General features: G+C 61.4%; 185 protein-coding genes, 5 tRNA genes and 1 pseudogene (1 of these 191 running past the window's edge). 129 read left to right on the top strand and 62 right to left on the bottom strand.

All coding sequences use genetic code 11. The features are described from left to right. A partial coding sequence (locus R8871_RS27170) for a thioesterase domain-containing protein (RefSeq protein ID WP_246287749.1) occupies positions 1 to 1,034 on the top strand: 1,034 nt, incomplete at its 5' end. Positions 1,035 to 1,088: 54 nt separating this feature from the next. On the opposite strand, the gene R8871_RS27165 is transcribed toward R8871_RS27170, so the two are convergent. Next, entirely contained in the window at positions 1,089 to 1,874 is a 786-nt protein-coding gene (locus R8871_RS27165) for an AraC family transcriptional regulator (protein ID WP_175053215.1), read from the bottom strand. A gap of 215 nt (positions 1,875 to 2,089) precedes the next feature. Here R8871_RS27165 and R8871_RS27160 point away from each other — a divergent pair, with 215 nt between their 5' ends. The 6 genes from R8871_RS27160 (at position 2,090) to fhuB (ending at position 12,430) form a co-directional block, all read left to right on the top strand. Next, positions 2,090 to 4,237, top strand: a complete 2,148-nt coding sequence (locus tag R8871_RS27160; RefSeq protein WP_246287747.1) for a TonB-dependent siderophore receptor — start codon at positions 2,090 to 2,092, stop codon at positions 4,235 to 4,237. Positions 4,238 to 4,302: 65 nt separating this feature from the next. After that, complete coding sequence (locus tag R8871_RS27155) at positions 4,303 to 6,813, top strand: penicillin acylase family protein (protein WP_456095318.1); 2,511 nt, start codon at positions 4,303 to 4,305, stop codon at positions 6,811 to 6,813. Between the two features lie 33 nt (positions 6,814 to 6,846). Next, positions 6,847 to 8,529, top strand: coding sequence for a cyclic peptide export ABC transporter (locus R8871_RS27150; RefSeq protein ID WP_175053213.1), 1,683 nt, complete (start codon positions 6,847 to 6,849; stop codon positions 8,527 to 8,529). A 52-nt stretch (positions 8,530 to 8,581) separates the two neighbouring features. Beyond that, positions 8,582 to 9,394 carry an ABC transporter ATP-binding protein gene (locus tag R8871_RS27145; RefSeq protein ID WP_175053212.1) on the top strand — a complete coding sequence of 271 codons (813 nt, stop codon included), beginning with the start codon at positions 8,582 to 8,584 and terminating at the stop codon, positions 9,392 to 9,394. After that, on the top strand, positions 9,391 to 10,353 hold the full coding sequence (locus tag R8871_RS27140; protein ID WP_175053211.1) for an ABC transporter substrate-binding protein: 963 nt from the start codon (positions 9,391 to 9,393) through the stop codon (positions 10,351 to 10,353). Before R8871_RS27145 ends, R8871_RS27140 begins: the two co-directional genes overlap by 4 nt. Then, positions 10,343 to 12,430 carry a Fe(3+)-hydroxamate ABC transporter permease FhuB gene (gene fhuB, locus R8871_RS27135; protein WP_175053210.1) on the top strand — a complete coding sequence of 696 codons (2,088 nt, stop codon included), beginning with the start codon at positions 10,343 to 10,345 and terminating at the stop codon, positions 12,428 to 12,430. The genes R8871_RS27140 and fhuB overlap by 11 nt, the downstream gene beginning before the upstream one ends. Positions 12,431 to 12,479: 49 nt before the next feature. Here fhuB and R8871_RS27130 read toward each other — a convergent pair whose 3' ends face one another. The 4 genes from R8871_RS27130 to R8871_RS27115 all read right to left on the bottom strand — a co-directional run bounded on the left by R8871_RS27130 (position 12,480) and on the right by R8871_RS27115 (position 18,213). Continuing rightward, a complete protein-coding gene (locus tag R8871_RS27130) occupies positions 12,480 to 13,667 on the bottom strand; it encodes a porin (protein WP_175053209.1) in 1,188 nt (395 codons plus the stop codon). 63 nt (positions 13,668 to 13,730) lie between these two features. Further along, positions 13,731 to 16,154: a glycoside hydrolase family 31 protein gene (locus R8871_RS27125; protein WP_175053208.1), complete on the bottom strand. Its 2,424-nt coding sequence runs from the start codon at positions 16,152 to 16,154 to the stop codon at positions 13,731 to 13,733. A gap of 19 nt (positions 16,155 to 16,173) precedes the next feature. Further along, on the bottom strand, positions 16,174 to 17,460 hold the full coding sequence (locus R8871_RS27120; protein WP_175053207.1) for an MFS transporter: 1,287 nt from the start codon (positions 17,458 to 17,460) through the stop codon (positions 16,174 to 16,176). 498 nt (positions 17,461 to 17,958) lie between these two features. Further along, positions 17,959 to 18,213, bottom strand: coding sequence for a hypothetical protein (locus R8871_RS27115; RefSeq protein WP_175053206.1), 255 nt, complete (start codon positions 18,211 to 18,213; stop codon positions 17,959 to 17,961). A gap of 84 nt (positions 18,214 to 18,297) precedes the next feature. Between R8871_RS27115 and R8871_RS27110 the strand changes: the two genes are divergently transcribed. From R8871_RS27110 to R8871_RS27085, 6 genes are all read left to right on the top strand, one after another. Next, positions 18,298 to 18,645: a hypothetical protein gene (locus tag R8871_RS27110; protein WP_093633381.1), complete on the top strand. Its 348-nt coding sequence runs from the start codon at positions 18,298 to 18,300 to the stop codon at positions 18,643 to 18,645. 427 nt (positions 18,646 to 19,072) lie between these two features. Further along, positions 19,073 to 20,905 carry an extracellular solute-binding protein gene (locus R8871_RS27105; protein ID WP_407673209.1) on the top strand — a complete coding sequence of 611 codons (1,833 nt, stop codon included), beginning with the start codon at positions 19,073 to 19,075 and terminating at the stop codon, positions 20,903 to 20,905. Between the two features lie 42 nt (positions 20,906 to 20,947). Continuing rightward, positions 20,948 to 21,985, top strand: coding sequence for a microcin C ABC transporter permease YejB (locus tag R8871_RS27100; RefSeq protein WP_175053204.1), 1,038 nt, complete (start codon positions 20,948 to 20,950; stop codon positions 21,983 to 21,985). Beyond that, entirely contained in the window at positions 21,985 to 23,091 is a 1,107-nt protein-coding gene (locus R8871_RS27095; RefSeq protein WP_175053203.1) for an ABC transporter permease, read from the top strand. The genes R8871_RS27100 and R8871_RS27095 overlap by 1 nt, the downstream gene beginning before the upstream one ends. A gap of 5 nt (positions 23,092 to 23,096) precedes the next feature. Beyond that, positions 23,097 to 24,719, top strand: coding sequence for an ABC transporter ATP-binding protein (locus tag R8871_RS27090; protein ID WP_175053235.1), 1,623 nt, complete (start codon positions 23,097 to 23,099; stop codon positions 24,717 to 24,719). A 137-nt stretch (positions 24,720 to 24,856) separates the two neighbouring features. Then, the gene (locus tag R8871_RS27085; RefSeq protein ID WP_054041036.1) at positions 24,857 to 25,522 is read left to right on the top strand and encodes a C40 family peptidase; all 666 of its coding nucleotides are present in this window, start codon (positions 24,857 to 24,859) and stop codon (positions 25,520 to 25,522) included. A gap of 197 nt (positions 25,523 to 25,719) precedes the next feature. Here the strand turns inward: R8871_RS27085 and R8871_RS27080 are convergent, their stop codons facing one another. Continuing rightward, positions 25,720 to 26,670: a patatin-like phospholipase family protein gene (locus R8871_RS27080; protein WP_175053202.1), complete on the bottom strand. Its 951-nt coding sequence runs from the start codon at positions 26,668 to 26,670 to the stop codon at positions 25,720 to 25,722. 424 nt (positions 26,671 to 27,094) lie between these two features. Between R8871_RS27080 and gltX the strand changes: the two genes are divergently transcribed. The 7 genes from gltX (at position 27,095) to R8871_RS27045 (ending at position 30,007) form a co-directional block, all read left to right on the top strand. Then, positions 27,095 to 28,504, top strand: coding sequence for a glutamate--tRNA ligase (gene gltX / locus R8871_RS27075; protein ID WP_175053201.1), 1,410 nt, complete (start codon positions 27,095 to 27,097; stop codon positions 28,502 to 28,504). Between the two features lie 122 nt (positions 28,505 to 28,626). Further along, positions 28,627 to 28,702, top strand: a tRNA-Ala gene (locus R8871_RS27070). Between the two features lie 155 nt (positions 28,703 to 28,857). Further along, positions 28,858 to 28,933 (top strand) — tRNA-Glu (locus R8871_RS27065). Between the two features lie 82 nt (positions 28,934 to 29,015). Then, positions 29,016 to 29,092 (top strand) — tRNA-Asp (locus tag R8871_RS27060). Between the two features lie 61 nt (positions 29,093 to 29,153). Beyond that, positions 29,154 to 29,229 (top strand) — tRNA-Glu (locus tag R8871_RS27055). Between the two features lie 83 nt (positions 29,230 to 29,312). Continuing rightward, a tRNA-Asp gene (locus R8871_RS27050) sits at positions 29,313 to 29,389 on the top strand. Between the two features lie 153 nt (positions 29,390 to 29,542). Beyond that, on the top strand, positions 29,543 to 30,007 hold the full coding sequence (locus R8871_RS27045) for a GNAT family N-acetyltransferase (RefSeq protein ID WP_054041032.1): 465 nt from the start codon (positions 29,543 to 29,545) through the stop codon (positions 30,005 to 30,007). A 39-nt stretch (positions 30,008 to 30,046) separates the two neighbouring features. Here R8871_RS27045 and R8871_RS27040 read toward each other — a convergent pair whose 3' ends face one another. Continuing rightward, positions 30,047 to 30,916, bottom strand: a complete 870-nt coding sequence (locus R8871_RS27040; RefSeq protein WP_175053200.1) for an AraC family transcriptional regulator — start codon at positions 30,914 to 30,916, stop codon at positions 30,047 to 30,049. 220 nt (positions 30,917 to 31,136) lie between these two features. Here R8871_RS27040 and rraA point away from each other — a divergent pair, with 220 nt between their 5' ends. Next, complete coding sequence (rraA, locus tag R8871_RS27035; RefSeq protein WP_175053199.1) at positions 31,137 to 31,631, top strand: ribonuclease E activity regulator RraA; 495 nt, start codon at positions 31,137 to 31,139, stop codon at positions 31,629 to 31,631. Positions 31,632 to 31,686: 55 nt separating this feature from the next. Beyond that, positions 31,687 to 32,088, top strand: coding sequence for a gamma-glutamylcyclotransferase family protein (locus R8871_RS27030; protein WP_093633361.1), 402 nt, complete (start codon positions 31,687 to 31,689; stop codon positions 32,086 to 32,088). A gap of 254 nt (positions 32,089 to 32,342) precedes the next feature. Here R8871_RS27030 and aceB read toward each other — a convergent pair whose 3' ends face one another. Then, entirely contained in the window at positions 32,343 to 33,905 is a 1,563-nt protein-coding gene (gene aceB / locus R8871_RS27025) for a malate synthase A (protein ID WP_217468917.1), read from the bottom strand. Between the two features lie 142 nt (positions 33,906 to 34,047). Then, a complete protein-coding gene (locus tag R8871_RS27020) occupies positions 34,048 to 34,884 on the bottom strand; it encodes a (S)-2-haloacid dehalogenase (protein ID WP_175053197.1) in 837 nt (278 codons plus the stop codon). A 178-nt stretch (positions 34,885 to 35,062) separates the two neighbouring features. Here R8871_RS27020 and R8871_RS27015 point away from each other — a divergent pair, with 178 nt between their 5' ends. Next, positions 35,063 to 35,974 (top strand): LysR family transcriptional regulator, encoded by a 912-nt coding sequence (locus R8871_RS27015; RefSeq protein ID WP_175053196.1) that lies wholly within the window; start codon positions 35,063 to 35,065, stop codon positions 35,972 to 35,974. A 243-nt stretch (positions 35,975 to 36,217) separates the two neighbouring features. Further along, positions 36,218 to 36,652, top strand: coding sequence for a universal stress protein (locus tag R8871_RS27010; protein ID WP_175053195.1), 435 nt, complete (start codon positions 36,218 to 36,220; stop codon positions 36,650 to 36,652). Positions 36,653 to 36,914: 262 nt separating this feature from the next. Here R8871_RS27010 and aceA read toward each other — a convergent pair whose 3' ends face one another. The 3 genes from aceA to R8871_RS26995 form a co-directional block, all read right to left on the bottom strand. Beyond that, a complete protein-coding gene (gene aceA, locus R8871_RS27005; protein WP_054041024.1) occupies positions 36,915 to 38,219 on the bottom strand; it encodes an isocitrate lyase in 1,305 nt (434 codons plus the stop codon). A gap of 453 nt (positions 38,220 to 38,672) precedes the next feature. After that, positions 38,673 to 40,289, bottom strand: a complete 1,617-nt coding sequence (locus tag R8871_RS27000; RefSeq protein WP_175053194.1) for a DEAD/DEAH box helicase — start codon at positions 40,287 to 40,289, stop codon at positions 38,673 to 38,675. A 495-nt stretch (positions 40,290 to 40,784) separates the two neighbouring features. Continuing rightward, entirely contained in the window at positions 40,785 to 41,054 is a 270-nt protein-coding gene (locus R8871_RS26995) for an acyl-CoA-binding protein (RefSeq protein WP_054041059.1), read from the bottom strand. Between the two features lie 163 nt (positions 41,055 to 41,217). On the opposite strand from R8871_RS26995, the gene tsaB reads away from it, so the two are divergent. The 4 genes from tsaB to R8871_RS26975 are packed head-to-tail and all read left to right on the top strand — an operon-like array spanning position 41,218 to position 44,711. After that, positions 41,218 to 42,030 carry a tRNA (adenosine(37)-N6)-threonylcarbamoyltransferase complex dimerization subunit type 1 TsaB gene (gene tsaB / locus R8871_RS26990; protein ID WP_175053193.1) on the top strand — a complete coding sequence of 271 codons (813 nt, stop codon included), beginning with the start codon at positions 41,218 to 41,220 and terminating at the stop codon, positions 42,028 to 42,030. Further along, positions 42,027 to 42,521 carry a ribosomal protein S18-alanine N-acetyltransferase gene (rimI, locus tag R8871_RS26985; RefSeq protein ID WP_175053192.1) on the top strand — a complete coding sequence of 165 codons (495 nt, stop codon included), beginning with the start codon at positions 42,027 to 42,029 and terminating at the stop codon, positions 42,519 to 42,521. Before tsaB ends, rimI begins: the two co-directional genes overlap by 4 nt. Next, positions 42,508 to 43,689 (top strand): uracil-DNA glycosylase family protein, encoded by a 1,182-nt coding sequence (locus tag R8871_RS26980; protein ID WP_175053191.1) that lies wholly within the window; start codon positions 42,508 to 42,510, stop codon positions 43,687 to 43,689. The genes rimI and R8871_RS26980 overlap by 14 nt, the downstream gene beginning before the upstream one ends. Next, positions 43,686 to 44,711 carry a DUF1853 family protein gene (locus R8871_RS26975; RefSeq protein ID WP_175053190.1) on the top strand — a complete coding sequence of 342 codons (1,026 nt, stop codon included), beginning with the start codon at positions 43,686 to 43,688 and terminating at the stop codon, positions 44,709 to 44,711. The genes R8871_RS26980 and R8871_RS26975 overlap by 4 nt, the downstream gene beginning before the upstream one ends. A gap of 155 nt (positions 44,712 to 44,866) precedes the next feature. Here the strand turns inward: R8871_RS26975 and thiD are convergent, their stop codons facing one another. Both thiD and lplT read right to left on the bottom strand, forming a co-directional pair. Next, a complete protein-coding gene (gene thiD, locus R8871_RS26970) occupies positions 44,867 to 45,673 on the bottom strand; it encodes a bifunctional hydroxymethylpyrimidine kinase/phosphomethylpyrimidine kinase (RefSeq protein ID WP_175053189.1) in 807 nt (268 codons plus the stop codon). Between the two features lie 58 nt (positions 45,674 to 45,731). Continuing rightward, positions 45,732 to 47,039, bottom strand: a complete 1,308-nt coding sequence (gene lplT, locus R8871_RS26965) for a lysophospholipid transporter LplT (protein WP_093633350.1) — start codon at positions 47,037 to 47,039, stop codon at positions 45,732 to 45,734. A 218-nt stretch (positions 47,040 to 47,257) separates the two neighbouring features. On the opposite strand from lplT, the gene alr reads away from it, so the two are divergent. The 3 genes from alr to R8871_RS26950 all read left to right on the top strand — a co-directional run bounded on the left by alr (position 47,258) and on the right by R8871_RS26950 (position 50,304). Next, positions 47,258 to 48,328 carry an alanine racemase gene (gene alr / locus R8871_RS26960; protein WP_093633349.1) on the top strand — a complete coding sequence of 357 codons (1,071 nt, stop codon included), beginning with the start codon at positions 47,258 to 47,260 and terminating at the stop codon, positions 48,326 to 48,328. Positions 48,329 to 48,505: 177 nt separating this feature from the next. Next, positions 48,506 to 49,882, top strand: coding sequence for a DNA repair protein RadA (gene radA, locus R8871_RS26955; RefSeq protein ID WP_175053188.1), 1,377 nt, complete (start codon positions 48,506 to 48,508; stop codon positions 49,880 to 49,882). Between the two features lie 143 nt (positions 49,883 to 50,025). After that, entirely contained in the window at positions 50,026 to 50,304 is a 279-nt protein-coding gene (locus tag R8871_RS26950) for a DUF2866 domain-containing protein (RefSeq protein ID WP_175053187.1), read from the top strand. 108 nt (positions 50,305 to 50,412) lie between these two features. On the opposite strand, the gene R8871_RS26945 is transcribed toward R8871_RS26950, so the two are convergent. Both R8871_RS26945 and R8871_RS26940 read right to left on the bottom strand, forming a co-directional pair. Then, on the bottom strand, positions 50,413 to 51,483 hold the full coding sequence (locus tag R8871_RS26945; RefSeq protein WP_175053234.1) for a CaiB/BaiF CoA transferase family protein: 1,071 nt from the start codon (positions 51,481 to 51,483) through the stop codon (positions 50,413 to 50,415). Positions 51,484 to 51,637: 154 nt separating this feature from the next. After that, positions 51,638 to 53,572 (bottom strand): ATP-binding cassette domain-containing protein, encoded by a 1,935-nt coding sequence (locus tag R8871_RS26940; RefSeq protein WP_175053186.1) that lies wholly within the window; start codon positions 53,570 to 53,572, stop codon positions 51,638 to 51,640. A gap of 135 nt (positions 53,573 to 53,707) precedes the next feature. On the opposite strand from R8871_RS26940, the gene R8871_RS26935 reads away from it, so the two are divergent. Further along, the gene (locus tag R8871_RS26935) at positions 53,708 to 54,187 is read left to right on the top strand and encodes a glutathione peroxidase (protein WP_054041016.1); all 480 of its coding nucleotides are present in this window, start codon (positions 53,708 to 53,710) and stop codon (positions 54,185 to 54,187) included. 20 nt (positions 54,188 to 54,207) lie between these two features. Here R8871_RS26935 and cls read toward each other — a convergent pair whose 3' ends face one another. The 6 genes from cls to dapC form a co-directional block, all read right to left on the bottom strand. Further along, a complete protein-coding gene (gene cls / locus R8871_RS26930) occupies positions 54,208 to 55,647 on the bottom strand; it encodes a cardiolipin synthase (RefSeq protein WP_175053185.1) in 1,440 nt (479 codons plus the stop codon). 298 nt (positions 55,648 to 55,945) lie between these two features. Further along, positions 55,946 to 56,830: a 50S ribosomal protein L3 N(5)-glutamine methyltransferase gene (prmB, locus tag R8871_RS26925; RefSeq protein ID WP_175053184.1), complete on the bottom strand. Its 885-nt coding sequence runs from the start codon at positions 56,828 to 56,830 to the stop codon at positions 55,946 to 55,948. Between the two features lie 16 nt (positions 56,831 to 56,846). Further along, positions 56,847 to 57,986 carry a succinyl-diaminopimelate desuccinylase gene (gene dapE / locus R8871_RS26920; protein WP_054041013.1) on the bottom strand — a complete coding sequence of 380 codons (1,140 nt, stop codon included), beginning with the start codon at positions 57,984 to 57,986 and terminating at the stop codon, positions 56,847 to 56,849. A gap of 197 nt (positions 57,987 to 58,183) precedes the next feature. Beyond that, on the bottom strand, positions 58,184 to 58,549 hold the full coding sequence (locus tag R8871_RS26915) for an ArsC family reductase (RefSeq protein WP_154567453.1): 366 nt from the start codon (positions 58,547 to 58,549) through the stop codon (positions 58,184 to 58,186). Beyond that, positions 58,549 to 59,376, bottom strand: coding sequence for a 2,3,4,5-tetrahydropyridine-2,6-dicarboxylate N-succinyltransferase (gene dapD / locus R8871_RS26910; RefSeq protein ID WP_175053183.1), 828 nt, complete (start codon positions 59,374 to 59,376; stop codon positions 58,549 to 58,551). Before dapD ends, R8871_RS26915 begins: the two co-directional genes overlap by 1 nt. Before the next feature lie 81 nt (positions 59,377 to 59,457). Beyond that, positions 59,458 to 60,675 carry a succinyldiaminopimelate transaminase gene (gene dapC, locus R8871_RS26905; RefSeq protein WP_175053182.1) on the bottom strand — a complete coding sequence of 406 codons (1,218 nt, stop codon included), beginning with the start codon at positions 60,673 to 60,675 and terminating at the stop codon, positions 59,458 to 59,460. A 379-nt stretch (positions 60,676 to 61,054) separates the two neighbouring features. Between dapC and R8871_RS26900 the strand changes: the two genes are divergently transcribed. The 5 genes from R8871_RS26900 to def all read left to right on the top strand — a co-directional run bounded on the left by R8871_RS26900 (position 61,055) and on the right by def (position 69,842). Continuing rightward, complete coding sequence (locus tag R8871_RS26900; protein WP_175053181.1) at positions 61,055 to 62,053, top strand: DMT family transporter; 999 nt, start codon at positions 61,055 to 61,057, stop codon at positions 62,051 to 62,053. Positions 62,054 to 62,202: 149 nt separating this feature from the next. Beyond that, a complete protein-coding gene (gene smc / locus R8871_RS26895) occupies positions 62,203 to 65,721 on the top strand; it encodes a chromosome segregation protein SMC (protein ID WP_175053180.1) in 3,519 nt (1,172 codons plus the stop codon). 117 nt (positions 65,722 to 65,838) lie between these two features. Further along, entirely contained in the window at positions 65,839 to 67,083 is a 1,245-nt protein-coding gene (locus tag R8871_RS26890; protein WP_175053179.1) for a cell division protein ZipA C-terminal FtsZ-binding domain-containing protein, read from the top strand. Positions 67,084 to 67,245: 162 nt separating this feature from the next. Next, positions 67,246 to 69,312, top strand: a complete 2,067-nt coding sequence (ligA, locus tag R8871_RS26885; protein WP_175053178.1) for an NAD-dependent DNA ligase LigA — start codon at positions 67,246 to 67,248, stop codon at positions 69,310 to 69,312. After that, positions 69,309 to 69,842 (top strand): peptide deformylase, encoded by a 534-nt coding sequence (def, locus tag R8871_RS26880; protein WP_175053177.1) that lies wholly within the window; start codon positions 69,309 to 69,311, stop codon positions 69,840 to 69,842. Before ligA ends, def begins: the two co-directional genes overlap by 4 nt. A 148-nt stretch (positions 69,843 to 69,990) precedes the next feature. On the opposite strand, the gene R8871_RS26875 is transcribed toward def, so the two are convergent. The 3 genes from R8871_RS26875 to map are packed head-to-tail and all read right to left on the bottom strand — an operon-like array spanning position 69,991 to position 75,694. Next, positions 69,991 to 72,267, bottom strand: coding sequence for a pseudouridine synthase (locus tag R8871_RS26875; protein WP_175053176.1), 2,277 nt, complete (start codon positions 72,265 to 72,267; stop codon positions 69,991 to 69,993). Between the two features lie 6 nt (positions 72,268 to 72,273). After that, positions 72,274 to 74,853, bottom strand: coding sequence for a [protein-PII] uridylyltransferase (locus tag R8871_RS26870; RefSeq protein WP_175053175.1), 2,580 nt, complete (start codon positions 74,851 to 74,853; stop codon positions 72,274 to 72,276). A gap of 31 nt (positions 74,854 to 74,884) precedes the next feature. Beyond that, positions 74,885 to 75,694, bottom strand: coding sequence for a type I methionyl aminopeptidase (map, locus tag R8871_RS26865; protein ID WP_074283095.1), 810 nt, complete (start codon positions 75,692 to 75,694; stop codon positions 74,885 to 74,887). A gap of 400 nt (positions 75,695 to 76,094) precedes the next feature. Here map and rpsB point away from each other — a divergent pair, with 400 nt between their 5' ends. The 16 genes from rpsB (at position 76,095) to R8871_RS26785 (ending at position 92,364) form a co-directional block, all read left to right on the top strand. After that, positions 76,095 to 76,847 carry a 30S ribosomal protein S2 gene (gene rpsB, locus R8871_RS26860; protein ID WP_012433448.1) on the top strand — a complete coding sequence of 251 codons (753 nt, stop codon included), beginning with the start codon at positions 76,095 to 76,097 and terminating at the stop codon, positions 76,845 to 76,847. Between the two features lie 193 nt (positions 76,848 to 77,040). Continuing rightward, positions 77,041 to 77,922, top strand: coding sequence for a translation elongation factor Ts (gene tsf, locus R8871_RS26855; protein WP_175053174.1), 882 nt, complete (start codon positions 77,041 to 77,043; stop codon positions 77,920 to 77,922). Between the two features lie 217 nt (positions 77,923 to 78,139). Then, on the top strand, positions 78,140 to 78,853 hold the full coding sequence (pyrH, locus tag R8871_RS26850; protein WP_011488865.1) for a UMP kinase: 714 nt from the start codon (positions 78,140 to 78,142) through the stop codon (positions 78,851 to 78,853). 100 nt (positions 78,854 to 78,953) lie between these two features. After that, positions 78,954 to 79,514 carry a ribosome recycling factor gene (gene frr, locus R8871_RS26845; RefSeq protein ID WP_054035184.1) on the top strand — a complete coding sequence of 187 codons (561 nt, stop codon included), beginning with the start codon at positions 78,954 to 78,956 and terminating at the stop codon, positions 79,512 to 79,514. A gap of 64 nt (positions 79,515 to 79,578) precedes the next feature. Beyond that, positions 79,579 to 80,361: a polyprenyl diphosphate synthase gene (gene uppS / locus R8871_RS26840; protein WP_154566004.1), complete on the top strand. Its 783-nt coding sequence runs from the start codon at positions 79,579 to 79,581 to the stop codon at positions 80,359 to 80,361. Further along, a complete protein-coding gene (locus tag R8871_RS26835) occupies positions 80,355 to 81,176 on the top strand; it encodes a phosphatidate cytidylyltransferase (RefSeq protein WP_175053173.1) in 822 nt (273 codons plus the stop codon). The genes uppS and R8871_RS26835 overlap by 7 nt, the downstream gene beginning before the upstream one ends. A 10-nt stretch (positions 81,177 to 81,186) precedes the next feature. Beyond that, entirely contained in the window at positions 81,187 to 82,392 is a 1,206-nt protein-coding gene (locus R8871_RS26830; protein WP_175053172.1) for a 1-deoxy-D-xylulose-5-phosphate reductoisomerase, read from the top strand. Between the two features lie 7 nt (positions 82,393 to 82,399). Next, the gene (gene rseP / locus R8871_RS26825; protein WP_175053171.1) at positions 82,400 to 83,785 is read left to right on the top strand and encodes an RIP metalloprotease RseP; all 1,386 of its coding nucleotides are present in this window, start codon (positions 82,400 to 82,402) and stop codon (positions 83,783 to 83,785) included. 67 nt (positions 83,786 to 83,852) lie between these two features. Further along, entirely contained in the window at positions 83,853 to 86,156 is a 2,304-nt protein-coding gene (bamA, locus tag R8871_RS26820; protein ID WP_175053170.1) for an outer membrane protein assembly factor BamA, read from the top strand. Positions 86,157 to 86,230: 74 nt separating this feature from the next. Continuing rightward, on the top strand, positions 86,231 to 86,767 hold the full coding sequence (locus R8871_RS26815; protein ID WP_171925998.1) for an OmpH family outer membrane protein: 537 nt from the start codon (positions 86,231 to 86,233) through the stop codon (positions 86,765 to 86,767). A gap of 115 nt (positions 86,768 to 86,882) precedes the next feature. Beyond that, positions 86,883 to 87,986 carry a UDP-3-O-(3-hydroxymyristoyl)glucosamine N-acyltransferase gene (gene lpxD / locus R8871_RS26810; RefSeq protein WP_175053169.1) on the top strand — a complete coding sequence of 368 codons (1,104 nt, stop codon included), beginning with the start codon at positions 86,883 to 86,885 and terminating at the stop codon, positions 87,984 to 87,986. A gap of 245 nt (positions 87,987 to 88,231) precedes the next feature. Beyond that, positions 88,232 to 88,696, top strand: a complete 465-nt coding sequence (gene fabZ / locus R8871_RS26805; RefSeq protein WP_020065638.1) for a 3-hydroxyacyl-ACP dehydratase FabZ — start codon at positions 88,232 to 88,234, stop codon at positions 88,694 to 88,696. Positions 88,697 to 88,790: 94 nt separating this feature from the next. Next, a complete protein-coding gene (gene lpxA, locus R8871_RS26800) occupies positions 88,791 to 89,579 on the top strand; it encodes an acyl-ACP--UDP-N-acetylglucosamine O-acyltransferase (protein WP_175053168.1) in 789 nt (262 codons plus the stop codon). 3 nt (positions 89,580 to 89,582) lie between these two features. Next, positions 89,583 to 90,752, top strand: a complete 1,170-nt coding sequence (lpxB, locus tag R8871_RS26795) for a lipid-A-disaccharide synthase (protein WP_175053167.1) — start codon at positions 89,583 to 89,585, stop codon at positions 90,750 to 90,752. Then, complete coding sequence (gene rnhB, locus R8871_RS26790; RefSeq protein WP_175053166.1) at positions 90,749 to 91,519, top strand: ribonuclease HII; 771 nt, start codon at positions 90,749 to 90,751, stop codon at positions 91,517 to 91,519. Before lpxB ends, rnhB begins: the two co-directional genes overlap by 4 nt. Positions 91,520 to 91,581: 62 nt before the next feature. Further along, positions 91,582 to 92,364: a TrmH family RNA methyltransferase gene (locus R8871_RS26785; RefSeq protein WP_175053165.1), complete on the top strand. Its 783-nt coding sequence runs from the start codon at positions 91,582 to 91,584 to the stop codon at positions 92,362 to 92,364. Between the two features lie 95 nt (positions 92,365 to 92,459). On the opposite strand, the gene ppsR is transcribed toward R8871_RS26785, so the two are convergent. Beyond that, entirely contained in the window at positions 92,460 to 93,275 is an 816-nt protein-coding gene (ppsR, locus tag R8871_RS26780) for a posphoenolpyruvate synthetase regulatory kinase/phosphorylase PpsR (protein ID WP_054035190.1), read from the bottom strand. A gap of 549 nt (positions 93,276 to 93,824) precedes the next feature. Between ppsR and ppsA the strand changes: the two genes are divergently transcribed. The 3 genes from ppsA (at position 93,825) to R8871_RS26765 (ending at position 97,823) form a co-directional block, all read left to right on the top strand. Next, positions 93,825 to 96,230, top strand: a complete 2,406-nt coding sequence (gene ppsA / locus R8871_RS26775) for a phosphoenolpyruvate synthase (protein ID WP_175053164.1) — start codon at positions 93,825 to 93,827, stop codon at positions 96,228 to 96,230. A 145-nt stretch (positions 96,231 to 96,375) separates the two neighbouring features. Beyond that, a complete protein-coding gene (locus tag R8871_RS26770; protein WP_175053163.1) occupies positions 96,376 to 96,831 on the top strand; it encodes an NfeD family protein in 456 nt (151 codons plus the stop codon). Positions 96,832 to 96,890: 59 nt separating this feature from the next. Beyond that, positions 96,891 to 97,823 carry an SPFH domain-containing protein gene (locus R8871_RS26765; protein ID WP_175053162.1) on the top strand — a complete coding sequence of 311 codons (933 nt, stop codon included), beginning with the start codon at positions 96,891 to 96,893 and terminating at the stop codon, positions 97,821 to 97,823. A gap of 70 nt (positions 97,824 to 97,893) precedes the next feature. On the opposite strand, the gene smpB is transcribed toward R8871_RS26765, so the two are convergent. Continuing rightward, entirely contained in the window at positions 97,894 to 98,340 is a 447-nt protein-coding gene (smpB, locus tag R8871_RS26760) for an SsrA-binding protein SmpB (RefSeq protein ID WP_054035193.1), read from the bottom strand. Positions 98,341 to 98,440: 100 nt separating this feature from the next. Between smpB and R8871_RS26755 the strand changes: the two genes are divergently transcribed. After that, positions 98,441 to 98,878 carry a type II toxin-antitoxin system RatA family toxin gene (locus R8871_RS26755; RefSeq protein WP_028199353.1) on the top strand — a complete coding sequence of 146 codons (438 nt, stop codon included), beginning with the start codon at positions 98,441 to 98,443 and terminating at the stop codon, positions 98,876 to 98,878. Further along, positions 98,875 to 99,207 carry an RnfH family protein gene (locus tag R8871_RS26750; RefSeq protein WP_175053161.1) on the top strand — a complete coding sequence of 111 codons (333 nt, stop codon included), beginning with the start codon at positions 98,875 to 98,877 and terminating at the stop codon, positions 99,205 to 99,207. The genes R8871_RS26755 and R8871_RS26750 overlap by 4 nt, the downstream gene beginning before the upstream one ends. Positions 99,208 to 99,354: 147 nt before the next feature. Here the strand turns inward: R8871_RS26750 and R8871_RS26745 are convergent, their stop codons facing one another. Continuing rightward, positions 99,355 to 100,332, bottom strand: coding sequence for a DMT family transporter (locus tag R8871_RS26745; protein ID WP_175053160.1), 978 nt, complete (start codon positions 100,330 to 100,332; stop codon positions 99,355 to 99,357). A 359-nt stretch (positions 100,333 to 100,691) separates the two neighbouring features. Between R8871_RS26745 and guaB the strand changes: the two genes are divergently transcribed. The 7 genes and pseudogenes from guaB (at position 100,692) to R8871_RS26710 (ending at position 110,053) form a co-directional block, all read left to right on the top strand. Next, the gene (gene guaB, locus R8871_RS26740) at positions 100,692 to 102,152 is read left to right on the top strand and encodes an IMP dehydrogenase (protein ID WP_054035195.1); all 1,461 of its coding nucleotides are present in this window, start codon (positions 100,692 to 100,694) and stop codon (positions 102,150 to 102,152) included. A 6-nt stretch (positions 102,153 to 102,158) separates the two neighbouring features. Beyond that, on the top strand, positions 102,159 to 102,896 hold the full coding sequence (locus R8871_RS26735) for a hypothetical protein (RefSeq protein WP_175053159.1): 738 nt from the start codon (positions 102,159 to 102,161) through the stop codon (positions 102,894 to 102,896). 213 nt (positions 102,897 to 103,109) lie between these two features. Further along, positions 103,110 to 104,693, top strand: coding sequence for a glutamine-hydrolyzing GMP synthase (guaA, locus tag R8871_RS26730; protein ID WP_175053158.1), 1,584 nt, complete (start codon positions 103,110 to 103,112; stop codon positions 104,691 to 104,693). A 103-nt stretch (positions 104,694 to 104,796) separates the two neighbouring features. Next, a complete protein-coding gene (locus tag R8871_RS26725; protein ID WP_175053157.1) occupies positions 104,797 to 107,001 on the top strand; it encodes an OsmC domain/YcaO domain-containing protein in 2,205 nt (734 codons plus the stop codon). Between the two features lie 234 nt (positions 107,002 to 107,235). Further along, positions 107,236 to 107,316, top strand: a pseudogene (locus R8871_RS26720) (IS6 family transposase); the annotation flags it as partial. 295 nt (positions 107,317 to 107,611) lie between these two features. Next, positions 107,612 to 109,339: a methyl-accepting chemotaxis protein gene (locus R8871_RS26715; RefSeq protein WP_175053156.1), complete on the top strand. Its 1,728-nt coding sequence runs from the start codon at positions 107,612 to 107,614 to the stop codon at positions 109,337 to 109,339. 138 nt (positions 109,340 to 109,477) lie between these two features. Next, entirely contained in the window at positions 109,478 to 110,053 is a 576-nt protein-coding gene (locus R8871_RS26710; RefSeq protein ID WP_322789528.1) for a DUF2844 domain-containing protein, read from the top strand. 200 nt (positions 110,054 to 110,253) lie between these two features. Here the strand turns inward: R8871_RS26710 and R8871_RS26705 are convergent, their stop codons facing one another. Continuing rightward, positions 110,254 to 111,105, bottom strand: coding sequence for an IclR family transcriptional regulator (locus tag R8871_RS26705; RefSeq protein WP_175053154.1), 852 nt, complete (start codon positions 111,103 to 111,105; stop codon positions 110,254 to 110,256). 192 nt (positions 111,106 to 111,297) lie between these two features. On the opposite strand from R8871_RS26705, the gene R8871_RS26700 reads away from it, so the two are divergent. The 6 genes from R8871_RS26700 (at position 111,298) to R8871_RS26675 (ending at position 117,239) form a co-directional block, all read left to right on the top strand. Further along, positions 111,298 to 112,362: an ABC transporter ATP-binding protein gene (locus R8871_RS26700; protein WP_175053153.1), complete on the top strand. Its 1,065-nt coding sequence runs from the start codon at positions 111,298 to 111,300 to the stop codon at positions 112,360 to 112,362. A gap of 94 nt (positions 112,363 to 112,456) precedes the next feature. Next, on the top strand, positions 112,457 to 113,779 hold the full coding sequence (locus R8871_RS26695) for an ABC transporter substrate-binding protein (protein ID WP_175053152.1): 1,323 nt from the start codon (positions 112,457 to 112,459) through the stop codon (positions 113,777 to 113,779). Positions 113,780 to 113,852: 73 nt separating this feature from the next. After that, positions 113,853 to 114,794, top strand: a complete 942-nt coding sequence (locus tag R8871_RS26690; protein WP_175053151.1) for a carbohydrate ABC transporter permease — start codon at positions 113,853 to 113,855, stop codon at positions 114,792 to 114,794. A 4-nt stretch (positions 114,795 to 114,798) separates the two neighbouring features. Continuing rightward, complete coding sequence (locus R8871_RS26685) at positions 114,799 to 115,692, top strand: carbohydrate ABC transporter permease (RefSeq protein WP_175053150.1); 894 nt, start codon at positions 114,799 to 114,801, stop codon at positions 115,690 to 115,692. 7 nt (positions 115,693 to 115,699) lie between these two features. Continuing rightward, positions 115,700 to 116,836 carry a mandelate racemase/muconate lactonizing enzyme family protein gene (locus tag R8871_RS26680; RefSeq protein WP_175053149.1) on the top strand — a complete coding sequence of 379 codons (1,137 nt, stop codon included), beginning with the start codon at positions 115,700 to 115,702 and terminating at the stop codon, positions 116,834 to 116,836. 61 nt (positions 116,837 to 116,897) lie between these two features. Beyond that, positions 116,898 to 117,239, top strand: a complete 342-nt coding sequence (locus R8871_RS26675) for an L-rhamnose mutarotase (protein ID WP_175053148.1) — start codon at positions 116,898 to 116,900, stop codon at positions 117,237 to 117,239. 54 nt (positions 117,240 to 117,293) lie between these two features. Here R8871_RS26675 and R8871_RS26670 read toward each other — a convergent pair whose 3' ends face one another. The 7 genes from R8871_RS26670 to R8871_RS26640 form a co-directional block, all read right to left on the bottom strand. Further along, a complete protein-coding gene (locus R8871_RS26670) occupies positions 117,294 to 118,295 on the bottom strand; it encodes a glycosyltransferase family 9 protein (protein WP_175053147.1) in 1,002 nt (333 codons plus the stop codon). Between the two features lie 367 nt (positions 118,296 to 118,662). Continuing rightward, positions 118,663 to 120,111: a methyl-accepting chemotaxis protein gene (locus tag R8871_RS26665; protein WP_175053146.1), complete on the bottom strand. Its 1,449-nt coding sequence runs from the start codon at positions 120,109 to 120,111 to the stop codon at positions 118,663 to 118,665. Between the two features lie 505 nt (positions 120,112 to 120,616). Continuing rightward, positions 120,617 to 121,363 carry a hypothetical protein gene (locus R8871_RS26660; RefSeq protein WP_407673213.1) on the bottom strand — a complete coding sequence of 249 codons (747 nt, stop codon included), beginning with the start codon at positions 121,361 to 121,363 and terminating at the stop codon, positions 120,617 to 120,619. 304 nt (positions 121,364 to 121,667) lie between these two features. After that, on the bottom strand, positions 121,668 to 123,056 hold the full coding sequence (locus R8871_RS26655; protein ID WP_175053144.1) for an MFS transporter: 1,389 nt from the start codon (positions 123,054 to 123,056) through the stop codon (positions 121,668 to 121,670). 322 nt (positions 123,057 to 123,378) lie between these two features. Next, positions 123,379 to 123,852 (bottom strand): ester cyclase, encoded by a 474-nt coding sequence (locus R8871_RS26650; protein ID WP_175053143.1) that lies wholly within the window; start codon positions 123,850 to 123,852, stop codon positions 123,379 to 123,381. A 109-nt stretch (positions 123,853 to 123,961) separates the two neighbouring features. Continuing rightward, on the bottom strand, positions 123,962 to 124,621 hold the full coding sequence (locus R8871_RS26645; protein WP_175053142.1) for a hypothetical protein: 660 nt from the start codon (positions 124,619 to 124,621) through the stop codon (positions 123,962 to 123,964). An 88-nt stretch (positions 124,622 to 124,709) separates the two neighbouring features. Beyond that, positions 124,710 to 125,405 carry a fumarylacetoacetate hydrolase family protein gene (locus tag R8871_RS26640; protein WP_175053141.1) on the bottom strand — a complete coding sequence of 232 codons (696 nt, stop codon included), beginning with the start codon at positions 125,403 to 125,405 and terminating at the stop codon, positions 124,710 to 124,712. A 310-nt stretch (positions 125,406 to 125,715) separates the two neighbouring features. Between R8871_RS26640 and R8871_RS26635 the strand changes: the two genes are divergently transcribed. From R8871_RS26635 to gtdA, 15 genes are all read left to right on the top strand, one after another. Then, positions 125,716 to 126,618 (top strand): LysR family transcriptional regulator, encoded by a 903-nt coding sequence (locus R8871_RS26635; RefSeq protein WP_175053140.1) that lies wholly within the window; start codon positions 125,716 to 125,718, stop codon positions 126,616 to 126,618. Positions 126,619 to 126,772: 154 nt separating this feature from the next. Next, positions 126,773 to 127,747 carry a helix-turn-helix domain-containing protein gene (locus R8871_RS26630; RefSeq protein WP_175053139.1) on the top strand — a complete coding sequence of 325 codons (975 nt, stop codon included), beginning with the start codon at positions 126,773 to 126,775 and terminating at the stop codon, positions 127,745 to 127,747. A gap of 166 nt (positions 127,748 to 127,913) precedes the next feature. Beyond that, a complete protein-coding gene (locus R8871_RS26625; protein ID WP_175053138.1) occupies positions 127,914 to 128,675 on the top strand; it encodes an SDR family NAD(P)-dependent oxidoreductase in 762 nt (253 codons plus the stop codon). Between the two features lie 187 nt (positions 128,676 to 128,862). After that, complete coding sequence (locus tag R8871_RS26620) at positions 128,863 to 129,735, top strand: pirin family protein (protein ID WP_175053137.1); 873 nt, start codon at positions 128,863 to 128,865, stop codon at positions 129,733 to 129,735. Between the two features lie 56 nt (positions 129,736 to 129,791). Beyond that, complete coding sequence (locus R8871_RS26615; protein WP_175053136.1) at positions 129,792 to 130,217, top strand: DoxX family protein; 426 nt, start codon at positions 129,792 to 129,794, stop codon at positions 130,215 to 130,217. A 95-nt stretch (positions 130,218 to 130,312) separates the two neighbouring features. Beyond that, positions 130,313 to 130,912, top strand: coding sequence for an NAD(P)H:quinone oxidoreductase (gene wrbA / locus R8871_RS26610; protein ID WP_175053135.1), 600 nt, complete (start codon positions 130,313 to 130,315; stop codon positions 130,910 to 130,912). 141 nt (positions 130,913 to 131,053) lie between these two features. Then, positions 131,054 to 131,509 (top strand): ester cyclase, encoded by a 456-nt coding sequence (locus R8871_RS26605; RefSeq protein ID WP_175053134.1) that lies wholly within the window; start codon positions 131,054 to 131,056, stop codon positions 131,507 to 131,509. 93 nt (positions 131,510 to 131,602) lie between these two features. Further along, positions 131,603 to 132,373 (top strand): SDR family oxidoreductase, encoded by a 771-nt coding sequence (locus R8871_RS26600; protein WP_175053133.1) that lies wholly within the window; start codon positions 131,603 to 131,605, stop codon positions 132,371 to 132,373. Positions 132,374 to 132,421: 48 nt separating this feature from the next. Next, positions 132,422 to 133,348, top strand: a complete 927-nt coding sequence (locus R8871_RS26595) for an NADP-dependent oxidoreductase (protein WP_175053132.1) — start codon at positions 132,422 to 132,424, stop codon at positions 133,346 to 133,348. 146 nt (positions 133,349 to 133,494) lie between these two features. Next, positions 133,495 to 134,403 carry a LysR substrate-binding domain-containing protein gene (locus R8871_RS26590; RefSeq protein ID WP_281370254.1) on the top strand — a complete coding sequence of 303 codons (909 nt, stop codon included), beginning with the start codon at positions 133,495 to 133,497 and terminating at the stop codon, positions 134,401 to 134,403. 512 nt (positions 134,404 to 134,915) lie between these two features. Beyond that, on the top strand, positions 134,916 to 135,998 hold the full coding sequence (locus R8871_RS26585) for a porin (protein ID WP_175053130.1): 1,083 nt from the start codon (positions 134,916 to 134,918) through the stop codon (positions 135,996 to 135,998). A 12-nt stretch (positions 135,999 to 136,010) separates the two neighbouring features. Next, positions 136,011 to 136,376, top strand: a complete 366-nt coding sequence (locus tag R8871_RS26580) for a BON domain-containing protein (RefSeq protein WP_175053129.1) — start codon at positions 136,011 to 136,013, stop codon at positions 136,374 to 136,376. Positions 136,377 to 136,648: 272 nt separating this feature from the next. Then, positions 136,649 to 137,311, top strand: coding sequence for a maleylacetoacetate isomerase (gene maiA, locus R8871_RS26575; protein ID WP_175053233.1), 663 nt, complete (start codon positions 136,649 to 136,651; stop codon positions 137,309 to 137,311). After that, the gene (locus tag R8871_RS26570; RefSeq protein WP_175053128.1) at positions 137,308 to 138,609 is read left to right on the top strand and encodes an MFS transporter; all 1,302 of its coding nucleotides are present in this window, start codon (positions 137,308 to 137,310) and stop codon (positions 138,607 to 138,609) included. Before maiA ends, R8871_RS26570 begins: the two co-directional genes overlap by 4 nt. Then, on the top strand, positions 138,599 to 139,663 hold the full coding sequence (gene gtdA / locus R8871_RS26565) for a gentisate 1,2-dioxygenase (RefSeq protein WP_175053127.1): 1,065 nt from the start codon (positions 138,599 to 138,601) through the stop codon (positions 139,661 to 139,663). Before R8871_RS26570 ends, gtdA begins: the two co-directional genes overlap by 11 nt. A 6-nt stretch (positions 139,664 to 139,669) precedes the next feature. Here gtdA and benD read toward each other — a convergent pair whose 3' ends face one another. The 5 genes from benD to catA all read right to left on the bottom strand — a co-directional run bounded on the left by benD (position 139,670) and on the right by catA (position 144,398). After that, the gene (benD, locus tag R8871_RS26560; RefSeq protein WP_175053126.1) at positions 139,670 to 140,446 is read right to left on the bottom strand and encodes a benzoate diol dehydrogenase BenD; all 777 of its coding nucleotides are present in this window, start codon (positions 140,444 to 140,446) and stop codon (positions 139,670 to 139,672) included. Next, the gene (gene benC / locus R8871_RS26555; protein WP_175053125.1) at positions 140,443 to 141,465 is read right to left on the bottom strand and encodes a benzoate 1,2-dioxygenase electron transfer component BenC; all 1,023 of its coding nucleotides are present in this window, start codon (positions 141,463 to 141,465) and stop codon (positions 140,443 to 140,445) included. The genes benD and benC overlap by 4 nt, the downstream gene beginning before the upstream one ends. 40 nt (positions 141,466 to 141,505) lie before the next feature. Further along, the gene (gene benB, locus R8871_RS26550) at positions 141,506 to 141,994 is read right to left on the bottom strand and encodes a benzoate 1,2-dioxygenase small subunit (RefSeq protein WP_175053124.1); all 489 of its coding nucleotides are present in this window, start codon (positions 141,992 to 141,994) and stop codon (positions 141,506 to 141,508) included. Then, positions 141,991 to 143,349 (bottom strand): Rieske 2Fe-2S domain-containing protein, encoded by a 1,359-nt coding sequence (locus R8871_RS26545; RefSeq protein ID WP_175053123.1) that lies wholly within the window; start codon positions 143,347 to 143,349, stop codon positions 141,991 to 141,993. Before R8871_RS26545 ends, benB begins: the two co-directional genes overlap by 4 nt. A 113-nt stretch (positions 143,350 to 143,462) precedes the next feature. Further along, positions 143,463 to 144,398, bottom strand: a complete 936-nt coding sequence (gene catA, locus R8871_RS26540; RefSeq protein WP_175053122.1) for a catechol 1,2-dioxygenase — start codon at positions 144,396 to 144,398, stop codon at positions 143,463 to 143,465. Between the two features lie 171 nt (positions 144,399 to 144,569). On the opposite strand from catA, the gene R8871_RS26535 reads away from it, so the two are divergent. From R8871_RS26535 to R8871_RS26510, 6 genes are all read left to right on the top strand, one after another. Continuing rightward, positions 144,570 to 145,493 (top strand): LysR family transcriptional regulator, encoded by a 924-nt coding sequence (locus R8871_RS26535; protein WP_175053121.1) that lies wholly within the window; start codon positions 144,570 to 144,572, stop codon positions 145,491 to 145,493. A gap of 113 nt (positions 145,494 to 145,606) precedes the next feature. Continuing rightward, positions 145,607 to 145,834, top strand: a complete 228-nt coding sequence (locus R8871_RS26530) for a hypothetical protein (RefSeq protein ID WP_054035211.1) — start codon at positions 145,607 to 145,609, stop codon at positions 145,832 to 145,834. A 46-nt stretch (positions 145,835 to 145,880) separates the two neighbouring features. Then, entirely contained in the window at positions 145,881 to 146,954 is a 1,074-nt protein-coding gene (locus R8871_RS26525; RefSeq protein WP_175053120.1) for a LuxR C-terminal-related transcriptional regulator, read from the top strand. Positions 146,955 to 147,301: 347 nt separating this feature from the next. Then, the gene (locus R8871_RS26520) at positions 147,302 to 149,083 is read left to right on the top strand and encodes an adenylate/guanylate cyclase domain-containing protein (protein ID WP_175053119.1); all 1,782 of its coding nucleotides are present in this window, start codon (positions 147,302 to 147,304) and stop codon (positions 149,081 to 149,083) included. Between the two features lie 51 nt (positions 149,084 to 149,134). Continuing rightward, positions 149,135 to 150,370: a phosphatase PAP2 family protein gene (locus tag R8871_RS26515; protein ID WP_175053118.1), complete on the top strand. Its 1,236-nt coding sequence runs from the start codon at positions 149,135 to 149,137 to the stop codon at positions 150,368 to 150,370. A gap of 54 nt (positions 150,371 to 150,424) precedes the next feature. After that, positions 150,425 to 152,656 (top strand): S8 family serine peptidase, encoded by a 2,232-nt coding sequence (locus R8871_RS26510; RefSeq protein ID WP_175053117.1) that lies wholly within the window; start codon positions 150,425 to 150,427, stop codon positions 152,654 to 152,656. 149 nt (positions 152,657 to 152,805) lie between these two features. Here R8871_RS26510 and R8871_RS26505 read toward each other — a convergent pair whose 3' ends face one another. Continuing rightward, the gene (locus R8871_RS26505) at positions 152,806 to 153,072 is read right to left on the bottom strand and encodes a hypothetical protein (protein ID WP_175053116.1); all 267 of its coding nucleotides are present in this window, start codon (positions 153,070 to 153,072) and stop codon (positions 152,806 to 152,808) included. A 600-nt stretch (positions 153,073 to 153,672) separates the two neighbouring features. On the opposite strand from R8871_RS26505, the gene R8871_RS26500 reads away from it, so the two are divergent. From R8871_RS26500 to R8871_RS26490, 3 genes are read left to right on the top strand one after another with little or no spacing between them, the layout of a single operon-like run. Beyond that, on the top strand, positions 153,673 to 154,266 hold the full coding sequence (locus tag R8871_RS26500) for a sugar dehydrogenase complex small subunit (protein ID WP_175053115.1): 594 nt from the start codon (positions 153,673 to 153,675) through the stop codon (positions 154,264 to 154,266). Positions 154,267 to 154,268: 2 nt separating this feature from the next. Continuing rightward, positions 154,269 to 155,921, top strand: a complete 1,653-nt coding sequence (locus R8871_RS26495) for a GMC family oxidoreductase (protein WP_175053114.1) — start codon at positions 154,269 to 154,271, stop codon at positions 155,919 to 155,921. Position 155,922: 1 nt separating this feature from the next. Next, positions 155,923 to 157,443, top strand: a complete 1,521-nt coding sequence (locus tag R8871_RS26490; RefSeq protein ID WP_246287740.1) for a cytochrome c — start codon at positions 155,923 to 155,925, stop codon at positions 157,441 to 157,443. A gap of 30 nt (positions 157,444 to 157,473) precedes the next feature. On the opposite strand, the gene R8871_RS26485 is transcribed toward R8871_RS26490, so the two are convergent. The 3 genes from R8871_RS26485 to R8871_RS26475 all read right to left on the bottom strand — a co-directional run bounded on the left by R8871_RS26485 (position 157,474) and on the right by R8871_RS26475 (position 161,018). Then, on the bottom strand, positions 157,474 to 158,907 hold the full coding sequence (locus R8871_RS26485; RefSeq protein ID WP_246287739.1) for an MFS transporter: 1,434 nt from the start codon (positions 158,905 to 158,907) through the stop codon (positions 157,474 to 157,476). Between the two features lie 62 nt (positions 158,908 to 158,969). Continuing rightward, complete coding sequence (aroE, locus tag R8871_RS26480) at positions 158,970 to 159,794, bottom strand: shikimate dehydrogenase (protein ID WP_246287736.1); 825 nt, start codon at positions 159,792 to 159,794, stop codon at positions 158,970 to 158,972. A 33-nt stretch (positions 159,795 to 159,827) separates the two neighbouring features. Then, the gene (locus R8871_RS26475) at positions 159,828 to 161,018 is read right to left on the bottom strand and encodes a YncE family protein (protein ID WP_175053113.1); all 1,191 of its coding nucleotides are present in this window, start codon (positions 161,016 to 161,018) and stop codon (positions 159,828 to 159,830) included. Positions 161,019 to 161,236: 218 nt separating this feature from the next. On the opposite strand from R8871_RS26475, the gene R8871_RS26470 reads away from it, so the two are divergent. Beyond that, a complete protein-coding gene (locus R8871_RS26470) occupies positions 161,237 to 162,130 on the top strand; it encodes a LysR family transcriptional regulator (protein WP_175053112.1) in 894 nt (297 codons plus the stop codon). Between the two features lie 36 nt (positions 162,131 to 162,166). Here R8871_RS26470 and R8871_RS26465 read toward each other — a convergent pair whose 3' ends face one another. Beyond that, complete coding sequence (locus R8871_RS26465; protein ID WP_246287734.1) at positions 162,167 to 163,606, bottom strand: aminotransferase-like domain-containing protein; 1,440 nt, start codon at positions 163,604 to 163,606, stop codon at positions 162,167 to 162,169. 275 nt (positions 163,607 to 163,881) lie between these two features. Between R8871_RS26465 and R8871_RS26460 the strand changes: the two genes are divergently transcribed. The 10 genes from R8871_RS26460 to R8871_RS26415 all read left to right on the top strand — a co-directional run bounded on the left by R8871_RS26460 (position 163,882) and on the right by R8871_RS26415 (position 175,431). Beyond that, positions 163,882 to 165,081: a pyridoxal phosphate-dependent aminotransferase gene (locus R8871_RS26460; RefSeq protein WP_175053111.1), complete on the top strand. Its 1,200-nt coding sequence runs from the start codon at positions 163,882 to 163,884 to the stop codon at positions 165,079 to 165,081. Positions 165,082 to 165,109: 28 nt separating this feature from the next. Further along, positions 165,110 to 165,970, top strand: a complete 861-nt coding sequence (locus R8871_RS26455; RefSeq protein WP_175053110.1) for a fumarylacetoacetate hydrolase family protein — start codon at positions 165,110 to 165,112, stop codon at positions 165,968 to 165,970. Positions 165,971 to 166,029: 59 nt separating this feature from the next. Then, on the top strand, positions 166,030 to 166,746 hold the full coding sequence (locus R8871_RS26450) for a transporter substrate-binding domain-containing protein (RefSeq protein ID WP_175053109.1): 717 nt from the start codon (positions 166,030 to 166,032) through the stop codon (positions 166,744 to 166,746). A 133-nt stretch (positions 166,747 to 166,879) separates the two neighbouring features. Then, the gene (locus tag R8871_RS26445; protein ID WP_175053108.1) at positions 166,880 to 167,788 is read left to right on the top strand and encodes a LysR family transcriptional regulator; all 909 of its coding nucleotides are present in this window, start codon (positions 166,880 to 166,882) and stop codon (positions 167,786 to 167,788) included. A 135-nt stretch (positions 167,789 to 167,923) separates the two neighbouring features. Then, on the top strand, positions 167,924 to 168,727 hold the full coding sequence (locus R8871_RS26440) for an aspartate dehydrogenase (RefSeq protein WP_175053107.1): 804 nt from the start codon (positions 167,924 to 167,926) through the stop codon (positions 168,725 to 168,727). An 88-nt stretch (positions 168,728 to 168,815) separates the two neighbouring features. Then, complete coding sequence (locus R8871_RS26435) at positions 168,816 to 170,297, top strand: aldehyde dehydrogenase family protein (RefSeq protein ID WP_175053106.1); 1,482 nt, start codon at positions 168,816 to 168,818, stop codon at positions 170,295 to 170,297. 66 nt (positions 170,298 to 170,363) lie between these two features. After that, complete coding sequence (locus tag R8871_RS26430) at positions 170,364 to 171,680, top strand: MFS transporter (protein WP_175053105.1); 1,317 nt, start codon at positions 170,364 to 170,366, stop codon at positions 171,678 to 171,680. A 113-nt stretch (positions 171,681 to 171,793) separates the two neighbouring features. Further along, complete coding sequence (locus R8871_RS26425) at positions 171,794 to 172,708, top strand: PhzF family phenazine biosynthesis protein (protein WP_322789527.1); 915 nt, start codon at positions 171,794 to 171,796, stop codon at positions 172,706 to 172,708. 91 nt (positions 172,709 to 172,799) lie between these two features. Continuing rightward, positions 172,800 to 174,242 carry an aldehyde dehydrogenase family protein gene (locus tag R8871_RS26420; RefSeq protein WP_175053103.1) on the top strand — a complete coding sequence of 481 codons (1,443 nt, stop codon included), beginning with the start codon at positions 172,800 to 172,802 and terminating at the stop codon, positions 174,240 to 174,242. Then, the gene (locus R8871_RS26415; protein WP_175053102.1) at positions 174,208 to 175,431 is read left to right on the top strand and encodes a trans-sulfuration enzyme family protein; all 1,224 of its coding nucleotides are present in this window, start codon (positions 174,208 to 174,210) and stop codon (positions 175,429 to 175,431) included. The genes R8871_RS26420 and R8871_RS26415 overlap by 35 nt, the downstream gene beginning before the upstream one ends. 4 nt (positions 175,432 to 175,435) lie before the next feature. On the opposite strand, the gene R8871_RS26410 is transcribed toward R8871_RS26415, so the two are convergent. Then, positions 175,436 to 176,278, bottom strand: a complete 843-nt coding sequence (locus R8871_RS26410) for a helix-turn-helix transcriptional regulator (RefSeq protein ID WP_175053101.1) — start codon at positions 176,276 to 176,278, stop codon at positions 175,436 to 175,438. A 289-nt stretch (positions 176,279 to 176,567) separates the two neighbouring features. Between R8871_RS26410 and R8871_RS26405 the strand changes: the two genes are divergently transcribed. The 6 genes from R8871_RS26405 (at position 176,568) to R8871_RS26380 (ending at position 184,109) form a co-directional block, all read left to right on the top strand. After that, on the top strand, positions 176,568 to 177,689 hold the full coding sequence (locus tag R8871_RS26405; RefSeq protein ID WP_175053100.1) for a polyamine ABC transporter substrate-binding protein: 1,122 nt from the start codon (positions 176,568 to 176,570) through the stop codon (positions 177,687 to 177,689). Positions 177,690 to 177,724: 35 nt separating this feature from the next. Beyond that, positions 177,725 to 179,263, top strand: a complete 1,539-nt coding sequence (locus R8871_RS26400) for a DUF3138 family protein (protein ID WP_175053099.1) — start codon at positions 177,725 to 177,727, stop codon at positions 179,261 to 179,263. Positions 179,264 to 179,320: 57 nt separating this feature from the next. Further along, complete coding sequence (locus R8871_RS26395; protein ID WP_175053098.1) at positions 179,321 to 180,613, top strand: NAD(P)/FAD-dependent oxidoreductase; 1,293 nt, start codon at positions 179,321 to 179,323, stop codon at positions 180,611 to 180,613. A gap of 75 nt (positions 180,614 to 180,688) precedes the next feature. Continuing rightward, positions 180,689 to 181,069 (top strand): cupin domain-containing protein, encoded by a 381-nt coding sequence (locus R8871_RS26390; RefSeq protein WP_175053097.1) that lies wholly within the window; start codon positions 180,689 to 180,691, stop codon positions 181,067 to 181,069. 52 nt (positions 181,070 to 181,121) lie between these two features. Continuing rightward, positions 181,122 to 182,552 carry an amidase family protein gene (locus R8871_RS26385; RefSeq protein ID WP_175053096.1) on the top strand — a complete coding sequence of 477 codons (1,431 nt, stop codon included), beginning with the start codon at positions 181,122 to 181,124 and terminating at the stop codon, positions 182,550 to 182,552. 63 nt (positions 182,553 to 182,615) lie between these two features. Beyond that, entirely contained in the window at positions 182,616 to 184,109 is a 1,494-nt protein-coding gene (locus tag R8871_RS26380; protein ID WP_175053095.1) for an aldehyde dehydrogenase, read from the top strand. 400 nt (positions 184,110 to 184,509) lie between these two features. Here R8871_RS26380 and R8871_RS26375 read toward each other — a convergent pair whose 3' ends face one another. Continuing rightward, on the bottom strand, positions 184,510 to 185,553 hold the full coding sequence (locus R8871_RS26375) for a 2-dehydropantoate 2-reductase (protein WP_175053094.1): 1,044 nt from the start codon (positions 185,551 to 185,553) through the stop codon (positions 184,510 to 184,512). A gap of 138 nt (positions 185,554 to 185,691) precedes the next feature. Then, positions 185,692 to 186,459, bottom strand: a complete 768-nt coding sequence (locus tag R8871_RS26370; RefSeq protein WP_175053093.1) for a class II aldolase/adducin family protein — start codon at positions 186,457 to 186,459, stop codon at positions 185,692 to 185,694. A gap of 211 nt (positions 186,460 to 186,670) precedes the next feature. Here R8871_RS26370 and R8871_RS26365 point away from each other — a divergent pair, with 211 nt between their 5' ends. The 4 genes from R8871_RS26365 to R8871_RS26350 all read left to right on the top strand — a co-directional run bounded on the left by R8871_RS26365 (position 186,671) and on the right by R8871_RS26350 (position 192,218). Further along, the gene (locus tag R8871_RS26365; RefSeq protein WP_175053092.1) at positions 186,671 to 187,375 is read left to right on the top strand and encodes a Crp/Fnr family transcriptional regulator; all 705 of its coding nucleotides are present in this window, start codon (positions 186,671 to 186,673) and stop codon (positions 187,373 to 187,375) included. Between the two features lie 298 nt (positions 187,376 to 187,673). Next, a complete protein-coding gene (locus R8871_RS26360) occupies positions 187,674 to 188,795 on the top strand; it encodes a polyamine ABC transporter substrate-binding protein (RefSeq protein WP_175053091.1) in 1,122 nt (373 codons plus the stop codon). 249 nt (positions 188,796 to 189,044) lie between these two features. After that, the gene (locus tag R8871_RS26355; RefSeq protein ID WP_175053090.1) at positions 189,045 to 190,595 is read left to right on the top strand and encodes a DUF3138 family protein; all 1,551 of its coding nucleotides are present in this window, start codon (positions 189,045 to 189,047) and stop codon (positions 190,593 to 190,595) included. Positions 190,596 to 190,712: 117 nt separating this feature from the next. Then, the gene (locus R8871_RS26350; RefSeq protein WP_175053089.1) at positions 190,713 to 192,218 is read left to right on the top strand and encodes an agmatine deiminase family protein; all 1,506 of its coding nucleotides are present in this window, start codon (positions 190,713 to 190,715) and stop codon (positions 192,216 to 192,218) included. 27 nt (positions 192,219 to 192,245) lie between these two features. Here R8871_RS26350 and R8871_RS26345 read toward each other — a convergent pair whose 3' ends face one another. Further along, positions 192,246 to 193,154: a LysR family transcriptional regulator gene (locus tag R8871_RS26345; RefSeq protein ID WP_175053088.1), complete on the bottom strand. Its 909-nt coding sequence runs from the start codon at positions 193,152 to 193,154 to the stop codon at positions 192,246 to 192,248. 102 nt (positions 193,155 to 193,256) lie between these two features. Between R8871_RS26345 and R8871_RS26340 the strand changes: the two genes are divergently transcribed. The 4 genes from R8871_RS26340 to R8871_RS26325 are packed head-to-tail and all read left to right on the top strand — an operon-like array spanning position 193,257 to position 197,543. Beyond that, complete coding sequence (locus R8871_RS26340; RefSeq protein WP_175053087.1) at positions 193,257 to 194,309, top strand: agmatine deiminase family protein; 1,053 nt, start codon at positions 193,257 to 193,259, stop codon at positions 194,307 to 194,309. A gap of 32 nt (positions 194,310 to 194,341) precedes the next feature. Next, positions 194,342 to 195,256: an N-carbamoylputrescine amidase gene (aguB, locus tag R8871_RS26335; RefSeq protein WP_175053086.1), complete on the top strand. Its 915-nt coding sequence runs from the start codon at positions 194,342 to 194,344 to the stop codon at positions 195,254 to 195,256. Positions 195,257 to 195,266: 10 nt separating this feature from the next. Then, on the top strand, positions 195,267 to 196,385 hold the full coding sequence (locus R8871_RS26330) for a polyamine ABC transporter substrate-binding protein (RefSeq protein ID WP_175053085.1): 1,119 nt from the start codon (positions 195,267 to 195,269) through the stop codon (positions 196,383 to 196,385). Positions 196,386 to 196,433: 48 nt separating this feature from the next. Continuing rightward, positions 196,434 to 197,543, top strand: a complete 1,110-nt coding sequence (locus R8871_RS26325; RefSeq protein ID WP_175053084.1) for an agmatine deiminase family protein — start codon at positions 196,434 to 196,436, stop codon at positions 197,541 to 197,543. Positions 197,544 to 197,595: 52 nt separating this feature from the next. On the opposite strand, the gene R8871_RS26320 is transcribed toward R8871_RS26325, so the two are convergent. The 3 genes from R8871_RS26320 to R8871_RS26310 form a co-directional block, all read right to left on the bottom strand. After that, positions 197,596 to 199,110, bottom strand: a complete 1,515-nt coding sequence (locus R8871_RS26320) for an MFS transporter (protein WP_246287730.1) — start codon at positions 199,108 to 199,110, stop codon at positions 197,596 to 197,598. A 17-nt stretch (positions 199,111 to 199,127) separates the two neighbouring features. Then, positions 199,128 to 199,733: an FMN-dependent NADH-azoreductase gene (locus R8871_RS26315; RefSeq protein ID WP_175053083.1), complete on the bottom strand. Its 606-nt coding sequence runs from the start codon at positions 199,731 to 199,733 to the stop codon at positions 199,128 to 199,130. 219 nt (positions 199,734 to 199,952) lie between these two features. Continuing rightward, positions 199,953 to 200,711: a TetR/AcrR family transcriptional regulator gene (locus R8871_RS26310; RefSeq protein WP_175053082.1), complete on the bottom strand. Its 759-nt coding sequence runs from the start codon at positions 200,709 to 200,711 to the stop codon at positions 199,953 to 199,955. A 504-nt stretch (positions 200,712 to 201,215) separates the two neighbouring features. Between R8871_RS26310 and R8871_RS26305 the strand changes: the two genes are divergently transcribed. From R8871_RS26305 to R8871_RS26270, 8 genes are all read left to right on the top strand, one after another. Further along, positions 201,216 to 202,004: an enoyl-CoA hydratase/isomerase family protein gene (locus R8871_RS26305; RefSeq protein ID WP_175053081.1), complete on the top strand. Its 789-nt coding sequence runs from the start codon at positions 201,216 to 201,218 to the stop codon at positions 202,002 to 202,004. 346 nt (positions 202,005 to 202,350) lie between these two features. Then, positions 202,351 to 203,451, top strand: a complete 1,101-nt coding sequence (locus tag R8871_RS26300) for a porin (RefSeq protein WP_175053080.1) — start codon at positions 202,351 to 202,353, stop codon at positions 203,449 to 203,451. Between the two features lie 94 nt (positions 203,452 to 203,545). Next, positions 203,546 to 204,949, top strand: coding sequence for an MFS transporter (locus R8871_RS26295; RefSeq protein ID WP_175053079.1), 1,404 nt, complete (start codon positions 203,546 to 203,548; stop codon positions 204,947 to 204,949). A 257-nt stretch (positions 204,950 to 205,206) separates the two neighbouring features. Next, positions 205,207 to 206,946, top strand: coding sequence for a CocE/NonD family hydrolase (locus tag R8871_RS26290; protein ID WP_175053078.1), 1,740 nt, complete (start codon positions 205,207 to 205,209; stop codon positions 206,944 to 206,946). Between the two features lie 64 nt (positions 206,947 to 207,010). Continuing rightward, positions 207,011 to 207,799, top strand: coding sequence for an enoyl-CoA hydratase/isomerase family protein (locus R8871_RS26285; RefSeq protein WP_175053077.1), 789 nt, complete (start codon positions 207,011 to 207,013; stop codon positions 207,797 to 207,799). 111 nt (positions 207,800 to 207,910) lie between these two features. Further along, on the top strand, positions 207,911 to 209,647 hold the full coding sequence (locus R8871_RS26280; RefSeq protein WP_175053076.1) for an AMP-binding protein: 1,737 nt from the start codon (positions 207,911 to 207,913) through the stop codon (positions 209,645 to 209,647). Positions 209,648 to 209,766: 119 nt separating this feature from the next. Then, positions 209,767 to 211,521 carry an FAD-dependent oxidoreductase gene (locus R8871_RS26275; RefSeq protein ID WP_175053075.1) on the top strand — a complete coding sequence of 585 codons (1,755 nt, stop codon included), beginning with the start codon at positions 209,767 to 209,769 and terminating at the stop codon, positions 211,519 to 211,521. A 59-nt stretch (positions 211,522 to 211,580) separates the two neighbouring features. Next, entirely contained in the window at positions 211,581 to 212,528 is a 948-nt protein-coding gene (locus R8871_RS26270) for a hydroxymethylglutaryl-CoA lyase (protein WP_175053074.1), read from the top strand. A 73-nt stretch (positions 212,529 to 212,601) separates the two neighbouring features. On the opposite strand, the gene R8871_RS26265 is transcribed toward R8871_RS26270, so the two are convergent. The 6 genes from R8871_RS26265 to R8871_RS26240 all read right to left on the bottom strand — a co-directional run bounded on the left by R8871_RS26265 (position 212,602) and on the right by R8871_RS26240 (position 218,905). Continuing rightward, positions 212,602 to 213,285, bottom strand: a complete 684-nt coding sequence (locus R8871_RS26265) for a TetR/AcrR family transcriptional regulator (RefSeq protein WP_175053073.1) — start codon at positions 213,283 to 213,285, stop codon at positions 212,602 to 212,604. Between the two features lie 39 nt (positions 213,286 to 213,324). Then, positions 213,325 to 214,398, bottom strand: a complete 1,074-nt coding sequence (locus R8871_RS26260) for a maleylacetate reductase (protein WP_175053072.1) — start codon at positions 214,396 to 214,398, stop codon at positions 213,325 to 213,327. A gap of 27 nt (positions 214,399 to 214,425) precedes the next feature. Further along, positions 214,426 to 215,310, bottom strand: a complete 885-nt coding sequence (locus R8871_RS26255) for an intradiol ring-cleavage dioxygenase (protein WP_175053071.1) — start codon at positions 215,308 to 215,310, stop codon at positions 214,426 to 214,428. Between the two features lie 33 nt (positions 215,311 to 215,343). After that, positions 215,344 to 216,267, bottom strand: coding sequence for an amidohydrolase family protein (locus tag R8871_RS26250; RefSeq protein WP_175053070.1), 924 nt, complete (start codon positions 216,265 to 216,267; stop codon positions 215,344 to 215,346). A 543-nt stretch (positions 216,268 to 216,810) separates the two neighbouring features. Further along, positions 216,811 to 217,650: an aldo/keto reductase gene (locus R8871_RS26245; RefSeq protein WP_175053069.1), complete on the bottom strand. Its 840-nt coding sequence runs from the start codon at positions 217,648 to 217,650 to the stop codon at positions 216,811 to 216,813. A gap of 163 nt (positions 217,651 to 217,813) precedes the next feature. After that, positions 217,814 to 218,905, bottom strand: a complete 1,092-nt coding sequence (locus R8871_RS26240; RefSeq protein ID WP_175053068.1) for a porin — start codon at positions 218,903 to 218,905, stop codon at positions 217,814 to 217,816. A 287-nt stretch (positions 218,906 to 219,192) separates the two neighbouring features. On the opposite strand from R8871_RS26240, the gene R8871_RS26235 reads away from it, so the two are divergent. Then, positions 219,193 to 219,969 (top strand): IclR family transcriptional regulator, encoded by a 777-nt coding sequence (locus R8871_RS26235; RefSeq protein ID WP_281370253.1) that lies wholly within the window; start codon positions 219,193 to 219,195, stop codon positions 219,967 to 219,969. Positions 219,970 to 220,085: 116 nt separating this feature from the next. Here R8871_RS26235 and R8871_RS26230 read toward each other — a convergent pair whose 3' ends face one another. The 3 genes in view from R8871_RS26230 to R8871_RS26220 are tightly spaced (at most 23 nt apart) and all read right to left on the bottom strand, a layout consistent with a single transcriptional unit that may run on beyond the window. Continuing rightward, positions 220,086 to 220,952, bottom strand: a complete 867-nt coding sequence (locus tag R8871_RS26230) for an alpha/beta fold hydrolase (protein ID WP_175053066.1) — start codon at positions 220,950 to 220,952, stop codon at positions 220,086 to 220,088. Positions 220,953 to 220,975: 23 nt separating this feature from the next. After that, complete coding sequence (locus R8871_RS26225) at positions 220,976 to 222,085, bottom strand: flavin reductase (RefSeq protein ID WP_175053065.1); 1,110 nt, start codon at positions 222,083 to 222,085, stop codon at positions 220,976 to 220,978. Continuing rightward, a protein-coding gene (locus tag R8871_RS26220; RefSeq protein ID WP_175053064.1) for an LLM class flavin-dependent oxidoreductase crosses the window boundary here: on the bottom strand, positions 222,082 to 222,909 show its 3' portion. The gene runs 195 nt beyond the window's last position; only the last 828 of its 1,023 coding nucleotides appear in the window; its start codon lies off the right edge, out of view; it ends in the stop codon at positions 222,082 to 222,084. Before R8871_RS26220 ends, R8871_RS26225 begins: the two co-directional genes overlap by 4 nt.

The following is a 222,909-nucleotide window of genomic DNA, read 5'->3' as shown; positions in this document are numbered from 1 at the left end:
AAGCGCTACAGCTCGACGCACTGGTAGCCGACGGTGAACTGCAGGTGAGCTGGCGCTACCGCACGAACCGGCTCACACAGGAGGAAGTCGAAACATGCGCAACCAGCTTCACGCAGCAGCTGCAAAACATGATCGACGCAGCCCGCACGCATGAACATCTGCCGAACGCAAATGACTCAACCGCGCACGCCGCGTCGGCGCTCTTCTCAACCCGCTACCCCGCCAGCAATGACGACGAGTCAGGCATCTGGGCGCAGCGCCTGAACGCCGAGTCGGCGATACACGCAGCCCGCACGAAACGCACGGCCCAGGATGGCGTGCCCTTGCCCGCAGGCATGCTCGCGCTTAACAGTCTGCGTGCGCCGGCGCGGCTGTTCTGTATCCATCCTGGGTACGGACTCGTTGCCGAGTATTGCCACCTCGCGCAAACACTGAACGGCGTGGCGACCGTCTATGCAATCCAGTCGCCGATGTTTTCCGACAGCGAGTGGACCGCGCCGAGCTTCGAGGCGCTCGCCGCCAATTACGTCGAGCGTATGCGCGCGGTTCAGCCGCAAGGGCCGTATCGAATGCTGGGGTGGTCGTTCGGCGGACGTGTCGCCGTCGCGATGGCGGCGTATCTCGAATCGCTAGGTGAGTCGGCCGATCTCGTCGGTCTCGGCGACACGGCCTCTCACTTCACGTTGCCGTCGTCGACGCGAGGGGCACGCAGCGGAGTCCATACCGGACAGTCCGCCGAGAGCGATGCACCGGCTGCGGCAGCCGGTGGTTTCGATCGCGCGCTGCAACTCGCGATGCGTGTCGATGCGCATCACGTCGACCTGATCCGCGCTCACACGTTGCCGCACATTGCGTCGCCGATCACGATGTGGCGCGCGTCGCAAAGCGAGGAAGGTCCGGAGCGTCGACTCGACTGGGCGCATCACACGGCGGGCGGCTATCGCGAGACGCTGGTGGAGGCATCGCATTCGAATATTCTGCGGCAGACCGTGCTGCACGACGACCTCCGCAACTGGTTCGAATCACGCCGCTAGCGCGACAAAAAACGCCGAACGCTCGCCCTGGGCCGATGAATCGGCGCAGGCGATTCAGGTGCGCCGCAACAGGCGATTCGGCGTTTCACCAATCTCCCGGCGGAACATCGCAATGAAGCTGCTGCTGCTCTGATAGCCGAGTTCGTCGGCGACCTTCGAAACCGGGTCGCCGACGGCCAGCCTCGCCATCGCTTCGACAAGGCGCAACTGCTGCCGCCACTGTCCGAAGGTCAAACCCGTCTCCTGGCGAAACAGTCGTGCAAGCGTGCGAGCGCTTGCGCCGACCGTCGCACTCCATTCGTCGAGCGTGTCGTCGTTCGCGGGCGCCATCAGCAACGCGCTGCAGATCGCTCTCAATCTGCGGTCGCTCGGCAGCGGCAGGCCGCCTTGCAGCGTCGCCTCAGCACCGCGCAAGACCGCAAGCAGCAGCGGGGCGATGTGCGCACCCAGGCTATCCGGGCCGTAGTCATGCGGCTGTTGCGCAAGGGCGATGGTGAGCTCGTGCATCAGCGACGTAACCAGCACGACGCGACACGCCGGCCACAGCCAGGGCGCCGCATCCGGTTCCAGGTACACGCTATAGGAATTGACCTCGCCAATCGCGTGCAACTCGTGATCGACGCCGGGCGGCAGCCAGATGGCGCGCATGGGCGGCAGCATCCAGCTGCCCATCGGCGTCAGAACCCGTACGGCGCCTTCCATTGCATAGAACAACTGCGCCTGCTCGTGCGAATGCCAGATCTCGCGATGGCCGTTCGGATACTTCGAGCCGCGCGCCATGACAGGGCGCGGCTGCCGGCGATATTCAAAACCGAATTGCTCTCTCCAGATCGGATCCATAGATTTCCCTGATTCCAGACTGCCAAAAAATGTCCGTTTCGCGACATTCGATGGCAAGACAGCGTGCTACCACCGTCGTTATCATTCCACGTCTCCTGCGCTTTAGCAAATAGTTGCGAACTAAAATAAGAACGATTCTCATTTGTATTAGTATTATTCACCAACTTAAACACACTGAAAGGGTTCTGGAGATGTGCGATCGGGGAACGAATCGGATGACGCGGATGTATTGGGCGATCGCCGTGGTATGGATGGTAGTTGGCGCGGCGGCTCATGCGCAGACCACAGCGGAGTCCGCCGCGGGGGCGAGTGGCACAGCCGGCGATGCGGCAAGCTCGAATACTTTGCCGGCTGTCGTCGTGTCCGCGCCCGCGGGGAACGATAACGAAACAGTCGGCTATGTCGCGAAGCGTAGCGTTGCTGGAGCGAAGACGAGCACGCCGCTGATCGAGACGCCGCAGTCTATTTCGGTGGTGACGCGCGATCAGATGGACGAGCAGGCCGCCCAGACGATCGATGCCGCGATTCGCTACGTGCCCGGCGTCACGTCGCAGGACAACGACACCCGTTTCGAGCAGATCACATCGCGCGGTTTCGATCTGGACAACGATTCATATCTTGACGGCATGCGCCTGATGCGCACCACCTGGTATGCGGCGCCGCGGATCGACCCGTACTTTCTCGAGCGCATCGATGTCGTACGCGGTCCTATCTCGGTGCTGTATGGCCAGGCGAGCCCTGGCGGCGCCTTGCTGATGACCAGCAAGTTGCCGACGGACTATCCCTTCCACGAGGTGCAGGTCCAGGTCGGTAACTACAACCGCTATCAGGGCATGTTCGATCTGAGCGGCCCGGTCGACCAGAACGGCACGATTCTGTATCGCGTGACGGGCCTCGTACGCGATGCCGACACGCAAACCGACCACGTCAAGGAGCAGCGTATAGCGATTGCGCCGTCGGTCACGTTCAAGCCTGACAAGGACACGAGCTTCACGGTGCTCGGCAGCTACCAGTACGACCCGCAGGGCGGCCTGTTCAATCCGGTTCCGGCGGCGGGCACGATCCTGCCGAACGTCAACGGCCACATCTCGTCGCACGACTATCTTGGCAATCCGGACACTGATCGCTTCAAGCGCCAGCAGTTCTCGATCGGCTATCTGTTCGAGCATGCGTTCAACGATACGTGGAAGGTGCGTCAGAACGTCCGCTATCTGCATCAGGACATCCAGTATTACCAGAACTCGGTATTCGGCTCGCTCGCCGACGATCAGCGCACGGCAGGTCTCTACACCAACAACAACGACGAGCATCTGACGAATTTCACGGTCGATACGCAGGCCGAAGCCAAATTCGACACCGGTGCGATCAATCACACGGTGCTGTTCGGCTTTGACGTGCAGCGCGTGATGAACCGCATCAGCCGCGGTTATTCGACTGGCACGATCGATATCTTCGACCCGGACTACAGCGATGTCGCCTACGTGGCGGATACCACGAAGCAATACATCGCGCAGACGCAATACGGTCTCTACGCGCAGGATCAACTGCGCTACAGGAAATGGACGTTGACGATCGGCGCCCGCCAGGATTGGGCGCGCAATTCGAACACGACCGACGGCGTTGCGTCGGATAACCAGCAGCACGCGTTCACGTGGCGCGCGGGTCTGAGCTATGAGTTCGACTCGGGGATCGCGCCGTACGCGAGCTTCGCGAAATCGTTCCAGCCGTACGCAGGCGCGACGTTCGACGGCACGCCGTTCCAGCCGACGCGCGGCAAACAGTATGAAGTGGGCGTGAAGTACCAGCCGAAGGGTTACAACGCGCTGTTCACGATCGCGGCGTTCGACCTGCGTCAGACGAACGTCGAAACGAATGATGATGCGCATCCGGGCTACACGGTCCAGACTGGCGAGATCCGTTCGCGCGGTTTCGAAGCTGAAGCGCGCGTCAGCCTCACCGACAGCCTGAACATCATCGCTTCGTATGCCTTCCTGAACCAGCGGGTCACCTCCGCGGCGGCAGACGATGAATCGCTCGGCAAGGCCCCGGCGAACGGCAGTCCGACCAATATGGCATCGTTGTGGCTCGACTACACGTTGCATGGCGGCAACCTGCGTGGCCTCGGGTTTGGTGCCGGCGCACGCTACGTCGGTTCTTCGTATGGAGACGCGGCCAATACCTTCAAGGTACCGAGCCGCTTCCTCGTCGACGCGGTGGTGCATTACGACATGCGCAACTGGCGTTTCGCGATCAATGCGAACAACCTGTTCAACCGCGAATACATCGCTTATTGCAACAGCGCAACGCAGTGCTACTACGGCGCGGATCGCTCAGTCCTTGGAACAGTCAGGTATCAATGGTAAGACTTAAATTGCAGATCACCGGGGCATTTCGCCCCGGCGCGGCGCGGCTGGATGCCGTCAGGAAAATGCCCGCGCGGTCCCGTCAGATTCTTCGGCGGATGATGTGCACGGCGTTGCTCCCGGCGGTGCTTGCCGGCTGCCTCGCGCAGAAGCCGACGCCGCCTCGCGTGTCGGTTTCTGACGAAGCAGGCGCGCAGGTCGTGATCCGTCGAACGGCCGATGGCGTACCGCACATCGAAGCACAGTCCTGGACCGCGCTTGGGTATGGCTACGGTTATGCGCAGGCGCAGGACAATCTCTGCACGCTCGCCGATGCGTTCGTCACGTATCGCGGCGAGCGTTCGGCGTTTTTCGGTGCGGACGCGAAGCCGCCGACGCGCGCGACTTTCGGTTCGCCACGCAATATCGATGCGGATTTCTTCTTCCGCCTGCTCGACGGACGCGAGCAGACCGATGCCTACCGCGCCCATCAGCCGGATAACGTGCGGCAACTGATCGCGGGTTTCGCGCAAGGCTACAACCGCTATCTGGCGACGCTGCGCGCAGCACCGGACACGCGAGCCCATGCTGCGTGCCGGAATGAGCGCTGGGTGCGCGATATCACCGAGACCGACATCTATCGGCGTCTTGCCGCCGCGAATTTCGTGGGCGGCTACACGGGCTTCATCGAGGCGCTCGCCGACGCTCATCCGCCCGCCGTGCAGCTCGGACAGGCGGTGCCGCAACGTGTTGCGAGCGTCGGCGACGAACTCGGCAACACCTATCTGCAGGCGGGCGGCGTACGCGATGCCGGCAGCAATGCGCTCGCTTTCGGTGCGAATGTGACGGGCAGCGGGCAAAGCGTGCTGTTCGGCAATCCTCACTGGTTCTGGCAAGGGCCGGACCGCTTCTATCAGGCGCAGCTCACGCTGCCGGGCCAGCTCGACGTGAGCGGCGTTTCTTTTCTGGGCGTGCCCGTCGTGATGATCGGCTACAACCGCAATGTGGCCTGGACGCATACGGTGTCCAGCGCCCGCCGGTTTGGGTTATTCCAGTTGTCGCTCGTGCCCGGCAAGCCGACGGTCTATCAGATCGATGGACGTGAAGAGCCGATGACGCAGCAGCAGATCACCGTCGAGGTAAAGCAGGCCGACGGCACATCGAAGCCCGTCACGCGTACGTTCTATCGCTCACGCTTCGGTCCGGTGGTCGATCTGCACGCCATGTCGCCGGCGCTCGCCTGGAACGGAACGCAAGCGTTCGCGGTTCGCGATTCGAACGCGGACAACTACGCGATCTTCGAAAACTTTCTTCGCTGGGGGCAGGCGTCGTCGCTCGATGACTTCATCGCCACGCAAAAGCGCCTCGCCGCGACGCCGTGGGTCAACACGGTGGCGATCGGCCGCGACGATCCGCGCGTGTGGTTCGCCGATATCGGCTCGATGCCCAACGTCGACGACGCGTTCGCCGCGACCTGCACGGCGAAACCGCTCGGCGCGGCGTTCGACGCCAAAATGCCGGGCGTGCCTTTTCTCGACGGTTCGCGCTCGGCTTGCCAGTGGCCGATGAGCAAGGGCTCGGTTCGCGCGGGCGCGTTGCCGGTTGACGACATGCCCTCGTTGCTGCGCACCGACTACGTGGCGAACATGAACAACAGCTACGGTCTCGCCAATCCGCAGCAGCCGCTTTCCGGTTTTCCGCGTGTGGTGGGCGACCCCAACGCGGCGCTGTCGCTGCGCGCGCAACTCGGACACGAGATTGCCCGTTCATGGATGGCGTTGCCAGCCGGCCAGCGCACGCTCTCGGCGTTGGGCACACGCGTGCTCGATACCCGTACGATGACCGCTGAACGTTTTTTGCCGCAGGTTTTGCAAAGCGTATGCGTGGGCCCGGACCCCGTGGTGCAGCTCGACAAGGATCGATCCGGCGGCGCAGCGCCGGCCGCGCCGCAGACGGTCCATCTGGCCGCTGCGTGCAAGACACTGCGAGCCTGGCCCATGAATGCAGAAACGGACTCGCACGGTGCGGTGCTGTGGGAGGCGTTCTGGTCGCGTATCGAGGCGATCCCGGTCGATCAGCGCTACGCCGTGCCGTTTTCGATGTCCGCGCCGCTATCGACGCCTGACCATCTGCGTGCGGACGATCCGCGCGTCGCACAGGCGTTGGGCGCTGCGGTGCTGGCGTTGCAACGCGCGGGCCTCGCCGTCGATGCGCCGACCGGCGCGGCGCTCTACACCTCGCGTAACGGCAAACGCATTGCTCTGTTTGGCGGCTGCAGCGAAAGCGGTTACTTCGTGTCGGCCTGTCCGATTGAGCACGTGGGGGCGGGTAAAAGCGATTCTGCCTTGATGGATGGCGCGGCAATCGGCAACAGCTATATGCAGATCGTCAGCTTCGGGCCGAATTCGCGTGTGATCGCCAGGACCTTGCTCGCCCCTTCGGAATCCGACGATCCCGCATCGCCCGCGAGCGCTGAAGGCACGCTCGACTACGCACGCAAAACATGGCGGAACGCGCCGTTCGATCAAGCCGATGTCGAACGCGAAGAAAACAGATCGCAGCGTGTCACGCTGACTGTTCCCGCGCCACAAGACTGACCACGTCTCACGAAAAGACTCCACTCGATCTCTATGCACACTCTCTGGTTTCTGGTTAAGGGTTCACGTCAGCGCCTGTTGCTGGCAATCGGTATGAGCCTTGTCAGCGGGTTCGGAAACGCAGCGATGGTCGCGCTCATCAACCAGGCGCTCTCTGCCTCGCGCGAACAGCTGATCGAACTCGGTTTGCGCTTTCTCATGATCGGTGTCGTCGTGCTCATCACGCGGACCGCTTCGCAGACGCTCTTCATGAGTCTCGGGCAGAACGCCAAGGCGAGTCTGCGCATGAAGACCATCAATCGCATTTCGGCCGCGCCCTTTGCCTCCGTCGAACGTCAGGGATCGGCGCGTTCGCTGGGCGTGCTGACGCAGGATCTGGACGCCATCGTCGTGCTGTTCGTCGGTCTGCCCGGGCTCGTGATGAACGGTGCGGTGATTGCAGGCTGCCTCGTTTATCTTGGTTTGCTGTCGTGGCAGGTTCTGGTATTCGCCGCCGTCACGGTGCTGATCGGTTCAGCGGGTTTTCATGTGGCGAACACGCGCGGCATGTTCCATCTGCGCAGTTCGCGTCGCCGGGAAGATGCGCTGGTGCGTCATTTCCGTGCGCTGTTCGATGGCGCCAAGGAACTGAAGCTGCATCGCGCGCGCATGCGCGAGTTCATCGACGAGACGCTGGCGACCAATGTCGAGGCCGTGCGCGTACAGCGCACTCGCGGCTATGTGCTCTATGCGGCCGCGGCGAGTTGGGGCAGTTTCATCTTCTTTGCGTTCATTGGCTGTGTGCTGTTCGTTCTGACGCGTTATCTGCCCGTCACGCCGCATGTGATGTCCGGTTACGCGATGATTTTCCTGTACATGATCATGCCGATCGAGGGCCTGCTTTCCGCGATTCCGAATCTCAGCACGGCGCGCGTGGCGCTCGAACGTGTCGAGCAGGTGAACGCGGAGTTGCCCATCGAGCAAACGGTGGCCGCGCCGCAAGCCACGGCGTTCGGGAGCATCGTGCTCGAAGGCGTCACACACCGGTACTTCCGCGAAAAGGAGAACGACGTGTTTACGCTGGGGCCAGTCAATCTGAGCTTCCGTCCCGGCGAGCTCGTCTATCTGATCGGCGGCAACGGCAGCGGCAAGACGACGCTGGCGAAGATGCTCGTCGGGCTCTACACGCCGGAAAGCGGGCGGATTCTGCTCAATGGCAAGGAAGTCGACGAAGCGCAGCGCGACGCCTACCGGCAGCACTTTTCTGTCGTCTTCAGCGACTTCTTTCTGTTCGACACGCTACTCGGCATCCGGCTCGATAACGTCGATGCGGCCGCGCATGCGCTGCTTGAAGATCTGCAGCTCGCCCACAAGGTCAAGATCGAGAACGGCGCGTTCTCGACGCTCGAACTGTCGCAAGGCCAGCGCAAACGTCTCGCGCTACTCGTGTCGTATCTCGAGGACCGGCCGTTCTATCTGTTCGACGAATGGGCCGCGGATCAGGACCCGCTCTTCAAGGACGTGTTCTATCGACGGCTCTTGCCGGAGCTGAAGGCGAAAGGCAAGACGGTGGTGGTCATCACGCACGACGACCGCTATTTCCATCTCGCGGACCGCTATATCAAGCTCGATTTTGGCCAGGTGGTCGAAGAGGGCGCGGGCGGTGCACAGCCTGCCGATCCTTTTCACGCCCATGCCGCCGGCCCGCTGCCCGCACGTGCTCCGGCGCGCGCCTGAACTGCCTACTTTCATTCCCGCGGCCGCCGGCCGCGGGTATAGCCAGAATTCCATGGTCAATACCAGTTTGTCCGCTACCGAATCCGCCTCCGTGCCGCCACTTTTCGAACTTGACCAGGTCCGGTTCGACATCGGCGGCACGCGTTTGCTGGATGACATCGATCTGTCGATTTCGCGCGAGTGCGTGACAGGTCTCATCGGTCACAACGGATCGGGAAAGACGAGTTTGATGCGTCTGCTCGCGCGCCATCATGTGCAGGGGGCGGGCTCGATCCGTTTCGACGGCAAACCGATTGCGTCGTGGAAACCGCGCGAATTCGCGCAGCGTGTTGCCCACTTGCCGCAATACACCCCGTCTACGGATGGCCTGCTGGTGCGCGAACTCGTCGCGCTCGGCCGATACCCGTGGCACGGCAGTCTCGGCATATTTGGCGACGACGATCGCAGCCAGGTCGAACAAGCCATGCAGATGACGGACGTCACGCATTACGCGGACCGTCTCGTGGACAGCCTGTCCGGAGGCGAACGGCAAAGGGTGTGGCTGGCCATGCTGATCGCGCAGGACAGCCGCTGTCTGCTGCTCGACGAACCGACGTCCGCGCTGGACATTGCCCATCAGGTCGAGGTGCTGGATCTGGTGCGCACGCTTTGTGCGCAACGCAGCATCGCGGCCGTTGTCGTTTTGCACGATATCAACATGGCCGCGCGCTTTTGCGACCACATCGTCGCGCTGCGTCATGGACGCATCCTGATGCAGGGCACGCCGGGCGACATCATGACCGGGCCGAATCTGCAGGCCATTTACGGTGTGCCGATGAATGTGCTGCAGGATCCCAGCGGCCGGGTTGTGGGCATTCCGCAATGAGCGTCGATGGCTTGATCGCGCCCGTGTCGGAGAAACGCCGCCTGTACCTGCGGGCGATGGTGGCCGCCGCGCTGGGGATGACGGCTGCCGCGCACGGCGCCACGCCAGACGCTGCAAACCGCGCGTCGCGGCGGATCATCGTGCTGAACTGGGATCTGACCGAAATGCTGCTTTCGCTGGGCGTGACGCCCGTCGGCGTGCCGGCGCCCGCGTGGTACGTCAGCAGCGTTGTCGAACCGCCGCTGCCTCCTGGTGTTGTCGATGTGGGACTGCTGTTCCAGCCGAACTACGATCTGCTTTACGAACTCCGGCCCGATCTGCTGGTGATCACGCCCGCGCACGCAAGCGTGCGGGCTTCGTTCGAACGGATCGCACCGACGTTGACACTCGGCGCTTACACGATGGACCCGCAACCGTACCGTGCGATGCGCGGCGAAGCGATGACGCTTGCGCGGCACCTCGGCGTCGAAGCGAAGGCCGAAGCGCTGTTGAATGCGACGACCGGCGTGCTCGCGCAGTCGCGTGCGACGCTCGATGCGGCGACGCCCACGGGCGGCTATCCGGCCGTCTATGTCGCGCAGCTCGTCGACGATCGGCACCTGCGCGTATTCGGCACCGGCAGCATGTTCGACGAAATCCTGCAGACACTGGGTCTTCGTAACGCCGCGGTGACCGCGCTGGAACGCGGTAGCAACGGGGCCGGCCTGGGCGGATCCGCGTACATCGTCGAACTGGACCGTCTCGCGGCGGCGCCCGACGCGCGCATCCTTTGGATCGGTTCGGGGGCGCCCGGCAATCTGGCCGGCCTGCAACGTAATCCGGTGTGGCGGCAGTTGCCGTTCTCGCAAGCCGGTAGAACGGCGACCTTACCGGTCATCTCGGCGACGGGCGCGTTGATCTCTGTCCAGCGTTTTGCTCGCGCTGTCGCCAACGCCATGCAAAGCAGTCATGTCATCTAAACACGTGCCTCCCTCAGGCCAGCAAAATGGCCGCCCCGATGCGCTGGATACGCGAATCGGCCAGCCGTCGCTTGCGGCGCCGCGCAGCATTCTCCTGCCGGTGACCGCGCTCGTCGTCCTCGCGGCCATCGCGCTGACGCTCTGGGTCCTGCGAACGCAGCTTGCCGGCGCCAGCCTCTGGTCCGCGATCATGGCACCCGAACCCGGCAACCTTCGTCAACTGATCGTGCACGACAGCGCGTTGCCGCGCATCGCGATGACCTTGATCTGCGGCGCCGCGCTTGCGCTCGCGGGTGCGATTGCGCAACAGGTGCTGCGCAATCCGCTTGCCGAGCCCATGACGCTCGGTATCTTTCCCGGCGCCTATCTGGCGCTCACGATCGCGACGCTCTGGGCGCCGGCATGGATCGCCGCACAGCGCGAGCTCATCGCGCTCATAGGCGCGGCGCTGGCGATGTTGCTGGTGTTCGCCCTGGCATGGCGGCAACGACTCGCGTCGCTGGCGGTGATCCTGTCCGGCATGATCGTCAGTTTCTATTGCGGCTCGTTGACGCTTGCGCTCGCGATCTCGCACTTCCAGTTGTTGGCGGGACTCATGATCTGGGGCGGCGGCGCACTGGACCAGCAAGGCTGGCACGCTAGCGCCGCGCTGTTCGCGCGATTAGTGGCCGCGGGTGCGGCGGTTTTCCTGCTGCGCCGTCCGCTGAGCCTTTTCGAAGCCGGCGAAAGCACGGCGCGTGGCCTGGGCGTCTCGTTGATGCGCACGCGTTTCGCGGCGCTGGGTCTCGCGGTTGCGTTGACGGCGTGTGTCGTCAGCGCGGTCGGCGTGATCGGTTTCATCGGCCTCGCCGCGCCGACACTGGCACGGCTCGCCGGCGCGCGGCGCTTCCAGCAGCGTCTGTTCTGGGCGCCTGTGCTCGGCGCCGCACTGCTGTGGCTGACAGACGCGATGGTTCAGGCCGTGGCCATCAGCGGCGTATTTGGATCACAACTCATTCCGACGGGCGCCGTCACGTCGCTAATCGGCGCACCGATGCTGTTGTGGCTGCTGCGGCAACTCAAGTCGCGCCCCGATTTGAGGTCGGACGTGCGTGACAGCGTCGCACTGATCAGACACAAGCGGCCGCTGCGATTGATCGCGGGATTGGGCTTGCTCGCCGCGCTCGCTGTCGTGCTGTCGATGGTGATCGGGCGCGGGCTCGACGGCTGGCGGATCGTCAGCGTCGCCCAATTGGAGGCACTCGCATTCTGGCGCGTGCCGCATACGGCCGCCGCGATTGCTGCGGGTGTAATGCTTGGTCTTGCGGGAACGCTGGTGCAGCGCATGACCGGCAATCCGATTGCGAGTCCCGACCTGATCGGTGTGAGCTCGGGTGGGGCGCTCGGCATCGTTGCCGCCGTGTTCCTGTTTGCCGCGCCAGGGCCGCTCGAGCTGTTCGCGTCGTGTCTCACTGGCTCGATCGTCACGCTGCTATTTTTGCTGTGGGTCGGACGTCGCGCCATGTACGCGCCGGAGCGATTGCTGTTGATCGGCGTTGCCATCGGCGCGCTATTTCAGGCAGTCAGCGGAACGGTGACGGCAAGCGGCGACGCTCGCGCTGCGCTCCTGCTGAACTTTGTCGTCGGCTCGACCTATTACGTGCAGCCGTTAGCGGCAGCCGTTGCGGTCGTGGTCGCGCTGGTGGGTCTGGGTGCTGCGCCCTTGCTGGCCCGCTGGCTGGAACTGCTGTCGCTCGGCGAAGGCACGAGCCGCTCGCTTGGCGTGCGTGTCGACATTGCGCGTCTTGCCGTGCTCTTGCTGACCGCGCTGCTCACGGCTACCTCGACGTTGATCGTCGGACCGTTGTCGTTCGTCGGTTTGATGGCGCCGCATATCGCGCGATCTTTGGGGGTGTGCCGCGCGCGGGAACAACTGCTGGCCTCGGCAGCGATAGGCGTAGTGCTGATGGTGCTCGCACAGTGGTGCGGCAACCTGCTGCTGTTTCCCAACGAGATGCCGGCGGGTTTGATGGCCGCGCTGATCGGCGGACCTTATCTGCTGTGGTCACTGTTGAAAGCGGCGCCGCGCGCGGCATGACATCGGTGTTGGAAAGCCTGCGGCGTGTTGCGCAGGCTTTCTTCACCGCTCAGAACGCGTGCCGCAACCCCACCATGCCGACGAATTGCGACGGACCCGACGACGGCGTCGTATTCTGCGAGTCGCCCACCACAGCCACTGCGTCAGTGATACTCGTGCCCGTGCTGCCCGATGCGACCAGGGTCTTGCCGCGCGCATGCTGATACGCTTCCAGTGCGTATAGCGTCGTGCGGGCAGAGAGGTTGTACGTCTGCTCGAGCGAGACCTGCTGATAGCGCGCTGGATCGCTGATGCCATTCGCTTTGCTCGCCTGCGTGTAGCTGTAGCCCGCGCCGACCGTCACGGCCGGTGTGATCCGGTACGTGGAAATCACGCCGTAGGTATTGAATACGCCTTCGCCGGTGAAGAACGAGCTGTTGCCCGGTGCGTATTGCACGTTCGAATAATTCACACCGACCATCAGGTCCTGATGGGTGTAGCGCGCCGCCGCGGCGAACAACTGCGCGCTGCGTGCTGTCGCATAGCCGCTGTTCACCGGCGAGTTGACTGCGTAGCTGCCGAGCGCCTGGCTCGTCGCGATGTCTTTCAGTTTCAGGTAGCCCACCGCGATCGCAAATGGCTGGTAGTCGTAGCGAGCCGCCGCGCTGAACTGGCTGCCGTTGGCGACGCTCCCCGGTACGCCGCCCAGGCCGTACTGCGCGCTGAATTGCAAACCGGCGAGGTTCGGCGAAAGATAGGTAACCGAATTGTTGAGGCGCAGCGTGGTGTCGAGTGCGTCGAGGTCGCCCGGATGCGCACCGGTCGCGCCTGTCAATACGCCTGTCGGCCCGAGTGCGCCGACCATCTGGAAGTAGGGCGTGTACTGGCGGCCGAGTGTCACCGTTCCGTATCGGTCGTTGTTGAGCCCGACGTACGCTTGCCGATTGAAAATGAAGCCTGCGCTACTTTGTGCGCCGGTCAGCGAGTTAAAGCCGCTTTCAAGCCTGAAAATCACCTTCGTGCCGCCGCCGATGTCTTCAGCACCGAGCAGGCCGAACTTGCTCGCCTGCAGGTTGCCCTGGCTCATGTAGAAGTTGGAGTGTCCCTTCTGGTTGCTGACATAGGTGAACGCGTTGTCGACGACGCCGTACAGCGTCACGCTGCTTTGCGCCGACGCGCCGCTTGACAGCACGACGCCTGCAAATGGCAGGCACGAGAGGACGAGTACGCGTGTACGCGCGCGCTTCAATGAGTTCATGGCTAGCGGGTCTCCGGATTGGATAGGGAATCGTTGGTCTTCAGGTCGGTGATGCATGCTGTGTTAGTGGGCGATGGCAATCGTCAGGCATCGCCAGCCGTCGGCGATGTGATCGGTCACCAGCGCGCCGTCGATGCAGATGGCCGTGCGTACTTCGCTTGCCGGCACGAACAGTTGAACTTCCTGCTGCGGTTGCTGGACCCAGCCTTCCCGTGTAATCGAAATGCGCAGCGTGCTCGCATCGCCTGTAATCGTGACGTGCCAGCGGCCTTGCGCGCCTGTGCGCCAGGCTTCGCTTTCGCCATCGTCTTCGACGCAGCCGCCGCGAGCGATGCCTGCACCGGGGTGCGGCACGGCGATGAACGCACGTTCGTCGGCGGGACGGCCGAAATGTTGTTCGGCAATGTTTAGCGGAATTACGCTGCCTTCACGCAGCAAGGTCACCGGCTGCTCGAAGGGGGCCGGCAGCGTTACCGTCTGACCGCCTTCGAACACCTCGCCGCTCCAGTACGACGCCCAGCGTGTGCCGGCAGGCAGATAGACGTCGCGTGTCGACTGGCCCGCCTCGACCACCGGTGCAACCAGCATCGACGAACCCAGCATCATGTCGTCGCCATCCGCGAGGCAACGTGGATCGTGCGGAAACTCCGCGAACATGGGGCGCAGTACCGGCTCGTACGCGCTGTGCGATTGCCATAGCAACTCGTACAGGTAGGGAATCAGCCGGTAACGCAGTTTGATCAGATCCGCCACCTGCTGCGTGACTTCGGGATGCATCCACGGCTCGTTGACCGTGCCGTCGTCATTCCAGGAATGAATGCTGAAACGCGGCAGGAAGATGCCGAAGGCGACCCAACGGACGAACAACTCCGGACCGGGCGCCGGACCCGAGAATCCGCCGATATCGTGGCCGCTGTTCGACACGCCGGACATGGCGAGCCCGAGGCCCATCTTCAGATTGAAACGCAGCGTTTCCCACGAGGTGTAGTTGTCGCCGGACCAGGTTTGCACATAGCGTTGCATGCCGACGCCGCCTGAGCGGGACACGAGGAATGGCCGGCGGTCCGGCGCGTATTCGCGCTGTGCGTCGTGCGACGATCGCATCATCAATTGCGTTTGCAGCACCTTCGCCTCGCGCGCGGGATACGGTTGGCCGAAGCCCTGGGCAATTGCGTCGGGCGACCAGATTTCGAATTCGTTGTTGTCGTTCCAGGTCGCGGCGATACCGTGTTGCAACAGGCTGTCTTTCACGCGCGCTTTCCACCAGTCGATGGTGGCGGGATTCGTGAAGTCCAGATAGGCGCCGACTTCGTCCCAGAACTGCACCCACGCCGGGTCGCCGTCACTCGACGCGATCAGCAGGCCGGCGCGCGCCACTTCGTCGAAGGCCGGATGGTCCTGCAACAGGCACGGCTTGATGTTCGCGCACAGACGCACGCCGTGCTCGAGATAACCTCGCACGAAGCCGTCGATGTCCGGAAACTTCTCGTGGTTCCAGTTGAACACGTAGCGCTTCGGACCGATCGAGGTATAGCCCGACGACAGATGGAACGAATCGCACAGCACGTCGTGCTCGCTGCATCGTTCGATGAATTCGCCCATGCGCTGCTGCGCGTCGGGTGCGTCGGTATAGCTCATCGTCGAACCGGAGTAGCCGAGTCCCCATTTCGGCATCCAGGCCGGACGCCCGGTCAGCCACGTAAAGCGGCGCACCGCATGCAAGGGCGTGCCCGCCGATGCGATGAAGTAATAGTCGAGATCGCCATGCTCGGCGACAAAGTGCCGGTAGTGGCCGTGATAGTTGTCGAGCTCGCGGCCCATATCGAAGCGGCAGTCGGCGAGCGTGTCGTAGAACAGGCCGAATCCTGTGGCGCTTTCTGGCTGCCACGTCACGTAGAAGGGGATGTGCTTGTAGAGCGGATCGGTCGTGCGTGCGCTATAACCCATCGCGTCGATATTGCGCATTTCATACGACTGGTCCGCGCGATCCAGCGAACCGGCGCGCTCGCCCAGGCCCACGTACATTTCGTCCTGGCGGCGCTCGATGTAGTGGTACACGCGCTCGCCCCACCAGCCGAAGTTATACGCCTGCGTCTTCCGATCGCTCATCACGCGATGCCACGTCGAATCGTGCAGGATGTCCCACGCACAGAATCCGCCTTCCAGCGTGACCGTTAAACGGATGCGCGCCGTTTCGATCACAACGTGCCCGGCGTCGCTTGAAAGCGCGAACGGCGGCGGGGTGAATCCGCTCATGTCACGGCGATCGCGGCCTTCGAGCGCAACGTCGTCAGCGCCCGGCGCGAGCGACCAGGTCCGGGGTCCGTGCGTTTCGCCGTCCGGCAGCACGAGTACGCGGATGATGTCGTCGGCGAGAACGAACAGTTCGATCCGGCAGTTGTCCTGCGCGGCGAGAACGATGTGGCTGCCGGTATGGGACGACAGCGAAAAACGCGGCGGGTGCTTCAGATTCGTCAGTGAACGCATGATGGGTCTTCGAGTGAGATCACGCAGCAGGGCTGGCGTTGTTGTCGACTTGGTGCGGACGCACGTCGCGTTTGACGCCGCGCATCAGAATGATCAGCAGCGTGGCGCCGATGAGATCGAACGCGCCGAGGGCGCCGAAGAGCGGCGTGTAGCCGATCGTATCGGCGAGCGCGCCGACCAGCAGCGAAAAGCCCAGGCCGCCGATCCACGCGGACATTCCTGCAAATCCGGCGACGGTGCCGACTTCGCTGGGGTCGAAGACGTCGGCTGCCAAGGTGTTGACGAGCGCCGAGATCATCTGATGAGCAAAGCCGCCCACGCAGAAGAGCGCGATTGCCTGATAGGGCGAGGCGACGAGGCCGATGCAGGCTGGTCCGATCATCATGAAGGCGCCGAGCACGACACCTGCGATGCGCGAGCCGATCAGCGGGATGCGCAAATGCTTCATCAGGAACGGCGACAGGTAGCCGCCGAACAGACCGCCGAGGTCGGCGGCAAGAAACGGCAGCCACGCAAACAGCGCGATCTGCTTCAGATCCATGTGGCGTTGCGTCGCGAGGTAAAGGGGAATCCAGAAGCTGAACGTTTGCCACGCCGGTTCCGCGAAGAAGCGCGCTTGTGCGATCGCCCAGAAGCGGCGCGTGCGGAGGACTTCGCGGATGCTGCGCCGTTGCGGCGCGCCCGGCGTTTGTCCGCTGACGATCGTCTCGCGCTCGGCCGCGCTGATGCGCGCGTGATCGGCCGGCGAGCGATACAGCACATACCAGGCGGCAGCCCACACGAAGCCGAGCGCACCGGTCACTGCAAACGCGCTTTGCCAGCCATATCTCAGCGACAGGAAGACGACGAGCGGCGGGGCGAGCAGCGAACCGAGCGAGGTGCCCGCATTGAAGTAGCCCACCGCCACGGATTTCTCGCGATTGGGAAACCATTCGGCGACCACCTTCATGCCTGCCGGAATGGCGACGGCCTCCGTCAACCCCATGAGTCCGCGCAAGGCCGCGAGCGATAGCCAGCCGGTCGCGAAACCGTGCAGCACGCCGGTTAGCGACCAGAGGCAGGCGAACAGCGCAAAGCCGAGCCTCAGGCCGATCAGGTCGATGATCAGGCCGCACACCGGCTGCATGATCGTATAGCCGACCTGGAACGCACCGACTACGTACGAGTACTGCTTGGTGCTCATGTGCAACAGCTGCGTCAACTGAGGCGCCATCACACCGAGGGCGTTGCGCGACAGATAGTTGACGATCGTCCCGGCACACACGAGCGCGATGATCCACCAGCGCAAACCAATGATTGTTTTCAAAATCTGTCTCCGTACCCAATGTGTTCGCTGACTGGCCGCTGGACGGCAGGCATGCGCGAATTCGAACATTTATCTGCGTTTAGTGTCAGTCATCGTATCACTGGCAGCGACGTCGGGTACTAGGGAAAACCATGTGTTAAGTGGTTGACTTTCTTGAAATATCTATTGAATAAGGCCTTTTTTGGCTGACTTCAAGGGTGGTGAGGTCGGACGACCGGTGACGTCGGAATTCTATCTAAATGTTCTTTCGAACATTTCAATGTTCGTTTTGGTGGCCTTTGCGAATGAGCGTGGTTGGGCTGCGGCTCTCGTGGCGGAGAGGTTGTCGAGGCGAGAGGCGACGCTTCGCAACACCACGTTATCTCTCGATCCGATATGAATTGCCTGGGGAGGGGCGGCGCGAACGTGCGGAAAGGCGGGGGCGATTGAGGCGGATGGAAGAGGTGAGCTTTGAAGCCAGATCCGGCACGCTGCGTGCCGTAAGAATGCTTCGACATCCTACTGATTTTGGTGCGCCGTCATTGTCTCGGCCACAAGGCGGATCGTGAAGCTGGCGACCGGATTGCCCGGCGCGTGCGAAAGCGGCGCCCAGAATTGCCCCGCAGCGGCGAGGGCGGTGAAAGAAGGGCAACTTGCCGACGGAAGGGCGACGAACAACAAGGTGGCTCGATTACGCCGCCACCACTTTTTCACCAAACCTTTGTCCAATGTAACGAGACGTAACGAGGCGGCCACCCGTGCGATGTTGTGCATCAGTTATTACAAAGTTGAAATACGCGGACGGCTGCCTTGCGCTATATTTCGGCCAACAACACACATTCTTCAAAAGGGTGATCAATGAAGTCCGCACGTCTTGTTCCACTTCTGATCGGGGTTCTCGGGTTGGCTGCGTCGGGTGCTGCAATGGCCGGCGGGCTCAACATTGGTGTCAACATCGGCATTCCCGCGCCGGTCTACGTGGCGCCGGCTCCGGTCTACGCACCGCCGCCGCCCCCGCCGCCGCCCGTCGTCTATCAGCCGGCCCCCGTGTATTACGGCGGCCCGGCGATCGTGATCGGCTGGCACGGCGACCGCTACTGGGACGGCCGTCGCTACTGGGCGCGTGACGACTGGTATCGCCGTCATCCCCCGGGCCGCTACGATTACGGCCGTGACCACTACGACAATCATCGTGGCTGGCACTAAGTCATCAAAAAGCCACAGTTGACGTAGTTGACGCGTTGAAAAACCGCCCCCGAAAGGGCGGTTTTTTATTGTGCTCGCGAAACCTGCGGGTTGAGTCGAAAGCGCCGACTCAGCAAAGCAAGCCGGTCAGCAGGAGGCGTTTGCCAGCGAGGACGCCCACGAATTCTTCCAATGAGGTTTGCGCACCACGCGCTTGAAGGTCCTGCCGATGAGATGTGCGGATTGCGCAGGTTTATTGGGTAGAATTCCCTCACACCGCAATTGCCTACTGACCAACAAGGCCCCTATGACAACTGGCTCGCGATGGGTTCAATCGCCTCGTGCACTTTGGTGCAGCGTGATTCACAGGCTATCGCGTGTCGGTCTACCGGTTGTGCCGCGCTCCTCCCGCTCGGGGCACTCTGCGTGCGCTGTTGCGCTGTGCGGCATGTCGCTCCTGGCCGGTTTGCTCGCGGCGCCCGAGGCTCAGGCGGTCTACGCGATCGCGCAATACGGCGAGCCGAAATATCCAGCGGATTTCAAGCACTTCGATTACGTCAACCCTGATGCGCCGAAGGGGGGCACGCTGGTGCTGGCCAATCCGAACCGGCTTACCAGCTTCGATAAATTCAATCCGTTCACGCTGCGCGGTAACCCCGCACCGGGCCTCGATCTGATGTTCGAGAGCCTGACGATCGGCAGCAGCGACGAAGTGGCGTCCGCCTATGGCCTGCTCGCGGACGACATCAGGATTGCGCCCGACGGCCTGTCGACCACTTTTCACATCAACCGGCGCGCGCGCTTTTCGAATGGCGATCCGGTGACGGCGGACGACGTCAAGTTTTCGCTGGACACGCTGAAGAGCCCGCAGGCCGCACCGCAATTCGCGTCGATTTTTGGCGAGATCACACGAGCGGTAGTTGTTGATCCGCATACGATCCGCTTCGAGTTTCATCAACGCAATCGCGAGTTGCCGTTGTTGGCGGGCAGCATGCCGGTGTTCTCGCGCAAGTGGGGGATGAAGCCGGACGGCAGCCGGATCGCGTTCGATCAATTGGCGTTCGAGAAGCCGATCGCAAGCGGACCTTATCTGATCGATCAGTACGAGAACGGTCGCACGATTGCCTACCGACGTGATCCGAACTATTGGGGCGCGACGTTGCCGGTACGGGTCGGCATGAACAATTTCGATCGGATCGTCTACAAGCTGTATTCGGATAACACCGCGCGGCTCGAGGCGTTCAAGGCGGGCGAGTACGACGTACTGGTCGAGTATGTCGCGCGCAATTGGGTGCGGCGCGACGTCGGCAAAAAGTTCGATAGCGGCGAACTGATAAAACGCGAATTCCCGCAACATAACGGCACAGGCATGCAGGGCTTCGTGCTCAACACACGGCGGCCATTGTTTCAGGACGTGCGGGTGCGCAAGGCGCTCGATCTCGCGCTCGACTTTCAGTGGCTGAACCGGCAACTGTTCTTTAATCAGTACACGCGCATCGACAGTTTCTTCGCCAATACTGAATTGCAGGCGAAGGGGATGCCAACGCCTGGCGAGTTGGCGCTGCTCGACCCGTGGAGGGCCAAACTTGATCCGGCTGTGTTCGGCCTGCCGCCGAAGCAGCCTGACACCGATCCGCCAGGCTCGCTGCGCGCCAATCTGCTGCAAGCGCGCGCGTTGTTGCAGCAGGCAGGGTGGACCTATCGCGACAACGCGTTGCGTAACGCCAAAGGAGAGCCGTTCGAGTTCGAGATACTCGACGATTCTGGCTCGTCCGCGCAGTTTGAGCCGATCGTCGCGACCCTCATCCGCAATCTGCAGAAGCTCGGCATCACCGCGAGGTTTCGAGCGTCCGACTTCGCGGTCTATCAGAAGCGGCTCGATGCATTCGATTTCGACGCGACAACGATCCGTATGGCGGATGTGCAGGTTCCCGGTTCGGAGCAGATCGACCGTTTTGGTAGCAAGGCTGCGGATACCACCGGTTCGGACAATGTGATCGGGATAAAGTCGCCGGCCGTCGATGCGATCCTGAGCGCGCTCGTGCATGCGCAGACGCGCGAGCAGCTGATCGACGCGACGCACGCGCTCGACCGCGTGCTGATGCATGGCTACTATGTGATTCCGCAGTGGTACAGCGCTTCGCACCGGGTAGCGTTCAAGCGCGGTCTCGCGTGGCCGAAGACGCTGCCTCTGTACTATGGCGCGGAAGGCTGGATCACGTCGATGTGGTGGTATGGGCAGCCGCAACAGCCGCAACCGACTCAAGCACCGTCGCACTAAACGCGTCCATTCATTCACCGCCTTCGCACCGGAAACGACGCCATGTGGAGCTACATCCTTAAACGCCTGCTGTTGATGATCCCGACCTTGCTCGGCGTGCTGACGCTGACCTTCGTCGTGATCCAGTTTGTTCCGGGCGGACCGGTCGAGCAGATGCAGCACGAGCTGCGCAAAGGCGCGGAGAATGGCGCGCCGTTCGGCCTGCGCTCGCATACCGGCGTCGACGCGCAGCAGATCGCGCAACTGAAAGTGCTGTACGGCTTCGACAAACCGCCTCTCGAACGTTACGTCCTGATGCTCAAACGCTTCTCGACGTTCGACCTTGGTCAGAGCTATTTCCGCCACCAGAGCGTGTGGTCGCTGATCGTTTCGAAGTTGCCGGTGTCGATCAGCATCGGCTTATGGACGTTCTTTCTGACGTATCTGATATCGGTGCCGTTGGGCATCGCCAAAGCGGTGCGCAACGGTTCACGCTTCGATATCGCGACGAGCCTCGTCGTGCTGGTCGGCTATGCGATTCCGGGCTTTGTATTGGGCGTGTTGTTGCTGGTGTTGTTCGGCGGCGGCAGTTTCCTGCAGCTGTTTCCTCTGCGCAATCTCTACTCGGATAACTGGGCGCAGTTGAGCTTCTTCGGCAAGATCGTCGACTACTTGTGGCACATCACGTTGCCGATTACGGCCTCCGTGGTGGGCAGTTTCGCCGTCGTCACGATGCTGACGAAAAACGCCTTCCTCGACGAAATCCGCAAGCAATACGTGCTGACCGCGCGTGCCAAAGGTTTGTCCGAAAAGCGCGTGCTATGGAAACACGTGTTTCGTAACGCGCTGCTCCCGTTGATCGTCGGCTTCCCGGCGGCATTCATCGGTGCGTTCTTCACCGGCAGCCTGCTGATTGAGACGCTGTTTTCGCTCGACGGACTTGGCCTGCTGTCGTACGAATCGGTGGTGCGGCGCGACTACCCGGTCGTGCTCGGCACGCTCTATCTGTTCACGCTGATCGGTCTTGCGACCAAGCTGATTTCCGATCTCTGCTATGTGTGGGTCGATCCCCGCATCCAATTCGAACAACTGGAGCGCTGATGAATCGAGCCCGTCTTTCAGCCGATGCGTCGGCGCGCACCGAACCGGCTCGCGCGTTCGTGTCGCCCACGCCCGCGCGTCGCGTCTGGCAGCGTTTTCGCCAGCAGCGTCTTGGCTACTGGAGTCTGATCATCTTTGTTGTGGCGTTTGCGGCGAGCCTCGCCGGGCCGCTGTGGTCGAACGACAAGCCGCTCGTGGTGCGCTACGAAGGGCAGATGTACTTTCCAATGTTCAAGACCTACGCGGAGACCACCTTCGGCGGCGATTTCCCAACGCCCGCTGATTATCTCGATCCGTATATCAAGCATCGTTTCGACACGCCGGGTAACTTCGCCGTGTATCCGCCGAACCGGTACTACTACGACACGCTGAATTACTTCTCGAAGGCGCCGAACCCGGCGCCGCCGTCGCGCGATAACTGGTTCGGCACCGACGACCGTGGCCGCGATCTCTTCGCGCGTCTTCTGTACGGGTTTCGCGTGTCGGTGGAATTCGCGCTGGTGCTGACCTTGATCGGCACCATACTTGGGATTGCCGCGGGCGCCGTGCAGGGTTACTTCGGAGGGCGTATCGATATCATCGGGCAGCGCCTGATCGAAATCTGGAGCGCCATGCCGGAGCTTTACCTGTTGATCATTTTCTCGTCGATCTTCGAGCCGGGGTTCATTCTGCTGATCGTGCTGCTCTCGCTGTTCGGCTGGATCGGTTTATCCGATTACGTCCGCGCGGAGTTTCTGCGCAATCGTCACCAGGACTATGTGCGTGCAGCGCGGGCGATGGGGCTTTCGAACTGGCAGATCATGTGGCGGCACGTCTTGCCCAACAGTCTGACGCCCGTGATCACGTTTCTGCCGTTCCGCATGAGCGGCGCGATTCTCGCGCTCACTAGCCTCGACTTTCTCGGCCTCGGTGTGCCGTCGCCGACACCGAGTCTCGGCGAACTGCTCGCGCAAGGCAAAGCGAATCTCGACGCATGGTGGATCTCGCTGTCCACGTTCGGCGTGCTGGTTGCGATGCTGTTGCTGCTGACGTTTATGGGTGACGCGCTGCGCAACGCGCTGGACACCCGCATTTCCGATGCCATGCGCGCGGGAGGCAACCAGTGAGCGCCATGGTAGAGAACGACGCAAAACAGGCTACGCCGCCGCTGCTGGAACTCGATCGTCTGCACGTGACCTTCGGCGACACCGTCGCGGTGAACGACGTGACGCTCGCCATCCAACGCGGCGAGCGGGTCGCGCTGGTCGGCGAATCGGGCTCGGGCAAGAGCGTGACGGCGCTGTCGATCCTGCGTCTGTTGAGCGACGCGCAGGTGAGTGGGTCGATTCGTTTCGATGGCCAGGATCTGCTTGCGAAAAGCGAACGTGAGATGCGCGGTATGCGCGGCTCGGACATCGCGATGATCTTTCAGGAGCCGATGACGGCCCTCAATCCGCTCTATACGGTCGGTGACCAGATTGCGGAGACGATCGTCGTGCACGACGGCGTCACGGCAAACGAGGCGCGTAAGCGTGCGGTGGCGTTGCTGGGGCGCACGGGCATTGCCGAGCCTGGCAAGCGTGTGAACAGCTATCCGCATCAGCTCTCGGGCGGGCAGCGGCAGCGCGCGATGATCGCGATGGCGCTCGCGTGCCGTCCACGCCTGTTGCTGGCCGATGAGCCGACAACGGCGCTTGACGTGACGATCCGCGCGCAGATCGTCGAACTGCTGCTGGAACTGCAGCGCGATGAGGCCGAGAAACGTGGCATGGCTGTGCTGCTGATCACGCACGACCTGAATCTGGTGCGCCATTTCGCGCAACGCATCGCGGTGATGGAGCAGGGCGTACTCGTGGAAAGCGGGTCGGTCGAGCAGGTGTTCGAGTCGCCGCAGCACCCGTACACGCAGCGTCTGCTGGCGAGCCGCCCGCAGCGCACGGTGGTGCCTGTGCTGCCGATCTCGCCGGTACTGCTCGAAGCGCGCGATGTCTCAGTCGACTTCAAAACGAAGCTGCCGGGCGTGAGCGGCTGGTTCCGCTCGGGGCACTTTCGTGCGGTCGCGGATGCGAACGTGTCGGTGCGCCAGGGCGAGACGCTGGGGATCGTCGGCGAGTCGGGTTCGGGTAAATCGACTTTGGCAATGGCCCTGCTCGGTCTGCAACGCACGGTGCACGGCGAGATCGAGTTTCAGGGCAGGGCGCTCGGCAGCTATCGTGGCGCCGAGCAGACCGCCTTACGCTCGAATATGCAAGTTGTCTTTCAGGACCCGTTCAGCGCGCTGTCGCCGCGGCAAACCATCGAGCGGATCGTCGGTGAAGGGCTCGCGCTGCATCGGCCGCAAATGGGCCAGGAAGCGCGGCGCGACAAGGTGGTGTCGGTCCTGCGCGAAGTCGGTCTCGACCGCACGGTGCTGTACCGCTATCCGCATGAGTTCTCCGGCGGCCAGCGTCAGCGGATTGCGATTGCGCGGGCTCTGGTGCTGGAACCACGCATCCTGATTCTCGACGAACCGACCAGCGCGCTCGACGTGTCGATCCAGCAGCAGGTGCTGAAACTGCTCGCCGGGTTGCAACAGAAGTACAACCTCGGCTTCGTTTTCATCAGTCACGATCTGGCCGTGATCGGGGCGATGGCGCACCGTGTCGCGGTCATGCAAAACGGATCGATCGTGGAAAGCGGCGACGTTGAGCAGATTTTTGCGACACCGGCGCACCCTTACACTCGAAAGCTGCTGAAAGCGGCGCTTGACCACTGATTTTGCACTCTTTCACCAATTGGGTGCGTGTCTCGATTGTATTTTTCTATTTGTTTTGACACGTGAATACTTACTGGCTAGTATCGACCAAACTTTTTTCCGTAGCCCACTGATTTTTAGGCAAAAAATACCGACCAATGCAGCACAGAAACCTAACCCAGGCTTGCACGCGCGTCGTCGCCGGGATGTTCATTGGCGTCTTGATGGCAGCAGCTCCCGGCGCGTTCGCCGACGAAGTAAGCAGTTTTAATCAGAATGCCTCATATTCGACCCCCAGCGGGTCGAATTCTTTGTCCCCCCTCAATTCGCAATCGGCCGCTCCTGACAGTGACGGCGGCGCCAAATCGTTCCTGTCCGGCATGGCCGGCAAAGCGGGCGACGTGGTGGTCGGCGCGCTGAACATGATTGGCGTTCGCTACCGTTGGGGTGGTAATACGCCCGATTCGGGACTCGATTGCAGCGGCTTCGTTCGCTACGTGTTCCAGGACACGCTCGGTATGGCGCTGCCGCGCCGCGCCGAGGAAATGAGCCGCGTTGGCGAGAAGGTTCGCGTTAGCGACCTGAAGCCGGGCGATCTGGTGTTCTTCAATACGATGCGCCGTACGTTCTCGCACGTAGGCATCTACATCGGCGACAACAAGTTCGTGCATTCGCCTTCCACGGGCAGCACGATTCGCGTCGACGATATGGATAGCGGATATTGGGAAAAGCGCTTTACTGGTGCACGCCGGATCGAGACCTCCTATCAGGAAGGTGAAGATCTGCGCAAGCGCGTGAATGCGTCAATCGGCGGTAATCAGTAACTGATTCGGTCCGCACCGGCGGTTTCGGTGCGACAAAAAAGCCTGCTTCGTTCGAAGCAGGCTTTTTGCGTTTGGGCGCTTGCCGATGTGGCACGAAATCCTCCGCGCGGTACGCCGGGTTAGGTTGGCGCTGCTTGTGTGACAGCGACTGCAGCTGCCGCGCGCCGGCCGGTGTAACCCGGCGCGATCCGGCCGGGTTACACCGCGGCGCGGCTTGCGGCCATCTTCCGTTGCAACTCGGGCATCATCTTCGCCACCGCTTCCTCGCCGGCCAGGATCGCGGCATTGCGCTGCGAGAAATCGCTGCCGCTCATTGCGGCCAGATTCGGCCGGATCACGATGTCGGCGTACTTGTCGAGTTCATAAGCCTTGATCGTCTGACCCATGATCGTGAAAGTCTGCATCAGCACGTCGAACGAGCTGGCTGTGAGGCCGCTTTCCGGGCGCTGCGAGATATCCACGGCAATCACAAAATCCGCGCCCATCTTGCGCGCGAACGAGGCGGGTACCGGGCTCACAAGGCCGCCGTCCACATACTCGTGACCGCCGATCTTCACGGGTTCGAAAATCGACGGCACGCTGCATGACGCGCGCACCGCAATGCCGGTGTTGCCGCGCTGGAACAGGATCGGCTGGCCGGTCTTCAGGTCGGTGGCGACCACGCCGAGCGGCTTGGCCATCTTCTCGATCGGACGGTTGTTGAGCGTCGTATTCAGGTAGTTCTGCAACGCGACACCTTGCAGGAAGCCGCGCGTGCGAAACGGCATCGCCCAGTCGCTGATCGAGGCTTCGTCCATGGTCAGCGCGAGTTTGTTCAGCGCGAAGCCGTTCATCCCCGACGCGTATAGCGCGCCGACCACCGAGCCCGCGCTGGTGCCGGCCACGAGGTCGACCTGGATATTGCGCGCCTCGAGTGCCTTGATCACGCCGATGTGCGCGAAGCCGCGCGCGGCGCCGCCGCCTAGTGCAAGCCCGACCCGGATCGGCCGCTGCGGTTTGTCGAGCGGTGGCGGGTTGACGGTGGGCGTGGCGGCGACCGGCGTGCTATCGGTCTTGCTGCCGCCGGTCGCGGTGCAGGCAGCGAGCACCGCGGAGGCGGCCGCCAATGAGAAGTTGCGACGGGCAAGGCGAGGGGATGACGGTTTCAACGGGTTCTCCAGCTACGGCAGAGGCGGCGCGATCGGCGCGATCGACGCAAGCGGTGCCGCGATCAGGCGGATAGTCAAACGGACGGAATGGCCGGTGGCGATTCCATGCGCTGTGGTTCTATCCCTACCCGCAGCGCGCGCACATCATAAATCAAAGCTCCGGGCGCGCGTCTGTCCGGTAATGAAACGTTGCAGAGGAAACGCTCAGGGCTCCCGAGCCGCGCTTCCCGCACGTCTTGTGTGCTGTTACTGGCCATTCGGACGAGGGCAGGCACCGCGTGTTCGGAAGGTATAATTCGGCTCTTGAATTTATTTCCTTCGTGTCTGTGCAAGGCAGCTTTCTGCTGCATGGACGCGGTCCGCTGCCGCGCTTCACTGGCCATGTTCGCCACGGCGCCGGCGCCTGTCTTCCGAGTAACCGCTAATGACCACCTCCGTCCGTACCCGTTTCGCACCGAGTCCCACCGGCTTCATCCACCTCGGCAACATTCGCTCCGCGCTTTATCCGTGGGCGTTCGCGCGCAAGATGAAAGGGACCTTCGTGCTGCGGATCGAGGACACCGACGTCGAGCGTTCCAGCACCGAAGCAGTCGACGCCATTCTCGAAGGTATGGAATGGCTTGGCCTCGATATCGACGAAGGCCCGTTCTACCAGATGCAGCGCATGGACCGTTATCGCGAAGTGCTCAAGCAGATGCAAGGCGAAGGGCTCGTGTACCCGTGCTACATGTCGACGGAAGAACTGGACGCACTGCGTGAACGTCAACGCGAGGCCGGCGAAAAGCCGCGCTATGACGGCACGTGGCGTCCGGAACCCGGCAAGGTCTTGCCGGAGCCGCCGGCCGGCGTGCAGCCCGTGCTGCGCTTTCGCAATCCGCTCTCTGGTGTAGTCGCGTGGGACGACGCCGTGAAAGGCCGTATCGAGATCTCGAACGAAGAACTCGACGACCTCGTGATCGCGCGCCCGGACGGCACCCCGACCTACAACTTCTGCGTGGTGGTGGACGATCTGGACATGCGCATCACGCACGTGATCCGCGGCGACGATCACGTGAACAACACGCCGCGCCAGATCAACATTCTGCGTGCGCTCGGCGCCGAACCGCCGGTTTACGCGCACTTGCCGACCGTGCTGAACGAGCAGGGCGAAAAGATGAGCAAGCGTCACGGCGCGATGAGCGTGATGGGTTATCGCGACGCCGGTTTTCTGCCGGAAGCGGTGGTCAATTATCTGGCGCGTCTGGGCTGGTCGCATGGCGATGCGGAGATCTTTACGCGTGAACAATTCGTCGAATGGTTCGATCTGGAGCATCTGGGCAAGTCACCGGCTCAGTACGACCACGACAAGCTGAACTGGCTCAACGCGCACTACATCAAGGAAGCGGACAACACGCGCCTTGCCGAGCTCGCCAGGCCTTTCTTCGCTGGATTGGAGATCGACGAGGCCGCTATTGCGCAGGGCGCCGATCTGACGGCGGTGGTGGGCTTGCTGAAGGACCGTGCGTCGACAGTGAAGGAAATCGCCGAAAACGCGGCGATGTTCTATCGCACGCCGGCGCCCGAAGCCGAGGCGCTCGCGCAGCACGTCACGGATGTCGTGCGTCCGGCGCTTGCCGATCTGGCCGCTTCGCTCAAAACGGTGGAGTGGACCAAGGAAGCGATCGCTGCGACCTTGAAGGCAACGCTTGGCGCACACAAGCTGAAGATGCCGCAACTGGCCATGCCAGTGCGTTTGCTGGTGGCAGGTACCACGCATACGCCTTCGATCGACAGCGTGCTGATGCTGTTTGGGCGCGATGTTGTCGTGGGCCGTATCGAAAAAGCGTTGGCTTAAGCGCGTTCGCGTTTGCATTGAGAGGGTTTGCATGCGACTTGCGAAAAAAGTCGCATGCAATTGCGCAAAGGGTATTTACAAAGCGCAAATTGGCCTCTAAAATCTCGTTTCTGTTCTGCAAGGGGGGTATAGCTCAGCTGGGAGAGCGCTTGCATGGCATGCAAGAGGTCAGCGGTTCGATCCCGCTTACCTCCACCATCAGAGCAGAGTGAAGTCGTTCCGAAGTCTGGAGCTTGTAGCAAAAAAGACTTCACAAACAGCTGTAACGTAGTTAGAATATCGGTCTTTGCTGCTGACGAAAACGAAGTTAGCGTGAATTAGCAGCAAGATAAAGACAGATCTGAAAAGATTATGTCCCCTTCGTCTAGAGGCCTAGGACATCACCCTTTCACGGTGAGTACAGGGGTTCGAATCCCCTAGGGGACGCCAAACATCAGCGTCGCTTGGTAGTAGTAAAGCAGCGCAGCTTGCAGAGAAAAAACCAACGCTCGCAAGTCATGATAGGCAAACTGGAGTGGTAGTTCAGTTGGTTAGAATACCGGCCTGTCACGCCGGGGGTCGCGGGTTCGAGTCCCGTCCACTCCGCCAGACAAAGCCCGTTCATACAAACCTGAACGGGCTTTTTCATTAAAGGTGTAAGCAGTACGTTGTCCCCTTCGTCTAGAGGCCTAGGACATCACCCTTTCACGGTGAGTACAGGGGTTCGAATCCCCTAGGGGACGCCAGCAACATCGGCGTCGCTCGGTTAGCAGGATGAGCGGTGCAAGTGGTAAATGAGCCAGTCTCATAAGCCACGGTGCAAAAATCTGGAGCGGTAGTTCAGTTGGTTAGAATACCGGCCTGTCACGCCGGGGGTCGCGGGTTCGAGTCCCGTCCGCTCCGCCAGATTTTAAGAAGCCCACTTCGAAAGAAGTGGGCTTTTTTTATTTCCGCAGCCGGTCCGCCTGGGTATCGTCCGGGTATGCTCGGGACAAACAGCCATTGCCAGCGCGCGCGGCCTGTTTTACCGTTGACCCGACTCATCTTCGTCGTTCCACCATGTTCGATCCAACCGAAGCTCCGTCACCGTTTCATCTGCGCCCGGCCAGCATGGACGATTTCGAGTTCGCCGAGGCGCTGACTCGCAATAACATGGGTGGCTACTATCGCCGGCACCATCTGGTGTGGCGTGGCGATCTGTTTCTCGGCAGCTGGCGCGAGTCGGAGAATTTCATTCTTGAAGTGGACGGTACGCCGATCGGCGTGCTGCGCATCACCCAGGAAGGCGATTCGCTGCATATCCGCGACGTGCAGATTGCCGAAGGGCATCGGCGCCTCGGCGCCGGCACGTATCTGCTCGATATGTCGCATCAATGGGCGCGCGAGCGCGGGCTGCGTGAGTTGCAGTTGCGCGTGTTCGTCGACAATCCTGCCGCGCGTCTATACCAGCGCAAGGGGTACAAGCTGGCGGGGCCGCGTCTGGCGCAACTTGGGGCGATCCGTCATCTGGCGCGGCGCGTTTGACGCACTGCGGCGAGTGGCTGCCGGTGATGCTTCAAGCCGTCACTTTTGTGCGGTCTCTTCGTCCGCCTCGGTATCGCCTCGATCCCCGCTTTCGACACGATGTTCAGCGCCACGCTCGATGAACGCCCGTGGACTTTCGCCGAATGCCCGACGGAACATCGCAGAGAACGCACTCTGACTCTGATAGCCCAGCTCTTGCGCCACATGTGAAAGCGGCCGTCCCTGGCTCAACAGCGGAATCGCGCGCGCGAGAATGGCCTGCTGACGCCATTGCGAAAAACTCACGCCCAACTCCTGACGAAACAGCCGTGCAATCGTGCGCGTACTCGCCCCCACGCTCGATGCCCATTGTTCGAGCGACTCGCCATGCGTCGGGTCTGCGATCACGGCCTCGCACAACGCGCGCAAACGCTTCTCGTTGGGCATCGGCACGGACAGGGGCAGTGGCTCCGAGCGCGTCAGTTCATCGAGTGCAAGCGCGCCTAGCAATTGTTCGCGCGTCGCCGAAATGCCTGGCGTGTCGAGCGCGGCAATGACTTCGCGTAGCAGATCCGATACTTCGACCACGCGCGGCGTATCCAGTCCGGCCGGGACGGTGCTTTCGGTGATGTAGAGCGTGCGCAGAAACGCATCTTCGACCGCGACCACTTCGTGTGTCACGTGCGGCGGCACCCAGATTGCGCGAGATGGCGGCACCATCCATGTCGTGCCGGTTGTCGCAACTCGCAACACGCCGCGTGATGCATAAGCCACCTGCGCCCATGCGTGCGTGTGTCGCGCGATACGCCAGCCCGAAGGCATCAGCCGCGAGCGCACACGGATCGGATGCGTTTGCGTCGGCTGGAATTCGGGCGGGATGTCGGCGAAGTGGACCTGGCTCGACAGGACTGAGTCAGTGGACGAATTCATCTTGAAGATCGATCCAATGGATGGAACGCAAAAAACGCAGTGGGTGTATGCGCGCAACCCGCAAGCAGGGAGCACTCACGCACAGAGCCATCAAGCTCGGACCCAAACGCTCAAATCCGAACGCTCAGACCCAAAACCACCGCGAGCCTCTCATTGTAGGTGTTACGTCGGAGTCAACGTTGCATAATGTCCCGATTGCACGGATCCCGAGGAGAAGGTCATGAGTTTTGCAACCGCCGACTTGTGCGACGCACACGAGGACCAACTGGCGCTGGGCACACTGCGCGTGCTCGAACCGGTCTTTCATCTCTTCAGCCGTGCCGAGTGTTTCAGCGGCGAAGCGATAACGCTAAAGGTGTTCGAAGACAACGCGCTCGTGCGCGCCACGCTCGAGGAGAAGGGTGCCGGCCGGGTGCTGGTGGTCGACGGCGGCGGCAGTCTGCGTTGTGCCCTCGTGGGCGGCAACCTCGCGCAAATCGCCGAGCAGAATGGCTGGGCGGGCATCGTGCTGAACGGCTGCGTGCGCGATGCGCTGGAGCTCAACGAAGTCAATGTCGGCGTGGCGGCGTTGACGACCTGCCCACGGCGTGGCAAGAAGCTCGGCACAGGCGAGCGCGACGTGCCGGTGCAATTGCCGGGCGCGCTGGTACGCCCGGGCGAATGGATCTATGTGGATATCGACGGCGTGCTGGTGGCGAGCTCGCCGCTGAACTGAACCTCCGGCAGCAGCTGGAGCAAGCCGAACTCATCATCAAGGAGAACAAACGACGATGCAGACCGTTTTTGTATACGGCACGTTGCGGGCCGGTGAAGTGAACGACCTGAGAGAGGCTGCGGCGCGCAACGAGATCGCCGCGCCGAATCTGCTCGGCACGGCCACGGTGCGCGGCCATCTATTCGACTTCGGACTGTATCCAGGCCTGGTAGTCGACGAAGCGGGCGTAGACGTCACGGGCGACGTCTACGAAATCGACGATGAACTGGTTGCGGTACTCGACGAGATCGAAGCCGTGTATCCCGGCGTCGAAGACCGATTTCTTGCGCGGGAAGTGATGGTGAAAGTTGACGGTAACGTCGTGAACTGCCGCTTCTATCCGGTCGCGCCTCAAGCGGCGAAGGGTCTCCCGGAAATCAGGTCGGGCGATTGGGTCGAGTACCGCAGCACGCGCTGATAGGTTGTCTGGCTGGCCCACGGCGAGCGCGCCGCAGCATAACCAATGCATGGCGCGCACATCGCGAGCGCATAACAGGCGCACAACGAGCACATAAAAAAACGGCCCGGCAGGCATACGCCTGTCGGGCCGCCCGGTCGGTCAGCCTTGCGACCCAGGCCGCTCTTTCATCTTGCGTGGCTGGTGAAAGCGGGCCTGGTACGACGTCGTTATTGCTGGTCAATGAGGCTGGTCTATGAGGCCGTTCAGATGCCTCAAATTTCCTCGTACAGCGGCAGCGTCAGGAAGTCGGTGAACTGCTCCGACGTCGACATCTCTTCGAAGATTTGTGCAGCGCGATCGTACGGCTTCGTATCGCCGCCAACTGCCTGCTTCACCTTGTCGAGTTCCTGTGCCGACAACTCGCGCACCAGCTCGGCCGTGACCTTGCGGCCGTCTTCGAGCTTGCCCTTCGGCGAGCGAATCCATTGCCACACCTGCGAGCGCGAGATCTCCGCGGTGGCGGCGTCTTCCATCAGGTTGTGAATCGGCACGCAGCCATTGCCCGCGAGCCACGAACCCAGGTAGTGAATGCCGACGTTGATGTTGTTGCGCAAACCGCCTTCGGTGATCGGCGCTTCCGGACGGAAGTCCGTCAGGTCGGCCGCCGTGACGAGCACGTCGTCGCGTTGCTTGCCGATCTGATTCGGCTTGTCGCCGAGCACCTTGACGAATTCTTCCATCGCGATCGGCACGAGGCCCGGATGCGCGACCCAGCCGCCGTCGTAACCGTCGCCGGCATCGCGTGCCTTGTCCGAGCGCACACCACCCATTGCCTTGTCATTCGCTGCCGGATCGTTCTTGATCGGGATCAGTGCGCTCATGCCGCCGATTGCCGGCGCATTGCGGCGATGGCAGGTCTTCAGCAGCAGCAATGCGTACGCACGCATGAACGGCGAGGTCATCGTGATCTGCGAGCGGTCGGCGAGACAGAAATCGCGGTCGTTCTTGAACTTCTTGATTGCCGAGAAGATGTAGTCCCAACGGCCGGCGTTCAGACCCGAGCTGTGTTCGCGCAGTTCGTACAGAATCTCGTCCATCTCGAACGCGGCGACGATCGTCTCGATCAGCACGGTCGCGCGAATCGTACCGCGCGGCACGCCGACGGCTTCCTGAGCGGCGAGGAAGATATCGTTCCACAGGCGAGCTTCCAGATGGCTCTCCATCTTCGGCAGATAGAAGTAGGGCGCCGTGCCGCGCGCAACCTGTTCCTTCGCGTTGTGAACCATGAAGAGCGCGAAATCGAAGATGCCGCCGGAGACGCGTTTGCCGTCCACCGTCACATGCTTTTCGTCCAGATGCCAGCCGCGCGGACGCACGATCAGCGTGGCGACCTTATCGTTCAGCGTGTACGACTTGCCGTTCTGTTCGAGCGAAATCGTGCGGCGCACCGCGTCCTTCAGATTGATGTGGCCGGTAATCTGGTTATCCCAGCTCGGCGCATTCGAATCTTCGAAGTCGGTCATGTACGAATCCGCGCCCGAATTCAGCGCGTTGATGATCATCTTGCGCTCGACCGGTCCGGTGATTTCCACGCGGCGGCATTGCAGATCCTGCGGCAGCGGCGCGATCTTCCAGTCGCCTTCGCGCACGCTTTTCGTTTCGGCGAGAAAGTCGGGGCGCTCGCCGGCGTCGAGTCGTTTGGTGCGTTCCACGCGCGCTTGCAGCAGTTGCTGGCGGCGCGGTTCAAACGTGCGGTGCAGCGCGGCGACGAGCTCGAGCGCTTCGCGGGTGAGGATCGCTTCGTACCCCGGCTTGATCTCAGCCGTGATTTCCATGCCCTGAGGCAGCGACAATGATGATTGCGATGACAGCGGATTCGCCACGGTTTCTCCTTGGTCGGTCAGATTGCAAAGGTGCAAATGTTGAGATGCGGTTGAGATGCGGTTGAGGTGCGTCGCGGGATCGGGGTGGTAGCTGTCACGCGCCAGGGCTGTGGCGTGCGCGGCTGCCACCGGGATTGCCGGTGCTGCCCGCGCCGCTATTGCGGCCGGGCGACGCGAGGGACTTCAGAAAAGCGAGCAGATCATTCATGCCTCCGCCCGCGCCATGCGGCGTGACGCCCAGTTCTTCGGCTGGTGCGTTTTGCCGGTTAAGCCAGAAAGTTGTGAAGCCGAACCAGCCCGCGCCCGCCACGTCCCAGCCGTTCGACGACACGAAGACGATCTCGCGCGGCTCTGCGTTGAAGGCTTGGGTGCCGAGCGTGTAGGCCACGGGCGAAGGTTTGTAGGCACGTACCGTGTCGACGGACAGGACATGATCGAACAGGCGCGTCATGCCGGCGCTCTTCACGGCGATGTCGAGCATTTGCGGATTGCCGTTCGAGAGGATCGCGAGGCCGGGCCGTGTTGAACTTGCGCCTGAACCGGTTTTGCCGCCGGCAGGCGCAGGCGCGTCGCGCAACTGGCGCAGCGCGGGCACGGCGTCGGGGAAAGCGGACAGGCACGCATATTCGTCCATCAGACGCTTCTCTGCCGCACGGCCCAGCGTGAGATTCAGTTTCCTCGCGGCGAAGCGCAAGGCGTCGAGCGTGATGTCCCAGAACGGCCGGTAATGTGCACCAGGCGCACCGGCCGGATCGGCGAGCGTACGCAGTTGCGTGTATTCGATCTGTTTCTGGCGCCACAACTGCGAGAGCGCGTCGCCGTGGCCCGGGAACATCTGCTCCGCGGCAGCGATCACCGAATGCACGTCGAAAAGCGTGCCGTACGCGTCGAAAATCACTGCTTTGGGGAAAGGTGTCGTTGTGGCCGACATTGCCGTGCACTCCTATCAGAGGTCAGGACGGATTGTATTAGTGATGCTGTACGCTAAAAAAGAGGCTAAACATCACTTGATCTTTTACTTTCATCCACCTAATCTGACGCGCACCGACCACTTTCCCGCACCACGCCTCAAGGGGGACTTCCTTTGAGGCGTCGCGGCTCCGCTTCCCATGGATCGTTTCAAGCAGATCGAGACTTTCGTTACCGTCGCGGCCAAGGGCAGCCTGTCCGCCGCGGCGCTCGCTGAGGGCGTGGCGCCCGCGATCATCGGCCGCCGCATCGATGCGCTCGAAGAGCGTCTCGGCGTCAAATTGCTGGTGCGCACCACGCGCAAGATCACGCTGACCTTCGAGGGTTCGGCGTTTCTCGAAGATTGCCAGCGCGTCATCCACGACATGCAGAACGCCGAGGCCAGCGTGTCGGCGGGCGGCGTGAAGGCGAGCGGTCATTTGCGGCTGTCGGCGCCGGCCGGGTTTGGGCGCCGGCATGTCGCGCCATTGGTGCCGGCATTTACCGTCGCGCATCCGGATGTGTCGATTACGCTCGACCTGTCCGACCGGCTGGTCGACCTCGTCAACGAGGGCTTCGACTGCGCCGTGCGCCTGGGCGAATTGCCGGATTCGTCGCTCGTATCGCTCAAGCTCGGTGAGAACCGCCGCGTGTGCGTGGCTTCGCCGTCGTATCTGAGCCGGCGCGGTTCGCCGCATACGCTGGCCGATCTCGCGCATCACAACTGCCTCGCGCTTGGCGCGAGCGCCAACCAGCAGCGCGGTTGGGTGTTCCAGCAAGGCGACAAGGTCGTCTCGATCAAGGTGTCCGGCACGATGGAATGCTCGGACGGCGCCGTGCTGCACGAGTGGTGCCTCGAGGGCTACGGGCTCGCATGGCGCTCGTGGTGGGAGGTCGGCACGGATATCGCGGCTGGCCGGCTGGTGAGCGTGCTCGACGAGTTTGCCGCGCCGCCGATCGGCATCCATGCGGTATTTCCGCAGCGCCGGCATTTGCCGCTGCGGGTCCGGCTGTTTCTGGACTTTCTCAAGCATACGTACGGCCATCCTGATTACTGGGGCGAGGGCGGCTGAGTTGCGGCTGCGGTCAGACGAACCAGCGGTTCGACGACCGGCGCAACAACCCTTGTGCCGTCCCGCACGACCGCGACAGACGACTTCGATGCGGACCCGCGCAGCGGGTTTTCGATATACGGACAGACCCGCACGACAGCCTTGAGCACGTTTCTGCGACCTACAATCGATTGAAGCGGTTTCCAAGCCGCGCCTCGTGGAACGCTGACGCCGCGCTGCACGCAGCCGGCGACGGAGGGCATCATGTTCAGGCACATCCTGGTTCCGACCGATGGTTCAGACCTGTCACGCAAAGCGATAGACGGCGCCATCGATCTCGCGCAGGCCGTCGGCGCTCGCGTTACCGCCTACGCGTGTCTGCCGCAATATCCGTACTCGCCGTTTTCTGACGTGGTGATCGAGCCACCGGTCGAGTTTCTGCAGCGCAGCGAGCGTGAGGCGCACGTGCACCTGCGAGAAGTGGAGCTGGCGGCGCGCCGTGTCGGCGTTGCGTTCGACAGTCGCACCAGCGTGCATCCGGCGCCGTATCTCGGCATCATCGAAGCCGCGGAGCAGGGTGCTTGCGACGTGATTTTCATGGCGTCGCACGGGCGGCGCGGTCTCGGCAGTTTGCTGATCGGCAGCGAGACACAGCGGGTCCTGACGCATACGAAGATCCCGGTCATCGTGTATCGCTGAGACGCACGCTCGCGATTCCTGCCGCGGGCAAAAACGGCATAGCAAAAAAAACGCGCCGGCGATGAGGCCGGCGCGTCCTATGCTCGCCGCACAATGAGTTGTGCTGGCTTTCTCTGCATTGCCGCCATCTCTCCCAGATTCCAGCCATCAGGGCAGACCGGCGTGCTTCCGCCCTGATGGCTGCTCCTCCCTGACAGCGGCTCTCTAACGGAGCCGCTTTTTCGTCTGTCTTGCCGTTCCCGCGATCAGACCGCGAAGTACCTTAAGCGACCTTTTTGTCGAAGAACTGTTCGTCTTCCGTCGAACCGTGCAGCGCGGTCGTCGATGCATCGCGCTCGACCGTTTGCGTCACGGCGTCGAAGTAGCCGGTGCCGACTTCGCGCTGGTGCTTGACCGCGGTGAAGCCCTTTTCGGCCGCAGCGAATTCAGCCTGCTGCATTTCGACGAACGCGGTCATCTGGTTGCGGGCATAGCCGTGCGCCAGGTTGAACATCGAGTAGTTCAGCGCGTGGAAGCCGGCCAGCGTGATGAACTGGAACTTGTAGCCCATTGCGCCGAGTTCGCGCTGGAATTTGGCGATGGTCGCGTCGTCCAGGTTCTTCTTCCAGTTGAACGACGGCGAGCAGTTGTACGACAGCAGCTGGTCCGGGAATTCCTTGTGGATCGCGTCGGCGAATTTCTTCGCGAACTCGAGGTCCGGCTTGCCGGTTTCGCACCAGATCATGTCGGCGTACGGCGCGTAGGCGAGGCCACGCGAGATTGCCTGTTCCAGACCCGGCTTCGTGCGATAGAAACCTTCCACCGTGCGCTCGCCCGTCAGGAACGGCTTGTCGTTGTCATCCACGTCTGACGTGATCAGGTCGGCGGCTTCCGCGTCCGTGCGAGCCAGCAGCACGGTCGACGTGCCGGAGACGTCAGCGGCCAGACGTGCGGCCGTCAGCTTGGCGATGTTTTCGCGGGTCGGCACGAGCACCTTGCCGCCCATGTGGCCGCACTTCTTCACCGAAGCGAGCTGGTCTTCGAAGTGGACGCCTGCGGCGCCTGCTTCGATCATCGCCTTCATCAGTTCGAACGCGTTCAGCACGCCGCCGAAACCGGCTTCCGCGTCGGCCACGATCGGGGCGAAGTAGTCGATATAGCCTTCGTCGCCCGGATTCTTGCCTTCCGACCACTGGATCTGGTCAGCGCGCGTCAGCGTGTTGTTGATGCGCTTCACGACGAGCGGCACCGAGTTCGCCGGGTACAGCGACTGGTCCGGGTACATTTCGCCGGCCACGTTCGCATCGCCTGCCACTTGCCAGCCCGACAGATAGATTGCCTTCAGGCCAGCCTTAACCTGTTGCATCGCCTGGTTGCCGGTCAGCGCGCCGAGCGAGTTCACGAACGGCTCGTTGTTGACGCTTTCCCACAGCTTTTCCGCGCCGCGCTTGGCAAGCGTGTGCTCCACTTGCAGCGAACCGCGCAGACGGATCACGTCTTCAGCGGTGTACGTACGCTTCACGCCTTTCCAGCGCGGATCGGTTTCCCATTGCTGTTGGAGTTGCTTGGCTTGTTGTTCGCGCGACATGGTGTGCTCCTTGGTTGCCTGTAATGGATAGGTGACTGTTGTCTTCGTCGAAGCGCCTGGCCCGTTGAGGCGTTTCGTTTCGTGAAGTCTTATATAAGAGTCTAGGCAAATCGACCGTCGCGCAATAGCTGCCGAGGAGCGTTTTTATAATATTTATTTGTGTTAAAAATCAATGGCTTGAATCGTACGTTTCGCATTGAGAAACGTCTTTTTCCATCTTGCAATAGGCCTTGTTGTGCCGTGCAGCACGATTTTTTACGACGCAAAAAAATTTTCCACATCGTGAAATTTCGCCGGTGTCCAAAATGTGGACGAAAAAAAACCGGTGCCTGAGCACCGGTTTCTTTCGACTCTCGAACGGCGCGAGGCCGTTCGGGTCTTTTTAGGCTGCCTTACGCGCTAAACGAGCTGCGTAAATGGGCGTTGCCTGACGACTGCCAGGCAAGTCGCTGCTTAGCTGCCGCGACGCGCCGTACGCGGGCCGTCGCTGCGGCGTGCGCCGTAGCCACCGTCACGCGAACCACCGCCGAAGCCGCCTTCACGCGAACCGCCGCCAGCCGACTTGCCGGCCCAGCCGCCGCCATTGCCGCTACCGCTGCGCGAACCGCCACCGTTACCGGCCGGCTTGCCTGCGCCGCTGCCGCTACCGAAGCGACGGCCACCACCGTTGCCACCGCCCGGACGGCCACGGCCGCCAAAGCCAGGACGACCACCGCCCGACGGAGCCGACTTGCGCGGCTCGAAGCCTTCGACGACGTTGACCGGCAGCGGCGTGCGCACGAAACGCTCGATGCGCTTGAGCGCGCCTTGTTCAGCGTGGTGCACGAGGCTCACTGCGATACCCGAGCGGCCAGCACGGCCGGTACGGCCGATACGGTGCACGTAGTCTTCAGCGAACTTCGGCAGATCGTAGTTGAACACGTGCGTGATGCCCGGGATGTCGATACCGCGAGCGGCGACGTCCGTTGCCACCAGCACGCGCACACGGCGCTCGCGCAGAGCCTTGATCGTGCGGTTACGCGCGCCTTGCGGCAGATCGCCGTGGAGTGCTGCCGATTCGAAACCGGCGTCGGCCAGACGGCCAGCCAGTTGGTCGGCGTCCATCTTGGTTGCCGTGAAGACGATAGCCTGGTCGAGGCCTTCGTCACGCAGCAGATGGTCGAGCAGACGATCCTTGTGATCGCGGTCGTCAACGTAGTGGACGGTTTGCGCGATGTTGGTACGTTGTTCGAGGCGTTGAACGATCTCGATCCGTTCCGGATCCTTCAGCAGGCGGCCGGTCAGCGAGCTGATCTTGCCGTCGAGCGTAGCCGAGAACAGCATGGTTTGACGCGAAGCCGGCGTAGCGGCAACGATCGTTTCGATGTCTTCGATGAAGCCCATGTCCAGCATGCGGTCGGCTTCGTCCAGCACCAGGATCTGCAGTTGCGACAGATCGATACGGCCGCGTTCCAGGTGGTCGATCAAACGGCCCGGCGTAGCAACCAGGATTTCCGGGTTCTTCGCCAGCAGCATCAGCTGTTGACCGTAAGCGACGCCGCCCAGAATGCTGACGGTGCGCAGACGTTTGAGGTGCTTGCCGTACGTGGCAGCGGCGGTGGTGACCTGCATCGCGAGTTCGCGGGTCGGCGTCAGAACCAGCATGGTCGGACGGGCAACCGGTTGCGGACGGCGCGTGCGGGCACCGTCAGCCGGACGCGGTTCACGCGGCTGGCTGGCTTGTGCTTTTTGCAGTTGCGAAAAACGTTCGATGGCGGGCAGCATGAACGCGGCGGTCTTGCCCGAACCGGTCGGGCTCGAGACCATCAGATCGCGGCCGGCGATGCCAGCGGGGATCGCGCGTTGCTGAACCGGAGTCGGGTTTTGATAGCCAGCGGCGGTCAGGGCGGAGACGACATCCGCGGAGAGACCGAGCGACGCGAACGACGGGCCGGTCGACACTGCGGCTTCTGCGGCGACAGCTTCCGGAGCGGCAGCAACAGCTGCGGCTTGTGCGGGTGCGTCGGCGAAACCGAGAGCTTGATCGGCGATGGCGTTCAACGGGCTGCTGGGGGTATTGCTCGAAGTCATGAGAATCCTTGATACACAGGGAATTAAAACGTCGGCGCCAATCGGCATACCCAAGTCGTCGGATTCAGCGAGCAAAGAAGCAGCGAGCAAATCGAAAAACGGGGGCAGCTCGCGACAATAAAGGCGAGCTTTTCGTTAGAAGCTGTATCGGATGCGACATGCCAACACGGCGTGCCGCCAGCCTGGGACATGATCGCCCGTAGGGGGCTAGGCAGGAGGGGACAGGTTCTAAACTGGATTGGAGCTAAACGCTACGAGGCGCTGCGCCGCAAAGGCCGCTAGAGGAAAGCCGGGCAAAGCAGTGAAGCGCAGGCAGCATTGTATAGGGTTTTGTTGCACTGCGCCACTGTTAGGAAGTTTCCTGGCGGAAAACTTCGCTTGGCTGCCCGAATGGGCCTGAGGAGCCGGCCCGCTGGGTCAACTACAGTAAGGGACTCGCCCGCGGAGCCGCCGCGACCTGCCGGCCCGGCGACGGACTTCGTGGTGGGGTCAGATTCAGGCGGCGGTGCCGCTCTTGAGGGCTTCGATCAGTTCGACGTATTGCTGCTTTGCCGCGTCCGGCGCGGTGCCTTTGAGCGCGGCCCACGCATCGTACTTGTACTTGCCGACGATATCGGTGAAGCCGGGTTTGTCGCCGTGGACGTCGCCGTCGATGGCCTGCTTGTAGAGAGCATAAAGGCGCAGAAGGGTAAGGTTGCCCGGACGCTCGGGCAGTTGCTTGGCATCTTCCTGGGCCTGGACGAATTGCGCGTTGATGTCTGTCATGGTGGTTTTTTGCCCGGCTGGCGGGGTTGGTTCTGGCTGGGCCGATGATCATAACAACTGCATGCGGCGGCGGGGCCGAGGGCTTATTCCAAACATTCATGCCCGCCCGGCTGGCACACCCAAAACCGCATCTGCACGCGCCGTGCCGATTACAATACGGTCCATGACTCAAACTGTGCTTCTTGCTCTCGATACCTCGACCGAATTCTGCTCGGTAGCGCTCCTGTCCGCCATCGGCGGCGCGGCGAGCCAGACAGCGGACCAAGGCAACGCCGAACCCCGGATCTGGATGCGCCACGAGCAAACCGGCGCAGTCTCCAGCACGCGCCTCTTGCCCGCAATTCGCGAACTTTTCGACGAAGCCGGCCTGAAACTGGCGGACTGCCACGCCATTGCCTTCGGCTCCGGTCCCGGCTCGTTCACGGGTCTTCGCACCGCGACGGGCGTGGCTCAAGGCCTGGCGTTCGGCCTGAACCTGCCGGTCGTGCCGGTCAGCACGCTGCTGGCCTGCGCGGAAAGCGCACGGCTGCGCGATCCGTCGGCGACCCGCGTGCTTGCTGCGCTCGACGCCCGGATGGACGAGATCTATTGGGCCGACTACGCCTGGGACGCGGCCGTTGGCGAATGGCGCACGCTTCAGGCGGCTTCGCTCGATGCGCCGGAGCGGCTCGTCTTGCCCGATGTCCCTTTCACTCTGGCGGGCAATGCTGCGGCGGCATTCGGCGCGCGGCTGCCCGCCGTCGCGGCTGCGCGAATCGTCGACAGCGAAGCGCTACCGCATGCTGTGCCGCTCGCGCACGCGGCGTTGCGCGCGTTTCGCGCCGGCCGCACCGTGCCGGCGGATCAGGCCGCGCCGGAATACATTCGCGACAAGGTTGCCCAGACCACGGCGGAGCGCGTTGCCGAAAAAGCCGCCAAGGCCGAACAGGCTGCCAGGGTGGCGCATGAAGCGGATCAAGGTGAGGGCCGGCAATGAGCGGGGTGTTGCTGGCGGACCGTTATATGTCACCGATGACCGAAGCCGATCTGGACGAGGTCGCGGCCATCGAGAAGATCGCCTACGAATTCCCCTGGAGCCGCGGCAATTTCGGCGACTCGCTGCGCAATGGCTATTTCGGCATCTGCATGCGTCACGTGACGGGCTCGCTGATCGGCTATTGCGTGCTGATGCCGGTGGTCGATGAAATGCATCTGCTCAATTTGTGCGTGACGCCCGCCGCGCAAGGTGCCGGCGCCGGGCTCGCGCTGCTGCGTGAAGCGGTGCGCATTACGCGCGCCGAAAAACTCGAGGGCCTGCTGCTCGAAGTGCGGCCGTCGAATCATCGGGCGATCCGGCTTTACGAGCGTTTTGGCTTTACGTCGATTGGCCGGCGCAAAAACTATTATCCGGCGCGGCATCGCAGTCGGGAGGACGCCATCGTGATGCGTTTCTCGTTTGCCACGGAGGGCGCAGATGGCGCTGCATGAATCGGTACTGGAAGAGTTCGGACTCGCGCCGCTGTGGGTGCGTCGCGGGATGTCGGCGGCGCAGGAAAGCGCAGTCGAAGCCGCTGCCGAGCAGGGCGGTGCCGGGTTGGCGGATCAGGTAGCGCGTCGCGACGATCCGCGGATGGCGGCGAGTGGAGCATCGTCGTCCACGTTCGCTCAGGATGGCCGGGACGCTGCGCGGCCCGCGATGCGATCGGGCGAAGCTGGGCAAGCCGATTCGGCGCAACTGCAGGGTGAGCGCCGTGCGCCGGTTCGTGCGGATCAAGCGTCGCCACCTGCCGAAGCGCGCGATCGATTCGAACGCCAGACTCCGGCACGTGCAAGCGATTCGTCACGGTCCATGCCGGAGCGGGATCAAGGTGAGCGCTTTGCGCCGCCAGAGCAGGAGCAGCCAGGCCGCACGCAGGCGCCGGTTGAAGCGCGGCAGTCATCGCCGCAGCCTCGTACCCCCGAACCGCCAGCATTCGGCGGCCCGCCCGACGACGACTTCGCATGGTTCGACGATCAGCCGGCCCACGCTCCCGTTGAAGCGCGCCGTGAGGCGCCCGAGCCCTCTTCGATCCAGACACTCGACTGGGACGCATTGAGTCAGCAGGTCGCCGCGTGCCAACGCTGCCGTCTGTGCGAGAAACGCACGAACACGGTATTTGGCGTCGGCGATCACAACGCCGACTGGATGCTGATCGGCGAAGCGCCGGGCGAGAACGAGGATCGCCTGGGCGAGCCGTTCGTCGGCCAGGCGGGCAAGCTGCTCGACAACATGCTGCTTTCGCTGACGCTCGCACGCGACAGCAACGTCTATATCGCCAACGTAATCAAGTGCCGCCCGCCGGGCAACCGCAATCCCGAGCCGGACGAAGTCGCGCGTTGCGAGCCTTACCTGCAACGCCAGGTCGCGCTGGTCAAGCCGAAAGTGATCGTCGCGCTCGGCCGCTTTGCCGCGCAAAGTCTGCTCAGGACGGAAGCGAGCATTTCGTCGCTGCGTGGTCGCGTGCATGAATACGAAGGCGTGCCGGTCATCGTCACGTATCACCCGGCGTACCTGTTGCGCAGTCTGCCCGACAAGGCGAAGGCCTGGGCGGACCTGTGCCTCGCGCGCGACACGTGGCTCGCGGCGGGCGGCGTGCCGGCCAACGCGGCAAAGTGACGGACGCGAACGGGCCGGCGGCGCGCTTCGCCGTCGCGCCCGACACATCCGCGGCGATCCTTGGGCAGTTGCTCGATACGTTGCGCGACCCGGCAGTGCGCGATCTTGCCTGGTTGCTGCTGAGCGCCGATTTGTTGCGCGCGCAACCACCGGTGGGCGCGCTTGCCAGTCCTTTCGACACGCAGCAGGAAGCTGATGTAACGGTCGATTGGTTACGCGCGTTAGATACAGATCCGACCGACTTGCATCGCGATCTCGCTGCGACGCGTATCACGCGTCTTGGCCGCTACGCCGAACGGCTGCTCGGATGGTTCCTGCAACACGGGCCGGCGGCGCGGCTGGTCGCGGCCGGCGTGCCGTTGCGGCGCTCGGGCGTCACGCTCGGCGAATGTGATTTTCTCGTGCAGACGCAGCAGGGCGCGCGGCTGCATTGGGAGCTGGCGGTGAAGTGCTATCTGCATGCGGGCGAAAGCCGCGCGCAGTCAACCACGCAACCGGCGGCGCGCCTGGCCGATTACGTCGGACCGAATCTGAAAGACCGCTTCGATCTGAAGCTCGCGCATGTGCTGAATCATCAACTGCCGTTAAGCGCGCGTGAAGAGTTCGCCTCTGTGGGCCACGCAGGGCCGTGGACGCCGCAGATGTTCATCAAAGGCTGGCTGTTCTATCGTGCTGGCGAGACGCCGGCCGATCCTGCGGAGCTCGATCCGTCGCATGGACGAGGCTGGTGGGTAACCCGCAGCGAATGGGCAGACTTTGCCGCGGCGCATGCGCAAATGTGGCGCGTGCTGCCGCGGTTGGAATGGCTTGCGCCGCGACGGCATAAAGAGGGTGAAGCCCAGGCCGCGGGGTTCGCTTTCGTCGATCAGCAGATGCTTGCTGACCAAACATCACATCAGCATGGACCAACGATGGTCGCGGCGTTCGCCAGTGACGGCGTGGGTACGGTTGCAGAACTTTCGCGCGGCTTCATCGTGCCCGACGATTGGCCAGAGCAGGCGCAGATCTACGCGCAGCAGTAGCGGCATGTGTGGTCGGTGACATCGGCGTGCGGCTGTCTCAGCGAGTGGCTGCGTGGCCGCTGACTTCCGGCCAAACTCATAGTAGAACCTAGCACCGGAATCGAATGGCCAATGGCATCGCCTGGCACGGCCATGCGCGCCCCTGTCTCAGCCCCTCACCACCACCGATAAAAATGATGCACCGGCCCGACGCCACTGCCGACGTTCAGCCGGTCGCTCGCCTGCAACGCGCCGGTCAGATACAGCTTGGCGTCGGCAACCGCGCTCGCCAGATCGGCGCGCTGCGGAATCAGTGCCGCAATCGCCGACGACAGCGTGCAGCCCGTCCCATGCGTATTCTTCACCGGCACGCGCGGACCGCCCAAACGCAGCGTGCCGCTTTCCTGTATGAGCCAGTCGGGACTGTCCGCCGCGCTCAAATGGCCGCCCTTCATCAGCACCGCCCGCGCGCCAAGCGCACGCAACGCTTCGCCTTGTTCGACCATCCCGGCTTCGTCAGTGGCAGCCTGCACGCCCAGCAACGCCGCGGCTTCCGGCAGATTCGGCGTCAGCAGATCGGCCAGCGGCAGCAACTCGTCGCGCACCGCTGCAACCGCATCCGGCAGCAGCAACGCGTGATTGCTCTTCGAAATCATCACCGTGTCGAGCACGACGTGCGTCGGCTTGTGCCGCCGCAGCGCCTCGGCGACCGCACGCGCGATGCCCGCATTCGCCAGCATGCCGATCTTCACGGCATCGATTCGGATGTCGTCGAACACCGCGTCGAGTTGCGCGGTAATGAAGGCGGGCTCCGGCGCGTGAATCGCCGTGACGCCGCGCGTGTTCTGCGCGGTGAGCGCGGTGATCACGCTCGCGCCGTAAGCGCCGAGCGCCGAGAAAGCCTTCAGATCGGCCTGAATGCCGGCGCCGCCGCCGGAATCGGAACCGGCGATCGTCAGCACATTGGGAATGGGTTGAGTCATGGCAAAGCGAGGAAAGGGGGAAGGCGCGGGCACGACAAAGCGCCGTGCGCGCCGCGGGTCAGTGCTTGACTTCGCCGATCAGCGCGACCGAGTCGAACGCGCGCTGATTCGCCTGGTGGCGGCGCATCACGAACCACATCATCACGCAGACGAAGGTGCCGAATAGCACGATCACCGCGGTAACCGGCACATCGAGCCACACCAGCACCGCGTACAGGCACAGCATGACGAGCACCGAGAGATTCTCGTTGAAGTTCTGCACGGCGATCGAGTGCCCCGCCGACAGCAGCACGTGGCCACGATGCTGGAGCAGCGCATTCATCGGTACGACGAAAAAGCCCGACAGGCCGCCGACGATCATCAGGAAGATATACGCGACGATCAGATAGCCCGGCACATGCACACGGCCAAAATACAAGCCCCAATGCGTGGGGAACAGGTCACGTGTGTAGAAGGCCATCAGCATGACGGCGATGCCCATCATGATGCCGACCGGAAGTACCGTCAGCGACTTCTTCAACGGCACGCGCGAGGCTGCGTAAATCGCGCCGACTGCCACGCCGACCGCAACCACCGCTTGCAGAATGGCGGCTTCCGAAAGCGACATGTTCAGCGACACTTCAGCCCACTTCAGCACGATGAATTGCAGCGTCGCGCCGGCGCCCCAAAAAAGCGTGGTGACGGCGAGCGAGATCTGACCGAGCTTGTCACGCCACAGCACGAGAAAGCAGTCGGCGAAATCGGTGACCAGCTTGATCGGGCCGCGTTCCTGTTTCGGATAGCGTGCGCCGGTGTCGGGAATGCGCAGATTAAAGAGCGCCGCGATCACGTAGATGGCCATGATCACCAGCATCGCTGCTTCAGCGGGCGTGTTGACGGTAGGGATGTGATGCCTGAGGATCGGCGCGGCAATGTGCGGGCTGATAAGCGCGCCGCCGAGTACCGTGCCGAGAATGATCGAGCCGACCGTGGTGCCTTCGATCCAGCCGTTCGCCGCGACCAGCCGGTCAGGCGGCAGCAGTTCGGTAAGAATGCCGTATTTGGCGGGCGAGTACGCCGCCGCGCCGAAACCCACAATGCCGTAGGCGATCAGCGGATGAGCGCCGACCAGCATCGTGATGCAGCCCACTACCTTGATGGTATTGGTGACGAACATCACGTGCCCCTTCGGCCGGGAGTCGGCGAAGGCCCCCACGAAAGCGGCCAGAACGACGTACGACAGCACAAAGAACAACTTGAGCAGCGGCGTCATCCAGTTCGGGGCGTGAAGATCTTTCAGCAGTGCTATAGCAGCGATCAGAAGCGCATTGTCGGCCAGCGACGAAAAAAACTGCGCGGCCATGATGGTGTAAAAACCTTTTTTCATCTGATGCGATGCTGTCCTCGCTGCGGTCTGTCCGCCCCGGCCGTGTGCAAAGCGTCCGGGCTTATACCGTTCGAAATGGGTTGTGCGCACGGCTTTATATCATGAAAATAGCTGGATTCGGACTAGCAGAATCCTTGATCGCACCGCCCAGCGGGCTGCCGAGCACTGAAAACGCCCTGTAAGCTCCTGATTCGCAAGCGTCTTTACGAAAATTACCCATGCCGCGCCCCCTCTCAGCCACGATCCATACTGCCGCTCTCGCCAATAATCTCGCCGTCGCCCGGCGCTACGCGCCAAAATCCAAGATCTGGGCCGTGGTCAAGGCAAACGCCTATGGGCACGGCCTTGCGCGCGCTTTTCCCGGCTTGCGCGCGACCGACGGCTTTGGTCTTCTGGACCTCGAGGAGGCCGTGAAGTTGCGTGAATTGGGCTGGGCCGGCCCGATTCTGTTGCTCGAAGGCTTCTTTCGTCCGACCGATATCGACGTGATCGACCGCTACAGCCTGACCACGGCGCTGCACTCGGACGAACAGCTGCGCATGCTCGAAATGGCGCGCCTGTCCAAGCCCGTCAATATCCAGCTGAAGATGAACACCGGCATGAACCGCCTCGGTTATACGGTGGAGAAATTCCGCGCCGCGTGGGAGCGTGCGCGCGCCTGCCAGGGCGTCGGCCAGATCACGTTGATGACCCATTTCTCGGATGCCGACGGCGAACGCGGCGTCGCCCATCAGATGGAAGCGTTCGAGCGCGGCGCGCAAGGCATTGCCGGCGCGCGCAGCCTGTCGAACTCGGCGGCCACGCTGTGGCATCCCGAAGCCCACTTCGACTGGGTCCGCCCAGGCATCATCATGTACGGCGCGTCGCCCTCGGGCGTGACGGCGGCGATCGCCGGCACCGGCCTGCAACCGGCCATGACGCTCGCCTCCGAACTGATCGCCGTGCAGACGCTCGCCGAAGGCCATACGGTCGGCTATGGTTCGGCGTTCAAGGCGCGCGGGGCGATGCGCATCGGCGTCGTGGCCTGCGGCTACGCGGACGGTTATCCGCGGGTCGCGCCGGAAGGCACGCCGGTGATCGTCGACGGCGTGCGCACGCGGATCGTCGGACGGGTGTCGATGGACATGCTGACCGTCGATCTGACGCCGATCCCGACCGCCAACGTCGGCTCGCGCGTCGAGTTGTGGGGCACGTCCCTGCCGATCGACGACGTCGCGCAGGCGTGCGGCACGATCGGCTACGAGCTGATGTGCGCGGTGGCGCCGCGCGTGCCGGTGCGCGCGGAGTAAGGCGCGGCACTGACAGGCCGGGTGTGGGCCGCCGTGCAGGCATGCTGGCGGTCTCAATGACGGTGCAAAGACAATCCCCAAAGACGGTCGCAGTGAGGTCCCCGGTGAGCTGGAGCAGCTCAGCGAGGACCCCGGCGAGCGCATCAATCCAAAGAACAGCAACACAGGCAAGGGCGCGTGGCTAAACAGAAGACGTTGTACATCTGCAGTGAATGCGGCGGCCAGTCGCCGAAGTGGGCCGGGCAGTGCCCGTCATGCAATGCGTGGAACACGCTGGTGGAATCGGTCGCGGAGGCGCCGTCCACGCATCGCTTCCAGTCGCTCGCGAAGAGTGCGCCGGTGCGGCGTCTCGCCGATATCGAAGCGTCCGACGTGCCGCGCTTTTCGACCGGCGTCAGCGAGTTCGACCGTGTGCTGGGCGGCGGTCTGGTGCCGGGCGGCGTGGTGCTGATCGGCGGCGATCCGGGCATCGGCAAATCGACACTGCTGTTGCAGTCGCTCGCGGAAATCGCCGCGGACAAACGCGCGCTTTATATCAGCGGCGAAGAATCGGCCGCGCAGATTGCGTTGCGTGCACAACGGCTTTCGTTGCTGGAGCCCGGCTCGAAGGCGAGCGAATTGCAACTGCTGGCGGAAATCCAGCTCGAGAGAATTCAGGCGACCATTGCCGAACAGCGGCCGGACGTCGCGGTGATCGACTCGATTCAAACCGTTTATTCCGACGCGCTGACCTCCGCGCCCGGTTCGGTCGCGCAGGTTCGCGAGTGCGCGGCGCAATTGACGCGCATCGCCAAGCAGTCGGGCACCACGATCATCATGGTCGGCCACGTCACCAAGGAAGGTGCGCTTGCCGGGCCGCGCGTACTCGAGCACATCGTCGATACGGTGCTGTACTTCGAGGGAGACACGCATTCGTCGTACCGTCTGGTGCGGGCGATCAAGAACCGCTTTGGCGCGGTCAACGAACTCGGCGTGTTCGCGATGACCGAGCGCGGTTTGCGCGGCGTCGCCAATCCGTCGGCGCTGTTTTTGTCGCAGCACGAGCAATCGGTTCCGGGGTCTTGCGTGCTGGTGACGCAGGAAGGCACGCGCCCGCTGCTGGTCGAAGTGCAGGCGCTGGTGGATTCCGCCAACGCGCCGAATCCACGGCGGCTTGCAGTCGGGCTGGAACAGAATCGCCTCGCGATGCTGCTGGCGGTGCTGCATCGGCACGCCGGCATTGCCTGTTTCGACCAGGACGTGTTCCTGAACGCGGTGGGCGGCGTGAAGATCACCGAACCCGCGGCCGACCTGGCCGTGCTGCTCGCGATCCATTCTTCGATGCGCAACAAGCCGCTGCCCAAGGGGCTGGTCGTATTTGGCGAAGTGGGCCTTGCCGGCGAAATCCGGCCGTCGCCGCGCGGTCAGGACCGTCTTAAGGAAGCGGCCAAACTGGGCTTTTCGATTGCGGTCATTCCAAAGGCCAATGCACCGAAACAGCCGATTGAAGGCTTACAAGTTGTTGCGGTGGAGCGGATCGAACAGGCCATCGATCGGGTCCGCACGCTTGACTAGACGGGGTTCCGGCGCCTGCGGGCGCCTGTCCGTCCGTAATGGCCAGTAAATATCTCCATATTGGCTGTAACCTACCCGACATTCCTTTTTCCTAAGCTGGCAGGGTATTGCATCCCTTCTGATGCCCGAAAAAGGATCGCGCCTTGAAACAGTCATACGAAACCGCGGCCGAGCGGCCCATGCAGGTGCGCGGCTGCCGCGTCTCCGAGCCGATTCGCCAGCCTTGGGGTGGTGCCTGCCGGATTGTCGAGTGGATCGACACGACCGGGCAGATTTCGCGCCGGGTAGTGGCCGAAGATGTTACCGCCGCCGAAGTGCGCGCAACGATCAACCGTCACGTGGAAGGCCGCAAGCATTTGCTGTACGACGACGAAAAAACGCCGCGCCAGGTTTTGCCGCGGCAAACGGCGGTGCGGCGCTGAGGTTTGGCACGGCTCCTGGATGGAGAGTTAATCGCTGCGCGCCCCAGAGTCCGCACCCGGACTGTCTGGGCAAGTCTTAGCCTGATTGTCGTTTAACTTTGGTAGCGCTTAACCGTTCCGGCGACCATGGTCGTCGGCATCGTTGCCGTTCTGGCCTTCGGTCATCGCCGCGTACGCCTCGCGGTTGAACAGCGGATGCTGTGCGGCTTCCGCCGGCGTTAGCACCGGCGAGACGCAGCAGTCCAGCGATTCCAGCAGCAATACCCATTCTTCCAGCGGCCGCTTGCCGATAAGGTCAGCCAGTTCCTGCGTCAGCGCAGCGGCGTCCGGGCCGCCGATCGCCTGACCGAGGCTCCAGTGCCGCGTCGCCCATTCGGGCCGGTCCAGCGCCATGCACAGCGTTTCCCAGAATTTCAGTTCGAGCGCGCCGACGGCGAGCCAGCGATTGTCGAGCGTCCGGTACAGGTTGTAGCAGGGCACGCCGCCATTCAGCAGACTGGCGCCGGCCGCAGGCGCGGTGCCCTCATTGGCGAGCGCCACTTGCGCGACGACGTTGTGCGCATAGGTGGCGTGCGTCATCGATACGTCGACGAAGCGGCCTTCGCCGCCGCGCGACACGTGCCATAGCGCGGCGAGAATCTGCGTCACCGCGCTCAACGCACCGCCGAGCAGGTCGGCAATCTGGAAATTCGGCAGGATCGGCGCGCCGTCGCGGCTCGCCAACTGATCGAGCACGCCCGCGTAGCCGATGTAGTTCAGGTCGTGACCGGCATGGTCGGCGAACGGACCGCTGGCGCCATAACCGCTGATCGCGCAGTACACCAGCCTCGGATTGAGCGCGCGCAGGGTTTCGTAGCCGACGCCGAGGCGCTCCATCACGCCGGGCCGGAAGCTTTCGATCAATACGTCCGCTTCGGCTGCCAGCGCGCGCAATACATTGCGTCCCGCATCCGATTTGAGGTCAAGGCGCGTCTCGCGCTTGCCGCGATTCACCAGCCGGTAAAACGCGCCGGGGCGGCCTGCCACGCGGTCGCCGGACGATTGCATCATCGTGCGGGTGGGGTCGCCCGCGCCCGGCGCTTCGATCTTGAGCACATCGGCGCCGAGTTCCGCAAGCCGCAAGGCGGCGACCGGACCCGGCAGCAGGCGCGTCAGGTCCAGCACACGCAGGCCTTGCAGCGGGGCAGGCGCCGCTGTGGACGACGACGCAACCGCTGGCGCGGCTGAAGCAGATGACGATTCAGTCGAAGACTCAGATGAGGACGCAGACGAGCTCACGGGTGACAAGGGCTACCTCCGATCGATACCGGCGCGGACCGCGAACAGCCTGCCGCTAGCCGATTTGTTCGAGTTCCTCGTGAGTCTCGAGCCATTCGGCTTCGAGCGTTTCGAGGCGCGCGTTCACATCTGCCTGACGGCGGATCGCCTCCGTCAGTTTGCTCTTCTGCTCGGGCTCGTAACTGGCCGGATCGACGACGAACGCATCGAGCTTCGCCTTCTCCGCGTTGAGCGCGTCCATTTCCTTTTCGATCTTGGCGATGCGGCTTTGCAGCGGTTTTTTCAGGTGCGCGAGCTTCTGACGCGTTTCCGCTTCGAGACGGCGTTGCTCCTTGCGATTGACGCCGCCGTCCGCGCTATCCGCACCGTTCGATGCCGTGCCCGCCTTGAGCGCCGAGCGCTGGTCGGCGGCATGTTGCAGCAGCCAGTCGCGGTAATCGTCGAGATCGCCGTCGAATTCCTGCAGACGATGCTTGGCCACCAGCATGAACACGTCGGTCGTGGCGCGCAGCAGATGCCGGTCGTGCGACACCAGAATCAGCGTGCCCTCGAACTGCGCGAGCGCCATGGTCAGCGCGTGACGCGTTTCGAGATCCAGGTGGTTGGTCGGCTCGTCGAGCAGCAGCAGATTCGGCTTTTGCCAGATGATCAGCGCGAGCGCCAAACGGGCCTTTTCGCCGCCCGAGAAGGGCGCGATTTTCGCCGTCGCCATCTCGCCGGAAAAGTTGAAACTGCCGAGGAAGTCGCGCAGTTCCTGTTCGCGCGTATCCGGTGCAAGACGCGCCAGATGCTGCAGCGGCGTGTCGTCGGCACGCAATGTTTCGAGCTGATGCTGCGCGAAGTAACCGATGCGCAGGCCTTTGCCTTCGCGCACATGGCCACCGAGCGCTTCGAGCGTGCCGGCGAGCGTCTTGATCAGCGTCGATTTGCCCTGACCGTTCGCGCCGAGCAGGCCGATGCGCTGACCGTTCTGAATCGACAGCATGACATGGTCGACGATGGGAATTTCGCCATCTTCACCGCGATAGCCGCAGCGTACGTCCTCCATCACCATCATCGGATTCGGTGCGGAATCGGGCGTGCGAAATTCGAACGTGAACGGCGAGGACGCATGCGCCGGCGCGATCATCTCCATCTTTTCGAGCGCCTTCACCCGGCTTTGCGCCTGACGCGCCTTGGTGGCCTGCGCCTTGAAACGGTTGATGTAGCTCTGCAGATGTTCGACCGTGCGCTGCTGCTTCTCATACGCGCTTTGCTGCAAGGCGATCTGCTGTGCGCGCAGGATTTCGAACTGCGAGTAGTTGCCGCCATAACGCTTGATCTGCTGATGCTCCAGATGCAGCGTGACGTCGCAGACCGAATCGAGAAATTCGCGGTCGTGCGAGATCACGATCAGCGTGCCCGGATAACGGTGCAGCCAGTCTTCGAGCCAGACGATCGCGTCGAGATCCAGGTGATTGGTCGGTTCGTCGAGCAGCAGCAGGTCGGAGCGGCACATCAGCGCCTGCGCCAGATTCAGCCGCATGCGCCAGCCGCCCGAAAAGCTGCTGACCGGCTCACGCGTTTGTTCGAGCGTGAAGCCGAGGCCTAGCAGCAACGCCTCTGCGCGGGCGGGCGCGGTGTAGCCGTCGGCGTCGGCGAACGCGGCGTGCGCTTCGCCTTCGGCGGCGCCGTCATGCGCGGCGGAGGCTTCGGCGATGCATTTTTCGATCGCGCGCAGCGCCGCGTCGCCGTCGAGCGTATAGGCGAGGGCGGTTTTGTCCGCAGCGGGCGTTTCCTGCGCGACGTGGGCGATCTGCCAGTTCGGCGGGATCGAGAAATCGCCGCCGTCGGCGTACAGTTCGCCGAGCAGAACGGCAAACAGAGTCGACTTGCCCGCGCCGTTCGCCCCCACCAGGCCGGCCTTCTCGCCGGGATTGAGGGTGAACGTGGTGTTTTCAAAGAGCGGCTTGGTGCCGCGCGCGAGGCTGAACTGGTTAAAGCGGATCACGAAGAGGCCGGCTGAAGAAAAACGCTATTTTAGACTGCTGGGGCTGTCACCGGGCGCCCGGCCAGGATCGGCCATTCGGCCGACTGTACCGGCGCGGCTTTTGGCATAGACTGACGGCTTTCACGGGGAGAGCACATGACATCGATTTATTCGTTTTCCGCACGTACGCTTGGCGGCGAGGAAGTGAGCCTCGAGCGCTATCAGGGCAAGGTTCTGCTGATCGTCAACACGGCGAGCGAATGCGGGTTCACGCCGCAGTACGCGGGTCTGCAAAAGGTTTATGACACGTACGCTGCGCGCGGCCTCGCGGTGCTCGGTTTTCCGTGCAACCAGTTCGGCAAGCAGGAACCGGGTGACGCCACGCAGATCGGCAGCTTCTGCGAAAAGAATTACGGCGTGACCTTTCCGATGTTCGACAAGATCGATGTGAACGGCGCCAATGCGCATCCGCTGTTCCGCTATCTGACGGGCGAGGCGCCGGGCTTGCTGGGGCTCGAAGCGATCAAATGGAACTTCACCAAGTTTCTGATCGGCCGCGACGGCAACGTGGTGAAGCGCTATGCGCCGTTGACCAAGCCCGAGGCGATTGTCGAGGACATCGAAAAGCAGTTGTAACGCACGGCGCAGCCGGAGCGCTACAGGATCGGCGAGAACAACCGCGCCACGTGCATCAGCACGCGCCGCAGCGCGCTTGCGTTGCGGTACTCGGTGCGGTCGATTTCGAGCGACTCCGCGAAATCTTTGAGCAGCATTGCTTCGACATCTTTGGCGAAGCCGCGGTCTACGGTCAGCACCATGATCTCGAAGTTCAGCCGGAACGAGCGGTTGTCGAGATTGGCGCTGCCGATGGCCGCCGCCGCGCTGTCGATCAGCACGACCTTCTGGTGCAGGAAGCCTGGCTGGTAGCGGAAGATGCGGATGCCCGCGCGCAGCGAGTCGTACGCGTACAGTTTCGAGGCGGTGAACACCACGCGGTGATCGCGGCGGCATGGAATCAGAATGCGCACATCCACGCCCCGTAGCACGGCCAGCCGCAACGCGGCGAATACGGCTTCGTCAGGGATGAGATAAGGCGTGGTGATCCAGATCCGCTCGCGTGCCGCGTTGATCGCTTCGACGAAGAAGAGCGAGCAGGTCTCCTGTTTGTCGGCGGGACCGCTCGGCACGACGAGGCAGTGCATGCCTTCGTCGGCAGGCTGGAAAGCCGGCATGGCGAACTCGGGCAACTGCTGGGTCGCCCAGTGCCAGTCTTCAGTGAACACGAACTGGATGCTGGCGACAGCGGGGCCGCGCACTTCGATATGCGTATCGCGCCATGGCGACAGGGGTGGCTTACTGCCGAGATATTCGACCCCCACGTTGTGTCCGCCGATGAACGCGCGTTCTCCGTCCACCGAGACGATCTTGCGGTGATTGCGGAAATTTAACTGCAAACGGTTCACGAAGCGGCGATTGGTGGCGAACGGGTGCGTCTCCACACCGGCTGCCCGCAGCGCCGCCACGTAGCGGTGGGGCAGATCAAAACTGCCGATGCTGTCGTAGAGGAAATAGACGCGCACGCCTTGCTGTGCTTTCGCGATCAGTGCGTCCTTGAGCATCTCGCCGAGCGCGTCATCACGCACGATGAAGAACTGCACGATCACGTAATTGCGTGCGCCTTCGATCGCTTCGAAGATCGCCTCGAACGTGGCGGCGCCGTTGACCAGCGTACGCACGGAATTGCCCGGCAGGAACGGCATGCCACCGAGGCGCGTGAGCGAATGCACGAGTCTCGCGCCAAGTTCCCGGGTAGGCAGCCCGGCCGACGAGGCCAGCGTGTCCCATGCCTGAGGATGGGCGCGGGTGCGCAGCAATTCGTTTTCGATGCGGCGAGCGTCCGCATAACCCTGGAATTTGCTGCGGCCGAGGAACAGATACGGCACCAGCGTCAGATACGGCATCGCGACCAGCGACACGGCCCACGCGATCGCGCCTTGCGATGTGCGGGTGTACAGAATCGCGTGGCACGCCGCCACCACGCCGAGAATATGGGCGAGGGCGACCAGCGTGCCGATGTGAAGCAGGTCGAATTCCATAGGCGGGCGAAGGGTTGGCAGGGCGCTGCCGCTGCGGCCTGACGGCGCAGCGTGCAGCTGACCGCGCCCATCTTACCGAACGTACGTGCGTTGGGGTGGGGTGACGATCCTGCTTCTTAGGGGATTCCGCGAATGCGGGGTGTGCGAGAAGGCGAGAGGCGGGCGGTGCAGGCGTGTGTGGCTAGGCGCTTCGATACGCGCGGCAGGCAATGAACGTCTGCCGCGCGTGTCGTGCGATAAAGCGGTCCGGCGGTTCAGCAACCGGCGGTCCAGCGACCGGCGGTTCAGCGATTGAACGTTATACCGGCAGATCCGCCGCCTGAATCAGGAACACGTTGTCGTCGCCGGCACTTGTCGACAGCCAGACCAGATCGAGGCCGCCGAAGGCCGCTTCGACGTTCGCGCGCTCGTTGCCGATCTCGATCACCAGCACGCCGTCTTCGGTCAGCCAGTTGCGCGCTTCAGCGATGATCCGGCGCACGATGTCCATGCCGTCCGCGCCGCCTGCCAAAGCCATGTCCGGCTCGTGCTTGTACTCGGCGGGCAGTTCCTGCATGGAAGTGGCGTTCACATACGGCGGATTGCTGATGATCACGTCGTAGCGGCGCTCAGCTAGCGGCGCGTACAGGTCGCCTTCGAAGAGGGCGATGCGGTCGTCGAGATGATAGTCCGCGACGTTGCGCGTGGCGACTTCGAGAGCAGGGGCGGAGAGATCGACGGCGTCGATATCCGCGTTCGGGAAGGCGTGCGCGGCGAGGATCGCTAGGCAGCCAGAGCCCGTGCACAGTTCGAGCACGGCGCCGACCTGTTCAGGGTCTTCGACATACGGCTGCAGACCGTCCTGCAGCAACTCGCCGATGAACGAGCGCGGCACGATCACGCGTTCGTCCACGTGGAAGCGAAAGCCGTGCATCCACGCTTCCTGCGTGATGTACGCCGCCGGCACGCGTTGGCCCGCGCGGCGCTCGATCACGTTCAGCACGGCGTCGACCTCGGCCGGCGAGAGACGCGCGTCGAGGAACGGCTCCAGCAGATCGAGCGGCAGATGCAGCGTGTGCAATATCAGATAAGCGGCTTCGTCGTAGGCGTTGGCCGAGCCGTGGCCGAACGACAACTCGGCCTGGTTGAAGCGCGACACCGCGAAACGCAGCAGGTCGCGGACAGTGGAAAACGGGAGCGTCATCGCGGAAATTCCTTGGTCAGGCGATCAGTTGTTCGAGCACGCGGCGATACACGTTCTTCAGCGGCTCGATGTGTGCGACTTCGATATGTTCGTCGATCTTGTGGATGCTGGCGTTCAGCGGGCCGAATTCGATCACCTGCTCGCAGATGCGGGCGATGAAGCGGCCATCCGAGGTGCCGCCGGTGGTCGACAGTTCAGTCGTCACGCCAGTTTCGTCCTTGATCGCTTTAGCCAGTGCGTTCGACAGATCGCCGCGCGGCGTGAGGAACGGCAGGCCGCTCACAGTCCATTGCAGGTCGTATTCGAGATTGTGTTTGTCGAGGATCGCATGGACGCGAGCCTGCAGGCCTTCCACCGTGCTCGCCGTCGAAAAGCGGAAATTGAACATCACGTCCGCGTGGCCGGGAATCACGTTGGTCGCGCCGGTGCCGCTATGGATGTTCGACACCTGCCAGGTGGTGGGCGGGAAGTATTCGTTGCCGTCGTCCCAGCGTTCGGCGACCAGTTCGGCCAACGCGGGCGCGAGCAGATGCACCGGATTTTTCGCCAGATGCGGATAGGCGATATGGCCTTGCACACCCTTGACGATCAGCTTGCCCGACATGGAACCACGCCGGCCATTTTTCACCATGTCGCCGAACTGCGCGCTCGAGGTCGGTTCGCCGACGATGCAGTAGTCCATGCGCTCGCCGCGCGCCTGCAGCGCTTCGACGACCTTGACGGTGCCGTCGGTGGCGGGGCCTTCTTCGTCGCTCGTAATCAGGAATGCGATCGAGCCGCGATGCGCCGGGTGCGCCGCGACGAATTCCTCGCTCGCCACCACGAAGCCGGCGATCGACGACTTCATGTCCGCCGCGCCGCGGCCGTAGAGCTTGCCGTCACGATGGGTCGGCTCGAACGGCGCCGAGTGCCATTGTTCGAGCGGGCCGGTCGGCACGACGTCCGTGTGGCCGGCGAACGCGAGCAGCTTGCCGCGCGTGCCGTCGACGCCGCGTTTGACGGCCCACAGATTGGTCACGCCGTTCGATTCGATCGTCTCGTGCTCGAAGCCGAGCGCGGACAGGCGTTCGATCAGGAGGCGCTGGCAATGCTGGTCGTCGGGCGTGACAGACGCGCGCGCGATCAGTTGTTCGGTAAGGGCGAGGGTGCCGGACATGGATTCAGTACAAGCCACTTTGAAATGAAAAAATGCCGGCTGGCGGTTGGACACCGCAGCCGGCAACAGCTTTTAAGCAACGCGGCGAGGCCGCGTTTTACTTCTTGCAGCGTCCGATCGGCGTGCCGATGCGAGCTTTCGATCGCGGCGTTTGAACCGTTACGGCCGGTCCCACGCTGCAGATCGGGCGCATCAGATCACGCAAACAGCGCCGTGTATTCGTCCACGGAAAAACCGAGCGACTTGACCTTTCCGTTGACCACCAGCACCGGCCGCTTGATCACCGACGGCTTGTGGATCATCAACGCGATCGCGCCCGACTGCGTGTCCGCCGCCGCCTTCATGTCGTCGGACAGGCCGCGCCAGGTCGTGCCGCGACGGTTCAGCAACGCGTCGAGCTTCACGTCCTTCAGCCAGTCCTGAACCAGCGGCTCGGTCACGCCGTGCTTCTTGAAGTCATGGAACTCGAACTCGACGCCGTGCTCTTCCAGCCACACACGGGCTTTCTTCACGGTGTCGCAGTTCGGGATGCCGTAGACGACGGTCTTGGTGCCGCGTGCCATCAGTCGCCTCGCAGCAACTCGTTCAGGCCGACCTTCGCGCGCGTCTTGGCGTCGACCTTCTTGACGATCACGGCGCAGTAGAGGCTATGCGAGCCGTCTTTCGACGGCAGGTTGCCCGCTACCACCACCGAGCCCGCCGGAATGCGGCCGTACGTGACTTCGCCGGTTTCGCGGTCGTAAATCTTGGTGCTTTGGCCGAGGTACACGCCCATCGAGATCACCGAGTTTTCTTCGACGATCACGCCTTCCACCACTTCCGAACGCGCGCCGATGAAGCAGTTGTCTTCGATGATGACCGGGTTGGCCTGCAGCGGCTCCAGCACGCCGCCGATGCCCACGCCACCCGACAGGTGGACGTTCTTGCCGATCTGCGCGCACGAACCGACGGTCGCCCACGTGTCGACCATCGTGCCTTCATCGACATAAGCGCCGATGTTGGTGTACGACGGCATCAGCACGACGTTCTTCGCGATGAACGAGCCGCGGCGCGCGATGGCGGGCGGCACCACGCGGAAGCCGCCGGCGGCGAAGTCTTCAGCGGTGTAGTTGGCGAACTTCGACGGCACCTTGTCGTAGAACTGCGAGTAGCCGCCGGCCGGCTGCACCACGTTGTCTTCCAGACGGAACGACAGCAGCACGGCTTTCTTCAGCCATTGATTGACGACCCAGTCGCCGTCTTTCTTCTCGGCGACGCGCAGCGCGCCTTGGTCCAGTTGCTCGATGGCGTGGGCGACGGCTTCGCGCACGTCGGCCGGGGCGGCCTTCGGCGACAGGTCGGCGCGGTTTTCCCAGGCGGTATCAATGATCTGCTGAAGTTGTTGCGACATATGCGTGCTTTTCTGAAGAGTTGAAGTCTGAAGAAGGGAGTGCGGTGCGCGGGGTTGCCGAATATGAAAATTCGCGAAAACTCAACCCGCGAGCGCGCGGCAAAATTCGACGATCCGTTGTGCGCCCTGCGTGCATTCGTCGACATCGGCGACGAGCGCCATGCGCACGAAATTGCGGCCGGGGTTCACGCCATGCGCAGTGCGCGCGAGGAACGAGCCCGGCAGAACCGTCACATTATAGTCGGCGTAGAGGCGCTGGGCGAACTCGGTGTCCGACAGGCCTGTGCGCGAGACGTCCGCCCACAGGTAGAACGCGGCGTCCGGCAGGCGTACGTCGAGCACCTCGGCGAGCATCGGCGTCACGGTGGAAAACTTCTGCACGTACTTCGCGCGGTTTTCGCGCACGTGCGTTTCGTCATTCCAGGCCGCGATGCTGGCACTCTGGAACACTGTCGACAAGGCCGTGCCGTGGTATGTCCGGTATAGCAGGAAGTCTTTCAGGATCGCCGCGTCGCCGGCCACAAAGCCCGAGCGCATGCCTGGCACGTTCGAGCGTTTGGACAGGCTGGAGAGCATCACAAGGCGCTCGAAGCCGCGGCCGAGCTTGTGGGCCGCCTCCAGGCCGCCGAGCGGCGGATTGGCTTCGTCGAAGTAGATTTCCGAGTAGCACTCGTCCGAGGCGATCACGAAGCCGTAGCGGTCCGACAGCGCGAACAACTCGCGCCAGTCGTCGAGCGTGAGCACGGCGCCCGTGGGATTGCCCGGCGAGCACACGTACAGCAGCTGCGTGCGCGCCCAGATGTCGGCCGGGACCGCCGAATAGTCGCAGGCGAAGTTGCGCGCCGGGTCGCTATTCACGAAGTACGGCTGTGCGCCGGCGAGAAGCGCGGCGCCTTCATAGATTTGGTAGAACGGGTTCGGACAGAGTACGATCGCAGGCTCGCCGTTCGCATTGCGCTTGGGGTCGATAACCGTTTGGGCGAGCGCAAAAAGCGCCTCGCGCGAGCCCGCCACCGGCAGCACCTGGGTGGCCGGATCGACCGGGGGCAGGTTGTAGCGCTGGGTCGCCCATTTCGCGATCGATTCGCGCAGTGCCGGCGAACCGATGGTGGCCGGATAAGCTGCCAGGCCGCCGAGCGAGGCGATCACCGCGTCGCGAATCAGCGCCGGCGTGGGGTGTTTCGGTTCGCCGATGCCGAAGCTGATGTGCGCGAGGCCGGCCGGCGGCGTGACGTCCTTGAAAAGCGCACGCAGCTTTTCGAACGGATAGGGCTGAAGGGAGTCGAGTAGCGGGTTCACTGGGCGGATCGAGCCTGATCGAAGATGGGCGCAGAGGAATGCTGGCACGCTTGCTAACCGTAAAACGCATGAAACACGCGAAAAGGGCGGCAGCGGCGGCGAGCGAATGATTATAGCGTGGCGGCGCGCACGGGAAATTCACGGCGGCGCCCGGCGTGTAAGACGCGGCACAACCCGCCAGGCGGCGCAGGCAATGCGACGCAGCGGGAACGACGCGAACCGCAGACGGTTCGCGCAAAAAAGAAGCAGGAGCAGCAATGTATGTAGCAGCAATGGAGACATCCGCACGATTCGGACGAAGCGGGCGCAAGAACCCCGCCGTCTGTCAAGTCAGCAACATCGCCCGCAGGAGCAGCAACCGCCGCGGGAGCGTTGCATCATGACCAACTGGCTTCGCACAGGGTGGCCCACGCTCGCGATCATGCTGGGCGCCTCGGTATGGGGAATGATCTGGTACCCGCTGCGCATGCTGAATGCGCTCGGCGTGACCGGCACGGCGGCAAGCGCGCTGACAAGCGCCGCCGGTTGCCTGTTCGTTCTGCTGGTCCGCCATCGTGCGCTCAGGACGGTGCGCTTGCACTGGCTGCTGCCGGCGCTCGCGCTGGCGGCCGGCGTGACCAATCTCGGTTTCGTCTGGGGCTCGATCCACGGCGAGGTGATGCGCGTCCTGCTGCTGTTCTATCTCACCCCCGCGTGGACCGCGCTCTTTGCGCACTTCATCCTGCATGAACGGCTGACCTGGTCGGGCGCCGGTCTCGCGGCGCTGTCGCTGGCCGGCGCGATGACCATGCTGTGGTCGCCGCAACTCGGCCTTCCGGTGCCCGGCAACCTCGCTGAATGGGCAGGGCTCGCCGGCGGTATGGGTTTCGCGATGAGCAACGTCCTGATCCTCAAGACGAGCCGCGTGCTTCCTGAGATGAAGCCTGAAATGCGCACCGCGACGATTTTCGGCGGCGCGGCGATCTTCAGCGCCTGTGCATCGCTGTTCGAGGCAATGCCCGCACCGCCCACCGGCGCGCATCTCGGCACGGCCGCGTTACTAGTGCTCGGCCTCGGTTTTCTGCTCGCGTCGAACAATATGCTCGTGCAGTATGGGCTCGCGCGCGTGCCGGCCAATCGGGCCTCGATCATCATGCTGTTCGAGATCGTGGTGACGGCCTTGTCCGCGTGGCTGTTCGCCGGCGAGTCGCCGGGCCCGCGCGAATGGGCAGGCGGTGCGTGCATCGTGCTGGCGTCGGCATTGTCCAGTTGGGTGCATCGGACTAAAGCCTTGCCACCCGAGCCGGCCAATCAGGATGCGGGTCCTGATGTCGACCGGGATGCCGACCTCGGTGCGGACCGTAAGGACGCTAAGAACCGCTCGCGCGCGATGGTATGATTGCCCCTCATTAGCTGGCGCATGCTTCATCGCGTGCAGTTGGCGCCCGTGTCGCGGGGGTTCGCGGGCCGTTTCGCTGCATCGGCGAACGGCTGGCGTGGCCTTCACGAGCCACCTTTTATTTTCCCTTTTCAAACAGCGAAATCGCCGTGCGTCTGACCTCGATCAAACTCGCTGGCTTCAAGTCATTCGTCGATCCCACGCATTTCCAGGTCCCGGGCCAGCTAGTCGGCGTGGTCGGACCGAATGGGTGCGGCAAGTCCAACATCATCGACGCCGTGCGCTGGGTGCTCGGCGAATCGCGCGCTTCCGAGCTGCGCGGCGAGTCGATGCAGGACGTGATCTTCAATGGCTCGACCGCGCGCAAGCCGGGTAGCCGCGCCAGCGTCGAACTCGTGTTCGACAACGCCGACGGCCGCGCCGCCGGGCAGTGGGGGCAGTATGCCGAAATCGCCGTCAAGCGCGTGCTGACGCGCGACGGCACTTCGAGCTACTACATCAACAACCTGCCGGCGCGCCGCCGCGACATTCAGGACATCTTCCTCGGCACCGGCCTCGGGCCGCGTGCATACGCAATCATCGGGCAGGGCATGATCGCGCGCCTGATCGAGGCGAAGCCGGAAGAGCTGCGCGTGTTCCTCGAAGAAGCCGCGGGCGTGTCGAAGTACAAGGAACGTCGCCGCGAGACGGAGAACCGTCTGCACGACACGCGCGAGAATCTGATCCGCGTTGAAGACATCGTGCGCGAACTCAGTGCGAATCTCGAGAAGCTTGAGGCGCAGGCGATCGTCGCGACCAAGTACAAGGATTTGCAGGCCGACGGCGAAGAGAAGCAGCGTCTGTTGTGGCTGCTGCGCAAGAACGAAGCCGGCGGCGAGCAGGAACGCCAGCAACGCGCGATTGAACAGGCGCAGATCGACCTCGAAGCGCAAACCGCGAAGCTGCGCGAGGTCGAAGCGCAGCTCGAAACGCTGCGCGTCGCGCATTACTCCGCCAGCGACGCGATGCAGGGCGCGCAAGGCGCGCTGTACGAGGCGAATGCCGAAGTCAGCCGCCTCGAGGCCGAGATCAAGTTCATCGTCGAGTCGCGCAACCGCGTGCAGGCGCAGATCGCTGCATTGACCGCGCAGCGCGAGCAGTGGCAGTCACAAGCGCAGAAGGCGCAAGACGATCTCGAAGACGCGGAAGAGCAACTGGCCGTCGCCGAAGAAAAAGCCGCACTGGCCGAAGACGAAGCCGCCGGCAAGCACGATGCAATGCCGGCGCTCGAAGCGCGCTGGCGCGATGCGCAGACCGAACTGAACGCCGAGCGCGGCGGTATCGCGCAGACCGAACAGGCACTCAAGCTCGAAGCCGCGCATCAGCGCAATGCCGATCAGCAATTGCAGCAGTTGCAGCAGCGTCACGAACGGCTGAAATCGGAAGCGGGCGGTCTCGATGCCCCCGACGAAGCGCAGCTCGAAGACATGCGCGCGCAGCTCGCCGAGCACGAAGAAATCCTGCAAGACGCGCAGGCCCGCCTTGCCGACGCGCAGGAAACGCTGCCGCGTCTTGACGGCGAACGGCGCGTGGCGCAGGAACGCGTGCAGTCGGAAAGCGCACAGATTCATCAGCTCGACGCACGCCTCGCCGCACTCAAGCAACTGCAGGAAAACGTCCAGACAGAAGGCAAGATCCAGCCGTGGCTCGAAAAGCACGAACTGAGCGGCTTGCCGCGTCTGTGGAAGAAGCTGCACGTCGAAGCCGGTTGGGAAGCCGCGCTCGAAGCGGTGCTGCGTGAGCGGCTCGCCGCGCTCGAAGTGTCGAACCTGGACTGGGTCAAGGCGTTCGCCACGGACGCGCCGCCCGCCAAGCTCGCGTTCTACGCGCCGCCCGCAGCCGGTCAGCCGGCCGCTGCGCCGGCGGGCTTGCGTCCGTTGTTGTCGCTGGTTCGTATCGACGACGCAGGCATTCGCGCCGTGTTGAATGACTGGCTTGGCCTCGCCTTCGTCGCTGACGATCTGCAACAGGCGCTCGCCATGCGCGCGCAATTGCCGGAAGGCGGCTCGTTCGTCGTCAAGGCTGGCCATGTGGTGACGCGCGTCGGCGTCCAGCTGTACGCGGCCGATTCCGAACAGGCCGGCATGCTGGCCCGTCAGCAGGAAATCGAAAACCTGGGCCGTCAGGTGCGCGCGCAGGCCTTGCTCGCCGATGAGGCGAAGGCCGCCGCAATCCGTGCCGAAGCCGCGCACACGCAAGCCGCGCAAGCGTTGACCGACGTGCGTCAACAGTCGGAGCGCGCGACCCAGCGTGTGCACGCCTTGCAGATGGACGTGCTCAAGCTCGCGCAAGCGCATGAGCGTTACACGCAGCGCAGCACGCAAATCCGCGAAGAACTCGAAGAAATCACCGCGCAGATCGAAGAGCAGCGCGCTTTGCGCGGCGAATCGGAAGCGAACTTCGAGCGCCACGACTCCGAACTCGCCGAATTGCAGGCGCGTTTCGAAGATCACCAGATGGCCTTCGAAGCGCTCGACGAATCGCTTACCGCCGCGCGCGCCCAATCGCGCGATCTCGATCGGGCCGCCACCGACGCACGCTTTGCCGCGCGCAACATGGCGAACCGCATCGACGAACTGAAGCGCAGCATCCAGGTCTCGCACGAGCAGAGCGAGCGCGTCGCCGCGTCGCTGGAAGATGCGCGCGCCGAGCTGGAAACGATCAACGAGCAAACGGCGCATACCGGCTTGCAGGACGCGCTCGATATCCGCGCGGTCAAGGAAGAAGCGCTGCACGCCGCGCGTCTGGAACTGGACGACCTGACGGCCAAGCTGCGTGCCGCCGACGAAACCCGTCTGAGCGCCGAGCGTGCGCTGCAACCGCTGCGCGATCGCATCAACGAATTGCAGTTGAAGGAACAGGCCGCGCGCCTCAACGGCGAGCAATTCATCGAGCAACTGGCGGCAGCCGGCGTCGATGAAGCCGAGTTGCAGGCCAAGCTCACGCCGGACATGAAGCCGTCCTATCTGCAAGGCGAGGTCACGCGGATCAACAACGCGATCACCGCGCTTGGGCCGGTCAACATGGCCGCGTTGGACGAACTGAAGGCGGCGACCGAGCGCAAGACGTTCCTCGATTCGCAGTCGGCGGACCTGAACAACGCGATCGAAACGCTCGAAGACGCGATCCGCAAGATCGACGGCGAAACGCGCACGCTGCTGCAAGGCACCTTCGACGAAGTGAACCGTCATTTTGGCGAGCTGTTCCCGCGTCTCTTCGGCGGTGGCCAGGCCAAGCTGATCATGACCGGCGACGAGATTCTCGACGCCGGCGTGCAGGTCATGGCGCAGCCGCCGGGCAAGAAGAATTCGACGATTCACCTGCTGTCGGGCGGCGAGAAGGCTCTGACCGCCACCGCGCTGGTGTTCGCGATGTTCCAGCTGAATCCGGCGCCGTTCTGTCTGCTCGACGAAGTGGACGCGCCGCTCGACGACGCCAATACGGAACGTTTTGCGAACCTCGTGCGCGCGATGTCGGACAAGACGCAGTTCCTGTTCATTTCGCACAACAAGATCGCGATGGAAATGGCGCAGCAACTGATCGGCGTGACCATGCAGGAGCAGGGCGTATCGCGCATCGTCGCGGTCGACATGGAAACGGCGGCTGGTTTCGCCCAGAATATCGTTTAAGTTTTCGTTTAGATTGATCATCGCGGGCGCCCGCGTTCAGCGCAGCGGCCATCGGCCGCGCGACACGTGGGGCGGGCGCAAAGCCGCGCAGACAGAAGAATTGCTGATGGAGCATGCATGGACGAGTTGACACTCGGTTTGATCGGCGCGGGTGCCGTGGTGGTCGGGGGCGTGGTCGTGTACAACGCATGGCAAGGCGCGAAGGTGCGCCGCAAGATGCCGCGTCCAATGCCGGCCGATACCGCCGAAAGTTTCGCGCGGGACGATCAGGAGGAGCAGAGCCCGTTTATCGAACCGGCCCGGCCGACCACGCGGCGCGAGCCGGTAGTGGGTTCGGAGCAGGCAGCGGAAACCTCGGCGGCGCGCGTCGAACCGACTTTTGGCGCGACCGCCGCGCCGCTCGATACGCCGGCCGATATTCAGGCCGAGACGACTACGCCGAATGGCTATCCGGAAGCGGAAGGCATTGCTGAAGCCGAAAGCGGTCATGCCGCCACCGCCGATGAGCCGATCGTGCCCGCTGCCACGACGATTTCGTCGGCGCCGCCGGCTATCGTCGATCGCCGCATCGACTGCATCGTGCCGATTCGGTTGAACGGCCCGGTGGCCGGCGACAAGGTGATTCCGCTTGCGCAGCGTCTGCGCCGTGCCGGCAGCAAACCGGTGCATATCGAAGGCAAGCTCGAAGGCGGCGCGTGGGAATTGCTGCAAAACGGCGCGCGCTATGAAGAGCTGCGCGCGGCCGCGCAACTGGCCAATCGGAGTGGCGCGCTTAACGAACTGGAGTTCTCCGAGTTCGTGACCGGCGTGCAGCAGTTTGCCGACGCGCTCGACGCGTCACCGGAATTTCCTGACATGCTCGAAACGGTCGCGATGGCGCGCGAGCTGGACGGCTTCGCCGCACAGTGCGATGCGCAGTTGTCGATCAATGTGCTCTCCGACGGCGCGCCCTGGTCGGCCAATTATGTCCAGGCCGTTGCGTCGCAGGACGGTTTGCTGCTCTCGCGCGACGGCACGCGCTTCGTCAAGCTCGACGCGAAGCAGAGCCCGGTGTTCATGCTGCAATTCGGCGACACCAATTTCCTGCGCGACGATCTGACTTACAAGGGCGGCCAGATGATCACGCTGGTGCTGGATGTGCCGGTCGCAGACGAAGACATCCTGCCGTTCCGACTGATGTGCGACTACGCGAAATCGTTGGCTGAGCGTATCGGCGGCCGGGTGGTCGACGATGGGCGCCGGCCGCTGCCGGAAACCGCGCTGCTGGCGATCGAAAAGCAGTTGATGACGCTTTACGCGAAGCTCGAGCAGGCGGGTATTCCGGCGGGTTCGCCGGCCACGCGGCGTTTGTTCAGCCAGTAAAGGCTTACCAATTGCGCAGTATTCGACGGCCGCACACTGTGCGGCCGTTGGCGTTTGGGGCGGAATAACGAACGCACGAAACTGGCCATTCGGCCGATGTAAAGGGGCACGCTTCCTGCGATAATCCAATGTCTGAATTTCACTGAAGAAGCTTCCGACAGCATGGCCCGAACCCCCGCCTCAAACCCTGCAACCAGCGCTCCGGCAGAGCGGGCCGTGTGGCTGCGCGCGGAACTCGAACGCGCCAATTACGCGTACTACGTACTCGATCAGCCGGACCTGCCGGACGCGGAGTACGACAAGCTCTTCAAGGAGCTGGAGCGAATCGAGACGGAACACCCGGACCTGGTGGTGCCGGATTCGCCCACCCAGCGTGTGGGCGGCGAGGCATCGAGCGGGTTCGAGCCGGTCGTGCACGATCAGCCCATGCTCTCGCTGAACAATGGTTTTGCCGACGAAGACATCGTCGCGTTCGACAAGCGCGTCGGCGACGCGCTCGGCAAGAACGCGAGCGAACCGCCGGTGCCGGTGGATTACGCCGCTGAACTGAAGTTCGACGGCCTCGCTATTTCGCTGCGTTACGTCGACGGCACCTTCGTCCAGGCGTCCACGCGCGGCGACGGCGCCACCGGCGAGAACGTCACCGAAAACGTCCGCACGATCCGTTCCATTCCGCTCAAGCTCAAGGGCAAGCGCGTGCCGCGTGTGCTCGACGTGCGCGGCGAAGTGCTCATGTTCAAGCGCGATTTTGAGCGCCTGAACGAGCGCCAGCGGGCGGCTGAGCAGAAGGAATTCGCTAACCCGCGTAACGCTGCCGCGGGCAGTTTGCGGCAGCTCGATTCGAAGATCACCGCGCAGCGGCCGCTGTCGTTCTTCGCTTATGGAATCGGTGTGGTCGAAGGCATCGAAATGCCGGCCACGCATAGCGAACTGCTCGACTGGTACAAGGAACTCGGCTTGCCGGTGAATGGCGAGCGCGCGGTGGTGCAGGGCGCCGAAGGCTTGCTGGGGTTCTTCCACGCGGTAGGCGAGAAGCGCGATACGCTGCCTTACGATATCGACGGTGTCGTCTACAAGGTCAACCGGCGCGATGAGCAGGACGCGCTCGGCTATGTCTCGCGCGCGCCGCGTTTTGCTCTCGCGCACAAATTTCCCGCACAGGAAGCGCTGACCAAACTCGTCGCGATCGACGTGCAGGTGGGCCGTACCGGCGCGATCACGCCGGTTGCGCGGCTGGAGCCGGTGTTCGTCGGCGGCGCGACGGTCACGAACGCAACGTTGCATAACGAAGACGAAGTGCGTCGCAAGGATATCCGCATCGGCGACACGGTGATCGTGCGGCGTGCCGGCGACGTGATTCCCGAAGTGGTGAGCGCGCTGCTCGACCGCCGTCCGGACGACGCCCGTGAGTTCATCATGCCCACGCACTGCCCGGTGTGCGGCTCGAGCATCGAACGCCTGCCGGACGAGGCGATTGCGCGCTGCACGGGCGGCCTGTTCTGCCCGGCGCAGCGCAAGCAGGCGCTGTGGCACTTCGCGCAGCGGCGAGCGCTGGATATTGACGGGCTTGGCGAAAAAATCATCGATCAGCTCGTCGAGCAGAATCTGGTGCGCACGCCGGCCGATCTGTTCAACGTCGGCTTTGCGACACTCGCTGAACTCGACCGCTTCGCCGAAAAGTCCGCGCAGAATCTGCTCGACTCGCTCGAAAAGGCCAAACACACCACGCTGGCGCGCTTTATTTACGCGCTCGGTATCCGGCACGTGGGTGAATCCACGGCGAAAGATCTTGCCAAGCACTTCGGCTCGCTGAATCCGATCATGGATGCCTCGGTCGAAGAACTGCTGGAGGTGAACGACGTGGGTCCAGTGGTGGCCGAGTCGCTTCATCAGTTTTTTGCCGAAGAGCACAACCGCACGGTGATCGAGCAACTCCGCGCGCCGGGCAAGGTCACGTGGCCGGAAGGACCGCCCGCGCCGAAGGCGCCGCAAGGCGTACTGGCCGGCAAGACGGTCGTCCTGACCGGGACCTTGCCGACGCTCGCCCGTGAAGAGGCGAAAGAAATGCTCGAAGCGGCCGGCGCGAAAGTGGCCGGATCGGTGTCGAAGAAAACGGACTACGTGGTGGCCGGGGCCGAAGCGGGCAGCAAGTTGGCGAAAGCCGAGGAACTCGGCGTTCCCGTACTCGACGAAGATGGTATGCGTAAGCTCCTGGAGGGGCAGTTATGATCCGCGAAATTCTCAAGATGGGCGATCAGCGCCTTTTGCAAATTGCCGATCCGGTCGATCACTTCGACACACCCGAACTGCATGAGCTCATCAAAGACATGTTCGAGACCATGCACGACGCGAACGGTGCGGGGCTCGCCGCGCCGCAGATCGGTGTCAATCTGCAGGTGGTGATCTTCGGCTTCGGGCACAGCGAGCGCTATCCGGATGCGCCGCCGGTGCCGGAGACGGTGCTGATCAATCCGACCATCACGCCGGTGTCGCAGGATATGGAAGAGGGCTGGGAAGGTTGCCTGTCCGTGCCGGGCCTGCGCGGCGCCGTGAGCCGGTTTTCGATGATCAAGTATCACGGCTTCGATCAATTCGGCAAGCCGATCGACCGCGTCGCCGAGGGCTTTCACGCGCGTGTCGTGCAGCATGAGTGCGATCACCTGATCGGCAAGCTGTATCCGATGCGGATCAACGATTTCGCGAAGTTCGGCTTCACGGAAGTTCTGTTTCCGGATCTGGATCCGAATAGCGACGACTGACACAGCGTCCTGGCTCGCGGCGATCGCAGCCGCCGCTGGCGCCGCCGGAAACAAAAAACCCACGCCAATGCGTGGGTTTTTTGTTGGGCGAGATTCACGATGCGGAAACCATGAATCGTTTTGCTGTTTGAGCGTCAAGCTCCCGGCATCAGAACGACTCGTCCGCCGACAGATAGCGCCATTGACCCGGCGGCAGGGCGCCCAGCATTACCTGACCCATCCGCACGCGCTTCAGGCCGATCACCTCGAGGCCGACCAGCTCGCACATCCGGCGGATCTGGCGTTTCTTGCCTTCGCGCAGTACGAAGCGCAGTTGCTCGCCGTTTTGCCAATTGACCTGTGCGGGTTTCAGCGGCACGTCGTCGAGCGACAGGCCGTGGCACAGGAGCGCAAGGCTTTCCGGCGGGAAGTGGCTTTCGACGTCGGTGGTGTGCTCGCCGAACGCCACGCGCACCAGATACTCCTTGTCGATCTCCGAATGGCCGCCGATCAGCTGCTTGGCAATGCGGCCGTCCTGCGTCAGCACCAGCAAACCCGTCGAATCGATGTCGAGGCGCCCGGCCGGCGCGAGCTGGCGCAGATGCGAGACCGAGAAGCGGATGTCCGAACTGTCGCCTTCCCAGCGATTTTCCGGCGTGACCAGCGTGATTGCCGGTTGATAGCCGTCTTCCGCCTGGCCTGATACGAGGCCCACGGGCTTGTGGATCAGGACCGTCACCTGGCTCGCTTGCGCGGCTTCGGCGGCGGGGTCGATCTCGATGCGCTGATCCGGACGAACCTTGGTGCCGAGCGTGTCGATCCGTTCGCCGTCGACCAGCACCCAGCCCTTTTCGATCCACTCGTCGGCTTCGCGGCGCGAGCACAGGCCGAGTTCCGACATCAGCTTGGACAGGCGCAGGGTGCCCGGTGCGTCTTCGTAATCGCGGCGTGGCGTGCGCGGGGCGGCATCGGCGTCATCGTCGCGTTCGGCTCTGGCTGAAGGCGCCGGGCCACGCGGCTTGTCCGCGCGGGCGGGGCGGTTGTCGTCGCCAAAGCGGCGGCCGGCAGCCGGCAGCGCCTTGTCGAAGCTGCGAGCAGGGCGTTCGCCCCGGTCGCTACGTTCGTTACGTTCGCCGGCACGCGGCGGGCGATCGCCGAATTCACGTTTGGCTGGGGCACGTTCGCCGCGGTCGTCGCGCGGTGCTCGAGCCGGACGGTCCGTGCGGTCGCCGTAGCCGCTCTTGACGGGCTTGGCGAAAGTGCGCTCGCCACGCTCAGAGGAACCACGTTCGCCTTCAAAACGGCGCGGTGCTGCGCTGTCGCTGCGCGGACCGCGCTCGCCGCTGCGGCGCTCCTGAGGGGCGCCACGGTCGCTGCCGAAGCGGGGCCGATCCGAGGCGTCACGCGCCGGACGCTCGCCACGCGGGCTGCCTTCCGACGGACGCGCTGCACCCGTGCGCGGGCCACTGAACGGGCGGCGTTCGCCGTCGTCCCGACGCGGGGCGCGGTTGCCTTCGAAACTGCGCGGTGCGCGGTCACTGCGATCTGCGCTGCCTTCGAAGCGGCGGGGCGCGCCCTGGCTGCGTTCACCGTCAGCGCGACGCGGAGCGCGTTCACTGCGATCACCACCGCCTTCAAACCTGCGAGGTGCACGCTCGCCATCGTCACGACGCGGAGCGCGGTCGTTGCTCTCAAACCGGCGCGGAGCACCTTGAGGGCGTTCGCCGTCAGCACGGCGCGGCGCACGTTCGCTACGATCAGCGCCACCTTCAAACTTGCGCGGCGCACGAGCACCCTCGTCACGACGCGGGGCACGGTCGCTGCTGCCTTCAAACCGGCGCGGAGCGCCCTGAGGACGTTCGCCGTCAGCACGGCGCGGAGCACGTTCGCCACGATCAGCGCCACCTTCAAACTTGCGGGGCGCACGAGCACCCTCGTCCCGACGCGGCGCGCGATCGCCGCCGCCTTCAAACCGGCGTGGAGCGCCTTGGCCACGTTCGCCATCAGCGCGACGCGGAGCACGTTCACTACGATCGCCGCCACTTTCAAAGCGGCGGGGCGCACGCTCATCATCGTCCCGACGCGGAGCACGATCGCCGCCGCCCTCGAAGCGGCGCGGCGCACCGCCGGCCCCTTCACGCCGCGGCGGTCGATCCGACGGCGCCCGGCGCGCAGCGCCGGCACCACCCGCATCCCGCTCGCGGGAAAACGATCCTTCAGCCCGTGGCGCACGCGCCCCGGCGCCTGCCGGCTTACCCGCACCCGCCGGGCGCTTGCCGCCACCCGCTGCGCCTTCACCCCGCGCCCCGTTAAACCCGGCCGTCGGCGTAGACGGCCTTGGTCCGACCGGACGCGTCGGCTTACGTGCCGAGGTGCTTCCGGTACGGACAGGGGCGCGTTCGGACGAAGCCGGCCGCGGGTGCTTGGCTGTTAATTTGACTCGCATGAAATCTCACACTGCAATCGCGCGCAGCAGTTCGGTCTCGACCTGAATTTGCAGGCGGTTGTCCGACAGACCGTGTCCATCCAGCAGGAACACGTCTTCGACACGTTCGCCGAGCGTATTGATCCGCGCCGACGCGACGCCGACCCGGTGCTCGGCCAGCACGCGCGCGATTGAATAAAGAAGGCCTGGCCGGTCGTTCGCAGACACGGACAGGATGTAATATTGGCCGCGCTCGTCGGCCCGAAGATCGACGCGCGGCGTAACAGGGAAGGTCCGCGACAGCCGTGACAACCGGCCTTTCGACGGTCCCGGAAGCAGGGTGCCGTCACCGGTGAGGCGTGCGGTCAGTTCCTGTTCGACCAGATTGGCAATATCGCGATAATGCACGTCTTCTTCGGTATGCGCGACGAGGAAATTATCGAGCGCGTACCCGTGGCGGGTCGTGCTGACCCGCGCATCGAGCACCGACAAGCCATTGCGGTCGAAATACGCACAAATGCCGGCGAACAGATCGGGCTGGTCTTTCACGTACACCAGCACCTGAAGCGCTTCGCCGATCGGCGAAGGACGCGCCCGCACGATCGGCGTCGCGGTTTCCACGTGCCGGTACAGCACGCGGGTCTGCCACGCGATATCCGCAGCGTCGTGGCGCAGGAAATAGCCGATATCCAGCTTGTCCCACAGCGCTTTCTGCGCGCCTTCCGGCACGGTTTCGAGGCGCAGCAGGGCCAAGGCCTCTTCCTGGCGCGACTTCAGTTCCGAATGCGCGTCAGGCCGCGCGCCGCCAAGCACCGCCAATGTTGCGCGGTAGAGGTCCTCGAGTAGCTTGCCCTTCCACGTGTTCCAGACTTTCGGGCTGGTGCCGCGAATGTCGGCCACGGTCAGCAGGTAAAGCGCGGTGAGCCGGCGCTCGTTGCCGACCAGTTCGGCAAAGCGCTTGATGACCTCGGGATCGCTCGTATCCTGCTTCTGCGCGACCTGGCTCATGGTCAGATGCTGCTGAACCAGCCAGACGACCAGTTCGCCGTCTTCGCCTTCGATGCCATGGTTACGGCAGAAGCGCCGCGCGTCGGCCATGCCGAGCGTGGAATGGTCGCCGCCGCGGCCCTTGGCGATGTCGTGAAACAGCGCCGCCACGTACAACACCCACGGCCGGTCGAAATTGGCGATCAACTGGCTGCAGAACGGATATTCGTGGGCGTGCTCGGCGACCGCGAAGCGGCGCAGATTGCGCAACACCATGAGAATGTGCTGGTCGACCGTGTAGACGTGATACAGGTCGTGCTGCATCTGCCCGACAATGCGCCGGAAGTTCAGCAGATAGCGCCCGAGCACGCTGGTCTGGTTCATCAGGCGCAGCGCGTGCGTGATGCCGGCCGGCTGCTTCAGGATGTCCATGAACAGGCGGCCGTTTTCCGGATCGCGCCGCCAATGCTGATCCATCACGTCGCGAGCGTTGTAGATCGCGCGCAGCGTACGCGCCGACAAACCTTTCACGCCCGGCGTCTGTTCGTAGAGCAGGAAGGCTTCGAGAATCGCGTTCGGCTCGCGCTGAAAGACGTCGTCGCTGGCGATTTCCAGCATGCCCTGTTTCTCGACGAAACGGTCCGACAGCACGCGCGTGATGCCGCTCGTATTGGGGAAGAGCTGCGCTTCGATGTTCTGGATCAGGATGGTGGCCAGCTGCGTGACGGCTTTGGCAGACCAGTAATAGCGGCGCATCAGCTGTTCGCTGGCGCGCTTCGTGGCCGTTGGCTTATAGCCGAAGCTTTCGGCTACCGGCGTTTGCAGGTCGAACACCAGAATGTCCTGGCGGCGGCCGGCGATCACATGCAAGCGCGCCCGCAGCGTTTTCAGGAAGCCTTCGTTGCGGCGTAGTTCGCGCGCTTCACGCTCGGTAATCAGGCCGCGTGCTTCGAGCTCGCGCCAGCTGCTGCCGAAGCCGGCCGCCTGGGTAATCCACAGAATCAGCTGCAGATCGCGCAGGCCGCCCGGGCTTTCCTTGATGTTCGGCTCGAGCGCATACGGCGTGTCCTGAAACTTGGCGTGCCGCTGGCGCATTTCCAGTACCTTGGCCTGGAAGAACGCGCGCGGGTCGAGCGTTTCGCGGTAGCGCTTCGCAAAGTCGTCGAAGAGCAGGGTGCTGCCCGTAATGCGCCGCGCTTCGAGCAACGAGGTGCGCACAGTGACGTCGTTCGCGGCTTCTTCGACACACTGCGCAACACTGCGCACGCTGCTGCCGAGTTCGAGTCCCAGGTCCCACGCGAGGCTGATAAAGCGTTCGATGCGTGCTTCTAGATGCGCGATCGGCGCGTCGGGCAGCAGCACCAGAATGTCGATGTCGGAGTGCGGCGCGAGTTCGCCACGCCCATAGCCCCCGACCGCAAGCAACGCCAGCTCTGGCGGCAGCTCACAGGTGTTCCAGGCGGCGCGCAGCGACTCGTCCGTGGCGCGCGCCAGGGCGGCCATCAGCGAGTCGACGTTGGAGGCTGTTTTGAAGCGTTCCAGCAACTGGGCTTTGGCCACTTTGTAGTCCGCCTTGAGCGACGTGGCATGGGATTGGGCGACGGCTGGAACACTACTCATTGGCAGGCGGGCGGGTGAGGGCGGAAGTCGTTCAGGCCGTGGCTGCGACAACCGGCGGACGCGCGGGCGTGCCGGCCGAGACAGTCAGCACGTCGTAACCGGTTTCGGTGACGAGCACGGTATGTTCCCACTGCGCCGACAGGCTGCGGTCCTTGGTTTTGACGGTCCACTGATCCGGCATGGTGCGAATGTCGCGCCGGCCGGCGTTGATCATCGGTTCGATCGTGAAGATCATGCCGGTCTGCAGCTCGAGCCCGGTGCCGGGACGGCCGTAGTGCAGAATTTGCGGGTCTTCGTGAAACACCGTGCCGATGCCGTGGCCGCAATATTCGCGCACCACGCTGTAGCCTTGCCCTTCGGCATGCTTCTGGATGGCGTAACCGATGTCGCCGAGATGCGCGCCCGGGCGTACCTGATCGATGCCGAGCCACATGCATTCGAAGGTGGTCTGCACGAGGCGTTTGGCCATGATCGAGCCTTCGCCGACGATGAACATGCGGCTCGTGTCGCCGAAATAGCCTTCCTTGATCACCGTGACGTCGATATTCAGCGCGTCGCCGTTTTTCAGCGTCTTGTCGCCCGGAATGCCGTGACAGATCACGTCGTTCACCGAAATGCAGGTGGCTTTCGGGTAAGGCGGATAGCCGGGCGGCTGATAATTCAGCGGCGCCGGAACCGTGCCTTGCACCTGAAGCATGTATTCGTGGCACAGCCGATCCAGTTCGCCGGTCGTGATGCCGGCCGCGACGAACGGCGTGATGTAGTCGAGCACTTCGCTAGCGAGCTTGCAGGCGACGCGCATCTGCGCGATATCGTGTTCGTTTTTGAGCGTAATAGCCATGAGTCGGGCCTGAAATGCGATTTATTGCAAGATTATCGCACCATATTCCAGCTGCCGCAGGGTTTTGCCACGCTTTTGCAATATGGTGGTGAACATATAGGTGCAACCCGCCTGCGGCAAACGGGAGCTACCGGGCAGGTTGAGTCGGCCGATAGTCACGTGCTATAATCTTTGGCTAAGTCGATCTCTGTCTTATTTTGTTGCTCTATTGGTCACTCTGATGAGCGCAAACTGGCAGGAAAGGCGCCTCGTAGCGATAGTTGCCTGCGCTACAGGTAAGGCAGTACCAAGGCAGCAGACTCGCAAGCCGGCGCACCCAGGGTGTCCGTCGCGTTCAGCCAGAACGGCAGCGCGGCAGATACGGCAGCCGGCTTAAGACCCAACCCTCGCGGAGATTTTCATGGCAGTTACCATGCGTCAAATGCTGGAAGCCGGTGTCCACTTCGGTCACCAAACGCGCTTCTGGAACCCGAAGATGGCCCCCTTCATTTTCGGTCATCGCAACAAGATTCACATCATCAACCTCGAAAAGACGCTGCCGATGTACAACGACGCGCTGAAGTACGCGCGTCAACTGGCAGCCAATCGCGGCACGATCCTGTTCGTCGGCACGAAGCGTCAATCGCGCGACACGATCGCTGAAGAAGCACAACGCGCTGGCATGCCGTTCGTCAACGCACGCTGGCTCGGCGGCATGCTGACCAACTTCAAGACGCTGAAGGTCTCGATCAAGCGCCTGAAGGACATGGAAGCAGCGCTGGAAGCAGGCGAAACCGAACGCATGAGCAAGAAGGAAGCGCTGCTGTTCGAACGCGAAATGGCCAAGCTGGTCAAGTCGATTGGCGGCGTGAAGGACATGGGCGGCATTCCGGACGCGATCTTCGTGGTCGACGTCGGCTACCACAAGATTGCCGTGACCGAAGCGAACAAGCTCGGTATTCCGGTCATCGCCGTGGTCGACACAAACCACTCGCCGGAAGGCATCGACTACGTGATCCCGGGTAACGACGACGCTTCGAAGGCTGTCGCTCTGTACACGGCTGGCGTGGCTGACGCAATCGTCGAAGGCCGTGCTAACGCGGTCAATGAAGTGGTGCAAGCTGCTCGCGGTGGTGACGGCGACGAGTTCGTCGAGGTCAACTCGGAAGCGTAAAGCTGCCCCGTGTCCGGCAAAAAAGGGGGCTTTCTACAGGCCCCCTTTTTTTAAGCCGCGACAAAGTAGTGGTGTGCAGTTAGCAGTGCCTGAAACATAGTCCGTAGAAAATACGTGCGATGTTGAAACGAATTCTTGCCGCCGGTATCGAAGTCCGGGCGGCGTGTGACAGACGGAACTCAAGGAGCAAATGATGGCGGCAATTACCGCAAGCATGGTTGCAGAACTGCGCGCAAAGACCGACGCGCCGATGATGGAATGCAAGAAGGCGCTGACGGAAGCCGAAGGCGACATGGCGCGCGCTGAAGAGCTGCTGCGCGTGAAGCTGGGCAACAAGGCCAGCAAGGCAGCGTCGCGCGTGACGGCTGAAGGCGTGGTTGCGTCGTTCATCGGCGGCAACGCGGGTTCGCTGGTCGAACTGAACTGCGAAACCGACTTCGTTTCGAAGAACGACGACTTCCTGGCATTCTCGAAGACGATCGCTGAACTGGTCGCTACGCAAAACCCGGCTGACGTCGCTGCCCTGTCGGCACTGCCGCTGGACGGCTCGACGGTCGACGCAGTGCGTCTGGCACTGGTCGGCAAGATCGGTGAAAACCTGTCGATTCGCCGTTTCGTGCGTTTCGAAACCTCGAACAAGCTGGCAGCGTACCTGCACGGCACGCGTATCGGCGTGCTGGTCGAGTACACCGGCGCGGACGAGCAGATCGGCAAGGACGTGGCAATGCACATCGCCGCCATGAAGCCGGTTTCGCTGTCGTCGGACGACGTCCCGGCGGATCTGATTGCCAAGGAACGCAGCATTGCTGAGCAGAAGGCTGCTGAATCGGGCAAGCCGGCTGAAATCGTCGCCAAGATGGTCGACGGCAGCGTGCAGAAGTACCTGAAGGAAGTGTCGCTGCTGAACCAGACGTTCGTTAAGAACGACAAGCAGACGATCGAACAGATGCTGAAGGCTGGCAACTCGAGCGTGCAGAAGTTCGCGCTGTTCGTGGTCGGCGAAGGCATCGAGAAGAAGCAGGACGACTTCGCAGCTGAAGTGGCGGCTCAAGTCGCTGCTGCAAAGCAACAATAAGCATCGCTTAAGCTTCAGTTAGTACCGTTGGACCCGCGGCGGAGCAAGACTCTGCCGCGGTCGGCAGCGCCGCAAGGCTGCACGCGGGTGACCCTCGCGGCGCACGCCGCTGGCGGACCCCAGGGTTCGTCAATTTGGCGACGCTTGCCCGAATCAGCATTTCACCCCTACATTAGTCCCTTGTTGTTGCCCTGTTCTGCGCGATCTGGATACCTCTATGCCCACTGCCTATAAACGCGTCCTGCTCAAACTCTCCGGTGAAGCTCTGATGGGCGACGATGCCTTCGGCATCAATCGCGCGACCATCGAACGAATGGTAGCGGACGTGGCCGAAGTCGTCCGTCTCGGAACGCAGCTGGCCGTGGTGATCGGCGGCGGTAATATTTTCCGCGGTGTCGCGGGTGGCGCGGCCGGTATGGATCGCGCCACGGCCGACTACATGGGCATGCTGGCCACCATGATGAACGCGCTGGCGCTGCAAGACGCAATGCGCCACGCCGGTATCGAAGCGCGCGTGCAATCCGCGCTGCGTATGGACCAGGTGGTCGAGCCTTACATCCGCCCGCGTGCGATTCGCCAGCTCGAAGAAGGCAAAGTCGTGATTTTCGCGGCCGGCACCGGCAACCCGTTTTTCACTACCGATACGGCCGCCGCATTGCGCGGTTCGGAAATCGGCGCGGAAGTCGTACTGAAAGCCACCAAGGTGGACGGCGTCTATTCGGCCGACCCCAAGAAAGACCCGAGCGCGACCCGTTACACCACGATCAGCTTCGACGAAGCCATCGGCCGCAATCTGCAGGTGATGGACGCCACGGCGTTCGCGCTGTGCCGTGACCAGAAGCTGCCGATCCGGGTGTTTTCGATTGTCAAACCGGGCGCGCTCAAGCGCATCGTACAAGGCGAGGACGAGGGCACCCTCGTCCACGTGTAAACTCTCGTTCACATAACGTGGGCTTTAACGCGAGCCCAGGCCGCCGCATAGTGCGCGCGCTGGCCGGCTCGCACCGTTTTGAAGGTTCGGAGGTTTAAAAATGTCTGTGGCTGATATCAGGAAGGGCGCTGAACAAAAGATGCAGCGTTCCATCGACGCGTTCAAGAACGACCTGTCGAAGATCCGCACGGGCCGTGCACACACGGGCCTGCTCGATCACATCCAGTGCGACTACTACGGTTCGCCGGTGCCGATTTCGCAAGTCGCGAATCTGACGCTGATCGACGCACGCACGATCGGTGTGCAGCCGTGGGAAAAGAAGATGGTCCAGGTCGTCGAAAAGGCGATCCGTGAGTCGGACCTCGGTCTGAACCCGGCTACGCAGGGCGACGTGATTCGCGTGCCGATGCCCGCGCTGACCGAAGAACGCCGTCGCGAACTGACCAAAGTGGTCAAGAGCGAGGCGGAAACGGCCAAGGTCGCCGTGCGTAACCTGCGCCGTGATGCAAACGAGCAACTGAAGAAGCTCGTGAAAGACAAAGAAATTTCTGAAGATGACGAGCGCCGTGCGGGTGACGACGTTCAGAAACTGACGGACAAGTTCGTCACGGAAATCGACAAGCTTGTAGTGACCAAAGAAGCCGAGATCATGACGGTCTGAGGCCGGTTGGCTCAGCACCTTTAAGATCTCCACTTCTTTTTTTGCAGTCACTGTCCCGACGGCCATGACCTATACCAGCTCAACCGTGCGCGTGCCTGATGTCGCCGCGGTGCCGCGACATATCGCGATCATCATGGACGGCAACGGCCGTTGGGCGACCCAGCGCCGTCTGCCGCGCGTGGCCGGCCATACGCGCGGCGTCGACGCAGTGCGTGCGGCCGTCGAGGCCTGCGCCCGGCAGGGCGTCGAATATCTGACGCTCTTTGCCTTCAGCTCGGAAAACTGGCGCCGCCCGAACGACGAAGTGTCGTTCCTGATGCGCCTGTTCGTTACCGCGCTGGAGCGCGAGATCGGCAAGCTGCACGCGAACGGCATCCGCCTGCGTGTGGTCGGCGATCTGTCCCGATTCGATACGCGCATCCGCGACCTGATCAGGCGCGCGGAAACCAAAACCGCGCGCAATACCCGCCTCACGCTGACCATCGCCGCCAACTACGGCGGCCGCTGGGACATCATGCAGGCCACCCGTAAGCTCGCTGAACAATCGGCGCTGGCGGGCAAGGCGGTCGAGGTGAACGAAGACTCGTTCGCCGAACACCTGTCGATGGCTTATGCACCGGAGCCGGACCTCTTTATCCGCACCGGTGGCGAGCGCCGTGTCAGCAACTTCCTGCTGTGGCAACTCGCTTACACCGAGTTCTACTTCACCGATACGTTCTGGCCGGATTTCGACGCCGACGCGCTCGGCCACGCCATCGCATCCTACGCGGAGCGTGAGCGCCGCTTCGGCCGCACCAGTGCTCAACTCGAGCCGCAATCGCAGAACGTCGATTCGCTTCCATGCTAAAAACCCGTGTCATCACGGCGATCATCCTGCTGGCGATCTTTTTGCCGGTCACGCTGTTCGCGCCGGTGGGCGCGTTTGGCGCGTTGATCGCCTTCGTCGTCGTGTTCGCCGCGTGGGAGTGGGCGCGTCTGCTGAAGCTCGGCGGCGCGGGCCCGGTCATTTACGCGTTAGTCGCCGCGGTGGCGCTGGTCGCGAGCACGCGGCTCGGCACCGGTGTCGAGGAACCCCGGCCGCTCTTTCAGGCGGCCGCTATTTTCTGGGTGATCGCGGGGCCATACGTGCTCCTGCGCAAGCCGACCCTCGCGCAAGGCGCCTGGCGCGCGTTTCTATTTCTTGCCGGCATTGTGGTATTCGTCGCGTGCTGGCATGCTCTCGTCGCCGCGCGCATGCAGGGCGTGGCCTTCGTGCTGTCGCTGCTCCTATTGGTATGGCTGGCCGATATCGGCGCATACTTCTCTGGAAAAGCTTTCGGAAAACACAAGCTGGCGCCTGCCATCAGCCCGGGTAAGACCTGGGAGGGCGCGATCGGCGGCTGGCTGGTGGTGATGATCGTCGCGGCGGCGGCGGCCTTTTTGCACGCGTTCGAGCCGACCCTGTATTCTGCGCTGCTGGCGCAATGGGGCGCCGTACGTACGTTGCTCGCACTGACCCTGCTGGTGGCGTTCAGCGTGGTGGGCGACCTGTTCGAATCCATGATGAAACGCCAGGCCGGCGTGAAAGATTCAAGCGGCCTGTTGCCTGGGCACGGTGGCGTACTCGACCGCATCGACGCATTGTTGCCGGTGCTGCCGCTTGCCATGCTGCTGCTCGGCTAGAGAAAGAGATATGCAAAAACGTCTGACATTGCTCGGTTCCACGGGCTCGATTGGAGACAGCACGCTCGACGTCGTCGCGCGTCATCCCGAACGCTTTTCGGTTTATGCGCTCACGGCGCATCGCAACGGCGACAAACTCGTCGAGCAATGCCTGCGCTTTCGGCCTGAAGTCGCGGTAGTCGGCGATGCCGATACCGCTGCGCATGTTTCGGCAAAGCTGCGTGAAGCGGGTTGCAAGACGGAAGTCACGTACGGGCCGCAAGCGCTCGTCGACGTGTCGAAGAGTGACGGCTGCGATACGGTTGTAGCGGCGATCGTCGGTGCGGCAGGCCTCGCGCCGAGTCTCGCCGCCGCGCGCGCCGGCAAGCGCATCCTGCTCGCCAACAAGGAAGCGCTGGTCATGTCCGGCGCGATCTTCATGGACGCGGTGCGTGACAACGGCGCCGTGCTGCTGCCGGTCGACAGCGAACACAACGCCATTTTCCAATGCCTGCCGCGCGAAGCCGCACAGCATGGCGGCGTCTCGAAGATCATCCTGACCGCTTCAGGCGGTCCGTTCCGCACGCGCGAACCGGCCACGCTGGTCGACGTCACGCCGGACGAAGCCTGCAAGCATCCGAACTGGGTCATGGGCCGTAAGATTTCGGTCGACTCCGCCACGATGATGAATAAAGGCCTCGAAGTGATCGAGGCGCACTGGCTCTTCGATCTTCCGGGTGAGCGCATCGAAGTGCTGATTCACCCGCAAAGCGTGATCCATTCGATGGTGTCGTACGCCGACGGCTCGGTGCTCGCACAACTGGGCAATCCCGACATGCGCACGCCGATCGCGCATGCGCTGGCATTTCCGGACCGCGTCGATTCGGGCGTGGCCCAACTGGATCTGCTGCAGGTCGCATCGCTGTCGTTCGAAAAACCGGATTACACGCGCTTCCCGTGCCTCGCGCTCGCCGTGAAGGCGCTGGCCGAGGGAGGCCTCGCGAGCGCGGCTCTCAACGCCGCGAACGAAGTCGCTGTGGAAGCGTTCCTGTCGCGCCAGATTGGTTTCATGGCAATCGCACAGGTAGTCGACGCCGTACTCAACGCGTTGCCGAACCGCAGCGCGCACGCGCTGGAAGACGTGATCGAAGCGGATGCCGCCGCGCGCCGCGCCGCTGCCGACTTCATCGCGCGCCTGCCTGACGGCGCCCGTCGCACGGAACGCGCCGTCCAGTGAGGCGCCTATGAACCTGCTGATCGAACTGCTTGCCTTCGCGGTCGCGATTGGCGTACTCGTGGTCGTCCACGAGTACGGGCACTACAGCGTCGCGCGTTTGTGCGGCGTCAAGGTGCTGCGTTTTTCGATCGGCTTCGGCAAGCCGCTGTTCCAATGGGTGAGCCCGAAGACGGGTACCGAATGGACGATTGCCGCGCTGCCGCTGGGCGGCTACGTGAAGATGCTCGACGAGCGCGAGACCGGCGGGGCGCCGATTCCCGCTGCAGCCTTGCCGCATGCGTTCAACCGGCAGTCGGTGTGGCGCCGTTTCGCGATTGTCGCGGCCGGCCCGGTCGCGAATTTCCTGCTTGCCATTGTGCTGTTCGCCCTCGTGTTCGCCACGGGCGTGACGGAGCCAGCGGCTGTGGTGGCCGCGCCTGCGCCGAATACGCCGGCCGCGCTGGCCGGTTTCGACGGTGGCGAAACCATCGTTGCGGTGCGTGCGGAGAACGCCGGCGAATCTGAGCGAGTGCGGTCTTGGTCGGACCTGCGCTGGAAACTGCTGGGTGCGGCATTCGATCACAAGCGCGTCGTGCTGAGTGCAAAAGATGCGCACGGCACCTCGGATTTCCAGCTGGATCTGCGTGGCGTCACCGAGAAAGATGTCGACGATGACTTCATGTCGCGCCTTGGTTTCGAGCCGGGTGGCGGCAAGCTGACGGTCGCCGGGGTGCAGCCGGGGAGCGCGGCGCAAAAGGCAGGCCTTGCGGTGGGCGACCGTCTGCGCGCGATCAACGGTATCCCGACCGACAATGCCACGGCCTTCATCGCTTATGTAAAATCGCACGCCGGCACACCCGTGACGCTGCAGGTGGAGCGTGGTGGGCAAGCCGCGGGCAGGCTGGAAGACGTTCGCATCGTTCCGCAGTCGCAGCGCGATGACGCAAGCGGGCAGCAAATCGGCCGTATCGGTGCGGAACTCGCTACCCAGGTGCCGTCGATCGACGTGCGTTACGGGCCGGTTGAAAGCCTGCAACTGGGCGCGCGCCGTACGTGGGATCTGGCTGTCTATTCGGTGCGGATGTTCGGGCGGATGATCGTCGGCGAGGCTTCGCTGAAAAATCTTTCTGGCCCCGTGACGATTGCCGATTACGCAGGAAAGAGCGCACGTCTAGGTCCATCTGCATTCCTGTCGTTCCTGGCCCTTGTCAGTATTAGCCTCGGCGTACTGAACCTGTTACCAATTCCGGTATTGGACGGGGGTCATCTGTTATATTATTTGGTTGAAGCTGTAACCGGCAAAGTTGTCTCCGATCGCTGGCAACTCGTTTTTCAGAGGGCGGGTCTCGCCTGCATCGTCGCGTTGTCGGCGATTGCGCTGTTCAACGATCTGGCTCGTTTAATCCATTTTTAAAGTGTCTGGCGGCGTTCACGATGGCGACCGCCCGACCTGATGCAGCTATACACACTGGGGAAGCACGTTGTTTAAACCTCATCGCTTTGTTCCAAAGACGGTTATAGCCGCGGCGTTTGCCGCGCATGGGCTGGTTGCTCACGCAACGACGCCCTTCGTGGTGCAAGACATCCGGATCGAGGGATTGCAACGCGTCGAACCCGGTACCGTGTTCGCGTACCTGCCCATCAAGCAAGGCGACACCTTTAGCGACGACAAGGCCTCCGAAGCCATTCGCGCGCTGTACGCCACGGGCTTCTTCAATGACGTCAAGATCGCGACGGAAGGCAATGTCGTCATCGTGCAGGTGCTGGAACGTCCGGCCATCGGCACGATCGACTTCGCCGGCATTCACGAGTTCGACAAGGAAAACCTGACCAAGGCGCTGCGCGCGGTCGGTTTGTCGCAAGGCCGTTATTACGACAAGGCACTCGTCGACAAGGCCGAGCAGGAACTGAAACGCCAGTACCTGACGCGTGGCTACTATGCCGCCGAAGTCACCACCACGATCACGCCGATCGACCGCAATCGCGTGTCGGTGCTGTTCTCGGTGGCTGAAGGTCCGAGCGCGAAGATCCGCCAGATCAACTTCATCGGCAACAAGGCGTTCAGCACCGGTACGCTGCGCGACGAAATGCAGTTGTCCACGCCGAACTGGTTCTCGTGGTACACGAAGAACGATCTGTACGCGAAAGACAAGCTCACCGGCGACCTCGAAAACGTCCGCTCGTATTACCTGAATCGCGGCTACCTCGAGTTCAACATCGACTCGACGCAGGTGTCGATCTCGCCGGACAAGAAGGACATGTATCTGACGGTTACGCTGCACGAAGGCGAGCCGTACACGATCAACAGCATCAAGCTGGCTGGTAACCTGCTCGACCGCGAGCCGGAGCTGAACAAGCTCATCAAGATCAAACCGGGTGACCGCTTTTCGGCTGAAAAGCTGCAAGCCACCACCAAGGCGATCGTCGACAAGCTCGGTGAATACGGCTATGCATTCGCCACGGTCAACGCGCAGCCGCAGATCGATCAGGAACACCACAAGGTCGACCTGACGCTGCAAGTGGACCCGAGCCGCCGCGTGTACGTGCGCCGCATCAACGTGGTCGGCAACACGCGCACCCGCGACGAAGTCGTGCGCCGCGAAATGCGCCAGCTCGAAAGCTCGTGGTTCGATTCGAACCGCCTCGCGCTGTCGAAAGACCGGATCAACCGCCTCGGCTACTTCACGGACGTGGACGTGACCACGGTGCCGGTGGAAGGCACGCCCGACCAGGTCGATGTGGACGTCAAGGTGGCCGAAAAGCCGACCGGCGCGATCACGCTGGGCGCGGGCTTCTCGTCGACGGACAAGGTGGTGCTCTCGGCCGGCGTGTCGCAGGACAACGTGTTCGGTTCCGGTACGAGTCTCGCGGTGAACGTGAATACCGCCAAGACGTACCGTACCTTGACAGTCACGCAGGTCGACCCGTACTTCACGGTCGACGGCATCAAGCGCATTACAGACGTCTACTACCGTACGTACCAGCCGCTGTACTACTCGACCGACTCGAGCTTCAAGATCGTCACGATCGGTGGTGACCTGAAGTTCGGTATTCCGTTCTCCGAAGTCGACACGGTGTACTTCGGCGCGGGCCTCGAGCAGAACCAGCTGGATATCGACGCGAACACGCCGCAAAGCTATATCGACTACGTGCACGAATTTGGCCGTGTGTCGAACAACGTGCCGATCACGGTGGGTTGGTCGCGCGACGCGCGTGACAGCGCACTGGTGCCGAGCCGTGGTTACTTCACGCAGGCGAACGCCGAATACGGCACGCCGATCGGCGGCACGCAGTACTACAAGGCCGACATTAACGCGCAGTACTATTATTCGTTCTCGCGTGGTTTCGTGCTGGGCTTCAACTTCCAGGGCGGTTACGGTAACGGCCTCGGCGGCAAGCCATATCCGATTTTCAAGAACTACTACGCGGGCGGTATCGGTTCGGTGCGGGGCTACGAGCCGAGCTCGCTGGGTCCGCGCGATGCGAAGACGAACGACCCGATCGGCGGCTCGAAGCTGCTGGTGGGTAACGTCGAGTTGACGTTCCCGCTGCCGGGCACGGGCTACGACCGCACGCTGCGTGTCTTCACGTTCCTCGACGGCGGTAACGTCTGGGGTACGGAAGGTAACAGCATCGGCGCGAACGGCCTGCGTTACGGCTACGGTGTCGGTCTTGCGTGGATCTCGCCGATCGGCCCGCTCAAGCTCAGCTTGGGCTTCCCGCTCACGAAGCACACGGGCGACCAGTATCAGAAGTTCCAGTTCCAGATCGGGACGGCATTCTGATCCGGCGGAGGGTGGCCCGGGCCTTTACGGGCGGCTTCCGGCGGTGGGCCCGGCCAAACTACAGTATCGAGAGGATGACTTTGCGAACCGGTATGTTTTCGAAACGTGTGGCTTGCGCGCTGGCGCTGGCAATGACGCTGGGTGTCGGCGTAGCAGGGGTCGCGCACGCCCAGGAAGCCAGGATCGCTGCGGTGAATTCGGACCGTATCCTGCGTGAATCGGCTGCCGCGAAGGCCGCACAGGTCAAGCTCGAGGCGGAGTTCGCCAAGCGCGACAAAGACCTGGCCGACATGGCGCAGAAGCTGAAGTCGATGTCCGACTCGCTCGACAAGAACGGCGCGTCGATGTCGGCCGCCGATCGCGCGCAGAAGCAGCGCGATCTGTCGCAGCTGGATACGGACTTTCAGCGCAAGCAACGCGAGTTTCGCGAGGACCTGAACCAGCGCCGCAATGAAGAGCTGGCGGCGGTGCTCGACCGGGCCAACAAGGTCATCAAGCAGATCGCCGAGCAGCAGCACTACGACCTGATCGTTCAGGAAGCGGTGTACGTGAGCCCGCGCATCGACATTACCGATCAGGTGCTAAAGGCACTGGCGGCATCGGGTAACTGAACGCACGCGCCGTGCGCTGGGCGCCGGCTGGGTTGTAGCGCAAGGCCGTAGAACTGACAAGTTGGACTGAGTGTGCAGCAACCATCTCGCATGGGATCGGAGACAGAGGATAGGCATGGCATTTACGCTTGAGGACATCGTCCGGCGGTTCGGCGGTGAAGTAGTCGGAGAGGGTTCGCACCGCGTCGGCAGTCTGGCGCCGCTTGACCAGGCAGGCCCGGACCAGCTGGCGTTCCTCGCCAATCCGAAGTACCTGTCGCAGGTCGAGACGACCCGTGCAGGCGCGGTGTTGATCAATGCCGACGACCTCTCGAAACTCAGCTCCCATACAGGCCGTAACTTCATCGTCACGCCGAATCCGTACGCTTACTTCGCGCGCGTCGCGCAGACCTTCATCGACATGGCAGCGCCCAAGGCCGTGCCCGGTGTGCATCCGAGCGCGACGATCGACCCGTCGGCCCAGATTGCCGCGAGTGCGGTGATCGGTCCGCACGTCACGGTGGAAGCGGGCGCGGTGATCGGCGAAAACGTGCGTCTGGACGCCAACGTGGTGATCGGCCGCGGCACGCGAATCGGCGCAGGCTCGCATCTGTATCCAAACGTCGCGGTGTATCACGGCTGCAAAATCGGCGAGCGCGTGATCGTGCACGCCGGCGCGGTGATCGGTTCCGACGGTTTTGGTTTCGCGCCGGATTTCGTCGGTGAAGGTGATGCGCGTACCGGCAGCTGGGTGAAAATTCCGCAGGTCGGCGGTGTGTCGATCGCGGCCGACGTCGAAATCGGTGCGAACACCACCATCGACCGCGGCGCGATGGCAGACACAATCATCGAAGAGTGCGTGAAGATCGACAACCTCGTGCAGATCGGCCACAACTGCAAGGTCGGCGCTTACACCGTGATCGCCGGTTGTGCGGGCATTGCGGGCAGTACCACGATCGGCCGTCATTGCATGATCGGCGGCGCGGTTGGGATCGCCGGGCACGTCACCTTGGCTGACTATGTGATCGTCACGGCGCAGTCGGGCGTCTCGAAGTCCTTGCTGAAGCCTGGCATGTACACCAGTGCATTCCCGGCCGTGAACCATGCGGACTGGAACAAGAGCGCCGCTTTGCTGCGTAACATCGGCAAGCTTCGCGATCGTATCAAGGCGCTCGAAATTGCCGCTTCGGCAGGTCAGCCAGCCAGCGCGGCAAGCAATTCCGCAGGCGACGAAGCCTGAGATATCAGGACAGACCCGCAGGCAGACCCGCACGCTGACCTGCGGGTCAACCCGCACAACAATCCGCGGGCCAATCTGCCGGTACCGCGTAAAATAGCGGGCAAGAATCAGGAAGCAAAGTCGGTTGCCGTGACCGGGTGGCATGGCCGCCGGGTTTCGGCAAGCGCCGGCAGCACGCGTTACCAACCCACCTGCACCAGCATCCGCAGTCATCATCGCGCAGTCAATGCGTGAGTAGAAACACCATGAGCACCGAAAAAATCAATCTCGACATTCATAAGATTCTCACGCTGCTGCCCCATCGTTACCCGATCCTGCTGGTCGACCGGGTGCTCGAACTTGAGCCGCATAAGAGCATCAAAGCGTTGAAGAACGTGTCGATCAATGAGCCGTATTTCCAGGGTCACTTTCCGACCCGTCCGGTGATGCCCGGCGTGCTGATCCTCGAAGCGCTCGCGCAAACGGCAGCGCTGCTGACGTTTTCGGAAGAGCCGAGCGATCCGTCGAACACGCTGTATCTGTTCGTGGGCATCGACAACGCGCGTTTCAAGCGCGTGGTGGAACCGGGCGATCAGCTGATCCTGAACTGCACGTTCGAGCGTCATATGCGCGGCATCTGGAAGTTCAAGGCGCGCGCCGAAGTGGATGGAGCCGTGGCGGCGGAAGCCGATCTGATGTGCGCGGTGCGGCACACGGACAAAGACGCTTGAAGCCGGTGTCCGGACCGTCAGCGGCTCATCGTGAGCGCTGCAAACTCCGGTTACGCCCATCCAGACAACGCAACAGAATCAGAAGCGAGGACGCATGAGCAGGATTCATCCCACTGCGATCGTCGAGCCGGGCGCACAACTCGACGAATCCGTCGAAATCGGACCATATGCCGTCATTGGCGCACATGTGACGATCGGCGCACGGACCACGGTCGGTTCGCACAGCGTGGTCGAAGGTCACACCACGATCGGCGAAGACAACCGCATCGGTCACTATGCATCGGTCGGCGGCCGCCCGCAGGACATGAAGTACAAGGACGAGCCGACCCGGCTCGTGATCGGCAATCGCAACACGATCCGTGAATTCACCACGATCCACACCGGCACGGTGCAGGACTCGGGCGTCACCACGCTGGGCGACGACAACTGGATCATGGCCTACGTGCACATCGGCCACGACTGCCACGTCGGCAACAACGTGATTCTGTCGAGCAATGCACAGATGGCCGGCCACGTGACGATTGGCGACCATGCGATTATCGGCGGCATGTCGGGCGTGCATCAGTTCGTGCGCATCGGCGCGCATTCGATGCTGGGCGGCGCGTCGGCGCTCGTGCAGGACATCCCGCCGTTCGTGATCGCTGCCGGCAATAAGGCCGAGCCGCACGGTATCAACGTCGAAGGTCTGCGCCGCCGCGGGTTCTCCGCAGACGCGATCTCGGCGCTGCGCTCGGCGTACCGCCTGCTGTACAAGAACGGCCTGTCGCTGGAAGAAGCGAAGCTGCAGTTGCGCGAACTCGCAACCGCGGGTGGCGATGGCGATGCGCCGGTACAAACGCTGCTCGCGTTTGTCGAAGCGTCGCAACGCGGCATCATCCGCTAACCGATGGCTTTGAACCCGAGTCCCCTGCGCGTCGCGATGGTGGCAGGCGAGCCGTCCGGCGACCTGCTGGCGGCGTCGCTGCTCGACGGCCTCGCGAGCCGTCTGCCCGCCGGTACCCAGTATTACGGGATCGGCGGCCCGCGCATGATCGCCACGGGTTTTGACGCCCACTGGCCAATGGAGAAGCTGACGGTGCGCGGCTATGTCGAAGCAATTCGGCATATTCCAGAGATCCTCGGCATCCGCAACGAACTGAAGCGCCAACTGCTGGCCGAACCACCGTCGGTGTTCGTCGGTGTGGACGCGCCCGATTTCAACTTCGGACTCGAGCATCCGTTGCGCGATGCAGGTATTCCGACGGTTCACTTCGTTTGTCCGTCGATCTGGGCGTGGCGAGGTGGGCGCATCAAGAAGATCGCCAAAGCGGTCGACCACATGCTGTGCGTGTTCCCGTTCGAAACAGCGCTGCTGGAAAAGGCAGGCGTCCCGGCCTCGTACGTGGGCCATCCGCTCGCCGACGAAATTCCTCTGGTACCCGACACGCTTGGCGCGCGCCGCACGCTCGGGCTTGCCGAAAGCGGCCCGATCATCGCGGTGCTGCCTGGCAGCCGGCGCTCGGAGATCGATCTGATCGGTCCGACGTTCTTTGCCGCGATGGAAATGATGCAGCACCAGGAGCCCAGTTTGCGTTTCGTGATGCCGGCGGCCACGCCTGCACTGCGCGAAATGCTGCGGCCGCTGGTCGATGCGCATCCCGGTCTCGCACTGACCATTACCGACGGCCAGGCGCAAATCGCGATGACGGCGGCCGACGCGATCCTCGTCAAGAGCGGCACGGTGACGCTGGAAGCCGCGCTGCTGAAAAAGCCGATGGTGATCTCGTATAAGGTGCCCTGGCTGACCGGTCAGATCATGCGCCGCCAGGGCTATCTGCCGTATGTCGGCTTGCCGAACATTCTGGCGGGACGCTTCGTTGTGCCGGAAATTCTGCAGCACTTCGCGACGCCCCAGGCGCTCGCCGAGGCCACGCTGAAACAGTTGCGCGACGAAGCCAACCGGCGCACGCTGACGGAAATCTTCACGGAGATGCATCACGTGCTGAAGCAGAACACTGCGCAGCGTGCAGCGGAAGTCGTGGCGAGCGTCGTCGAAAAACGGAAGGCGCGGCCGTGACGACCGCACGCGCGCCACGCCGCAAGGCTGCGACCGTTGCAGGCGCGGCGGCGCGGCAGGTCGGTCTGGACTTCGAGACGCCGGACGACATCGTCTGCGGCGTCGACGAAGCCGGGCGTGGGCCGCTGGCCGGCCCGGTGGTCGCTGCCGCGGTGATTTTCGACCCGTCGAAGCCGATGATCCGTGGCCTCGACGATTCGAAAGCGCTCACCGCCAAAAAACGCGACGAGCTGTACGACAAGATCGTCGACCGGGCGCTCGCGTACTGCATCGCATCCGCCAGCGTCGAAGAAATCGATACGCTGAACATCCTGCACGCCACCATGCTGGCGATGAAACGGGCGGTCGAAGGCCTCTCGGTCGTGCCGACGCTCGTGAAAATCGACGGCAATCGCTGCCCGACGCTGAGCGTTCGCAGCGAAGCGGTGATCGGCGGCGATGCACTGATCAAAAGCATTTCGGCGGCGTCGATTCTCGCCAAGGTCACGCGTGACCGGATGCTGCTCGAATTGCATCAAACCTATCCGGTCTACGGTTTTAACGCGCATGCTGGCTACGGCACGCCGCAGCATCTCGCGGCGCTGCGTGAACATGGGCCCTGCGAGCATCATCGGCGCTCGTTCGCACCGGTGCGTGAAGCGCATCAGCGTTTCGGCACGGGTTCGAAACCACGGCCGGCGGGCGACGTGATCATCGTGTCAGATGTGATCACCGACATCATGCTCGACGACGACGACGACGCCTTCGGCGAACGCAGCGGCGCGTAAGCGCTGCGTGTGGTCCGGCGCGTCGCCCACTCTTTTCCTCATTCTCACTGTCTTCGCTGCCTGTGAAAGCCATCACCTCGCGGGACAATCCGCTCTACAAGCGCCTCAAGGCACTGGCCGGCTCGACGCATCAACAGCGCCGCAGCGGCCACGCGTTGCTCGAAGGGTTCCATCTCGCGAGCGCGTATCTCGATGTCGCCGGGCAGCCGGAAATGTGCATCGTTACCGAGGGCGCGTTGCGTCACGACGAAGCACAGGCGATCGTGTCGCGCATCGACGAGCACCGTATCGTTACGTTGCCCGATGCTTTGTTCGGCCAGGTGTCGAACGTCGTGCATGGTGTCGGGATTCTGCTGCTGGTCGAAAAGCTCGATACGCCGCTGCCGGAGAAGGTCGGAGAAACCTGCCTCGTGCTCGATGGCGTGCAGGACGCCGGCAACGTCGGTTCGATTCTGCGCAGCGCGGCGGCCGCTGGTATTCAGCAAGTGTTTTGCGCGCCGGGCACCGCGTACGCGTGGTCGTCGAAGGTATTGCGCTCGGGTATGGGCGCGCATTTCCTGTTGCAAATCCACGAGGATGTCGAGGCGCAGGTATTGATCGAGCGCCTCGCGGTGCCCATCGTCATTACGGATTCGCACGGCGCCGAGGCGATCTACGATTGCGATCTGAGCGGGCCGCTCGCGTGGGTGTTCGGCAACGAAGGGGCGGGCGTATCGCAGACCTGGCGCGATGCCGTTTCTTTGCGGGTGACGATTCCCCAGCCGGGCGGCATGGAATCGCTGAATGTGGCGGCTGCGGCGGCAGTCTGCGTGTTCGAACAGTGCCGCCAGCAGCGCAGGGCGTGACAGCGCACTGACTTCAGGGCTGACTTCGGGGCTGAGGCGATCTCCGCGATCACCTCAACACCCCGCACGCACGCCGGTAAAGCTGGCCGCTGCTCTCAATAAGCCGGCCGGTCCAGCTTGATCTCCTGCAGGATCGTCGTCGCGATCTCTTCGATCGACTTATGCGTCGACGACAACCACTTGACCCCTTCGCGCCGCATCATCGCCTCAGCCTCGTTGATCTCGTAACGGCAATTTTCCGGCGCGGCGTACTTGCTGCCCGGGCGGCGCTCGTTGCGGATCTCCGACAGCCGCTGCGGATCGATCGACAAACCAAACATCTTCTGCCGATGCGCCAATAGCGGCGTAGGCAGCTTGCCACGTTCGAAGTCTTCCGGAATCAACGGATAGTTGGCCGCTTTCACACCGTACTGCATCGCCAGATACAGGCTCGTCGGCGTCTTGCCGCTGCGCGACACGCCCACCAGAATCACGTCGGCATCGGCCAGATTGCGGTTCGATTGACCGTCGTCGTGGGCGAGCGAGAAGTTGATCGCTTCGATCCGGTTCTTGTATTCCTCGGTATCGGCGTTCTGGTGGCCGCGACCCATTGCATGGCTCGACTTAAGCTCCAGCTCCTGCTCGAGCGGCTCGACGAAGGTCTGAAACATGTCCAGCACGAGCGCATTCGAGCCTTTGACGATCTGGTTCGACGCGCTGTCCACCAGCGTCGTGAAGACGATCGGACGGCGGCCGTCCTGCTGGATCGCTTCGTTGATCTTTTCTAGCGTGGCGTAGGCTTTTTCCGTCGAGTCGACGAAGGGCACGCGAACCAGGCGGAATTTCTGGTCGAACTGGGAGAGGATCGAATGCGCGAAGGTTTCGGCAGTGATCCCGGTACCGTCGGAGACGATGAATACGGTGGGCGGCATCAGTGGGGCTGGGGAACGTGAGCGGGGAAAAGCGCTCGAATGAAACATCGCTGTATGGATGCCGCTGCACGGTGGCTAACCGGAGATTGCAGCGGCGTCATGTCAGCGCGCCGTGGGCACCGCAATTGCGTCCGGAAGGTGGTGGGGACTCGCGAAAGCCTCGCAAGAGCCCGTCAGCCGGTCCGGGGCGCGATTCGAGGCGCAATTCTCGTCCGACTGTCACATTTTGAGAGTCGGCACGGTAGAATAGCGGCAACCTGTTGGATAAGCAATTGCAGGCGATTGGCGTCTAACTTACTGCGAACGGTCGGTCAACGCCACGCTTTGCGCCGGTAACTAGCGGCAAATTGAGAGATTGGGGTGGATCGATCGGTAATTTCGTCCAACCGCTTTCTACGTCGTGCATCCGGCACTTTTGGCCCGTGAGGCCATGTGCAGCGATTGCTTCTCCAACAGGTTGTGCAAGACGCGAGGTCACGCTTCCAATGGGCGTCTCGCGTTCAAGCCCACTTGCACAGCCGTGAATTTCTTTCACACTTAGGGGCTTGTATGACTAACGTAGTTACCGTCGCAAAGGAAGAGGCGTATGTAGTTCCGTTCGAGCAGTTGCGGATGACCGATGTGGAGATTGTCGGCGGCAAGAATGCGTCGCTTGGCGAGATGATCAGTCAGCTCGCCGAAGCAGGCGTGCGCGTGCCGACTGGCTTCGCCACTACGGCGCTGGCTTTCCGTGACTTCCTGCATCACAACAATCTGACCGAACGCATCGCCAAACGCCTCGAAACGCTCGACGTCGACGACGTGAAAGCGCTCGCCGAAGCGGGCAAGGAGATCCGTCAATGGATCGTCGACGCCCCGATGCAGCCGCGTCTCGAAGCGGATATCCGCGCAGGCTTCGACACCCTGCAAAACAGCTCGCCTGAAGAGTTGTCGTTTGCCGTGCGTTCGTCGGCAACGGCAGAAGACTTGCCGGACGCATCGTTCGCGGGTCAGCAGGAAAGCTACCTCAACGTGGTCGGCATCGAGGAGGTGCTCGATCGCATGAAGCACGTGTTCGCGTCGCTGTATAACGACCGTGCGATCTCCTATCGCGTCCACAAGGGCTTCACCCACGCTGAAGTCGCGTTGTCGGCGGGTGTGCAGCGCATGGTGCGCTCGGACGTCGGCGCGGCTGGCGTGATGTTCACGCTGGACACGGAATCGGGCTTCAAGGACGCCGTCTTCATCACGTCGAGCTACGGCCTGGGCGAAACGGTCGTGCAGGGCGCCGTGAATCCGGACGAGTTCTACGTCTTCAAGACCACGCTCGCGCAAGGCAAGTACCCGATCATCCGCCGCTCGATCGGCTCGAAGCTGATCAAGATGGAATTCACCAAGGCGGGCGAAGAAGGCCGCGTGAAGACCGTCGACGTCGCACACGAACAGCGCAACCGTTTCTCGATCACCGACGAAGACGTGATCGAGCTCGCGAAATACGCCGTCATCATTGAGAAGCACTACGAGCGTCCGATGGACATCGAGTGGGGCAAAGATGGCCGCGACGGCAAGATCTTCATCCTGCAGGCGCGCCCGGAAACGGTGAAGAGCCAGGCAGCGGGCAAGGCCGAGCAACGCTTCAAGCTGAAGGGCCAATCGAACGTGCTGACTACCGGCCGCGCGATCGGCCAGAAGATCGGTGCGGGTCCGGTGCGCGTGATTCACGATCCGTCTGAAATGGACCGTGTGCAGCCGGGCGACGTGCTGGTGGCCGACATGACCGACCCGAACTGGGAGCCGGTGATGAAGCGCGCCTCCGCGATCGTCACGAACCGTGGCGGCCGTACCTGCCACGCGGCGATTATCGCGCGTGAGCTGGGTGTGCCGGCCGTGGTCGGCTGCGGCGACGCGACCGACCTGCTGAAGGACGGCGCGCTTGTGACCGTGTCCTGTGCGGAAGGCGATGAAGGCAAGATCTACGACGGTCTGCTCGAAACCGAAATCACCGAAGTGCAGCGCGGCGAACTGCCGTCGATTCCGGTGAAGATCATGATGAACGTCGGCAATCCGCAACTGGCTTTCGACTTCTCGCAACTGCCGAACGCAGGCGTGGGTCTGGCGCGGCTCGAGTTCATCATCAACAACAACATCGGCGTTCACCCGAAGGCGATTCTCGAGTACCCGAACATCGATCAGGACCTGAAGAAGGCCGTGGAAAGCGTGGCGCGTGGCCATGCATCGCCGCGCGCGTTCTATGTCGACAAGCTGACCGAAGGTATCGCAACGATCGCAGCGGCGTTCTATCCGAAGCCCGTGATCGTGCGTCTGTCGGACTTCAAGTCGAACGAGTACAAGAAGCTGATCGGCGGTTCGCGTTACGAGCCGGACGAAGAAAACCCGATGCTGGGCTTCCGTGGCGCATCGCGCTACATCGCTGACGACTTCGCCGAAGCGTTCCAGATGGAATGCATCGCGCTGAAGAAGGTGCGTGAAGAGATGGGTCTCGACAACGTCGAGATCATGGTGCCGTTCGTGCGTACGCTGAAGCAGGCGGAGCGCGTGGTCGGGCTGCTGGAGAAGTTCGGCCTGAAGCGCGGTGAGAAGGGCTTGCGCCTGATCATGATGTGCGAAGTGCCGTCGAACGCGATTCTCGCCGAAGAATTCCTGCAATTCTTCGACGGCTTCTCGATCGGTTCGAACGACTTGACGCAGCTCACGCTGGGCCTCGACCGCGACTCGGGCATGGAACTGCTGGCAGTCGATTTCGACGAACGCGATCCGGCCGTCAAGTTCCTGTTGAAGCGCGCGATCGATACGTGCCTGCGACTGAACAAGTACGTCGGCATCTGCGGCCAGGGTCCTTCGGATCACCCGGACTTTGCGCAATGGCTGACCGATGAAGGCATCAAGTCGATCTCGCTGAACCCGGACTCGATCGTCGAGACGTGGCAGCAACTGGCGAAATCGCTGGTGAAGTAATCGAGCCCAATAAGCAGTGTGCATAAAGGGTGGTGCGGTATGTCAAAAGCACGTAAAAGCGTGCTGCACCGCCCAGTAATATGCACCTGCTTCGTGCTATAAACACCCCGGTAGATCCGGGGTGTTTTGCTTTGTGGAGATCAACATGGCGCCAGGTGGGTTGTTCTGGTGGATCGGGGCAGGTGTGCTGATCGTGCTGGAATTGATCAGCGGCACTTTCTATTTGCTGATGATCGCGTTGGGTTGTGTCGCGGCTGCGATTGCGCATCTGGTTGGCGCCGCTGCCGACGTGCAGTTCGCGGTTGCGGCGGTGGTGGCGCTGGCGGCGGTCCTGTTGCTGAGGCGCTCGCGCTTTGGCCGCAGAACGCGTAAAGAGGCGTCGAAGAACCCGGACGTCAATCTGGACATCGGCCAGACGGTGAACGTGCCGGCGTGGCACGAGCGCCGGGCGCGCGTCGATTACCGCGGGGCTGCGTGGGACGTCGAACTGGCCGCAGGCGAGCCCGAAGATGCGCAGCGCTATGAAATCGCCGAGATGCGCGGGAGTTGCCTTGTCGTCGTGGCCAGCCGGCCGGCGAAAGCAGGAGCAACCGCGGCCTGAGCGCGCCAACGCGCACAGCGCCATGCATAACTATTCGAACTACGGACCGGAGGTCAGTCATGGATTCAACCATTGTCGGGGCGGTGCTTCTGCTTATCGTGATCGTGCTGGCGGCGCAGACGCTCAAGATCGTGCCGCAGCAACATGCGTGGGTGCTGGAGCGGCTCGGCCGTTATCACCGCACGCTGACGCCGGGCCTGAGCTTCGCGTTTCCGTTCGTCGACCGGATCGCGTACAAGCACATCCTCAAGGAAATCCCGCTCGAAGTGCCGAGCCAGGTGTGTATTACGCGCGACAACACGCAGTTGCAGGTGGACGGTGTGCTGTATTTCCAGGTCACCGACCCTATGAAGGCGTCGTACGGTTCGAGCAACTTCGTGTTCGCGATTACGCAGTTGTCGCAGACCACGCTGCGCTCTGTGATCGGCAAACTCGAACTCGACAAGACGTTCGAAGAGCGCGACTTCATCAATCACAGCATCGTGTCGTCGCTCGATCAGGCGGCGGCGAACTGGGGCGTCAAGGTGCTGCGCTACGAGATCAAGGATCTGACGCCGCCTAAGGAAATTCTTCACGCCATGCAGGCGCAGATCACCGCCGAGCGCGAGAAGCGCGCGCTGATCGCGGCATCTGAAGGGCGTAAGCAGGAACAGATCAATATCGCTTCGGGCGGGCGCGAGGCGTCGATCCAGAAGTCAGAAGGCGAGCGGCAGGCGGCGATCAATCAGGCGCAGGGTCAGGCGGCGGCGATTCTGGCCGTGGCCGAGGCTAACTCGCAGGCGATTCAGAAGATCGCTGCGGCCATCCAGTCGAACGGCGGGATGGAAGCGGTGAACCTGAAAGTGGCCGAGCAGTATGTGAATGCATTCGCTAACCTGGCGAAGCAGGGCACTACGCTGATCGTGCCGGGCAACCTGGCGGACATGAGTTCGATGATCGCGTCGGCACTGACCATTGTGAACAAGGGGAAGGGCGCGGTCGACGCGCGCTGATTGACGTTCTTCGTTGCTGAATGAAAATGGCCCGCAAATCTAGCGGGCCATTTTTTGTTGAATCGCAGTTTTACGACGGCGAGCGCATCAGGCGCGCCTTCTCGCGTTCCCAGTCGCGCTTCTTTTCGGTTTCGCGCTTGTCGTGCTGCTTCTTACCCTTGGCGAGGCCGATCTCGCATTTGACGCGACCGCCCTTGTAATGAAAGTTCAACGGCACGAGCGTATAACCACGCTGTTCGACCTTGCCGATCAGTTTGCTGATTTCTTCAGCGTGCAGCAGCAGCTTGCGGGTGCGCACCGGGTCAGGATTGATGTGGGTCGAGGCTTCGGGCAGCGGGCTGATGTGCGTGCCGATCAGGAACAGTTCGTTATTCTTGATGACCACGTAGCCTTCCTTGATCTGGCCACGGCCGGCGCGCAAGGCTTTGACCTCCCATCCTTCGAGCACGAGCCCTGCTTCGTAGCGTTCTTCGACCGAGTAGTCGTAGAAGGCTTTTCTGTTGTCAATGATGCTCATGAATGGAAAGTGCCCAACTCGTTTAAAATCACGATTTTAGCAAAGCGGGGCAAGGAAAGCCCGCGGCGCTTGTCCACCCTTGCCACGCGCTGTTCAATTTATGGCAGATGTCCAGAAAACCGTGTTGATCCGCCATTCGGCGGAACAGATGTTCGACCTCGTCACCGACGTCGCCGATTACCCCAACTTCCTGCCTTGGTGCGGGGGAGTCGAAATCCGCCGCCAGGACGAAACCGGCATGGAGGCGAAGATCGACATCAACTTCAAGGGCATCAAGCAGCATTTCGCCACACGCAACAGCATGGAGCGGCCCACGCGCATCGATATGGAGTTCGCGGATGGCCCGTTTCGCAAATTCACCGGCTTCTGGCGTTTCACGCCGCTGCGGGCCGATGCCTGCAAGATCGAATTCGCGTTGCACTACGAATTCACCAACATCATTCTCGAGAAGATCATTGGGCCGGTGTTCAGCCATATTGCCAACACCTTCGTCGAATCGTTCGTGAAGCGCGCCGATCAGCGCTACGGTAAGGCATGAGCGCGCGCTTGTCGATTGAAGTCTGCTACGCGCTTGCCAATGAGCAGGCGCTGATTGCCGTGGATTTGCCGGAAGGCGCCACGCTGCAGCAGGCGATAGACGCAAGCGGCATCTTGCAGCGTTATCCGCAGATCGATCTGGGTATGCAGAAGGTCGGCGTGTTCGGCAAGCTCAAGCCATTGGATACGGTGCTCGCCGACCACGATCGTGTGGAGATTTACCGGCCGTTGCTGGTGGATCCGAAGTTGTCGCGCCAACGGCGCGTCGAGAAGACCCGCAAGGCGGGCTCGATTGAAGGGCGCCGCTGGCTGAACAAGGATTCGCGCTAGGCCCGTCTTGCTGCCGGCGAGCTATGACTGGCGTGGGTGAACTGATTCCAGCCGTGTCTCAGTCGCCGCCGCCAAGGGCGAATGCGGCACGTCGGCGCGCTGCGCCTGCCGCGTCTCCCGCCAAAGCGTTGAAAGCCGTACCGCGTCTCAATGCACCGAAGGCTGCGCCTTCTCCTCAATCGACGCCGCCCCGGACGTATCGTCGTCCGCATGCTGGCGCACCGACCAGCAGACCCCCGCCACCAGCAGCAGGATCGCCGCCGTTTCCAGCGGGCGCGGCAGGCGCTGGTCGTAGATAAACGCGTAGAGCAGCGCAAAAAGCGTCTCGAACACGATCATCTGGCCGGACAGCGTGAGCGGCAGCCGTTTCGACGCGGCATTCCACAGCCCGTTGCCGAGCCACGACGCGCCGACGGCGAGGCCCAGATTCAGCATCCAGAAGGTGTGCCAGCGCTCATCGCCGAGCGGCCCCTGCAGGCTCTCGGAGGGCATGACGGCTACGACCAGCCACAATCCCGCACCGAGCGCGCCGGTCACCACACCCCACAGTACTGACCACTCGTTGCCGCTGAAATGCGTCTGCCGTTGGAGATATCGGGCGTTTTCGACCGCGAACCAGGTCCAGCAGGCGAGCGCGCCGATCGCGCAGGCGAGGCCGAGGAGCTTCGTCGCAATACTCACAGGCGTGCTGTCCGCCACCGTGAACACGTCGATATTGATGCAGGCGATGCCGGCCACTACCAGCGAAAGCGGCCATACGAGGCGGGCGAGCGGCACGGCGCCGTGGTCGCGCCGGCCGAGCAGCGTCACCGTGACCGGCAGCACGCCGACGATCAGCGAGGCCGGCGCGATCCCGATCATATGGACCGAGGCGGTCAGCAGCAGGTAGTAGAGCAGGTTGCCGGCCAGGGCCAGTTTGACCAGTGCGCCGAGATCCTCGCGGGTCAGGCGTTTGACAAGCGAGCGCGCCATGGGCAGCGCGGCGGCCAGTGAGACGATGCCGTACATCGTGTAGCGGCCGGCGCTCAACAGCAGCGGCGAGAAATCGGGCAGCACGCGCGGCACCAGAAACACCATGCCCCATAAGGCCCCGGCCATTACTCCATATGCCACACCGCGCTGCATCGACTGCCCCTGCAAGAAAAACTGGAATGGTCGGCAGAATAGCCGTTCGACGGGCAGGGCGTCTTGTTCGATTCTGCATTCCGGCGGTTTTATCCGGCGTGTTCAGGCGCTTTTTAACTTCCGGATGCTGGCCCGGCGGCACGCAAGTGCCCTGAAATACCCATTCCCAAGCCGGGTGCGGCGTCCATGCACCCGAACGCGCAAACGAAACCGGATCGAACTCGAGGCGAACGCAGAAGCGAAATCGAAGGGTGCAAAGTCACGAAAAAAATCCCCTGAAATTCGCTAAGCTGCTGTTAGTGCAGTGAAAACCAGGGAGGTATCGCGTATAATTCGCTTTTGCGCCTATAGGATTTGCCATGCGTCTGATCCAAACAGCACTCACGTTCGATGACGTGCTCCTCGTCCCGGCTTTCTCCGATGTTCTGCCGCGCGACACCAGCCTCAAGACCCGGCTGACCCGCAACATCTCCCTGAATATGCCGCTCGTGTCCGCCGCCATGGACACCGTCACCGAAGCCCGTCTCGCCATCGCGATGGCGCAAATGGGTGGCGTGGGCATCATCCACAAGAATCTCACGCCGGCCGAGCAGGCGCGTGAAGTTGCCAAGGTCAAGCGCTTCGAATCGGGCGTCGTGCGCGATCCGATCACGGTGCCGCCGCAAATGAAGGTGCGCGACGTCATTGCGCTGTCGCGCCAGCATGGCATTTCAGGCTTCCCGGTCGTCGAAGGTTCGCAACTGATCGGTATCGTCACGAACCGCGACTTGCGCTTCGAAGAGCGTCTGGACGAGCCGGTGCGCAACATCATGACGCCGCGCGAGCGCCTCGTCACCGTCAAGGAAGGCACACCGCTCGCCGAAGCCAAGGCGCTGATGCACAGCCACCGCCTCGAACGCGTGCTGGTCATCAACGACGCATTCGAACTGCGCGGCCTGATGACGGTAAAAGACATCACCAAGCAAACCGAACACCCGGACGCGTGTAAAGACGAACACGGCAAGCTGCGCGCAGGCGCCGCGGTCGGCGTGGGCGAAGACAACGAAGAGCGCGTCGAGCTGCTGGTGCAGGCCGGTGTGGACGTGATCGTCGTCGACACGGCGCACGGCCACAGCAAGGGCGTGCTCGAGCGCGTCAAGTGGGTCAAGCAGAAATTCCCGCACGTTGAAGTGATCGGCGGCAACATCGCCACCGCTGCGGCAGCCAAGGCGTTGGTCGAATACGGCGCAGACGGCGTGAAGGTCGGTATCGGCCCGGGCTCGATCTGCACGACGCGGATCGTCGCCGGTGTAGGCGTGCCGCAGGTCACCGCGATCTCGAACGTCTCCGAAGCGCTGAAGGGCACGGGCGTGCCGGTCATCGCCGACGGTGGCGTGCGTTTCTCGGGCGACGTCAGCAAGGCGCTGGCCGCCGGTGCGAATTCCGTGATGATGGGCAGCATGTTCGCCGGCACCGAAGAAGCGCCGGGCGACGTGTTCCTGTTCCAGGGCCGCCAGTACAAGTCGTACCGTGGCATGGGCTCGGTCGGCGCGATGAAAGACGGCGCGGCAGACCGCTACTTCCAGGACAACTCCGCGAACATCGACAAGCTGGTGCCGGAAGGTATCGAAGGCCGCGTCGCCTACAAGGGCTCGGTCAACGCGATCCTGTTCCAGCTGATCGGCGGCGTGCGTGCCAGCATGGGCTACTGCGGTTGCCGCACGATCGCGGAGATGAACGACAAGGCCGAGTTCGTGCAGATCACGGGCGCGGGCTTGCGCGAGTCGCATGTGCATGACGTGCAGATCACCAAGGAAGCGCCCAACTACCACGTGGACTAAACGCCAATGAAGCCATTGCTGCGCGCTGTACTCATCCTCGATGCACTGTTGCTGCTTGCGTTCGGCCTGCTGTTTCTGCTGACGCCCTGGACTTCGTTGTACAACGCGCTGCAACTCGTGCAAACCCAGCCGGCTCTAGTCGGCCAAGGGTTTGGCGTGGCGCTGATCGGGCTCGCGTGGCTTGCTTTGCACGCGTCGATCGACGGTTCGCTTACGTCGACGGTCGCCAAGGTTGTCGGCCATGTGAACTGGTTGACCGGCGTGCTGATGCTGGTCTGGCTGCTCGGGCTGCATACGCCTGCGTTGACCGGCTTCGGGCAGATCATCGCGGTGCTGACCGGTGTGGTGTTGCTGGTGGTTGGCCTGGGCGGTGTGCGCCTGTCGGGCGCGGTGCGGCGGCGTGAGAAGGTGCGGCTGGTTGAAGCCGCAGCCGCTGAGCGCGCCGAAAAGCAGGCCGCGAAAGATGCCGCCAAAGACGCAGCCAACAGGCGCGATTCCGGTCGCGTGATCGCGGAGCCGGTCTATCGCGCGGAGCCGGTCGTTGAGCCCGTTGTGCCGGTCACACGGCCCGTGACGCCTGTCTCGGTAGCGCCTTCGGTAGCGCCGCTTCATCCGGCCGTCGACGAACCGGGTCTGACGGCCTCTGAACGCGCCGCACGGGCCGATGCCGCAGCCGCGCGCGACGATGCCCGCAACGCCGCTGCCGACGCACCTGGTGCGCCCCGGCCGCCGTTTCATGGCTGACGCGCCAGGCGCCAGAACCCCTGCCGAAGCAACCGGATTCCGTTCGCGCGCGCCGCAGGCAAGTGTCTGCGGTGCTGAATGGCCCAACGTGGTCCAACGCGCTTCACCGCCACGCTTCATGCTCGATTGTCCCCACGTGGACTGCTTTGAATTCAACGCCGCGCGTCATGCGCGGTATCCCGTATCCGTTCACTTTTGACTCCGTCCGCTGCCATGCATGACAAGATCCTGATCCTCGACTTCGGTTCGCAAGTCACCCAACTGATTGCACGTCGCGTTCGCGAAGCCAACGTGTATTCGGAAATTCATCCCCACGACGTCGACGCGTCGTTCATTCGCGATTTCGCGCCGAAGGGCGTGATCCTCTCCGGCGGCCCGAGTTCGGTTACCGAAACGGATGCGCCGCGCGTGCCGCAAGCGGTGTTCGAACTCGGCGTGCCCGTGCTGGGCATCTGCTACGGCATGCAGGCAATGGCCGAGCAGCTCGGCGGCAAGGTCGATATCGGTCATCTGCGTGAGTTCGGCTACGCCGAAGTGCGCGCGCGCAACCATACGAGCCTGCTCGAAGGCATCAGCGACTTCACCACGCCGGAAGGTCACGGCATGCTGAAGGTGTGGATGAGCCACGGCGACAAGGTGCTGGAAATGCCGCAAGGCTTCCAGCTGATGGCATCGACGGAATCGTGTCCGATCGCGGCCATGGCCGACGAACAGCGCCATTTCTACGGCCTGCAATGGCATCCGGAAGTCACGCACACCGTGCAAGGCCGCGCGATGCTCGAACGCTTCGTGCTGCAGATTTGCGGTGCGAATCCCGACTGGGAAATGGGCCACTACATCGACGAAGCCGTCGCGAAGATCCGCGAGCAGGTTGGCAAAGAGCATGTGATTCTGGGCTTGTCGGGCGGCGTGGATTCGTCGGTGGCGGCGGCGCTGCTGCATCGCGCGATCGGCGACCAGCTGACTTGCGTGTTCGTCGATCACGGCTTGCTGCGTTTGAACGAAGCCGAGCAGGTGATGGCCACCTTCGCCGAGAGCCTCGGCGTCAAAGTGATCCACGTCGACGCGAGCGAAGTGTTCCTGTCGAAGCTGGCCGGCGTGACTGATCCGGAAGCGAAGCGCAAGATCATCGGCGCGGAATTCGTCGAAGTGTTCCAGACCGAAGCCAACAAGCTGACGGATGCGAAGTGGCTTGCGCAAGGCACGATCTATCCGGACGTGATCGAATCGGCCGGCAAGGGCAAGAAAGCGACTCAGACCATCAAGAGCCACCACAACGTGGGCGGCCTGCCGGAGACGCTGAATCTGAAGCTGCTCGAACCGCTGCGCGAACTGTTCAAGGACGAAGTGCGCGAACTCGGCGTGAAGCTCGGTTTGCCGCCGGCAATGGTGTATCGCCACCCGTTCCCGGGCCCGGGTCTGGGCGTGCGGATTCTCGGCGAAGTGCGCCGCGATTTCGCCGATCTGCTGCGTCGCGCGGACGCGATTTTCATCGAGACGTTGCGTACCTTTATCGATAAGGAAACCGGCAAGTCGTGGTACGACCTGACGAGCCAGGCTTTTGCGGTGTTCCTGCCGGTGAAGAGCGTGGGCGTGATGGGCGATGGCCGCACTTACGAGTATGTCGTTGCGCTGCGCGCCGTGCAGACGCTGGACTTCATGACCGCGCATTGGGCGCATCTGCCGCACGAGTTGCTGGGGCATGTGTCGAACCGCATCATCAATGAAGTGCGCGGGATTAACCGGGTGGTCTATGACATTTCGGGCAAGCCGCCGGCAACGATTGAGTGGGAATAGAATTTCCGCCAGGAGACATCGTTCGCTAGTTGATTGACTAATAAAGCCCTGTTTTTTACAGGGCTTTATGTTTTGTTTTCAGTACCATTTTTGGAATTTCCCCATGGAAATTAAAGTCAACTTTCTCGACAAGCTACGTCTTGAAGCCAAGTTCGATGACTTCACGGTAGTGGCCGACCAGCCTATCCGTTATAAGGGCGATGGCTCGGCGCCCGGTCCCTTCGATTATTTTCTGGCCTCATCGGCCTTGTGTGCGGCTTACTTTGTGAAGTTGTACTGCGTAACTCGCAATATCCCTACCGAAAATATCCGTCTGTCGCAGAACAATATTGTTGACCCGGAGAACCGGTACCAGCAAATTTTCAAGATTCAGGTTGAATTGCCGGCGGATATCTCCGACAAAGACCGCCAGGGTATTTTGCGTTCCATCGACCGTTGTACGGTCAAAAAAGTGGTGCAAGCCGGACCCGAGTTTGTCATTGAAGAGGTAGAAAACCTGGATGCCGATGCACAGGCCTTGCTGACCTTGACTCCGGCTTCTGACGCCAGCACCTATATTGCGGGCAAGGATCTGCCGTTGGAGCAAACCATCGCCAATATGTCGGGCATTCTGGCTGGCCTCGGCATGAAGATTGAAATCGCTTCGTGGCGCAACATCGTTCCCAATGTGTGGTCGCTGCATATCCGCGATGCACACTCGCCGATGTGTTTTACCAATGGCAAGGGAGCGACCAAAGAAAGCGCGTTGGCGTCGGCGTTGGGAGAGTTTATCGAGCGCCTGAATTGCAACCATTTCTATGGCGGTTCGTTTTGGGGCGAAGACATCGCCAACGCGGAGTTCGTACATTACCCGAACGAGCGCTGGTTCAAGCCCGGCCGCAAGGACGCGCTGCCGGCCGGGATTCTGGATGCGTATTGCCTGGAGATTTACAACCCCGATGGCGAGTTGCGTGGCTCGCATCTGATCGACACCAACTCCGGCAATGTGGAGCGCGGTATCTGTTCGCTGCCGTTCGTGCGGCAGTCGGACGGCGAAGTGGTGTATTTTCCGTCCAACCTGATCGAAAACCTGTATGTCAGCAATGGCATGAGTGCCGGTAATACGCTGGTCGAAGCGCAGGTCCAGTGTCTGTCCGAAATTTTTGAACGGGCGGTAAAGCGCGAAATTCTGGAAGGTGAAATCGCATTGCCTGATGTGCCGCACGAAGTGCTGGCGAAATACCCCGGCATTCTGGCCGGGATTCAGGGATTGGAAGAGCAGGGCTTTCCGGTGCTGGTAAAGGATGCGTCGCTGGGTGGGACCTACCCGGTGATGTGCGTCACTTTGATGAACCCGCGGACAGGCGGTGTCTTTGCCTCGTTCGGCGCGCACCCAAGCTTCGAGGTGGCGCTGGAACGGAGTCTGACGGAGTTACTGCAGGGGCGTAGTTTTGAAGGCCTGAACGATTTACCTCAGCCCACGTTTGTCAGTAACGCCGTGACTGAACCGAATAACTTCGTTGAGCACTTCATTGATTCCAGCGGCATAGTGTCGTGGCGCTTTTTCAGCGCAAAAGCGGATTTCGAGTTTGTCGAGTGGGATTTTTCTGGCCACGGTGCAAACTCCAACGCCGACGAAGCCGCAACCTTGTTCGGCATTCTCGAAGGCATGGGCAAAGAATCTTACATGGCGGTGTATGACCAGCTGGGTGCTGTTGCCTGCCGGATTCTGGTGCCCGATTATTCGGAAGTTTACCCGGTAGAAGATTTGATCTGGGATAACACAAACAAGGCGCTGCTGTTCCGCGCCGATATTCTGAACGTGCATCGCCTGGATGATGCCGGTCTCGCAGCACTGCTCGAGCGGTTGGAGAACAGCGAACTGGACGAGCACTCCGATATTGCCACTTTGATCGGCATCGAATTTGACGAGAATACGGACTGGGGGCAGCTAACCGTTCTCGAGTTGAAGCTGCTGATTCATCTCGCCTTGCAGCAATTTGAAGAGGCACAGGAACTGGTGGGAGCCTTCCTGCAGTACAACGACAACACGGTCGAGCGCGGATTGTTTTATCAGGCCTTGAATGTGGTGCTGGAGGTGATGCTCGATGACGACCTGGAACTGGACGACTACGCAGTCAACTTCCGTCGCATGTTTGGCAACGCTCGGATGGACGCGGTAATGGGATCAGTGGACGGCAGCGTGCGCTTCTATGGATTGACGCCAACGAGTATGAAACTGGAGGGTCTTGATAGGCACCACCGCCTGATCGACAGCTACAAAAAACTGCATAAGGCGCGGGCCAACGTGACAGCTACAGCCAGTTAGGGTTACGAATCACGGCTGGATGCGATGTGCCGTTCGTCCCATGGCACATACGCAGTCAAGGTGCTCCCGGGTCTCTCCGGGAGCGCCGGTTTTCCCTGTTTTTCCTTTAACAAAACATGGGGTTTATTGTCCGGTGCGATCTTCTGCAGCGATCCGGGCAATGTCAGATGCAAATGTTGGTATCAGTGACGGTATCGACACTTCCTCCTCGGACTGTCTTGTCCGATACCGTCTCTGGAAGAGGTCATCGCTGAACGAGGCGTCACGGTCGATCATTCAACCGTGCATCGCTGGGCGCTCAAGCTGTTGCCTATGCCTTCACCGCAGCCAGCATCGATGCCTTGCTCGATTCAGCCAGGGTGAATTCTCCGCGTCCTTTTCGTAGGTCGGCGCCCCCAGCGACGACATCCCGCCCTCGAGGTTCGACCTCGACAGCGCAATGCATGCGAACGGGATACTACTACAGCAAAGTAAGGATATCCCTACCGTTCTCTTACCTCGCATACCAAAGCAGAGTAAGCGATACGCATATGGTTACTATGGGTAAGCAAGCACGTTCTTTAATCTCTCAGAGTCTGAACCCGGACACCACTTCCCAGATGGACGCGAAATGAGCAACCTTATAAAAACGGTCAGATTCAAGATCATTCTCGCCTTTGGTGTATGCGTGCTTCTCATGGTCGCCCTCGGATCGTTTGACGCGTGGGAGCTTTCCAGGCTCAATTCGAACATCGCCGACGGCTACGCAGAAAACACGGTTCCCATTGCAGACCTATCCGAAGTTCGCGCAGCCCAGCTTAACGTGCGTCTTCTGCTAAGGCGCATGCAGGTGGCCCACGATCCAGCAAAAGCGACGGAATACGATGCTGGCATTGCCCTGCAATTTGAACGGCTCAACAAGGCGTGGAACCACTACTACCCAGGCAGTGTATCCAGCGACAAAGAGCGTGAGATCGCAAATCGCATCCAAAGCGCGTTGCCCGGGTTTGCGGCGTTAAGCAAGGAAGCGGTGGCTGCCGGTGGTGCAGGCAATTTCGACAGGGCCGCTGTCGTAATCGACGAAATCCTCACGTCAAGTAAATCAATGAACGACGCGATAGACGCGGATGCTGCTCTCAATCTGGATCAGGCCAGACAGTCTGTCGACGACAGTGAGGCAACGTTCAGGGCAACTCTTCGGAATGCATTCGTCCTTCTCTGTTGCGGCATGCTGGTTGCCGTCGGCATGTCTGTATACCTGCTGCGTTCGATCTCGAAGCCGCTCAACAAGGCCGTTGATCTAGCCAACCATATCACGAGCGGCAAGCTGGAAAATCACGTGGTGGTCGACTCAGGCGGCGAGTTTGGTCAGCTTCTCGAGGCACTGAAGAAAATGGATGAGCAACTGAGTCAGACGGTTCGCGGGATCAAGGTCTCCACCGAGTCGGTGGCAGTGGCATCGCGCGAAATTGCAAGCGGCAATACGGACCTCTCGGCGCGCACAGAGGAGCAGGCAGCCTCGCTTGAAGAAACCGCGGCAAGCATGACGCAGCTGACCGAAACGGTAAGGCAGAACGCTGACAACGCCCGGCAGGCGAACGTACTGGCCACGAGCGCCACAGACATCGCTGATACGGGTAACGACTCGGTTCTGGCCATGGTCGGCACCATCGGCCAGATCAGCAGCAGTTCCAGCAAGATTTCGGAAATCACCGGTGTCATTGAAGGTATTGCGTTCCAGACGAACATTCTCGCGCTGAACGCAGCAGTCGAAGCCGCACGTGCCGGCGAGCAGGGTCGGGGCTTTGCCGTGGTTGCCAGTGAGGTTCGCAGTCTGGCTCAACGGTCCGCTACTGCTGCGAAGGAAATCAAGGAACTGATCAGCTCGTCCGTGACAACGATTCAGGACGGCGCAAAGCAGGCAGCGGAAGTCAGTGCCACGATGTTGCAGGTCAAGCAGGCAATCAGGCAGGTCTCCGATATTGTCGGCGAAATCGCAGCAGCGTCCGAAGAGCAAAGCCGCGGCATCGAACAGGTGAATCAGGCCGTCGTCCAGATGGATGAAGTGACGCAACAGAACGCTGCGCTTGTTGAGCAGGCGGCCGCTGCAGCACAGTCCCTCGAAGAGCAGGCAAAGAATCTTCAGGGCGCGGTATTGGTGTTCAAATTTAGCGATCTTGTTTCCGCCCAGGCGCGAATGATCGTCCCGGAAAGCAGCCAGCGCATTCCCGAGTTGCGGGTATCGCAGCCCGTTGGGACACCGAAAGCAGCTGGGCAGTCGTCCCGTACAGTGACAGTTTCCGCCACGACCATGGCCACGGTAGCGTCCATGGAAAATGAAAAGTGGGAAGCGTTCTGATGAAAACGAAGAATACGAGTGTCGCCCGCTAACTTTCGGACAAATTCAGGATGCCTATCTTGCTCGACAGCAACAAGGTTTCTCTTATCAACACTCTTCTGACCAGACTGAAGGAGCAAGGTGACAGCCAACCATAGAATGCTCTGGCGAAGCGCGCCGGCTTCCCGCAAGTTCCGATTTAACGTGCCCGCCGGGCCGTTGGTGAAACTTCCCGAATTGTGGATCTCCAGAGGATCTGTCTCACCCGGCACACGTACAGCGTACGTCTTCGTTGGTCTCATGGGTCTGATAGTCGCTTCGTCATGCAAAGCGGAACTCGGTAGCGCACCCACATGGCAACCAGGCAATTCAAGTCACACGAAAACGTTTTGCAAATACGCAAATACATCTAACGTGCCGTTCTCAGTCAATGAGACAGCTTTCACTACAGGAACAGTCGCGAGAGAATATGTCGCCCAAGCGGGGACCGTATTTGCGGTGGCGTGGAACGGCCCCCAGGTGGCGCCACTCGACGTACTTCTGGGACCTTACTTTCCGAATTATCGGTTGGCACTTGCCACCGCACAGACAGGGGCAAACGCCGGCGTCGACTCCATGAGAGTCGAGCAGAGCGGTCTGGTCATCGAGATCGATAACCATGGAGGGGCATTTGCCGGCCGCGTGTATTTGCCGCAAGCGCTGCCAGCAGGGGTTCGAGACGACTCAATCAGATAGCAGATGGCGCATCTGGCGTGAACCCGAGCTGACACGCTTTCGCCCGAGCGTTCCGTGCTTCGCCGGCAGAAGGGACTGGTGGCGAGCCACTTCTCACAATAGAAATGTCGGTATCCGTAACGGTATCGACATTTCCTCCCTGGATGGCCTTCTCCAATACCGTCGAGTCAGTCTGACCTTCTGGCCGGCTACCTTCAGTTTCACCGGCGATCGGGCCGCTGGGTGGGCTGTGAAGCCGAATCCCAATAGACGTTGAAACCCATCAATGACGTGAGCGTTTGCGCTGCCCGTTCCATCATGTCGCCGACTTCGGCCATCGACGGCACGGGCGCGTCGTCGATTCGCTCGATGTAAGGGGTAGTCAGTGCCGCAATGGCGTGACCGTCCCGGCCGAACACGGGGTAGGCCAGATTCTTCACCCCCTTGACCTGCCGGCTCGACATACGTGCGTGGCCGTGTTTGCGGATCTGCGAAAGGTCCTTCGCAAGCTGTTGTGGGTCCATGGCTCGTTCGCCATCCACCGGAACGTGCAGTTCGAACATCTCGAGGCGTTGCGGTTCTTCCTGGAAGGCAAGCAGTACTTGTCCCGACGCAGTATCGGTGAGCCCTATCAACGTGCCGACCTTCAACGCAAAGCCCCAACGTTCCGGACTTTCAACGCCGGCGACGATCAGCACGCGTCCCTTCTGATACACGCACAGATGAAACGACTGGCAGGCATCTTTGGCGAGCTGTGTCATCAGCGGTAGCGCGCTCGATACTAGCGAGCGCACGGGCTGATGCCGGTGCGCCAGCTGGAAGAGCAGCAGCGATAGAACATACCGGTCGCCGACGGTGCCCAGGTAGCCGCGCGTTTCCAGCGTCACGACCATCCGGAATATTTCGGCGGTGCTGCGGCCGAGCTCTTTTGCGAGTTCCGCAAGAGACAAACCCTCCGCGTGGTCGGCCAGCAGTTCGATGATGTCCAGACCCTTTTCCAGTGCAGGTGCCGAATAGCGCGGTGCGTTGGCGTTCAAGTTCCCTCCTGAAATCGCAGATGAAATGGCGCACATGATAACCAGACGGATTGTAGGGCGACTGAAGGTTGTATGAGCGTGAAACGACCCGTTCGACGGACGGGGAAAACACCTACTAATTTTTATCAATAAAATATCGTTTCATATATACAATTTCCTCAGGCGTACGGCGAGAGTGGTCAGCTGCGCTCAACTGCCGGTTACTGAATCACCCGGAAAGGAGGGCGGATGGCAGCCGTAGCATTCGAGCAGGTCAGGAAATCGTTTGGTGAACAGGAGGTGTTGAAGCAGATCGACCTGCAGGTTCCGGACGGGGAGTTTCTCGTACTGGTCGGGCCGAGCGGATGTGGGAAATCCACACTGCTGCGTGCGCTGGCGGGCCTTGAGAGCGTCAGCCACGGGCGCATCGTGATAGACGGCGAGGTCGTCAATACGCGGCCGCCGCGCGATCGCGATATCGCGATGGTTTTCCAGAACTACGCGCTCTATCCGCACATGACCGTGCTCGAAAACCTGACGTTCGCGCTCAAGCTGCGCAATCGCGATCCGCAGGAGATTGCCTCGCGGGCGCAAAAGGCAGCGACGATGCTGGGTCTGCAGGATCTGCTGGATCGTCATCCCCGCCATCTGTCGGGCGGCCAGCGGCAGCGGGTGGCGATGGGTCGCGCGATCGTGCGCGACCCGAAGGTGTTCCTGTTCGACGAGCCGCTCTCGAATCTCGATGCGAGGCTCCGCGTGCAGATGCGCGCGGAGATCAAGGCGCTGCACCAGCGTTTGCGTGCCACGACTGTCTATGTGACTCACGACCAGATCGAGGCGATGACGATGGCAGACCGCATCGTCGTGCTCAACGGTGGCGTGATCGAACAGATCGGCACGCCGCTGGCGTTATATGACGATCCCGACAATCTCTTCGTAGCAGGATTCATCGGCTCGCCTGCGATGAACTTCTTCGCGGGTACATACGAACGGCAGGGGGATGGTGCATGCGTGCGGGTCGGCGGGCTCGCATTGCCGGCGCCGCTCGTCAATGCCACGAATGGACAGCAGGTGACGTACGGCGTGCGTCCCGAGCATCTGAGCCTTGCGGGCGCTGACGGTATGCCGTTCGCGCTCGAAGTGGTCGAGCCGACCGGTGCAGCGACTGAATTGTTCGGCACGGTCACCGGCCAGCCCTGTTGCGTGATGCTGACCGGCCGTACCGATGTCCGTGCCGGCACTACCATCGCGCTGCTGGCGGACCCCGCCAAGGTACTCGTGTTCGACCGCAGCAGCGGGCGACGGCTGCGCTAAACAGGTTCGCGAGCCAAACCGCTGCGGGCTCGCATTTGCACAGTGCCGCCGGCAAGTCGCGCGGCCCACGGCGGAATCCATAAAGGAGGAGACAATGATGCGTTATAAAACCCTGCTCAGGCTCGCAGCTTCGGTATGTGCGCTCGCGGGTGTCGTCGCTTCGGGCCTTGCACATGCCGACGGTGAATACAAAGGCTACACGCTGCGGGTCAAACTGATCGGCGGCGTGCAGTACGAGGCGCTCTACACGCGCATTCCGCTGTGGGAAAAACAGACGGGTGCGAAAGTCGAGATCGTATCGCGCAAGAGCCATTTCGAGCTCGATCGTGAGCTGAAACAGGACATCGCATCGGGTCATGTCGACTATTGCGTGTCGTCCAATCACACGAACTTCTCGGCGCAGTACCCGATTTTCCGTGATCTGAAGGGCCTGTTTCCCGCCAGTTACCTGGCGGCGTTCTCGCCGAGTCTGCTCAAGCAGTCCGAAATTAAGGGACATCTGGTGCAGATTCCGCGCTCGGTCGACATTGAAGCGCTCTACTACAACAAGGCGGCCTACGCCGATCCGGCTAACCAGAGCGCCTATCACAAGCAGTTTGGCGAGCCGCTGGCGCCGCCGAAGAACTACGCGGAATTCACACAGCAGGCGAAGTTCTTCACCAAAGCGCCGAACTTCTACGGCACGCAATTTCCCGGCAAGGATGAAGCAATTACAGGTACGTTCTATTCGCTGCTGATCGCCAATGGCGGGCAGTTGCTGGATGGGAAAAACCGTCCTGCGTTCAACTCGCCGGTCGGCGTCAAGACACTGAACTGGTTCGTGGATCTATACAAGGCGGGCGCCGTACCCAAGGGGGTGCCGAGCTATGTGTGGGACGACCTCGGCAACAACTTTGCTGCAGGCAAAGTTGCACTGGATCTTGACTGGCCCGGCTTCGCTTCGTTCTACAACGATCCGAAGACTTCCAAACTGGCTGGCAACGTCGGCGTGGTGCCGGCGCCGCTCGGCATTGCCAACAAGCGGCCGGGCTGGTCGGGTTCGCATAGCTTCTCGATCACGAAGACCTGTGACCGTCCGGAAGTCGCGGCGAGCTTCATCCAGTTCCTGACGAGCTTCGATTCGCAGATGGTGGAGGCGCGGCTCGGCACGATCCCGTCTCGGGTCGACGCGCAGCAGGCGGTCGTGAAGGAGTTCGAGGCAAAACAGGATGCGTATATGGCGCATGCGATCTCCGTGTTCAGCACGGCGGCTCAGCAGGATGCCTTTACGCCTCCGCGGATCCAGCAATGGGACGAGATATCCAATGCGCTGTGGCCGGAACTGCAGAAGGCACTGATCGGCGACAAATCGTCCCAGCAGGCGCTGGACGACGCGGCGAAAAAAGTCTCCGACATCATGCAGGACGCGTCCAACTAACGATATGCATGGCGTGGCCCACTCGCCGGGCCATGCAGTCGATCCGTTTCCCCGCATCATTACGCGCTCCAATATGCGATTCAACATCCGCTATTCGCCTGCCGCACAATCTTCCGGGCCGGCCCTGAATGAGAGCCTGACGGTTCCGTTAAGGCTGTTGCTGCCGGCGTTTTTTTCGGTGGCGATCGTCGTTGTGCTGCCGCTTCTTTTCTCGCTCTACACGAGTTTTACCGCCTACCGGCTCATCGACCCGGACACGATCTGGAACGTTGTCGGCCTGCGAAACTACATGCGCGCGTTTGCGAATGGGGATTTCTGGGCCGCGTTCGGTCGCACCGTGCTGTTCCTGACGATTGCATTGAATCTGGAACTATTTCTGGGTCTCGGCATTGCGTTGCTGCTCAACCAGATTGTGAAAGGCCAGCGCGCGCTGCGCACCATCATGATGTTCCCGATGATGTTTTCGCCGGTGCTCGTCGGTTTTCAGTTCAAGTTCATGCTTAACGACAGCACGGGCGTCGTCAACCATGTCCTGCAAACCGTATTCGGACTGAAGACCACGATTCCGTTTCTGGTCGACTCGCAATCGGCGCTTGCTTCGCTGATCGTGGCGGAGGTGTGGAATTCGACGCCGGTGTTCGCGGTCATTCTGCTCGCCGGCCTGATGGCGTTGCCGAAGGATCCGATCGAAGCGTCCAAAGTCGACGGCTGCACGCCGTGGCAAACGTTCCGTTACGTGACGCTGCCTTACCTGATGCCCTTCATCTATATCGCGATGACGATCCGGTCGCTGGACGTTGGCCGGGCCTACGACATCGTGCGCATCATGACCAACGGCGGTCCTGGCGGCCGTACCGAACTGCTCTGGACGATGGTGGGCCGCATCGCCTACGACGATTCGCGCATGGGTTATGCGAACGCCATCGGCTACGTGTCCGTGCTCGTATCGGTGCTGTTCACGTTGTATTTTTTCCGCAAGCTCAATGCGGCGCGCAAACACATGGGGCCGGCCTGACATCATGGGTACTACATTCAATCGCGCGCCCAATCGCGTGTCCACATTCGATTCGCTGCGAGCACCGGTGAAACGGGGAGCGTTGTGGCTCGCGGTCTTCCTGGTCATGGCGGTCATCTGCCTGCCCGGTCTTTGGGTCATCCTCAACGCGTTCCGCTCGAATGTCGCGATCCTGTCGAACCAGCCGCTGCTGGATGCAGGCAGCTACACGCTCGATAACTTCCGCAATGTGTTCGGCTTTGGCGGAATGGCGTCGCTGCCGATCCGTCAGTACTTCGTGAATTCGGTGGTGATTTCTCTGGCGAGCACGATTGCTGCGATCGTGATCGGGGTGGCCGGCGGCTATGCGTTCGCGCGCTTCGAGTTCCGTCACAAGAAGCTGTTGTTCGTGGTGCTGATGCTCACGCGTGCGATTCCGGGCATCGCGCTCTCGCTGCCGATTTTCATGTTGTGGGCGTGGACAGGTCTGCTCGACACGCATATCGGCGTGATCATCGTCTACCTCGCGATGAACGTGCCGTTTACGGTCTGGCTGATCGACGGGTTCTTCCGCGAAGTGCCGGCAGAACTCGCCGAGGCCGCTCAGATCGACGGCTGCAGCCGCTGGCAGGCGTTCTGGCATATCGAGCTGCCGCTTGCCCGCTCGGGCGTGGCGTCGGCGGCGATCTTTGCGTTTCTGACCAGCTGGAACGAGTTCGCCCTGGCGTCGCAACTGTGCCGCAGCCCCGATACCAAAACCCTGCCCGTCGGCTTGATGGACTTTACAGCGCAGTTCACGGTGGACTGGGCGGGCATGTGCACGATGGCCGTTGTCATCATCATTCCGGCCATCATCCTCACATTCATCGTTCAGAAGCACCTGATCGCAGGTCTCACGCTTGGCGGCGTCAAAGGATAGAACAACCATGACCCACATCGAAACCGTAGAAATCCGACAGGTCGACCTTCAGCCGAAAGTGCGGCGCACGGATGCCATCCAGTCGTTTGTCGTTCAGGAAACAGTGCTGGTCACGATCCGTTGCAGCGACGGCAGCGAAGGCACAGGCTACACGTACACGATCGGCACAGGCGGCTCGTCGATCGTCGCCTTGCTGCACGACCATCTGGCGCCGCAGCTGATCGGTCGCAATCCCGCGGAATATGAAGCGATCTGGCGCCATCTGTTCTATCACACGCACGCAACCGCGGTCGGTGCGATTACGAGTCTCGCGCTGGCCGCAATCGATACCGCGCTGTGGGATCGCAATACGCGTGTGGCCGGACTGCCGTTATGGATTGCCGCAGGCGGCGCAAAGCCGCGTGTACGGACTTACACGACGGAGGGGGGCTGGCTGCATCTTTCGGAAAGCGAACTTGTTGAGCAGACTCTGCAGGCGCAGGAATCGGGATTTCGAGGCGCGAAGCTGAAAGTCGGGCGCCCACATCTTTCTGAGGATGTGCGGCGACTTGTGGCCGTGCGAGAGGCCGTTGGGGAGGGGTTCGAGCTGATGGTCGACGCGAACCAGGGCTTCACGCTTTCAGAGGCGCTGCGGCGAGCGCACGCATTCGAACCGCTGCATCTCGGATGGCTGGAGGAGCCGCTGCCCGCTGAAAACATTGCCGCTCATCGGCAACTGAGTGCAGCCACGGCAGTGCCGGTCGCGGTGGGCGAATCGATATACCATCCCGCGCAGTTCGCCGAATATATGAAGGCAGACGCCTGTTCGATTGTGCAGGCAGACGTTGCGCGCGTTGGTGGGATCACGCCGTGGCTGAAGATCGCTCATTTTGCCGAGGCGATGAACATCGCGATCTGCCCGCATTTTCTGATGGAACTGCACGTGAGCCTGTGCGCAGCGGTGCCGAATTCCGAGTGGGTCGAATACATTCCGCAGATCGATACGCTCACGGGTTCGCGTGTGAAGATCGAGCAGGGGTATGCGGTCGCGCCGGACGCGCCAGGTCTTGGCATCGATTGGGACTGGGCCGCGATTCGCGCGAGCCAGCACGTACATAAGTCGATTGGTATGCCCGCCGGGCGTGTCGCGGCCGGAGGCAGATGATAGAGCTCGCTGATCGACGGCACACAAAGCGCGGCAAATCGCACGACCTTTGGAGAACCTGATGAGACGTTGCCTGATGCTGGACCTCAAGGATTCCCCCGATCTGATTGCCGAGTACGAATCCATGCATCGCGAGATCTGGCCGGAGGTGGCGAATTATCTGCGCACTCAGGGTATCACCCGCATGGAAATTTTCCGTTTGGGCACCCGGCTGTGCATGATGATGGAGACGGATGACGCAATCTTCAGCGCTCAACGGTTTGCGGATGCCGAAGCAAATGATCCCGTGCTGACGAAATGGCAGGATCTGATGTCGACATTTCAGACCCCAACGCCGTGGACTCCGCCCGGTGAGAAATGGGTCGAATCGGCGCTTATCTTCGATTTGTCGCAACAACCTTGATGGTCGCTCGTTTCGACGTTCTCCAGGCGGCTATTTGCGAAGACGAAAATGTAGTCAGTCTTCGCGTGCCGCTTTTTCCGGCCTCACTTCCTGCAGCAGCTCGCGACAATAGTCAGTGACTTCACTGGCGATTCTCTCAATCGGAATGCTGTTGATATCCTGCTCAGCAAAAACAGTCTGTATTTTCGATTGGGAGTGAAGCCGCCACTCGGGTTTGATTTGACAGAAGATCGCAACACCGGGTTTCCCGAGGGCTGCAGCGATATGCATAAGGCCGCCATCCGCCCCAATGAAAAATGAACTCTGCTTTATCAGCTCGGCTGCAGCCGTAATACTCGGCAGTTCAATGTGAGCATCGATATGGTGGTGATCCACCTGGTCACGGACTGCTTCTACCGCTTTGAGCGCACTTTTTCCAGTACCGAGCAGAAGGAAGCGCGGGCTCAGTGTCTGTTCAGGCCACGTTGAAGCAATCAGCTTGATGAGCGTCGCCCAGTTTTCAAACCTGCGTCGCGTGTCGCCGCCGCCTACCGCGACGGCAATCATAAATCTATCGGGGCGCCGGACACTCCCGTTCGAGACCGTCAGCACAGGTTCGATCGGGCCTGATTCACGCTCCGATTTAAACACTCGCGCAATCTGTTCGTACGCAAGCTGAATTCTCGAAAAACGTTCGTCCTTGCGGTGCCCCATGATCGAAAACCACGGGGTGAACGGATGGTATCGAATCTTCCTGGTGATGGTTTTCGTGGTGAAGCTTTGCACTATCACCATGTCGTACTGCGCGTCGCAATCGTCCAGCGAACGGGCTACACGCCGGAACCGGTCATCGCCGATGAAAAGTTCCATTGGGCCGTGTGGCATACATAGATCGATGGATATGCGCGGGTCGATCAGGAACCTTTGCGACAGATCCATAATGGAGTCACCGATAGTGGCCCAGTCGTAATACCACAGCAATTTTCTGATTTTTTGAGGCGCATCATGGGCTATCAAAAGTTGCTGACCGCTCAGAAACATCAAGGCGGTTCGCTTGATGGACGAGATAGACATCATGCCGATCGCGATGCTGCCAACGTCGGACAGGGCATGACCTGGTTTCGCTGCCGTTTTTTTGACGCCGCCATGCAGGCAAACTCTCGCCGAACTGGCAACCTGTTCTTACATTCTTCACATTTGACGAGTGCCATTGATTCCCCCGAATGGAATGCTGATAGTGCACGTTTGCAAAGCAGGGGGGATCGTAGCGAAAGCTTTAGAAAGGGAAAAACCGTCGAAGCTGGTTTTGGGCTATGCGCTCCTGAACAGTTTGAAGCCGGGCATCACGTTCGTTCTGGACCAGGCCATCGGCTTCCTTTCACGCACCGCGCGATACGAGACAGCATTAGGCGGGACTACGAATGATCACTCGCTAGCGCCGCGCTCAAGCGCTCGTAATCGGCTTCAAACCATCGCCGCGGTTGACGCTGCATTGAACTGCCCAGCGGCCGCCAAGCGCGGGCGCGATATAGCCGATCTTTTCCACCGGTTGCCTCGTGACCGGATGCCGTCCGTTGAATTCGATCCAGCCACCGCCTTGTTCGACCGCGCGCCAGCTGGCCTCGCGGATCGCGGATTGGTCGTCGCCCGGAAGCGCCTCTTTGCGCAGCTTGCCGGCCTTGCTCGGGTCGGAGCCGAAAGCGCGGAAATAGTCGTCCCGGTCCGCAACCACGATGTAGAGATCGCGATCGCGAAAGCCGCCCTTCGGGTCGTGAAATTGGCGCACGGCGTTTTCCGGCCCCTCGATGTCGACCAGTGCGGCCGCACGCTCCGCCATGGCCCGGGCCTCGTTGGCACAGCCCTGCCGCAGCCGGATATATTTCACCCCGTCGCTTAGCCGATCGGCACGGGCTTGCAGCAGACTCGCTGTTTCCACCGACCCGCCGACCATCTGGCCATTGCTATGGGTGATGTCGTCCAGCACCTCGACTGCCTGGGCAATCTCCTGCAAGCCGGTGGTCTGCTCGCTGCTCGACCGGGCGATGTCGCGCAGCAAAGCGGCCACCTTGCTGACCGCGTCGACCGCGCGCGTCAGCAAATTCCGGCTGCCTTCGATGGCTTGCACCCCGTCGCTCACCTCGTCGCGAGAATGCTGGATCAGCTTCTTGACTTCCGCTGCCGCTTGCGCGCTTCGCTGCGCCAATGCCCGCACTTCGGCCGCGACCACGGCAAAACCGCGGCCTGAATCGCCGGCCCGGGCGGCCTCCACTGCGGCGTTAAGCGCAAGAATATTGGTCTGGAATGCGATGCCGTCGATCACACTGAGTATCTCGCCCATCTCGTGCGAACGTTGCTCGATGCGCTCTATGCTTTCGACCGAAGCGCGTACCGCCGCCTGCCCGGCGACCGCATCGGCATGCGCGCGGGCGGAGCCCTCATCGGCTTGCTGGGTCTGATCGCTGTTGTAGCGCACGGCCTCCAGCAAGGCCTGGAGCGAGGCACGTGTCTGCTCCAGGCTGGCAGCCTGCGATTCGGTACGCTGCGATAGCAACGTGGCATGTTGGGTCGCCTGCGCGCCTCCCATTGCGATCAGTTCGGCTTCACTGCGGATGCGCGCAACCACTTGCGATAACTGGTAAGCGAGCAAGCGCGCCTGTTCACCCAGTGCCGCCAGTTCGTCGCGTCCAGGCAAAGACACGTCCTGCACCAGATCGCCATCGCACAGCGCATTCAACTGGGCACGCAAGGTCGAGATCGCGTGAATGAGCCCGGCCCCAAACAGTCCGAAAATCACCAGGAACTGCACCAGCCCCAACACGGCGCCATAGCTGCCGTACCAGCGCGTTGCCGCGACGGCGCCGATGGCGCTCAGTGCGGCGATCGTCCACTGCACCCGCAGGTTCCAGCGGCGCAATGCGGACCTGAGAGGGAGAGAAGGGGAGTGTGTGGGGGACGGGCCGACCGTAGCCTGTGGCGTCTCTTTATGGGTTGACATGGATATTGCCCGAACCGTATGTTGGCTTTTGCCTTCGATCGTTGGACAGGCGCATGAGAATGCAACCCGAAAGCACGTCGCTGGCGTGTATGTTCTTGTGTGCCGGAAGACGCCTCCTTAAGCGCGTTTGTCACTGAACGCATCGCTCCGGCAAGCCACAGTCTCCCGTGAATTCGCCATGCGCGGCGCTCACCGCAAAAGGCTTCGCTCACGTGACGATTCTCCCATGGCGGGAGGAGCGTGATTATCGAAAACGCTCGCACTTCACTTCTGTTCTGCTTATCGGATTTGAGCAGTCGCTTCGTAGCCCGGAACAACGGCCGCCAGTCGTTGCACTTCTACTTTGATGGCACGACGCTACATCGCGAACTCATCGGCAGATGTGTAGTGCGCGTTGTTTGCGCTACCGACGAAAATTCGAGAACCGGCCCATTGCGCCGGTTGCACTGCCTCCAAAATCACCTCCAACACCCTCGAAGGCAGCGGAACTTCCGTCCGGTGGATTTCGCGAGAAGGCGTTAGCACGCACACTGATGGCACCCACAGGGCGGCCCCGATCTGAATCCGTTTGAGGACGGTTTGGCCAATAACCATTGGCGTACATCTGAGTCGATTGAATCATGACACTGACGTTCGGATTGCAGCCGTTGTGCACTACAACGGTTTCTTCGGAGAATGCGCCCCTCGTGCCTATGCCTGTGGCGACCATGCCGTTGGCACGTACCACGTCGCACTGGTATGAGGTGAAAACGATGGCGTTGACCGGGATGTCGACATCGACGATTTCAGTCTCGCCAACACGAACACTCAGTAGTCTTCCCGCCGCGAGCACGCCGTCCTGTATCGGACCGGTCTTGACGAAGTCCACCTGGAGTGCGAATCCGGTTAGGCGGTCCGCTTCCGTGGGGACTGAAACTTTGTAGGGTACGGGGCGGGAAGTATCGTCAATTCCCGCAAAATTTCCGCCGCTTGCGCTGACACGCAGACCTACGCCGATAACGTTGGTAGCAAACACCCGGCTGAAGCCCGGCACGGGCGTGAAGATGTCAGTCAGTTTTACTTCGCGTACATTCGATGTGCCACTACAGGCGAACGGGATATCGCGCTCTGCTGCGACGCGAACCGATCCTATCGTCGAACCCACGGGCATATCCGGCGAAGCAGTCAGCATTTTCGACGGGAGTGCAAGATCCTGTGGCGCTGCGGCTTTGAGTCGACAATCGGCGTGTGCAGCTGCGGCACCCAGCAAACAGGTAGCAAAAATTGAAGCCTGTCCGAGTAGCTGGATGCCAAGCAAAGTAGATCGTCGTGTCAATTTCAAGCTGCCTTATGCGTCGAATTCTCCTTGCGATAGTACACATTCCACGTTGAAAAGAGCGCCGTTGATCCTTACCGAACCTGACCGGGTGAGCTTGTCGGTGTGGCATGCCCCGTTCGCCAGGTTTAACGGCGCCTCAAGCGCTTGGCGAAATTTCAGCCGTCGGTGGCTCGGTCTTCGTCGCCGACTCATCGGCGAGCGCCCAGCGCCTCACGAGACCCGCGATGATGAGTACGGCTACCGCACCTGTCAGCGGCGCAAAAGCCATCATCGGGAGAATCTGGCCGAGCCCCAGGCCCGCACTCAGGATTGCTGCGCCGGCAAACGCGCTGCCAATGGCGCCAAATCGCCCGAACGCATGCATCCAGCTCAAGCCGGTGGAGCGGGCAACGGTCGGGTAGAAGCGCGCTGTCAATGCGTTCATTCCTGTATTCGTTCCCGGAATGAACCATCCCCAGGCGAATGCAAGTATCTGCAACGCCCAGAATGTCGACTCCACGCTATGGACTGCCCAGAGCGAAATGGCCGCCATGCAAAAGCTCACGGCGACCGTAAAGTAACGATCGAAGCGATCCATCAACCAGCCGATCGCAATCGAGCCCAGTGTGCCGCCCCAATTCAGAACCCCCACCATGACGGCGCCCTCGGCGCTCGTATATCCCGCCTCTTTCGCCATGGTGGGTAGCCAGTTGTAAAGCAGATAGGTAACGAACAGCCCGACGAAATAGCAAAGCCAGATGAGAACCGTGCCCGCTACATAGCGTTTCGAAAGGATTGTCCCGATGGCGCCACCTTTCACCACGGGTTGTGCCGGCAAGAAGAATTGCGCATCCGCAGGCACGTTCGTACGACCGATAGCAGACAGAATCTTGCGAATCACTTCAGGACGTCTGTTCTGGACGGTCAGGAATGCAACTGATTCGGGTAGCCAGACTACGAGAAGAGGCACGCAAAGAATTGCAAGTGCGCCGCCGAACATGAGCATGGTGCGCCATCCGTAGGCCGGAATGATCCAGGCTGCGATGAACCCGCACAGGGCGGCGCCAACGGTGAACCCACTGTACACAACAGTCACGAGGAAGGAGCGCCGACGTTCCGGAACGTACTCAGACCACAGGGCCACTACGTTCGGCATGACTGCGCCCAGTCCGAGCCCTGTGATAAACCGGATTGGCAACATCATCGCGAGAGATGTTGCGTACGCAGTGGCAAGTGTCCCCATGCCGATTATAAAAACACTGGTGGCGAGGACGCGTTTGCGTCCAAACCGGTCCGCCACCGGTCCGCCGACAAAGGCGCCGACCGCGAGGCCGAACAATGCAGCGCTGAGTACCGGCGCCAACGCCTGCTTGGTGACGCCCCATTCCCGGATTAGCTCCGGTACGGCAAAACCGATAATAACGGTGTCCCATCCGTCCAGTGAAATGATCAGGAACGCGAGAAATCCGACCAGCCATTGAAATGGACTGACTTTGCGCTCATCGATGAATTCGCGAACATTGATTGATCTTCCTGCTGCCGGCATTGTGTCTCCCCGCTATGGACCGTGTTTGTGAATCTATAACAACGCTGTCGCGATGATCTCTCTTCATCGAGCGCAAACGGGCCAGTATTCGATCGCCGAAATTCAACGTCCAACAAGAAATTCCGGTCGCCATCGACAAATAAAACTTATCGCCGTCTCATCGGACATCGCACAACTGTCGCGCAGTTGGGGCGATGCGGTACGCACATACCGAACACGGTCGTACGGAAATTTACCTACAAGCGTGGAGTGGCGTCGAGCAGCAACACAGTGTTGTACATGGCGGTGTGGTGGGCATGATTGCCGGTAGCCTCGGCATCACCTATCGGGACAGGTGACCCAGTTCGCGAAGACCGGTCATCCAATCCTCGGTGTGCCACGTGCGAACGATTTTGCCGTTCTCGATTTCGTGGATGTCGACGGCCTGTATTTTCATCGATCGTCCGGTGGCTGGCAGCCCTGCAAAAGACTGGCGCTGTGTTCCGGTTATGGTCGATCGAACAACCACTTTGTTTCCCTCCTGGATGATGTCCTCGATCTTGATGTCGAAGTCGGGAAATGCACTCGTCAGCATGGCCATTGCCGCTTTTGCGGCCTCGGGACGATACGGAACGGTCGGTGGAGAAGGGATGTCGACCCAGTTCGGCGCCAGAATCTTCTCAAGCAGTTTGGCATCGTGGCGTGAGAAGGCCTCGTACCATTGCGATGCGATCTGCGTCGGTTCGCTCACCGCCGGCGCGGCGCTCGGCTCAACCACGAGCAGCAAACCGGCGATCAATGCGATCAGTGTCTTCATGGCCTCATCTCAAGTCTGCAGTAGCGGTGCGATCGCGCTTACCCGCTGCATGATCGAATAGCAGATTTTCTGCGTCCCGGTGTTCGGTGATCTGGATGGCGTGTCGGCATCAGTCCAGCGTCGATCGAGCCAGAAAAGGGGCGAGCAGTTCCCGGGCAATCTCCGGCGTTACGACGTCAGCGGGTGCAAGCTTTTCATAGGTGTAGCTTTCCGGGTCGTCGTAGATACGTTCGGCGATGAGCTTGGGCTTCGGCTCATTCGTATACGTGAAGATCTGGAAGAGGTGATGCGTCATCAGGTAGTGCGCCGCAGGGTCGGCGTTGATGCCGTGGTCCTTCAGGCACACGCCGGGTACGACGTGGGTCCATACGGCTTCGGTGGTGACACCGTAATCGTCGACACCCATGTTCATGGTTCGCGCACCCATCACGTTCTGGCGTGTTTCGGCGGCTTCGCGATAGAAGCCTTCGACGGCGACCTTGCCCGTCAACACGTGCATCTGACGCCGGTCGCCGACACGGTACATGGGCTCATTAACGGTCAATTCAGGGACGATGATCTGATCCCAGTATCCCGCCACTTCCAGAAGCAAATGGCGAAAGTAGTTCTTTAACATGGCCCGGTGATGCGGATTGGTGGTCTTGTGGAGAAATGCTTCGACTTCCCGGGGCCATTGGGTGACGTCGAACTTTGCCGGGACGTGCATCAACGTCAGCGCGTCTGTCGTAGGTATCTCTCGGCCCGGCGCCGCCAGGGTGGCGTATTTCATGACTCGCTCCTATTGGTTGTACGAATGAAATTCAAATGACGTGCGGCTCCTGCTTCAGGCTGGCCACGCTGCGCCTCTGCGGACATGGTCAGCGCACCTTCACGCTCAACTCACCCAGGCCGGTGATCCCTCCCGTCATGATGTCTCCGCGGTGGACGGGTCCGACGCCTTCGGGCGTGCCGGTATAGATGAGATCGCCGGGCTGCAGTTCGAAATACGTGGACAGATTGGCGATGATTTCGGGTACGGACCAGATGAGCTTGCTGAGGTCTGTGCGTTGCCGATCCTCGCCATTGACCTTTACCCAGAGCGCGCCATGGTCGATGTGGCCGACTTCGCTGGCTCTGTGGAGCGGGGCAATGGGCGCCGATTGATCAAATGCTTTGCCTAGTTCCCATGGCCGCCCCTTGTCACGCAGCGCCAACTGCAGGTCGCGCCGGGTCATGTCGAGACCGACCGCGTATCCAAAGACATAGGTCAGCGCATCTTCGACAGCGATGTCATTTCCCGCGCGTCCAATCGCTACGACCAGTTCAATTTCATGGTGGTACTCACTGGTCTTCGGCGGATACGGAACTTCAACGGTTGTTCCAGTCGGAACGTTCACGATGGAATCTGCCGGCTTGCAGAAGAAAAACGGTGGTTCACGGTTCGGGTCGAAGCCCATTTCGCGAGCGTGGGCGGCATAGTTGCGGCCTACACAGTAGATGCGTCGAACCGGAAAGACGGAGTCGCCGCCCTGGATTGGTATGGTCGGCGTGGATAAAGCGAACTCGATGTGCATGAAGGCAACTCCTTTGTTCTATAGCCGCTGATCGATGATCCCGTGCCGGCAGTTCTTTGAGTGCAGGCGTGGTTGCACTCATGTCAGGTGCTACGAAGTATGGTTGCGCGCTGCATCTGCGTCCAACGATGAAAACAGACATCGTGATCTCGAAGTCAGATCACGACGCCTCACGTCAGGTTGCCTGCCGGCCTGTCGGTGTGCTATGTAAATCCAGGCCGGACGGAGGCAGGCGAGTCCGTGTTTATGTACTTGACACGACACTCGGAAGGCTATATTTCTCGACCCATACCATTCGGGAAATCGATATATGCTCGACGGCGTATCCATGGATCAGCTGCGTACCTTCATTGCTGCCGCGGACGAAGGAAGCTTCTCAGCAGCAGGACGCAAGCTTCGCAGGACACAGTCCGTCGTGAGCCAGACGCTCGCCAATCTGGAAGCCCAGATCAATGTGCCATTGTTCGACCGGAGCGGCCGCTATCCGCGCTTGACGGAGGAAGGTGCTGCACTGCTTTCAAAGGCGCGGCTCGTCGTCGGCGACATGGACGGCTTCAAGGCGACGGCGCGAGCAATCGCGGAGGGACTTGAGCCGGAGCTTTCTGTCGTGGTGGACGTCATGTATCCGATGAGCTCACTCACGGTGGCCGTTGGAGAGTTCCGTGATGCATTTCCTCACACGCCATTGCGCCTATATGTCGAAGCTTTGGGGGCGGTAGTGCAGCGAGTGCTGGAGCGCGCGTGCAGGCTCGGCATTAGCGGTTCCATGCCAGCCGTGCCAGAAACGGTTGATGCCGAGAAGCTGCTCGATGTGCCGATGGTGACCGTTGCCGCTCCGAAGCATCCTTTGGCATCGTTCAAACGAGTGATCCGGTCGCGCGAGTTAGAAGAACATGTGCAGCTTGTGTTGACCGATCGCACGCCACTGACCGATGGGAAGTCGTTCGGGGTGTTCTCTCCACAGATCTGGCGATTATCTGATCTGGGCGCAAAGCATGCGTTTTTGCGAGCCGGCCTCGGATGGGGGCACATGCCGGTAGCGATGGTACAGGCCGATCTGATTGCGGGGGATCTGGTACCGCTGCAAATCGAAAACTTTCAGCCTCAAACGCCGCCGATCGCCATGTATGCGATCTATCGCCGAGATACGCCGCCAGGCCCTGCAGGCCGTTGGTTCCTCGGTCGACTCAAGCAAACCTCAAACGAATACTGACGTTCGCGGCCTGACGAATGGCCGGCCTTAAATGGCAATTGTGATCGCCATTCAAGGTCGTTACATGGCAGCGCAAGCGGGATCGATGCGCCGTCTGGCGGTTGCCTTCCACACAAGACTTGCTGTCTGATGATCTGTTGATCAGGAGGTGAGAATGCATGACGAGGCGCTCGGCATTTTTCGCTGGACAACGCGCGACTTTTCGCCTGCGCGCAGGTTCGAGGCGTACATGGATATATTGTGTAGGCAATTAATCCATGTATCGGGCAACAGCGCGAAAAGATCGGGCTTCTCTGCTGAGATCGCCTCGACTCAAATAGGAAACATGCGGGTCAGTTCGATCAGTGGGTCGACGCAGGATGCGTATCGCACACGCCATGATATATGTTGCGAAAACAAAGAAGAGTATTACCTGATGGTGGGTATCGGTTGTGCCTGGCGTTTCGTCTTCGAGCAGACCGTTGTTTCGTTACGCGCCGGAGATCTCGTCCTGTCCGACTCGCGTCGCATTCAGCGTTTTCATTGGCCGGACAATGCGCTGGCGTTGAGTTTCGGGTTGCCCATCGACTGGGTGGAGACATGGTTGCCGAATCCGGCGTCTGTCGTGGGAAGGAGAATCGATGGCGATTCCGGATGGGGCGCGGCCCTATCGGCGTACCTCTCACAGCTAACGCCCGAGCGCGCGGTTACAGCGCCGCTGAGCAGCGACATTCTGACCGATCACGTCGGTGCGTTGCTCGCTCTGGCAACGAGTGAAATTACAGCGTCGCGACAGGAGCAGGCTCCGCACCGAGACATGCACGTTCGCATTGTCGACTGCATCAAACAACGTAGCAGTGAGTTGCAGTTGAGCGCAATGGATGTTGCCGCGTCGCTTGGGCTATCCGTGAGAACCCTGCATCGCATTCTTGCATTGCACGGCGATACGTTTGGCCGGCGACTTATCGACGCCCGAATTCAAACCGCCGAACGCATGCTGAGATCGCGCCTGTTCGATCAGGTAACGACCGCGGAGATAGGGCGGCGTGCGGGCTTCGTCGATTCGACCCATTTCATCAAGGTTTGCAAGAGCCGTTTCGGCAAGACGCCAGGCGCGTTGCGCCGCGACAGAGGAACTGCCACGTTGTGATCTTCCATCGCGGCGAGAACAGCGATGCGGGCCGTGGCACACAAAACCAGTCCTTTGGCGCGCATGACCGATTCGTCCGCGCTGAGCCCTCTACCATGGTTACTACGTCTTCTTCTTCGATCACATCGATGCACGGAAGTCGTTCAACCAACTGTGGAGAGAGCGTATGCCCGACATCATTCCAACACCCAATGAAGTTGCAGGAAAGGTCGTGCTGGTCACCGGCGCGGCGAGTGGGATTGGTCGTTCGATAGCTCTGTTGCTTCATTCCAGAGGTGCAAAGGTTATCGCCGAAGACGTGAGCTCGGATGTTGAAAAGCTCAGTCGCGATGGACTGGTTCCACTGCGGGCCGACGTCACGGAGGATGGCGCCGCAGAAGCGGCGGTGGCGCTTGCCGTAGAGAAATTTGGAAGGTTAGACATACTGGTGAACAACGCCGGTCGCATCCTGTACAAACCTCTCGTCGAGATGACACGCGAAGACTGGGAGTGGCAGATGAATACGAACGTCACTGGCGCATTCCTGCATTCCCGTGAGGCAGCGAAGGTGATGATTCCTCGCAAGAGCGGTGCGATAGTCAACATCGCCTCGTACGCTTCTTTCTTTGCGTTTCCAGGGATTTCTGCTTATACGGCGTCGAAAGGTGCTTTGGCGCAGCTCACCCGCACTCAGGCGCTCGAGGTTATCGAACACGGTATCCGCGTGAACGCAATCGGCGTCGGCGATGTGGTGACCAATCTGCTGAATCACTTCATGGAAGACGGTCCGGGTTTTCTTGCAGAGCATGGGAAAGCCGCGCCGATTGGCCGGGCGGCGAAAGCGGATGAGATCGCGGAAATCGTCGCATTCCTCGCTTCAGATCGAGCCAGTTTCATCGTTGGTGCGGTTGTGATGGCCGATGGCGGAATGAGCGTGCCCGTGGGTTGAAGGAACAGGCGTCATCGTTAGCGGGGTAGGCGGCGAACCGATTGGCATCTGCAAACTGCCACGCGGAGAGGGTTCGTTGCAGGGGACCTATAAGTCAAGGCGATGGATTCCATTAAAACATATTGGCTTCCGCTGGGGGTGGCCACGCTCTAACCTTCGGTCATGTCATCTCCACAAGGAAATTGCCATGGCACTCGCCACTGATCTACTTGAAGCGGCCACTCCCGTAGGCCGGTCAGCCAGTCTGTCGCGCGTCATCGTTGCGCGTACGCAGGGGCGCCGGCATGGGCCGGTCACGCGCATCGTGAGCCCCGCCGAATTGGGCGAACTGATCAAGCCTTTCGTGTTCCTGGACTACTTCGATTTCACGCCGTCGAGCGACGCACTGTTTCCAATGCACCCGCATTCGGGCATCGCGACGATCACGGTTCTGCTCTCTGGCAACCTGCGTTACGAGGACACAACGGGCGCGTCGGGTGTTCTGTCCGCCGGCAGCGTCGAATGGATGAATGCGGGCAACGGCATCTGGCACGACGCCAGTCCCGCGGACCACAAGCGCTTTCACGGTTACCAGATGTGGGTGGCGTTGCCGCGTGCAATCGAAAATGGGGAACCGCAAACTCAGTATCTTCCCGCGCAAGCCATCCCGCATGTGGGTCCGGCGCGCGTGATTCTCGGCAGCTACAGAGACGCACACAGCCCGGTAGCGGCTCCTGATGGGATCAACTATCTGCATGTACGGCTCAACGCAGGCGAGCAGTGGCGCTATGTTCCGCCGGCAGGACATAGCGTTGCCTTCACCCACGTACATCGAGGCACGCTTCGTGTTGCAGGCGAACGTCTGCGCAGCGAACTCGCGGTCTTCAACGAGTCCGAAGACGCACTCGACTTCACCGCAGACACCGACGTTGAATTCATTTTCGCGTCCGCAGTAAAGCACCCGCATGACCTCGTGCTCGGTTACTACTCGGTTCACACCTCAGAGGCCGCGCTGCAAGCGGGAGAAGCTCAGATCGCCCGGATTGGCGAACAGCTTCGCTTTCGCGGCCGTATCCGGTAATCACTCAAGTAGTCTCATTTGTCTTTGCCTCTTTTTTTGAACTTAAGGAACCCATCATGAACTCAAGCTCTGTAAATTCTTACCAGACCCTGCCGCTAATTGGGCGCATTCTCATCGCCGCCATTTTTCTCGTGAGCGGCTTTAGCAAACTCACAGCACCTGGCGCGACCATCGGCTACATCGGCTCGCTCGGTTTGCCCGCACCGCTCGTCGGCTATCTTGGCTCGATGGCTCTCGAGCTGGTTGGTAGCGCTCTGCTGATCGTCGGCTATCGCACGCGACTCGTTGCCGCGCTGCTAGCAGTGTATTCAATTATTACCGCGCTGATCTTCCACCACGCGCTCGGCGACCAGAACCAGATGTTCCACTTTCTCAAGAACGTCGCAATGGCCGGCGGTTTGCTCCAGGTTGTGGCTTATGGCGCGGGCGCATTCAGCTTTGACAACCGTCGCGAGTTGCCGGTCGCGGGTATCACGCAATAACGATGTTTGGAACGATCCTGAGTCGTTCCAGCAGTACACCTGTTGCACACCTGCGGCGCCATGATGGCCCGCTTCATTACCCTAAGGAGATTGCGATGGCTAAGGTTCTTGTTCTCTACTATTCGTCGTACGGACATATCGAGCAGATGGCAGAGGCCGTCGCACAAGGCGCTCGCAGTGCAGGCGCGCAAGCCGACGTCAAGCGCGTACCGGAAACGGTGCCTGAAGAAGTCGCCAAAGGCGCGCATTTCAAGCTGGATCAGGCGGCTCCGGTCGCAACAGTCGCCGACCTCGAGAACTACGATGCGATCGTAGTGGGGACCGGAACCCGTTACGGACGCATGTCGTCGCAGATGGCTGCGTTCCTCGATCAGACTGGTGGTTTGTGGATGCGTGGCGCGCTGAACGGCAAGGTTGGCGGCGCGTTTGCGTCGACTGCCACCCAGCATGGGGGTCAGGAAACCACGCTTTTCTCGATCATCACGAACCTGATGCATCTGGGTATGGTTATCGTCGGCCTGCCGTATAGCCATCAGGGGCAGATGAACATGAGCGAGATCGTTGGCGGCGCGCCTTATGGCGCTACCACCGTCGCTTCCGGCGACGGCTCGCGTCAGCCAAGCGAGATCGATCTGGCCGGCGCCCGCCATCAGGGTGAGCTGGTGGCGAAAACGGCGGCGAAGCTGTTCGGCTAACGTCTTTTCCGGCAAGTCTTTGAGTGAGCTGGGCACCATTGCCCAGCGTATCGACACAATAGATCGTTATGCTAACTATGAGTTCGATCAAGGTGAGCTGTGAACTGAAACACTCGCAATTCTACTTTTCTGGAGCATGACATGACCCGTAGCAACGCAAGCGAAGAGGCAAAGGCTGTAGTTCGTCGTAATACCGAGGAGGTACAAGGTAGCGGCAACTTCGACGTATTCGAAGAACTGTTCGCGGACGATTTCGTCGACCACACGCCGCAACCGAACTGTACGCCAGACAAGGACGGCGCACGCGGCCTCTACCACGCGCTGCGAGCCGCATTCCCCGACTTCCACGCGGACATCCATTGGCAGGTCGCCGACGGGGATCTGGTAACGACGTACAAGACTTATCACGGCACACACGAAGGCGTTTTCCTTGGCGTGCCGCCCACCGGTCGAAAGATCCATTTTGAAACCGTCGACGCGATGCGCGTGCGTAATGGCAAGATCGCTGAGCATTGGGGTGTGGCCAATCTCTTCTCGCTGATGCAGCAACTCGGTGCTTTTTCTGGCGGTGAGACGCAAGCGCGCGGAACGGAATGAACCTACGTAGTGGCGCAGCGATGCGAGCTACATACCACTAGACCATTCGTCAATTACATGCAGTTAAGCTTACCTATTTATAAGGATTCCACAATGAGCGACATTCTCAGGAACAAGATCGTGCTGGTCACGGGTGCGGCCAGCGGAATCGGTCGGGCCATTGCGATTAGTGCGGCGCGGCACGGTGCGAAGGCGGTGATCGTCTCAGACGTCACAGATACCCCGCATGAGGGCGGTGCGCCGACCACCTCCGAGATTGAAGCGCTCGGCGTGCCCACGCGGTTTCAGCGCACGGACGTGACGCAGCACGCGGAAGTCGACGCGCTGGTTGGTGCAGCGGCTGAGTTCGGCGGCGTCGACGTGATGGTTTGCAACGCCGGCATCACGCTTCGCGAGGACGGTCCCGAGGTGGCCGAAAGCGACTACAGGCGGTTGATGGCGGTCAATCTTGATGGCGCCCTTTTCGGTGCGCAAGCCGCGGCGCGGCAGATGAAGGCGCGCGGCAAGCCTGGCAGTATCGTGCTGATGGCGAGCATGGGGGGTATCGCAGGCGCTGGAATGACCGTCGCTTACTCCACCAGCAAGGGTGGCGTCGTGCTGATGGCCAAGGCCCTCGCGGATGCGCTCGGCCCCGACGGCATTCGCGTCAACGCGATTTGCCCCGGCACGATCGACACGCACTTGCTGCGCACGAATCCCGGCATTGCCGCAGCCTCGGAGGGTTTTCGGCAACGCACGCCGTTGCGCCGCCTGGGGCAGCCGTCAGAAATAGGCGACGCTGTCGCGTGGCTTGGTTCGGACATGTCGAGCTATGTCACCGGTATCGCTTTGCTGGTTGATGGCGGCCTGCTCTCTGTGATCTGACACGTCAGAGCGCTTGCCTATGTACGATCGTTCAATCAGGAGTTACCCATGAAGGCTATACGTGCCTACGCCTATGGCGGGCCCGAACGTTTGACGCTGGAAGACATTCCCGACCCCGTCCCGGGCGAAGGCGAGGTGTTGATCGATGTCGCGGCGAGCGGCGTCAACCCAGTGGACTGGAAAATTCTCGAGGGCAGGATGAAAGCCTTCCTGCCGCTGTCATTGCCTTACACCCCCGGCGTTGAGGTGTCGGGAACGATTTCCGCGTTGGGCGCTGGGGTCACGGACTTCGCCGTGGGTGACGACGTCTTTGGTTTCTTTGCTATTGTCGGCGGCTACGCCACCAAGGTGGTCGCCTCAGTTGAACGCCTTGCTACAGTGCCGAAAAAGCTCTCAATGTTTGAAGCGGCAGGGGTGCCGGCGGCCGCGTTGACCGCATGGCAGGCGTTGCACGAGCACGCTGGTGTCAAGCCGGGTCAGAGCGTGCTGATTTACGGCGCGGCGGGTGGCGTTGGCAGTATGGCGGTGCAGTTGGCCAGAATCGCCGGTTTGGAGGTAATCGGAACGGCGTCGTCGGTCAATCTCGAGTACGTCAAACGGCTTGGTGCGACGCAGGTCATCAACTACCGGAGTGACAGCTTCGAAGAGAGCGTGTCGTCCGTGGACGTCGTGCTGGATCTGATTGGCGGCGAAACGCAGGATCGTTCCTGGTCGTTGTTAAAGCCGGGCGGCGTCCTGGTGTCGCCGGTCAGCCCGCCGGACGCCGAACGCGCAAGGCGTGCAGGTGTGGTGGCGAAGCATTTCGCAACCCGCTCCGACGGCAGGCAGTTGAGCGCAATTGCAGCACACTTCGATTCGGGCGAACTCGTGGTCGAAGTTGAGACGGTCTTTCCGCTGTCGCGCGCCGCTGATGCCTTGCATAGAAACCTGACTGGTCATGCGCGCGGCAAACTCGTACTCGATGCGACCCGCTAGTTCCGGTCGGCCGGTTTGCGGAAGCATTGCTTCCGCAAACCGCCTGGCGAGGCGCCATACATCGACCACGGTTCATTGCTTGAGGAAAGCGCCTCAAGGCGCGGAACTTCGATGGGACTTTCGTAACCTCATGGCGCGCGCTCATCATGGACTTGCGTAGACTTCGGTATTTCATGGCAGTCGCCGAGGAACTGCATTTCGGCAGGGCCGCTCAGCGTATGCACGTTGTGCAGTCAGCCGTGAGTCATCAGGTGAAACTCCTCGAAGAAGAGCTCGGATTTTCGCTGCTGGAGCGTTCACGCCACAACGTCCGGCTTACTGTGCCCGGAGAGATATTTTTACCTGAAGCGCGTGATCTGCTGCGTCGGGCAGATGAGGCGATGCGCCGTGCGCGTGCGTCGGCAGATGGGACTGTTGGGCGGCTGGCGATCGGCTTTGTCGATAACGTTCTGTGGTCCATCCTGCCGCCGATACTTCGAGACTTTCGCCAGAGGTGGCCACAAGTCGAATTAACGCTGCATCCACTCGATCGGAGCGCGCAGATCGAGGCGATCAGGACGTCAGTCATCGACATAGGAATCATGCCCTCGCCGTCGCCTGGTCATGCTCTCAAGTCTGCAGAACTTGCGGCAGGCCCCTTGATTGCAGCCGTCCCGCAGGGTCATCCGCTTGCCGTACGGTCGACGCTTTCGATCGCCGAACTGGCGAGTGAGCCGTTTGTTCTGTTTCCACGAAGAATGAACAGCCGGATTCTGGAGATTATCGTTGCGTGCTGCGCCTCGGCCGGCTTTGCGCCTCGCATCGTAGAGGAAGCCGAACAGCTTCACACGCTCCTCGCGCTCGTTAGCGCGGGCCTCGGCGTTACGCTGGTGCCTCAGTGGGTTGCGCGCGTCCAGCAACACGACGTCATCTACATACCTCTTGACGAATTGCTTACGCCTTATGAGTTGATCGCCGCATGGAATCCCAATACGGACAATCCAGCGGTCGTGAACTTTCGTGAGATCGCAACCGAGGTCGCCGGCCAACTGCTTCTCCAACCACTGGGCCGATAGACCGTATCGGTTCCTCTCTCCGAACTTTGAATGCCCGTGATCAGGTATCGAGATCACGTAGTTATTTTTAATCGTTAGACAGCGATTACCGGAACCTCGATAGTCTGCATCAATGCGAGACGCAAAAAGCGGAGGCGACAAAGTTCTGAAGTCTCCTCATGATTGATGCATCGGTTCTCGCGTGGACCATCGGTGAAAAAAAATCCTTCAAGACCGGCATCTTTCAATGTCCGGGCGAATCTTTTCGTCTGGAATCGGAGGAGGCTGTGTATTAAGCCAATTTGCTGTGTGAAAAAATTGTCGATCATATTGGCAGTATTACTGAATAAATAAAAATACCGAATCTCAATTGGCAGAAAGTAAATCTGGATTCGCGCTCCGCTATTTACCTTCGTCTAAAAAGCAAGTTTGCTCGCAACTTCCATGCGACGCAGAGAGTGCCCGCTACAAAAAACGAATACGCAGGAGACAAAGAGTTTCGATGTGGCAATTCTAAGAGGAGGGGACTTTTGATGAAGAGGCAGATGTGCGCCGGCCTGCTGGCCGGTACGTTTGCGGTGTGTGGACATGCTGAATCGAGTGTAACGCTCTATGGCATTCTCGACACTGCAATCGAGTTCACCAATCATTGGCCAATCAATCCCGGCCAGCCTGCGACAAGCGGAAACCGTTGGTCAATGGCGGATGGAGCGCGCTCCGGTGGTTCCCGCTGGGGGCTGACCGGCAATGAAGATCTTGGCGGTGGTCTGAAGGCGGAATTTCAGATCGAGAGCGGTTTTCTGATTCCTGGCGGCGAGCTGATGCAGGAATTTTTTGGCCGGAGCGCGTGGATCGGTCTGACGTCACCGAAGGCCGGCACGCTACGCTTTGGCCGACAGTACACGTCTCTCGTCGATGCACTCTATCCGTCGTCACCGACTGACCTCTCGGGTACATACGAACCGGTCGTTGCGGAAGTTGGATCCAACCTTTGGGAAAGCAACGTCGTCAAATATAAGAACGCTTTCGGACCGGTGACGCTGACGGGGCACTATTCCTTCAGCAATCTCGCAGGGCAGTTCTCGAACGGATCGGGCTATGGCGGTGCCGCAGCATACGACATCGGCACGCTCTCCGTAAGCCTCGGATACGACAATCTTCATCGCTCGGAAGGTACTGGCGGAAACTACGCACGTTTCGAAAAGGCCGCTATCGGTATCACCTTTTCAACCGCCGCATTCAAGTTCATGGGCGGCTATCGGTATGGAAAGAACGATCCACTCGCCGGCTATGCCGCACGCGACGATTACTTCTGGGTGGCGACGCGCTATCTGCTCGCGGTCGACAAGATGCTCACCCTCGCGTACTACTACGACCGCATTCAGACAGCGACTGGAGCAAACGGTGAGGTGACAAGACCTGCCAGCCCACAGCAGGTTATGGCCATCGGCGACTACCTGTTATCAAAGCGCACCGATCTGTACGTGGTAGTGGGTTATTCGCGTCATTCAGCGCTTAACTTCGATTCCTACAACAGTACGTCTGCTGCTTATAGGACGGCATCCGCCGATAGCAGTCAGACCGGCGTGCAGATTGGCGTGCGGCATTCGTTCTAAGGGAGAAGCAGGATGAGAGCAATCGTACAGATGGGATTGGTAGCCGCATTGGCCGCCACTATCGCGCCGTCGACAGCATTCGCGCAGGACGGCAACGACAGCGCGGGGGTTGCGTCCGGATTTGCAGCGAGCGCGCCGAACGCAAAGGCGATCAGAGCTGCAAACCGTAAGCTCGCAAAAACTGTGCGAACTGCAATGGCGAAGGCAAAAGGGATCGACATGACCCAGTTATTTGTCTACGCGAAGGGCGGCGCTATAACGTTGTCTGGTTCTGTACCGAAGAGCGCTCAGGTAGATCGCGCTGAAGACGTCGCCAAAAGCGTGCCTGGCGTTTCTTCAGTTGACAATCGGCTCAGTGTATATGCGATAGAGCGGTAAGCCCGTGGGGCCGTTGCCTAAGGAGCAACGGCCTTCGCTCTTATTGTCGGCGTCCGTCTCCGTCGGTGTTCAAAGATAGTTAGCGTTACGAAACTCACATGACGAATGCGAGTTGAGTCCAGCTAGCTGGTAATCACTTGTCGAGATCACACGGTCGATTTTTATCGTTGGACAGTGATCACGGCAGCGTCGATAGTTAGTGACAACACAAGTTGGAGGAGACGGAAATGATCAATGAACTTTCGGCGTCAGCCGATCCTTACCATTCGGGGATGTCGGAGAGACCCGACGCTGTTGTCACACTCCACGGCTACTACCGGTCTTCCGCGTCATTTCGCGTCCGGATAGCGCTCAATCTCAAGGCGATAGCCTATGAGGATGCGTTTCATCATCTGCGGCGCGGCGAGCAGCGGGCGCCAGGCTACCTGAAGTTGAATCTTCAGGGACTTGTGCCGACGCTGGCCATTGATAGACAGGTACTGATTCAGTCGCTATCCATTCTTGAGTACCTTGATGAGACGCGGCCAAATCCCCCATTGCTACCGGCCGATCCGGCCGGGCGTGCACGCGTACGCGCGCTGGCGCAAATTGTCGCTTGCGATATCCATCCGATCGACAACCTGCGCGTTCTCAACTATCTGCGCAAAACACTTCATCAATCAGAAGACGCGATCAAGGATTGGTACAACCGGTGGATAGCGGACGGTTTTGAGGCCATCGAAGGGATGCTTGCAACCAGTCCCGAGACAGGGCGATTTTGCCACGGTGACAGCGTCACCATGGCGGACATCTGTCTCGTTCCGCAGGTAGTCAATGCGCGTAATTTCGATCTGGATATGAGTCCCTTTCCCATCCTGAAGCGAATTTCGGACGGGGCGCTTGCTTTGCCGGCGTTCGAACGTGCGATGCCATCAAACCAGAAGGATTTCGAATGAACGTTACTCCTCCGCTGACGCCCTCAACGGCGGCACCGTTGCAGGTTGAGTCGTCAAAAAGCTATGAATGGAAGGCTGTCACGCTGATGGCTCTCGGCATGGGACTTGTCGGCATCGATCGCTTCCTGATCGTGCCGTTGATGCCGGTACTGATGCGCGACCTGAAGCTCGACTATCAGGATCTCGGGCATATCACAGGCGCATTGGCGCTCGCGTGGGGCTTGTCCGCGCTCCTGACAGGGAATCTCTCAGACAGGATCGGCTTCAAGAGAGTCATTGTGCCGGCGATGGTTGGGTTTTCGTTGCTTGCGGGTCTTGGCGGACTCGCAACCGGCGTCGGCAGCCTGATTGCCATCCGCGCATTTATGGGTGTGGCCGAGGGCGCCTTCACACCGGCCAGCATCATTGCGACCATGGATGCGTCGCCCCCAAGCCGACACGGACGCAACGTCGGGATCCAGCAAATGATGCCGGCTCTGCTCGGACTTGGTCTCACCCCGATTGTGGTGACGCAGCTTCTCAAGGTGATGAACTGGCCGTGGATTTTTCTGCTCGTCGCATTTCCGGGTCTCATTGTTGCGTTCCTCGCGCAACGGGTGTTGCGACGACCATCGCCGGTTGAAATTGCGAAACACACCGCGACGCATGACGCGGCCCACCATCGTTGGTATGAGGTATTTCGCTATCGCAATGTACCGCTTGGCATCATCTGCATGCTGTGCTGGCTCGCGTGCCAGATCGTCATTGCAGCGCTGTTTCCCAATTATCTTGTTGACTATCTGCATCTCGACATACAGCAGATGGGTTTCATTCTTTCGTCGCTAGGCTTTGGCGGGGCGATCGGCGCGCTCGTACTGCCGGCCCTTTCAGACCGCGTTGGCCGCAAGCCGGTCATGCTGGCCTCTGCGGCGGGCGTATTTCTGTCGCTATGGATTTTCCTGCGGACTGGCGCTTCACCTGTTGCGCTGTTCATCTGCCTGATGATCGCGATGGGTTGCCTGTATAGCCTGATCACACTGACGGTTGGTCCGGTCGCGGCTGAAGCCGTGCCGGTCCAATTGATGTCCACGGCGTCGGGCATGATCATCGGTATTGGCGAAGTTTTTGGCGGTGGCGTTGCACCTGCGTACGCCGGTTATCTGGCCAAGCATTTCGGCATCGAGCATGCAGTGACCATGCCGCTTTGGACAATCTGCGCCGGAGCCATTGCAGTCGCAGCGTTGAAGGAAACAGCGCCTGCGCGGATCTTCAATAAACGCGGGATTGAGTCGGAAGAGAACGGGGGAAATGGTGGCTGATAACTCTGAAAAGCTGAGTGTGATGGAGACACCCGAGCGCGAGGCCTTTTACGAACGAATCGGCCAGAAGAACCTCGCGCCGCTTTGGACTTCGTTGAACGATCTGATCACGCCTGAGCCACGCAGCAAATGCGAGCCGGCACACTGGCGATTCGCGGACGTCCGCGCGGCCATGATGGAGGCGGGCGAGATCATTACGGCAAAGGAAGCCGAACGGCGCGTGCTCGTGCTGGAGAACCCAGGCCTGCGTGGTCAATCGAAGATCACAACCGATCTGTATGCGGGGGTGCAGCTGGTCCTTCCCGGCGAGGTCGCGCCCGCGCACCGTCACGCGCAAACAGCCCTGCGTTTTGTACTGGAAGGCGGTGGCGCTCACACATCGGTGAATGGCGAACGGACATTGATGAACGAAGGGGACTTCATTATCACGCCGCCGATGGCATGGCACGATCACGGCAACGAAAGCGACAGGCCTATTTTCTGGCTGGACGGTCTGGACATACCTGTGGTGCAGTTTGTGGACGCCTCGTTTGCCGAGCATCTTGGCGAGGACGAGCAATCGATTACGCGTCCAGTCGGCGACAGTGACGTCCGCTACGGCGCCAATCTGCTGCCGGTTGACTATCATCCCGTCGGTGGAACCTCGCCGATCTTCAACTATCCTTATGCCCGGACACGCGAAGCGCTGGAGCGGATGCGTCGCGCGAATGCGTGGGATCCCTGTCATGGGTTGAAGATGAGGTATGTCAACCCGAACAACGGGAAGTATGCGATGGCGACGATGGCTACCTTCACTCAGTTGCTGGTCAAAGGGTTTTCGACGGCACCATACCGCTCAACCGACGCGACCGTCTTTGTGCCCATCGAAGGGCGGGGCCGCAGCCGGATTGGAAATGACGTCGTCGTGGAGTGGAGCAAGCGGGATATCTTTGTCGTCCCGTCGTGGCATCACGTCCAGCACGAGGCAGACGAGGACAGCGTCCTGTTCTCTTTTTCCGACCGGCCCATACAGGAGGCGCTTTATCTGTTCAGGGAGGAAAGGGGCGCGGCTTGAGTCGCCTCAACCAGTATCACCACCCGCCACCGGCAACACCGTGCCCGTGATATAGCCTGCCTCGTCTGAAGCGAGGAACAGAATCGGGGCGACCTGTTCGTCGATGCTGCCGTAGCGTTTAAGGAAGGTGGATTCAGTGACCTGCTTCACCGCGTCGCCCATCCAGACCTTTTCCTGATCGCTGTCGCCGGCAGTATTGCGAGGAACGCGTCGCGGCGGTGCGTCGGTCCCGCCTGGCGCTGTAGCGACCACACGGATGTTGTGCTCCGCGTACTCCATCGCCAGTGACTGCGTGATCGCGTTGACACCGCCCTTGGCTGCCGAATACGGTACGCGGCGGATACCACGCGTAGCATTCGATGAGACGTTGACGATGGCGCCACCGCCCCGTTTGAGCAGGTGCGGCAACACAGCATGGCAGGCATACAGCGTGGGCATGAGTGAGCGACGAATTTCCGCGTCAATCTGCGCAGGTTCGAACTCAGCGAACGGACGCATGCGGATCGCGCCACCGACGCCATTGATCAGTATGTCGATGCCGCCAAACTTGCTTACGGCAAAAGCCATCGCCGATGCCGCGCCTTCGTACGTCTCGAGGTCGGCGACGAAGCCTGCCGTCTCCGCGCCGTCTGCTTCAGCCGCAACTTCAGAGACGAACTCCGCGCGGTCGACGAACAGCACCTTGCCGCCTTCCGCGGCCGCGCGAAGCGCTACGGCGCGACCAATGCCCTGTGCAGCGCCTGTGACGACCATGACCTTGCCGGCAAATCGTTGCGTGCTCATGCGGTCCTCGGTGCTGCGTTAGGAGTGAACTTCTCGTAGTGGAAGCTGTTGGGCTTCACGCCGTTTTCGTCGAAATGCTTGCGCACTGCGTCGACCATCGGCGGCGGCCCGCACAGGTAAACGTCGACATCACCATCGTTCAGGGCTTCTGCTGGCATGTGCTGCGTCACCCAGCCTTTGCGGGGATGGGTCGAATCCGTGTCGGCCACGACGGTGGCGTAAGTGAAATTCGGCAACTTCGGCAGGTACGCTTCGATTGCATCGACCTGCACCAGGTCGAGGTCCCGGGTCACACCGTAAATCAGGTGGACCTTCTGCTGCGAATCGGCGCGCGCCAGCACTTCCAGCATCGACAGGAACGGAGCCAGGCCCGTGCCGCCCGCGAGGAACAGCAACGGCCGCTCCACGGCGCGCAGATAGAAACTGCCGAGCGGCCCGATCAGATCCAGCTTGTTGCCAGGCTGCGCGGAATCGAGCCAGGTACTCATGACTCCACCGGGAATCCGCTTGATCAGAAAACTGACTTTCGATTGCCCCGGCGCCGATGAAAATGAATACGAGCGATGCTGGCCGCTGCCGGGAACATCGATGTTGACGTACTGACCGGGCAGGAATACCGGCGCGGTCGCATCCACGTCCAGCTCGAGCACCACGGCCGCATCGTTGTGCGGCTCCACCTTCGATACTGTCGCGGCGAACCGGCTCTGTTCCGTCTTGCACGCAGTGGAAGAGGCGGGCACGGCAATCACGCAGTCGCTTTGCGGCACCATCTGGCAGGTGAGTACGAGGCCACTGTCTTTCTCGTCGTCGCTCAGCGCGTCTTCGATGTAATCGTCGCCCAGGTCATAGCTGCCGCTCTCGGCGCGGCACTTGCAGGTACCGCACACGCCATCGGAGCAATCCATTGGCAGGTTGATTTTCGCGCGAAAGGCCGCATCAAGCACCTTCTCGCCCGGCTTGCATGCGACGAAGCGGGTCACGCCGTCTTCGAAGTTCAATGCAATGTTGTAAACGGACATGTTGTCTCCTCTACTTCCAGTTCCCTCCCGGCGTTCGACATTAAACGTGGTAAATGTCGAGCACCTGGCGGATGTAATCGTTCTTCAGCACAATTTTTTTGCTGGCAATCACCAGGGCGTCGTCGACCTTTCGCAAGGTAACGAACATCGTGCCGAAAAAATGGTCGTTGATTCTGTAGCGATGGCTGAGCGTGTCGAAGTTGTAGCGCACGTCTACTTCGTTGTCGCGTTCAGCCAGCACTTCTACGTTGGTGACGTTGTGACTGGTCCGCGGTTCAGGCATCGACGCGCTACTGCGTTCGGTCTTGATGCGAAACACCCGGTCTTCCAGACCGCCACGGTCCGGGTAATACATCAGCGAGATCTGACTCTCGTGGTCATCGGTGAGCTGGTCGTCGTCGTCCCACGCCGGCATCCAGTAGGTGACGTCCTCGGCATAGCAGGCGAGCCAGTCGTCCCACTGGCGGTCGTCGAGCAGGCGCGCTTCGCGGTACAGCGTGGCGCAGATTTTTGGGTAGTCGAAGCTCATGCTACGGTCTCCTCCTGTTCTTTCTTCAGTGCGTCGCGCATCACCTGTACCCAGTATTCGTGCTGGCACACAAACAGGCCTTCGTCTTCGCTGCGCTCGCCTGAGATGAGCGGCTTCATGCCCATGCTTTTCGCGTTCGCGTCGGGACCTTCAACCCACAAAGGCGCGCCGCGCGAAAGGTCGTTCCACATCGCCGTGGTGCCGGCATAGCCGGCCTGGCAGGCGCGGAACTCTTCAAGGTCATCCGCGGTGCCCATACCCGTGACGTTGAAGAAATCCTCGTATTGGCGAATGCGGGTAGCGCGGTCGGCTGCGCTCTCACCCTTCGGGGCAAAGCAGAAGATGGTGACTTCGGTCTTGTCTACGGCGAGCGGGCGTACTACGCGAATCTGGGTGCTGAACTGGTCCATCAGGAACACGTTCGGATACAGGCACAGGTTTCGAGTCTGGTTGACGATGAAATCCGCTTTTACTTCGCCGACACGTGCCTTGATTTCTTCGCGGTATTGATAAACCGGTCGCACGTCCGGGTTCATCGTCTGGGTCCACAACAGAATGTGGCCGTGGTCGAATCCGTACACACCGGCTACCGATTTGCTCCAGCTGTTTGCATCCACAGCCTTCGTGCCGTCGACCTTGCGGCGGTCCATCGTCGCTGCGTAGTTCCAGTGCACGGTGCTGACGTGGTAGCCGTCGCAGCCGTTTTCCATCTGCATTTTCCAGTTGCCGTCGTAGATGTACGAGGAGTTGCCCCGCAACACTTCCAGCCCGTTCCCGGCCTGGTCCACGATCTGGTCGATGATGACCCTGGTCTCGCCGAGGTAGTCTTCGAGCGGTATTGCGTCCGCGTTGAGGCTGCCGAACAGGAAGCCGCGATAGTTCTGGAAGCGCGCGACTTTCTTCAGGTCGTGCGAGCCATTGGTGTTGAATTGCACCGGGTATTCGGTGGTCTTCACGTCCTTCACTTTCAGCAGCTTGCCCGTGTTAGCGAAACTCCAGCCGTGGAACGGACAGGTGAAGGTGCCTTTGTTGCCGTGCTTTTTCCGGCAAAGCATGGCGCCTTTGTGCGCACAGGCGTTAATGACCGCGTGCAGTTCGCCGCTTTTATCGCGAGTGATCACGATGGGCTGGCGGCCAATCCAGGTGGTGTAGTAGTCGTTGTTGTCGGGAATCTGGCTTTCGTGAGCGAGGTACACCCAGTTGCTCTCGAAGATGTGTTTCATCTCGAGTTCAAACAGATCAGCGTTGGTGAAAATGTCGCGGCGGCAACGGAATACGCCGTTTTGCCCGTCGTCCTGAACGGCGGTATGCAGCAGTTCATCCAGTTGCGAGGCTTTGTCGATAATTGCAGGCATGAGTGCTCTCCCTACGCGTGCACCAGGTGATGGAGCACGCGCATCGGTGTCGAAAGATTCTTGCGAAGGATTGAGCGGCAGCTGGGGTACGGCGTAGCTGCCGCGTTCAGCGTTCAGGCGATAGCAGACGCACGCAGACGGTGGACGGCCTGGTTATCCTTGCCCTGAACCAGCGGAGTCAACTCGATGTTGAACTCGATTTCCTTGTACGCGTCCGCCTTCATGCCCAACGCGATACCGCCGGTCTTTTCGACCACAGGCGGAATCAGATCCTCGCGGGTCGCGTAGGCGAAGTCATCCCAGATCAGCGGGTCGCCCTCGATGTTGATTTGGGTCGTCAGCTTGCGATACTTGTTGCTCGTGACGAAGAAGTGCACGTGCGCCGGACGATTGCCATGGCGGGCGAGCGCGTTCAGCAGTTGTTGGGTCGCGCCCTGCGGCGGGCAACCGTAGCCCACCGGCATGAGCGTACGGAATTCGTACTTGCCGTCGGCACCGGTGCTGATCGCACCGCGCAGGTTGAACTCGCTTTGCGCGCCGGCCGGGTCGAAGTGCGAATAGAAGCCCTTTGAATTAGCGTGCCAGCATTCCACCACGGCACCTGCGACGGGATTGCCGTCCGGGCCGGTCACGGTGCCGCGGATGATCAACGGGCCGGCATCCTCGTCCGGATCGATATCGATTTTCGACACGCCATCGCGCACCGGCGTACCGGCAACATACAACGGACCTTCGATAGTACGCGGTGTGCCGCCGGTGATTTCAGCAGCTTTGTCTTCTGCGTCCATGCGAATGTCGAGATACTTCTCCAGACCGAGACCCGCGGCGAGCAGCGCTGCTTCGCCGTCCTGGCCGAGCTTGTTGAAATAGTGAACGCCGGCCCAGATTTCGTCGGGCGTCATGTCAAGGTCGTCGATGGCCTTGAACAGATCAACCAACAGGCGATGGACAATCTGCTGGGCGCGCGCACTGCCGTCCTGGCCACCGACGTTAGCAGCAGCTTTTAACAGCTCCTGCGCTTCCTTCGTATCGAATACTTTGACGCTCATGTCTGCTCCTGAATCTCTCTTATCTGGGGTAAACCCTCGTTTTGGCGCCCTCTTGGATATGCTTGAAAGGTATAATGGGTGCTGAAACAGAGTGTGAATGCAGAATAGTGGACGCCGGAATGCCCCGTCCAACACTGATTTAGTATTGGTCTATATCTACAGGGTATTGAAATGGAGCTGCGCCATCTTCGCTATTTCGTCGCCGTGGCCGAGGAGCGCAATTTCACGCGCGCGGCACAGCGGCTGAACATGGCGCAACCGCCTCTGAGCCGTCAGATACAGCAACTTGAAGAGATTCTCGAGGTGCAGTTATTCCAGCGCGACTCGCGCCCGTTGAAGCTCACGGAGACGGGTAAATTTTTCTATGCTCATGCCGTCCAGCTGCTGGCTCAGACGTCCGAACTCGAATCAATGACGCGGCGCGTGGGCAACATCGAGCGCAGTCTCTCGGTCGGTTTCGTGGGTTCGACCTTGTACGGCATGCTGCCAAAAATCATCCGGCGCTTTCGCGATGAGAACACGACCGTCGAACTCAGCCTCCACGAGATGTCGACGATGGACCAGATTCGCGCGCTGAAAGACGGTCAGATCGATGTCGGGTTCGGCCGTATCCGGCATGAGGACGCCAACATCCGCCGGGTGATTCTGCGCGAGGAGAAGATGATTGTTGCCTTCCCGGAAGGTCATGCACTCTCATTGGGCAAGCCCGTCCTCGCGCTCAGCGACCTGGTCAACGAGACGCTGATTATTTTCCCCAAGGCGCCGCGGCCCAGTTACGCGGACCAGGTGCTGTCGGCATTCGCGGACCGTGGTCTCAAGCCTCGCCGCATATACGAGGTACGGGAGTTGCAGATCGCGCTCGGCCTCGTCGCAGCGGGGGAGGGAATTTCCGTTGTTCCGAGTAGCGTGTACGGCCTGAAGCGAGACGACGTGAGCTACAAGGAACTGGACGACCCCACGCTGGTTTCGCCAATCATCATGAGCACGCGAATGCTCGACGAGTCGCCGGATCTTCGGGAACTGCTTGAACTCATCTATCGGTTGTACGAGGAGGAGCGGGTGCCTTACGCACCCCGTAACGACGCCGGGCGGTAATACATGCTGACTGTCCGATGCCGCAAGCCAGTGTGAAACATTCCAGGTAGGCTGAAACGATTGACCGTCGTGTACTAGAGTGTATTAACGACGCCTTCAACGGAGGTTCTTCCGTGGATACTCATTCGATTCTGGGCATGATTCACGCAGAAGAGGCTTTGCTGGTCTCCATCGTACGGTCGTTACCACCGGATATCAGACGCGCGGTCGCCAACGATTTTCATGAGCAGGTCGAACTCGCCGGGACTTCGCATCTGAATCCGACAACCGATCGGGAAGCGAGCGACGCGTTCAAGGCACACATGAAGAGGTTGTCGATCATGCTTGCCTCGCTGTCGTGAAGAGAAGCCGATCAGTCCGGGGCGCCACGTGTGGCGTGCACGGCTCATGCTGATCCTTTTCATTGCGCCCGCAGGTTTGTTTCGCGATGGCGTCGCGCGTCTGCTCGGTGACGTGGTGGACGGCGCCGAAGTGAAATGCGCCGACTACACGTTGAGCCCATTCGATAGCGGGCACACGGTCGACGTACTCGTGCTCGACGGTGACTATCTGCCGGAAGCGCTGACTACCGCAAGCGTTTCTCGCCACGGTGCACCCAATCTGCCCGTGCTTGCGCTGCTGACCTCGGTCGATCCTCAGACCGTCGAGCAATTCATCTCGGCAGGCGTTGCAGGTCACCTGGGTAAATCGGAGTCCGCCAATGCACTGGTCAGCGCGCTGCGCCTCCTCGCTGCCGGCGGGCGGCATCTGCCATCGGACATGCGCTTGTCTGCGTCCACTACGGCGTCCACCGCGGCGTCCACCGCGCCCACCCCGGCTACCGCCGGTACCGCTTCCACCGACACGCTGCCAAGGTCCGCCAACGCGGCCGATCCCAATTCCGACTTCCTGACGCCTCGCCAACTGCAAGTGCTGGCGCTCGCGGCGCGCGGCGATTCGAACAAGTCGATTGCGCGGCAGTTGAACATTACGGAAGGAACCGTAAAAGTGCATTTATATACGGTGTACAAAGCACTCAAGGTCGGAAGTCGCGGTCAGGCGAGCGTTGCCGCGGCGCGCTTGCAGAAGATCGGCGATGTGCAACTTCACCATGCGCTGGACGGCCAGCTTTCAATCAGCCGGTTGCTGACTTATACAGCGCCCACCCGTTTTCCATCCGGCCACGTGCTCTTTCACAAAGATGACCGAAGCGATGCGCTTTACTACATGGTGCGCGGAACGGTCATGCTCGAGGAGATCGGCATCGAAGTGGGGCAGGGCACGATACTGGGCGAAATCGGACTCTTCTCTCCGGACCATCGGCGCACGTGCACGGCGCGTTGCAAGAGCGAATGCGAGTTACTGGTGGTTTCGGCGACCGACGCGATGCGACTTTATTACCAGGATCCCGAATTCGCCACCTTTCTGATTCACTTGATTACCCGCCGATTGGAGGCCGATAAGCTGCGCACGAAGCGTTAATGGCGACTATCGAGCGCTTATTGCAGACACGGCATTTCAACGCACTTCGACTTTGGCCGATATCGACTGACATAAAGCGGATGACGGGCAAAAAAAGCCATTTTCTCAATGTGTTTTTGACCTATAACACATACAAATCGCCAGTCCACTGAAGACATCGGCCGCGCGTTCGCGTCGCCCCGTCGGGCGGCGAGATTCACCATTTCGAGCATTTCGGCTCAACGCTGAAAGGTTGCGCTTGCGTGGGCGCAGCTCTTCCGACGTGACATTTGAAAGAATGCGCAGGGACAGTGAAGTCCGTTGCGTATAGGACCGTGCACGCGCAAATAATGGCTTGAATAAACGTGATGGCAGATTTCCCCCATTTACCGGATGGACTGGTTTGTGTCGTTCGCGCCGTGCTGTTTATGGATCTCGTTGAATCCTGCAGGCTGATGCAGGATAACGAGGTCGAAGCAGCGCGACGCTGGCGCGCGTTCAAGGCGCGGATCGAGAATGAGTGGGTGCCTGCGCATGGCGGCCGCCTGATCAGAACTGAGGGCGACGGACTCATGGTCACGTTCGTGCGCCTGCAGGATGGACTCGCCGCGACCTTTGCGATCCAGCGCGCGTCGCGTGAGGTCAACGCCGGAGAGCCGGCGAGCAAGCACATGCTCTTGCGCATGGGCTTACACATCACGGAGTTGTACGAAGACGAGCGTGACGTGTACGGCCGCGGTGTCAACCTGGCTGCGCGCCTGTACACGCTGGCGGGACCGGGAGAGATCGTGGTGTCCGCGCAGGTACGGGATCAGCTCACATCCGAACTGGACGCGGAAATCGACGACCTCGGCGAATGCCATCTGAAGCATTTCGAGCATCCGGTGCATGCCTATCGCATAGGTCCGCCCGGTCCACGTCCGCTGATCGAGCGTGGCGCTGCTTTTTTGCCGGAGCTGCGGCCCACCATTGCGGTGATCCCCTTTATTCTGCGTGGCGGCGAGCTCGAACAGAAGATGCTTGGCGAAGTGCTCGCCGACGAAATCATCTCCTCCTTGTCTCGCACGGCCGAGCTTCAGGTGATCTCGCGTTTGTCCACGACCGCGTTTCGCGAGCGCGGCGCGTCACTCGACGAAATCAGTGGCTTTCTCGGCGCGCGTTACGTACTGTCAGGCGCATATCGCATGTCGGGCGATCAGTTCGTGCTCGTCGCCGAGCTCGCCGAGGCCAAATCGCGGCATATTTTGTGGACTGAGAGCATCAGAGGCCGCACCGCCGAGATCATGCTCGGCGAAGACGAACTGATCGGCCGGGTGGTCGGTGGAGTCAGCAATGCGATCATCAATCGCGAACTGCATCGGGCACGATCGCAGGCGTTGCCCACGCTCGAAATCTCGACACTGCTGATGAGCGCCATCGTGCTGATGCATCGCGGCGTACCGGACGACTTCAATCGCGCGCGGGACATGCTGGACGCGGTGATCGAGCGCGCGCGCAGACAGGCGTTGCCGCATGCATGGCTCGCCAAGTGGCATGTCTTGCGCTTCAATCGCGGCTGGACCGATGACCGCCGCGGCGAGGCAAACGTGGCGCTCGAATGCACGCGGCACGCGCTCGACGCCGATCCGGAATGTTCGCTCGCGTTGACCATCGACGGATTCGTGCACACGAATCTGCTCAAGCAGCTCGACGTCGCGCAGCAACGCTACGCGCTCGCGCTCTCGGTCAATCCCAACGATTCGCTCGCATGGCTGCTCAAAGGCACGTTGCACGCATTTGAAGGCGAGGGCGAGGAGGCTGTTGACGCAACCGAGCGCGCCCTCAGGCTGTCGCCGCTCGATCCCTTGCGCTATTTCTACGAATCGCTCGGCGCCACGGCCGCGCTATCCGCAGGCCGTTACGAACGTGCGGTGGAACTGGCGCAACGGTCTCTGCGGGTGAACCGTACCAATACGTCCACGTTACGCGCGCTGGCGATCGCGCAGTCGCTGCTCGGCGACGTAGACGCGGCGCGCTTGACGGTCGGCGAAGTGCTGGCCATCGAGCCGACGCTGACCGTGCAACGTTATCTCGAACGCTCGCCTAGCGGCGCGTACAAGACCGGCAAGATCTGGTCGGAGGCACTCCGTCAGGCGGGATTGCCTGGCTAGACAGAAGAAGCAATGAATGCGGTGCTGGATCCCTGAGAGAGGAGACATATCGTGAGCGGACTTGGCGGTGCGGGTGGGGCAGGCGGTGCAGGTGGAGCGGGTGGTGCAGGTGGTGCGGGCGTTCCGCCCGGAGGGGGCGGCGCGGGTGGCGTCTATGACGTGGGCGGTGGCGGTTCGGGCGACCCGCGGCTTCTCGCGGAAGCGCTGATCGGACACCGCGACGGGATCGTGGGCAGTTGGCGGCCTCCGGAACTCGTCACGCTCAACTTCGATAATCAGAAACTGCAGGATCTCCCTACCGCGCCCGCGCTCGACGATCCCGCTCAACTGTGGCGATGGGAGCCCTGGGTGCGCGCGACGGTGCTCGATTTCGAACTGCTGTCCAGTCTGCATTTTTCGTTTCCCGACCCTGCTACCGCCCTGCTGTCTCACCGGGCAAGCGCGCAAGGCGGCCCGGACGTGGAGATCGTCTCCTTGAGCCGCCCGGGCGTGGAAGTTTTCACGAAACAGCTCGACTGGCTGGACTTCTATTCGGACCTGCGCGAGGACCGCACCGCGGAGATACTGTGTCAGATGGGGCCGCAAGTGGCGTTCTGGAGCACCCTCATCTTTCTGCAACCGAGCCGCACGCCGAAGACGCTCGAACTGCTCGATACCGCCGTGCGATTGGCGATCTTCGCGGAAATTCGCTTCAAGCATGCGATCGCGGCGCAAAGGCCGATCGAGTACTCGACTCAGGTCCAGCCGATGATCCAGACGCCGGGGCATGGCTCGCTTCCGAGCGGCCATTCGACTCAGGCGTTCGTTATCGCGGTGGTGCTGTGCGCCTTGTTCAATCAGGTGCCGGGCTCCGTATTCCAGCAGCAGGCAATGAGGCAGGCGTACCGTGTCGCGGTGAATCGCACGGTGGCGGGAGTGCATTTTCCGATCGACAGCATTGCGGGGCACGTGCTCGGTACGTCACTCGGGGAATATTTTGTCGCGCGATGCAAGATTGGCGGCAACGGCATGATTACTCGGCGCTATTTCAAGGGAAAGGATATCAACGTCGATGCTCCGCACGGCAACCCGGATTTCGACTATCACGAGCCGCTGAGCGATGACGATGTCAAGGCTTATGTCGCGAGTTCGGGCTTGACTAAGGCAGAGGTGCGAGCCTACTTCTCGTACATCGACTGGGAGTCTACGGAAACGGCCGTGGATGGATCCGACATTCTCTCGTGGCTATGGAATCAGGCGGAGAGCGAGTGGACGGGTAAGAGTCTCCAGAACACGCGTTTGCCGTAAGCCTGTCGATGCGTGCAGAAAAGATGACGTACGAGATGGCATACGAGGTGGCATATGAGCTGGCAATCTTTGGCGGGCGGCGGCGCGTGGAGCGGTCTCAACTGGATCGGACGCGCTGCTAACAGCACCCGCGCCGACCCCTATCTGGCGTGGGCGGACACAACGGCGTTTGCGCACCTTGGTGGGGAACCCACGTGGGTGCGCGTCATTCTCGAACTGGAAGCGCACTGGCCAGCAGCGGCCGCTACGCCCCTTACCGCGCAGACGTTCGCGGAGAGTCTGGAAAACGCGAACGCCGCGTGGAAGAAGTGGATTCAGGTATCGACCGTGTATCGCTTTCCGCCGCATGATCTGGAAGCGTCGCGCTTCCTGACGGCGATCGTGACAAACCAGTTCTTCACCGAAATCGATGGCGCCATGAAGGGTGTCGTGAAGCGCTTCGAACTCGGAATGCCGATCGCTCCGGGCGACGCGATGGCGTCGTTGGCTCCAGGTTCCGAAGCGCTGGTGCCGGGCACGGCGCCCGTTTTCGGTCCCGTCGCTCCAGCGGGCGCAGCGGTCACTGACGCGCCGCACGCCGTGTTCATGGGCGTCATGGACGACGGTCTGGCGTTCGCTCACGAACGCTTTCGCTCCGCCGCAGATATTCCGTTGACCCGCATCGAATACTTCTGGAATCAGGATGACGCGGCGGCAGCGCCGCTCGGCGTGCACTACGGGCGGGAGCTAGCCAGCGGCGACATCAACGGCTTGCTCAAGCAGTGCGTGAGCAACGGACTTCTGGATGAAGACGCAGTGTATCGGCTCAACGGTTACGTCGGGGCGCGCAAACGCTGGGCGCACGGCACGGAGGTGATGGATCTCGCGTGCGGCGTGAGGCACAACAAGATCGATGCCGCCGCGTTGACCCTGGAAGGGGAGCGCACGGGAACCGTTCAACCGCCGCGTATCCTGTGCGTCCAGTTCAAGACCGCAGGGCGAACGATTCGCGACACGTCCGGCCTCTGGTTCGCCGTTCACGCACTCGACGCGATCCGCTACCTCCTGCGTCGCGCCGACGATCTGGCCGATGGCGCGGGGTACTCGGTGGTGCTCAACCTGAGCTACGGCTATATGGCGGGTCCGCACGACGGCAGTTCGATCATTGAAAGCGCGATGGATGAACTGATCGGTCTGCATCGCGATCTATCCATCGTCGTACCCGCGGGAAACAGCAATACGCTGCGCTGTCACGCGGATCTCCCGATCGCGAAAGGAACGTCGAGCCCGATCACGTGGCGCGTCCTGCCCGATTGCGCAACGCCTGGTTTTCTGGAGATATGGTTACCTGAGGATGTCGATGCATCCAACCTGACCGTTCAGATCACGCCGCCGGGGGGAGACGGGAGCCCTGCGTTTCCTGTCGAACATCTCTACACATGGCAACCGGGGCGCAATGTGCTGTGCACGGCGGTCTATCTGGATCGCGTCGCGACGGGGCACTGCAAGATGATCCTGATCGCACTCGCCCCTACGACGATGAATCAGCTTCAGCGCGATCCGGCGCCGGCGGGCAACTGGACCGTGACGCTTGCGAACGGGTCGCGCGACGATCTGGAGATTCATGCGTGGGTGCAGCGTAACGAAACGGCCTATGGCTATCCACTGCGAGGGCGTCAGTCGCGCTTCGAGGATCTGGCGTACAAGCGGTTTGTTTTTGGAGCTCACGTGCGGGATTTCGACGAAGACAAAGCGTCGACGTGGATCAAGCGTGGCGGCACACTGAGTTCCATTGCGACCGGCGAGCATACCGTCGTGGTCGGCGCCTATCGCAGGACTGACGGACGCGCGGCGACCTACTCGTCGACCGGACCTTCTCTTCTGGCGGCGAAGCGATCGGGTCCGGATGCGGCAGCGGTCAGCGAAGACTCCGTCGCATGCGCAGGCGTGCTGGCTGCGAGTACGCGCAGTGGCTGCGTCGTTGCGTTGAGCGGAACCAGCGCCGCGGCGCCGCAGGTGGCCCGCTTGCTGGCGAGGCAAAAAATCATCGAGTACGCTAATGGCTTGCAGCCCAACACGTTCACGCCTCAGCCTTCCGCTCGCGTGTGGGTCGAAACCGAGGCGGATTCCCTTGATCCAGAGCCGGCCACGTTGGCACCTCATCTGCTAGGGCCATGCTTCGGCACGTTGAATCCACCGCCGGTGCCGCTCGGTCAACATGCTTATGTGCCGCGTCTGCTTGAGATTCGGGCAGGCTCTGGCAGGTTGCCTTCGCCGCGCTGGAAGAAACGCGGTATCAAGCTGTAGCGAAGCCATAGCGCGACGAGTGCCGGGTCTTGTTTGCCCGGCCCTCGTCGCGTGTCACGTGCGTAACGTGCGCCACCAGCGTCACCAGCGTCACATAGGTCAACTGCATCACGTGCGTCCGCTGCCGGTCTCCGGAGCGGACCGAGCGATCATTGACCTCCCTTGAAAAGCTGCTGGAGCCTCGCCGCCTCGCCGTTCTGCTGCGAGCGCACGAGGTCCTGGTAGACATCGGCGCGGGTTTTACCCTGCTGAGTCGCGGCGCCGCCCGACATCGAGTTGGTCGACATGTCTGGTCCTTGCGAACTGTTCATGATTTCGGTTGCCGTTGGTGGCTGTTGCGCGGTAGTGTCTTGCGCGTTTGCCTGCCATGAGCACGCGCAGAGCATGCCGCTGACCAGTAGAAGTGCTGTCTTCATTTTGACTCTCCTTTAGAAGTGGCGGCGCCTGCACCCACTGCGCCGAACCGAAGCGCCGATGTGCGCCGTGTCCAGGGAGAAAGCGGGTCGCTCCGTGGAACGGAGTGAGTGCGATCGGGCGAGGTAACAGAGACGCTTAGGCTGATTGCAGTATGTGTGTCTGGCATAGGCCGGGCTATATGCCATTGGTGATAGACGACGAAGGACGCGCGGCACGCCGGCTACTACCTGTCCCGCCAGACGCTCGGCATGGGAATGGCGCTGCACAGCGGCGCTACGAACCCGAAACATAAGCTGTACTGCCTATATCGCCCAGCGTCTGGTTTGGCCACAAACCTTGCTGCGACAAACCGGTGTTTGATCTGACGGTTCCCGTTTCATCCTCTTCTGGACAATCTTTGCAAAAAGCACAATGATGTTTTGAGCAATGAGTTCACTTCATGGGATCGGTTCCAGTCTAATATCCGCTGGCCCTTTCATGCTGTGCTGTGCTGTGCGTAGCGCTGGGCCGGGCCGGGCCGGACTTCGGACTCATCTATAGTCCGCTGATAACCGTCGACTGAGAGCGAGCCGAAATTGATCGATAAGAACCTGGTGCCAATGAACCGAGCGACCGGCGAAGAGATTGATCACGCGTTGGTCGATAGCGTGTCGCGCCGGACGATGCTCAAGACATTTGCCATCGCCGCGCAACTTGCGTTTCTCTCGCCCATCGCCGCGTTCGCGCAGCCCTCAGTCCGGGAGACGGACTTCCTTGCACTATCCAAGGCGCTCACCGGCCACGGCTCGATGAATCCAGTCGTCGGCAAGCGTTTATACGCGGCGCTTGTCGCGAGCGATAGCACTTTCGCCGACCGTGCGGCCAGGCTGATGGGACTGATGGAAGCAGGGCAGACGCCGCAGCAGTTACTCGCGCGGGCGAGTGGGGCGGGCCTGCAGGACGCGGTGCAGGCGATCGTCGCGGGCTGGTATACAGGGACCGTCACGCACGGCAACCAGTCGCAGTTGATTGCTTACGACGACGCATTGATGTACAGCACGGTCAGCGACGGCCTCACTGTGCCGACGTACTGCTCGAACGGTCCGCTGTGGTGGTCAAAAGCGCCGCCCGCTGCCGGCGTCATCACGCCCGCCGAGGCCGCCAAAGCGCGTCTCGCACCGGCCCCTGCGCCCGTCACGAACAAGCAGGCCTGACCATGAGAACGCCCACTATTTCTGCCAATGGCGATGTGGCCGCGGACGTGGTCATCGTCGGTTCCGGCGTGGTCGGCGCGCTCATGGCCGACCAACTGGTTCGCCAGGGGTATTCGGTTGTGATTCTCGAGGCGGGTTTGCGCATTGAGCGTGCAACCGCGGTCGAGAATTGGCGCAACATGCCGTTCCCGAATCGGGTCGGCTCGGATTTTCAAGGTCTTTATCCGCAGGCGAAGGCCGCGCCCGCGCCGCTGTATTTCCCGCCAAACGATTACGTCGCCTTGAGCGGCCCTAGCGGAGGAAGTTTCAAGCAAGGCTACCTGCGCACCGTGGGCGGCACCACGTGGCACTGGGCCGCGTCATGCTGGCGCCATCTACCGGTGGATTTCCGCATGAAGTCGACCTACGGTGTCGGCCGCGATTGGCCGATTTCCTACGACGACCTCGAACCCTACTACTGTCGCGCTGAAGAAGAACTCGGCGTTGCGGGTCCGAACGACCCGTCGCGTCAGTCGCCGACTGAACGCAGCCGTCCCTATCCGATGGATATGGTGCCGTGGGCATACGGCGACACGCGCTTTGCCGAAGTCGTCAATGCATACGGCTATCGCTCGATTCCGATTCCGCAGGCGCGCAGCACGCGGCCTTGGAACGGCCGGCCGACCTGTTGCGGCAACAACAATTGCCAGCCGATCTGTCCGATTGGTGCAATGTATAACGGCATCCATCACGTGCAAAGCGCCGAACATCACGGCGCCAGGGTGCTCGCGGAGTCGGTCGTCTACAAGATCGATACCGACGAACACAACAACGTCACCGCCGTGCATTTCTACGACGCGAAGCGTCAATCTCACGAGGCCAAAGGACGTGCGTTCGTGCTCGCGTGCAACGGTATCGAGACACCGCGCCTGCTGCTGCTCGCCGCGAATGCACGCAATCCGAACGGGATTGCGAACGCGTCCGGCCAGGTCGGGCGGAACATGATGGATCACTCGGGCTTTCACTGCACGTTCCTCGCCAACGAGCCGCTATGGTTCGGCCGCGGGCCCGCGCAGAGCAGTTGCATTGTCGGTCCGCGCGACGGTGCGTTCCGTTCGAAGTATTCGTCGAACAAGATGATCCTGAATAACATCTCGCGCGTGGGTCCGGCCACCGATCAGGCGCTCAAGCTTGGGCTGGTTGGCAAGGAACTCGATGACGAAATTCGCCGCCGCGCGATTTTCGGTGTCGATCTGTCGATCAGTCTCGAACCGTTGCCCGATCCGAACAACCGTCTTACGTTGAGCAGGACGCGGCGCGATCCGCTTGGACTTGCCTGTCCCGACATCCATTACGACGTCGGCGACTACGTGCGCGACGGCGCAACCGCGGCGCATGCGCAACTCGAACATATCGGCAAGCTGTTCGGCGCGGTGGAGTTCGAGATCACCACGAGCCTGAACGCGAACAACCACATCATGGGCGGCACGATCATGGGTTCCGATCCGAAAGACTCGGTGGTCGATGGCGACTGCCGCGCGCACGATCACGCGAACCTGTGGTTGCCGGGCGGCGGCGCGATGGCCTCGGCCTCGGTGGTGAACACGACGTTGTCGATGGTGGCGCTCGGCATCAAGGCGGCTGATTCGATCCAGAAGACCTTGCGGCAGGCCTGAGATGAATCAGCGATTTTTCAGCGTTCATCATGGTTTCGACCCGGCGGCGAAGAATGGCCGCGCACTGATCGTGTGCGCAGCGTTGAGTCTGGCGGGTGCCGTGAGCACGCACGTCACGACGGCCATGGCACAGCAGGTCGCCAATTCGGTGACGTCCGCGCCCGCGCCGAACACTGAAGCAGCGCTCATTAGCCAGGGTCGTTTGCTGGCGATCGCGTCGGACTGCATGGCTTGCCATACGGTCACGGACAAAGGCCGTGAGTTTGCGGGTGGTTACGGCATCGTCTCGCCGATGGGGACGATCTATTCGACCAACATCACGCCGTCGAGACGCGCGGGCATCGGCAACTATACCGAAGCGCAATTCGCCCGCGCGTTGCGCGAGGGCGTTCGAGCCGATGGCGCGCATCTCTATCCGGCGATGCCGTACACCGCCTACACGGGCATGACCGATCAGGACGTGCATGCCCTTTACACCTACTTCATGAAGGGCGTCGAGCCGGTCGACGAGGTTCCGTCGAAAACCGCGTTGCCGTTTCCATTCAGCATCCGGCAGTCGATGATCGTCTGGAACCTGCTGTTCCTGAAAGACCGCCGCTTTGCAGTGGACCCGCAAAAGAGCGTGGAATGGAATCGCGGCGCCTATCTGACCAACGTGCTCGCGCATTGCAGCGCATGCCATACGCCGCGCAATATGCTGATGGCCGAGGACCTGGACCGGGGCTTTAGCGGCGCGCAACTCGGTCCGTGGTTCGCACCGAACATTACGTCCGATCCGGTAAGCGGAATCGGTGCATGGAGCGATGCGGAAATCGTCGACTATCTGAAGACAGGGCACGTAATCGGCAAGAACCAGGCGGCCGGCGGTATGGCCGAAGCGGTACAGAACAGTCTGCAGTTTCTGTCCGCCGCCGATCTGCAATCTATCGCGGTCTACCTGAAGAGCACGGCGCCGATCCGGACATCAGGCGAGAGCCGGCCGGCATTCGGCATCGCCGGGCGCGGCGGCGATGAAGCGTCGCTGCGCGGCACGTCAAGCCAGAATAGCGTCGAAGCGCCGCGTTCCGGCGCTGCGCTTTTTAGCGGCTACTGCGCGAGTTGCCATCGTCCGGATGGCGCCGGCAGCACAGACCAGAGCTATCCCTCGCTCTTCCATAACACGGCGACCGGTGGTCTGAATCCGTCGAACCTGGTCGCGGCGATCCTGCACGGCGTCGATCGCAAGGTCGGCGATCAGCACGTGTTGATGCCGGGTTTCGGTGACGATTCCTTTGTTCAGCCGCTGACCGACGAGCAGATTGCCGCGATCTCGAACTACGTACTGCAACGCTTCGGCAATTCGAACGTGACGGTCTCGGCGAATGACGTCGCCGTGGCGCGCAAGGGCGGTCAATTGCCGTTCCTCGCATGGGCGCAGCCGTTTCTCCCGGTCGCCGGCATTGCGGTGCTCGCCATACTGGCGATCGGGTTTCTATGGGGCAAGCGGCGCAGCCGTCGTCTGACGGCACAGTCTTCGCGATAAGCCCTGCGAGGGCTTATCTGATTGCTGTGATCAGGAATGTTGAGTAATCGGCCGGTTGACCGGCTTGATTGGCGTGTCAGCGGCGTCGCGCAAATCGTCGAGATCGCGCCCGCGTGTTTCCGGTGTGTAGTAGGTCGTCACCACGCCGATCAGGCTGAGAATCGCGACGTAACTGGCAAGCGGAATCCACGCCAGAATCGTGCCCTCGTGTCCACCCCAGTGCAGCGTCGCCCAGGCGATCATGGATGCGCCGACGAGCGGCGCCACGCCGCCTGCGATGACGGCCGATACTTCGCGTCCCACCGCCACGCCGGCATAGCGATGCTGCGCGCCGAAGAGTTCCGGCAGCAGCGCGCCCTGCGTCGCGAACATGCCCCAGACGCCGGCCAACGCAACGCACAATATCGCAATGCTTGCCGTTGCGTTGCCGAGGCTCAGCACCCACCAGGTTGGATAGGCCAGCAGCAATTGATAGACAGCGAAGGCGCGATAGACGGGGATGCGCCCGAACCGGTCGCTCGCCATGCCCGCCAGCGGAATGATGACCGCTCCCGAGGCGCCCGCGAGCAGCAGGGCGATCGGGCCGATCTGGCCTTTGAGGCCGGTTGCGGTCGCGATATAGCTGATTGCGAGTGACTGATAGATTGACGAGCCGCCGTTCTCGGCCATGCGCATGCCGATGACCTTGAGAAGCGTCGGCTTCGAATGCTGGATGAGGTGCCTCAACGGATTTTCGTTGACCTCGCTGCGCGCTTCGAGTTTGGCAAACGAGGGCGACTCCTTGAGCTTCAGCCGGATCCAGATCGCCACCGCAATGATCACGGCGCTCAGCAGGAACGGCACACGCCACAGCCAGCTTTGCGAAAGATCCTCCACGCGGACCAGCGCGAAGTAGATCGCTGCCGCCATCACGGTGCCGAGCAGCACGCCCATGAACGGCAACGCAGCGAAATAGCCGCGACGTTTGGCCGGCGCATACTCGGCCATCAACACGGCAGCGCCTGCCTGTTCAGCGCCGGCGCCCAGGCCCTGCAGCAGGCGGCACCCTACGAGCAGGATCGGCGCCCAGATGCCTGCGGACGCATAGGTGGGCAAAAAGCCGATGAGCGTGCTTGCGATGCCCATCAGCAGGATCGTCGCCATCAGGACGAACTTGCGTCCATAACGGTCGCCGAGCGTGCCGAAGATGATGCCGCCCACCGGCCGGATGGCGAAGCCCAGAAAGTACGCGCCGAAGCTCGCGATCAGTCCGATCGCCGGCGTGCTCGACGGAAAGAAGAGCGGCCCGAAGATCAGCGCCGAGGCGAGGTTGTATAGCGCGAAGTCATAGTATTCGAGCGCGCTGCCGAGCGACGCCGCCCACGCGGCGCGATACAGGTCGGCGTTCGTGACTTCGTGCTTGCCGGCGCCGGCGGTATGACCCGTGTCGCGCGGGTCCGTCGCAACGGTGTGCTGATGTTTCATCTTGTCGTCTCCTCCAATCGGGATGCCATTCGGGTCGCTTCACTCGTGACCCGAACGGTCCTCTAGCCCACGCGCGCAATCTCGTCGAGCAAAGCCGTACTCATCGTCTCGAGCGGCGCGGGTTTGCCTGTGTACAGTTCGATCTGGCCGCAGAATTGATGCAGCAGCATCCGCGTGCCATCGACAACGCGGCAGCCGAGCTCAGCGGCTTCGCGAATCAGTCTGGTGCGCACGGGGATAAACGCTGCGTCCATCACGAACAGATGCGGCGCAAGTTGTTCGGGCTTCAGCGGATTGACGTCGGGCGCACGGAAACCGGCGGCCGTCGCATTGACCACACCGTCAAAACCGGCCGCAGCGAAATCATTCAGATCACCGCCGAAAGCGAGACCGAAGTGGCGGGCCAGTTCTTCTCCACGCGACGCCGTGCGGTTGAACACGGTGAGCTCCGCGCCGGCGCGTTGCACACCCCAGGCGATCGCGCGCGCTGCGCCGCCCGCGCCGAGTAGCGCGATGCGGCGGCCCGGCAGCGCGGTCACTTCCTCGAGCGCGCGCACCGCGCCCGTGCAGTCGGTGTTGTAGCCGGTCAGATGGCCGTCGCGATTGTCGATCGTGTTCACGGCGCCGATTTCGCGCGCCGTTTCGTCGAGTGCGTCGAGGTAGGGAATCACGGCCTGTTTGTGCGGCATCGTCACATTCAAGCCGCGAATGCCGAGCGTGCGCATCGCGTTTATCGCGCCGGCGATATCCTCCACGCCGAAGCTCACGAAGGTGTAGTCGACGCCCAACGCCCGATAAGCCGCATTGTGCACCTTGACGTTGAACGTGAAGGGCTGGCCGGCGAGCGAGCCGCATAGCGTCGGAATCGAGTGAGGCATGAAAGGCATGTACTGTTTCCCTTGGTATTCAGTTGACGATGATCAGCGCGGGGTCGTACGAAGCGACGAAGGGCCACCCGTTAGCGCGATCCGCTGCCCGGTGTCCTGCAGATGGCCGCCGTTCACCGCGAACATGGCGAGCTGCTTCTCGACGTTGAACTGCACGATCAGATGCTTGCTGTCAGCGGTAAACACGATGCCTTGCGCAGCTTCTCCACCCGGCGCCTCGGACATCTTCACGGCCTGGCCGTTGCGGATCGCGAAAAGCAGAACCTTGCCGCGCGCGTGGCGTCCGGGGTTGTCGGGTGTGAGGTTCGAGCCGTCCATGGCCTGTACGCCGATCCATTTGCCGTCTGGCGAGATCGCTACGCCTTCGGGTAACGAAGGCACCGCGAAGTGTTGAATCGAGCGGAACGGCTCGTGCGATACGTCGATGAGCGTGATGGCGTCGGCGTCGCCCGCGAGCTTGCCCGCATAGGCGGGGAGGCCGGCTAGGCCCACGTCGCTCACGACGGCCCATTTGCCGTCGCTCGAAACGTCGACGGTATAGGGTGCCACGCCGCTCGACAGGCGCACGCCGCTATCGGTGACGTGGCCGTCCGCGATGTCCAGCACGGCGACACCTTGCTCGTCGCGCAGTGCAACCAGCGCATGCTTCGCGTCGTGCGTGAAGCTCACGCCCGCCAGCCGCTTCTGGCCGATCTTCAGCGTGTCCACCGGCGTCACGCGGTTTCCGTCGATGCTGAGCACCACCACGCTGCCGTCGACGCACGCAACGAGCGCCAGCTTGCCGCTACGGTCGATGGCGATGCCCTGCGGGTGGCTGCCGATATCGAGCCGGCTAACGGCGGGCGGCGATGCCCGCAGATCGACCACCTGGACAAAAGAATCCATCAGTAACTTGCCGGCGGCCTGATCGTAGCGGGTGGGCGCGCCGACCAGCGCCACGCCGGCGTCCGGCGTGATCGCGACTGCCTGCGGCGGCCCCTGGATGCCGTTCTCCACCTCCACCTGAACTTTGACCTGCGGCGGAAAATGGCTGGCGTCGAGGAGCGTGAGCGTGTCGGGTTGAGGATTGGCCGGATAGGTATCGCGTCCCTCGACGCGTTGATACTTGCCGTCGTTACCCGAGACGATCCAGTCCGCGGCGTGCGCGGCGCATGCCGCGAAGGCGATTGTCAAACCGGCGAGCGTCTGCGCGCCGCGTGTCCGGTTCGAGATGAATGAATGCATGTCGATGTCTCCGATCTTGTGTTTTGTGGCGTGCTGCCGTGGTGGACGGCGTCTCTCAGGCCTTAAGGCTCTCAGGCTGCCGCCGCGCATCCAATGATGCGCCCCGGTTGCCTCGAATGCCCACCAGTTCAACGCAAGTGCAGCCAACGCGCCAATAGTCTTTCATGACGTTGTTATCATGATTCGTGATGACAAGCGCCCGCTTGCGGAGAGACACCATGGAATTGAAGCACCTGCGCGCCTTCGTGGCGCTGGCTGAAGAGCTGCATTTTGGCCGTGCGGCGCAGCGCCTCTGTATCGTGCAGCCTGCGCTGAGCATGCAGATCAAGGCACTCGAAGAAGAACTGGAGGTGCGGCTCTTCGAGCGTGACCGGCACAATGTCGCGTTGAGCGACACCGGTCGGCTCTTTCTGCCCGAAGCGCGCGCCACACTTCATCAGGCGAAGCGCGCGGAGCAGACCGCGAGGCTTTCCGCGCGCGGCGAGATTGGCGTGCTGCGCATTGCGTTCGTGTCGTCGGTTCTGCCGAAGCTACTGCCCGACCTGATCCGCAGCATGCACGCGCGCTATCCGCTTATCACGCTGGAGTTGAAGGACCTGCCGACGCCGGACCAGATTGCCGCCCTGCATGACAACAAGCTCGACTTCGGCCTGCTACGCATGCCAGTGAGCGGCTCAGGACTCGAAACGCGCATCGTGCTCGAAGAATCGTTCGTGGTGGCGGTGCCCGAAGATCACGCGCTAGCCGCAAAGCCCCTGATTCATCCGACTGATCTGAGCGGCTCGCCCGCTTTCGTGCTCTCGCGGCGATATGCGCCCGGCTTTTACGACGAGATGCTCGTCGCGCTGACACAGCGGGGCGCGGTGCTCGACATCGCTCAGGAACTGGGCGAATTCCCGACCATGCTGGCGCTGGTGGCGGCAGGGCTCGGCATTGGCGTCATTCCGGCAGCGGCGGCGCTGGCTTTGCCGCCGAAGGTCGTGGCGCGTCCGCTCGATCTTCCTGATCACCGTACCGGTATTGGTCTTGCCTACACGCGGCTCGATAGCCCGGCAAAACGGGCGCTCTTCGAAGTGATGGAGCATTGCGCGAGCGATGCACGGGAGAAATGAGTTTGGGTGTCCACGCACCCAGGGCACCCGGGGCGTTCAACCATCGAGCAGCGCGTGCGCGAGCTGGCCGAGCCGGCGGACGCCGTCCTCGATGCGATGGTCCCACGCATGCCCGGCGCTCAGCCGGAGGCAATTGCGAAAGCGCCGGCTTGCGGAGAAGACGTCACCGGGCGCGAAGCAAATGCCTTGTTCGAGCGCTTCGTCGAAGAGCGCGCGCGAGTCGAAGCGCCTTGGCAGTTCCAGCCAGAGCATGAAGCCGCCAGCCGGCCGGCTTACCTTCGTGTCGGCCGGGAAGCTGGTCTCGATCGCACGCGTCATGCGCCCGAGATTCTCTTCGAAGATGCGCCGCACGCCACGCAAGTGTGCATCGTATGCGCCGCTCTCCAGAAAATCGGCGAGCGCAACTTGAGGCAGGACAGGGCAGCAAAGGCTGAACGCCAGCTTGCGTTCCATCACCTGCTGCGCATAGGCGCCCGCCACAATCCAGCCGACCCGATACCCGGGTGCAAGGCTTTTCGAAAACGAGCTGCAGTAGATCGTGTTGGCTCCGCCGTCGAGCGCGATGAACGGTTTGGGCCGCTCGCGACCGAAGTGGATGTCGCCGTAGACGTCGTCTTCGATCAGCGGCACGGCATGCCGTGCGAGCAGCGCAAGGAGCGAGCGCTTGTCGGCTTCGGCCATCGCGCAGCCTAGCGGGTTGTTGAAATTCGAAGACAGTACGCAGGCGGCCACCGGTTCCGTATCGAGCAGACGGGCGAGCGCGTCGACGTCGATGCCGCGCGTCGGGTCGGTGGGCAGCTCGAACGCCTTCAGGCCCAGCACTTCGAGAGTATGGAGGAGGCCAAAGTAAGTAGGTGATTCGATCGCGATCGAATCACCGCGCTTCGCGACTGCGGTCAGCGCGAGCGTCAATGCTTCGGTGCAGCCGTTGGTGATGAGCAGGTCGTCGGGCGACAGTGCGTGTCCGAAGTGCATCGCCCGTTTCGCGATTTCGCGGCGCAGGCGCGGGTCGCCTTGCGGTGCGCAATAGATGTTATAGCGCGTGCCGTGTTGACGTGCGGCACGCGCGAGCGCGAGGTCGAGCCGCTTCGACTGCAGCAGCGCCGCGTCGGGTACGGCGCAGCCGAGCGGCACCAGCGTAGGGTTCGATACGTGCTCGAGTAGTCCCGCGACGGCGCCGCTGATCGACACCGTCGACGCCTTCGCGCGCGGCCGCGAGACCGAAGGCAACGCAAGTGCGCCACGGCGCGATCCCGCGACGTAAAAGCCTGACTGCGGCCGCGCGACGAGGATGCCGCGATCCTCGAGCAGGCGATACGCCTGTAACACCGTGGAGATGCTGATGCTGTGCTGTTCGCTGACGGCGCGCACGGAAGGCAGACGCGTGCCCGCCGCGAGCGCGCCATTGTCGATCATGCCGACAATCAGCTCGGCCAGGCGCTCATAGCGGTACGGAGTGGGCGTGTCCATGTCCATGGCAGGGCTCGTAACGGTGTAATCGGTGTAATCCACGATTATCGACCCGGCGCTCCCGCTCGCCAAGAGGAATTGTGATGGTCCATTTTGCGGAAAATTGTGACTGTTATGGTCGGCGGGCGGGCGCTACGATGCAGGCGTTGCGATCGCGTCTGAAGGAGCCGGGGTGCTGCGCACAGCGCTAACTGCTGTCAGGGCCGCGCTGGAACGGCTGTCTGGCTGATCGCAAAACGGTTCGTCTGACAATCAATTCACAGCAAATGCAAGGCAAAAGCATGCAGGGTATTCAACGGAACGCCGACGAACGACAACAGGCCGGCCTCAGCGAATCGACTCCCCAGCCGTGGCGCGGGCGATTTCCTCGCAACGAGATCATTTCACTTCTCAATGTGAACCGGCCGTTCAACCTGGCGGAGAGCACGTCGCAGGACCTGACGCTCGGCGAACTCCTGTCTCTGCCGGGTCTCGAGGATATCCGCAATCTGAAGCTCGGCTATGGCACCTCCGCCGGTTCGGTCGTGCTTCGCGAGGCAATTGCCGAGGGCTGCAAGGTTCCAGCGGAGCAGATCATCACGACGCAAGGTACCGCGCTCGGTCTGTTTCTTCTCGCTTTCGAAGTCTGCCGGTCGGGCGACGAGGCTGTCCTCGCGACACCGTGCTTTCCGCCGAGCCGTGATTGCCTTCTCGGCGCCGGCGTTAGCGTCCGCGAGATCAAGCTGTCATTCGAGCATGGCTATCGGCTGGACCTGGACCAGATCGAGGCGAGTCTGTCGCCGAAAACGAAGCTGATTAGCATCGCTTCGCCACAGAATCCGGCCGGCATCCAGACGTCCAGTGCCGACGTCGAGAAGCTCCTCGTCTTGATGGAAAAGCGGTCCCCGGACGCGATACTTTTCATCGACGAGACCTATCGGGAAGCCACCTACGGCGACCGTGCGGCGCTCGAGAGTTTCGCGGGACTCGATCCCCGTATCGTGACTGGCGCGTCCGTGTCGAAGGCGCTCGGCGCGCCGGGCTTGCGCACAGGTTGGCTCACGGTGGCGGACGCGGATCTGCGCGAGCGTCTGGCCGTCGCCAAAATGAATACCGTGATCTCGGGGTCGGTTCTTGACGAGACGCTCGCCACAGCGCTTCTGCGCAACAGGGAAGGCGTGCTCGCACCGCGACGCCGCTTGCTCGCCGCTGCGCTTGAGGAACTGGCGCATTGGTGCGAGAGCGAGCACGAGCGCATCGAGTGGGTGCGCCCTGATGCCGGCGCGTTATGCTGCTTGCGCCTGCGCGCCGATGCATTCGACGACGTTGCTGTCGCGCGTTTCTGGGATCTGCTGCCGGGCCATGATTTGCAGTTGGCGTCCGGCGCGTGGTTTGGCGAAAGCAGCCGTGTATTCCGGCTGGGCTTTGGCTACCTGCCGCCTGTACGTCTCGGACCGGCGCTGTCGGCACTTTCAACGGTCATGGACGCCGCTACGGCATGACGTGTCGGCATAGCAGGGAAACATCACGATGAAACTTGTTCGATTTGGTCCGCGTGGTAACGAGCGGCCAGGTATTCTTGACGCCTCCGGAACGGTGCGCGACGCCAGCAGCCTGGTCCGCGACTGGTCGGGGAACGCGTTGGAGGCAGGCTCCTTGAGCGAGATATCGCGGGCTGATTTTTCGCAGCTACCGGAAGCGCCTGCAGCCTCCCGCCTGGGTAGTCCAATCGCAGCGCCCGGCAAAATCGTATGCGTGGGGTTGAACTACGCAGATCACGCCGAAGAAACCGGCTTCGAGTTGCCGCGGGAGCCGCTCGTGTTCTTCAAGTCTCCGACCGCGCTGAGCGGGCCATTTGATTCAATCATCATTCCAGCGACGGCCAGGGCGGTCGACTGGGAAGTCGAACTCGCGGTGGTCGTGGGCGGCGTGGTGCGCAACGTTCGCCCCGAGGAGGCCGCGTCGTTCATCGCTGGCGTCGCAGTTGCCAACGACGTCACCGACCGGCATTGGCAGTTCGAGCGCGGAGGGCAATGGAGCAAGGCGAAAAGCGCGGATACCTTCGCTCCGCTCGGGCCCTGGCTGGTCACGCTGGACGAGCTTTCCGCGTCGCTCGATCTCGGGATCTGGCTGCGAAAAAATGATGTGCCCCGGCAGGAAAGCCGTACCAGCAGGTTGGTGTTTTCCGTCAGCGAGATCATTGCCCATCTAAGTGAATTCATGACCTTGTTACCTGGCGATCTTATCCTGACTGGGACGCCTCAAGGCGTTGCGTACAACAAGGCAGAGCCAGACTATCTGAAGGAAGGCGACACCGTCACTTGCGGAATCGAGGGACTCGGTTCACAGCGCTGCGCAGTTCAGGCAGCCGTGTCGTCGATGCACAAATGAATCGCCGCCCCAAGGGCAGGCGACCGGAATCTTAACTGCTGGACATGTGGAGCACGGCTATGAAAGTAAGAATCGCATATCTCGAGGAACCGCCGTTCTATTGGACGGGTGAAGATCATTCGGCGACGGGTGCCGACATCGAGCTGGCCGAGGTAGTGCTTCGGGCGATAGGTGTGACCTCCATCGAACATCAGTTGACCTCGTTCGAAGAACTTCTGCCTGGCGTGCAGGAAGGCCGTTGGGACATGAACGTGCCCATTTTCGTGACCGCTGAGCGCGCCGAGCGCGTTGCGTTCAGCGTGCCGGTCTGGGCGCTGGGCGACGGCTTCCTGCTTCGCCAGGGCAATCCGAAAGCGCTCACGAGCTACGGGGCCGTCGCGGCGCGCACCGACGCGCGGCTTGGAATCGTCGCCGGGACGGTTCAGCTCGACTCTGCAAAGTCGGCCGGCGTGAGCAATGGCCAGATCGTGGCGTTCAAAGGCCAGACCGAAGCGATCGACGCGCTGCTCGCAGGAAAGATCGACGCCTACGCGAGCACGGCGGTTGGCAGCCGTGTCCTTGCCAGTGCTAATCAGGAACTGGAAGTGGTGGCGCACGAAACTAGCAAGGATGGCAGAGCACCTGTGGGCGCGTTCTCGTTCAGCAAGGGCAATCCTGAGCTTCTGCAGGCGGTGAACGAGCAGCTTCGCAAGTACCTTGGTTCCGCTGATCACCGTGCCCGCATGGCAAAGTTTGGTCTCACGCAGACGGAACTCGACAGCGTCAGCGCAACCTGAGCGGAATGATCCACCCTGCCGGGCGTCGGCGGACGCCCGTGCAACGCCTGGTCGCCACACCGCCGGCACAGAATCTCCCTGTGCCGATGACACCACGCGCCGGCCCGACGATCCGCTGCACCGACATGACATCGTGATCCAGCCCCAGTCACTCAGGTATTTCGCCGAAGTCGCGCGCACGGGTTCGTTAAGGCATGCGTCGGAGACGTTCTTTGTCGCACCCAGCGCGATCAGCAAACAGATCAGCAATCTGGAAAAGGAACTCGGCGCCGCGTTGTTCGACCGCTCACCGCGCGGTGCGACGCTAACCGCAGCCGGCCAGCTATTGCTCGATTACGTGAACGCCAACTCGCGCCACGTCGAGCAGTTGCACGCTGCTATGGACGACCTGAGCTCATTGCGCCATGGCGTGGTCCGGATCGCGTTGGTCGAAGCGGCCGTCCATAGCTTCATGCCCGACCTGATAACGGAGTTTTCGCGCGACCACCCGGGTATTGCTGTCCATCTCGAGGTCTGCGGAACCGCACAGATTGTCGACGCGCTCGTCGAGCATCGCGCTGAGATTGGCATGGCCTTCAATGTCCTCAATCGCGACGACGTCAATCTTCACGGCCGCTCAATCCAGCCGTTGCAGATGATATGCCGGCCGGAGCATCCGCTTGCCGGCCGGAAAACCGTGTCCATGTCTGAATTGGGTAACGTGAGAGTTGCGTTGCCGGCGCGGACATTCGGCATTCGCTATCTGATTGAAAAAGCCGCCGAACGGGCGAACATCGCGCTTCAGGTTGCGATCGAAGCGAACTCACTGCAGGTTATCAAGAACCTCGTCAGACAATCGGATCTTGTCAGCTTTATGCCGCCGCTCACCCTCGAGCAGGAGACGGCTCACGGTTCGCTACGGGCAGTACCGCTGGCCGAGCGCGACTCCGGGTCGGCGACCATCGACGTGATCAGCTTTCGCGGGCGGCAACTCCCGGTCGCGGCACAGCGTTTCCTCGACCTTCTGATCCGGCGTCTCAGGACAGGCCGCCAGTTGCCCTGACCAACCACCCCTAGTGTTCTCTTTTGGTGACGGTAGACGTCACTTCGAGCACCTTCCCGGGGAAATTTGTATCCCATCTAATGCATTCATCACGTGGGGCCGAGCCCGGGCACCACGAACCGAGTGAGGGATAGGATGAATGTTGGATTGATAGGATGCGGCGCCATCGGCAGCTTGTTATATGACTTGCTGAGTCAGTACGTACCTGCCGTCCGTGTCATGGCTGTCTATGAACGGGACACACATCGCGAGGGCGCGCGCAGGGCGCTCGACGCCGGCGCCCGGGTTGTCGATAACGTTGACGATTTCCTCGATAGCGAACTCGACCTCGTCGTCGAGTGCGCAGGTCACGAAGCTTTGCGTAACCTGGGGCCGTCCGTCCTCGCGGCAGGGCACGACATGCTCGTTGCCTCGGTCGGTGCATTGGCGGATCCCACGCTCGAGACGCTATTGATCGATAGCGCAACCGCTGCCGGGGCACGTCTGCGCATTCCTTCCGGGGCGCTGGGCGGGCTCGATGCGCTGGGTGCTGCAAAGTTCGCCGGACTGCGCGAGGTGCGCTATGAATCGCACAAGGCGCCGGGCGCCTGGCGGGGCACGCCTGCCGAAGCGCTGGTTGCGCTCGACGACATCGAAACGCCGACCGCAATCTATGAAGGTACAGCGCGAGATGCGGCACGCCTCTTTCCGCAGAACGCCAACGTGGCCGCTGCGGTAGCGCTGGCCGGCGTCGGCTTCGATCGCACCAGGGTGGTGTTGTATGTCGATCCGCTTGCAAGCGGCAACACGCACCGGATCAAGGCCGAAGGCGATTTTGGCCACATCGACATTGCAGTCACAGGCAAGACCCTCCCGAGCAACCCGAAAACTTCGATGCTGGCGCCGTGCAGTCTCGTGCGTTCGATCGCAGACCTCAACCAGACTCTGGTCGTCGCATAGCCGGCGAGAACACATCTCGTCGGAGCCCCATGCGGATTCGCAGTGAGTGGCCAAGAATAAGAACACCGATTATAGATAAGGATGCCAAATGAAATATGACATTGAGACACAAACCCAACCCACCGACGCTGTGCGCAGTCCCTATAACGGCGCCGTTGTCGGCCATATGCCGATTGCTGATGCGGAGGCTGTCGAGCGATCGATCGAACGTGCGCAAGCCGCGTTCGAGATCATGCGCCAACTGCCTCGATTCGCACGCGCGGATATTCTGCAACGCGCGGCGGATCTGATCGAATCACGGCGCGATGAATTCGTGCGCACGATCGCGGCCGAGTCGGGCAAGCCCTTGTACGATGCGCGCGGCGAGGTTTCGCGTGGCATCTTCAACTTGCGTAACGCGGCCGCGGAAGCGCGGCGCAGTCATGGTGAAGAAGTGCCGCTCGACGTCGACGCGGGTGTTTTCGAATATCAGACCACCGATGCCAGCGGCAGCGCTACGGAATTGTCCCGTCTCGATCTCGACAAACTGGCGGACATGCGCCGTCGTGTGGGTATTGCAAGGCGCTTTCCGATTGGCCTCATCCTGGCGATCTCGCCTTTCAATTTTCCGCTCAATCTTGTCCTGCACAAAGTCGCGCCGGCGATTGCGGTGGGCAATGCCGTCGTGCTGAAGCCTGCACCGCAAACACCTCTTACCAGCCTTCTGCTGCAGGAGGTCTTGCGCGATGCGGGGCTGCCCGAGGGTGCGCTGGAGGTGTGTCACTGCAGTATTCCCCTTGCGGAGTCGATGGTCCGGGACGACCGCTTCGCCATGGTGACCTTCACGGGCAGTGCAAAAGTCGGCTGGCATATCAAATCGATCGCGGGTCACAAGAAAGTCGCGCTTGAACTTGGCGGCAACGGTACGGTGGTCGTGGCGGAAGACGCGGACCTGGACCTCGCGGCGGCGCGTTGCGTTCGCGGTGGCGTGGTGTTCGGGGGGCAGTATTGCATTGGCGTGCAGCGCATTCTCGTGCACGAGAACGTACGGGCCCAGTTCGAGGCGAAGCTGCTCGACAAGGTCCGCGCGTGCAAGGTCGGCGATCCGATGGAAGAGGGTATCGACGTGGGTCCGGTGATCGATGAGAAATCGGCTATCCGCATTCAGGGGTGGATAGACGCCGCGTTGACCGGTGGCGCGCGTCTGCTGGCCGGCGGCCCGCGTGTCGGCGCAGTCGTGCAACCGACCGTGCTGGCGGATACCCAGCGGGGCATGCTGGTCGAGGACGAGGAAATCTTCGGACCTGTACTCACGCTCAACAGCTATCGCACATTCGATGAAGCTGTAGAGCGTGCCAACGATTCGCGCTATGGCTTGCAGGGCGGCCTCTTCACGCGAGACCTGCAGCGCGCGTTCCTGGCGCTGGAAAGATGGGATGTTGGCGGACTGATGATCAATGACGTGCCGATCTATCGCATCGACAACATGCCCTTTGGCGGCTGGAAGGAATCCGGCACCGGCCGTGAGGGCACACGGTACGCGATGGACGAGATGTCGGAAATCAAGCTACTCGTGATCAACTATTCGTGAAGCCAGGTCGCGCGTTTCGCTGAACGCTGCGAAACGCGTCTTCCATGTCCTCTTCCAGGATCCAACATGTCGACGTCTCCCCTGAACATTCCCTCCTGTGACCTTGAAGATGACGCCCCGACCGGGCGCAGTCTCTATCGCAAGCTCACATGGCGGCTCGCCCCATTCCTGGGTCTATGCTTCTTTGCCGCATTTCTGGATCGCGTGAATGTGGGCATTGCCAAGCTGCAGATGCTCGATTCACTCGGATTTAGCGAAACGGTGTACGGGCTCGGCGCCGGACTGTTTTTCGTCGGCTACATCCTGTTTGAAGTACCCAGCAACCTGATACTCGAGAAAGTCGGCGCCCGCTTCTGGATCGCGCGCATCATGGTCACATGGGGCGTGCTGTCAGGGCTGACGATGTTCGTGAAGACACCCGGGCAGTTCTATCTCGTGCGTTTCCTGCTGGGCGTGGCGGAAGCCGGGTTCCTGCCCGGTGCACTCCTTTACCTCACCTACTGGTTTCCCGACGCGCGGCGCGGCCGGATCGTCGCACTCTTCATGGTGGGTTTGCCGCTGTCGAGTCTGATCGGTGCGCCGCTCTCAGGCTGGATCCTGTCGATCTTTGACGGCGTGCACGGCTTGCGGGGCTGGCAGTGGTTGTTCGGGCTGGAAGCAATGCCTTCCGTGCTGCTTGGTGTGCTCGTTTATATCTTCTTGCCGAAAACTCACCAGGGTGCGCGTTTTCTCAGCGCTACCGAACTCGCGCGCCTGAAGCGGGACATTGGAATCGACCGGGAGGAAAAGAAGGAGCATCGGCTGGCTCAGGCGTTTGCCAATCCGAAAGTATGGGTGGTGGGTTATCTCGACCTCTGCGTACTGCTTTGCTTCTATTCGATCAGTTTCTGGATGCCCACGATGCTGCGTGATGCCGGCGCGAGAAATGCGATCGAGATCGGCGCCCTGATGGCGATCCCCAATGGCCTGGCGGTTGTCATGGTTCTACTAACCGGGATCAGTTCCGACCGGTTCCGGGAGCGTCGCTGGCATGTCGCCGTGCCCTTGCTGTGCTCAGCGTTTGGCCTGATCGCCAGTGCTTTTTTTCCTGGCAGCGTGGCTGCCATCGTCATTCTTCTCTCGATGGCAAACGCCGGGGCCGCAGCGGCGATGCCGGTAATCTGGGCGCTTCCGTCAACGTTTCTTCGCGGCACAGCAGCCGCAGCCGGTATTGCATTCGCGTGCTCGATTGCCAATCTTGGAGGTTTCGCGAGCACCTATTTCCTTGGCTGGCTAAAAGATCGGACACATAGCGTGGGCGCTGGTGTCATCACGTTCGGTGTCTGTCTGCTGCTCGGTTGCGTGCTGGCGCTGGCAATGCCAAAGCGGGTCGTCAACCGTTGAGCGCTAGCCATTCCCGTCGAGCGAAATTGTAATGGTCGAATGATCGGAAAACTGTGACTGTTACGGTTGAGCTGCACGCGCTACGATGTACGTGTTGCACTTGCATCCGAAGAATGCCGGGATGTCCACGCGACTCAGACGAGGCGAATATGAAACGATCTTATAAGGTGGTTGACGTCTTCACCGCGAAGCCGCTTCTGGGTAATCCGGTGGCCGTGGTACTGGACGCGGAGGGCTTGACCACTGACGCGATGCAAGCGGTCGCGCGTTGGACCAACCTGTCGGAAACGACCTTCGTCCTTCCGCCCACAACTGCCGGGGCGGACTATCTCTTGAAGATCTTCACGCCGCGCAGTGAGCTTGCCTTCGCAGGACATCCGACTCTGGGTAGCGCTTACGCCATAGTAGAAGCGGGGCGCGTCACACCGCGCGAAAACGGTCGGTTGATTCAACAATGCGGCATCGGCCTCGTTGAATTGACGATCGAGGAGAGCGGCGCAGACCGCCAGCTCACGTTCAATCTGCCGCCTGCAAAGCTGGAGTCGCTGCACGCAGCAGATGTAGCGGAGCTGGAGCTGATCCTCGGCTGCAAAGTGGACCTCAAGACTGCACCAGGTATCGTGAATGTCGGCGCCATCTGGATCGTGGCGCATCTGAATGATGCCGCTACCGTACTTGATCTTCAGCCGGATTTCGCCAGGTTAGCGGAGCTTGAGCGCCGCTTGGGCGTCACGGGCCTGACCGTATTCGGCCCGCGCGAGCATGGAGACGATGCGGCAATCGAAGTGCGCACCTTTGCGCCGTCCTGTGGCGTGGAGGAGGATCCTGTGTGCGGAAGCGGCAACGGCAGCGTGGCTGCTTTCCAGTGGCAGCGTGGACTGTTGCCGCCCCGCGGAACAGATTATGTGGCAGCTCAGGGACGGTGCGTCGGCCGGGATGGACGAATCAAGGTAAGCGTGGATGCAAACGGCAATGTGCGCGTGGGTGGTTCCTGCGTCACATCTGTGGAGGGCTCGCTGACGCTCTAGACAGGGACCGGACGCGAGACGCGCTGAAACGGCTCGCGCGTTGGCTTCTGAAATTTTCCGCATTCGCAAGAAAGGACGCAGGCGCTTCGAAATGAATTCCGCATTCCCCATTGACTCATCGCCCGGCTTCATCCCGGTCACCAATCCCTTCGATGGCGTCGAAGTCGGCACGGTTGTGAACATTCCGCCTGAAGGCGCACAAGTGCTGATCCAGACCGCGAAGGAGGGCGCGCGCGTTTGCCGTAACCTGTCCCGTCATGAACGCTCTCGCGTGCTCGAGACCTGCGCTTCGCTCGTGGAGCGTGATGGAGAAGCATTTGCCAGCCTCATCGTCGCGGAAGCGGGTAAGACGATCAGGCAGGCCCGAAAGGAAGTGCTGCGGTGTGTGAACACGCTGAAGCTATCTGCCGATGAGGCGCGTCGAAACGCAGGCGAGGTCGTGCCGTTCGACGCGTATGGTGGATCGGAAAACCGCCAGGGATGGTTCACCCGTGAGCCGCTCGGCATTATCGTTGCGATCACGCCGTACAACGATCCACTCAACCTGGTTGCGCATAAGCTCGGTCCGGCGATTGCCGGCGGCAACGCCGTCGTTCTGAAGCCGTCCGAACTCACGCCGCTATCGGCGATCAAGCTCGTCGGATATCTGGTGGCGGCCGGCATGCCGCCGAACGTCGTGTCGGTCGCGACGGGTGGTGCAGCGCTCGGCGAAGCACTCGTCTCGTCTCGGGACGTCAGAATGGTTTCCTTCACCGGCGGATTTGCAACGGGAGAGAGAATAGCCAGCTCCGCAGGACTCAAAAAGCTTGCGATGGATCTGGGTGGCAACGCACCCGTCATCGTTCTGAACGACTGCGACCTTGAGGACGCTGCTGCGTCGTGCGTGTCAGGAGCGTTCTGGGCCGCAGGCCAGAACTGTATCGGCACGCAACGCATTCTGGTCCAGTCGTCTATCTACGACGCCTTCAGGACGCGTTTCGTCGCCGGCACCAAAGCCCTCAGGACGGGCAATCCCGCGTTGCCTGACACGGACGTCGGGCCGATGATCACGGCTCAGTCAGCGGCGCGCACGAGACGCGTGGTGGATGCCGCGATCAGTCAGGGAGCCACACTGCTGTGCGGCAATACTCTGGACGGCTCGCTTTACGCTCCAACGGTACTCGAGGACGTCAGTTTTGAATGCGACCTGTGGAAGCAGGAAATATTCAGCCCGGTTGTCGTTCTTCAGCGAATTGAGACACTGGATGAGGCACTTTCGCTCGCCAACAGCGCTGAATACAGTCTGCATGCCGGCATCTTCACCAATGATCTGCATGCCGCGCTCAAGGCGGCCGACAGGCTGGAGGCCGGCGGGGTCATGATCAACGACTCGTCGGATTACCGATTCGACGCCATGCCGTTCGGGGGATTCAAGTACGGAAGCCTCGGCCGCGAAGGTGTCAGATTCGCGTACGAGGAAATGACTCAACCGAAGGTCGTGTGCATCAGGAAGGCGGTATATGGCAACCATGAACAGTCAGCAACGGCCCGATAAGGCCGAACCGGCAAGCCTTTCTTTCGCGAGTCAGGCAGTGCATGCCGGAAACGTCATTGACGCCACGACGGGCGCGATCCGTACGCCGATCGTGATGGCGAACTCGTATCAGTTACCCGATGATTCGTCTGCACTCGACTGGTCGGATTCTCAAACGCTGTTCTATACGCGCAATTCTGGCCACAATCAGCTTTGCCTCGAGCGTAAGCTTGCCGCAATGGAGCGCGGTGAGGATGCAGCCGTTTTCAGCACGGGCGTTGCCGCGTTGCATTCGATATTCTTCACGTTCCTGAAGAGCGGCGATCACGTCGTGGTCAGCGACGTCACGTATGAGGCTGTCTGGCGTCTTTTCGGTGAGCTGCTTCCGCAACGGTACGGCATCGAAGCCACGTTCGTGGACATCAGCGACCTCGCTGCGGTACGCGACGCTGTACGCCCGAACACGAAGCTGATCCATGCCGAGACGATTGCGAATCCGACCACGAAAGTGGCGGATGTTCAGGCGCTTGCGAAGATCGCACACGATGCTGGCGCCATGCTGTCGATCGACGCAACGTTCACGCCTCCGCCAATGTTTCGCGGCCTTGAACACGACGCCGATTTCGTTGTTCATGCACTGACGAAATACATCAACGGGCATGGTGACGCGATGGGCGGAGCCGTGATCGGACGCGCGGAACTGATTCGACGTCTGAAGGCTGATGCGCTTGTCGATGTGGGCGGTTCAATTTCGCCATTCAATGCCTGGCTGATCATGCGGGGCTCCGTGACCTTGCCACTGCGTCTGGCTCAGCACGTGTCTGGCGCGCAGAGGGTTGCCGAATTCCTCGACGAGGATCCACGCATTGCCTTCGTGGCGTTTCCGGGACTGGCTTCTCATCCTCAACACACGCTTGCCTCGCGGCAGTTTGGTGGCATGGGGTATGGCGCCGTCATGGCTTTTGCCGTCCAGGGTGAGCCGGAGATACAGAATCGCTTCGTGGCTAACCTGCGTGTCATTACCTCTGCAGTATCTCTTGGCCACGACGAGTCTCTGATCGTACATGTCGGCAAGGCGGGACGGGGCGGATCGGAGTGCTATCCGGACGAGTTCCGGGAATATGGTCATCTGCGTCTGTCGATCGGTCTTGAGGACCCAACCGATCTGGTTGCGGATATCAAGGCGGCGCTCGACGAGACGTTCGCCTGACCCACTACACCCCATCGCTGCCATACCGCAGCGGTGCGCTCTTCAGCACGAGCGCCATCAACTGCCGCCGTGAATCGACGCCGAGCTTCGCAAACGCCCGCTTCGCGTAGGTCTCGACGGTAGAGGGCTTCAGTCCCATCGATTGCGCGATCGCCGGTGTTGTCATGCCCTGAATAAACGACGAGCACACGTGCGTTTCGCGCGACGTCAGCCTGCCGTGCAAATGCGGCAACCACTGCGCGAGCAGGTTGGTGTCCGACGTATCCGGGCGGCCGTCGTCCGGCGAGATCGCGCCGATCAGCCGCTTGTGCACCGCCGCGAGCGGCAGCACGACGTGCGCGAACTGTTTCAGCAGACTCAACTCCTTCAGCGAAAACGACGGCAGGCGCCGCGAGCGCGCCATCGATATCGAGTATCGCGTGCCGTTCGTCACGCCGAAGACCACGCATTCGTCGTGAATGTTGCCGATGTCGAAGAACAGATGCCGGAGCTCGCTCGCAACTTTCTGCGCGGAGATCTGGATCACCTGCACATCGCGCTTGTCACCGATTCCCTCATAGGTCGCGTCCTCGCTCGCATAGCTGCGGTAGTAGTCCCGCATCACCTGTTCGACTAGCTCACGATCGCGGCCGAAGCTCCCGATCCAGCCGACGCTGCGCTGGCCGGACGCAGACACACGCTCGTAATCCAGATGCACCGCGTCGAAGTCGACGAAGCGCACGAGACTGTCGTACACGACCTCAATAAACTGCGGAGCGCCGATGGCCTGCGCGATGTCGCCCAACGTCTCGGTCACGAAGGCGACCTGACTGAGCTGGAGATCCGGGGAAGGGGGCGCGGCGTTCATCACTTCTGTTCTCGATCAATTCTGGGTGGCGCTACTGGTATCACGACAAATTCCCCATGCCTACACGGGAATGCACCCGAACGACCGTCATCGATGTTCAGGCTTGTCCTTCATTCCCGGGACAGACGACGCGCACGGCGATCTCTACAGTGCTCAACAAGCTGAAACGAAGGAGGCCCGATGTCCAGTCTGTACATCGACCATCGCCTCGCGACGCACTGACGACATTGCTTGCCGGCGGCATCCGCATCGATCGGAGCGGCCGATCCACCTTACCAGGAGACTTCCCATGCGTGCCCGTTTTCGTCGCTGTCCCGTCATCAGGATCGTATTCGCCGCATCAGCCAGCCTCGCGTTCGCGGCCAGCCAGTCCGTGCTGGCCGGCGACGCCAATCTGAACGTTTACAACTGGTCCGAGTACATCGCGAAGGACACGGTGCCCAACTTCGAGAAGCAAAGCGGCATCAAGGTGCGCTACGACAGCTATGACGGCGACGACACCTTGCAGACCAAGCTGCTGACCGGCAGTTCCGGCTACGACATTGTCGTGCCGACCTCGAACTACTTCGCGCGGCAGATCGAGGCAGGTGTCTATCAGAAGCTCGACAAGTCGAAGATTCCGAACCTTGCCAACCTCGATCCGGTGCTGATGAAGATGGTCGCGAAGGCCGATCCGGGCAACCAGTACGGTGTGCCGTGGGCGTGGGGCACCACGGGAGTCGGCTACAACGTCGAGGCGGTCAGGAAGCGGCTTGGCGACACTGCACCGACCGACAGCTGGGCGCTCCTGTTCGATCCGGCCAACGTGTCGAAGCTGAAGGGTTGCGGCGTCTCGCTGCTCGACGCGCCTGATGCGGCATTCGCAGCGGTGCTGCAATACATGGGCAGGGATCCGGAAAGCAGGAACCCGGCGGACTATCAGGCGGCCTACGACGTGCTGAAGACGATTCGTCCGTACATCACGCAATTCAATTCTGTGGGCTATGCGGACGATCTTGCGAACGGCGACGTGTGCGTGGTGCTCGGCTGGTCCGGCGACGTCAGCCTCGCGCGGCGGCGCTCGGCCGAGGCGAAACACGGATACGAAATCCGTTATGTGAATCCGAAGGAAGGCGGCCTGGTGTGGTTCGACGTGATGGGGATTCCGAAGGATGCGCCGAATCCCGAGTCGGCGTTGAAGTGGATCAACTACATCGAGGAGCCGAAGACCAATGCGGCAATCACGAACGAGATCGCCTATCCGAGCGCGAACAAGGCCGCACGCCCGTTCGTGAAGCCGGATATCTCGCAGGATCCGGACGTCTACCTGCCTGACAGCGTACTCGCAAAAATGTCGCTCGCGATGCCGATAAGCGCGGATATCACGCGGCTGCAGAACCGTCTGTGGCTGCGCCTGAAATCAGGCGGTTGAGGAATCCGAAGCAAATAACAGCAGGGAGACGTTTCATGAAGAAGAAGTTAATCAGCGTGCTGGTGGCCGGGGTGCTGCCGGGGCTGGCGGCAGCGAGCCCGACGGGCGATCAGATCAAGGCGCTTCAGCAGCAACTCGCCGCGCTGCAGCAGGAGGTCAAGGGGCTGCAGTCGCAGCTTGCCGCGAAGCCGGTTGCCATGCGGGCGCCGGCGAGCACGGCCGCTGTCGATCCGTCGTCGGCGGATTACGGCCAGGCGCCGGCATTGCTGACCAACGACGAAGTCACGGAGCTGAAGCAGCAGAGCGCAAGCCAGCAGCTGAAAGTCGACGCGCTGACCGACGCGGCTCAGACCGGCCCGATCGCGGGGCTGTCGGTGACCGGCTACATCGACCCCAGCTATCTGTATAACCGTGCGGCGGGGACGTCGTCGTTCCAGTTTGCGAATCACGAGAACGCGTACCAGTACTACAACAGCACGTTCGGCGATCTGTACCTCGACATCAAGAAGACGTTCGGCGTCGGCCCGATGGCGCCCTCCGTCGAGGTGACCCTGATGCCGAACCGCGGCGCCGGGATGTATCTGATGAACGAACACAGCGATAGCGGGTTCAACATTCTGAATACCGCGATCGCGACGGTGCCGCTCACGCCAACCACGTCGGTCGTCGCCGGACTGATGCCGGGGCTGAGCGGCTACGAGATGCAGCAGTCGAATCAGATGCTGACGCTCACGCACAACCTGCTGTATGACTTCTCGGATCCGGGCAGCTCGATCGGCGCCGGCGTCAACTACACCGGTGACCAGTGGGCCTGGAAATTCCTGCTCGGCAACGAGCAGTTCCGCACCGCCGGTTCGGTGACGCAGACCGGCACGAACGCGTTCGGCGATCCGATCACGACGAGCAATCACATGCCGACGTTCAGCGCGCGGGTCGACTATCTGCGCGGCAGTCAGCTCGACATCGGCGGCTCGTTCAGTATCGGCAGGCAGACGCTGCCGAGTGCGATCGACCCGGCAACGGGCGCGGTGAGCTATGGCTGGGGCGGCCAGGCGCCGAATGGCTACGGCACGTTCTTCTTCACCGAAGCCGATATGACGTACGCGCTGGCTGACGTCCAGTACAACGCCGAAATCGATTACGGCCAGCAGCAGAATGCCGGGTGGAACGGCGGCCAGGCGCAGTGGTACGGACTGTCGCTGCTCGCGCATCGGAAGTTCAGGCTGCCGGTGGTCGGGCGCATGGGCGTGACAGCCCGCTACGACCTGCTGGTCGACAGCAAGAACGGCGGCGGTGGCGGCGGGATCGCCCTCAACGGCAACGGGATGGATCCGTATAACGGCTTCGGCATCGACGTGAACTGCCTGGCGGCTTCGAGCAATCACGGCTTCGAGTGCAAGGGCGCGACGCGCCAGGACGCCGCGCTCGACCTGCTGTTCTATCCGACCCAGCAGATTACGGTAAAGGTCGAATACCGGCACGACTGGGCGAATCATCAGGTGTTCCTGCGCAGCGACGGTACGTATGCGAAGTCGAACGATCTGCTGGCCGCGCAATTCCTCTACTCTTTCTGATGCGATGCCGGCGCCGGCCTGAGGAAACAGGGCCGCCGCCGATCGCGAGGTTTTGTCATGCTCAAGTTTGAAAATCAGGCGCACGTCCCGTCGTATTACGCGGCCACCGCGAACGACCGGACGTGTCATCCGCCGCTCGATGCATCGGTGTCCGCCGATGTCTGCGTGATCGGCGGTGGACTCACAGGCCTTTCCACCGCGCTTAATCTCGCGGAACGCGGCTACTCGGTCGTGTTGCTCGAGGCGTCGAAGATCGGTTGGGGCGCGAGCGGACGCAACGGGGGCCAGCTGATCGCCGGCTATTCGTGTGACATCGATACGTTCTCGTCCTTCATGCCGGAAGAGGACGTGCGACGCATCTGGGCGATGGGGCTCGAGTCGGTCGAACTCGTCAAGGAGCGGGTCGCGAAGCATCAGATCGATTGCGACCTGACGTTCGGCTACCTGACCGCGGCAAACAAGCCGCGTCACGTCGACGCGCTGCGAGCCTGGCGAGATGCCGCTGAGTTACGTTTCGGTTATCGCGGGTACCGGTATGTCGAGCGTGACGAGATGCGCCAGGTCGTCGCTTCGGATCGCTACCTGGGCGGGCTTCAACATGACGGCAGCGGTCATCTGCATCCGCTCAACTACACGCTCGGTCTGGCGCGCGCGGCGCGCGACGCGGGCGTGTCGATCCACGAAGACACGAGCGCTCAGGCAATCGCGAAGACCGCGCAAGGCCATCGGGTGACATGCGCGCGTGGGCAGGTGGACGCGCGCTACGTCGTGCTTGCATGTAACGCCTATCTCGGCCGGCTGGCACCGGCGCTTGCGCGCAAGATCATGCCGGTGGCGACCTACCTGATCGCGACCGAGCCGCTCGGCGACGCGAGGGCAAGCGACACGATGCCAACGGACGTGGCGATCAGCGACTGCAATGCAGCGCTCGACTATTTCCGTTTGACGACGGACCGCCGGATGCTGTGGGGCGGCAAGGCGAGCAGTTCAACCCGCACGCCGCGCGAGCTCGCCGCTGCCATGCGACGGGACATGCTCAAGACGTTTCCGCAACTCGCCGACGCGAAGATCGACTACGCGTGGGGCGGCTTCGTCGACGCGACGATGAATCGCGCGCCGCATTTCGGGCGACTCGAGCCGACCGTGTATTTCGCGCAGGGCTTTTCCGGGCACGGTGTGAACGTCACGGGGCTTGCGGGCCGGCTGATCGCAGAGGCGATCGATGCGCAGGCCGCCCGCTTCGATCTGTTCGGCAAGATCCGGCACCGCGACTTTCCGGGTGGACGCCTCATGCGCACGCCGATGCTGATGCTCGCGATGACCTGGCACAGGATGATGGATGCGTTTTGAACCGCGTTGGCCCAAAGCGCGTTCGAGCGCGCGGCAACTCACCTATATCGAACATTGCACACCTTCGAGGCGCTTATGACAGACATCACCGGGATCGTGGACCTGATGCGGGACCCCGCGGATCTGACCCAGTCCCGCGTACCGCGCGGGCTGCTGCTGGCCGGCAATCCGATGCAGACGCTCACGCATCACTACATCAGTCCCTGCGGACAGTTCAGCTCCGGCATCTGGGAGAGCACGCCGGGCCATTGGACGATCGAGTACGACGAGTCCGAATACTGTGAGATGTTGAGTGGCGTGGTAATCGTGCGTGACATGGAGGGGCGCGAAAAGGTGCTGCGCGCCGGGGATCGCTTTGTGATTCCCTCGGGTTTTCGCGGCACCTGGGAGGTCGTGGAGGCGTGCAGGAAGATCTACGCGTCGCACGCCCCGCTAGTCGAGCCGTCGCAGGTGTAGCGCGACAGTTCGACTTGCACCGTCAATCATCGGAATCAATCAGGAGCATGACATGACTCAGGATTTGTGGCGGCTGAGCGCCACGGAAATGGTCGAACGCGTCGCGCGTCGCGATGTGTCGTCGACGGAACTCACGCTGAGTTGTCTACAGCGACTCGAGGACGTGAATCCGCGCATCAACGCGATCGTCGACGTGCTGGCCGATAGCGCACTCGTGGCCGCGGCGCAGGCCGATGCCGCGATCGCGCGGCGCGAGCCGGTCGGACCGATCCACGGTGTGCCGGTGACGGTCAAGATCAATGTCGACATGGCCGGCTACGCGACTACCAACGGTGTGAGAGCGTTCAGGGATCTCGTCGCAAGCGAGGACAGCCCTGTGGTCGCGAACCTGCGCAAAGCCGGTGCGATCGTGATCGGCCGCAGTAACGCGCCGGCGTTTTCCTATCGCTGGTTCACCGACAACGACCTGCATGGCCGCACGCTGAATCCGTGGAATCCGCAGCTGACGCCCGGGGGCTCAAGTGGTGGGGCGTCGGCTGCGGTCGCCGCCGGCATCGGCGCGATCGCGCACGGCAACGACCTTGGTGGCTCGATCCGCTATCCGGCCTACGCGTGCGGTGTCGCCGGCCTCAGGCCGAGCACCGGCCGCGTTCCCGCGTACAACCCGACGCAGACGAAAGACCGCACGCTTGCGGTCCAGCTCGCATCGGTACAGGGACCGCTCGCGAGAACGGTCGGCGACCTGCGCATTGCGCTGCAGGCGATGGCGGGCGGTGATCCGCGCGACGCATGGTGGATGCCGGTAGAGCCGCTCGGCCAGCGCGCGCCGTTTCCTGTGCGCGTCGCCGTCTGTGCGGAACTGCCGGGTATCCGTTCCGACGCCGCGGTCGTCGACGCGATCCGGCAGGCGGCGGGCTGGCTCGAGGAGGCGGGTTGCATCGTCGAAGAAGCGGTCCCACCGCAAATGACCGAAGCGAGCGCGCTGTGGCTGGACCTCGTCACCAACGAAGCGAGGAGTGGGCTCGGCGACGTCATCATGCAGCATGGCGACGATGCGATTCGTACGGCGTTCAGCAGTCAGCGCCGGCTTGCCGCGCCGCTCGATCTGGCCGGCTACATGAATGGTCTGGCGCGGCGCACCGGCCTGTTGCGGGACTGGCAGCGCTTCTTCGAGCGCTACCCGTTGCTGCTGATGCCGGTGTCATGTGCGCAGCCGTTTGCGATCGACGAGGACCAGCGCGGCGACGACGCGATGCGGCGCATCCTCGACATGCAGAGTCCGCTGCTCGCGACCGCGTTGCTCGGACTGCCGGGGTTGTCCGTGCCGACCGGCGTGCGCGATGGTGTGCCGATGGGCGTTCAGCTTGTCGCCGGCCGCTTTCAGGAAGCGCTGTGCCTCGCGGCGGGTGAAGCGATCGAGGCGCGTGCGGGAACTTGCACGCCGATCGATCCAGTCGGTTCGGCGATACGTCGCGCGGTTTGAGATGAGGGCAGGTAACGAGGCACGCGGTGTGCCTGTCGAACAACTCTGAATATAGGCATCCTGATGAATAAGAAAACTTTCTCGGACTGGCAGGACAAAGCCGCCGGCATAGAAATCGAAGGGCGTGCATTTATCGATGGCACGCTGCGCCACGCGCACAGCGAAAGGACATTCACCTGTGCGAGTCCGATCGATGGCCGCGTGCTGACCCGTGTTGCTGATTGCGGTGAAGCAGATGTCGACGCGGCCGTCACGGCGGCCCGTCGGGCATTCGACACGCAGGTATGGGCAGGCATGAATCCGCGCGATCGCAAGGCTGTGCTACTGCGCTGGGCTGCATTGATGCGTGAGCACCTCGACGAGCTGGCTTTGCTCGAAACACTCGACGCAGGCAAGCCGATCGGTGACACCACGGCCATTGACATACCGGCTGCTGCGCACTGCGTCGAATGGTATGCCGAGGCGATCGACAAGATGGGCGGTGAGGTCGTGCCGGCCGACCATCATCTCGTTGGTCTCGTGACACGCGAGCCCGTGGGTGTCGTCGCGGCGGTGGTGCCGTGGAACTTCCCGCTGCTGATGGCGGCGTGGAAGTTTGCCCCGGCGCTTGCCACCGGTAACAGTGTGGTGCTCAAACCCTCCGAGAAATCGCCGCTCACAGCGATTCGCGTCGCCCGCCTGGCGCACGAAGCAGGCCTGCCGCCGGGCGTATTCAATGTCGTGCCCGGCGGCGCTGAGCCGGGCAGGTTGCTCGCGCTGCATCATGGCGTCGACTGCATTGCGTTCACCGGTTCGACGAGAACGGGAAGGCAGATCATGGAATGCGCCGCGCAATCCAACCTGAAGCGGGTGTGGCTCGAACTCGGGGGCAAGTCAGCGAACATCGTGCTGCCTGACTACCCCGATCTCGATCGCGCAGCGAAGGCGGCGGCCGACGCGATTTTCTTCAACATGGGCCAGGTGTGCACGGCGGGTTCGAGGCTCCTCGTGCATCGGGATATCAAGGACGCTTTTGTCGCGAAGGTGGCCGCCGCTGCGCGCGCCTATGAGCCGGGTCATCCGCTCGATCCGTCGGTGACGATGGGGCCTGTCGTCGATCGTATCCAGTTCGAGCGCGTGGCGGCTTATATCGATGCAGGCCGCCGGGAAGGCCGGCTGGTGACGGGCGGCGCGCGAGTCAGGGAGGAGACCGGCGGCTTCTATGTCGAACCGACCGTGTTCGAGGTCAAGCCGGATGCGAAAATTGCCCGCGAAGAAATTTTCGGACCGGTTCTGTCCGTGATCGAGTTCGATCACGTGGACGAAGCGGTGCACATCGCGAACGACACCGAATACGGCCTCGCGGCTGCCGTATGGTCCGGCGATCTGGCGACTGCGCACGAGGTGGCGAGGCGCCTGCGCGCAGGAACAGTCTGGATCAACGGTTACAACGAAGGGGCCGACGACATGAATTTTCCGTTCGGCGGTTACAAGCAGTCGGGCAACGGCCGCGACAAGTCTCTGCACGCGCTCGAGAAGTATACGGAGTTGAAGTCGACGATCGTGCGGCTGCGCTAGGTGATGTTCAGGCTTGCACCGAACGTGTTTCGGTGCGAGCTTATAACCCGCTGAGCCGCCAGGCCGACTTGTGGCCGGGGAGACTAGGGCGCGGATGCCGGCCCGGCGCTCCCGGCCTTTTGAGGCGCGACGTTCTGGTGAGTCTTTTTGTGTGTACTGCGCGCTTTGTGTTCGGCTTTCCGCTGCGTGTCCTGCATCTGCTTCGTCCCGGGGGCGCGTGTCTGTGCCACGGCTTCCGGCGCAAATGCAAATGACACAGCAAGACTTGCGAAGACTGCCAGCGCAACCACGAAGCGATTTTTCATGATTCTCTCCCAGGTCAGACGCCGGGGGGCGTGACCAAGTCATCAATCTACTCCATTGACGGCATGGCCGCGACCCGATGCGCGTGCGCCGGCGTTCAGATTTTTGCAGGCAATGGCAAAGTGGTATGGGCTGCGGCCCGCATCTCAGCCAGCAATGCTTCGCCTGACCACGAAGGGCGCACATTGGCTCGTTCGGCTTCCCGCACGAGTTCGCACAGCCGCGCGTTGACCGGCGCCGTTTGCCCAAGGCGTTGGGCAAGCCGCACGACCTCGCCATTGATCCAGTCGATTTCCGTGGCGCGTCCGGCCGCCAGGTCGTCGGACATCGATGAGCGCGCGAGCGGATCGATCGTCAGCATCGCGCGACCCAGCCGTTCGAACAATGCATCGGGCACGCTCAGAACACGCGGTATCCAGGTGGTTGGAAGCGGCGTCACTCTGGCTGGCCGTATGCCGGCCTGCTTCAGAAGCGCGAGCGCTTCTTTCTGCGCCATCGCGAGGCAGAGCCGGTAGGCGCGTTGCGAGAGCTCCTCCTTCAAAGGCCGGTTCGCCAACGCGTTGATGGCATTGTTGAGGTTGAGCAACAGCTTCGCCCACTGCACCGGCAACATATCGGCGTGCTGGATCAGCGGCAGGCCCGCTCTCCTGAACTCCTCGACGAACGGCTGCATAGCCGGCGCATGCCTGATCTCCAGTTCTCCCGCTGAACCCTGATGAAACGCGCCAGGACCGCGTTCGACGACATTGAACGGCACCATGCCCTCCAGCACCGTGTGCTGTGGCAGCGCGGCGCGCAGCACGTCCGCATTGCCAATGCCGTTCTGGAAGCTCACGACGATCGTGCCGGGACGTAGCACGTTCGCCAGTTCGGCCGCGGCGGTGGGCGTCGCGGCAGACTTGACGGTGACGAGCACGAGATCGGCTGCGGCGGCGCTGGCCGCGTCCGTCGATACGTCGATGCGCTCCGACGGGGCATGCCAGCGGCTATCGTCGTGCCGCGACAGCGTGATGCCTTGATTGCGCAACTGGTCGGCCACGCGTGCACGTCCTATGAACGTGACGTCGCTCCCTCCGGCAAGAAGCCGTCCGCCGACATAGCAACCGATTGAGCCGGCGCCGTAGATAAAGATCTTTGCCATACAGGTTCTCACGTGACCTACCAGATTACATCCGCGTTGCGTTGAATTGCCAAACGCGGCCTATGACGCCTAATACATGCTTATGCTGTTTGTCCGGCATATGCCATCGTGTGCCGGACATCTTGCGAACGGACAGCGTTAGTCCGCATATCCAGGGTTGCGGCGATCGAGCCGGCGCAACAGCCCAGGCCACACCAGCGCGCCGGGCGTGAGGCCGCGCGTCGCCATCCGGATCTGGTCCTTGATGCCGGCGAGAATCGGCTCGGGGATGGACGTGAGCTTGCCGCCACCCGACTGGGCGCGCACCTGAATCATGCAGGCCGCTTCAAAGAAGTACATGGCGACGAAGGCGTCCGCCGGCGCCGCGCCAACCGTCAGCAGGCCGTGATTGCGCAGCATCAGGTACGTGTTGCTTCCGAGGTCTTCAACGAGGCGGGGCTTCTCGGCTTCATTGAGCGCGATGCCTTCGTAGTCGTGGTAGCCGAGCGATGCCAGCACACCGAGTGACTGCTGGGAGAGCGGCAGCAATCCCGCTTCCTGCGCCGACACGGCAACGCCGTTGACCGAGTGAGTGTGCATCACGCAATGGGCGTCTTCGCGAGCCGCATGCACGGCGCTATGGATCGTAAAGCCGGCCGGATTGACGTCATACGGCGATTCGGCAACCTTGCGGCCGTCGAGACCGATCTTGACCAGCGAAGACGCGGTGATCTCGTCGAACATCATGCCGTACGGGTTGATCAGGAAATGGTGTTCGGGGCCCGGTACGCGCGCCGAGATATGGGTAAACACCAGATCGTCCCACCCAAACAGCGCCGTGAGCCGGTACGCGGCCGCGAGATTGACTCGCGCTTCCCATTCGGCGGGTGAAACGTCGTTCTTCAGACTGACAGCAGATGAGGCCACGTCGACACTCCTTATTCGTTGGTTCAAGCAAGGGAACAACCTGGAATAACCCGGAACAACACAGAATAGCGCCCTGCGAATTCGCTCATTTTGCGCCCGCGGTGCTGCAGGGGCGGCAGGGGCCAAAGTCATTGCGTCGTCAGATGCGCATCCACATGATGTTCGCGAACCCGCCTAAAATCTGTCGGATACCCGACAGGTCGACGCGCCCATGGAATCCAGCCTGCACCGCTACCGGTCACAACTCGAAACGACCCCGTGGTTCCGGGGCCTGCCTGTCGAGTTGCGGGACTATCTGATCAGCCATGCCAGCCTGCTTACGCTGGAAAAGGGCCAATCCCTGTATCGACGCGGCGAACAGTCTTATGGCCTGTACGCCGTGCTGGGCGGCGCACTCGCTATCGGGACAGTCGGGATGGACGGGAAAGAGGCGTTGCTCGCGGTGCTCGGACCGACTGCATGGGTGGGGGAAATCTCAATGTTCGACGGGCTGCCGCGGCCGAACGACGCCACCGCCGTCAGCAGGACGTTGTTGCTGCACGTGCCCGGGGCCGCGCTGCAGGACCTGCTCGACTCCACGCCCCGTTATTGGCGCGATTTTGCGTTGTTGATGGCGCAAAGACTTCGAGTTTCGTTTGAGAACGCCGAAGCGATGACCCTGTTGCCCGCGGCACAGCGCGTGGCAAACCGCTTGCTCATGATCGCCAGCGGTTATGGTGGTCTCAACGCCTCGCAGAACAGGATCAGGGTTTCGCAAGACAGCCTGGCTTCGATGGTGTCGCTGTCGCGGCAAACCACGAATCAGTTGCTCAGGAACCTCGAAAGCGAACGCATCGTGAGCCTGAAATCCGGGGAAATCACCATTCTCGATTTCGACCGTTTGCGCGCAGCCAGTCTCGGCGATCCCAATCCGTAACTGTCGCACCGGTTCGTCGCGGTGTGGGTGAACACGGGTGTCTAAACCCGTGTCGAAGGCTGCCCGCTGCCAAAGACATGAGAGAAATTGATCAAACCAAGCAAAAAACATCAATTCTCATCAGATATTGTTCGACCCACAATGGCACACCCGTCGGCAAAGCGGGAGACGCGATACCACATGGGCAACGATCTTCATCCATTTCCGTCGCCATTCAGATCATCAAAATAGATAGGAATAGAAAGCATCTACATTCCTGCCTTCCTTCACGACAATCTATTGCCTCAAGGGAATAAAAATGCGCTTTTGTCATCTTCGTCATGAGATCGCGGGTGCCGCTTCTGTTGCGATCATCGGACTTCTTTTGTTCTGTTCGCCGCCGGTGATGGCGGCCGATGCCGAACTCAACGTCTACAACTGGTCGGACTACATCGCCAAAGATACGATCCCGAACTTCGAAAAGGAGTCGGGCATTCACGTGAAATACGATAACTACGACAGTGACGACACGCTGCAGGCCAAGCTTCTCGCAGGGAGTTCAGGTTTCGACGTCGTGGTGCCGTCGTCGAACTACATGGCGCGGCAGATTCAGGCCGGCATGCTTCAGAAGCTCGACAAGTCGCAAATCCCGAACTTGAGGAATCTCGACCCGCTACTCATGAAAATGATCGCGGATGCCGATCCGGGTGCGCAATACGGTGTGCCCTGGGCGTACGGCTCCGATGGCATCGGCTACAACGTGCAGGAAGTGAAGAAAGCGCTGGGTGAGAACGCGCCCGTCGACAGCTGGGCGCTGGTGTTCGATCCGGCTAACGTTTCGAAGCTGAAAAGCTGTGGCGTCTCGTTCCTCGATCAGGCCACCGACGCATTCGCGAGCGCCTTGCAGTACTTGCACAAGGATCCGAACAGTTCGAATCCCGCCGACTATCAGGCCGCCTTCGATCTGCTGAAGAAGGTGCGGCCCTACATCACCCAGTTCAATTCTTCTGGCTACATCAATGACCTCGCGAATAACGACGTCTGCGTGGCCGTCGGCTGGTCCGGCGACGTGGGCATTGCGCGGCGGCGCGCGGCCGAGGCGAAACGGTCCTATGAGATTCGTTTCTCGAACGTGAAGGAAGGTGGCCTGCTGTGGTTCGACGTGATGGTGATCCCGAAGGACGCGCCGCATCCCGAAGCGGCCATGAAGTGGATCAACTATATCGAAGACCCGAAGGTCAACGCGGCGATCACTAACGAAGTGTTCTACCCGACCGCGAACCGTGCCGCGCGGCCGTTCGTCAACCAGGTCGTGTCGCAGGACCTGAGCGTTTATCCGGGCGATGAGGTGCTGAGCAAGATGACCCTGATGAAGCCGCTGCCTATCGACATTGTCCGGCTGGAAAACCGCCTTTGGGCGCAACTCAAGGCCGGTCGTTAACCGTGTCGATCGGCGTCGAGCAGCGTGGTTTCAGCGGGCGTTGATCGCCGCGCTGTCTGAAGCCACCGCCACGTTAGCCCGTCTGCGCCCATAGCGCGCGGACACCCTTTTCCTGAGCGCAGTACGTCTTGTGAGCCGCTTTGCGAGCCTCGCATGGGCGCGTTCGTGCGCGCGTCCCGTGAGACGCAGGCTCGCGACGGCCAGGGCATGGACAGATTCATCGCAATACAACAAACGAGGAGACTTCGCGTGAGAAAGAAATTGATTTGTCTGCTGGTGGCGGGCTGTCTGCCCGGCCTCGCGCTTGCAGACACCACGGCCGGGCAAATCCGGGCATTGCAGGCGCAGCTCGATGCGCTGCAAAAAGAGGTGAAGCGATTGCAGACGCAGCCGCCTGCTAAACCGGCTGCAGCCGAGCCCACGCTCGCACCCGCACCGGTCGATGTCTCATCGTCCGCCTATGGCAAAGCGCAGGCGACGCTGACCAACGACGACGTCACGTCTATGAAGCAGCAGCTTGCCAATCAGCAACTGAAGGTGAACTCGCTCGAAGACGCAGCGAACACCGGGCCGCTTGCCGGTCTCTCGGTGACGGGTTATATCGATCCGACCTACCTGTATAACCGCGCGCAAGGCAGCTCCTCGTTCCTGTTCGCGAACCATGAAAGCACCGGCGGCTACTTCAACAGCACGTTCGGCGATCTGTATCTCGACATCAAGAAGACTTTCGGCGTCGGGCCGATGGCGCCGTCGGCCGAAATCACCCTGATGCCCAATCGCGGCAATGGCATTACGCTGCTGCAGAACGAGCATGGCCAGATCGGCAACAACATCCTGAATACGGCGGTTGTCAGCGTGCCGCTGTCGGGCACGACGACCTTCGTCGCGGGCCTGATGTCGAGCTTCGGCGGCTACGAAGTGCAGCAGTCGAATCAGATGCTCACGCTGACCCACAACCTGCTGTATGACTTCTCCGATCCAGGCAGCTATATCGGCCTCGGTGCGAACTACTCGAAGGGTAATTGGGCGTGGAAGTTCCTGCTCGGCAATGAACAGTACCGGACCAACGGCGCCATCACGCAGACCGGCACGAACGCGCTTGGCGATCCGATCACAACCAGCAACAAGGTGCCGACCTTCACGGCACGCGCGGACTATACGTGGTCGAGCGCGCTCGATATCGGCGCGTCGTTCAACATCGGCCGGCAGACTTTGCCGAGCGCCATCAATCCGGCAACCGGCGCGGTGAGCTACGGCGTGAGCGGTCAGGCGCCCAGCGGATTCGGCACGTTCTTCTTCTCGGAAGCCGACCTGACTTACCAGCTCGCCGACGTTCAGTACAACGTCGAACTCGACTATGGCCAACAGCAGAACGCCGCATTCAACGGCGGCCAGGCGCAATGGTATGGCGTCTCGTTGCTCGCGCATCGCAAGTTCAGCTTGCCAGGCGTCGGCCGGATGGGCGCGACGCTGCGCTACGACTTCCTCGCCGACAGCAAGAACGGCGGTGGGGGTGGCGGCGTTGCGCTGAACGGGCAGGGGCGCGATCCATACAACGGGTTCGGCATCGGCGCGGACTGCTTTGCCAATGCGCAGGCGAGCGGCGGGTTGGGCCTGCAGTGCAAGGGCTCGAATCGTCAGGACGTCGCGCTCGACCTGCTGTTCTTCCCGAGCGCGCAGATCACGGTGAAAGTCGAATACCGGCACGATTGGGCCAATAACAAGGTGTTCCTGCGCAACGACGGCTCTTACAGCAGTTCCAACGATCTGCTGGCCACACAGTTTATCTATTCGTTCTAGCACGGCATACCGCAGCGCTATCCGCGCTATCGCGCTGATGGTGCCGCGACTTGCCGTGTGCCGGAGATTCACCGTCATCAAGCCTCGCGCAGATGACTCATCACTCATGGAGATGCGATGAAAGACAGAAGCACCAAACCGTTGTGCGTGGCGCCCGTTCACTCGCCACTGACACGCCGCGGCTTTATCAAGGGATCGGCCACGCTGCTCGGCGTGTCGTTGGTGGGAACGCTGGCGGGTTGCGGAGGCGGCGATGCATCCTCGAATCCGGCGGCGGTTCGCTCGTCAGCCCGCTTAACGGCAAACCAGCCGGCGTACCTTCTGCCGGCCGAGAATTTATCCCATACGGCGACGTATATGGCGTTTGCCTCGGGAACGGAAGGGATCTGGACGCCGGTCACGCCACAGAGCACGGATGCGGGCATCGAGCGGGTTCGCGCTGATCTCATGGATGTGGCAAAAGCAATCGGCACGTACGAGCCGGTCAACATGCTGGTGTTGCCCGTCGATCTGAGCGCAGCGCAGACCTTGCTGGCGACGGCGAGCGGCGCGAATCCCGGCATCCACGCGAACTATCTGGCGCGCGGAACGGGCGTGGGCGGTGTCAATCTGATCCCGCTCGCCAATGGCTTCGACGATTTCTGGACGCGCGACACGGGCTGTCTGTTCGTCAAGGACACGGCTAACGGCAACGCATTGTGCGCCGTGAGCTTCAACTTCAGCGGCTGGGGCAACGCGAATACGGACGGTTTGAGCCTCAACGCGGGGATGACGGTACCGCCTTCGGTTGCTGCGAGCAGCAACAAATCCAAGGCGGGCAAATTTTTCCAGCCGTTTGCAAACGACCACACGCTGGCGGGGTGGATGGCGAAGACGAACAATGCGACGCTGATTCAGAGCACATTGACGCTCGAAGGTGGGGCGATTGAATTCGACGGCGAGGCGACGGCGATCCTCACGGAATCCGCCGTGCTGCACGTCAACCGCAATCCGCAGCTTTTCAACATTCCGAACGGCGTGGTCGCTCACGCTACGCTTCTGCCGACCGCGAAAGACACGGTGCTGGCCGAATTGCAACGCACGCTGGGCGTGCAGAAAATCATCTGGATTCCGGGCACGGCGATCTTTCCGCGCGGCTGCGGAGCCGGTGGCCGAGGCGGAGCCGCGACGCCTGCCAAGGAAACCGACATCACGAATGGGCACGTCGATTTCTACGCGAAGTTCCTGGCGCCCGGCGTTGTCGCCTATTGCTACGACGCGTCGAACTCAATGGGCGAGCGGGCGCTGACCGAAGCCAACTGGCAGCGTTTGAACAATCAAACGGATGCGAGCGGGAGAACGCTTCAACTGATCGAGCTGACCATGCCGGCAAATTATGGAACCTCGAACGGTGTCACGTTGAACGACAGTCAGCTGACGAACTTCGCCGCCGGTTACGTCAACTTTTACACCTGCAACGGCGCGATCATCGTGCCGAAATTCAACGATGCTGCTGCCGACTCCGCCGCGATAGCGACCCTCCGACCCTACGCCGGCTCGCGGGACATCGTTCAGGTGGACATTACGGGGATTGCGTCGGGTGGCGGCGGCATTCATTGCACGACGAGAGAGCTTCCCGCGTAAATGAGCCGGCTGTGGTCCTGATGCACGCTAGGCGCCGGGACCACGGCCGGCATCGGCCTCTTTACCTTGCGCCAGTAGCCATTCGAACATCTGCTCGACGACGGGTGAGCGCGACATTCCGGCCACGCGCGATATCCACCACGTCATACCGGGCAAACGCGGGTAATCGGCGAGGATGGTCAAAGCGCCCTGATCGATGCTGCCTTGCGCCACGAGCCGGGACAGGCAGGCAATGCCACGCCCGCGCAGTACGGCGTCCAGCACCAGACGCTGATCGTCATAGATCGCGTTCATGCGATAGGCCGATAGCTGCCCGCGGAAAATCGGCGCGGTGCTCTCGCTGGTCAGGTTCTCTTCCAGGCAGATAAGACCCGTATGCAAATGATGTTTGGCGCGCGGCACGCGGTCTAATTTTGCCGCCAGTTCCGTTGCGCACACGGTCACCCATTCGTCGTGCAGAAACGGCAGTTCCAGCAGGCCGGCCTGTTGCATTGGCCGCGCGCCGATTGTCATGTCGACGTCGATCTCATCGACATAACGCGCGCTCTCGTCGGTGGAGAGCAGTGGGCATAGATCGGGAAGCACCTGTCGCAATTGATCGAGACGCGGTTGCAGCCAGCCGTGCAGCAACGGCGCGGGACACACAAGCACGACCAGCCCGGGGTCCAGATAGGTGGCGATCCGGCCGAGCCCGCTGCGCAGTGTTTCCATCGAGCGCTGCACGCTTCGTTGCAGCACCTCGCCGGCGACCGTCAATTCGACGCCACGGCCGATTCTGCGAAATAGCGGTTGCCCTAGTTGCTCTTCGAGCTGCTGGATCTGGTGGCTGATCGCCGATTGCGAGAGGTGCAGTTCATCGGCCGCGCGGGAGAAATTGCCCAGTCTGGCGGCTGCTTCGAAGCCCATCAGCAGCTTCAGGGAGGGGACGCGTTGCATTGAGGTATGAGAAAAGTTGATTGATTTGACCAATAAACATCATTTTTCATCAAGTTTAACCCGTATCACAATGGCTCACCACCTAACGACGGAGAAAGAGGAATGAGTCGCTTTGACGCTCGCGAATACGGCTACCGGATGCCTGCTGAATGGGAAACGATGGACACCACCTGGTTGGGATGGCCGATTCTGGAAGGCCGTGAAGATCTATGGGGGAGCCACTATCTCAGGGTCTGCCGGGAATTCGCACTGGTCGCGCAGACGATTGCCCGCTATCAGCGTTGCGTAGTGAGCGCTCATCACAGCCAGGCGGATGCCGCGCGCGAGTTGCTCGGCAACAGCGTCGAAGTTCTCAGCGTTGCCGCAGAAGATAACTGGCTGCGCGACTGCGGGCCGATTTTTCTGCTGGGCGAGCGTGGGCAATTGGGCGCCGCCGCGTTCCGCTTCAATTGTTGGGGCGAGAAATACCAGCCTTACGACGGTTGCCAGCAGGTGGGGCAGGACATCGCCCGCGCGGCCGGGGCGCAGATCTTCAATTCCCACATGGTGCTGGAAGGCGGCGCTTTTTACGTGGACGGGCAGGGCACGCTGGTCACCACCGAAAGCTGCCTGCTGCATCCGAACCGCAATCCGCACATGAACCGCGTTGAAATCGAGGCCGAACTCAGGCGCATGCTTGGGGTGGAGAAGATTATCTGGTTGCCTGGCAATCCGGACGAAGTGGAAACCAATGGGCATGTGGACGGCATTGCGTCGTTTATCGCGCCGGGCAGGATGCTGTGCCAGACCGCGAGTCCGGTGCAGGGCGATTACTTTCATGTGATGCGTGAGAATCGCCGCGCCCTGGAATTGGCCACTGATGCTGCCGGCCGGCGTTTTGAACTGCTCGACCTGCCCTCGCCGATCATCAGCGAACGCTATGGCTCCGAGCGCTACTGCGATTGCTACGCGAACTACATTCTGGTCAACGGCGCGGTGATCTCGACCGCGTTTGGCGTAGAGCAGGACGAGGCCGCACGCGAGGTCTTTGCCAAGGCGTTCCCGGGGCGGCGCGTGGAGTTGCTGCCGATTCCCACTTTGTCGATCGGCGGCGGCAGCATTCATTGCTCGACGCAGCAGCAGCCCGCTGTCACCACTGACGTCACCGCCAACTGATCCAGAGCGGATCCGAACGAAGGAACCTTCACATGTCGTCGAGAAACATCACCGTAGCGTCGGTGCAAATGGCATCGGGCAGTTGGACCTTTGAAGACAATATGGCCACGGCGGAACGTTTGATCCGTGAGGCCGCATCGCAGGGCGCCAACCTCGTGTTGTGCCCCGAGCTTTTCATGATGCCGTACTTCTGTCTGGATCAGAACGTGCAGCATCTGGAACTGGCCGAACCGTTCGCGGGTAATCCCAGGATTGCCCGCTTCGCAAAGCTCGCCGGCGAACTGGGCATCGTGTTGCCGATCGGGTTTTTCGAGCGGGCCGGTAATGCCGCCTACAACTCGATCGCCGTCGCCGATGCCGACGGCACAGTACTCGGCGTGTATCGCAAGACGCACATTCCGGATGGCCCGGGTTATACGGAGAAGTTCTATTTCACGCCGGGCGACACGGGCTTCAAGGTGTGGGACACGCGCTTCGGCAAGATCGGCATCGGCATCTGCTGGGATCAGTGGTATCCGGAGACGGCCCGTAGCCTCGCGTTGATGGGCGCGGAAATCCTGTGCTTTCCGACCATCATCGGATCCGAGCCGTTCAGCAGCGACTTCGACTCCGCCGGTCATTGGCAACGCACGATGCAGGGCCATGCCGCGGCCAATATGGTGCCGGTGGTGACGGCCAACCGGATTGGCCGCGAAGTCGGCTTCGGCAACGGCAATCCGCAACAACAGGGCCTCGCCGGCGTGTTCTATGGCTCCAGCTTCATTGCGGATCACACGGGCGCGAAGCTGGCTGAAGCCAATCGCACGGACGAAACCGTTCTTCTGCACACGTTCGATCTGGACGCCATCCGCGCGGATAGACAGTCATGGGGATTCTTCCGCGATCGCCGCCCGGAAATGTATCGCACGCTGCTGACGAGCGACGGCGCCTCTTCATGCTATCGCTAAGGAATACGTGATGAAAAAACATTGGGTTCCGGCCTTTGCCGGTCTCGGTCTCGGACTCTGTCTTTGCCTGCTGGCCGGGCAGTCCCACGCCGAGGAAGAGAAGGTACTGAATCTGTACAACTGGAGCGATTATTTCGCGCCTGACACCTTGTCCGATTTCCAGAAGGAAACCGGCATCAAGGTCCGTTACGACGCGTACGATAGCGACGAAACACTGCAGTCCAAGCTGATGACGGGCGACAGTGGCTACGACCTGGTATGGCCGACCAATGACTTCATGGCGAAGCAGATCCAGGCCGGCGCTTTCCGCAAGCTCGATAAGAGCAAGCTGCCGAACCTCAAGTATCTCGACCCCGATCTGCTGAAATTGATGGCGCAGTCCGATCCCGGCAATCAGTACGGCGTTCCGTACATGTGGGGCACCGTGGGCGTGGGGTACGACCGCGCCAAGGTCAGCGCCATTCTCGGGAAGGACATGCCCGTCGACAGCATGGACCTGCTGTTCAATCCGGCGATCGCGTCGCGTATCGCCGCGCACTGCGGTATCGGCTTGCAGGACTCCGCGAGCACGGTGCTGCCGTTGGCGCTGCGCTATGTCGGCCGCGATCCGGTGAACCCGAGCGCATCGGACTATGCCGTCGCGCAGGCCATGCTGCTGAAAGCCCGCCCGTATATCCATCTGTTCGTCGATTCGGCCAACGCCAACGAATTGATCGACGGCGAACTGTGCGTTATGGTGGGCTACTCCGGCGCGATCAACCTGGCCTCGCAAAAAGCGCGGGAGTTGGACCGCAAGCGTGACATCGTCTATGACATCCCGAGCGTGGGCAGTCTGATGTGGTTCGACGGCATGGTCATTCCGAAGACCGCGAAGCACCCGGACAACGCGCATGCGTTCATCAACTACATCCTGCGGCCGGACGTCGTGGCGAAGATCTCCAACGCCACGCGGTACGCTAACGCCAATCTGGGCGCACTGAAGCTAATGGACCCCGCGCTGGTCAATAATCCGAACATCTATCCGAATGAGCAAAAGAAGCGGACGCTGTTTACGCCGGTGGCTGAAGCGCCCGCTACCGCTCGTCTGGAGGGTCGAATCTGGCTCGGTCTCAAGGCGAGCAAACCCTGAATGGCTCGTTATGCATCAGGCTTTACCGATAGGGTTGAGGTATTTTCCATGACAACAAGACGTCATTTTCTGAAACGGGGACTGCTGGCCTCCGGCGGCGCGCTGGTTTCGGGCGCGTTGGGCGGTGGCTTCAGCAGGGTGGCGCTCGCGCAGAGCGACAACTGGCAGATGCCGGACGAAGGCGGCGCCCATGCCGCGACCTGGATGGCGTTCGGCCCCAGCGAGGAAATCTGGGGCGGCAAACTGCTGCCCGTGGTCCGGGAGAATCTGGCCGGCATTGCGAAGGCCATTGCGGCGCACGAGCCGGTGAAAATGCTGGTGCGGGAAGAGGACCACGACATCGCCGCCCGCCTGTGCGGCGCCGGGGTCGAGCTCGTGCCTCAACCCATTGACGACCTGTGGATGCGCGATACCGGACCCGTGTTTGTCAAAGGATCCTCGGGCCGGCTCGGCGCGGTGGGTTTTAACTTCAATGGCTGGGGTGACAAGCAGGAGCACGAACAGGATGCGGAAGTCGCGGCGTTCGTTGCGCATCGGGCCGGGGCGGCATTGCTTGCAACGCGTCTGGTGCTGGAAGGCGGCGGCATCGAAGTGGACGGCGAGGGCACGGCCATCATCACGCAGAGTTGTGTGCTGAACGCCAATCGCAATCCGGGTCTCAGCAAGGCGCAGTGCGAAGCGGAATTGTCGCGCTTGCTCGGGTTGCGGAAAATCATCTGGCTGCCGGGCATTGCAGGCAAGGACATTACCGACGGCCATACCGATTTCTACGCGCGCTTTACGAGCCCGGGTGTCGTGGTTGCCGGGCTCGATCCGGATCCGGCTTCCTACGATCACGCGGTGACGATGCGCCATCTGGAGATCCTGCGCAAGTCTACCGACGCGAAGGGCCGCCCATTGAAGGTGGTGGTATTGCAAGGCCCGACGACCGTGCGCCACACGTATGAAAACGACCAGTTCGCGGCCGGCTACATCAACTTCTATGTGTGCAACCACGCGGTGATCGCCCCGCAGTTCGGCGACAGTAAAGCAGACCGCAATACGCGCGATGTTCTCGTGGATCTGTTTCCCGGCCGGGATGTGGTTCAACTGAATATCGACGGCGTCGCCGCAGGTGGTGGTGGGATTCACTGCACCACGCAGCAGCAGCCCGGCTGATCTGATAACGGTAGCGCCGGAAGGCGATGACCCGAGTAACCTGAGCGTTCCGTCAGTAGTGCTCGGTCGCTGCTGCGTTCCCGGTTGTGGCGGCGGGGGCCGCTACCGGGACACCGTGATCGACGCCGTGATCGTCAGCAACCGGTCGCGTGCCGGCGCCGCCTGGCTGCCCCGGACGCAGCAACAAACCGCCCAGCACTCCGGCCGCCGCCGCGAGGATCGCACCGAACAGAAACGCCAGGTGATAGCCGCTATTGAGCGCCGTCACCGCGTTTTCAGACGCCTGCATTGCGTTACTGCGCGCGGCCGCGAGACTCGCGAGCACTGCGAGACCGAGTGCACCCCCCATCATCAATGACGTATTGACGATCCCGGACGCGAGGCCCGAATCGCTCGGATCGACGTCGCTCATGGCGGCCAGCAGCAGTGCATTGAATGCAATGCCCGCGCCAAAACCGAACAGGATCATGCCGGGCAGCACGTCGAGCACAAAGCTGCCGTTCACCGGTGCGCGAGCGAACAGCGCAAGGCCACACGCCGCGCAGAGCAGCCCGGCGGCAAGCGGCACGCGTAGACCGAAACGCATCACCGCGCGCGCTGACAGGCTCAGCGAACAGAACGCCATGATCAGACTGGCCGGCAGGAACGCGAGCCCGACCTGCAAGGGCCGGTAGCCGAGCACACGCTGCAGATACAACGCGGAGATGAAGAACCACGCGAACATTGCCGCTGCCCACAGTACACCGACCACGTTGGCAGTCGCGACATTGCGCAAGCGGAACAGACCGAGCGGCATCAGCGGGTGCTGCACGCGCGCTTCGATCACGAGAAACACAGCCAGCAGCGCGAGCGCGGCGAACAGCAGGCCGAGCGTCTGCGCCGAGGCCCAGCCGGCTTCGTTGCCGTTCACGACCGCGTACACAGCGAGCATCAGCGAAGCAGTCACGGTTACCGCACCGGCCACGTCGAGCCGTTCGCCATGAGCATGGCCGCGTGCCGACGGCAGGAGTGCCACGCACAGCGCGTAGACGGCGATGCCAATCGGCAGGTTGACGAGAAAGATCCAGTGCCAGCTCAGCAGGTTGGTCAGCAAACCGCCGAGCAACACGCCGATGCTCCCACCGCCTGCGCAGACGAACCCATATATGCCCATCGCTTTCGCCCGTTCGCCTGGTTCGGTGAACAGATTCATGATCAGCGACAGCGAAACAGCGGAGACCACTGCGCCGCCCAACCCCTGTACGGCACGTGCGCACACCAGCAGGATTTGCGAGTTCGCCATGCCGCACGCGAGCGACGCCAGCGTGAACAGCGTGATGCCGCCGAGGAACAGCTTGCGATAGCCGTAGAGATCACCGAGGCGTCCGCCCAGCAACAGGCAGCCGCCGAAGGTGAGCATGTACGCATTGACCACCCACACCAGCGAGGTTTCGCTAAAGCCGAGGTCCGCGGCGATCGACGGCAGGGCAACGTTTACAATCGTCGTATCGAGCACGATCATGAGCACGCCGAGGCACAGAACGATCAGCGCCAGCCAGCGTTTGTTGCCGTGGATGGAATGGGTCATGCGGGGGCTCCTTTATCTCACGCGGCGAGCGCAGCGGTCTCTTTCTTCGCCGAGGCAATGGCCCCACTGCGTGCGTCCTCACCCATCGCCACGCCTTCTGCGCGAATGAAAGTGATATCCGTGATGCCCAGGAAGCCGAAGGCCGCCTTCAGATAGGTTTCCTGATGATCGAAGAAAGCAGCGGGCGAGCCTTCGCTGTAAACGCCGCCGCGCGACGAAGCGATGACCAGCTTCTTGCCGCCACACAGTCCGACCGGGCCTTGCTCGCTGTAGCTGAACGTCTTCCCGGCAACCGAGATACGGTCGATCCAGGCCTTCAGTTGAGAGGGCACGCCCAGGTTGTACATCGGCGAGCCGATGACCACGATGTCGGCGGCGAGGAATTCCTCGAGCGCGGCTTGTCCCAAGGCGACGTCGGCCTTCAATGCGTCATCGACTGGGGCGCCTTGCGCGGCGGCGAGGTGGGCGGCAGTTAGATGGCCGATCGGCGTGGCGGCGAGGTCTAGACGAGTCACGGTAAGACCGGAATGACGGGCCCGGAAAGTCGCGACGACTTCCGCTGACAGATCGCGGCTGACGGAGCCTTGTCCGAGGATGCTGGAATCTACGTGTAGCAGTTTCATGAGAATGATCTCCGAAGTGGCAGACGATGTGTCTGCTGGAAACCCGCACGATAGGCTCCGGCCTGCAATCTGGATAGCCTATATTTTCAGATGAAACTGATCGGTTTATTAGATATATGCCTGACGGCCTGACGGCAGCTCAGTTGAGGACGCGAACGACTCGCGGATGCGCGAGTCGTTGCCAGTGCGAGGGACAACCGGGCGGTAGTGTGGGGTACTTTAGCTGCTCTTCACGCGCGCGGATGCGCGGGGCCGGCTACCGGGCTTGCCCGAACGTGATTCGGCCTTGTCCGCACATGGCGTCTCCGGCTGCTTGTTGAAGACAAGTGTCTCGACCATCTGCCAGTACGCCTCAACAACGGCTGGATCGGACGCGGAGACGTTGCTGGTCGCCAGCATTTCCGGGCCGAATCCGGAAAGTGTCGATGTCAGGCTGATCATGAGGTAGTGCAGGAGGATCGGTTCGACTTTCGGCAAGGTGTTTTCATCCTGCGCCGCGCGAATCTGTGGAATTAACCAGCTGATCAATGGCTTGAGCACTGTGTCGGCGAGCCACTGCAAACGAGGGCTGTACACAAGGAACTCTTGCAGCATGAAGCGGTGAAATTGGGGAAAATCCACCGTGAACTGGAACAACGAGCGGTACACAAGTTTTACCCGGTCCGCCGCCATGGCGGGGGGCGTATCCGTCAGATTGGTGTCCCACTCCTGCTGAATGCGTTCGAACACGAATTCCGCCACCGCTTGCCAGAGAACGTCTTTGGACCGGTAGTGATAGGTGATGAGCGGATGTTGCAAGCCGATGCGATCCGCGATGCTACGAATACTCGCAGCCTCAAAGCCCTTCGTGGCGAATTCGGCAAGTGCCGCGTTCAGGATCGCGGAGCGGGTTTCCTGCGCCCGCTGCTGCTCTGCACGTTTGAGTTCGGTTGGTCTGCTTTTGTTACCAACGTTCTTGGAACCTGCGCTGTCCGCCATTTGGTTTCTCGATTGGGAAATACGTTATTGCGTTGCTTCTGTGCTCCGGTGCCTTCCGCCTTCCGCCTCCCGCCTTCAGACAGACCGATGCCGGGCAGGCCGCGACCATCAACGAAGGCAGGCTTCGCAACGGTATCACACACTCACTACCGAAGCCTGGCTGCGCCTGAACCCGTCGAGCACTGTCGATTTGGCCGGCACAGTAACACACGGTTTAACGAGCGCCGCCCTGATGCGCCGGCAACTCCGGGCGAAGCAAAGCGTGCCGTTGGTTCGGTAAAAAACACGAGTCTGAAGAGCATCTTAATGGTCAGACAAAATTCTATCGCGCCTGCCGTGTGCCCGGTCGATCCGCTGCTCCTTCCCGCTCAATTTCCTTTTAAATTAACATGTCGTAAAGTATAATAAAGATGACCTGGTTGGTCCAGGGTTCAAGTATTTCGCTCGCCCAGCCGACTGCAGAACCGAATCCGGCTACAGATGTAATTCACGGATCAAGGACAGATGGAAAGCAAAATCACGCTGACATCAAGTGACGACATCGCCTTCGTTACGATGGTGAACGAAGCACGCGCGAACTCGATCGACACGGCGTTCTGCGATGAACTGCTGGGCGCCCTCCGCGAGATTGAGGGGTCGTCGAAGTATCGCGCGGTGATACTTCAAGCCAAGGGCAGGATATTTTCGGCGGGCGGCGAGCTTCGCCAGATTTTCGACGGCGTGCAGCGCTCCGATTCCTACCTCGAATCGTTAATTACCGCACTGCATGCCACGATTGTCACGATGCGGCGCTTGCCGATCCCTGTGATCGCCAGCGTTCAAGGGGCGGCAGCAGGTGCGGGCTTTTCGCTGGCAATGGCGTGCGACCTGGTGGTCGCGTCGAGCACTGCGCGCTTTGTCGTCGGCTACGCCAAGCTGGGGACGTCCAGCGATGGTGGTCTCTCGTTTCATCTCGCGCGTCGATTGGGGGCGGCGAGGGCACTGGAGATCCTGTTGACGCGCGACTCGTTGACCGCGGACGAGGCCATGCAGCTAGGGCTCGTCCAGAGCATTGCCGAACCCGCTTCCTTGCAGGACGCCACGCTTGCGCTCGCGCGGAAAGTCATCGACGTACCCGTGGCAGCGGTCAGAGAAATGAAATCGCTTGTCGGGATGGTGGCCGAAGATGGTCTCGAGCGCCATCTTGAACAGGAAAAACATGCGTTCCTGCGATGCGCGTCGACGAAGGAGTTTTCGGAGCGAGTTGCACAATTCATCGCAAACGCTGAATCGCCCAGAAGCACATCGACCTGAAGATAGAAATCTCGTCTCAGGGAAGGACTGCAAAAGTCCTGAATTGAGATGCTGTTGTCTCGCGCGGTCCACACATCCCCATCTCTTTTGCCGGTAGCGTCTTCATAAAGTCGCGACTGCGCGACGTCGCCAACGATTGCCGATCTGATCGGCTACCACGTTCAATCCCTTTCACGTCTCCGCGCGAAGTCAGGGACCCATTCCCTTCATTCGTCGGCCCAGGCATACCTGGGGATACTCCTATCCAAATTAAACTATACGAACGGAAAATTTAGACATATCCTTCTTTCCAGTAGCCCTGATGTGCCAGTTAGCAGTGCGTTCAAAACGACAAAGGAGACTGGAGATGAAGAGATTGTCCTTGGCCGCGGCGCTTTTTTGTGTCACGCCCGCGGTGGTGTATGCGCAAAGTTCAGTGACACTGTACGGTCTGCTGGATGAAGGCTTGACCTACGCAAGTAATCAGAACGGACATTCAGCCTGGCTGGTTCAGAGCGGAGGCGGATCATTGTCCAGATGGGGGCTGCGTGGCGCAGAAGATCTGGGCGGCGGTTACAAAGCGGTCTTCACGTTGGAAAACGGCTTTGATGTATCGAGTGGAAACCTGTCCAACAATGGGCGTTTGTTCGGCCGTCAGGCGTACGTTGGAATCTCAAGCCCGTATGGGACGTTCACGCTTGGACGTCAATACGAGGAAGTCGCCGAAATGCTTTCTCCCATCGCGGCCGGTTTGAACTGGGCGGTCAACTTCGCTCACGCCGGTGACGTCGACAACGTTGGCGGAAGCATACGCATCAATAACTCGGTTAAATACGCCAGCCCGAAAATTGCAGGCTTCACATTTGGTGCGCTCTATAGCTTTGGTGGGCAGCCCGGACAATTCTCCACGAATAGCGTGACGTCAGTGGGACTGAGTTACAACGGAATCAGCTTCCCGCTGTATGTTGCGGCCGCCTATACGATCATCAAGAATCCATATGCCGCGGCATTCGATAGCATCGCACCCCGAAACATCATTTATGCCCCGTACGTGCAGAGCGCGGAAAGCGAATCGATCGCGGGGGTCGGCGCATCGTACAAGCTCGGCGGCGCTTCTATTGCATTCCAGTACACGTCGACGCAATTCAAGAAGGGCTTTCTTGGCAGTAACGTGCGGTTTGACAACTACGAGGCAAACGTCGGCTATTTCATTACGCCGTTTCTGTTCGCCGGTGCCGCGTACATCTACACGCACGGCAAAGTGGATGCGACCTCCGCGACGCCAATCTATCGGGCGATCGATCTCTACACCAACTATTTCCTCTCGAAGCGCACGGACGTCTACTTTGCGGCCGAACTGCTGAAGGCGGCGGGTTCAGCGACTCAGGCGCAGATCACGTTGATTCCTTCACCGTCGAGTGGACAGACGCAGGGCTTGTTGCGAGTGGGTATCCGTCATCGGTTTTAACGAACGTGTGATGTCGGTGATGTCGGTGGTGTCGAGAAACAGTTGAACCCAGATTAACACCGCAATCAGGTGATCGATCGTCAAGGACAATGCGATGAATAGCATAGGCTATGCCCAGCGGGATGTACGCGAGATTTTCAACGATATGCCTATGGGGCGTAAGCAGTGGACCGTGTTCCTCATCTGCTTCGCGGCAACAGCGATCGAAGGTTTCGACACCATTGTGATCAGTTTTATCGCACCTGCGATAAGCCAGCATTGGCATCTATCGAGCGCTGCGCTCTCGCCTTTGGTGGCCTTCGGACTCACTGGTTTGCTGATTGGATCGATCGTTGGAGGAACACTGGCTGACCGTGTTGGTCGTCGAACGGTGAGCATCGTGGCAATTGCATGGTTTGGAATCGCGGGTGTGATGTCGAGCGAAGCGCAGTCGATATTTCAGCTGGTTGCCTTGCGCTTCATAACCGGTATCGGCATCGGAGCAGCGATGCCCGCTACGTCGGCGATCGTCGCTGAATATAGCCCCGATCGTTCACGCTCAGCGATGCTCGCGTCGACTTACTGTGGATTTCTTTTCGGTGCGGCAGCCGCGGGTCTGGTGACGTCTCTCGCTATCGGGACATTGGGGTGGCGAGGCATGCTGGTACTGAGTGGTCTTCTGCCGCTTGGGGTCGTTGCCTTGTTTGCGTGGCAAGTGCCCGAATCGCCGCTCTACGTCGTGGCCAGTCGACGGTCCAATGACGAGGCGCAACGCGTTCTTGCCAAAGTGTTCCCGTCTTTAGACTGCTCTGGCATGCATCTATTCATCGCGGAAACGCGTGAATCGATAAGCGGAAGCCGGGCGCTGTTGAGCGCGAAATACCGGCTCGGCACCGTGTTGACGTGGCTTGCGGAATTTGCGGGTTATCTGGTGTTCTTTCTGATTGGAAGCTGGATGCCGACCCACCTGAAGCAGATGGGGCTATCGATGCACGACGCCTCGCAGGTATCGTCACTGTTCCAGTTCGGTGCGCTTGGCGGCGCGGTTCTTTTCGCGGTCCTTGTTCGTCGCTATAACGTGGCGTCAGTCGTTTCCGTGGCGTTTGGCGCGGGCTCGCTGCTTGTCATTGCGTTGGGGATCTCCGAAACCACTCAGTGGCACGTGGGCGTGGTCTTCCTGTCCGGCATAGCTGTTGGAGGACCGCTTATCTGCGTCAACACCATTCCGGGCATCTTCTATCCAACTGCGTTGCGTGCATCAGGCGGTGGCTGGAACGTTGCGATCGGACGGCTGGGGTCCATTGTCGGTTCGTCTCTGATTGGCCTGATCGTCATATCGGGTTTTCCGTACCTGCTCACATGTGCGTTGTTGTCGATACCGCTTTTGATGGCTTGCGTATGCATGACCGTCATGGCGCGAGTGCTCTCTGCACAACGGCTTTTGCTGACCGAACAGGTGGCGGACATCAGTACGGGATCGACGGCTGATCCACTGTTGCCGAACAGCACCACGCAATGAGGGTAAGGCATTAGCCCCCGGGGCTATGGGCGCATAGCCGCTCCAGGCTTGCAATTCATTTGGGATTCAGACTTTTAGTTTTGGCACGTCGTTCGTCTTGCATACTTTACGGACGTGAAGTATAGTGAATTACGGAATCTGCCTGATCGTGCGACTCTCGATGAGTGAACGCAAAAGCGCGCGTCGGCGGGTAAAGCAAATTTTCGGCCTTGAGAGGGCCGTCTGTTGACGCCGAACAGGCCAACGAAGGAGGAGACATGATTGAAGAACGCGACATCGTGGTAACGATGCGGGACGGAACCCGTCTTGCGGTAGACGTTTATCGACCGGACGCGGACGGCAAGTATCCCGTGCTGTACGCCTCAGCTTTGCACAACAAGGATCTTCAAGGTCCGGATATTGCAGACGTCTTGCCCCCACAGCCCGCGCATGCGCCGCTCTGGTTTGGGCCGATAGAAGCCGGGGACACTCGCCGCTTCATCGCCAATGGTTATGTGCACGTCATTGCGCAACCGCGTGGCTCCGCCAAGTCGGAAGGCCACTATGGCGAGGAGAACACTGACCATTACGACATGATCGAATGGATCACACAGCAGCCGTGGTCCGACGGCAAGGTCGGCATGGTGGGAATCTCGGGTTTTGCCGGCGAACAATGGCGTGCGGCGGCGCAGGGCCACCCCGCGCTCAAGGCAATCTTTCCGTACGACGCCTGCAGTGCATACGGCGGGATGTTCGGGTTCCGCGACTTCAACCCCGGTGGCGTCGTCCACACGTTCCCGTATCTGCTTGACGTTTTCAGCACGGTGCATGAGCCGCGCGGTGTGCCGGGTACGCTGCCTGAAGCGCAAGAGGAACTCTGGCGCGAAGCCATGCTCAACCCCGACTACAAGATGTACATCAACCTGTACAACATCCTGACGCAGAAGGGGCAGCGCACGGGGGTGATGTATCACATCATGACCAACCCTTGGGAGCCGGAAGGGACGGTCGAGCGAGCCGAGGAGATTTTCAAGTCGATCAAGGTGCCGTTCTATACCGGTTCCGGCGCTTACGCTTACACCTACAAATTGCACTGGCTTGGCGCGCAGCATTACTTCAGCAATGTCAAACAGCCGCGCAAGCTGATCTTTACGGGCCCGGCGCATCTGGAGCGGCCATTCCATCAGTATCACGACGAGGTCATTCGCTGGTACGACTACTGGTTGAAGGGTATCGATACCGGCATCATGAACGAACCGCCGGTTCGCTACTGGGTCATGGGCGCCAACGAATGGCGCACGGGTAGTGACTGGCCTTTGCCTGAGACGCAATGGGCGAAGTACTACCTGTCAGGCTGGGAGCAGCTTTCCACAGATGCCCCTCGTCCTGCAGGGGAAGTTGGCAACGCGCATCGGGAACCTGATGTCTTCACGCAAATGCCGCTCAAAAAGACGTCCAAGGTCGAGCGCCTGCGTTACATGACTGAGCCGCTTGCGCAGGACGTACTGGTGGCAGGTCCCATTTCGCTGACGCTCTACGCGGAGATCGACCAGACCGACACCAACTGGATTGTCGTACTTAAAGACGTGGGCCCGGACGTATCGGTGCTTACTGCACGCGTCGGCGAACGGTCGGTGCCGGACACACTGCCTGAGCGCGAACTTACCCGCGGCTGGCTGAAAGCGTCATACCGTGCAACGGATCCTGCCCGATCCACGCCCGCGGAGCCGTTCCACAAGTTGACGAAGGAGTCGATCGCGCCGGTCACACCGGGCGAGATCGTCAAGTATGAAATCCAGGTGCTCGCGACGGCAAACCAGTTCAAGGCCGGCCATCGGATCTGTATCGAGATCTGCAGCATGGATGCGCCGACAGGAACGGGTGCGATGACCGACGTCGAATACATTCCGTATCACGTCACCAGCAGCAACACGGTCACACACAAGATTTACCGCGACGCCGATCGCCCCTCGCATCTGCTTCTTCCGATCATTCCGTTGAATCAAGAAAAATCCTGAATTGCGAAACATTCCCAGGCGTCACGGACGCCTGGTGAATCTGACTGAATAGTGAGGTTAGGCGATGAAAAGCATACGTTTTGAGCGCGACGGGAAGGTCGGGAATATCGTTCTGGCGAATCCGCCGTACAACCGTCTCGATGCACGGTTTGCAGAGTGTCTCCGGCAGGCGGTTCACGAAGCCAGCGAAAGCGACATCCGGGTACTGGTCGTTCGGGCCGAGGGGCCCAACTTCAGTCTCGGTGGCGAGGTGCGCGAATGGCCGGGAAAGGACCTGAACTGGTTCCGCACGTTCGTCGCGGAAATCAACACCTCGTATCGCGCAATCGAAGCACTCCGCGTCCCGACGGTGGCGGTGGTGCAAGGGCTCGCTTTTGGCGGCGGGTTCGAACTCGCGTTGAACTGCGACTTCATTGTGGCGTCGACCGACGCCGTGTTCCGGTGCGTCGAGGTCACGACCGCAATGCTTCCCATTGCGGGAGCACTGCAGCGGCTGGCCGAGCGAGTGGGGCGTAGCAACGCGTCCCGTTTCGCGATGCTGGGTGAAGGGATTCCCGGCAGCGTGGCCCGCGATCTCGGGATAGCAACGCACGTGGCTGAACCCGATGCGCTGGAGCGTGTTGCCGCCGAGCTGGTTGCGCAGCTCTCGGACGGTCCCACGCTTTCGTACGCAGCGACGCGCACCCTGCTCAAGGTGTGGTCAAGCGGTGGCGTCGCCGGTGCGGATGCCGCCATGCTGGATGTGTGCATGGACCTGTACAACACGGAGGACGCCACGCGCGGTTTCGCCAACACAGCCGAGGCGTTCGATCGCGATGAAGAACCGGCTGAGATGGTTTTTCACGGGAAATAAAGCGTTTTCGATGTCGGCCTTCGACAGGGGCCGGCGGCATTGCAATCGCTACATAACTTCGTTCAGCGGAATTTTTGGCGGAAACGCGCAGTAACGATGGAGGAGGGCTTCATGCACACTTTACCCGGTTCCCTTACGCTCGAAGCGCCTGCCGATGGCGTTGCCTACGTACGGGGTTCGACGGATGTTCCGTTGAGCGAGTCTACAGTCGGCCAGTTTCTGAGGGAAACAGCACGCAGATTTCCCGATCAGCAAGCTGTGGTATTCCGGGAGCAACTGGTACGGTGGACATGGAGCGAATTTGACGATCATGTCGATCAGCTTGCCGCAGGGCTTCTGTCGTTGGGCATAGAAAAAGGGGACCGCGTCGGCATCTGGTCTCCCAACCGGTTCGAATGGTTGCTCACGCAGTTCGCGACCGCGCGCATCGGTGCCGTGCTGGTCAACATCAATCCCGCCTATCGTGTGTCGGAACTCGAGTACGCGTTGCGGAAGGTGAAATGCAAGGCGCTCGTCACCGCTGAGAGTTTCAAAACGTCGAACTACATTTCGATGTTGCTCGACATTGCGCCTGAACTCGCGTCGCAGCAGCCGGACGAGTTGAAGGTGGAACGTCTGCCGGACCTTCGTACGGTGATCTCCGTGGGCGACTGGCGCGTTTCGGGCGTCATGTCGTTCCACTCGGTCATGCAACGCGGAGAGGGGATGCTTCGAGACGAAGGGCATGAGGTAATCGATGCCGTCGAGCAAACTCTTTCGTCTCAGGACCCGATCAATATCCAGTTCACGAGCGGCACCACCGGCAGTCCCAAGGGTGCAACGCTGACGCATCGAAACATTGTCAACAACGCGCGCTTTGTCGGCATGGCGATGAAGCTGTCCGAAGCCGACTCGCTTTGCATTCCTGTGCCGCTGTACCACTGTTTCGGCATGGTGCTCGGCGTACTGGCGTGCGTGTCGGTTGGCGCTCAGATGGTCTTTCCGGGCGAAGGATTCGACGCCGGCGCGACCCTCGCGGCCGTCTCGGAAGAGCGTTGCACCGCACTTCACGGGGTGCCGACCATGTTTATCGCTGAACTGGGGCATGCGGACTTTGCATCGTTTGATCTGAGCAGTCTGCGCACCGGCATCATGGCCGGATCGCCTTGTCCTGTCGAGACAATGAATCAGGTCGTGACAAAGATGAATATGCGCGAGGTGACCATTGCGTACGGCATGACGGAGACCAGCCCCGTATCGTTTCAGAGTGGAACCGCCGATCCGCTCGATAAGCGCACAACAACGGTCGGGCGGATTCAACCTCATCTCGAAGTGAAGATCGTTGATTTCGATGGTGGGACTGTCTCTGTCGGTGAGACGGGGGAACTCTGTACACGAGGGTACTCGGTGATGCAGGGGTACTGGGAAGACGAGACAAAAACGCGCGAAAGCATCGTAGACGGATGGATGCATACAGGCGATCTCGCCACGATCGACGCCGATGGATATTGCAACATCGTCGGAAGATTGAAAGACATGGTGATTCGAGGGGGAGAGAACATCTATCCCCGCGAAGTTGAGGAGTATCTCTTCAGACATCCGAAAATCCAGAACGTGCAGGTGTTCGGCGTGCCGGATGAGAAGAACGGCGAGGAGTTGTGCGCCTGGATTGTGCTTCGAAAAGGCGAAGGTTCGACTGAGGAAGACATCAAAGACTTTTGCCGAGGGCAGATCGCGCACTATAAAGTGCCCAAATACATTCGCTTCGTGAGCGAACTGCCTATGACCGTTACCGGAAAAGTACAGAAGTTCGCAATGCGTGAGGAGATGATCCGCTATCTCAATCTGACCGAGCACAAGACCGCCTGACAGGTTAGCGAAAACCGGACAGGATCGTAAAAACAGAGACTCGTACACTCGCCTTGAATTAGTTATCCGAACTACACGGAGACGGTGAGGCACGAAGGCAGGACAATTGGAGGTGTCGAATGTATGAAATAACCACGGACGTACTCATCGTCGGAACGGGGCCTGCGGGCTCCGCCAGTGCCGCGCTGCTTTCGACGTACGGTATCAACAACATGGTCATCAACCAGTATCGTTGGCTGGCCAACACGCCTCGAGCGCACATCACCAATCTGCGCACCATGGAGGTCCTGCGCGACCTCGGTCAGCAGGTGGAGCAGGAGGCCTACCTGCACGCGACCGATCAGGATCTGATGGGTGGGACGGTTTTCTGCGAAAGCCTGACTGGTGAGGAGATTGGCCGGGTGCCCAGTTGGGGGCTGCATCCGCTCTCGAGAGCGGAGCGTCAATTGTCGAGTCCGACCAAAATGAACGATTTGCCGCAGACGTTCATGGAGCCGCTGCTTTTCAAAACGGCGTGCTCGCGAGGAACGGAAGCGCGGATGAGCACGGAATATCTGAGTCATACGCAAACTGACGAAGGTGTTCTCACGCGCTGCCGTGACCGATTGTCGGGCGAGGAGTTTACGGTCAAATCGAAGTACCTGATTGGCGCCGACGGCGGGAACTCCAAGGTCGCAAAAGACGCAGGTCTGCCTTTCGAAGGGCAGATGGGCGTGCGGGGATCGATGAACATCTGGTTCCGTGCGGACCTGTCAGAATTTGTCGCGCATCGCCCTGCAGTGTTGTACCCAATCATGCAACCGGGTGCGGAAGTGGGCGGGATCGGAATGGGCCTGATCCGGATGGTTCGGCCCTGGCACGAGTGGTTGATCGTTTGGGGTTATGACATCAACGAGCCGACGCCGGTTGTTGACGAGGCAAAGGCCACCACGATCGCACGCCAGCTCGTGGGTAAGCCGGATCTCGAGATCGAACTGCTGGGCGCGAATACGTGGACAGTGAATAACATGTACGCGACCCGCATGCAGGAGGGGCGAGTGTTCTGCATGGGCGACGCGACCCACCGGCACCCACCGTCCGGCGGCTTGGGCTCCAACACGTCGATTCAGGACGCGTTCAATCTCGCGTGGAAGCTCGCGGAAGTCATCAAGGGGCGCGCGGGCGAAGCGCTTCTGGATACCTATTCGGTTGAGCGTGCACCGATCGCCAAGCAGGTCGTCACTCGCGCGAACCAGTCGATTGCCGAATTTGCTCCGCTCTATAGCGCGCTTGGCATCGACAAATCGAATGACGGCGAGGTCTTGCAAGCGAATATGCATGCTCGAAGCGGATCCACGGCAGCTGCCGAAAAACAGCGCGACGAAATCCGGGAGGCGTTGGCGTTCAAACGATATGAGCTGGACGCCCAGGGTGTGGAGATGAACCAACGCTATCGCTCGAGCGCTGCAGTGACCGATGGACAAACCGAGCCGGAGTTCACACGCGACCGTGAACTGTACTACCAGGCCACGACATGGCCCGGCGCGCGTTTGCCGCATGCCTGGGTTTTCGACGCCCGTGGCCGCCAACACTCCACGCTCGACCTCGCAGGACACGGGCGATTCGTACTGTTCACCGGTCTTGGCGGCGAAGCGTGGGTTGAGGCTGTCTCAAAGGTTGGTGAAGAGCTGGGGTTGAAGATCGACGTGCACGTTATTGGTCCGCGGCAGGCCTATGCGGACCACACGGGCGACTGGGCTCGCGTGCGTGAAATCGGCGACAGCGGTTGTGTGTTGGCCCGCCCGGACCATCACGTAGCGTGGCGTAGCCTGACGTTGCCGGGTGATCCGGCTGCCGAACTTCGCCGGGCATTGGGGCAGGTGCTCTCGAAGTAAATAGTGGAAGCGAGCGTCTCGCCTGGAGGGGCGACGCTCGCCACGAAATGGAGTTTTCAATGGATCAGCAGGCACGTTGGAGGGAGGGCACGGGTAGCGGTCTTCCAAAGCGCGTACACGTTGTTGAAGTTGGGCCTAGAGACGGTCTGCAGGCGGAAAGCACGTTCATACCAACTGACACCAAGATTGAACTGGTCAATCGACTCGTTGGCGCCGGCGTACAACGAATCGAAGCGGCGTCTTTCGTGTCGCCAAAATGGATTCCGCAAATGGCCGACGGCGCGCAAGTCATGGCTGGAATCGATCGCGCAGCCGGGGTCTCGTATGCCGCGCTGACACCCAACATGAGAGGGCTCGAGGCCGCGATTGAGAGCAAGGTCGACGAGGTCGTCATTTTCGGTGCCGCAAGTGAAGCATTTTCCGTTCGCAACATCAATTGTTCTGTGGCGGAATCGCTCGAGCGCTTTGCGCCGGTCGCGCGTATGGCGAAAGAAGTGGGATTGCAATTGCGCGCCAGCATTTCATGCTCTTTCGGATGCCCGTACCAGGGGCCGGTGAGCGTCGATGCCGTCGTCGATATGGTCAAACGCTTCCGCGATCTGGGGTGTGACGAAATCGATATTGCCGACACCATTGGGGTGGGCACGGCGCACCAGGTTCAGCAAGTGGTTGAGGCGGCTTCCAGGGAGTTTCCGTTGGCGAATCTCGCCGGCCACTTTCATGATACCTATGGGCAGGCATTGGCAAATATCTTCGGCGCCCTGCAGGTCGGAATGACAACGTTCCACGCGTCCGTTGGCGGACTGGGCGGTTGTCCCTATGCCAAAGGCGCCACTGGCAATGTCGCGACCGAAGATCTGCTCTACCTTCTGGATGGCCTCGGAATCGAAACCGGCATTGACCTTGATGCGGTCGTTTCGATTGGCGATTGGGTGAGTCAGCAAATGGGCCGGGAGAATGGCGCGCGTGCGGGTAAGGCACTGATGGCGCGCAAGGCACTCAACTGATGGTGTTGTGTCAACGGAGATCGACCGTCTAGAGGGGGTGTCGGCAAATACCCCGTTGCGGGATGCGGCCCCTCTAGCGTGATGCAAATGCTCCAAACACGAGCTGCTCGACGGTGCGCCAATATTCTTCGACCAGCGCCGGATCGGATGGCGATAGATTACTGGTCGCCGAAAATTCCGGACCGAACCCCGAGAGGGTCGACGTCAGGCTAATCAGCATATAGTGGAAAACAATAGGCTCGACGTTGGGTAGCGCGTGTTCCTCCTGGGCGGCGCGAATTTGCGGAAGCAACCAGCCGATTAGCGGTTTCAGGAAGGCATCGGCGAGCCATTGCAGCCGCGAGCTGGAACCTAGCGATTCCTGAAGTATGAAGCGGTGGAACTCGGGAAATGCGACCGTGAAGCGAAATAGCGCCCTATATGCCAGCTTGAGCCGATCGACTGCGCTAGCCGGACCGAAGCCGGACAGGCTTGCATCGCGTTCTTGCCGGACCCGTTCGAATACATATTCGGCTACCGCCTGCCACAGTGTCTCTTTGGAACGAAAGTGGTAGGTGACGAGCGGATGTTGCATCCCGATCCGGTCGGCAATGCTACGAATGCTCGCGGCCTCGAAGCCCTTCGAGGAAAATTCAGTAAGAGCCGCATTCAGGATGGCCGAACGTGTTTCCTGCGCGCGCAACTGTTCAGTACGCTTCAGTTCAACCGGGCGACGTGCCCGGATATCTCTTGCCTCAGGAAGTGGGTGTGACGCCATGTGCGAATACCTTGCGACACGTTGAAAAAGAAACTCGTTCTACAAACCGTCAATGGGTGCGCTACCGTCGAATGCCCGCTGCAGTAAAGCGCGAATTGCCCCGCGTTCCAGCGGGCGGGGATTCCAGTAGGCGTTGTTGCAGGCAATATCGGCCGCCTGGTCGAGTTGATCTTCGCGCATACCGATCTCCTTCAGTGCAACGGGCGCACCGTTTGTGCGTGCAAGTTCGTACAGACCTTGCGCGGCGCTGTCATTCCCGAGCGCCCGTGCAATCCGTTTCATCGCATCCGGCACAGCGCCTGCGTTGTACGCGAGGGCGTGCGGCAGCACGATGGTATGAGTAGGTGCATGCGGCAGATTGAAACTGCCGCCGAGCGTATGGCATAGCTTGTGATGCAACGCCATACCGACGCTTCCGAGCACGGCGCCGCAAAGCCAGGCGCCATAAAGCGCATCGGCGCGTGCGGATGCGTCGTTCGGTTGTGCGACGATGTTGGGTAAGCTGCGCGCGAGCGCCGCGATGCCTTCTTCGGCCATCAGGCTGGTAAGCGGATTGGCATCGCGTGAATACAGACCTTCTGCCGCGTGTGCGATTGCGTTGATGCCGCTGGTCACGGACATGCTTACCGGCAGCGTCAAGGTCAGGTCCGGATCGTAGACAACCGTTTTGGGTAATACGCGCAGATCGGTGCCTGTCCGTTTCAGGCCCGATTCGGTCAACCCGAATATGGGTGTCATCTCACTGCCGGCGTAGGTGGTCGGCACGGCGAGAATGGGTAGACCCGTCTCGAGAGCAAGGCCCTTTGCGAGGCCGATTGCGGAGCCGCCGCCCACGGCGATGAGGCAGTCGGCGTCGAGCGAGGTGGCAACCGTGCGTACTTCCGTGACCAGTTCGACCGGCACGTGCATGGCCGCGCGATCAAAGACACCTGCTGCGAGCACACCCAGCTGATCGGCGACCGATACACCCAATGTGCGTTGCTCGTGACTGCACAGAACCAGAGCGCGGCGTACTTGCAGCGTGTGCAATTCACGTTCGATGTGGCTGCGCGAGCCGCACCCGAAAACGACACGCGTGCCGCGCCCGTTATAGACGAATTCAGATGGTGACATGGCGGGTTCCGCGGAGAATGTGCCCGTTCATGACCCGTGTGCCACAGGGTTGAGAACGAAGTCGTAATCGAGCGTATAAAACGGGGTGTCCATCGCCGTGCCGTCCGGCGCGATACCCGGCGAGTGCTCGACCCAGTCGACGATCAACGTTGAGCGCACGCCGAATACGGCGTCCGAGTCGAGATACTTGTCCCCGTTGCGGAACACGTGCGTAATCAACGGCTCGTACCCTGGCGCGGTGATCCAGAAATGCAGATGAGCCGGGCGCCACGGATGGCGTCCGAGCGCATCGAGCATTCGGCCAACCGGGCCGTCGTGCGGAATGGGATAGGCCTCGGCGAGAATCGAGCGGAAATGAAAGAGCCCGTCAGGCAGCGTCTGCAAACGACCGCGCGCCTGAAACTCCACGTTTGGATCCTGCGAGTCGCCGTACTGCACGTCGTAGTACCCGTCTTCATCGGATTGCCAGACCTCGATCGCGGCTCCCGCTACCGGTTCTCCCGAAAGACCCCGAATGCGGCCGGCAACAAAGCAGGGGAGACCCGCCGCGCCGTTAGAGATATCGTCACCGTTCCTGTACTCGGGGGCGCCGGCAACAAAGAAGGGGCCAAGAACGGTTGCTTCTGTGCATTCGGCCGGCTTGCGGTTGTTCTGCGTCGTAACCAGCATCGACAAACCGAGCGTGTCGGACAGAAGGACGAACTCCTGGCGTTTTTCATCCGTGATATGGCCAACCTCGGTGAGGAAGTTGATGGCGTATGCCCATTCACTCTCACTCAGCTTCACGTCTCTTGCGAACGAATGCAAATGCTGGACAAGGCTGGTCATCACCGTGCGCAGCCTGTCATTGTTACAGCCGGCCATTGCCGCAAGCACCGCCTGGGTGATGGTGTCTTCGTTGATATTACGCATCGTCTTTCCTTGAACTCCGCGTTGGCAAACCGGTTAGCGCCCAAGCAACCGGGCAGCATTGTCCCCGTACACCTTGTCCATCTCAATGCCGGGGATCTGGATATTATCGAGCACTTTGCCGAACTGCCGGATGGCGCTTGTCGGTGCGAACGGGAAGTCGGTCCCGAAGAGAATGTGATCGGGGTCGGCCACTTGCGCCAGCGCACTGAGGGGTGAATTGCCGGCGGAAAGCGCTGTGTCGAAGTAGAAGGATCTGACCGCCGCCAATGTGTCGCCCACACGCTCCGCCACCGCGGGCATCATGGAAATGGAGAGGGCGATGCGAGGTACGAGAAACGGCAGCGTTCCCCCGGCATGCGAAAGAATAAACCGGATGTTCCTGAAGCGATTCATTGCACCTGACATGATCAGGCTGGTGGCTGTACGTGTGGTGTCGAATGGAAACTCGAGCACGGATGCCGGGGCGACTCGAGGCACATCGTAAGGTGGCTGATTGGGGTGAATGAACACCACGGTCCCACGCCTGTTCAATTCTTCCCACAGCGGGGTGAAATGATCGTCCCCAAGATACAGGCCGTTGTAGTTCGAAAAGACAATGAAACCATCGACCTTCAGGACGTCGAGGCTATAGCTGACTTCCTTCAGCGCCGCATCGACGTCGGGTAGCGGCAAGCTCGCAAAGGAGCCGAACCGTCCGGGATGCCTGGATCTGAGTTCCGCTGCGTGGTCGTTGCATTTTCTCAGCAGCGTGGCCGCATCTGGGAGCGTGGGGCCGGAGGAGATCGACAGAATGCCTTCGTCGATTCCGTTTTCATCCATCATCGCGAGGGCTGCCTCGACGGACCAGGTTGGGGCCACGCCGCCCGGCATCGCCGCATTCAGCAAGTCCAGCCCGACCGCGTCCACGTAGAGCTTCGGCAGAAAATGCTGGTGCGTGTCAATTTTTCTCTTCGGCATGGCCGTTGTCTCCTATGAAGAATTCTTTAGCATCGGGCGGGGGCATTCCCTGCTCGGCCTGGATTCATCTTATACGTTATTTTTTACGTTTGCAAAGTTTAGTGAGCGATGCAGTTGCCCTCGTGTTTCCAGTTGGATTGACGCAATGTCACATGCGCCGGTGCGGCTTGAAGGGGGGCTTAACGTTTCATCAAGTGCAACGATGCTTTGCAATTCAGGATGTGCACGCGTGAAGGTTGCGGCCATGCTATGGACTCGCGACTCAACCCATTGCGGGTTTCGTTGGGCCGATATCGGCTTGATTCATGATTCCCGACGCCAGCGTGGAGGCGTCAATCTGCGGCACTTATGTGTGGATAGCCCTAAGCTGTACGGGCAGATTTGAGGCTGACCGATATCGATCGGGAAGCCGAAATGATGAAGAGGGCGGCGCGCAGAAGGTCGGCTCCGCAGGCGCGACCGCGCACTGCGCGGGCGACGCTGCTCGCCGACGATGACCGATCGTGCTGTTTCGTTTTCTGTATCGCGCCAGAGACCCGGCGGTCAGACGGCTGTGCTATCCCACCGCGGGGCGAGACCGGGCGGGTTGACGATCCGGCTGTTTGCCGTCGCCAATGCATGGATTGCGGCCATGTCCGTGTCATCTAACTCGAAGTCGAATACTGCCAGGTTTTGCGCCAGCCGATCGATCCGGGTGGTTCGCGAAAGCGCCACAACGCCGCGCTGTTGAACAAGCCACCGCAAGACGATCTGCGCGATGGTTTTGTCATGGCGAGCTGCGATCTCCTTGAGCGTCGGATCCGAGAACACGCGGCCAACCGCCATGCCGCAATATCCTGTCACGGCAAGCCCAGCCTCACGCGTGCTTTCGATGAGCAAGGACTGGTTCAGATACGGATGGTATTCAAACTGATTCGTGACCAATGGCGCTGCCGAGAGCCGGACCGCTTCTGTCATCTGTGCGCGGTTGAAGTTGCTGACGCCGATGTGCCGGACCTTGCCGGCGCGCACGACCGCATTGAGCTCCCCAATCTGTTCGGCGAGAAGCACATCCGATCCTCCCGGCCAGTGCAGCAGGAGCAGGTCGATGTAGTCCGTCTTGAGCTTGCGCAGGCTTTCGTTAACGGACGCATCGAAGTGTCTTGCTGAGTAGTTGCTAACCCAGACCTTGGTCGTCAGAAATATTTCGCTTCTCGGGATGCCGGATGCGGCGACGCAGTCGCCAATTTCTGCCTCGTTACGATAGATTTGCCCGGTGTCGATATGGCGGAATCCGGCACGAAGGGCTTCAGGAATCATTCGATAGATGTCGTCGCCAGTCATTCCGTAGGTGCCAAAGCCTATGGCTGGAATGGCCGCGTTACCGGCATGGACGTTCTGCATGCTATTCCTCATAGACTAGGTGCAAGGGGCGACCGTGAAAGAGGCCGCCCCTCGGCGTGTGATCTCGTGAAAGGAAAGGTACGCGAAGACATGCCCCGAAAGAAGCCTATACATTTCGATGCAACCTATCGTCAGAAACGATATACATCCGGCAGTTGCACTGCTAGAAGTTGTGCTGAATACCCACCGAGACGCCGGTTGTGGACCGGCCGGATGCCACGCCAGCGGCCGCGAGAGAAGCATAGCCATTGGCGCCTGAAGCGTGCTGGTAGGTCACCTGCTGGTAGACAGTCGTTCTTTTCGACAGGATATAAGCATTCGAGACGGTAATGGTCTTCCAGTTTCCTCCGTCGAGATTTTCCACCCATCCGCCAACCGAGAGGACATCATCGGGCACGATGGTCCAGTTCGCACCGGCGTCAACGGTGTTGGCGTTGCCGCGGCCAGTCGCCAATGTGATGCGTGACTGCGTAAACGTGGCGTGTAGAAGCACGCTTTTCAGCTGATACGATGCGCCGAGCCCCCAATTGACGAGCTTGTTGGCCACAACGCCTTCGGCCTGAGGCAGCGATGTTCCAAAGAGCGACGGCAGACCGATAAAACTGGAAAGCTCCAGGAAACGGTTGTTCTCGTTCGCGTACGTGGCTGCCAGACTTAGCGGGCCGCCCTTGTACTGAATAAAGAAAGAGTAGTCTCTGCTTTCGCTGAAATTGCCGGCCACATTGCCAAATGCAAATTCCGCCCCGGTGGAGAACCCGCCAAAGGTCGGGCTCACGTACTTCACTGCATTATTGAACTGGAAGAAGTTGGCAATCTCATCCAGGTTGCCTTGGTGAAGCGTGAGAATGTTGCCGAGGAGGAAGGGCGTTTGATAGTTGGACAGAATGTCATACATGAAGCTGGGTTGGTGACCGAGCGTCAACGTGCCATAGCTGTCCGATTGCAGTCCAACATACGACTTCCGGTTGAATAAGGTTCCAGGAACAAGTTGCCGGCCATTGTTTAGCAGGTACTCGTTCTGAAGATCGAAGATAGTGCGCAGCCCGCCGCCGAGATCTTCAACGCCCTTCAGGCCGAAAATGTCGGGTGCGTGCGTGTTCCCCTCCTGGATCAGGCCGTGTCCTCCGACGTTGCTGATGTACTGCACTGCAGTGTCCGCAATTCCATATAAGGTGACGCTGGATTGCGCGTTGGCGACACTGATCACAGAAAGCGCGGCGATCGCGCCTGCCATCGTACGTCCATAAATTGCCATGCCTTGTCTCCGAACCGGTTGTGACTTTTCTGAAGAAGTTATTTGAATAAAGGGGCGCGTATGAAATCTGTACTACTGATGAAATGAGGTGCTAAAGAATCAAGCGTTTTGTTCCGGTTGCTCGCTTGCCTCTGATCCCCCTAACTTGCCGGTGTTGCGTTCAACAATAATGAATGACATAATCTATGTTGAACACTATAGGGGCCGCCCCCAAGGCGTGTCAACATGACGGCCGTCCGTGGAAACCCGGGGCGGCGATTTTTTTATCACTTCCATACGGTTGAAAAATGACCAATGTGACTGCGAGGCGCGGCATTCAGTCTGTCGAGATTGCGTTCCGAATCCTTTCGGCGTTGCAGACGAGTGAGCGAGCACTCCCGCTCAAGGAGATTGCTGCGCTGTCCGAACTGTCGCCGAGCGCGACAAGCAACTACATGATTAGCCTGGTGCGAACCGGGCTTGCATCGCCGGACGAAAAGCCGGGGTGCTACAAGCTCGGGCCGGCGTCGCTTGCTTTGGGTATGAGCGCGATCAATCAACTGGACGGATTCGATATCGTGCGTCGAGAGGTGGTCGCTTTGCGGGAAGCAACACTGAGTGGCGCGGCTGTCACTGCATGGACCGAAGATGGACCCGTGAGTCTCTTCAAGCAGGAGGGGCAGACGCGCAGCATTCTCGAGTTGAGAACAGGCCTGATCCCGCTCGTCACGACTGCTGCGGGCAAGCTTTTCATTGCCTGCCTTCAGGCTGCTCGTACCGACGATCTCATCAGCCGCGAACTGTCTGGGGGACAGGAATGGACCCCGGCTTCCTTGCGGGAAGAAGCGATCGCTGAATTGCGCAATTGTGGCTTCACAACGGTTCAACGCGGGGATATGGGTTACGTGTCTGTCGCGGCCCCCATCTGGGACAGGGACGGCGATCTCCGATTTGCCATCAGTCTTATCGGGTCGCCTGCAACACTGAACACTGACGTTGACGGTAAAGAGATAAAGGCGCTACTCGATAGCGCGGTTCGAGCTACAGCCGCACTGGGCGGCAAGGTCCCCAGAAAAATTGGGTAGAAACCGGGCGCTCAATGCCGATGCGTGCCATCTGTTTCGGCGGGCGATTGCGGCGCATATGCTAGTGAGAGGGCTGCGGCTTGCGCCGCGGCCTTCTCATGGCATTCATCCTTCCTTCAGTCGGGCCTCGCTTCCGCAGCTGCCAACACGATGGAATTGAACGCCTCAGGCGCTTCAATCTTCGGCATATGGCCAATCCCATCGAGCACGAGGAGTGTCGAACCATTGGCAGCCTCGTGAATCGGCCGCGCATGATCGTCAGCCGGGGCGACGCGGTCCAGGCTGCCGACAATGACGGAGATCGGCGCCTCGATAGAACGAACGATGGACGGCGTATGCGCGGAGAAGAGCATGTCTACGGCGTGTTCCCAGCCTGTAGGAGTCACTGCGTCTCTCAACCGGGATACGACCGTGCGAACGAGGGTGCCGGCGTTCGGAGCGATCAGGGCATTGACGACGGCGGTGCGTGCCTCGGGCGATTGTGCCGCTGCGCTTCGCATCAGAACTTCTCGTGCCTCGTCGCGCTCCGCACCGGATAGATGTCCCCGAGCAACGTTGGGCGCACTCAATACAAGGGCGCGCGTAGCCGACGGGTACCGTGCCGCGAACGTTGCCGCGATGACACTCCCCCACGAACTGCCTACGACGGTTGCACGCGATATGCCGAGCGCGGACAGCAGGGCCATGAGTGCATCCGCGTAATCGGTGGCGGCCGGTGTGCTGATCGCAAAGGGGCTGCTTTGTCCATAGCCGGGAGCGTCCCAGGCAATCACCCGATGGCTCCTGCTCAGTGCGGCGAGCTGTGCGCGATATCCCGCCGAGCTCGAACCAATACCATGCAGCAGCACGATGACGGGTGCGCGTTCGTCACCGGCAGTGCGATACGCGATGACCCGCTTGTCGCCGAGTGTCGAGAGATTCACTCGTGCCTGTTCGACAGCGGGCAACGAGGATTCAAGTAGATGGCTATCTGTTTCAGTCATGATTGAAGTCTGGCCGTTATATTTCACGCTTCGCGCAATGCAGCGGAGATCTCATGCGCGGCGGTTTTGAGGGCTTCCGCACAAGGTCCATCGGCTGCAGCATCGAAATGCTCGGCCGGGCCCAGCGCCGTCAGTGCCAGCACGGCCATTCCGCTTGGGGAAAGAATGGGCACGCTGATGGCGTTAGCGAGCATGCGGTCGTCGTAGAACGGGGCGGGGCGCCTCGTCGCGACATGCGAGACTCTGACGGATTCAAGTACGCCTGCGAGCGATTCCGCCGTAGGGAGCACTTCGTCAGACGCTTGTCGCGCGTTGTCACGCAGTTCCGCTGCCACAAATCGATCGACGGCTTCGGGCGGAAGGAACGCCGCCAGCGCCAGGCCCGAAGCGGACGAAGTCACCGGCAGCACAAGCCCAAGTGGCAGGTCGGCGGCCACGGGCGTGGTCGCGGCTTGCCACGCGATCACCGTGGGCCCGTGATTGCCCCACGCTACCAGCGCCAGTGTCTTATCCAGCGTATGTGCGAGCCGCAACATGGCGCGACTGGCCAGCCGGACAGCATGTGGCTGCGATTTCATCGTGCCGGCCGTTCCGAGCGGCGCGCGACCGAGGTCGTGCGGGTCAGCAACCAGATATTGCCCACCACCGAATACCAGCGGACGCCGCCCGCTCTGCCGTATGCATTCCACCGACCCGACAAAGATGACGTGGTCGCCGCCCGGAAAACGGGAGACCACCTTGCACTCCAGCCATGCGCTGCAATCGCGCAGGAGCGGCAGTCCGTCGACCCCAAGGTCATAGTCGATGCCGGCGAATTTGTCCGGCGACCGGGTCGCAAAGTGATTGGCGAGATCGTATTGATGTTCAGCCAGGATGTTAATGGTGAATCGCCCGGCATCCCTGAACGCGGTGTGGCTTCCCGCAGAGGTCGCCTGGCTCCACAGGACGAGAGGCGGGTCCAGCGAAACCGAAGAAAACGAATTGGCGGTGAGGCCGTGCATTTTCCCCTCGCCATCAAGCGTGGTGACCACGGTGACGCCGGTTACGAAGGAGCCGAGCACGTCCCTCAACTGACGCTTTTCGAACGTCCTGATGGCAGGACGTTCCTCGTCCAGCGAAGTGCTTCCGCTCATGACAGAACCTTTTGCGACTCGCTGAACGCCGGCATGATGGACTCGTGAAACAGGCCGATAGAGGTCTTCGCTTCGGAAACGGACATGTCGCCGAACATGAATGTTCCGATGAGGTAGTTGAATGCACCCTCGTGCGCCTGCTCCAGCAGCTTTTCACGCACGGTTTCCGGTCGGCCCACCACGGCCAGTCCCGATTCCACGAGCGGCTCGATCGTCGGCGGAAGCTTCTGGTTGACCGGTTCCGTGCCGTGCTTCTTCCACAGCTTGAAAAAGTTCGGATGGAAAACCGACCATGCCCGCGAAGCAATCTTCATCGCCTCCTGGTCCGTTTCAGCGACCACGATGTAGCGATTTACGCCGATGAGCGGCTCAGCAGCGGACGGATGCCGCCTGGCGAACTCTTCGCGATATCGATCGGTGATGGCTCTGACTCGCTGGACCGGACCGCCGCAGACGATGTTCATCTTCTCCTGGGCCGGCCATACCGTCGACTCCGGCGATGCCAGCGCGTACCAGGTGGGAGGGGGTGTCTGCAGCGGTTTGAGTTCGATCGGCATGTCGTTGAATTGCCAGAACGTCCCCTGATAGTCGAGCGTGTCCGAACTCAGATACCGCTTGATGATTTCATACGACTCGACGTACCTCGCCTGAGCCGTGGCCGGATCGATACCGAGTGCCTCGATTTCGTGGGGCGAGGCGCCGCGGCCCACGCCATACTCCAGGCGGCCGCCGCTCAGATTGTCGAGCATGCAAATCTCTTCAGCAAGGCGGACTGGGTGATGGATCGGGAGAATGTAGACCAGCGGCGACAGGCGCAGTTTCCT

The organism is Paraburkholderia sediminicola (assembly GCF_902859805.1).
GTDB classification, from domain to species: domain Bacteria; phylum Pseudomonadota; class Gammaproteobacteria; order Burkholderiales; family Burkholderiaceae; genus Paraburkholderia; species Paraburkholderia sediminicola.
This window is presented reverse-complemented; position numbering and strand designations above follow the sequence as displayed.

Bases quoted from the DNA above. Each gene is read 5' to 3' on its own strand.
- R8871_RS27165 (WP_175053215.1), bottom strand. From the start codon at position 1,874: ATGGATCCGATCTGGAGAGAGCAATTCGGTTTTGAATATCGCCGGCAG.
- R8871_RS27160 (WP_246287747.1), top strand. From the start codon at position 2,090: ATGACGCGGATGTATTGGGCGATCGCCGTGGTATGGATGGTAGTTGGC.
- R8871_RS27155 (WP_456095318.1), top strand. From the start codon at position 4,303: ATGCCCGCGCGGTCCCGTCAGATTCTTCGGCGGATGATGTGCACGGCG.
- R8871_RS27150 (WP_175053213.1), top strand. From the start codon at position 6,847: ATGCACACTCTCTGGTTTCTGGTTAAGGGTTCACGTCAGCGCCTGTTG.
- R8871_RS27145 (WP_175053212.1), top strand. From the start codon at position 8,582: ATGGTCAATACCAGTTTGTCCGCTACCGAATCCGCCTCCGTGCCGCCA.
- R8871_RS27140 (WP_175053211.1), top strand. From the start codon at position 9,391: ATGAGCGTCGATGGCTTGATCGCGCCCGTGTCGGAGAAACGCCGCCTG.
- fhuB (WP_175053210.1), top strand. From the start codon at position 10,343: ATGTCATCTAAACACGTGCCTCCCTCAGGCCAGCAAAATGGCCGCCCC.
- R8871_RS27130 (WP_175053209.1), bottom strand. From the start codon at position 13,667: ATGAACTCATTGAAGCGCGCGCGTACACGCGTACTCGTCCTCTCGTGC.
- R8871_RS27125 (WP_175053208.1), bottom strand. From the start codon at position 16,154: ATGCGTTCACTGACGAATCTGAAGCACCCGCCGCGTTTTTCGCTGTCG.
- R8871_RS27115 (WP_175053206.1), bottom strand. From the start codon at position 18,213: ATGCACAACATCGCACGGGTGGCCGCCTCGTTACGTCTCGTTACATTG.
- R8871_RS27110 (WP_093633381.1), top strand. From the start codon at position 18,298: ATGAAGTCCGCACGTCTTGTTCCACTTCTGATCGGGGTTCTCGGGTTG.
- R8871_RS27105 (WP_407673209.1), top strand. From the start codon at position 19,073: ATGTCGCTCCTGGCCGGTTTGCTCGCGGCGCCCGAGGCTCAGGCGGTC.
- R8871_RS27100 (WP_175053204.1), top strand. From the start codon at position 20,948: ATGTGGAGCTACATCCTTAAACGCCTGCTGTTGATGATCCCGACCTTG.
- R8871_RS27095 (WP_175053203.1), top strand. From the start codon at position 21,985: ATGAATCGAGCCCGTCTTTCAGCCGATGCGTCGGCGCGCACCGAACCG.
- R8871_RS27090 (WP_175053235.1), top strand. From the start codon at position 23,097: ATGGTAGAGAACGACGCAAAACAGGCTACGCCGCCGCTGCTGGAACTC.
- R8871_RS27085 (WP_054041036.1), top strand. From the start codon at position 24,857: ATGCAGCACAGAAACCTAACCCAGGCTTGCACGCGCGTCGTCGCCGGG.
- gltX (WP_175053201.1), top strand. From the start codon at position 27,095: ATGACCACCTCCGTCCGTACCCGTTTCGCACCGAGTCCCACCGGCTTC.
- R8871_RS27045 (WP_054041032.1), top strand. From the start codon at position 29,543: ATGTTCGATCCAACCGAAGCTCCGTCACCGTTTCATCTGCGCCCGGCC.
- R8871_RS27040 (WP_175053200.1), bottom strand. From the start codon at position 30,916: ATGAATTCGTCCACTGACTCAGTCCTGTCGAGCCAGGTCCACTTCGCC.
- rraA (WP_175053199.1), top strand. From the start codon at position 31,137: ATGAGTTTTGCAACCGCCGACTTGTGCGACGCACACGAGGACCAACTG.
- R8871_RS27030 (WP_093633361.1), top strand. From the start codon at position 31,687: ATGCAGACCGTTTTTGTATACGGCACGTTGCGGGCCGGTGAAGTGAAC.
- aceB (WP_217468917.1), bottom strand. From the start codon at position 33,905: ATGGAAATCACGGCTGAGATCAAGCCGGGGTACGAAGCGATCCTCACC.
- R8871_RS27020 (WP_175053197.1), bottom strand. From the start codon at position 34,884: ATGTCGGCCACAACGACACCTTTCCCCAAAGCAGTGATTTTCGACGCG.
- R8871_RS27015 (WP_175053196.1), top strand. From the start codon at position 35,063: ATGGATCGTTTCAAGCAGATCGAGACTTTCGTTACCGTCGCGGCCAAG.
- R8871_RS27010 (WP_175053195.1), top strand. From the start codon at position 36,218: ATGTTCAGGCACATCCTGGTTCCGACCGATGGTTCAGACCTGTCACGC.
- aceA (WP_054041024.1), bottom strand. From the start codon at position 38,219: ATGTCGCGCGAACAACAAGCCAAGCAACTCCAACAGCAATGGGAAACC.
- R8871_RS27000 (WP_175053194.1), bottom strand. From the start codon at position 40,289: ATGACTTCGAGCAATACCCCCAGCAGCCCGTTGAACGCCATCGCCGAT.
- R8871_RS26995 (WP_054041059.1), bottom strand. From the start codon at position 41,054: ATGACAGACATCAACGCGCAATTCGTCCAGGCCCAGGAAGATGCCAAG.
- tsaB (WP_175053193.1), top strand. From the start codon at position 41,218: ATGACTCAAACTGTGCTTCTTGCTCTCGATACCTCGACCGAATTCTGC.
- rimI (WP_175053192.1), top strand. From the start codon at position 42,027: ATGAGCGGGGTGTTGCTGGCGGACCGTTATATGTCACCGATGACCGAA.
- R8871_RS26980 (WP_175053191.1), top strand. From the start codon at position 42,508: ATGGCGCTGCATGAATCGGTACTGGAAGAGTTCGGACTCGCGCCGCTG.
- thiD (WP_175053189.1), bottom strand. From the start codon at position 45,673: ATGACTCAACCCATTCCCAATGTGCTGACGATCGCCGGTTCCGATTCC.
- lplT (WP_093633350.1), bottom strand. From the start codon at position 47,039: ATGAAAAAAGGTTTTTACACCATCATGGCCGCGCAGTTTTTTTCGTCG.
- alr (WP_093633349.1), top strand. From the start codon at position 47,258: ATGCCGCGCCCCCTCTCAGCCACGATCCATACTGCCGCTCTCGCCAAT.
- R8871_RS26935 (WP_054041016.1), top strand. From the start codon at position 53,708: ATGACATCGATTTATTCGTTTTCCGCACGTACGCTTGGCGGCGAGGAA.
- cls (WP_175053185.1), bottom strand. From the start codon at position 55,647: ATGGAATTCGACCTGCTTCACATCGGCACGCTGGTCGCCCTCGCCCAT.
- prmB (WP_175053184.1), bottom strand. From the start codon at position 56,830: ATGACGCTCCCGTTTTCCACTGTCCGCGACCTGCTGCGTTTCGCGGTG.
- dapE (WP_054041013.1), bottom strand. From the start codon at position 57,986: ATGTCCGGCACCCTCGCCCTTACCGAACAACTGATCGCGCGCGCGTCT.
- R8871_RS26915 (WP_154567453.1), bottom strand. From the start codon at position 58,549: ATGGCACGCGGCACCAAGACCGTCGTCTACGGCATCCCGAACTGCGAC.
- dapD (WP_175053183.1), bottom strand. From the start codon at position 59,376: ATGTCGCAACAACTTCAGCAGATCATTGATACCGCCTGGGAAAACCGC.
- R8871_RS26900 (WP_175053181.1), top strand. From the start codon at position 61,055: ATGACCAACTGGCTTCGCACAGGGTGGCCCACGCTCGCGATCATGCTG.
- R8871_RS26890 (WP_175053179.1), top strand. From the start codon at position 65,839: ATGGACGAGTTGACACTCGGTTTGATCGGCGCGGGTGCCGTGGTGGTC.
- ligA (WP_175053178.1), top strand. From the start codon at position 67,246: ATGGCCCGAACCCCCGCCTCAAACCCTGCAACCAGCGCTCCGGCAGAG.
- def (WP_175053177.1), top strand. From the start codon at position 69,309: ATGATCCGCGAAATTCTCAAGATGGGCGATCAGCGCCTTTTGCAAATT.
- R8871_RS26875 (WP_175053176.1), bottom strand. From the start codon at position 72,267: ATGCGAGTCAAATTAACAGCCAAGCACCCGCGGCCGGCTTCGTCCGAA.
- R8871_RS26870 (WP_175053175.1), bottom strand. From the start codon at position 74,853: ATGAGTAGTGTTCCAGCCGTCGCCCAATCCCATGCCACGTCGCTCAAG.
- map (WP_074283095.1), bottom strand. From the start codon at position 75,694: ATGGCTATTACGCTCAAAAACGAACACGATATCGCGCAGATGCGCGTC.
- rpsB (WP_012433448.1), top strand. From the start codon at position 76,095: ATGGCAGTTACCATGCGTCAAATGCTGGAAGCCGGTGTCCACTTCGGT.
- tsf (WP_175053174.1), top strand. From the start codon at position 77,041: ATGGCGGCAATTACCGCAAGCATGGTTGCAGAACTGCGCGCAAAGACC.
- pyrH (WP_011488865.1), top strand. From the start codon at position 78,140: ATGCCCACTGCCTATAAACGCGTCCTGCTCAAACTCTCCGGTGAAGCT.
- frr (WP_054035184.1), top strand. From the start codon at position 78,954: ATGTCTGTGGCTGATATCAGGAAGGGCGCTGAACAAAAGATGCAGCGT.
- uppS (WP_154566004.1), top strand. From the start codon at position 79,579: ATGACCTATACCAGCTCAACCGTGCGCGTGCCTGATGTCGCCGCGGTG.
- R8871_RS26835 (WP_175053173.1), top strand. From the start codon at position 80,355: ATGCTAAAAACCCGTGTCATCACGGCGATCATCCTGCTGGCGATCTTT.
- R8871_RS26830 (WP_175053172.1), top strand. From the start codon at position 81,187: ATGCAAAAACGTCTGACATTGCTCGGTTCCACGGGCTCGATTGGAGAC.
- rseP (WP_175053171.1), top strand. From the start codon at position 82,400: ATGAACCTGCTGATCGAACTGCTTGCCTTCGCGGTCGCGATTGGCGTA.
- R8871_RS26815 (WP_171925998.1), top strand. From the start codon at position 86,231: ATGACTTTGCGAACCGGTATGTTTTCGAAACGTGTGGCTTGCGCGCTG.
- lpxD (WP_175053169.1), top strand. From the start codon at position 86,883: ATGGCATTTACGCTTGAGGACATCGTCCGGCGGTTCGGCGGTGAAGTA.
- fabZ (WP_020065638.1), top strand. From the start codon at position 88,232: ATGAGCACCGAAAAAATCAATCTCGACATTCATAAGATTCTCACGCTG.
- lpxA (WP_175053168.1), top strand. From the start codon at position 88,791: ATGAGCAGGATTCATCCCACTGCGATCGTCGAGCCGGGCGCACAACTC.
- lpxB (WP_175053167.1), top strand. From the start codon at position 89,583: ATGGCTTTGAACCCGAGTCCCCTGCGCGTCGCGATGGTGGCAGGCGAG.
- ppsR (WP_054035190.1), bottom strand. From the start codon at position 93,275: ATGCCGCCCACCGTATTCATCGTCTCCGACGGTACCGGGATCACTGCC.
- ppsA (WP_175053164.1), top strand. From the start codon at position 93,825: ATGACTAACGTAGTTACCGTCGCAAAGGAAGAGGCGTATGTAGTTCCG.
- R8871_RS26770 (WP_175053163.1), top strand. From the start codon at position 96,376: ATGGCGCCAGGTGGGTTGTTCTGGTGGATCGGGGCAGGTGTGCTGATC.
- R8871_RS26765 (WP_175053162.1), top strand. From the start codon at position 96,891: ATGGATTCAACCATTGTCGGGGCGGTGCTTCTGCTTATCGTGATCGTG.
- smpB (WP_054035193.1), bottom strand. From the start codon at position 98,340: ATGAGCATCATTGACAACAGAAAAGCCTTCTACGACTACTCGGTCGAA.
- R8871_RS26755 (WP_028199353.1), top strand. From the start codon at position 98,441: ATGGCAGATGTCCAGAAAACCGTGTTGATCCGCCATTCGGCGGAACAG.
- R8871_RS26750 (WP_175053161.1), top strand. From the start codon at position 98,875: ATGAGCGCGCGCTTGTCGATTGAAGTCTGCTACGCGCTTGCCAATGAG.
- R8871_RS26745 (WP_175053160.1), bottom strand. From the start codon at position 100,332: ATGCAGCGCGGTGTGGCATATGGAGTAATGGCCGGGGCCTTATGGGGC.
- guaB (WP_054035195.1), top strand. From the start codon at position 100,692: ATGCGTCTGATCCAAACAGCACTCACGTTCGATGACGTGCTCCTCGTC.
- R8871_RS26735 (WP_175053159.1), top strand. From the start codon at position 102,159: ATGAAGCCATTGCTGCGCGCTGTACTCATCCTCGATGCACTGTTGCTG.
- guaA (WP_175053158.1), top strand. From the start codon at position 103,110: ATGCATGACAAGATCCTGATCCTCGACTTCGGTTCGCAAGTCACCCAA.
- R8871_RS26725 (WP_175053157.1), top strand. From the start codon at position 104,797: ATGGAAATTAAAGTCAACTTTCTCGACAAGCTACGTCTTGAAGCCAAG.
- R8871_RS26715 (WP_175053156.1), top strand. From the start codon at position 107,612: ATGAGCAACCTTATAAAAACGGTCAGATTCAAGATCATTCTCGCCTTT.
- R8871_RS26710 (WP_322789528.1), top strand. From the start codon at position 109,478: ATGCTCTGGCGAAGCGCGCCGGCTTCCCGCAAGTTCCGATTTAACGTG.
- R8871_RS26705 (WP_175053154.1), bottom strand. From the start codon at position 111,105: ATGTGCGCCATTTCATCTGCGATTTCAGGAGGGAACTTGAACGCCAAC.
- R8871_RS26700 (WP_175053153.1), top strand. From the start codon at position 111,298: ATGGCAGCCGTAGCATTCGAGCAGGTCAGGAAATCGTTTGGTGAACAG.
- R8871_RS26695 (WP_175053152.1), top strand. From the start codon at position 112,457: ATGATGCGTTATAAAACCCTGCTCAGGCTCGCAGCTTCGGTATGTGCG.
- R8871_RS26690 (WP_175053151.1), top strand. From the start codon at position 113,853: ATGCGATTCAACATCCGCTATTCGCCTGCCGCACAATCTTCCGGGCCG.
- R8871_RS26685 (WP_175053150.1), top strand. From the start codon at position 114,799: ATGGGTACTACATTCAATCGCGCGCCCAATCGCGTGTCCACATTCGAT.
- R8871_RS26680 (WP_175053149.1), top strand. From the start codon at position 115,700: ATGACCCACATCGAAACCGTAGAAATCCGACAGGTCGACCTTCAGCCG.
- R8871_RS26675 (WP_175053148.1), top strand. From the start codon at position 116,898: ATGAGACGTTGCCTGATGCTGGACCTCAAGGATTCCCCCGATCTGATT.
- R8871_RS26670 (WP_175053147.1), bottom strand. From the start codon at position 118,295: ATGATGTCTATCTCGTCCATCAAGCGAACCGCCTTGATGTTTCTGAGC.
- R8871_RS26660 (WP_407673213.1), bottom strand. From the start codon at position 121,363: ATGCCCGTGGGTTCGACGATAGGATCGGTTCGCGTCGCAGCAGAGCGC.
- R8871_RS26655 (WP_175053144.1), bottom strand. From the start codon at position 123,056: ATGCCGGCAGCAGGAAGATCAATCAATGTTCGCGAATTCATCGATGAG.
- R8871_RS26650 (WP_175053143.1), bottom strand. From the start codon at position 123,852: ATGAAGACACTGATCGCATTGATCGCCGGTTTGCTGCTCGTGGTTGAG.
- R8871_RS26645 (WP_175053142.1), bottom strand. From the start codon at position 124,621: ATGAAATACGCCACCCTGGCGGCGCCGGGCCGAGAGATACCTACGACA.
- R8871_RS26640 (WP_175053141.1), bottom strand. From the start codon at position 125,405: ATGCACATCGAGTTCGCTTTATCCACGCCGACCATACCAATCCAGGGC.
- R8871_RS26635 (WP_175053140.1), top strand. From the start codon at position 125,716: ATGCTCGACGGCGTATCCATGGATCAGCTGCGTACCTTCATTGCTGCC.
- R8871_RS26630 (WP_175053139.1), top strand. From the start codon at position 126,773: ATGCATGACGAGGCGCTCGGCATTTTTCGCTGGACAACGCGCGACTTT.
- R8871_RS26625 (WP_175053138.1), top strand. From the start codon at position 127,914: ATGCCCGACATCATTCCAACACCCAATGAAGTTGCAGGAAAGGTCGTG.
- R8871_RS26620 (WP_175053137.1), top strand. From the start codon at position 128,863: ATGGCACTCGCCACTGATCTACTTGAAGCGGCCACTCCCGTAGGCCGG.
- R8871_RS26615 (WP_175053136.1), top strand. From the start codon at position 129,792: ATGAACTCAAGCTCTGTAAATTCTTACCAGACCCTGCCGCTAATTGGG.
- wrbA (WP_175053135.1), top strand. From the start codon at position 130,313: ATGGCTAAGGTTCTTGTTCTCTACTATTCGTCGTACGGACATATCGAG.
- R8871_RS26605 (WP_175053134.1), top strand. From the start codon at position 131,054: ATGACCCGTAGCAACGCAAGCGAAGAGGCAAAGGCTGTAGTTCGTCGT.
- R8871_RS26600 (WP_175053133.1), top strand. From the start codon at position 131,603: ATGAGCGACATTCTCAGGAACAAGATCGTGCTGGTCACGGGTGCGGCC.
- R8871_RS26595 (WP_175053132.1), top strand. From the start codon at position 132,422: ATGAAGGCTATACGTGCCTACGCCTATGGCGGGCCCGAACGTTTGACG.
- R8871_RS26590 (WP_281370254.1), top strand. From the start codon at position 133,495: ATGGACTTGCGTAGACTTCGGTATTTCATGGCAGTCGCCGAGGAACTG.
- R8871_RS26585 (WP_175053130.1), top strand. From the start codon at position 134,916: ATGAAGAGGCAGATGTGCGCCGGCCTGCTGGCCGGTACGTTTGCGGTG.
- R8871_RS26580 (WP_175053129.1), top strand. From the start codon at position 136,011: ATGAGAGCAATCGTACAGATGGGATTGGTAGCCGCATTGGCCGCCACT.
- maiA (WP_175053233.1), top strand. From the start codon at position 136,649: ATGTCGGAGAGACCCGACGCTGTTGTCACACTCCACGGCTACTACCGG.
- R8871_RS26570 (WP_175053128.1), top strand. From the start codon at position 137,308: ATGAACGTTACTCCTCCGCTGACGCCCTCAACGGCGGCACCGTTGCAG.
- gtdA (WP_175053127.1), top strand. From the start codon at position 138,599: ATGGTGGCTGATAACTCTGAAAAGCTGAGTGTGATGGAGACACCCGAG.
- benD (WP_175053126.1), bottom strand. From the start codon at position 140,446: ATGAGCACGCAACGATTTGCCGGCAAGGTCATGGTCGTCACAGGCGCT.
- benC (WP_175053125.1), bottom strand. From the start codon at position 141,465: ATGTCCGTTTACAACATTGCATTGAACTTCGAAGACGGCGTGACCCGC.
- benB (WP_175053124.1), bottom strand. From the start codon at position 141,994: ATGAGCTTCGACTACCCAAAAATCTGCGCCACGCTGTACCGCGAAGCG.
- R8871_RS26545 (WP_175053123.1), bottom strand. From the start codon at position 143,349: ATGCCTGCAATTATCGACAAAGCCTCGCAACTGGATGAACTGCTGCAT.
- catA (WP_175053122.1), bottom strand. From the start codon at position 144,398: ATGAGCGTCAAAGTATTCGATACGAAGGAAGCGCAGGAGCTGTTAAAA.
- R8871_RS26535 (WP_175053121.1), top strand. From the start codon at position 144,570: ATGGAGCTGCGCCATCTTCGCTATTTCGTCGCCGTGGCCGAGGAGCGC.
- R8871_RS26525 (WP_175053120.1), top strand. From the start codon at position 145,881: ATGCTGATCCTTTTCATTGCGCCCGCAGGTTTGTTTCGCGATGGCGTC.
- R8871_RS26520 (WP_175053119.1), top strand. From the start codon at position 147,302: ATGGCAGATTTCCCCCATTTACCGGATGGACTGGTTTGTGTCGTTCGC.
- R8871_RS26510 (WP_175053117.1), top strand. From the start codon at position 150,425: ATGAGCTGGCAATCTTTGGCGGGCGGCGGCGCGTGGAGCGGTCTCAAC.
- R8871_RS26505 (WP_175053116.1), bottom strand. From the start codon at position 153,072: ATGAAGACAGCACTTCTACTGGTCAGCGGCATGCTCTGCGCGTGCTCA.
- R8871_RS26500 (WP_175053115.1), top strand. From the start codon at position 153,673: ATGAACCGAGCGACCGGCGAAGAGATTGATCACGCGTTGGTCGATAGC.
- R8871_RS26495 (WP_175053114.1), top strand. From the start codon at position 154,269: ATGAGAACGCCCACTATTTCTGCCAATGGCGATGTGGCCGCGGACGTG.
- R8871_RS26490 (WP_246287740.1), top strand. From the start codon at position 155,923: ATGAATCAGCGATTTTTCAGCGTTCATCATGGTTTCGACCCGGCGGCG.
- R8871_RS26485 (WP_246287739.1), bottom strand. From the start codon at position 158,907: ATGAAACATCAGCACACCGTTGCGACGGACCCGCGCGACACGGGTCAT.
- aroE (WP_246287736.1), bottom strand. From the start codon at position 159,794: ATGCCTTTCATGCCTCACTCGATTCCGACGCTATGCGGCTCGCTCGCC.
- R8871_RS26475 (WP_175053113.1), bottom strand. From the start codon at position 161,018: ATGCATTCATTCATCTCGAACCGGACACGCGGCGCGCAGACGCTCGCC.
- R8871_RS26470 (WP_175053112.1), top strand. From the start codon at position 161,237: ATGGAATTGAAGCACCTGCGCGCCTTCGTGGCGCTGGCTGAAGAGCTG.
- R8871_RS26465 (WP_246287734.1), bottom strand. From the start codon at position 163,606: ATGGACATGGACACGCCCACTCCGTACCGCTATGAGCGCCTGGCCGAG.
- R8871_RS26460 (WP_175053111.1), top strand. From the start codon at position 163,882: ATGCAGGGTATTCAACGGAACGCCGACGAACGACAACAGGCCGGCCTC.
- R8871_RS26455 (WP_175053110.1), top strand. From the start codon at position 165,110: ATGAAACTTGTTCGATTTGGTCCGCGTGGTAACGAGCGGCCAGGTATT.
- R8871_RS26450 (WP_175053109.1), top strand. From the start codon at position 166,030: ATGAAAGTAAGAATCGCATATCTCGAGGAACCGCCGTTCTATTGGACG.
- R8871_RS26440 (WP_175053107.1), top strand. From the start codon at position 167,924: ATGAATGTTGGATTGATAGGATGCGGCGCCATCGGCAGCTTGTTATAT.
- R8871_RS26435 (WP_175053106.1), top strand. From the start codon at position 168,816: ATGAAATATGACATTGAGACACAAACCCAACCCACCGACGCTGTGCGC.
- R8871_RS26430 (WP_175053105.1), top strand. From the start codon at position 170,364: ATGTCGACGTCTCCCCTGAACATTCCCTCCTGTGACCTTGAAGATGAC.
- R8871_RS26425 (WP_322789527.1), top strand. From the start codon at position 171,794: ATGCCGGGATGTCCACGCGACTCAGACGAGGCGAATATGAAACGATCT.
- R8871_RS26420 (WP_175053103.1), top strand. From the start codon at position 172,800: ATGAATTCCGCATTCCCCATTGACTCATCGCCCGGCTTCATCCCGGTC.
- R8871_RS26415 (WP_175053102.1), top strand. From the start codon at position 174,208: ATGGCAACCATGAACAGTCAGCAACGGCCCGATAAGGCCGAACCGGCA.
- R8871_RS26410 (WP_175053101.1), bottom strand. From the start codon at position 176,278: ATGAACGCCGCGCCCCCTTCCCCGGATCTCCAGCTCAGTCAGGTCGCC.
- R8871_RS26405 (WP_175053100.1), top strand. From the start codon at position 176,568: ATGCGTGCCCGTTTTCGTCGCTGTCCCGTCATCAGGATCGTATTCGCC.
- R8871_RS26400 (WP_175053099.1), top strand. From the start codon at position 177,725: ATGAAGAAGAAGTTAATCAGCGTGCTGGTGGCCGGGGTGCTGCCGGGG.
- R8871_RS26395 (WP_175053098.1), top strand. From the start codon at position 179,321: ATGCTCAAGTTTGAAAATCAGGCGCACGTCCCGTCGTATTACGCGGCC.
- R8871_RS26390 (WP_175053097.1), top strand. From the start codon at position 180,689: ATGACAGACATCACCGGGATCGTGGACCTGATGCGGGACCCCGCGGAT.
- R8871_RS26385 (WP_175053096.1), top strand. From the start codon at position 181,122: ATGACTCAGGATTTGTGGCGGCTGAGCGCCACGGAAATGGTCGAACGC.
- R8871_RS26380 (WP_175053095.1), top strand. From the start codon at position 182,616: ATGAATAAGAAAACTTTCTCGGACTGGCAGGACAAAGCCGCCGGCATA.
- R8871_RS26375 (WP_175053094.1), bottom strand. From the start codon at position 185,553: ATGGCAAAGATCTTTATCTACGGCGCCGGCTCAATCGGTTGCTATGTC.
- R8871_RS26365 (WP_175053092.1), top strand. From the start codon at position 186,671: ATGGAATCCAGCCTGCACCGCTACCGGTCACAACTCGAAACGACCCCG.
- R8871_RS26360 (WP_175053091.1), top strand. From the start codon at position 187,674: ATGCGCTTTTGTCATCTTCGTCATGAGATCGCGGGTGCCGCTTCTGTT.
- R8871_RS26350 (WP_175053089.1), top strand. From the start codon at position 190,713: ATGAAAGACAGAAGCACCAAACCGTTGTGCGTGGCGCCCGTTCACTCG.
- R8871_RS26345 (WP_175053088.1), bottom strand. From the start codon at position 193,154: ATGCAACGCGTCCCCTCCCTGAAGCTGCTGATGGGCTTCGAAGCAGCC.
- R8871_RS26340 (WP_175053087.1), top strand. From the start codon at position 193,257: ATGAGTCGCTTTGACGCTCGCGAATACGGCTACCGGATGCCTGCTGAA.
- aguB (WP_175053086.1), top strand. From the start codon at position 194,342: ATGTCGTCGAGAAACATCACCGTAGCGTCGGTGCAAATGGCATCGGGC.
- R8871_RS26330 (WP_175053085.1), top strand. From the start codon at position 195,267: ATGAAAAAACATTGGGTTCCGGCCTTTGCCGGTCTCGGTCTCGGACTC.
- R8871_RS26325 (WP_175053084.1), top strand. From the start codon at position 196,434: ATGACAACAAGACGTCATTTTCTGAAACGGGGACTGCTGGCCTCCGGC.
- R8871_RS26320 (WP_246287730.1), bottom strand. From the start codon at position 199,110: ATGACCCATTCCATCCACGGCAACAAACGCTGGCTGGCGCTGATCGTT.
- R8871_RS26315 (WP_175053083.1), bottom strand. From the start codon at position 199,733: ATGAAACTGCTACACGTAGATTCCAGCATCCTCGGACAAGGCTCCGTC.
- R8871_RS26310 (WP_175053082.1), bottom strand. From the start codon at position 200,711: ATGGCGGACAGCGCAGGTTCCAAGAACGTTGGTAACAAAAGCAGACCA.
- R8871_RS26305 (WP_175053081.1), top strand. From the start codon at position 201,216: ATGGAAAGCAAAATCACGCTGACATCAAGTGACGACATCGCCTTCGTT.
- R8871_RS26300 (WP_175053080.1), top strand. From the start codon at position 202,351: ATGAAGAGATTGTCCTTGGCCGCGGCGCTTTTTTGTGTCACGCCCGCG.
- R8871_RS26295 (WP_175053079.1), top strand. From the start codon at position 203,546: ATGAATAGCATAGGCTATGCCCAGCGGGATGTACGCGAGATTTTCAAC.
- R8871_RS26290 (WP_175053078.1), top strand. From the start codon at position 205,207: ATGATTGAAGAACGCGACATCGTGGTAACGATGCGGGACGGAACCCGT.
- R8871_RS26285 (WP_175053077.1), top strand. From the start codon at position 207,011: ATGAAAAGCATACGTTTTGAGCGCGACGGGAAGGTCGGGAATATCGTT.
- R8871_RS26280 (WP_175053076.1), top strand. From the start codon at position 207,911: ATGCACACTTTACCCGGTTCCCTTACGCTCGAAGCGCCTGCCGATGGC.
- R8871_RS26275 (WP_175053075.1), top strand. From the start codon at position 209,767: ATGTATGAAATAACCACGGACGTACTCATCGTCGGAACGGGGCCTGCG.
- R8871_RS26270 (WP_175053074.1), top strand. From the start codon at position 211,581: ATGGATCAGCAGGCACGTTGGAGGGAGGGCACGGGTAGCGGTCTTCCA.
- R8871_RS26265 (WP_175053073.1), bottom strand. From the start codon at position 213,285: ATGGCGTCACACCCACTTCCTGAGGCAAGAGATATCCGGGCACGTCGC.
- R8871_RS26260 (WP_175053072.1), bottom strand. From the start codon at position 214,398: ATGTCACCATCTGAATTCGTCTATAACGGGCGCGGCACGCGTGTCGTT.
- R8871_RS26255 (WP_175053071.1), bottom strand. From the start codon at position 215,310: ATGCGTAATATCAACGAAGACACCATCACCCAGGCGGTGCTTGCGGCA.
- R8871_RS26250 (WP_175053070.1), bottom strand. From the start codon at position 216,267: ATGCCGAAGAGAAAAATTGACACGCACCAGCATTTTCTGCCGAAGCTC.
- R8871_RS26245 (WP_175053069.1), bottom strand. From the start codon at position 217,650: ATGCAGAACGTCCATGCCGGTAACGCGGCCATTCCAGCCATAGGCTTT.
- R8871_RS26240 (WP_175053068.1), bottom strand. From the start codon at position 218,905: ATGGCAATTTATGGACGTACGATGGCAGGCGCGATCGCCGCGCTTTCT.
- R8871_RS26235 (WP_281370253.1), top strand. From the start codon at position 219,193: ATGACCAATGTGACTGCGAGGCGCGGCATTCAGTCTGTCGAGATTGCG.
- R8871_RS26230 (WP_175053066.1), bottom strand. From the start codon at position 220,952: ATGACTGAAACAGATAGCCATCTACTTGAATCCTCGTTGCCCGCTGTC.
- R8871_RS26225 (WP_175053065.1), bottom strand. From the start codon at position 222,085: ATGAGCGGAAGCACTTCGCTGGACGAGGAACGTCCTGCCATCAGGACG.